At 63.8% G+C, this 223,547-nt stretch carries 220 protein-coding genes, 2 tRNA genes, 1 other RNA gene and 1 pseudogene (1 of these 224 cut by a window edge); 126 read left to right on the top strand and 98 right to left on the bottom strand.

Going from position 1 to position 223,547, the window contains the following annotated elements; translation table 11 throughout:
- The 7 genes in view from JJE66_RS13495 to JJE66_RS13465 are tightly spaced (at most 19 nt apart) and all read left to right on the top strand, a layout consistent with a single transcriptional unit that may run on beyond the window.
- A protein-coding gene (locus JJE66_RS13495) for a PfkB family carbohydrate kinase (RefSeq protein WP_200514736.1) crosses the window boundary here: on the top strand, window positions 1–656 show its 3' portion. Its footprint begins 904 nt before the window's first position; 656 of the gene's 1,560 nt are visible here — the last part of the coding sequence; its start codon lies off the left edge, out of view; the stop codon is at window positions 654–656.
- 7 nt (window positions 657–663) lie between these two features.
- On the top strand, window positions 664–1,593 hold the full coding sequence (locus JJE66_RS13490) for a Gfo/Idh/MocA family protein (protein WP_200514735.1): 930 nt from the start codon (window positions 664–666) through the stop codon (window positions 1,591–1,593).
- Entirely contained in the window at window positions 1,590–2,864 is a 1,275-nt protein-coding gene (locus tag JJE66_RS13485; RefSeq protein ID WP_200514734.1) for a nucleotide sugar dehydrogenase, read from the top strand. Before JJE66_RS13490 ends, JJE66_RS13485 begins: the two co-directional genes overlap by 4 nt.
- Before the next feature lie 19 nt (window positions 2,865–2,883).
- Complete coding sequence (locus JJE66_RS13480; RefSeq protein WP_200514733.1) at window positions 2,884–3,540, top strand: class I SAM-dependent methyltransferase; 657 nt, start codon at window positions 2,884–2,886, stop codon at window positions 3,538–3,540.
- A 15-nt stretch (window positions 3,541–3,555) separates the two neighbouring features.
- Window positions 3,556–4,371: a transketolase gene (locus JJE66_RS13475; protein WP_200514732.1), complete on the top strand. Its 816-nt coding sequence runs from the start codon at window positions 3,556–3,558 to the stop codon at window positions 4,369–4,371.
- On the top strand, window positions 4,368–5,279 hold the full coding sequence (locus JJE66_RS13470) for a transketolase family protein (protein WP_200514731.1): 912 nt from the start codon (window positions 4,368–4,370) through the stop codon (window positions 5,277–5,279). The genes JJE66_RS13475 and JJE66_RS13470 overlap by 4 nt, the downstream gene beginning before the upstream one ends.
- Window positions 5,280–5,288: 9 nt before the next feature.
- On the top strand, window positions 5,289–6,167 hold the full coding sequence (locus JJE66_RS13465; RefSeq protein ID WP_200514730.1) for an NAD(P)-dependent oxidoreductase: 879 nt from the start codon (window positions 5,289–5,291) through the stop codon (window positions 6,165–6,167).
- 96 nt (window positions 6,168–6,263) lie between these two features.
- Here JJE66_RS13465 and JJE66_RS13460 read toward each other — a convergent pair whose 3' ends face one another.
- A complete protein-coding gene (locus JJE66_RS13460; protein WP_200514729.1) occupies window positions 6,264–7,421 on the bottom strand; it encodes a radical SAM protein in 1,158 nt (385 codons plus the stop codon).
- Window positions 7,422–7,570: 149 nt separating this feature from the next.
- Complete coding sequence (locus JJE66_RS13455) at window positions 7,571–8,803, bottom strand: rhodanese-like domain-containing protein (protein ID WP_200514728.1); 1,233 nt, start codon at window positions 8,801–8,803, stop codon at window positions 7,571–7,573.
- Window positions 8,804–9,067: 264 nt separating this feature from the next.
- Between JJE66_RS13455 and JJE66_RS13450 the strand changes: the two genes are divergently transcribed.
- From JJE66_RS13450 to JJE66_RS13435, 4 genes are read left to right on the top strand one after another with little or no spacing between them, the layout of a single operon-like run.
- Complete coding sequence (locus tag JJE66_RS13450; RefSeq protein WP_200514727.1) at window positions 9,068–9,520, top strand: MarR family winged helix-turn-helix transcriptional regulator; 453 nt, start codon at window positions 9,068–9,070, stop codon at window positions 9,518–9,520.
- 55 nt (window positions 9,521–9,575) lie between these two features.
- Window positions 9,576–10,145, top strand: coding sequence for an isochorismatase family protein (locus tag JJE66_RS13445; protein WP_200514726.1), 570 nt, complete (start codon window positions 9,576–9,578; stop codon window positions 10,143–10,145).
- A complete protein-coding gene (locus JJE66_RS13440) occupies window positions 10,142–10,471 on the top strand; it encodes a hypothetical protein (protein ID WP_200514725.1) in 330 nt (109 codons plus the stop codon). The genes JJE66_RS13445 and JJE66_RS13440 overlap by 4 nt, the downstream gene beginning before the upstream one ends.
- Window positions 10,468–11,697 carry an MFS transporter gene (locus JJE66_RS13435; RefSeq protein ID WP_311979863.1) on the top strand — a complete coding sequence of 410 codons (1,230 nt, stop codon included), beginning with the start codon at window positions 10,468–10,470 and terminating at the stop codon, window positions 11,695–11,697. The genes JJE66_RS13440 and JJE66_RS13435 overlap by 4 nt, the downstream gene beginning before the upstream one ends.
- 9 nt (window positions 11,698–11,706) lie before the next feature.
- On the opposite strand, the gene JJE66_RS13430 is transcribed toward JJE66_RS13435, so the two are convergent.
- On the bottom strand, window positions 11,707–12,591 hold the full coding sequence (locus tag JJE66_RS13430; RefSeq protein ID WP_200514724.1) for a dihydrodipicolinate synthase family protein: 885 nt from the start codon (window positions 12,589–12,591) through the stop codon (window positions 11,707–11,709).
- Window positions 12,592–12,765: 174 nt separating this feature from the next.
- Between JJE66_RS13430 and JJE66_RS13425 the strand changes: the two genes are divergently transcribed.
- Both JJE66_RS13425 and JJE66_RS13420 read left to right on the top strand, forming a co-directional pair.
- Complete coding sequence (locus JJE66_RS13425) at window positions 12,766–14,178, top strand: FAD-binding oxidoreductase (RefSeq protein WP_200514723.1); 1,413 nt, start codon at window positions 12,766–12,768, stop codon at window positions 14,176–14,178.
- Between the two features lie 8 nt (window positions 14,179–14,186).
- The gene (locus JJE66_RS13420) at window positions 14,187–14,867 is read left to right on the top strand and encodes a GntR family transcriptional regulator (protein ID WP_200514722.1); all 681 of its coding nucleotides are present in this window, start codon (window positions 14,187–14,189) and stop codon (window positions 14,865–14,867) included.
- Between the two features lie 6 nt (window positions 14,868–14,873).
- Here JJE66_RS13420 and JJE66_RS13415 read toward each other — a convergent pair whose 3' ends face one another.
- The gene (locus tag JJE66_RS13415) at window positions 14,874–15,038 is read right to left on the bottom strand and encodes a hypothetical protein (RefSeq protein ID WP_200514721.1); all 165 of its coding nucleotides are present in this window, start codon (window positions 15,036–15,038) and stop codon (window positions 14,874–14,876) included.
- Window positions 15,039–15,265: 227 nt separating this feature from the next.
- On the opposite strand from JJE66_RS13415, the gene JJE66_RS13410 reads away from it, so the two are divergent.
- Both JJE66_RS13410 and JJE66_RS38625 read left to right on the top strand, forming a co-directional pair.
- A complete protein-coding gene (locus JJE66_RS13410) occupies window positions 15,266–17,287 on the top strand; it encodes a YgiQ family radical SAM protein (RefSeq protein WP_200514720.1) in 2,022 nt (673 codons plus the stop codon).
- Window positions 17,288–17,564: 277 nt separating this feature from the next.
- Window positions 17,565–17,828 (top strand): type II toxin-antitoxin system HigB family toxin, encoded by a 264-nt coding sequence (locus JJE66_RS38625; RefSeq protein ID WP_311979911.1) that lies wholly within the window; start codon window positions 17,565–17,567, stop codon window positions 17,826–17,828.
- Window positions 17,829–17,895: 67 nt separating this feature from the next.
- On the opposite strand, the gene JJE66_RS13400 is transcribed toward JJE66_RS38625, so the two are convergent.
- Together JJE66_RS13400 and JJE66_RS13395 are read right to left on the bottom strand one after the other, a co-directional pair.
- Window positions 17,896–18,051, bottom strand: a complete 156-nt coding sequence (locus tag JJE66_RS13400; protein ID WP_246756180.1) for a hypothetical protein — start codon at window positions 18,049–18,051, stop codon at window positions 17,896–17,898.
- Entirely contained in the window at window positions 18,048–18,791 is a 744-nt protein-coding gene (locus JJE66_RS13395) for an alpha/beta fold hydrolase (RefSeq protein WP_200514719.1), read from the bottom strand. Before JJE66_RS13395 ends, JJE66_RS13400 begins: the two co-directional genes overlap by 4 nt.
- A 242-nt stretch (window positions 18,792–19,033) precedes the next feature.
- On the opposite strand from JJE66_RS13395, the gene JJE66_RS13390 reads away from it, so the two are divergent.
- Together JJE66_RS13390 and JJE66_RS13385 are read left to right on the top strand one after the other, a co-directional pair.
- A complete protein-coding gene (locus tag JJE66_RS13390; RefSeq protein ID WP_200514718.1) occupies window positions 19,034–20,386 on the top strand; it encodes an NAD(P)/FAD-dependent oxidoreductase in 1,353 nt (450 codons plus the stop codon).
- 151 nt (window positions 20,387–20,537) lie between these two features.
- Complete coding sequence (locus tag JJE66_RS13385; protein ID WP_200514717.1) at window positions 20,538–21,560, top strand: LLM class flavin-dependent oxidoreductase; 1,023 nt, start codon at window positions 20,538–20,540, stop codon at window positions 21,558–21,560.
- 4 nt (window positions 21,561–21,564) lie between these two features.
- Here the strand turns inward: JJE66_RS13385 and JJE66_RS13380 are convergent, their stop codons facing one another.
- Window positions 21,565–22,125 (bottom strand): DUF2939 domain-containing protein, encoded by a 561-nt coding sequence (locus tag JJE66_RS13380; protein ID WP_200514716.1) that lies wholly within the window; start codon window positions 22,123–22,125, stop codon window positions 21,565–21,567.
- A 348-nt stretch (window positions 22,126–22,473) separates the two neighbouring features.
- On the opposite strand from JJE66_RS13380, the gene JJE66_RS13375 reads away from it, so the two are divergent.
- From JJE66_RS13375 to JJE66_RS13355, 5 genes are all read left to right on the top strand, one after another.
- On the top strand, window positions 22,474–22,821 hold the full coding sequence (locus JJE66_RS13375; RefSeq protein ID WP_200514715.1) for a DUF1236 domain-containing protein: 348 nt from the start codon (window positions 22,474–22,476) through the stop codon (window positions 22,819–22,821).
- Between the two features lie 59 nt (window positions 22,822–22,880).
- On the top strand, window positions 22,881–23,309 hold the full coding sequence (locus tag JJE66_RS13370) for a hypothetical protein (protein ID WP_200514714.1): 429 nt from the start codon (window positions 22,881–22,883) through the stop codon (window positions 23,307–23,309).
- A gap of 183 nt (window positions 23,310–23,492) precedes the next feature.
- A complete protein-coding gene (locus JJE66_RS13365) occupies window positions 23,493–24,029 on the top strand; it encodes a hypothetical protein (RefSeq protein WP_200514713.1) in 537 nt (178 codons plus the stop codon).
- 60 nt (window positions 24,030–24,089) lie between these two features.
- Window positions 24,090–24,443 (top strand): hypothetical protein, encoded by a 354-nt coding sequence (locus JJE66_RS13360; RefSeq protein WP_200514712.1) that lies wholly within the window; start codon window positions 24,090–24,092, stop codon window positions 24,441–24,443.
- A gap of 19 nt (window positions 24,444–24,462) precedes the next feature.
- Window positions 24,463–24,891 carry a hypothetical protein gene (locus tag JJE66_RS13355; protein ID WP_200514711.1) on the top strand — a complete coding sequence of 143 codons (429 nt, stop codon included), beginning with the start codon at window positions 24,463–24,465 and terminating at the stop codon, window positions 24,889–24,891.
- A gap of 80 nt (window positions 24,892–24,971) precedes the next feature.
- Here the strand turns inward: JJE66_RS13355 and JJE66_RS13350 are convergent, their stop codons facing one another.
- The 3 genes from JJE66_RS13350 to JJE66_RS13340 form a co-directional block, all read right to left on the bottom strand.
- Entirely contained in the window at window positions 24,972–25,433 is a 462-nt protein-coding gene (locus JJE66_RS13350) for a hypothetical protein (protein ID WP_200514710.1), read from the bottom strand.
- A 10-nt stretch (window positions 25,434–25,443) separates the two neighbouring features.
- Window positions 25,444–25,662: a hypothetical protein gene (locus JJE66_RS13345; RefSeq protein WP_200514709.1), complete on the bottom strand. Its 219-nt coding sequence runs from the start codon at window positions 25,660–25,662 to the stop codon at window positions 25,444–25,446.
- 95 nt (window positions 25,663–25,757) lie between these two features.
- Window positions 25,758–26,192: a hypothetical protein gene (locus tag JJE66_RS13340; protein WP_200514708.1), complete on the bottom strand. Its 435-nt coding sequence runs from the start codon at window positions 26,190–26,192 to the stop codon at window positions 25,758–25,760.
- 197 nt (window positions 26,193–26,389) lie between these two features.
- Here JJE66_RS13340 and JJE66_RS13335 point away from each other — a divergent pair, with 197 nt between their 5' ends.
- From JJE66_RS13335 to JJE66_RS13325, 3 genes are all read left to right on the top strand, one after another.
- Window positions 26,390–26,701: a type II toxin-antitoxin system HigB family toxin gene (locus tag JJE66_RS13335; protein ID WP_200514707.1), complete on the top strand. Its 312-nt coding sequence runs from the start codon at window positions 26,390–26,392 to the stop codon at window positions 26,699–26,701.
- Complete coding sequence (locus JJE66_RS13330) at window positions 26,686–27,084, top strand: type II toxin-antitoxin system HigA family antitoxin (protein WP_200514706.1); 399 nt, start codon at window positions 26,686–26,688, stop codon at window positions 27,082–27,084. The genes JJE66_RS13335 and JJE66_RS13330 overlap by 16 nt, the downstream gene beginning before the upstream one ends.
- Window positions 27,085–27,540: 456 nt before the next feature.
- Window positions 27,541–28,260: a DUF2971 domain-containing protein gene (locus tag JJE66_RS13325; protein ID WP_200514705.1), complete on the top strand. Its 720-nt coding sequence runs from the start codon at window positions 27,541–27,543 to the stop codon at window positions 28,258–28,260.
- 48 nt (window positions 28,261–28,308) lie between these two features.
- Here JJE66_RS13325 and JJE66_RS13320 read toward each other — a convergent pair whose 3' ends face one another.
- Window positions 28,309–28,902: a TetR/AcrR family transcriptional regulator gene (locus JJE66_RS13320; protein WP_200514704.1), complete on the bottom strand. Its 594-nt coding sequence runs from the start codon at window positions 28,900–28,902 to the stop codon at window positions 28,309–28,311.
- 89 nt (window positions 28,903–28,991) lie between these two features.
- Between JJE66_RS13320 and JJE66_RS13315 the strand changes: the two genes are divergently transcribed.
- The 6 genes from JJE66_RS13315 to JJE66_RS13290 all read left to right on the top strand — a co-directional run bounded on the left by JJE66_RS13315 (window position 28,992) and on the right by JJE66_RS13290 (window position 39,945).
- Window positions 28,992–30,287 carry an MFS transporter gene (locus tag JJE66_RS13315; protein WP_200514703.1) on the top strand — a complete coding sequence of 432 codons (1,296 nt, stop codon included), beginning with the start codon at window positions 28,992–28,994 and terminating at the stop codon, window positions 30,285–30,287.
- A 272-nt stretch (window positions 30,288–30,559) separates the two neighbouring features.
- On the top strand, window positions 30,560–30,868 hold the full coding sequence (locus JJE66_RS13310; RefSeq protein ID WP_246756178.1) for a DUF2846 domain-containing protein: 309 nt from the start codon (window positions 30,560–30,562) through the stop codon (window positions 30,866–30,868).
- Between the two features lie 247 nt (window positions 30,869–31,115).
- Window positions 31,116–32,213: a glycoside hydrolase family 3 protein gene (locus tag JJE66_RS13305; protein ID WP_200514701.1), complete on the top strand. Its 1,098-nt coding sequence runs from the start codon at window positions 31,116–31,118 to the stop codon at window positions 32,211–32,213.
- 213 nt (window positions 32,214–32,426) lie between these two features.
- Entirely contained in the window at window positions 32,427–33,659 is a 1,233-nt protein-coding gene (locus JJE66_RS13300; RefSeq protein ID WP_311979910.1) for an efflux RND transporter periplasmic adaptor subunit, read from the top strand.
- A gap of 8 nt (window positions 33,660–33,667) precedes the next feature.
- Window positions 33,668–36,853 carry an efflux RND transporter permease subunit gene (locus JJE66_RS13295; protein WP_200514699.1) on the top strand — a complete coding sequence of 1,062 codons (3,186 nt, stop codon included), beginning with the start codon at window positions 33,668–33,670 and terminating at the stop codon, window positions 36,851–36,853.
- On the top strand, window positions 36,850–39,945 hold the full coding sequence (locus JJE66_RS13290; protein WP_200514698.1) for an efflux RND transporter permease subunit: 3,096 nt from the start codon (window positions 36,850–36,852) through the stop codon (window positions 39,943–39,945). Before JJE66_RS13295 ends, JJE66_RS13290 begins: the two co-directional genes overlap by 4 nt.
- A 21-nt stretch (window positions 39,946–39,966) precedes the next feature.
- Here JJE66_RS13290 and JJE66_RS13285 read toward each other — a convergent pair whose 3' ends face one another.
- Window positions 39,967–40,827 carry a copper chaperone PCu(A)C gene (locus JJE66_RS13285; protein WP_200514697.1) on the bottom strand — a complete coding sequence of 287 codons (861 nt, stop codon included), beginning with the start codon at window positions 40,825–40,827 and terminating at the stop codon, window positions 39,967–39,969.
- A gap of 330 nt (window positions 40,828–41,157) precedes the next feature.
- On the opposite strand from JJE66_RS13285, the gene JJE66_RS13280 reads away from it, so the two are divergent.
- Window positions 41,158–41,397: a hypothetical protein gene (locus tag JJE66_RS13280; RefSeq protein WP_200514696.1), complete on the top strand. Its 240-nt coding sequence runs from the start codon at window positions 41,158–41,160 to the stop codon at window positions 41,395–41,397.
- Window positions 41,398–41,607: 210 nt separating this feature from the next.
- Here JJE66_RS13280 and JJE66_RS13275 read toward each other — a convergent pair whose 3' ends face one another.
- Window positions 41,608–42,159 carry a TetR/AcrR family transcriptional regulator gene (locus JJE66_RS13275; protein WP_200514695.1) on the bottom strand — a complete coding sequence of 184 codons (552 nt, stop codon included), beginning with the start codon at window positions 42,157–42,159 and terminating at the stop codon, window positions 41,608–41,610.
- Between the two features lie 93 nt (window positions 42,160–42,252).
- Between JJE66_RS13275 and JJE66_RS13270 the strand changes: the two genes are divergently transcribed.
- The 5 genes from JJE66_RS13270 (at window position 42,253) to JJE66_RS13250 (ending at window position 44,186) form a co-directional block, all read left to right on the top strand.
- Complete coding sequence (locus JJE66_RS13270) at window positions 42,253–42,624, top strand: nuclear transport factor 2 family protein (protein WP_200514694.1); 372 nt, start codon at window positions 42,253–42,255, stop codon at window positions 42,622–42,624.
- A 287-nt stretch (window positions 42,625–42,911) separates the two neighbouring features.
- The gene (locus JJE66_RS38865) at window positions 42,912–43,136 is read left to right on the top strand and encodes an ArsR/SmtB family transcription factor (protein WP_409362806.1); all 225 of its coding nucleotides are present in this window, start codon (window positions 42,912–42,914) and stop codon (window positions 43,134–43,136) included.
- Between the two features lie 11 nt (window positions 43,137–43,147).
- Window positions 43,148–43,411 carry a hypothetical protein gene (locus tag JJE66_RS13260; RefSeq protein WP_200514693.1) on the top strand — a complete coding sequence of 88 codons (264 nt, stop codon included), beginning with the start codon at window positions 43,148–43,150 and terminating at the stop codon, window positions 43,409–43,411.
- The gene (locus tag JJE66_RS13255) at window positions 43,411–43,743 is read left to right on the top strand and encodes a DUF3817 domain-containing protein (RefSeq protein ID WP_246756175.1); all 333 of its coding nucleotides are present in this window, start codon (window positions 43,411–43,413) and stop codon (window positions 43,741–43,743) included. Before JJE66_RS13260 ends, JJE66_RS13255 begins: the two co-directional genes overlap by 1 nt.
- Before the next feature lie 11 nt (window positions 43,744–43,754).
- Window positions 43,755–44,186: a CopD family protein gene (locus tag JJE66_RS13250; protein ID WP_200514692.1), complete on the top strand. Its 432-nt coding sequence runs from the start codon at window positions 43,755–43,757 to the stop codon at window positions 44,184–44,186.
- A 95-nt stretch (window positions 44,187–44,281) separates the two neighbouring features.
- Here JJE66_RS13250 and JJE66_RS13245 read toward each other — a convergent pair.
- Both JJE66_RS13245 and JJE66_RS13240 read right to left on the bottom strand, forming a co-directional pair.
- Window positions 44,282–44,358 (bottom strand) — tRNA-Arg (locus JJE66_RS13245).
- Window positions 44,359–44,522: 164 nt separating this feature from the next.
- Window positions 44,523–46,058 (bottom strand): HAMP domain-containing sensor histidine kinase, encoded by a 1,536-nt coding sequence (locus JJE66_RS13240; protein ID WP_200514691.1) that lies wholly within the window; start codon window positions 46,056–46,058, stop codon window positions 44,523–44,525.
- 351 nt (window positions 46,059–46,409) lie between these two features.
- On the opposite strand from JJE66_RS13240, the gene rpmH reads away from it, so the two are divergent.
- From rpmH to dapE, 10 genes are all read left to right on the top strand, one after another.
- Window positions 46,410–46,544 carry a 50S ribosomal protein L34 gene (gene rpmH, locus JJE66_RS13235; RefSeq protein WP_008542748.1) on the top strand — a complete coding sequence of 45 codons (135 nt, stop codon included), beginning with the start codon at window positions 46,410–46,412 and terminating at the stop codon, window positions 46,542–46,544.
- A 27-nt stretch (window positions 46,545–46,571) separates the two neighbouring features.
- A complete protein-coding gene (rnpA, locus tag JJE66_RS13230; RefSeq protein ID WP_200514690.1) occupies window positions 46,572–46,994 on the top strand; it encodes a ribonuclease P protein component in 423 nt (140 codons plus the stop codon).
- A 16-nt stretch (window positions 46,995–47,010) separates the two neighbouring features.
- The gene (gene yidC / locus JJE66_RS13225) at window positions 47,011–48,858 is read left to right on the top strand and encodes a membrane protein insertase YidC (RefSeq protein ID WP_200514689.1); all 1,848 of its coding nucleotides are present in this window, start codon (window positions 47,011–47,013) and stop codon (window positions 48,856–48,858) included.
- A 139-nt stretch (window positions 48,859–48,997) separates the two neighbouring features.
- Complete coding sequence (yihA, locus tag JJE66_RS13220) at window positions 48,998–49,651, top strand: ribosome biogenesis GTP-binding protein YihA/YsxC (protein WP_200514688.1); 654 nt, start codon at window positions 48,998–49,000, stop codon at window positions 49,649–49,651.
- Window positions 49,648–50,010 carry a DUF423 domain-containing protein gene (locus JJE66_RS13215; RefSeq protein ID WP_200514687.1) on the top strand — a complete coding sequence of 121 codons (363 nt, stop codon included), beginning with the start codon at window positions 49,648–49,650 and terminating at the stop codon, window positions 50,008–50,010. Before yihA ends, JJE66_RS13215 begins: the two co-directional genes overlap by 4 nt.
- A gap of 113 nt (window positions 50,011–50,123) precedes the next feature.
- Window positions 50,124–51,011 carry an acetylglutamate kinase gene (gene argB, locus JJE66_RS13210; RefSeq protein WP_200514686.1) on the top strand — a complete coding sequence of 296 codons (888 nt, stop codon included), beginning with the start codon at window positions 50,124–50,126 and terminating at the stop codon, window positions 51,009–51,011.
- Between the two features lie 158 nt (window positions 51,012–51,169).
- The gene (locus JJE66_RS13205) at window positions 51,170–52,156 is read left to right on the top strand and encodes a DUF1036 domain-containing protein (protein WP_200514685.1); all 987 of its coding nucleotides are present in this window, start codon (window positions 51,170–51,172) and stop codon (window positions 52,154–52,156) included.
- A gap of 181 nt (window positions 52,157–52,337) precedes the next feature.
- Window positions 52,338–53,063 (top strand): pyrimidine 5'-nucleotidase, encoded by a 726-nt coding sequence (locus JJE66_RS13200; RefSeq protein WP_200514684.1) that lies wholly within the window; start codon window positions 52,338–52,340, stop codon window positions 53,061–53,063.
- 180 nt (window positions 53,064–53,243) lie between these two features.
- Window positions 53,244–54,089, top strand: coding sequence for a 2,3,4,5-tetrahydropyridine-2,6-dicarboxylate N-succinyltransferase (dapD, locus tag JJE66_RS13195; RefSeq protein ID WP_200514683.1), 846 nt, complete (start codon window positions 53,244–53,246; stop codon window positions 54,087–54,089).
- Between the two features lie 10 nt (window positions 54,090–54,099).
- A complete protein-coding gene (gene dapE / locus JJE66_RS13190) occupies window positions 54,100–55,266 on the top strand; it encodes a succinyl-diaminopimelate desuccinylase (protein ID WP_200514682.1) in 1,167 nt (388 codons plus the stop codon).
- A gap of 131 nt (window positions 55,267–55,397) precedes the next feature.
- On the opposite strand, the gene truA is transcribed toward dapE, so the two are convergent.
- The 3 genes from truA to def are packed head-to-tail and all read right to left on the bottom strand — an operon-like array spanning window position 55,398 to window position 57,607.
- Window positions 55,398–56,135 carry a tRNA pseudouridine(38-40) synthase TruA gene (gene truA / locus JJE66_RS13185; RefSeq protein WP_200514681.1) on the bottom strand — a complete coding sequence of 246 codons (738 nt, stop codon included), beginning with the start codon at window positions 56,133–56,135 and terminating at the stop codon, window positions 55,398–55,400.
- A complete protein-coding gene (gene fmt, locus JJE66_RS13180) occupies window positions 56,135–57,070 on the bottom strand; it encodes a methionyl-tRNA formyltransferase (protein ID WP_200514680.1) in 936 nt (311 codons plus the stop codon). The genes truA and fmt overlap by 1 nt, the downstream gene beginning before the upstream one ends.
- Before the next feature lie 9 nt (window positions 57,071–57,079).
- A complete protein-coding gene (gene def / locus JJE66_RS13175; RefSeq protein ID WP_200514679.1) occupies window positions 57,080–57,607 on the bottom strand; it encodes a peptide deformylase in 528 nt (175 codons plus the stop codon).
- A gap of 171 nt (window positions 57,608–57,778) precedes the next feature.
- Here def and JJE66_RS13170 point away from each other — a divergent pair, with 171 nt between their 5' ends.
- Both JJE66_RS13170 and JJE66_RS13165 read left to right on the top strand, forming a co-directional pair.
- On the top strand, window positions 57,779–58,978 hold the full coding sequence (locus JJE66_RS13170) for a DNA recombination protein RmuC (RefSeq protein WP_200514678.1): 1,200 nt from the start codon (window positions 57,779–57,781) through the stop codon (window positions 58,976–58,978).
- Between the two features lie 140 nt (window positions 58,979–59,118).
- On the top strand, window positions 59,119–60,483 hold the full coding sequence (locus JJE66_RS13165; RefSeq protein WP_200514677.1) for an AmpG family muropeptide MFS transporter: 1,365 nt from the start codon (window positions 59,119–59,121) through the stop codon (window positions 60,481–60,483).
- A 7-nt stretch (window positions 60,484–60,490) separates the two neighbouring features.
- Here the strand turns inward: JJE66_RS13165 and JJE66_RS13160 are convergent, their stop codons facing one another.
- The 5 genes from JJE66_RS13160 to ffs form a co-directional block, all read right to left on the bottom strand.
- Complete coding sequence (locus tag JJE66_RS13160; protein WP_200514676.1) at window positions 60,491–60,925, bottom strand: hypothetical protein; 435 nt, start codon at window positions 60,923–60,925, stop codon at window positions 60,491–60,493.
- Window positions 60,926–60,952: 27 nt separating this feature from the next.
- Complete coding sequence (gene recR, locus JJE66_RS13155; protein ID WP_200514675.1) at window positions 60,953–61,555, bottom strand: recombination mediator RecR; 603 nt, start codon at window positions 61,553–61,555, stop codon at window positions 60,953–60,955.
- A gap of 1 nt (window position 61,556) precedes the next feature.
- Entirely contained in the window at window positions 61,557–61,877 is a 321-nt protein-coding gene (locus JJE66_RS13150) for a YbaB/EbfC family nucleoid-associated protein (RefSeq protein WP_200514674.1), read from the bottom strand.
- A 26-nt stretch (window positions 61,878–61,903) separates the two neighbouring features.
- Entirely contained in the window at window positions 61,904–63,745 is a 1,842-nt protein-coding gene (locus tag JJE66_RS13145) for a DNA polymerase III subunit gamma/tau (protein ID WP_200514673.1), read from the bottom strand.
- A gap of 95 nt (window positions 63,746–63,840) precedes the next feature.
- An RNA gene (gene ffs, locus JJE66_RS13140) (signal recognition particle sRNA small type) lies at window positions 63,841–63,937 on the bottom strand.
- A 202-nt stretch (window positions 63,938–64,139) separates the two neighbouring features.
- Between ffs and JJE66_RS13135 the strand changes: the two genes are divergently transcribed.
- The 4 genes from JJE66_RS13135 (at window position 64,140) to JJE66_RS13120 (ending at window position 67,048) form a co-directional block, all read left to right on the top strand.
- Window positions 64,140–64,559, top strand: coding sequence for an HIT domain-containing protein (locus JJE66_RS13135; RefSeq protein WP_200515349.1), 420 nt, complete (start codon window positions 64,140–64,142; stop codon window positions 64,557–64,559).
- A gap of 11 nt (window positions 64,560–64,570) precedes the next feature.
- On the top strand, window positions 64,571–65,509 hold the full coding sequence (gene nudC / locus JJE66_RS13130; RefSeq protein ID WP_200514672.1) for an NAD(+) diphosphatase: 939 nt from the start codon (window positions 64,571–64,573) through the stop codon (window positions 65,507–65,509).
- A gap of 8 nt (window positions 65,510–65,517) precedes the next feature.
- On the top strand, window positions 65,518–66,441 hold the full coding sequence (locus tag JJE66_RS13125; protein ID WP_200514671.1) for a sugar kinase: 924 nt from the start codon (window positions 65,518–65,520) through the stop codon (window positions 66,439–66,441).
- A gap of 97 nt (window positions 66,442–66,538) precedes the next feature.
- Window positions 66,539–67,048, top strand: coding sequence for an Lrp/AsnC family transcriptional regulator (locus JJE66_RS13120; protein WP_200514670.1), 510 nt, complete (start codon window positions 66,539–66,541; stop codon window positions 67,046–67,048).
- 152 nt (window positions 67,049–67,200) lie between these two features.
- On the opposite strand, the gene JJE66_RS13115 is transcribed toward JJE66_RS13120, so the two are convergent.
- From JJE66_RS13115 to JJE66_RS13100, 4 genes are all read right to left on the bottom strand, one after another.
- A complete protein-coding gene (locus JJE66_RS13115) occupies window positions 67,201–68,700 on the bottom strand; it encodes a phosphomannomutase/phosphoglucomutase (protein ID WP_200514669.1) in 1,500 nt (499 codons plus the stop codon).
- Between the two features lie 182 nt (window positions 68,701–68,882).
- Window positions 68,883–69,395, bottom strand: coding sequence for a TIGR02281 family clan AA aspartic protease (locus JJE66_RS13110; RefSeq protein WP_200514668.1), 513 nt, complete (start codon window positions 69,393–69,395; stop codon window positions 68,883–68,885).
- A gap of 125 nt (window positions 69,396–69,520) precedes the next feature.
- The gene (gene hrpB, locus JJE66_RS13105) at window positions 69,521–71,995 is read right to left on the bottom strand and encodes an ATP-dependent helicase HrpB (RefSeq protein WP_200514667.1); all 2,475 of its coding nucleotides are present in this window, start codon (window positions 71,993–71,995) and stop codon (window positions 69,521–69,523) included.
- A 150-nt stretch (window positions 71,996–72,145) separates the two neighbouring features.
- Entirely contained in the window at window positions 72,146–73,462 is a 1,317-nt protein-coding gene (locus tag JJE66_RS13100; RefSeq protein ID WP_200514666.1) for a UDP-glucose/GDP-mannose dehydrogenase family protein, read from the bottom strand.
- A 192-nt stretch (window positions 73,463–73,654) separates the two neighbouring features.
- On the opposite strand from JJE66_RS13100, the gene JJE66_RS13095 reads away from it, so the two are divergent.
- On the top strand, window positions 73,655–74,725 hold the full coding sequence (locus tag JJE66_RS13095; RefSeq protein ID WP_200514665.1) for an acyltransferase family protein: 1,071 nt from the start codon (window positions 73,655–73,657) through the stop codon (window positions 74,723–74,725).
- Between the two features lie 5 nt (window positions 74,726–74,730).
- On the opposite strand, the gene JJE66_RS13090 is transcribed toward JJE66_RS13095, so the two are convergent.
- Window positions 74,731–75,702, bottom strand: coding sequence for a quinone oxidoreductase (locus JJE66_RS13090; protein WP_200514664.1), 972 nt, complete (start codon window positions 75,700–75,702; stop codon window positions 74,731–74,733).
- Between the two features lie 95 nt (window positions 75,703–75,797).
- On the opposite strand from JJE66_RS13090, the gene JJE66_RS13085 reads away from it, so the two are divergent.
- The 3 genes from JJE66_RS13085 (at window position 75,798) to JJE66_RS13075 (ending at window position 80,571) form a co-directional block, all read left to right on the top strand.
- Window positions 75,798–76,640 carry a LysR family transcriptional regulator gene (locus tag JJE66_RS13085; protein ID WP_200514663.1) on the top strand — a complete coding sequence of 281 codons (843 nt, stop codon included), beginning with the start codon at window positions 75,798–75,800 and terminating at the stop codon, window positions 76,638–76,640.
- Between the two features lie 101 nt (window positions 76,641–76,741).
- On the top strand, window positions 76,742–79,783 hold the full coding sequence (gene polA / locus JJE66_RS13080) for a DNA polymerase I (RefSeq protein ID WP_200514662.1): 3,042 nt from the start codon (window positions 76,742–76,744) through the stop codon (window positions 79,781–79,783).
- 152 nt (window positions 79,784–79,935) lie between these two features.
- Window positions 79,936–80,571 (top strand): LysE family translocator, encoded by a 636-nt coding sequence (locus tag JJE66_RS13075; protein WP_200514661.1) that lies wholly within the window; start codon window positions 79,936–79,938, stop codon window positions 80,569–80,571.
- A gap of 52 nt (window positions 80,572–80,623) precedes the next feature.
- On the opposite strand, the gene JJE66_RS13070 is transcribed toward JJE66_RS13075, so the two are convergent.
- Entirely contained in the window at window positions 80,624–81,250 is a 627-nt protein-coding gene (locus tag JJE66_RS13070; RefSeq protein ID WP_200514660.1) for a glutathione S-transferase family protein, read from the bottom strand.
- Window positions 81,251–81,461: 211 nt separating this feature from the next.
- On the opposite strand from JJE66_RS13070, the gene pyrE reads away from it, so the two are divergent.
- The gene (gene pyrE, locus JJE66_RS13065; protein WP_200514659.1) at window positions 81,462–82,025 is read left to right on the top strand and encodes an orotate phosphoribosyltransferase; all 564 of its coding nucleotides are present in this window, start codon (window positions 81,462–81,464) and stop codon (window positions 82,023–82,025) included.
- Window positions 82,026–82,201: 176 nt separating this feature from the next.
- Window positions 82,202–82,975 (top strand): DUF2865 domain-containing protein, encoded by a 774-nt coding sequence (locus tag JJE66_RS13060; RefSeq protein ID WP_200515348.1) that lies wholly within the window; start codon window positions 82,202–82,204, stop codon window positions 82,973–82,975.
- 33 nt (window positions 82,976–83,008) lie between these two features.
- On the opposite strand, the gene JJE66_RS13055 is transcribed toward JJE66_RS13060, so the two are convergent.
- Window positions 83,009–83,440 (bottom strand): hypothetical protein, encoded by a 432-nt coding sequence (locus JJE66_RS13055; protein ID WP_200514658.1) that lies wholly within the window; start codon window positions 83,438–83,440, stop codon window positions 83,009–83,011.
- Between the two features lie 193 nt (window positions 83,441–83,633).
- Here JJE66_RS13055 and JJE66_RS13050 point away from each other — a divergent pair, with 193 nt between their 5' ends.
- Window positions 83,634–83,927, top strand: coding sequence for a GIY-YIG nuclease family protein (locus JJE66_RS13050; RefSeq protein WP_200514657.1), 294 nt, complete (start codon window positions 83,634–83,636; stop codon window positions 83,925–83,927).
- Between the two features lie 64 nt (window positions 83,928–83,991).
- Here the strand turns inward: JJE66_RS13050 and JJE66_RS13045 are convergent, their stop codons facing one another.
- Entirely contained in the window at window positions 83,992–84,222 is a 231-nt protein-coding gene (locus JJE66_RS13045; RefSeq protein ID WP_200514656.1) for a hypothetical protein, read from the bottom strand.
- Between the two features lie 206 nt (window positions 84,223–84,428).
- Between JJE66_RS13045 and JJE66_RS13040 the strand changes: the two genes are divergently transcribed.
- The 3 genes from JJE66_RS13040 to JJE66_RS13030 all read left to right on the top strand — a co-directional run bounded on the left by JJE66_RS13040 (window position 84,429) and on the right by JJE66_RS13030 (window position 88,213).
- Window positions 84,429–86,954, top strand: coding sequence for a glycogen/starch/alpha-glucan phosphorylase (locus tag JJE66_RS13040; protein ID WP_200514655.1), 2,526 nt, complete (start codon window positions 84,429–84,431; stop codon window positions 86,952–86,954).
- 97 nt (window positions 86,955–87,051) lie between these two features.
- Complete coding sequence (locus JJE66_RS13035) at window positions 87,052–87,393, top strand: hypothetical protein (protein WP_200514654.1); 342 nt, start codon at window positions 87,052–87,054, stop codon at window positions 87,391–87,393.
- A gap of 4 nt (window positions 87,394–87,397) precedes the next feature.
- Complete coding sequence (locus JJE66_RS13030) at window positions 87,398–88,213, top strand: acyl-CoA thioesterase II (RefSeq protein WP_200514653.1); 816 nt, start codon at window positions 87,398–87,400, stop codon at window positions 88,211–88,213.
- Window positions 88,214–88,469: 256 nt separating this feature from the next.
- Here the strand turns inward: JJE66_RS13030 and JJE66_RS13025 are convergent, their stop codons facing one another.
- Both JJE66_RS13025 and JJE66_RS13020 read right to left on the bottom strand, forming a co-directional pair.
- A complete protein-coding gene (locus tag JJE66_RS13025; protein ID WP_200514652.1) occupies window positions 88,470–90,086 on the bottom strand; it encodes a phosphoenolpyruvate carboxykinase in 1,617 nt (538 codons plus the stop codon).
- Window positions 90,087–90,380: 294 nt separating this feature from the next.
- On the bottom strand, window positions 90,381–92,972 hold the full coding sequence (locus tag JJE66_RS13020) for a CHAT domain-containing tetratricopeptide repeat protein (protein WP_200514651.1): 2,592 nt from the start codon (window positions 92,970–92,972) through the stop codon (window positions 90,381–90,383).
- A 149-nt stretch (window positions 92,973–93,121) separates the two neighbouring features.
- On the opposite strand from JJE66_RS13020, the gene JJE66_RS13015 reads away from it, so the two are divergent.
- Window positions 93,122–93,873 (top strand): IS5 family transposase gene (locus tag JJE66_RS13015; protein ID WP_200514650.1). Its coding sequence is split into 2 segments (ribosomal slippage): window positions 93,122–93,458 and window positions 93,458–93,873, totalling 753 coding nucleotides; the frame shifts between segments, so codons are not numbered across the junction.
- A 13-nt stretch (window positions 93,874–93,886) separates the two neighbouring features.
- Here the strand turns inward: JJE66_RS13015 and JJE66_RS13010 are convergent.
- Window positions 93,887–94,621 (bottom strand): HugZ family protein, encoded by a 735-nt coding sequence (locus tag JJE66_RS13010; RefSeq protein WP_200514649.1) that lies wholly within the window; start codon window positions 94,619–94,621, stop codon window positions 93,887–93,889.
- Between the two features lie 240 nt (window positions 94,622–94,861).
- Between JJE66_RS13010 and JJE66_RS13005 the strand changes: the two genes are divergently transcribed.
- The 5 genes from JJE66_RS13005 to JJE66_RS12985 all read left to right on the top strand — a co-directional run bounded on the left by JJE66_RS13005 (window position 94,862) and on the right by JJE66_RS12985 (window position 98,862).
- Window positions 94,862–95,563, top strand: a complete 702-nt coding sequence (locus JJE66_RS13005; protein WP_027535781.1) for a response regulator transcription factor — start codon at window positions 94,862–94,864, stop codon at window positions 95,561–95,563.
- Window positions 95,564–95,681: 118 nt separating this feature from the next.
- Entirely contained in the window at window positions 95,682–97,478 is a 1,797-nt protein-coding gene (locus JJE66_RS13000; RefSeq protein ID WP_200514648.1) for a sensor histidine kinase, read from the top strand.
- 11 nt (window positions 97,479–97,489) lie between these two features.
- On the top strand, window positions 97,490–97,939 hold the full coding sequence (locus tag JJE66_RS12995; protein WP_200514647.1) for an HPr kinase/phosphorylase: 450 nt from the start codon (window positions 97,490–97,492) through the stop codon (window positions 97,937–97,939).
- Window positions 97,940–98,146: 207 nt separating this feature from the next.
- Window positions 98,147–98,548 carry a PTS sugar transporter subunit IIA gene (locus tag JJE66_RS12990; protein WP_007597752.1) on the top strand — a complete coding sequence of 134 codons (402 nt, stop codon included), beginning with the start codon at window positions 98,147–98,149 and terminating at the stop codon, window positions 98,546–98,548.
- Complete coding sequence (locus tag JJE66_RS12985; RefSeq protein ID WP_200514646.1) at window positions 98,545–98,862, top strand: HPr family phosphocarrier protein; 318 nt, start codon at window positions 98,545–98,547, stop codon at window positions 98,860–98,862. Before JJE66_RS12990 ends, JJE66_RS12985 begins: the two co-directional genes overlap by 4 nt.
- 9 nt (window positions 98,863–98,871) lie before the next feature.
- On the opposite strand, the gene JJE66_RS12980 is transcribed toward JJE66_RS12985, so the two are convergent.
- Window positions 98,872–100,497 (bottom strand): glycosyltransferase family 39 protein, encoded by a 1,626-nt coding sequence (locus JJE66_RS12980; protein WP_200514645.1) that lies wholly within the window; start codon window positions 100,495–100,497, stop codon window positions 98,872–98,874.
- A 113-nt stretch (window positions 100,498–100,610) separates the two neighbouring features.
- Here JJE66_RS12980 and lepA point away from each other — a divergent pair, with 113 nt between their 5' ends.
- Window positions 100,611–102,422: a translation elongation factor 4 gene (gene lepA, locus JJE66_RS12975; RefSeq protein WP_200514644.1), complete on the top strand. Its 1,812-nt coding sequence runs from the start codon at window positions 100,611–100,613 to the stop codon at window positions 102,420–102,422.
- A gap of 279 nt (window positions 102,423–102,701) precedes the next feature.
- On the opposite strand, the gene JJE66_RS12970 is transcribed toward lepA, so the two are convergent.
- Window positions 102,702–103,148, bottom strand: coding sequence for an isoprenylcysteine carboxylmethyltransferase family protein (locus JJE66_RS12970; protein ID WP_200514643.1), 447 nt, complete (start codon window positions 103,146–103,148; stop codon window positions 102,702–102,704).
- A 168-nt stretch (window positions 103,149–103,316) separates the two neighbouring features.
- Window positions 103,317–104,006 (bottom strand): aspartate/glutamate racemase family protein, encoded by a 690-nt coding sequence (locus JJE66_RS12965; RefSeq protein ID WP_200514642.1) that lies wholly within the window; start codon window positions 104,004–104,006, stop codon window positions 103,317–103,319.
- Window positions 104,007–104,098: 92 nt separating this feature from the next.
- Here JJE66_RS12965 and JJE66_RS38445 point away from each other — a divergent pair, with 92 nt between their 5' ends.
- Both JJE66_RS38445 and JJE66_RS12960 read left to right on the top strand, forming a co-directional pair.
- Window positions 104,099–104,224 (top strand): hypothetical protein, encoded by a 126-nt coding sequence (locus tag JJE66_RS38445; protein ID WP_283818458.1) that lies wholly within the window; start codon window positions 104,099–104,101, stop codon window positions 104,222–104,224.
- A 471-nt stretch (window positions 104,225–104,695) separates the two neighbouring features.
- Window positions 104,696–104,926, top strand: coding sequence for a DUF6894 family protein (locus JJE66_RS12960; RefSeq protein ID WP_200514641.1), 231 nt, complete (start codon window positions 104,696–104,698; stop codon window positions 104,924–104,926).
- An 88-nt stretch (window positions 104,927–105,014) separates the two neighbouring features.
- On the opposite strand, the gene JJE66_RS12955 is transcribed toward JJE66_RS12960, so the two are convergent.
- The 4 genes from JJE66_RS12955 to JJE66_RS12940 form a co-directional block, all read right to left on the bottom strand.
- The gene (locus tag JJE66_RS12955; RefSeq protein WP_200514640.1) at window positions 105,015–105,749 is read right to left on the bottom strand and encodes a Crp/Fnr family transcriptional regulator; all 735 of its coding nucleotides are present in this window, start codon (window positions 105,747–105,749) and stop codon (window positions 105,015–105,017) included.
- 308 nt (window positions 105,750–106,057) lie between these two features.
- Complete coding sequence (locus JJE66_RS12950; RefSeq protein ID WP_246756170.1) at window positions 106,058–106,936, bottom strand: adenylate/guanylate cyclase domain-containing protein; 879 nt, start codon at window positions 106,934–106,936, stop codon at window positions 106,058–106,060.
- 103 nt (window positions 106,937–107,039) lie between these two features.
- On the bottom strand, window positions 107,040–107,456 hold the full coding sequence (locus JJE66_RS12945) for an SRPBCC family protein (protein WP_200514638.1): 417 nt from the start codon (window positions 107,454–107,456) through the stop codon (window positions 107,040–107,042).
- A gap of 214 nt (window positions 107,457–107,670) precedes the next feature.
- Window positions 107,671–108,699, bottom strand: coding sequence for a serine hydrolase (locus JJE66_RS12940; protein ID WP_200514637.1), 1,029 nt, complete (start codon window positions 108,697–108,699; stop codon window positions 107,671–107,673).
- A 206-nt stretch (window positions 108,700–108,905) separates the two neighbouring features.
- On the opposite strand from JJE66_RS12940, the gene plsY reads away from it, so the two are divergent.
- Window positions 108,906–109,592: a glycerol-3-phosphate 1-O-acyltransferase PlsY gene (plsY, locus tag JJE66_RS12935; RefSeq protein WP_200514636.1), complete on the top strand. Its 687-nt coding sequence runs from the start codon at window positions 108,906–108,908 to the stop codon at window positions 109,590–109,592.
- Window positions 109,593–109,595: 3 nt separating this feature from the next.
- Here the strand turns inward: plsY and JJE66_RS12930 are convergent, their stop codons facing one another.
- Window positions 109,596–111,224 (bottom strand): amidase family protein, encoded by a 1,629-nt coding sequence (locus JJE66_RS12930; RefSeq protein ID WP_200514635.1) that lies wholly within the window; start codon window positions 111,222–111,224, stop codon window positions 109,596–109,598.
- 102 nt (window positions 111,225–111,326) lie between these two features.
- On the opposite strand from JJE66_RS12930, the gene JJE66_RS12925 reads away from it, so the two are divergent.
- Together JJE66_RS12925 and JJE66_RS12920 are read left to right on the top strand one after the other, a co-directional pair.
- Window positions 111,327–111,854, top strand: a complete 528-nt coding sequence (locus JJE66_RS12925; RefSeq protein WP_200514634.1) for a GNAT family N-acetyltransferase — start codon at window positions 111,327–111,329, stop codon at window positions 111,852–111,854.
- A gap of 71 nt (window positions 111,855–111,925) precedes the next feature.
- Window positions 111,926–113,074 carry an acyl-CoA dehydrogenase family protein gene (locus JJE66_RS12920; protein WP_200514633.1) on the top strand — a complete coding sequence of 383 codons (1,149 nt, stop codon included), beginning with the start codon at window positions 111,926–111,928 and terminating at the stop codon, window positions 113,072–113,074.
- Window positions 113,075–113,091: 17 nt separating this feature from the next.
- On the opposite strand, the gene JJE66_RS12915 is transcribed toward JJE66_RS12920, so the two are convergent.
- Window positions 113,092–115,266: an EAL domain-containing protein gene (locus tag JJE66_RS12915; RefSeq protein ID WP_246756169.1), complete on the bottom strand. Its 2,175-nt coding sequence runs from the start codon at window positions 115,264–115,266 to the stop codon at window positions 113,092–113,094.
- Window positions 115,267–115,390: 124 nt separating this feature from the next.
- On the opposite strand from JJE66_RS12915, the gene JJE66_RS12910 reads away from it, so the two are divergent.
- From JJE66_RS12910 to modC, 5 genes are all read left to right on the top strand, one after another.
- A complete protein-coding gene (locus JJE66_RS12910) occupies window positions 115,391–115,702 on the top strand; it encodes a hypothetical protein (RefSeq protein ID WP_200514632.1) in 312 nt (103 codons plus the stop codon).
- 64 nt (window positions 115,703–115,766) lie between these two features.
- Window positions 115,767–116,711 carry a penicillin-insensitive murein endopeptidase gene (gene mepA, locus JJE66_RS12905; protein ID WP_200514631.1) on the top strand — a complete coding sequence of 315 codons (945 nt, stop codon included), beginning with the start codon at window positions 115,767–115,769 and terminating at the stop codon, window positions 116,709–116,711.
- Between the two features lie 217 nt (window positions 116,712–116,928).
- Window positions 116,929–117,714 (top strand): molybdate ABC transporter substrate-binding protein, encoded by a 786-nt coding sequence (modA, locus tag JJE66_RS12900; protein WP_200514630.1) that lies wholly within the window; start codon window positions 116,929–116,931, stop codon window positions 117,712–117,714.
- Window positions 117,715–117,741: 27 nt separating this feature from the next.
- Window positions 117,742–118,437 carry a molybdate ABC transporter permease subunit gene (modB, locus tag JJE66_RS12895; RefSeq protein ID WP_200514629.1) on the top strand — a complete coding sequence of 232 codons (696 nt, stop codon included), beginning with the start codon at window positions 117,742–117,744 and terminating at the stop codon, window positions 118,435–118,437.
- A 2-nt stretch (window positions 118,438–118,439) separates the two neighbouring features.
- A complete protein-coding gene (gene modC, locus JJE66_RS12890; RefSeq protein ID WP_200514628.1) occupies window positions 118,440–119,102 on the top strand; it encodes a molybdenum ABC transporter ATP-binding protein in 663 nt (220 codons plus the stop codon).
- A 43-nt stretch (window positions 119,103–119,145) separates the two neighbouring features.
- Here modC and JJE66_RS12885 read toward each other — a convergent pair whose 3' ends face one another.
- Complete coding sequence (locus JJE66_RS12885) at window positions 119,146–119,406, bottom strand: PepSY domain-containing protein (protein WP_200514627.1); 261 nt, start codon at window positions 119,404–119,406, stop codon at window positions 119,146–119,148.
- A 236-nt stretch (window positions 119,407–119,642) separates the two neighbouring features.
- A complete protein-coding gene (locus JJE66_RS12880) occupies window positions 119,643–121,436 on the bottom strand; it encodes a potassium/proton antiporter (RefSeq protein ID WP_200514626.1) in 1,794 nt (597 codons plus the stop codon).
- A gap of 452 nt (window positions 121,437–121,888) precedes the next feature.
- Here JJE66_RS12880 and JJE66_RS12875 point away from each other — a divergent pair, with 452 nt between their 5' ends.
- Together JJE66_RS12875 and map are read left to right on the top strand one after the other, a co-directional pair.
- Window positions 121,889–123,199: a mechanosensitive ion channel family protein gene (locus JJE66_RS12875; protein ID WP_200514625.1), complete on the top strand. Its 1,311-nt coding sequence runs from the start codon at window positions 121,889–121,891 to the stop codon at window positions 123,197–123,199.
- Between the two features lie 116 nt (window positions 123,200–123,315).
- Complete coding sequence (gene map, locus JJE66_RS12870; RefSeq protein ID WP_200514624.1) at window positions 123,316–124,134, top strand: type I methionyl aminopeptidase; 819 nt, start codon at window positions 123,316–123,318, stop codon at window positions 124,132–124,134.
- 38 nt (window positions 124,135–124,172) lie between these two features.
- Here the strand turns inward: map and JJE66_RS12865 are convergent, their stop codons facing one another.
- The gene (locus JJE66_RS12865) at window positions 124,173–125,849 is read right to left on the bottom strand and encodes a GON domain-containing protein (RefSeq protein ID WP_200514623.1); all 1,677 of its coding nucleotides are present in this window, start codon (window positions 125,847–125,849) and stop codon (window positions 124,173–124,175) included.
- Between the two features lie 54 nt (window positions 125,850–125,903).
- Window positions 125,904–126,830, bottom strand: a complete 927-nt coding sequence (locus JJE66_RS12860) for a hypothetical protein (protein ID WP_200514622.1) — start codon at window positions 126,828–126,830, stop codon at window positions 125,904–125,906.
- A gap of 220 nt (window positions 126,831–127,050) precedes the next feature.
- On the opposite strand from JJE66_RS12860, the pseudogene JJE66_RS12855 reads away from it, so the two are divergent.
- A pseudogene (locus JJE66_RS12855) lies at window positions 127,051–127,404 on the top strand (M24 family metallopeptidase); the annotation flags it as partial.
- Window positions 127,405–127,438: 34 nt separating this feature from the next.
- On the opposite strand, the gene JJE66_RS12850 reads toward JJE66_RS12855, so the two are convergent.
- Window positions 127,439–127,621 (bottom strand): helix-turn-helix domain-containing protein, encoded by a 183-nt coding sequence (locus JJE66_RS12850; protein ID WP_311979908.1) that lies wholly within the window; start codon window positions 127,619–127,621, stop codon window positions 127,439–127,441.
- Window positions 127,622–127,803: 182 nt separating this feature from the next.
- Between JJE66_RS12850 and JJE66_RS12845 the strand changes: the two genes are divergently transcribed.
- Genes JJE66_RS12845 through JJE66_RS12835 form a run of 3 tightly spaced genes read left to right on the top strand, consistent with a single transcriptional unit; the run spans window position 127,804 to window position 130,248 of the window.
- Window positions 127,804–128,640, top strand: a complete 837-nt coding sequence (locus JJE66_RS12845) for an intradiol ring-cleavage dioxygenase (protein WP_200514621.1) — start codon at window positions 127,804–127,806, stop codon at window positions 128,638–128,640.
- Window positions 128,641–128,698: 58 nt separating this feature from the next.
- Window positions 128,699–129,430: a RadC family protein gene (radC, locus tag JJE66_RS12840; protein WP_200515346.1), complete on the top strand. Its 732-nt coding sequence runs from the start codon at window positions 128,699–128,701 to the stop codon at window positions 129,428–129,430.
- 26 nt (window positions 129,431–129,456) lie between these two features.
- Window positions 129,457–130,248 (top strand): DUF4239 domain-containing protein, encoded by a 792-nt coding sequence (locus JJE66_RS12835; protein WP_200514620.1) that lies wholly within the window; start codon window positions 129,457–129,459, stop codon window positions 130,246–130,248.
- Window positions 130,249–130,273: 25 nt separating this feature from the next.
- Here JJE66_RS12835 and JJE66_RS12830 read toward each other — a convergent pair whose 3' ends face one another.
- Window positions 130,274–130,660 (bottom strand): VOC family protein, encoded by a 387-nt coding sequence (locus tag JJE66_RS12830; RefSeq protein WP_200514619.1) that lies wholly within the window; start codon window positions 130,658–130,660, stop codon window positions 130,274–130,276.
- A 23-nt stretch (window positions 130,661–130,683) separates the two neighbouring features.
- Window positions 130,684–131,265, bottom strand: coding sequence for a TetR/AcrR family transcriptional regulator (locus JJE66_RS12825; RefSeq protein WP_200514618.1), 582 nt, complete (start codon window positions 131,263–131,265; stop codon window positions 130,684–130,686).
- 160 nt (window positions 131,266–131,425) lie between these two features.
- On the opposite strand from JJE66_RS12825, the gene JJE66_RS12820 reads away from it, so the two are divergent.
- Entirely contained in the window at window positions 131,426–131,851 is a 426-nt protein-coding gene (locus JJE66_RS12820) for a Tautomerase enzyme (protein ID WP_200514617.1), read from the top strand.
- Window positions 131,852–131,912: 61 nt separating this feature from the next.
- Here the strand turns inward: JJE66_RS12820 and JJE66_RS12815 are convergent, their stop codons facing one another.
- The 3 genes from JJE66_RS12815 to JJE66_RS12805 all read right to left on the bottom strand — a co-directional run bounded on the left by JJE66_RS12815 (window position 131,913) and on the right by JJE66_RS12805 (window position 133,814).
- Window positions 131,913–132,218 (bottom strand): YMGG-like glycine zipper-containing protein, encoded by a 306-nt coding sequence (locus JJE66_RS12815; RefSeq protein ID WP_200514616.1) that lies wholly within the window; start codon window positions 132,216–132,218, stop codon window positions 131,913–131,915.
- Window positions 132,219–132,378: 160 nt separating this feature from the next.
- Window positions 132,379–132,753, bottom strand: coding sequence for a hypothetical protein (locus JJE66_RS12810; protein WP_200514615.1), 375 nt, complete (start codon window positions 132,751–132,753; stop codon window positions 132,379–132,381).
- Window positions 132,754–132,836: 83 nt separating this feature from the next.
- The gene (locus JJE66_RS12805; RefSeq protein WP_200514614.1) at window positions 132,837–133,814 is read right to left on the bottom strand and encodes an alpha/beta fold hydrolase; all 978 of its coding nucleotides are present in this window, start codon (window positions 133,812–133,814) and stop codon (window positions 132,837–132,839) included.
- A 473-nt stretch (window positions 133,815–134,287) separates the two neighbouring features.
- Between JJE66_RS12805 and JJE66_RS12800 the strand changes: the two genes are divergently transcribed.
- Window positions 134,288–135,865, top strand: coding sequence for a peptidoglycan-binding protein (locus JJE66_RS12800; protein ID WP_200514613.1), 1,578 nt, complete (start codon window positions 134,288–134,290; stop codon window positions 135,863–135,865).
- On the opposite strand, the gene JJE66_RS12795 is transcribed toward JJE66_RS12800, so the two are convergent.
- The 7 genes from JJE66_RS12795 to JJE66_RS12765 all read right to left on the bottom strand — a co-directional run bounded on the left by JJE66_RS12795 (window position 135,862) and on the right by JJE66_RS12765 (window position 142,217).
- Window positions 135,862–137,130 (bottom strand): RNA polymerase sigma factor, encoded by a 1,269-nt coding sequence (locus JJE66_RS12795; protein WP_200514612.1) that lies wholly within the window; start codon window positions 137,128–137,130, stop codon window positions 135,862–135,864. The two genes, JJE66_RS12800 and JJE66_RS12795, sit on opposite strands and share 4 nt — an antisense overlap.
- A 31-nt stretch (window positions 137,131–137,161) precedes the next feature.
- Window positions 137,162–137,569 (bottom strand): YciI family protein, encoded by a 408-nt coding sequence (locus tag JJE66_RS12790; RefSeq protein WP_200514611.1) that lies wholly within the window; start codon window positions 137,567–137,569, stop codon window positions 137,162–137,164.
- Between the two features lie 125 nt (window positions 137,570–137,694).
- A complete protein-coding gene (locus JJE66_RS12785; RefSeq protein ID WP_200514610.1) occupies window positions 137,695–138,387 on the bottom strand; it encodes an AprI/Inh family metalloprotease inhibitor in 693 nt (230 codons plus the stop codon).
- Entirely contained in the window at window positions 138,387–139,376 is a 990-nt protein-coding gene (locus JJE66_RS12780; protein ID WP_200515345.1) for a 2-hydroxyacid dehydrogenase, read from the bottom strand. The genes JJE66_RS12785 and JJE66_RS12780 overlap by 1 nt, the downstream gene beginning before the upstream one ends.
- Window positions 139,373–140,191 carry an ABC transporter permease gene (locus JJE66_RS12775; RefSeq protein ID WP_200514609.1) on the bottom strand — a complete coding sequence of 273 codons (819 nt, stop codon included), beginning with the start codon at window positions 140,189–140,191 and terminating at the stop codon, window positions 139,373–139,375. The genes JJE66_RS12780 and JJE66_RS12775 overlap by 4 nt, the downstream gene beginning before the upstream one ends.
- Window positions 140,188–141,003, bottom strand: a complete 816-nt coding sequence (locus JJE66_RS12770; RefSeq protein ID WP_200514608.1) for an ABC transporter ATP-binding protein — start codon at window positions 141,001–141,003, stop codon at window positions 140,188–140,190. Before JJE66_RS12770 ends, JJE66_RS12775 begins: the two co-directional genes overlap by 4 nt.
- A 191-nt stretch (window positions 141,004–141,194) precedes the next feature.
- Window positions 141,195–142,217: an ABC transporter substrate-binding protein gene (locus JJE66_RS12765; RefSeq protein WP_246756166.1), complete on the bottom strand. Its 1,023-nt coding sequence runs from the start codon at window positions 142,215–142,217 to the stop codon at window positions 141,195–141,197.
- A 139-nt stretch (window positions 142,218–142,356) separates the two neighbouring features.
- Here JJE66_RS12765 and JJE66_RS12760 point away from each other — a divergent pair, with 139 nt between their 5' ends.
- The 3 genes from JJE66_RS12760 (at window position 142,357) to JJE66_RS12750 (ending at window position 145,940) form a co-directional block, all read left to right on the top strand.
- On the top strand, window positions 142,357–143,163 hold the full coding sequence (locus JJE66_RS12760) for a creatininase family protein (RefSeq protein WP_200514607.1): 807 nt from the start codon (window positions 142,357–142,359) through the stop codon (window positions 143,161–143,163).
- Between the two features lie 139 nt (window positions 143,164–143,302).
- A complete protein-coding gene (locus JJE66_RS12755) occupies window positions 143,303–143,566 on the top strand; it encodes a hypothetical protein (protein WP_200514606.1) in 264 nt (87 codons plus the stop codon).
- Window positions 143,567–143,933: 367 nt separating this feature from the next.
- The gene (locus JJE66_RS12750) at window positions 143,934–145,940 is read left to right on the top strand and encodes a carbohydrate porin (protein ID WP_409362805.1); all 2,007 of its coding nucleotides are present in this window, start codon (window positions 143,934–143,936) and stop codon (window positions 145,938–145,940) included.
- A gap of 33 nt (window positions 145,941–145,973) precedes the next feature.
- Here JJE66_RS12750 and JJE66_RS12745 read toward each other — a convergent pair whose 3' ends face one another.
- Window positions 145,974–148,049, bottom strand: coding sequence for a methyl-accepting chemotaxis protein (locus JJE66_RS12745; RefSeq protein WP_200514604.1), 2,076 nt, complete (start codon window positions 148,047–148,049; stop codon window positions 145,974–145,976).
- A 208-nt stretch (window positions 148,050–148,257) separates the two neighbouring features.
- Here JJE66_RS12745 and JJE66_RS12740 point away from each other — a divergent pair, with 208 nt between their 5' ends.
- Window positions 148,258–149,556, top strand: a complete 1,299-nt coding sequence (locus tag JJE66_RS12740; protein WP_200514603.1) for a hemolysin family protein — start codon at window positions 148,258–148,260, stop codon at window positions 149,554–149,556.
- 203 nt (window positions 149,557–149,759) lie between these two features.
- Here the strand turns inward: JJE66_RS12740 and JJE66_RS12735 are convergent, their stop codons facing one another.
- The 3 genes from JJE66_RS12735 to JJE66_RS12725 form a co-directional block, all read right to left on the bottom strand.
- The gene (locus JJE66_RS12735) at window positions 149,760–149,999 is read right to left on the bottom strand and encodes a PilZ domain-containing protein (protein WP_200514602.1); all 240 of its coding nucleotides are present in this window, start codon (window positions 149,997–149,999) and stop codon (window positions 149,760–149,762) included.
- 91 nt (window positions 150,000–150,090) lie between these two features.
- Window positions 150,091–151,818 (bottom strand): FMN-binding glutamate synthase family protein, encoded by a 1,728-nt coding sequence (locus JJE66_RS12730; RefSeq protein ID WP_409362804.1) that lies wholly within the window; start codon window positions 151,816–151,818, stop codon window positions 150,091–150,093.
- A 227-nt stretch (window positions 151,819–152,045) separates the two neighbouring features.
- Complete coding sequence (locus JJE66_RS12725) at window positions 152,046–152,819, bottom strand: ferredoxin--NADP reductase (protein ID WP_200514601.1); 774 nt, start codon at window positions 152,817–152,819, stop codon at window positions 152,046–152,048.
- Window positions 152,820–153,188: 369 nt separating this feature from the next.
- Between JJE66_RS12725 and JJE66_RS12720 the strand changes: the two genes are divergently transcribed.
- Together JJE66_RS12720 and JJE66_RS12715 are read left to right on the top strand one after the other, a co-directional pair.
- A complete protein-coding gene (locus tag JJE66_RS12720; protein ID WP_200514600.1) occupies window positions 153,189–153,989 on the top strand; it encodes a RimK family alpha-L-glutamate ligase in 801 nt (266 codons plus the stop codon).
- Between the two features lie 414 nt (window positions 153,990–154,403).
- Window positions 154,404–155,624 carry an IS4 family transposase gene (locus JJE66_RS12715; protein WP_200514142.1) on the top strand — a complete coding sequence of 407 codons (1,221 nt, stop codon included), beginning with the start codon at window positions 154,404–154,406 and terminating at the stop codon, window positions 155,622–155,624.
- Window positions 155,625–155,650: 26 nt separating this feature from the next.
- Here the strand turns inward: JJE66_RS12715 and JJE66_RS12710 are convergent, their stop codons facing one another.
- Both JJE66_RS12710 and JJE66_RS12705 read right to left on the bottom strand, forming a co-directional pair.
- Window positions 155,651–156,574 (bottom strand): amino acid ABC transporter substrate-binding protein, encoded by a 924-nt coding sequence (locus JJE66_RS12710; protein ID WP_200514599.1) that lies wholly within the window; start codon window positions 156,572–156,574, stop codon window positions 155,651–155,653.
- Window positions 156,575–156,586: 12 nt separating this feature from the next.
- The gene (locus tag JJE66_RS12705) at window positions 156,587–157,882 is read right to left on the bottom strand and encodes a dicarboxylate/amino acid:cation symporter (RefSeq protein ID WP_200514598.1); all 1,296 of its coding nucleotides are present in this window, start codon (window positions 157,880–157,882) and stop codon (window positions 156,587–156,589) included.
- 210 nt (window positions 157,883–158,092) lie between these two features.
- Here JJE66_RS12705 and JJE66_RS12700 point away from each other — a divergent pair, with 210 nt between their 5' ends.
- From JJE66_RS12700 to JJE66_RS12680, 5 genes are all read left to right on the top strand, one after another.
- Window positions 158,093–159,094, top strand: a complete 1,002-nt coding sequence (locus JJE66_RS12700; protein ID WP_200514597.1) for an NADP-dependent oxidoreductase — start codon at window positions 158,093–158,095, stop codon at window positions 159,092–159,094.
- 152 nt (window positions 159,095–159,246) lie between these two features.
- Window positions 159,247–160,059, top strand: a complete 813-nt coding sequence (locus tag JJE66_RS12695) for a cysteine rich repeat-containing protein (protein ID WP_200514596.1) — start codon at window positions 159,247–159,249, stop codon at window positions 160,057–160,059.
- 120 nt (window positions 160,060–160,179) lie between these two features.
- Entirely contained in the window at window positions 160,180–160,395 is a 216-nt protein-coding gene (locus JJE66_RS12690; protein WP_200514595.1) for a hypothetical protein, read from the top strand.
- A gap of 193 nt (window positions 160,396–160,588) precedes the next feature.
- A complete protein-coding gene (locus JJE66_RS12685; RefSeq protein WP_200514594.1) occupies window positions 160,589–161,728 on the top strand; it encodes an FAD-dependent monooxygenase in 1,140 nt (379 codons plus the stop codon).
- Window positions 161,725–163,338, top strand: coding sequence for a benzoate-CoA ligase family protein (locus JJE66_RS12680; RefSeq protein ID WP_200514593.1), 1,614 nt, complete (start codon window positions 161,725–161,727; stop codon window positions 163,336–163,338). Before JJE66_RS12685 ends, JJE66_RS12680 begins: the two co-directional genes overlap by 4 nt.
- Window positions 163,339–163,381: 43 nt before the next feature.
- Here JJE66_RS12680 and JJE66_RS12675 read toward each other — a convergent pair whose 3' ends face one another.
- From JJE66_RS12675 to maiA, 3 genes are all read right to left on the bottom strand, one after another.
- A complete protein-coding gene (locus JJE66_RS12675) occupies window positions 163,382–164,671 on the bottom strand; it encodes an IS4 family transposase (protein ID WP_200514464.1) in 1,290 nt (429 codons plus the stop codon).
- 348 nt (window positions 164,672–165,019) lie between these two features.
- Entirely contained in the window at window positions 165,020–165,532 is a 513-nt protein-coding gene (locus JJE66_RS12670; protein ID WP_200514592.1) for a MarR family winged helix-turn-helix transcriptional regulator, read from the bottom strand.
- A complete protein-coding gene (maiA, locus tag JJE66_RS12665) occupies window positions 165,522–166,154 on the bottom strand; it encodes a maleylacetoacetate isomerase (protein WP_200514591.1) in 633 nt (210 codons plus the stop codon). The genes JJE66_RS12670 and maiA overlap by 11 nt, the downstream gene beginning before the upstream one ends.
- A 93-nt stretch (window positions 166,155–166,247) precedes the next feature.
- Between maiA and gtdA the strand changes: the two genes are divergently transcribed.
- Window positions 166,248–167,288 (top strand): gentisate 1,2-dioxygenase, encoded by a 1,041-nt coding sequence (gtdA, locus tag JJE66_RS12660; protein ID WP_200514590.1) that lies wholly within the window; start codon window positions 166,248–166,250, stop codon window positions 167,286–167,288.
- A gap of 146 nt (window positions 167,289–167,434) precedes the next feature.
- Here the strand turns inward: gtdA and JJE66_RS12655 are convergent, their stop codons facing one another.
- From JJE66_RS12655 to JJE66_RS12640, 4 genes are all read right to left on the bottom strand, one after another.
- Complete coding sequence (locus tag JJE66_RS12655) at window positions 167,435–168,253, bottom strand: ABC transporter permease (RefSeq protein ID WP_200514589.1); 819 nt, start codon at window positions 168,251–168,253, stop codon at window positions 167,435–167,437.
- On the bottom strand, window positions 168,246–169,019 hold the full coding sequence (locus JJE66_RS12650) for an ABC transporter ATP-binding protein (protein ID WP_200514588.1): 774 nt from the start codon (window positions 169,017–169,019) through the stop codon (window positions 168,246–168,248). Before JJE66_RS12650 ends, JJE66_RS12655 begins: the two co-directional genes overlap by 8 nt.
- Before the next feature lie 159 nt (window positions 169,020–169,178).
- Window positions 169,179–170,195: an ABC transporter substrate-binding protein gene (locus JJE66_RS12645; protein WP_200514587.1), complete on the bottom strand. Its 1,017-nt coding sequence runs from the start codon at window positions 170,193–170,195 to the stop codon at window positions 169,179–169,181.
- A gap of 65 nt (window positions 170,196–170,260) precedes the next feature.
- Entirely contained in the window at window positions 170,261–171,625 is a 1,365-nt protein-coding gene (locus JJE66_RS12640) for an FAD-dependent oxidoreductase (protein ID WP_200514586.1), read from the bottom strand.
- Between the two features lie 110 nt (window positions 171,626–171,735).
- Between JJE66_RS12640 and JJE66_RS12635 the strand changes: the two genes are divergently transcribed.
- Window positions 171,736–172,620 carry a LysR family transcriptional regulator gene (locus tag JJE66_RS12635; RefSeq protein WP_200514585.1) on the top strand — a complete coding sequence of 295 codons (885 nt, stop codon included), beginning with the start codon at window positions 171,736–171,738 and terminating at the stop codon, window positions 172,618–172,620.
- 108 nt (window positions 172,621–172,728) lie between these two features.
- On the opposite strand, the gene JJE66_RS12630 is transcribed toward JJE66_RS12635, so the two are convergent.
- Complete coding sequence (locus JJE66_RS12630) at window positions 172,729–173,532, bottom strand: enoyl-CoA hydratase-related protein (protein WP_200514584.1); 804 nt, start codon at window positions 173,530–173,532, stop codon at window positions 172,729–172,731.
- Window positions 173,533–173,692: 160 nt separating this feature from the next.
- Between JJE66_RS12630 and JJE66_RS12625 the strand changes: the two genes are divergently transcribed.
- The gene (locus JJE66_RS12625; RefSeq protein ID WP_200514583.1) at window positions 173,693–174,667 is read left to right on the top strand and encodes a ketopantoate reductase family protein; all 975 of its coding nucleotides are present in this window, start codon (window positions 173,693–173,695) and stop codon (window positions 174,665–174,667) included.
- A gap of 3 nt (window positions 174,668–174,670) precedes the next feature.
- Here JJE66_RS12625 and JJE66_RS12620 read toward each other — a convergent pair whose 3' ends face one another.
- Window positions 174,671–175,348, bottom strand: a complete 678-nt coding sequence (locus tag JJE66_RS12620; RefSeq protein ID WP_200514582.1) for an alpha/beta family hydrolase — start codon at window positions 175,346–175,348, stop codon at window positions 174,671–174,673.
- A 126-nt stretch (window positions 175,349–175,474) separates the two neighbouring features.
- Between JJE66_RS12620 and JJE66_RS12615 the strand changes: the two genes are divergently transcribed.
- Both JJE66_RS12615 and JJE66_RS12610 read left to right on the top strand, forming a co-directional pair.
- A complete protein-coding gene (locus JJE66_RS12615; protein ID WP_200514581.1) occupies window positions 175,475–176,620 on the top strand; it encodes an acyl-CoA dehydrogenase family protein in 1,146 nt (381 codons plus the stop codon).
- Window positions 176,621–176,754: 134 nt separating this feature from the next.
- Window positions 176,755–178,365 carry an ABC transporter substrate-binding protein gene (locus JJE66_RS12610; protein WP_200514580.1) on the top strand — a complete coding sequence of 537 codons (1,611 nt, stop codon included), beginning with the start codon at window positions 176,755–176,757 and terminating at the stop codon, window positions 178,363–178,365.
- 73 nt (window positions 178,366–178,438) lie between these two features.
- Here the strand turns inward: JJE66_RS12610 and JJE66_RS12605 are convergent, their stop codons facing one another.
- The 5 genes from JJE66_RS12605 to JJE66_RS12585 all read right to left on the bottom strand — a co-directional run bounded on the left by JJE66_RS12605 (window position 178,439) and on the right by JJE66_RS12585 (window position 182,157).
- The gene (locus JJE66_RS12605) at window positions 178,439–179,578 is read right to left on the bottom strand and encodes an amidohydrolase/deacetylase family metallohydrolase (protein WP_200514579.1); all 1,140 of its coding nucleotides are present in this window, start codon (window positions 179,576–179,578) and stop codon (window positions 178,439–178,441) included.
- 198 nt (window positions 179,579–179,776) lie between these two features.
- A tRNA-Arg gene (locus JJE66_RS12600) sits at window positions 179,777–179,853 on the bottom strand.
- A gap of 103 nt (window positions 179,854–179,956) precedes the next feature.
- A complete protein-coding gene (locus JJE66_RS12595) occupies window positions 179,957–180,328 on the bottom strand; it encodes a cupin domain-containing protein (protein WP_200514578.1) in 372 nt (123 codons plus the stop codon).
- A gap of 24 nt (window positions 180,329–180,352) precedes the next feature.
- On the bottom strand, window positions 180,353–180,991 hold the full coding sequence (locus JJE66_RS12590) for an RraA family protein (protein ID WP_200514577.1): 639 nt from the start codon (window positions 180,989–180,991) through the stop codon (window positions 180,353–180,355).
- A 146-nt stretch (window positions 180,992–181,137) separates the two neighbouring features.
- A complete protein-coding gene (locus JJE66_RS12585) occupies window positions 181,138–182,157 on the bottom strand; it encodes an alpha/beta hydrolase (RefSeq protein WP_200514576.1) in 1,020 nt (339 codons plus the stop codon).
- 209 nt (window positions 182,158–182,366) lie between these two features.
- On the opposite strand from JJE66_RS12585, the gene JJE66_RS12580 reads away from it, so the two are divergent.
- Window positions 182,367–183,002, top strand: a complete 636-nt coding sequence (locus tag JJE66_RS12580; RefSeq protein WP_200514575.1) for a hypothetical protein — start codon at window positions 182,367–182,369, stop codon at window positions 183,000–183,002.
- A gap of 403 nt (window positions 183,003–183,405) precedes the next feature.
- Here JJE66_RS12580 and JJE66_RS12575 read toward each other — a convergent pair whose 3' ends face one another.
- Window positions 183,406–184,407 carry a 2-dehydropantoate 2-reductase gene (locus JJE66_RS12575; RefSeq protein WP_200514574.1) on the bottom strand — a complete coding sequence of 334 codons (1,002 nt, stop codon included), beginning with the start codon at window positions 184,405–184,407 and terminating at the stop codon, window positions 183,406–183,408.
- 184 nt (window positions 184,408–184,591) lie between these two features.
- Between JJE66_RS12575 and JJE66_RS12570 the strand changes: the two genes are divergently transcribed.
- Complete coding sequence (locus tag JJE66_RS12570; protein ID WP_200514573.1) at window positions 184,592–185,167, top strand: YidB family protein; 576 nt, start codon at window positions 184,592–184,594, stop codon at window positions 185,165–185,167.
- A 40-nt stretch (window positions 185,168–185,207) separates the two neighbouring features.
- On the top strand, window positions 185,208–185,480 hold the full coding sequence (locus JJE66_RS12565) for a GlsB/YeaQ/YmgE family stress response membrane protein (RefSeq protein ID WP_200514572.1): 273 nt from the start codon (window positions 185,208–185,210) through the stop codon (window positions 185,478–185,480).
- Window positions 185,481–185,659: 179 nt separating this feature from the next.
- Here the strand turns inward: JJE66_RS12565 and JJE66_RS12560 are convergent, their stop codons facing one another.
- A complete protein-coding gene (locus JJE66_RS12560) occupies window positions 185,660–186,445 on the bottom strand; it encodes an SDR family NAD(P)-dependent oxidoreductase (RefSeq protein WP_200514571.1) in 786 nt (261 codons plus the stop codon).
- Between the two features lie 232 nt (window positions 186,446–186,677).
- On the opposite strand from JJE66_RS12560, the gene JJE66_RS12555 reads away from it, so the two are divergent.
- The 3 genes from JJE66_RS12555 to JJE66_RS12545 are packed head-to-tail and all read left to right on the top strand — an operon-like array spanning window position 186,678 to window position 189,759.
- Window positions 186,678–187,742 (top strand): acyl-CoA dehydrogenase family protein, encoded by a 1,065-nt coding sequence (locus tag JJE66_RS12555; RefSeq protein ID WP_200514570.1) that lies wholly within the window; start codon window positions 186,678–186,680, stop codon window positions 187,740–187,742.
- 15 nt (window positions 187,743–187,757) lie between these two features.
- Entirely contained in the window at window positions 187,758–188,918 is a 1,161-nt protein-coding gene (locus JJE66_RS12550) for an acyl-CoA dehydrogenase family protein (protein ID WP_200514569.1), read from the top strand.
- A 22-nt stretch (window positions 188,919–188,940) separates the two neighbouring features.
- Entirely contained in the window at window positions 188,941–189,759 is an 819-nt protein-coding gene (locus JJE66_RS12545) for an enoyl-CoA hydratase/isomerase family protein (RefSeq protein ID WP_200514568.1), read from the top strand.
- 116 nt (window positions 189,760–189,875) lie between these two features.
- On the opposite strand, the gene JJE66_RS12540 is transcribed toward JJE66_RS12545, so the two are convergent.
- The 3 genes from JJE66_RS12540 to JJE66_RS12530 form a co-directional block, all read right to left on the bottom strand.
- Window positions 189,876–190,625: a hypothetical protein gene (locus JJE66_RS12540; RefSeq protein WP_200514567.1), complete on the bottom strand. Its 750-nt coding sequence runs from the start codon at window positions 190,623–190,625 to the stop codon at window positions 189,876–189,878.
- A 2-nt stretch (window positions 190,626–190,627) separates the two neighbouring features.
- Window positions 190,628–191,419 (bottom strand): enoyl-CoA hydratase, encoded by a 792-nt coding sequence (locus tag JJE66_RS12535; protein WP_200514566.1) that lies wholly within the window; start codon window positions 191,417–191,419, stop codon window positions 190,628–190,630.
- Between the two features lie 136 nt (window positions 191,420–191,555).
- Window positions 191,556–192,761: an ABC transporter substrate-binding protein gene (locus JJE66_RS12530; protein WP_200514565.1), complete on the bottom strand. Its 1,206-nt coding sequence runs from the start codon at window positions 192,759–192,761 to the stop codon at window positions 191,556–191,558.
- A gap of 145 nt (window positions 192,762–192,906) precedes the next feature.
- Here JJE66_RS12530 and JJE66_RS12525 point away from each other — a divergent pair, with 145 nt between their 5' ends.
- The gene (locus JJE66_RS12525; protein ID WP_200515342.1) at window positions 192,907–193,719 is read left to right on the top strand and encodes a thermonuclease family protein; all 813 of its coding nucleotides are present in this window, start codon (window positions 192,907–192,909) and stop codon (window positions 193,717–193,719) included.
- A gap of 135 nt (window positions 193,720–193,854) precedes the next feature.
- Window positions 193,855–195,246 (top strand): M48 family metalloprotease, encoded by a 1,392-nt coding sequence (locus JJE66_RS12520; RefSeq protein WP_210349670.1) that lies wholly within the window; start codon window positions 193,855–193,857, stop codon window positions 195,244–195,246.
- Between the two features lie 109 nt (window positions 195,247–195,355).
- Here the strand turns inward: JJE66_RS12520 and JJE66_RS12515 are convergent, their stop codons facing one another.
- Entirely contained in the window at window positions 195,356–196,684 is a 1,329-nt protein-coding gene (locus JJE66_RS12515; protein WP_200514563.1) for an MFS transporter, read from the bottom strand.
- 181 nt (window positions 196,685–196,865) lie between these two features.
- Here JJE66_RS12515 and cyoA point away from each other — a divergent pair, with 181 nt between their 5' ends.
- The 7 genes from cyoA (at window position 196,866) to JJE66_RS12480 (ending at window position 203,798) form a co-directional block, all read left to right on the top strand.
- Complete coding sequence (gene cyoA, locus JJE66_RS12510) at window positions 196,866–198,029, top strand: ubiquinol oxidase subunit II (RefSeq protein ID WP_200514562.1); 1,164 nt, start codon at window positions 196,866–196,868, stop codon at window positions 198,027–198,029.
- A gap of 39 nt (window positions 198,030–198,068) precedes the next feature.
- On the top strand, window positions 198,069–200,066 hold the full coding sequence (gene cyoB / locus JJE66_RS12505; RefSeq protein ID WP_200514561.1) for a cytochrome o ubiquinol oxidase subunit I: 1,998 nt from the start codon (window positions 198,069–198,071) through the stop codon (window positions 200,064–200,066).
- The gene (cyoC, locus tag JJE66_RS12500) at window positions 200,067–200,696 is read left to right on the top strand and encodes a cytochrome o ubiquinol oxidase subunit III (RefSeq protein ID WP_200514560.1); all 630 of its coding nucleotides are present in this window, start codon (window positions 200,067–200,069) and stop codon (window positions 200,694–200,696) included.
- Complete coding sequence (cyoD, locus tag JJE66_RS12495) at window positions 200,693–201,073, top strand: cytochrome o ubiquinol oxidase subunit IV (protein ID WP_200514559.1); 381 nt, start codon at window positions 200,693–200,695, stop codon at window positions 201,071–201,073. The genes cyoC and cyoD overlap by 4 nt, the downstream gene beginning before the upstream one ends.
- 104 nt (window positions 201,074–201,177) lie before the next feature.
- Complete coding sequence (locus JJE66_RS12490; protein WP_409362832.1) at window positions 201,178–201,918, top strand: SURF1 family protein; 741 nt, start codon at window positions 201,178–201,180, stop codon at window positions 201,916–201,918.
- Window positions 201,890–203,275, top strand: coding sequence for an ATP-binding protein (locus JJE66_RS12485; RefSeq protein WP_200514557.1), 1,386 nt, complete (start codon window positions 201,890–201,892; stop codon window positions 203,273–203,275). The genes JJE66_RS12490 and JJE66_RS12485 overlap by 29 nt, the downstream gene beginning before the upstream one ends.
- A complete protein-coding gene (locus JJE66_RS12480; protein WP_200514556.1) occupies window positions 203,265–203,798 on the top strand; it encodes a response regulator transcription factor in 534 nt (177 codons plus the stop codon). Before JJE66_RS12485 ends, JJE66_RS12480 begins: the two co-directional genes overlap by 11 nt.
- A 2-nt stretch (window positions 203,799–203,800) precedes the next feature.
- Here JJE66_RS12480 and JJE66_RS12475 read toward each other — a convergent pair whose 3' ends face one another.
- Window positions 203,801–204,691: a LysR substrate-binding domain-containing protein gene (locus JJE66_RS12475; RefSeq protein WP_200514555.1), complete on the bottom strand. Its 891-nt coding sequence runs from the start codon at window positions 204,689–204,691 to the stop codon at window positions 203,801–203,803.
- A gap of 148 nt (window positions 204,692–204,839) precedes the next feature.
- On the opposite strand from JJE66_RS12475, the gene JJE66_RS12470 reads away from it, so the two are divergent.
- Complete coding sequence (locus tag JJE66_RS12470; protein ID WP_246756164.1) at window positions 204,840–205,511, top strand: hypothetical protein; 672 nt, start codon at window positions 204,840–204,842, stop codon at window positions 205,509–205,511.
- A gap of 16 nt (window positions 205,512–205,527) precedes the next feature.
- Window positions 205,528–205,920, top strand: a complete 393-nt coding sequence (locus JJE66_RS12465) for a nuclear transport factor 2 family protein (protein WP_200514554.1) — start codon at window positions 205,528–205,530, stop codon at window positions 205,918–205,920.
- 101 nt (window positions 205,921–206,021) lie between these two features.
- Here the strand turns inward: JJE66_RS12465 and JJE66_RS12460 are convergent, their stop codons facing one another.
- The 5 genes from JJE66_RS12460 to JJE66_RS12440 form a co-directional block, all read right to left on the bottom strand.
- A complete protein-coding gene (locus tag JJE66_RS12460; RefSeq protein WP_200514553.1) occupies window positions 206,022–206,834 on the bottom strand; it encodes a CarD family transcriptional regulator in 813 nt (270 codons plus the stop codon).
- Between the two features lie 349 nt (window positions 206,835–207,183).
- Window positions 207,184–207,522, bottom strand: a complete 339-nt coding sequence (gene fdxA, locus JJE66_RS12455; RefSeq protein ID WP_148751923.1) for a ferredoxin FdxA — start codon at window positions 207,520–207,522, stop codon at window positions 207,184–207,186.
- A gap of 136 nt (window positions 207,523–207,658) precedes the next feature.
- Window positions 207,659–207,913, bottom strand: coding sequence for an RNA-binding S4 domain-containing protein (locus JJE66_RS12450; RefSeq protein ID WP_200515340.1), 255 nt, complete (start codon window positions 207,911–207,913; stop codon window positions 207,659–207,661).
- A 21-nt stretch (window positions 207,914–207,934) separates the two neighbouring features.
- On the bottom strand, window positions 207,935–211,345 hold the full coding sequence (locus JJE66_RS12445) for a helicase-related protein (RefSeq protein ID WP_200514552.1): 3,411 nt from the start codon (window positions 211,343–211,345) through the stop codon (window positions 207,935–207,937).
- Between the two features lie 441 nt (window positions 211,346–211,786).
- On the bottom strand, window positions 211,787–212,596 hold the full coding sequence (locus tag JJE66_RS12440; protein ID WP_200515339.1) for a DUF3108 domain-containing protein: 810 nt from the start codon (window positions 212,594–212,596) through the stop codon (window positions 211,787–211,789).
- A 542-nt stretch (window positions 212,597–213,138) separates the two neighbouring features.
- Between JJE66_RS12440 and rpmB the strand changes: the two genes are divergently transcribed.
- Together rpmB and JJE66_RS12430 are read left to right on the top strand one after the other, a co-directional pair.
- Window positions 213,139–213,450 carry a 50S ribosomal protein L28 gene (rpmB, locus tag JJE66_RS12435; RefSeq protein WP_200514551.1) on the top strand — a complete coding sequence of 104 codons (312 nt, stop codon included), beginning with the start codon at window positions 213,139–213,141 and terminating at the stop codon, window positions 213,448–213,450.
- A gap of 190 nt (window positions 213,451–213,640) precedes the next feature.
- Window positions 213,641–217,660: an NACHT domain-containing NTPase gene (locus tag JJE66_RS12430; RefSeq protein WP_200514550.1), complete on the top strand. Its 4,020-nt coding sequence runs from the start codon at window positions 213,641–213,643 to the stop codon at window positions 217,658–217,660.
- A gap of 297 nt (window positions 217,661–217,957) precedes the next feature.
- On the opposite strand, the gene JJE66_RS12425 is transcribed toward JJE66_RS12430, so the two are convergent.
- The 5 genes from JJE66_RS12425 to JJE66_RS12405 form a co-directional block, all read right to left on the bottom strand.
- Window positions 217,958–218,236: a DUF1488 domain-containing protein gene (locus JJE66_RS12425; RefSeq protein WP_200514549.1), complete on the bottom strand. Its 279-nt coding sequence runs from the start codon at window positions 218,234–218,236 to the stop codon at window positions 217,958–217,960.
- Window positions 218,237–218,284: 48 nt separating this feature from the next.
- Window positions 218,285–218,689 (bottom strand): hypothetical protein, encoded by a 405-nt coding sequence (locus JJE66_RS12420; RefSeq protein WP_200514548.1) that lies wholly within the window; start codon window positions 218,687–218,689, stop codon window positions 218,285–218,287.
- Between the two features lie 157 nt (window positions 218,690–218,846).
- On the bottom strand, window positions 218,847–219,128 hold the full coding sequence (locus tag JJE66_RS12415) for a hypothetical protein (protein ID WP_200514547.1): 282 nt from the start codon (window positions 219,126–219,128) through the stop codon (window positions 218,847–218,849).
- A gap of 48 nt (window positions 219,129–219,176) precedes the next feature.
- On the bottom strand, window positions 219,177–219,587 hold the full coding sequence (locus tag JJE66_RS12410; protein WP_200514546.1) for a hypothetical protein: 411 nt from the start codon (window positions 219,585–219,587) through the stop codon (window positions 219,177–219,179).
- A 288-nt stretch (window positions 219,588–219,875) separates the two neighbouring features.
- On the bottom strand, window positions 219,876–220,172 hold the full coding sequence (locus JJE66_RS12405) for a hypothetical protein (protein ID WP_200514545.1): 297 nt from the start codon (window positions 220,170–220,172) through the stop codon (window positions 219,876–219,878).
- A gap of 367 nt (window positions 220,173–220,539) precedes the next feature.
- Between JJE66_RS12405 and JJE66_RS38440 the strand changes: the two genes are divergently transcribed.
- The 3 genes from JJE66_RS38440 to JJE66_RS12395 all read left to right on the top strand — a co-directional run bounded on the left by JJE66_RS38440 (window position 220,540) and on the right by JJE66_RS12395 (window position 222,915).
- On the top strand, window positions 220,540–220,671 hold the full coding sequence (locus JJE66_RS38440) for a hypothetical protein (protein WP_283818455.1): 132 nt from the start codon (window positions 220,540–220,542) through the stop codon (window positions 220,669–220,671).
- A 308-nt stretch (window positions 220,672–220,979) separates the two neighbouring features.
- Window positions 220,980–222,320, top strand: coding sequence for a DUF2235 domain-containing protein (locus JJE66_RS12400; RefSeq protein ID WP_200514544.1), 1,341 nt, complete (start codon window positions 220,980–220,982; stop codon window positions 222,318–222,320).
- 349 nt (window positions 222,321–222,669) lie between these two features.
- Complete coding sequence (locus JJE66_RS12395) at window positions 222,670–222,915, top strand: PilZ domain-containing protein (RefSeq protein ID WP_200514543.1); 246 nt, start codon at window positions 222,670–222,672, stop codon at window positions 222,913–222,915.
- Window positions 222,916–222,923: 8 nt separating this feature from the next.
- Here JJE66_RS12395 and JJE66_RS12390 read toward each other — a convergent pair whose 3' ends face one another.
- A complete protein-coding gene (locus JJE66_RS12390; RefSeq protein WP_200514542.1) occupies window positions 222,924–223,331 on the bottom strand; it encodes a hypothetical protein in 408 nt (135 codons plus the stop codon).
- Between the last annotated feature and the right edge of the window lie 216 nt (window positions 223,332–223,547).

Genomic DNA, 223,547 nt, shown 5'->3' with positions numbered 1-223,547 from the left:
ATTTGCTCAAGGTCGACCGCGTCGACAACCGCCCCATCTCCGAACGCATCGTCAGCACGCTGGTCGATCGCATCGCATCGGTGCCGGCCGATATTGTCGTGTTCACGGACTTCCGTCACGGCATCTTCAACCGCGAGACCATTCCGCATCTGATCAACGCAATTCCGAAGACCGCCTTCCGGGTCGCCGATTCGCAGGTCGCGAGCCGCTGGGGCAACATCCTCGAATTCCAGGGTTTTGACCTCATCACGCCGAACGAGCGTGAGGCCCGGTTCGCGCTCGGCGACCAGGACTCGGTGGTGCGCCCGCTCGGCACCGAGCTGTACCGCCAGGCGCACTGCAAGACGCTGCTGCTCAAGCTCGGCCCGCGCGGCCTGATGGCCTTCCGCGGCGAGCCGAAGAGCGACGAGGACGTCCGCTCCTTTTTCGCCGTCGACAGCTTTGCCGACAATGTCGTCGATGCCGTCGGCTCCGGCGACGCGCTGCTCGCCTATGCCGCACCGGCCATGTATCTCACCGGCAATGCTGTCGTCGCGGCCGTGCTCGGTTCGCTCTCCGCCGCGGTCGCCTGCGAGCACCAGGGCAACGTGCCGACCGAGCCGAACGACATTCTCGACAAGATCGACCGTCTCGAGCGACAAGCGCAGTACCGCTGAGGCCGCGATGAAAGTCATCGTCGTCGGGTACGGAGTCCAGGGCCACAAGCGTTTCAAGGTCGCGGGCGAGGATGCAATCGGGATCGTCGATCCCGTTACGCCGGAGGCCAACTGGCGCCGTCTTGAAGATGTTCCTGTCAACCGCTTCGATGCGGCCATCGTCTGCACGCCGGACGCCCCCAAGATCGCGTTGCTGCGGTATCTGCTCGAGCGCGGCAAGCATGTGCTGGTAGAGAAGCCGCTGTTTGCCGCGAACGGCGACGATCTTCGCGCGCTCGAAGCGCTCGCCCGCCGCAGGCGCGTGCTGTGCGTCACCGCCTACAACCACCGCTTCGAGCCGCATTTCGCGCGAATGCGTGACCTGCTGCAATCCGGGCGCCTCGGCGCGATCTATCGCTGCCGCATGTTCTACGGCAACGGTACCGCGCGGCTGGTGCGCAACTCGGCCTGGCGCGACACCGGCGACGGCGTTCTCGGCGATCTCGGCTCGCATCTGCTCGACACCGTGCGCTTCTGGTTCGGCGACGGCGCCGACAATTTCCGCATCGTCTCGGCGGAACGGTTCGAGAATCGCGCGCCGGATCATGTGGTGATCGCCGCGGAGGGACGCCCGCAGATCGAGCTCGAGATGACGCTGTTGTCCTGGCGCAACCATTTCACCTGCGACGTCTTCGCCGAGCACGGCTCGGCGCATATCGAATCGCTATGCAAATGGGGCCCGAGCAGCTTCATCCACCGCACCCGCGTGCTGCCGAGCGGCCGTCCACCGGAGCTCAGCGAAATCCTGGTGCAGGACGATCCGACCTGGACGCTCGAATATGCGCACTTCAAGCAGCTCTGCGAAACAGCCGCGGAGACCGATCTCGCCAATGACATCTGGCTGCATCGCGCACTGACGCGGCTCGGCCACGAAATTCAGGCGGGGAACACCGCATGAGCCAGCCCCGTATCGCTTATGCCGGAATGACCCATCTCGGCCTCTGCTCGGCCATCGCCGCAGCCGCCCAGGGTTTTACGACGCTCGGCTTCGATGCCGACGCGCACCTGATCGGCCGCATCACTGCAGGTGATCTGCCGGTGCGCGAGCCCGGGCTCGACGATCTCCTGCGCGCGCGTCGCGAATGCATCAACTTCTCTGCCGACGCGACGATGCTGCACGCGTGCGACCTCGTCTACGTCGCGCCCGACGTGCCAACCGATGGGACCGGCGTCAGCGACCTCAGCGGCATCGATGCCCTGCTCGACAGCGTGCTCGCCAACACGCGCGACGATGCGACCGTCGTCATCCTCAGCCAGGTACCGCCGGGCTTTACCCGCGCCCGGCAGCGTCCCGGCCGCACAATTCTCTACCAGGTCGAGACCTTGGTGTTCGGCCGTGCCGTCGAGCGCGCAACCAAACCTGAACGTTTCATCCTGGGCTGCCTCGATCCGGACGCGCCATTGCCGTCCGCCTGGCAGAGCTTCCTTAAGTCCTTCGGCTGCCCGCTGCTGCCGATGCGGCTGGAAAGCGCCGAGCTTGCAAAAATTTCTATCAACTGCGCGCTGGCCGCATCCGTCACCACCGCCAACACGCTCGCCGAGCTCTGCGAGCGCGTCGGCGCCGACTGGTCGGAGATCGCTCCCGCCCTGAAACTCGACGCGCGCATCGGCCCGTATGCCTATCTCGCACCGGGGCTGGGGCTCGCCGGCGGCAATATCGAGCGCGACCTTGCCACCGTGATGCGGCTGTCGCAGCAGCACGGAACCGATTCCAGCATGATCCGCGCCATCGTCGCCAACAGCGGGCATCGCAAGGACTGGGCGCTACGCGAATTGCACGAGGTGCTGCTGGCAACGACGCCGCAAGCGAAAATCGGCGTGCTCGGCCTTGCCTACAAGGAGAACACGCATTCGATAAAGAACTCAGCGGCGCTGGCACTGATCGCGCAGCTCGCGGCGTGGCCGGTGCGCGCGTTCGATCCGGCGGTGCCCGCCTCCGCCGCCCAGCATCCGAATCTGACGGCCGCCCAGAACGCGCTCGAGGCTGCGCGCGACGTCGATGCACTGGCGATCATGACACGCTGGCCGGAATTCCGCGAACTCGCGCCCGCCGATCTCGCGCGCACCATGCGCGGGCGGCTGGTCCTCGACCCCTACCGGTTGCTCGATGCCGCCGCCGCGCGCGCGGCGGGCCTGGACTATCGCACGCTCGGCGCGCGTACGCCGTGACACGTACTGGATGACATCTATGGCTGAAGTGAACCTCCTCTCCAAACTGCCGCGCGGCAAGCGCAATCTCTCCGCGCGCGCCACGGCCAAGACCGAGGAGCACATCCGCATCTCGCGCGAATATGGCGAGAGCTATTTCGACGGTCCGCGCGAATATGGCTATGGCGGCTATCGCTATGACGGACGCTGGGTGCCGGTGGCACAGGATTTCATTGAGCACTTCTCCCTCAAGCCCGGCGACCGCGTGCTCGATGTCGGCTGCGCCAAAGGCTTTCTGGTCAAGGACTTCATGATCGCCTGTCCCGGGCTCGAAGCGTTCGGGCTCGACATCTCCCGCTACGCGCTGATGCATTGCGAGGCGGAGACGGTCGGCCGGCTGCATCTCGGCAATGCATTGGAGCTGCCGTTCCCGGACAACAGCTTCAAGGCGGCGATTTCGCTCAACACCATTCACAATCTCGACCGTGCCGGCTGTCTCCAGGCGCTGAAGGAAATTCAGCGCGTGTCGGGCGGCCGTGCCTTCGTGCAGGTCGATTCCTATCGGACGCCGGAGCAGAAGGCGATTTTCGAGGAGTGGGTGCTGACCGCCCGCTTCCATGACACTCCGCAAGGCTGGATCGCGCTGTTCAACGAGGCCGGCTATACCGGCGATTATTTCTGGACGATCATCGAGTAGGACGAGAACGCTTTCATGACCCAAGCCAGCTTCGATGCAACAGCGGCGCGGACGCGCTGCCAGCGCTACCGCCGGCGCATCCTCGACATGTCGCAACGTGTCTCGGCGCTGCATATCGGCGGCGCCTTCTCCTGCACCGAGATCGTCGACTGCATCTACAATGCTCTGATGCGCAATCCCGGCCTGTCCTCGCCCGACACCTTCCTAATGTCAAAAGGCCATGGCTGCATGATCCAATACGTCGTGCTGGAAGCTCTCGGCGTGCTCACCAAGGCCGACCTCGACGCCTATTGCACGCCGCATGGCCGCCTCGGCGTGCATCCGGATTATGGCAATCCCGGCATCGAGGCCTCGACCGGCTCGCTCGGCCACGGCCTTCCGATGGTGGTGGGCATGGCGCTCGCCGAGCGCGGCAAGCGCCGCGATGGCATGATCTACACCGTGCTGAGCGACGGTGAGACCCAGGAGGGATCGACCTGGGAGGCCGTTCTGATGGCGTCCTCGCTAAAACTTTCCAACATCGTTGCCTTCATCGACAACAACGACTTTCAGAGTCTCGGGCGCACGTCGGAGACCCATCCTTCGCTTTATCCGCTGGCCGCGAAGTTCGATGCGTTCGGCTGGGAGACAGCTGAGATCGACGGCCACGATCCCGCGGCGATTTATCGCGCTGTATCGACGCGTAAAGGCGATCGGCCGCTGATGGTCGTCGCGCGCACCACCAAGGGCAAGGGCGTCAGCTACATGGAGAATGCGCCGATCTGGCACTACCGTTCGCCGAACAAGGACGAATATGCTCAGGCCATTCGCGAGCTGGAGACACAGGCGTGAGAAACACCTTTTCCGAGACGCTGTACGCGGAGGCGACCGCCAACCCGGACGTCTACATCGTCGTCGCCGACATCTCGCCCGCCGGCAGCATGGCAAAATTCTCCAGCGAATATCCCGAGCGCTTCATCAATGTCGGTGTCGCCGAGCAGAGCATGATCGGCATCGCCGCCGGGCTCGCGCTGAAGGGGTGCCAGCCCTTCGCCTACACGATCGCCACCTTCAGCCTCTACCGCCCCTTCGAGATGATCCGCGACGATCTCTGCTACCAGAACCTTCCCGTCACCGTTGTCGGCATGGGCGCGGGCGTGATCTATTCGACGCTGGGCGGCACGCACCATACCCAGGAGGACATCGCGATTGCCTCCGCACTGCCCAACATGCAGGTGCTGGCGCCCTGCGATCCCCTCGAATGCGTCGAGGCGACGCGCTGGTGTGCACGACAGAAGAACGGGCCGGTTTACCTGCGCATCGGCAAGGCCGGCGAGCCGGTGCTGACGGCGCAGGCCGAGCCCTGGCAATTCGGCAAACTGCGTTACCTGCGACGCGGCAGCGAGGTCTGCATCCTCACCTATGGCGTCATTACCGCGATGGCGACCGACGTCGCCGACAAGCTTGCTGCCCAGGGCCGCTCGGTCTCGCTGGTCTCGGCGCACACGTTGAAGCCGCTCGACCGCGACGGCATCACGGCCGCTCTACAGCAGCACCGCCATGTCGTCGTGATCGAAGAGCACGTGCCGCAGGGCGGGCTCGCCTCGCAGGTGAAGCAGATTGCGTGGGATGTCCGTGCCACCTGCCGGCTCGATACCTTCACGCTGCAAGACGCCTTCATCCACAATTACGGCTCGACCAACGATCTGCTCGCCGCGCACGGTCTGTCGCCCGAGCGGATCCTCGCCGCGATCAGCTGAGGGCAAACGATGCGCGTGCTCGTGACCGGTGCCTCCGGCTTTTCGGGCAGCACGGTGGCGCGCCGGCTCGCAAGCGGTGGCCACGATATCGTCGGCACCTTTCGCCGCGATACGGATTTTCTGGCACGCTTGCGTGACGTCGCGCGGCTTGAGTTGGTCCGGACCGATCTGGCCGATGCCGGCCAGCTTGCCGGTCCGTTCGACGCCATCGTGCACATTGCGGCGACATCACCCGGGCCGGGCGTCGATATCGCCACGCTGGTTCGCGGCAATATCGACGCGAGCTTTGCGTTGATCGAGGCGGCGCGACGCTGGGCTAGCCGCCGCTTCATCTTCTTCTCTTCGCTCTCTTACTATGGCCGGATCGAGCAGGACGTCGTCGACGAGGCCACGCCGGTGCAAGATCCCGACGCTTACGGCGCATCCAAGCTGATCGCCGAGCAGCGGCTCGCCGAGCTCGGCGGCACATTTTCCACGCTGGCACTGCGCCTGCCGGGGATCATCGGTCCGGGCGCGCATCGGCATTGGCTCGCAAGCGTGGCGTCGCGGCTGCGCGCGGGCGAGCCGGTTCGCGCCTTCCATCTCGACCGGCCCTTCAACAACGCGGCCCATATCGACGACATCGCCGCGCTCGTCCTGGCGGTGCTAGCGCGCGAGGCCTGGGGCGGCTTCGACGCCGCGGTGCTCGGGGCCGCGGGATCGCTGACCGTGCGCGAGACCATTGAACGCCTTGCGCGGGCACTGGGCGTGCCGGCCAAAATCGAAGAAATCGCCCCGACCAAAACGTCGTTCATGCTCTCGAGTGCGCATGCCATCGAACGCTACGGCTACCAGCCGATGGAGATCGGCGCGCTGATCGATCGCTACGGCCGCGAGATCGGCAGCTAAAGCGTTTTCCAGCGAAGTGGATACCGGTTCGCGTGAAGAAAACGCGTCAAAACAGAAATCTAGAGCTTCCGTTCCGATTCTATGGGAACGGAAGCTCTAGGCGCGATCGTCCTCGCGATAGCAGCCCTTGCACACTTCGGGAATGCGGCCCTCGCGGTGATCCCGGCGAAACGTCTCGTAGGCCTCACCATGCCAGATCGCAACGAGATCCTCGGCCCTGCCGAAATCGACAACCTCGGGATTGGCGATGGTGCAGCAGGGAACGGCTCGCATATCGGAGGAGACATAGAGTCGCTCGAACGGCCAGGGGCAGAGCTTGTCGGTCTTGCGCCAGCTATATTTGTCGGTAACGTTCCAGAACGCCACGCGCACGCCGAGCTCGCGGCCGCGCGTCATCAGCCGGTCGCAGAGCTCTTCGGTGAAAGCATCTTCCGCGACGATGTCGCGCAGCGCCGCGCCCCATTTGTCCTGACCCCAATTGGTGAGATCGAGCGAGAAGGCGAGGCTGGTGAAGCCGGCTTCCGCCGCAAGCTCGACGAAAGCCGGCAGCTGATGCCGGTTCGACTGCTGCACCACGACCCACATCTTGGTGCGGTCGACACCGATCTCGCGGGAATAGGCGTTGATCAGCTTGCAATTGGCGATGACGCGCGAAAACACCGAGCCGCGACGAATGCTCTCGAACGTCGCCTCGTCGGCGCCGTCGATCGAGATCTGCACCTCGTTCGGATCGGCATCGATCAGCCTGCGATAGTTATCGCGCAGATGCAGCAGCGAAGCATTGGTCGTGGTACGTACCCAGATCTCGCGCTCGCGCGCATGGCGCAGCATGGCGAGATAGGCATCGCCCTGCATCAGCGGCTCGCCCATGCCCTGGAGCTTGATCTCGATCAGGCCGTATTGCTGGTCGAGCAGCGCCTTGAAACTGTCGAGCGACATGTCGCCGGCGCGCTGCCCTTTGTGCCAGTCACTTACCTGGCACATGGTGCAGCGGAAATTGCAGCGGCTGACATTCTCGATGTCGAGCTTGATCGGCAGATAGTCGACGACGCTGCGGTCGATCCGCGCGCGCAGATATTTTTCATAATTGACGCGCCGGCGCGGATCGAAAGCGAGCGCGCGTTCGCGCTGGGCGGCATAGGCAGCAGACCCCATCGACGGTTCCGGCTGCGGCAGGCTGCGCAGGAACGCGGCGCTTGCGGCGGCGGCCTGTGCCGAGGCGGGTCGTTCGATCGTATCGGCGTCTTGAGCCATTTGCGTCCGTCGCGGCGGGATCCCGGGGACCCAGGAATTCTGGGCAGAACGCAAAACTGATTCGGGTTAAAATCGACCATCATTCGCGCGGCGTGGCAAGGCCTGGCCCGACCGCCCCGTACAACTCCGGTGGACCGACGCGATCGCTCTCAAATCACATAAAACCCGTGCGTACCGTCGCGGCGGAGCTGGTCGACGAGGCCGTATTCCCAGTCGAGATAGGCCTGCATCGCGCGGTCGGCGACGTCCGTTCCCTCATAGGGACGGCGGTAGCGATGCGCTGGATCGGGCTTCGGGAGCACGAGCGGCGGACCGACCTCGAGCGTGCCGTCATAGCCGCCTTGGAGCACATAGGCCTCCCAGCCCATCTGCGCGAGCCAGGACGCCGTCATGTCGGCGCGCACGCCCTTGTCGTCGGTCAGGAGGATGCGCGCACCGCGCACCGGCGCGGCCATGTCGGTCTCCTGGACGAGCTGGCCGCCGGGATAGTGGCGAAAGCCCGGGAGATGACCGGCTGTATATTCCTCAGCGTCGCGCACATCGAAGCGATAGAGCGTGCGATTGGTCTCGGCGACCAGCGCCGGCATCTCGTTCGCGCCGATGTGGCGGACACCGGCGCGATAGGCGACGTCGCGGGCATTGGCCGGGCCGCCTTCGAACGACCCCATCGTGCCGCGCCGGTCGGCACCATGAGCCAGCGTGTGCCGCGCCAGCGTCCAGCCGATCGTGCCGTTGCGCAGCGCCCGCACCTTGTTCGGCGCGCCGGCATTGATCAGTGACTGGGTTCCGATGATCGAGCGGGTGCGGCCGGCGCAATTGACGATGATGGTGGTGTCGGGATCGGGCGCGGCCTGCCCTGCCCGCAGCACCAGCTCGGCACCGGGCACGCTGACCGAGCCCGGAATGTTCATGGTCGCATATTCATCGAAGCGACGGACATCGAGGATGACGATGTTCGCCTCAGCTGCGATCAGTTTTGCCACTTCGTCAGCGCTAAACGACGGCGTATGACGGCGCGCCTCGACCAGCTCGCCAAAGGCCTTGGAATAGGAATTGACGTCCTCGAACAGCTCGTAGCCTACCGCGCGCCAGGCCTTCAGGTCACCGTCGAGCGTACTGACACCCGTGTAGCCGAGCGCCACAAGACGTTCGGCGCCAGCAGCGACCAGCCCCTCGCCGTCATCATAGAGCACGACCGGCACGTCCTTGCGCGGCAGCCTCACCTCGGCCTCGATCGCGATCCGGTCCACCGCCATGTTGGCGGCGAAGAGGGGATGGCCGGTGGCAAAGGCCGCCTCGTGCCTGAGATCGAGCAGCGCAATCTCCTCGCGCAACAGCAGCGCGCGGCGGATATCGGCGGGATTGGCGGTCGAAAGCTTCATGACGCGGACCTTGACGGGGACAGCCCATGGGCTTTTGAACGATTGCGGCCGGCTTAGCTAGTCACTCTCGGTTAGCCGCCCCGTCGCACGGCGGCCTCAACCAGCCACCTGCTTCTCGATCATACCAGCGACCCGCAGCACGACATGCAAGGGCGCGGCCAGCGCATGCGTCTCACCGGCGGTTCCTCACTCACGCAATTTTTATTCAGGCTACCTGCACAGATAATCTTTACAGATTACCTTCATATCTTTATTCGATCCGGCATGATCAATTCGTCGAACCAACGCCCGTCCGCGCGCGCTGGCGCGCTCGCCGAAGACCTCCGCTCGCTGGTCGGTAAGCTGAAGCGCCGGCTGCGCGAACAGACCGGCCCGGAGGACCTGACGCCGTCCCAGGTGTCTGTCTTGCTGCGTCTGGAAAAGGACGGCCCTGCTACGGTGTCGAGCCTGGCGCGATCGGAAAAGATGCGTCCGCAATCGATGAGCACCGCGGTCGCCGCTCTTCTGGACGCGGGCCTCGTCAGCGGCGCGCCCGATCCGGAGGACGGCCGTCAATCCATTCTGTCGCTGACCAAGGCGTGCCGCGAGCGTATCCGGGTCGGTCGCGCCGCCCGGCAGGATTGGCTCTCGCGCACCGTTTCGGCACGGCTTTCACTACGAGAGCAGGACGAGCTCGCCGCCGCCGTCTCCTTGCTCAAACGGCTCGTCGACGATTGACGCTGCCCTGCCGCATCCGTCGCGCGGAACATGCGGCTGCCGGAAGGACACGATCATGGCCCTCACAACGCTCGACCCGATCACCGCCCTCATTGTCGTCGACCTTCAGCGCGGCATCTTCGACTCGCCTTCCATCCCCGCCGCGGGCGACGTCGTGGCGCGCGCTAGCGCGCTTGCCGCCGCGTTTCGGCGGCATCGCCTGCCGGTCGTGCTGGTCAATGTCGATGGCGGAGCGCCGGGCCGCACGGAGCGGCCACGCGCTGGCGGTCCATTCCCCGACGGATGGGCCGATCTCATTCCCGAGCTCGATCGACAGCCCGGCGATATCACCGTGACCAAGCGGACATGGGGCGCGTTCGCCAGCACCGATCTCGAAAGCCAGCTGCGATCGCGCGAGGTCACGCAGGTCGTCATCGCCGGAATCGCCACCGGGACCGGCGTCGAGGCCACCGCGCGGCAGGCGTATGAGGCGGGCTTCAATGTCACGTTGGCCACCGACGCCATGACCGACCCGCGTCCGGAGGCGCACGACTACAGCACCGCGAACGTGTTTCCGCGGCTCGGCGAGAGCGGTTCGGCGCAGGCGATCATCGAACTACTGGCAACACGGAGTGCGCAGGCATGAACTGGCTTCACCTGGTTTCCTATTTCTTCGGCGGCGCATTTCTGGCGAACGCCGTTCCACATCTCGTTAGTGGCCTGCGCGGAGAGCCGTTCCAGAGCCCGTTCGCGACGCCGCGAGGAGAAGGCCTGTCCTCGTCGACGGTCAACGTGCTCTGGGGCTTTTTCAACTTGATCGTCGGGTATCTCCTCGTCTGTCGCGTCGGAGAGTTCGCCCTGCTGGAGATGCGCGATGTCGCCGCGCTCGGGCTCGGTGCCCTGCTCCTCAGACTGTTCTGCGCTCGGCACTTCGGCCGGTTCCACGGCGGCAACACACCGGCGGGTTCGTGAGCGCGCCGGTGGCGGGCACGTTTCGCTCACTGCGGAACTACAATTACCGCGTCTGGGCCGCAGGCGCGCTGGTGTCCAACACCGGGACATGGATGCAGCGCGCTGCCCAGGACTGGCTGGTTCTCACCGAGCTCACACGGCACAATGCGTCGGCCGTGGGCGCGGTGATGGCGCTCCAGTTCGGGCCACAGCTCCTGCTGATGCCGTGGACGGGCTATGCGGCCGACCATTTCAACCAACGCCAGCTTCTGGTCGCGACGCAGGCGACGATGGGCGTACTGGCGCTGGTCCTCGGCCTTCTCACGGTCACCGGCTTGGTACAGCTCTGGCACGTCTATGTGTTCGCCTTCCTGTTCGGCTGCGCTGCGGCCTTCGATGCCCCGGTGCGCCAGACTTTTGTGGCCGAGCTCGTCGGCGACGGCGAGCTCTCCAATGCGATCGCGCTGAACTCGACGTCCTTCAACGCTGCGCGGATGGTCGGGCCTGCGATAGCGGGGATCGTCATCGCCTCGATCGGCACCGGCTGGGCGTTCCTGCTCAACGCCGCATCCTTTATGGCCGTGCTCGGCTCACTCGCCTTGCTGCGCACCTCGGAGCTTCGCCCCAACGCGCGGGCGCACCGGGCCAAGGGCGGCATGACCGAGGGTTTTCGCTACGTGTGGTCGCGCCGCGACCTCAGGGCGATCATGATCATGCTGTTCCTGATCGGCACGTTTGGGCTGAACTTTCCGGTCTTCATCTCGACGATGGCGGTCACCGTCTTCCACACCGATGCGCGCGGTTTTGGCCTCTTGTCGTCGACGATGGCGGTCGGCACGATCTCGGGCGCACTGCTGGCCGCCGGGCGCGCACAGCCGCGGTTTGGCTCGCTGCTGCTGGGGGCCGCGGCTTTCGGAGCAGGATGCACGCTGGCCGCGCTTGCGCCCAGCTACTGGCTGTTCGCCGGCAGCCTTATCCTGATCGGGGTCGCTGCCCTGACGGTCACCAATACGTCGAACGCCATGATGCAGCTCTCCACCGAACCGCGGATGAGGGGGCGCGTGATGGCGCTGCGCCTCGGCGTCGCGCTGGGCGGCACGCCGATCGGCGCACCGATCGTCGGATGGGTCGCAGACAATCTGGGCCCGCGCTGGGCGCTCGGCGTGGGTGCAGCGGCCGGCTTTGCGGCCGCGCTGGTCGCGGCCCGCGCCATGTCGGCGCGCACCGCGGAGGTTCACCGCGAATGAAATGTGCGCTTAGGCGATGGCGGGGCTGGTCAATTCGTCCAGCTTCGCCTTGGGCGCGGTACCGTCCGACAACGCGCGCAGCGGCGGACGCACGCGCAGCCAACTTGCATCGCCAGTCTGGGCCGCAAGGATGGCCTTGAGCGTTGTGAGGAAAGAGGGTGACTTCACCACGATATCGACCGCGGCTTGCATGCGCGCTTCGACGTCCTTGCCATCGATCATCGCCTTGACCAGCTCCGGCGCGATGTTGGCCATGCCGCAAATGGTGCCGGCGCCACCGCCAGCGATCGCGCGGGCGATGTCCGTTTCATTGCCGACGGTAATCGCAAGCTCGGGCGCCGCGGCGCGGAACGCCTGGAACTGCTTGAAGTCGCCGCTGGAGTCTTTCAATCCAGCAACCACTTTGCCGTAACGCTTGCGTAGGTTCGCGGCAACAGCGGTTGGGATCGCAACGCCCGAAATCTGCGGGATGTGATAGAGGTAGGCGCGCAGGCGATCGTCGGCGACACCGTCGATGATCGCGGCGAACGCATTCTCGATGCCTTCAGGCGTGACGCTGCGATCGAAATAGGGCGGCAGATACAACACGTGGCGCAGGCCGAGGCCGAGCACGGTGCGCGTCAGCGCGATGCCGTCGCTGATCGCGGGAAAGCCGCCGCCGATGCCGATGCGCTCCCCTGGCACACCGGCCTTGAGCACGGCTTCGATGGTTGCGACGCGTTCGGCGACATTGAAGGATGTGCCCTCGCCGGTGGTGCCGAACAGCACGACGCCGTCGACGCCCTTGCCGAAGAGCTTTTCGGCGTGAGCGGCAAGCTTGGCGGAGTCCACGCTACCGTCCGTCGCCAGCGGCGTCGCCGACGCCACCCAGAACCCGCGAATTGCCTCCGTCATAGCACCACCCATTGTTGTCGCTCCGAATAAGCCCCTGATCCGTAACGATCTTCGGGGCTTATCGGAGCCTTGTTTTTGCTTTACTTTCTATCTTGTACCTTACATACAAGGTGGATGCAATTCCCCGCCGGATGGCCCGCCACAGGCGGCCGGCCAATCTGCAAGAGGTAACGCATGAACATCGCGCCCCCCGTCGGACATCCCGACCCGTTGCTCGCGGCGCTACGTGACAAGCTCGGTGCCACAGCCGTGCTGACCGGCAGCGATGTGCCTGCACGCAATTGCAACGACTGGAGTGCGAGCCTGCCGCAGACGCCGCGCGCGGTGATCCGCCCGCTCGACGCACAAGGCGTTGCGGACGCGATTCTGACCTGTCGGCAGGCGCGCCTGCCTTTCGTGCCGCAGGGTGGATTGACCGGGCTCTGCCGCGGCGCCGCACCCGAACCGGGCTGGGTCGCAATTTCGCTGGAGCGGATGACCGGCATCGAGGAGATCGATCGCGCCTCAATGACGATGACGGTGAAAGCCGGCACGCCTCTGGAGACGATCCAGAAAGCAGCGGATGAAGCCGGCCTCTTCTTTCCGCTCGATCTCGGCTCGCGCGGCTCCTGCGCGATCGGCGGCAATCTCTCGACCAATGCCGGCGGCAACCGCGTGATCCGCTACGGCATGACGCGCGAGCTGGTGCTCGGCTTGGAGGTAGTGCTGCCTGATGGCACCATCATCACCAACCTGAACAAGCTGATGAAGAACAATGCCGGCTACGATCTGAAGCATCTCTTCATCGGCTCGGAAGGCACGCTCGGCATCATCACCCGCGTGGTGCTGCGGCTGTTTCCGAAACCGCGCTCGACCATGGCCGCGCTCTGCGCGCTGAAGGACTATTCCGCGGTGATCGCGCTGCTCGACGCGGCGCGCAGCGGGCTTGGCCCGCTGCTGTCGGCGTTCGAGGTGATGTGGCCGGATTATTGGGACGTCATCACCACGCGCGCTGGCGTCAAGCCACCGGTCGCCGCGGGTGACAGCCTCTATGTGCTGGTGGAGGCGCAGGGCACCGATGAGAATCTCGATGCACCGCGCTTCCAGGCCTGGCTCGAAGAGCTGATGGAGCGTGGTCTGCTGGTCGATGCCGCCGTGGCACAATCGCTGGCGCAGACGCAGGCCTTCTGGCGCGTGCGCGACATCTGCGCCGAGTTCGGCCAGGTGCTGGGTCCGCATATCTCTTACGACATCGGCCTTGCGGTGGCGCGGATGGACGAGTTCGTCACGCGCTGCAAGGCCGCGCTGGCCTCCGGCATCAAGGGCTGCGAGAGCGTCTATTACGGCCATATCGGCGACGGCAATCTGCATCTGGTCTCCTGGGTCACGGGCCTTGCCGTCGAACGGCAGCCCAAGGAGGAGATGGACACCATCATTTATGGCCTCGTCCACGACATGGGCGGCAGCGTCTCGGCCGAGCACGGCATCGGCACGCTGAAGAAGAAGTGGCTGGGACACGCCCGCAGCGAGGCCGAGATCGCCCTGATGCGGACGTTGAAGGCCGCGCTCGATCCCGATCATCTGCTCAATCCCGGCAAGGTGATCTGAGAGCGCCGATGCGATCGCTCAAGCTCGATACGCCGAAATCGCTGTCGCAGCGGGTGATGCTGCGGCTGCGCCAGGCCATCATCGACGGCGAGTTCGCGCTGGGCGCGGCCATCTCCGAGGAGATGGTGGCAAATTCCTTCGGCGTCAGCCGCACGCCGGTCCGCGAGGCGATGAGCCAGTTGCAGGCGCAGGGGCTCGTGGTGATCCGGCCGCAGGTCGGCAGTTTCGTGTTCACGCCGAGCGCCGAGGATATCACTGCGCTCTGCACCTTCCGCATTGCGCTCGAACCCAAGGCTGCCGAGCTCGCCTTTCACCACGATCGCGACGGCGCGCTCACGACGATGAGCGAGGCGATCGCGGCGATGGAGCCCGCCGTCATGGCGAAGGACAACATCGCTTATGGCCGCGCCGACGCTGCCTTTCACGAGGGCCTGTTCGCACATTGCGGCAATCGCTATCTCGCCGAGTCCTACCAGCTCGTCTCGGGCCGCGTCGCCGCACTCCGCACCAATCTGACCTCGCCGATCGACGTGCGCACCCGCTCGTCGTTCGACGAACATCGCAAGCTGCTCGATTTGTTCGCGCGCGGCGAATTCCCGGCCTTCGAAGCGTTGATGACGACGCACATCACCAATTCGGGCCTGGTCTACGCCAAGGCGCTGAAGGTGGAGGCGCTCAAGCTGGACTGAGCGGTTCTACCGCCCGCCCTTCGATCCCGGCCTGTCCAGAAAATCCAGCGCGGTGTTGATCTGTTCGAGCTGGTGCTCGATCTTGTCGCGGTCCTCGACCGACTGCGCCTTCTCGAGCTGTTCCACAAGCTTCTGCTTCCGCGACAGCAAATTCTCTATGACTGTATTCACAGCTCCCCCATCGCCCGATGGCGAATATCGAGGCAATCCGGATCGGGGACAGGAGCACGCGTAAGCCGGGCTCCCCGCAAACCCTGCCATCAGAATGTTCGCGAAGGCGGATGGTTCCTGCGCGTGAATTGCTACACATGTCGATGGAACTATTTTGCGCAGGGGCGCGCCCGGACACGGTCGAGATCGGTTGTATTCGCCGGCCCGGGGTCCTATGCCTGTGCGCCATGGACACCCAAATCATCACCGCCGAAAAGCCCCTGATGGCCCAGGCGCGCCCGCGCAAGCCGGCGCCGTTCCTCCCCATGAGCCGCGCCGAGATGGATGCGCTCGGCTGGGATGCCTGCGACATCGTGCTGGTGACGGGCGATGCCTATGTCGACCACCCGAGCTTCGGCATGGCAATCATCGGCCGGCTGCTGGAGGCGCAAGGCTTTCGGGTCGGCATCATCTCGCAGCCGGACTGGCATTCGGCCGAACCGTTCAAGGCCCTCGGCAAGCCAAAGGTGTTCTTCGGCGTCACCGGCGGCAACATGGATTCGATGGTGAACCGCTACACCGCGGACCGCCGCCTGCGCCACGACGACGCCTATACGGCTGGCGGCGAAGGCGGCAAGCGGCCGGACCGCTGCACCGTCGTCTACGCCCAGCGCTGCCGCGAGGCGTTCAAGGACGTACCGATCGTGCTCGGTGGCATCGAGGCCTCGCTGCGCCGGATCGCGCATTACGATTACTGGTCCGACAAGGTGCGCCGCTCGGTGCTGGCGGACGCCAAGGCCGATCTCTTGCTCTACGGCAATGCCGAGCGCGCCGTCGTCGAGGTCGCACATCGCATCGCCGCCGGCGAAGCGCCGCGTGCGCTCGACGACATCAGGGGCGTTGCGCTGTTCCGGCGCGTGCCTGAGGATTACGCCGAGCTGCATGCCGACGATCTCGACTCCGCCGACGAGGGCGCCACGCGCCAGAAGGGCGCGACCGTGATCCGGCTGCCGGCGCTGGAGCAGGTCGAGCAGGACAAGGAAGCCTATGCGCGCGCCTCACGCGTGCTGCATCGTGAGAGCAATCCCGGCAATGCGCGGCCGCTGGTGCAGCGCCACGGCGATCGCGATCTCTGGCTCAACCCGCCGCCGATCCCGCTCACCAGCGACGAGATGGACGCGGTCTACGACCTGCCCTACGCGCGCGCCCCGCATCCGTCCTATGGCGAAGCAAAAATCCCGGCGTGGGACATGATCAAGTTCTCGGTCACGATCATGCGCGGCTGCTTCGGCGGCTGCACCTTCTGCTCGATCACCGAGCACGAAGGCCGCATCATCCAGAACCGCTCGGAAGGGTCGATCCTGCGCGAGATCGAGAAGATCCGCGACAAGACGCCGGGCTTCACCGGCGTGATCTCCGACATCGGCGGCCCCACGGCCAACATGTACCGGATGGCGTGCAAGGACCCGAAGGTCGAGGCCGCGTGCCGCAGGCCGTCCTGCGTCTTCCCGGAGATCTGCCCGAACCTCAACACCTCGCATGACGATCTGATCCGGCTCTATCGCAAGGTGCGCGAGACCAAGGGCATCAAGAAGGTGATGGTCGCCTCCGGCGTGCGCTACGACCTCGCGGTCGAGAGCCCCGAATACATCAAGGAGCTCGTCACCCATCACGTCGGCGGCTATCTGAAGATCGCGCCGGAACATACCGAGCGCGGTCCGCTCGACAAGATGATGAAGCCGGGCATCGGCGCCTATGACAAGTTCAAGCGGATGTTCGATGCCGCCGCCGAGCAGGCCGGCAAGAAATATTATCTGATCCCCTATTTCATCGCGGCGCATCCGGGCACGACCGACGCGGACATGATGAACCTCGCGCTGTGGCTGAAGAAGAACCGCTACCGCGCCGACCAGGTGCAGACCTTCCTGCCCTCGCCGATGGCGACCGCCACCGCGATGTACCACACCGGCGTCAATCCGTTGCGCGGTGTGCGCCATGGCGGCAGCGACAAGGTCGAGGCGATCAAGGGCCTGCGCCAGCGCCGCCTGCACAAGGCGTTTTTGCGCTATCACGACCCTGACAATTGGCCGGTGCTGCGCGAGGCGCTGATCGAGATGGGCCGCCGCGACCTGATCGGCTCGCAGCCCCACCAGCTCGTCCCCGCGCACCAGCCGCCCGGCACCGGCAAGGCCGCCGGCACACGGCGCCCGGTGCGTCCCGGCGACAAGACGCGGAAGTTCACCACCAAGGGTCTGCGGGTGATGAAGTAACAGGGGGATGCGATGCGGCTCGTCATGACGCGCGCCCCTGTAACAAGATGATCGAAAACAACCCCATGCACAGTAGCCGGGGTTAGCGAAATCAAGGGCTTAAAGTGCAATGAAATCGGGATGCATGGTGATCGCGCCTGAGAGCGTCGGTCGAGCCCGAAATTTCCGAGAAACAGAAAATCGCTTGACCCGTCGGGCAAAACAGGCGCATGATGACATCATCGGGATATGGGCGCCTCCCGCTACTCCGTATTGATATCTTCGAGCTTCACACCGCATCCCGCGCGAAGGTTATTCCGCGCCTGTTCGACGCATTGCAGCAAGCGAGGATCGTGCTCCAACCGGTACTGCGGATATCAGGCGCAGCTACGCGACCGCCAGCATCATCTCGGCGGACCGTGTCGTATTCAACGTCAAGGGAAACGACTACCGGCTGGTCGTCGCCGTCGATTTCGAGAAGAGCATCGTGTGGATCAATGGATCGGCACGCACCGTGACTACGAAGATCGACGTGAGAGAGGTTCGACATGGCGGCGACTGAGATCAGGCCGATTCGGACGAAGCGAGACTATGACGGGCCCAGTCGGAAAAAGGCGGCGTAAGACACGTTACACCGGCACCCCAGCCCCGCGATGATACCGGCTGGAGAGGAACACCAGCGGCGTGGCGTCGCGGTAGTCGCGGGCCGAGACTTCCACGCTAATCAGGGTGTGGTCGCTGACGTCGACATGGCGGGTGACCTCGCAAGCGAACCCGGTCCTCAATTCAAGCTCATCACGAACGCGTTGATGGCGTCTGCGGCCTGCTTGGGTTGCTGGCACATCCACCAGTGACCCGCGTTCAAGATGGTGACCTTGGCGCCGGCGCGTTCGGCGGAACGGCGCGCCAGCTTCTCCCCGCCGCAATAGCCATCCTCGGTCGCAATCACGGCCAAGCCCGGCTTCGCAGCGGCGTTGTGCAATCCGCGTCCAAGATCGCGCATGACGGGCTGGGCAGCCGATCGGTACAGGGTCAGGATAGCCCGGCCGAGTCCCTCGTTCGCGTCCGCGACGACTTGGGCCGCGATCGCCGGCGTCATGCCGAGGCCCACGAAGCGCTGGATACGCGCCTCGACAGGCGTGCTTGCCATCTCTGCCAGCGCCCGCTCGCCCGCCTGCTCCGTCTGCCAGACCTGCGCGAGGTCATGCCAGACGTAATCAGGATCGAAGCAGCCCATGATGTCGCTGGCCCACGACCGGATCAGATCCGGACGCTCCATCGCAATTCGCAGGACGTGGCCGCCGCCCCAATCGTGGCCGATCAGATCGATCGGTTGCGGAAGCCTGGTCAGTTCGCCTGCGAGCCAATCTCGATATGCATCGGTCGTGCATGCGAACCCGGGAGGGATCGGGCAGCCGAAGCCGGGAGGCGGCAGGCGGATGACCTCGCCACCTCGAAGATGTGGCACGAGATCGTCCCATATGGCCGCGGTCTCGGGATTTCCATGAACAAGAACAATCGTCATCGAACACATCCCTTCTTTGGAAATGACCGCTGCCGGCGCGTGAGGCCTGGAGAGGCAGCTTATCGGTTCGATGCGAATACTGATAGCGGGTCGACGCGTCAGAACGGATACGCCGAACGGCGGTGAGCGCGCCTCGCAAGCCTTGCTCCGATTGACATTGCTCGGAAGCTGCATCAACCTGAGAGCATATTGTCGACCATTGTCCGGTTCGCGCGGAAAACGCGGGCCATCGCTGATTTTTAATGGAGATTGCAATGTCCAGTTTATTGGGCGCACACGCCGTTGTCGTCGGAGCAGGCATCGGCGGCCTCGCCACGGCGAAACTGCTTTCGTCCTATTTCACTGAGGTCACCGTGCTGGAGCGCGATGCATTTTTCGATCGCGCCGAACCGCGCGTAGGTACGCCGCATTGCCGGCAGGCCCACGTTCTGCTCAATGCGGGGCTTCTGGAGCTGCTCAACTTCTATCCTGAGCTGGAGCGCGAGCTCGAGCTTGCGGGCGCCGTCCGGGCCCGCGTCGCCGTCGATATCCTGATCGAAACGCCGGGGCTCGACCCATGGCCACAGCGCGACTTCGGATTCGATACCTTGTGCATGACGAGGCCTCTGCTCGAATTCACAGTGCGGTCCCTGACCATGAAACACGCGAACATCCGTCTGCAACCACAGTGCCGGGTTACCAAGCTGCAAATCTCCGAGGATCAGCGCGTCACCGGGCTGACTTACGAGCAGGCCGGCGCTGCCGGAGAGATCACGGCGGATCTCGTTGTCGATGCGTCCTCCCTCGGCAACATGACGCTGGAGACGCTCGATGCCTGCGGTATTCCCCGCCCGGATGAGACGGACATCGGCATCGACCTCGGCTACGCAACAGGCCTGTTCCGGCTGTCGCCGAATGCGTCGCGCGCATGGCGCGGCGTCATTCATCGCCCTACCCCGGCCAGCGGTCGCGGAGGTTTCGTTTTCCCCTGCGAGAACGAGAGCTGGCAGGTGACCTTGAGCGGCATGCACAACGACCGTCCGCCTGAAGACGTGCCCGGGTTCATCGCCTTTGCCAGCACGTTGCGCAGCTCGACGATCTACGACACCCTCAAGGAGGCGACGCCGCTCGGAGCCATTCATCGCTTTGCCTTTCCCCACAGCCGGCGCCGGCGCTTCGAGGCCATGACCGCCTTCCCACAGGGGCTCCTCCCGATCGGCGACGTCGTCTGCCGATTCAATCCGGCGTTCGGGCAGGGCATGACGGTGGCCGCGCAGGAAATCGGTGTCCTGCGGCGACTGCTCGACGAACGGATCGGCACGCCAGCTCCCCTTGCAGGCCTGGCACCCGCATTTTTCAAGGCCATCCAGAACGTTCTGGCCGCACCATGGTCGTTGGCAGAGAGCGATTTCATGTACGAAAAAACCCGCGGCGCGCGCCCTGCGGACTTCGCCCAGCGCATGCAGTTCACCGGCGCGCTGATGCGCGTTGCCGCCGAGGATGCCGGCGTGCACCGCCTGCTGACCGAGGTCAATCATCTGATGGCGCCTCCGACCGTGCTGCGTGATCCACAGGTTGTCGAGAAAGTGAGCGCGCGAATGGCCGCCGCGACCTGAACACACCAGAACGCGCAACGCGTTCGAGCTTGCTGCTGGCGTCTGCGGGAGAGGCCGCCGCCCAAGAGCGGGCCTTGTCTACGCGTATGTTGCCTGACTGGCCTTCAGCCGACGTATGGCAAAGTGCTGCGATCATGCTTACCTTGCCCGCATGAAAAAACTCGGATTCCTGTCCTTCGGACATTGGACGCCCTCGCCGCAATCGCAGACCCGCTCGGCTGCGGATACGCTGCTGCAATCCATCGAGCTGGCCGTGGCGGCGGAACAGCTCGGCGCGGACGGCGCCTATTTCCGCGTGCATCATTTCGCGCGGCAGCTGGCGTCGCCCTTCCCGCTGCTTGCCGCCGTCGGCGTCAGGACCAGCACAATCGAGATCGGCACGGCCGTGATCGACATGCGCTACGAGAACCCGCTCTACATAGTGGAGGACGCGGGCGCCGCCGATCTCATCGCCGGTGGGCGGCTTCAGCTCGGCATCAGCCGCGGCTCGCCCGAGCAGGTGATCGACGGCTGGCGCTATTTTGGCTACCGGCCGGCGGACGGCGAGAGCGACGCCGACATGGGCCGCCGTCACGCCGAGGTCTTTCTGGACATTTTGCGCGGCGAAGGTTTTGCAGAACCCAATCCGCAGCCGATGTTTCCGAACCCGCCGGGCCTGTTGCGCCTCGAGCCGCATTCGGGAGGCCTGCGCGAGCGCATCTGGTGGGGCGCCGGCTCGAACGCCACAGCGGTGTGGGCCGCAAAGCACGGCATGAATTTGCAGAGCTCGACGCTGAAGAACGACGAGACCGGCGAAGCTTTTCACGTGCAGCAGGCCGCGCAGATCCGCGCTTATCGCGCCGCCTGGAAAGAGGCCGGCCACACACGCGAGCCCCGCGTCTCCGTCAGCCGCAGCATCTTTGCGCTGATCGACGACCGCGACCGCGCCTATTTCGGCGGCGAGCGCGGCGGCGAGGACCAGATCGGCTTCATCGATCCGCGGACCCGCGCGATCTTCGGCCGCTCCTATGCCGCCGAGCCTGATGTGCTGATCGAGCAATTGCGCCAGGACGAAGCCATCGCCGAGGCCGATACGCTGTTGCTGACGATCCCGAACCAGCTCGGTGTCGACTACTGCGCCCATGCGATCGAGGCGATCTTGAAGCACGTCGCGCCGGCGCTGGGGTGGCGCTAGCTTCCTAGCGCCTCGGCAACCGCTCTATTAGCTTCGCCAACATTGCCGCCGGAAGGTTCACTGCTGAAAGTCGCCAGCCATTGCCGGCAAAATGCATGCTGATGCTGCCGGCATCTGCACTCGCGCCCAGCCGCACGGAAAACTCCACCGGCTTGATCAGGACGACACGCCCCATCATCGTCGTGACGTGCGACAGATCGATATCCGCCAGCGCCGGAATGGTGCCGAGCTCCACGTTGCTTCGCACCGACCCCGTTTGCAGCAGGGCCGCAATGTTCTCCCGCGTCATCAGCCTGCCCGCGAGATCGTCCGCCAGGCTGGCGCCGAAAGTGTTGATGGCGAGACGCTCGAACGGCTTGATCGGCCTCTCGCGTCCGAGACTGCGAAGATAGGCATCGATGAGCTGGTCGACCAAAGCGTGACGGACGCGCGGAAGATCGGTCCGGGCCAGCACTTGGTCTGCATCACCGCTGCGCGCGGCCCCGATGAGACCGCCGTGCCTGCGTAGACCAGCAGACCCAGCGCCAAGACGGCCAGCGCGGCGGTAATCCACTTCATGTGCCATCAACAAGCAGGTGCAAGCGCGGTTCCGATATGCAGCAGCCCGCTGCTGGCTTGACCTCGCCACACCCGCTGCGCGGCGTATCTTGGTCCCGGTTTTCAGGCGTCCTTGCGTTGCCCGGAAACCGGGACCGCTGCATCTAGTGCATGTGGCCGATGAGATAGATGCCACCACCCACGACCAGGATTGCGGGCACGGCCCAAAGAATCAACACGGGCATTTTTTCTCTCCTCCAATGTACTGCTCCCGGAACGGCAATAGGAAAAACCGGCAAATGTTCCGTTCCTTCGGAACGAGCGGGCCGATCACGAGTTCATCGCAGCGCCGCATCCAGCGGCGAGGGAGAACACGATGAAAAAGTTCATGCTGATTTCAGCCGCCGCTCTGCTCGTGTCGACGAGCGCAATGGCGCAAACCACTGTTACCACGACAACCACCGGCGCAGCGCATGGTGCAACCGTGCAGATCGAACCGGAATATCGCACCAGGATCCATTCCTACGTCACCGAGCACAAGATCCGCCCGGTCGAGACGCACGAAAAGATCGTGGTCGGCTCGCCGGTCCCGCGTGACGTCGAGCTCGCGCCCGTACCGAGCGATTGGGGTCCGTCGCTCACCAAGTATCGCTACGTCTATTCGGGCAGCCACGTGATGCTGGTCGATCCCGAGTCGCGCATGGTGGTCCAGGAGGTTGACTAACTCCACCGCACGGCGGGTTGCCCAAGGGCCACCCAAGGGCGCCCGCCGTGCACGCACACTTGCTTTATGTCCTGTGGTCGTTGATGCCGATCGTTCGATATTTCCTGTTCGCCAGCGCGTTCGCCGTGGCGTTGCTCTTTGCACTCGATCGGAATCTGTCACCGCTGGGAGAACGTCCTGCGGGTCCGGATGTCGACCGGACGGTCATGCGCATCAACTCCGCTCGCACCCTGCCTGAGAAAATCATCTTCGACACCTCCGCTCAACTCGACGCCAGAGTTTCGCCGCCCGTGCTGGCCGCCGAGCCGCAAGAGCAGGCTGCGAGCAACATCGTGGCGACGGCAGAAGCGCCGAAGCCGCAAACGAAGCGGACCTCCCCACCTCAACACGGCGCAACGCCGACGACAGCTCTCCATTCCACTCGCACGGCTCGCTCGGCGTCCTCGCGCCGGGTCTATGATCGTCAGGTGATCGTTGGCGCATTCTGACGGCTGCCGGTACCGCGCTCGCGGACCAGATGAACGGCAGATGAATAGAAGCGACCGAGCGCGATCCTCTCGTCGCGCTATGCACGCGCATCATCGTGTCAGGCACAGGAACGTTTTCCGCCATGCCAATTTATCCCGAGCCTGCATTGGCGATTTATTTGAAAAAACCTGGAGGAGACGGAGATGAGGATATTGAAGCTTACCGCGGCTGCGGCCGCTCTGGTGGCCGGCACTGCTCTCGCAGTTGCGCAATCGAGTTCGACGGTCGGGACCGGCGGCTCTTCCGCCGGCGGCGGCACCAGCAACTCGACTATTGGCACCGGCGGCTCTTCGGCAGGCTCCGGCAGCGGCTCGGGCTCTGCGTCGACGCTCGGCACCGGCGGCTCGTCCGCAGGCGGCGGCACCAGCAGCTCGTCTCTGGGGACCGGCGGCTCTGCGGCCGGCAGCGGCTCGGGCAGCGGTTCGGCCTCAACGCTTGGCACCGGCGGCTCGTCCGCGGGTGGCGGCAAGAGTTCGTCCAGCGTCGGCACCGGTGGCTCCGCGGCCGGCTCGGGCTCCAACTCCGCATCGACGCTGGGCACCGGCGGCTCGTCAGCCGGCGGCGGCAAGAGCGGCTCGACCGTCGGCGCAGCCGGCTCGTCTGCGGGCCATGCCAGCGAGATGGGCATGGAAAAGGGCAAAGGCCACCACAGGGACGAGATGAAGAAGGACAAGGATTGATGCCTTGATCATGGAGCGGCAGCAATGCCGCTCCTTCGTCTCTGTTGGAGGAGGACTCGCATGAACGAAACAATCATTGCGATCGCAGCATTGGCTTTGGTGAGCAGCACTGCTCTGGCTGCAACCATGGAAAAAACCGGCAAGACGGCCTCAGGCGAAACCTGCAAGGTCACGGTCGAAAAACATGCCGACGGCAGCATCACCGCGCTTGGCTCGTCGGGCTCGGGCACGACCGGATCGACCTCATCGAGCGGTTCGCTGTCGAGCTCCAGCTCGGCGGGCGGATCGTCGGTGCATGTGCAAGCTGGCGGCGGCAACGTGTCGAGCTCGTCCTCGACGGCGGGCGGCCCCGGCTCCACGAGTGCCAGTACCATCACCGTTAACGGCTGCACGATCTCGACGTCGTCACCCTAGATTTGTTGAGGATTGAAACATGAGAACACGACTGACTATTTCGGCGGTCGCACTTCTGTTTGCCGCCGCATCGCCCGCCCTCGCACAGACCAGCATGACGGGCGGAACTGGCGGCTCGGCCGCAGTGGGCGGCACCTCCGCCTCGACCGTCGGCACCGGCGGCACGTCCACCTCGGCCACGGGCGGCACGGGCTCCTCGATCGCAGCCGGTGGAAGCGCTGCCGCCGTCAACGGCAAGTCCCAGACCGGGGTCAGCATGAACAGGGGCAACGGCCGCGTCATGAACTCCAACGCCCGGGCGCAAGCCCATGAGGGCGGCACGTTCAGCCGTTCGCACACGCGCACCAAGGTCAAGGCCGGTGAAGAGGTCGGCTCGACCACCAAGACGATGTCGCACCAGCCGGGTTCGAAGCCGAGCATGTCGACCACGTCAACGACGGTTCGCTGATACGCTTCGTCCAAAACGTTTTGCTTCTCACGACCTGCTGCCCGAGCTGATCGGGCAGCTCTTTTTGCTTGTAACCCGGTTCACCCGCCGCTCAGGCTGTGGCTGATACGCGTCACGAGCTCGTCCCATTGCCGCTTTTCGGCGGCGGGATAGTTGATCAGCACGCACTGCACGTAACGGTTCGTGAAATTGCAGCGGTCATACCAGATCTTGTCACGCTTGATGCTGGAAACGACGAAGAAGCCGGGCGCGATCCGCTTGTAGACGATTCCCGGCGGCGGTTGCTTCGCAGCAAGGAATGCGGCGGGCGAAACACCTTGGGGTCGGGGAAGGGCTTGTACGGTGAGATCGGCACCGCCGTCGGGCGTACGAAATTTCCGGCCGTATCCGTCGGGTATGCCGGCCTGTTCTGTGAAGACCGCGGTGGGAATTTCGACCGATGTTCCAGTCTCAGGAATGCGATAGGTGGTCCAGCTGTCGGCCCGGGCAACGGCCGGGGACATGGCAGCGAGGGCAATGACAATGGCGGCTATCGTCTTCATGTCGACCTCATCAGTGGCGCGGCGCCAGTTGCAGCTCCAGCAAGGCGATCCTCTGCAAACTGGCCACGTCGCGCTCTCCCGCATTGGCCGTGCGCAGAATGGACTCGGCGAGCACGGTGACGTGCGAGGAATGCACGGGCTCCGGCAGGGTCGCGACCGCAGCTTCCAGGGCGGTGGTCATGAGCGCGATCACCTCGGGGGAAAACTCTGCGTTGGAAAAGTTTTTCATCTCAGCCGGCCGCTCGTGCGAGCCACCGGTCTAACGTCAGGAAAAAGTGCAAGTTCCTGAGAAGCCTGCGGGCGCCCGCCGCGCCACTGCGCAAGTCAGGGCTTACTGACCCTGATCTTGTCCAGCCAGGCCGTCAAATGCGGATGCCGCGCATATCGGCCCTCAAAGCCTGCCGGCTCCTGCTGAAAGGCCGGCAACGACAGCAGCCTTTCGATATCGGGCTCCCTGATCGTCCAGATCGCCGACGGAAAGAAGCCGTGCACCTTGAGCTCATAAAGTTCGAAGATCGAGTGGATGATCTCGTGCACGGCCCGCTGCTCGTCCGCCGTCAGCTCGATGTCGCCGGCAGCCCCTCGCTCGAGGAATGCCGCGACCGGAAGGCGGCGCCGCAGGTCCGAGACCCGGTCGGAATATCGCAGGAAGATGTCCGCGCCCAGACGCCGGTTGTTGGTGTGGAGCGCCACGTAGATCGCCGTCATGCCGACGATGACCATCCCAAGCGTCATGGACCTGAGAATATGGTCGAGCATGCGTCTGTCTCTTTGCGCGGGGCATCGGAGCGACAGAGATAGACCAGACCTGGGCTGAAAAATGCCCGGCCGAGGCTTACGGTGCCCCCGATGACGGCGAGACACCGCGCTTCCTCGCCGACGTGATCGTTGTCGTTCGCCGCTCTGCATACACCAATTCGATTGTCACCAAAATGGTGACATGCTATAAGTTGACCATGCAGGTGATCGCCCTTCGCACGCTAAGGGAATTTTGGGCGCGTCACCCGCGTGCGGAGGGCCCGATCCGCGCCTGGGTTGCGATCGCAGCGAAGGCGCGTTGGGCCGGTCCGGCTGAGATAAAGCGGCAGTTCGGCAGCACGGTCGATTTCGTGGGAGACAATCGGGTCATCTTTGACCTGGGCGGCAACAAATATCGATTGGTCGTGCATGTGTCGTTTGCGTTTGGCCGCTTGCTCGTGAAGTTCATTGGCACTCACGCTGAATATGACCGCATCGATCCGGAGACCGTCTCATGGCCAAGAAAATGATCCGTCCGCTTCGCTCCGAAAGCGACTACGATGCCGCGCTTGAAGAAATCGAACGCTATTTCGACAACGAACCAAAGCCGGGGACGCCGGAGGGCGATCGTTTCGACCTTCTCGCACTTGTGATCGAGGACTATGAGCGCAAGCACTGGCCGATTGATCCGCCCGATGCGGTCGACGCGATTCGTTATCGCATGGAAACCGGAGAACATACCCAAGCGGATCTCGGCCGCCTGCTCGGATCGCGCCAACGCGCCTCCGACATCCTGACGCGCAAGCGTCCTCTCACGATGAAGATGGCCTGGCGGCTGCATCGCGAGTGGGGAATTCCTGCGGAAGCGCTGATCGCCCCGCCGCAGACCCGAGGACGAAGATCGGCGGCATGAGCCATTCACGATGAAATATCGGCCGCTTCAGGCGCTCAAAGCGTGCGGAGAAATAGCGCCACGGCGACGTGATAAACACTAAGAATTCACTTTAGCGGCGATTAGCTCAATGAGCTGATAAACGGAAAGATCGAGATGGCCCATAAACCCCTCGGACGGCATCCGACGCGTGACGCCATGCCAGACCTCGCGGGTTCGACAGAGACTGCGACAGAGAAGAAGAGTCGCTCACTCTTTCACTACACAACGGCTTCCGGATTAATCGGAATTCTAAGAAGTCAGAGCCTTTACGCTACACACGCGAACTTTCTGAACGATTCGGCTGAGTGCAGAATTCTGAGTGACCTATTGAAACCTCGCGTTTCGCGCGAGATGGAATCGATCGTACCCGAGCTTGTCAAAATGGGGCGTCTTCGGCCAGAAGTTTATGAGGAGTACGGTCGTAAGATACATGAGATGCAGGCGGAGAAGGTTCTGGGTAGCGTTCTGATCTCAATAGACAAGATCGCACCGTTTTACATCACATCCTTCTGCATCCATGATCGAACCGAGGCAGCATTTCAAAATGGGCTGCTCAGCCAATGGCGAGGATACGCAAGTGGTGGCTTTGCCATCGAGTTCGACGAACTGCAGATAGACGAGCTAGTCAAAGAGGAAAACGTAGAATTTAGATATCAGGGCATCTTGACTGAGGCGGTTAGCTACGACGGCCACATTGAGCGTGCGAAACTGGAGAGGTTTGATGGCCTCGCAAAGTCGATGCTTCGCGCGTTGTTTGAAAGCCAAGGAGGAGACTTGGACCGAGACTTCGGACCGTTAGTTCAGCATGAGACGTATATAAGGCCATTTCTGGAAACGCTCCCGTTCCTTAAGGACCCGGGATTTTCGGAAGAGCGCGAGTATAGGATCGCAGCCCTCTGCAATCGGCCAACTGTCATTGGAGAGGGGGAGAAGAGAAAGCCAAAGGAAATTGCTTTTAGGGAAACCGGCGGAGGCACATTGGTGCCCTTCATTCGTCTTTTTGAAAATTTGAAAAGCAAATTGCCGATCAAGGGAATTCTTATCGGTCCACATGCTCGTCAAGAGAACCAAATGAGCGCGCTCAAACTACTATTGGAGCAATGCGAAATGAATGTCGAAATTCGTCAATCCCAGCTGACGTTTCGCTCAAGTTAGACACCCGTTCCGGGCAACGCCAGCTGTGCGAGCACCATCCACGCTACCTCACCCCTTCACATTCGCATCGATCAGCAGCTTCGCCGCGGCGAGCGCCGATTGCGCCGGGCCGTCTTCGGACTGCTGGCCGGTGACGTAGATGCCTTCAATCAGCAACAGCAGCGCATCGCCGAGCACGTTCGGCTGGCGCGCGCCCATGGCGCCCGCCAGTTCGCGCAGGCGCTTGCGAAACACTTTCTTGTGCGCTTCGGCGACCTGGCGGGCGGGATTGTCCCGCGACGGATATTCCACGGCGGCGTTGCTGAGGCCGCAGCCGCGATAGCCCTTGGCCACGGCGCGCGACGCGAGCTGGCTGACATAGGCGAGCACATGATCGCGCGCATTGCTGTAAGTCTTGCCGCCGGGGCGCTCGAAGTTCTCCCAGAAGCTCACATCGTAGTCGCGCAAATAGGCGGCGGCGAGATCGTCCTTCGAGGCGAAGCTGCGATAGAGGCTGGGTTTTGTCACCCCGGCGCGGTCCACGACCTCGTCGACGCCGACGGCGCGGATGCCTTCGCGGTAGAACAGCTCGCTGGCGGATGCGCGAATCCGATCGGCGGCCCGGAGCGGCGGGTCAGCAGGTTTTTGGGCCTTTTTCGTCATCTGGCTTCGTCCGGGCTTCGGCATGGGCTTGACAATGTTACTTACCGGTACGTACTAATACCGTGTCGCAATACGTACCGGTAAGTAACATGCCCTCAGCTTCGGTTCAATCCTCCCCCGTCTCCCGGCGGCCGTTCGGCCAGGGCTACGCCTTCGTGGTCGTTGCCGTGATCTTCCTGGCGCTGCTGGCATCCGCCGGCCTGCGCGCGACGCCTGGCGTGCTGATGCTGCCGTTCCAGAAAACCTTCGGCTGGGATGTCGGCGTGATCTCGTCGTCCGCGGCCGTCGGCATCTTCCTTTACGGCCTCGCAGGCCCCTTCGCCGCCGCGGTGATGCAGCGCTTCGGCATCCGCCGCACCGTGCTGGGCGCGCTGGCGCTAATGTCGGCCTCGACGGCCATCAGCTATTTCATGACCGCGCCGTGGCAATTGTTCATGAGTTGGGGGCTGCTGTCCGGCATTGGCTCGGGCGCGGTCGCCAACGTGCTCGGCGCCACCATCGTCAACCGCTGGTTCACCACCAATCGCGGCCTCGTCATGGGGCTGCTGACGGCGAGCACGGCGACCGGCACGCTCATCTTCATGCCGGGCCTTGCGGCCTTGGTCGAATGGGGCGGCTGGAAGCCGGTGGTACTGACGGTGGCCGCGTGCTGCGCCACGCTGATTCCGCTGGTGTATTTTCTGGTGCCGGAGCGGCCGGCGTCGATCGGCCTGCGCTCCTACGGCAGCGCGCATGACGACCAGCCCACGGCGCCGGCGCAAGGCAATCCGTTCGTCGCGGCGATCGGCAACCTCGTCCGCGCGGCGAAGACACAGACCTTCTGGTTCCTGTTCGCGACCTTCTTCATCTGCGGCTTCACCACCAATGGCCTGGTCGGCACCCATCTGATCGCGTTCTGCGGCGACCACGGCATCTTCGAGGTGCAGGCCGCGAGCCTGCTGGCGCTGATGGGGTTCTTCGACCTGTTCGGCACCACCCTGTCGGGCTGGCTCACCGACCGTTTCGACCCGCGCAAGCTGTTGTTCTTCTATTACGGCCTGCGCGGGCTCTCGCTGATCTATTTGCCCTACTCTGATTTCTCCTTCGTGAGCCTGTCGGTCTTCGCGGTGTTCTACGGCCTCGACTGGATCGCTACCGTGCCGCCGACCGTGCGCATCGCCAACGATGCCTTCGGTGACAAGAATGCGCCGCTGATCTTCGGCTGGGTCGTCGCCGGCCATCAGCTTGGTGCGGCCTGCGCCGCCTTCTTCGCCGGCTTCATGCGCTCGACGCAGGGCGATTATCTGCAAGCCTTCATGATCGCGGGCGCAACCGGCCTCGTCGCAGCCGTGCTGTCGCTAATGATCGGCCGCAAGCCGGTGCAGCCACAGCTCGCTGCAGCGTGAGCGCTCGCATATTATCGCAAGGCATCGCCGCGACCATCATTCGACCGGAGGTCGCGATTGACTTCAGCCACTACCCTGACAATGATGCCACGGGGACATTGGAATGATCAGGGGTTGGAATGCGTTGTGGGGTTCTGGGGATTTTCGTCGTCGCTGCGTTACTTTCTGGGTGTGCATCGGGTCCGACGGCCAGCGTCGCTTTGACGGACAGCGTCAAGCCGAGCGGCTCACGCCTCATCATCTATCGCTCGTCGGCCCTGGGATTTGCGATCATGCCGAATTACGCAGTCGACGGACGCGTGATTGGCGGCAGTCAAGCAGCGGGATTCCTGTCGTGCGATCTGTCTCCGGGCCGCCACGAGGTTGCCGTCAACAATCTGCCGCTGAGCACCAATCTGTTCGGCCAGGGAAGCGAAAAAGTGAACCTCGACCTGCGCGCCGGCAGCACCACCTACCTTTCCGCCCAGCCGCAGATGGGAATCATTACGCCCGGCGCGATCACCCTGGTCCAGGTCACGGAAGGCCAGGGCCGCTCTGACGTCGCCGGCCTGCATCAGAGTGCAGGATCATGCGGCGCGTGATCCGATTCGCTCCGCAGCTAGGGCGCGGGTGAATCGCCGTCGTCCTGTAGACCATCCCGCGTCCTGGTCGCTGTGTGGTGCTTGCATAGCGACCGGGGCGCCGGTGATTTGGTCATTGATTCCGTTAAGGAAATTTGGAATATTGAAACGACGAAGCGGGCACCTCGCAAGCTCGCGCGGGAGCTGACTGTTCGCGTTGCGTCCAGCTCCATTTCAATCAACCAACCACCTGTGGCGGCGCTGGCGGATGAACGATTCCCTTCTTTCAACGGTCGGTGACCATTTCTTCCTGGGCCTGCGGCCGACCAGCGTCCTCGATGACCGCGACCGCGCCCTGCTGCGGGATCTGCGGCCCGCCGGTGTCATCCTCTACAAGAGCAACTTTCGCCACGACCTCCCCTATCGGGAGTGGCTAGCGGTCCACCGGGATCTGATCGCCGCCATTCGCGACGCCTCGCAGCGCGACAAGCAATTCATCGCCATCGACCATGAAGGCGGGCGCGTGTGCCGCACGCCGCCGCCGATCACGCGCTTTTCCTATGCGGCGCGATGGGCCGGAACCGCCGAGCAGGTCGGCGACGCCATGGGCGCCGAGCTCGCTTCGCTCGGCTGCAATCTGAACTTCGCGCCGGTGCTCGACATTCACTCTAATCCTGCCAATCCCGTGATCGGGGAACGCGCCTTCGGCCGGACGGCCGATGACGTCATCAAGTCGATGCTGCCGTTCACCAAGGCGATGGAGCGCCAGGGCGTGCGGGCCTGCGGCAAGCATTTCCCGGGGCATGGCGATACGCAAGTCGATTCGCACCACGAATTGCCGGTGCTCGATCTCGACCTCGACCAGATCAAATCGCGCGAGCTAAAGCCGTTTGCCGCCGCAATCGCCGGCGGCATCGGGATGATGATGACGTCCCATATCCTGTACCGGAAGCTCGATCCCAACGATCCCGTGACGCTGTCGCGGTCGATCACCACCGGGCTGTTGCGCGAGGCGATGAAGTTCAACGGCGTGATCGTGTCCGACGACGTCGGCATGCGCGCGATGGCCGGCCGGATGGATTCCGCGGACGCCGGAGCGCGATTCATGGCGGCCGGAAACGACATGCTGATGATCTGCTCGCACCTGACCGACACCGAGCGTGCCCGCGCCCTGGCGCAGTCGATCATCGACGGCGTGGACCAGGGCAAGCTCGATCCGGCGATGCTGGCGGCATCGAGCCAGCGCGTCCGCACGATGCTGGACAGCACGGCGCAAAACGCGGTGTCGGAGCTCCCCGCCGATGTGCTCGCACGCCACCACGGCGCCGGCACCCAATTCGACGCGGCAACCGTCGAAGTCGTGTAGGGCTGCCCGGAGCCGGCCCGGCAAATCCCTCGGCAAGGCAGATTTTCGTCAACGCCAGCGCCGTTGATCTCACTGCGCTACACGTGCTAATGTTACGAATTGTAGCATATAAACCCTGGTCGATATCAACGTCAGGTTGCTTCGTGCTAAGAGGATTCCGCCCCGGGGGCAATCAACTCGGCATCGGCGGCCGCTCAGGTGATGGGTTTGAACGTGAGACGATCGGTAAAACTCTTCGTCGGCGCGCTGGTCGTGTTGCCCGCGGGCGCTGCTGCCTATTATTTCAGGAATGACATCAGGGATATCAAGCTTCCGTTCGCGCTGCCCTTCATGCGGGGGGCGGCGGCGGAGCAAGTTGCCGCCGCCCCTCCGGCACGGCCGCCGGTCGCAGTGAAGGTCGCCGCCGCGAAGACGGAAGACGTGCCGATCTATCTGACCGGCATCGGCACCATCCAGGCCTACAACACCGTCAATTTGCAGAGCCGGGTCGACGGCGAGATCGTCCAGATCCTCTTCCAGGAGGGGCAGGACGTCAAACAAGGCGACATCCTCGCGGTCGTCGACCCGCGCCCGTTCCAGGCCCAGCTCGACCAGCAGGTGGCGGTCCGGCAGAAGGACCAGGCGCTGCTGGACGGTGCCCAGATCGACATGGAGCGCTATGACGCGCTGATCCAGAAAGCCGCCGCGATCTCGCGGCAGGTCGTGGACCAGCAGCATGCGCTGGTCGAGCAGTACAAGGCGCAGGTCAGGAATGACGACGCCCAGATCGAATATGCACGCACGCAGCTAGGTTTCACCAACATCCGTGCACCGATCAGCGGGCGGCTCGGCATCCGGCAGGTCGACCAGGGCAATTACGTGCGCGCCGTGTCGCCTACGACCATCGTCACCGTCACGCAATTGCAGCCGATCTCGGTGATCTTCACCCTTGCCGCGGTTGCCGTCGGCCAGACCCGGCTCAGCCTCGGCCAGGCCGAGGCGCCGGTGGTCGCACTCACCGCCGACAACACGACCGAGCTGGACAAGGGCACGATCACGCTGGTCGACAACCAGGTCGATCAGGCCAGCGGCACCATCAAGCTGAAGGCGACCTTTCCCAACAAGGCGATGAAACTCTGGCCGGGTAATTTTGCCAACGGGCGGATCACCGTCGACACGCGAAAGAATGCAGTGACTGCGCCCGCGATTGCCGTGCGGCACGGGCCGCGCGGCGATTTCGTCTGGGTCGCGAAGCCGGACGATACCGCGGCCTTCCGGCCGGTCGTGGTCGGGCAGATCTTCGACGGACGCGCGATGATCGAGCGCGGCCTCGGCAAGGGCGAGCGCGTCGTCACCGATGGCTATTACCGGCTGGAGAACGGCGCCCGCATCGCTGTCGACGGCGCAACGCCGACCGCCAAGGCGCAGCCCACCGCCCAGCAGCGTTCGCAGCCGCGCGTCGACTGAGGTCCACCATGTCCGCGCTGTTCATCCTCCGGCCGATCGCGACGACGCTGATGATCGTCGCGGTCGTGCTGCTGGGCATGCTCGGCTACCGTGAGCTGCCGATCGCGCCGTTGCCGAATGTCGACTTTCCCACCATCCAGGTGGTGACGCGCTATCCCGGCGCCTCGGCCACCGTCGTCGCAACTTCGATCACCGCGCCGCTGGAGCATTATTTCGGCACGATCTCGGGGCTGACGGACATGAGCTCGACCAGCTCCTACGGCTACAGCCAGATCACGCTGCAATTCGACCTGTCGCGCAAGATCGACGCAGCCGCGCAGGACGTGCAGGCGCGGATCAATGCGGCCGCCGGCTGGATTCCGGTAGGGCTGCTGCCGAACCCGCCGACCTATCGCATGGTCAATCCGGCCGACACGCCGGTGCTGATCCTCGCGCTGACCTCCAGGACGATGCCGCTGCACGAGGCCAATGATCACGCCGCGACCATTCTGGTGCCAAAACTGTCGCAGATCCCGGGCGTCGGTGCCGTCAGCATCGAAGGCGGACAAACGCGAGCCGTGCGCCTGCAAATGAACCCCACCCGGCTTGCCGGGCTCGGCATGTCGCTCGACGACGTCCGCCGCGGCATCGCCGCCACCACCGCAGACAATCCGAAGGGCTCGCTCGACGGTCCCAGGCAGGCGTTTCACGTCGACACCAACGACCAGCTGTTCACCGCGGAGGCCTATCAGGATGCGGTGATCGCCTATCGCAATGGCGCCCCGGTGCTGCTGCGCGATGTCGGCACCGCCATCGACGGCGTCGAGGATGCCGAGCAGGCGGCGTGGTTCCAGGGCGAGCGTGCCGTGCTGCTGGACATTCAGCGCCAGCCCGGCGCCAACACCATCGAGGTCGTGGATGCCATCAAGAGCATCCTGCCGAAACTCCAGGATTCGCTTCCCGCGGCGCTGAAGATCTCGGTCGTCAGCGACCGCACCACGACGATCCGGGCCGCGATCCACGACGTGCAGTTCACGCTGGTGCTGACGGTTGCGCTGGTCGTGCTGGTGATCTTCATCTTCCTGCGCAAGCTGTGGGCGACCGTGATCCCGAGCGTCACGCTGCCGGTCTCGCTGGTCGCCACCTTCGGCGCCATGGCGCTGTGCGGCTTCAGCCTCGACAACCTCTCGCTGATGGCGCTGACCATCGCCTCGGGCTTCGTCGTCGACGACGCCATCGTGATGATCGAGAACATCGCGCGCTATGTCGAGGACGGCGAGGATCCGCTTCACGCGGCCTTGAAGGGCGCGCGACAAATCGGCTTCACCATCGTCTCGCTGACGATCTCGCTGATTGCCGTGTTCATCCCGCTGCTGCTGATGGGCGGCGTGGTCGGCCGGCTGTTCCGGGAGTTCGCGATCACGCTGTCTTTTGCCGTGGTCATATCAGGCCTGGTCTCGCTGACGCTGACCCCGATGATGTGCGCGCAGCTGCTGCAACGCGAGGACCCCGACGCGCACCATGGCTTTCTGTTCCGCATCAGCGAGCGCGGCTTCGACGCATCCGCCAGCTTCTATCTCTGGGGGCTCGACTGGGTGCTGAGGCACCGCGGCCTCACCCTTGTCTTCACCATGCTCACCCTGATCGCCACCGGGATGCTGTACGTCGCCATCCCCAAGGGATTTCTGCCCTTGCAGGACACCGGCCTGCTGATCGGCACCACCGATGCGGCCCAGGACATCTCCTTTGCGGCGATGGCCGAGCGGCAGCAACAGCTCGCGGCCGTAATCGGGCGCGATCCTGATGTCGTCACCGTCGGCAGCTTCGTCGGCATCGGATCCGTCAACACGACGCTGAACAGCGGCCGGCTCTATATCGATATCGGCAGCCCCGACGCGCGGAAATCGTCCGCGGCCGCAATCATGGCGCGGCTGCAGCATGCGGTCGAAGGCGTTCACGGCATCGCGCAGCATTTGCAACCGGCGCAGGATCTCCAGATCGAATCGCGCGTCGCGCGCACGCAATACCAATATGCGCTCCAGGATCTCGACGAAGACGAGCTGCGCCTGTGGAGCCGCCGCCTGGTCGAAGCGCTGCGCAAGCGCTCCGAGCTCGCCGACGTCGCCGACGACCGCCAGGACGAAGGTCTGCAGATGTCGGTCACCATCGACCGCCAGCTCGCGGCAAGCTACGGCGTCAGCCTGAACACGATCGACCAGACGCTGTATGACGCGTTCGGACAGCGCCAGATCGCGACCGTGTTCGGTCCCCTCACCCAGTATCACGTCATCATCGAGGTCGATCCTGCCGTGCGCAACGATCCCGACATCCTCGGCAAGATCTACCTGACCGCGGCCGCGGCGCAGGCCAGCACCATCGATCAGCAGACCGGCGGCTTCAGCGGCGCCTTCAGCAAGGCGTCCGCGCCGGTGCCGCTGTCGGCCTTCGCGCGGATCGAACGGCAGCATGCGCCGCTGCTGATCTCGCACCAGGGCCTGTTTCCCGCCACGACGATCTCCTTCAACCTGGCCGACGGCGTGTCGCTGAGCCAGGCAACGGAGGCGCTACGCCAGACCCAGCGCGAGATCGGACTGCCGGATGCGGTCACGACCAGACTGATCGGCACCGCCGCCGAGTTCGCCAATTCGCTTGCGGACGAGAAGTGGCTGCTGCTCGCCGCGATCGTGACGGTCTATCTGATCCTCGGCATGCTCTATGAGAGCTACATCCACCCGATCACGATCCTGTCGACGTTGCCGTCGGCCGGCATCGGCGCATTGCTGGCGCTGATGCTGTACCGGCAGGATCTCAATCTGATCTCGCTGATCGGCATCATCCTCCTCATCGGCATCGTCAAGAAGAACGCCATCATGATGGTGGATTTCGCGCTCGCCGCCGAGCGCGAGGACGGTGCGTCGTCGTTCGACGCCATTCGGCAGGCCTGCATCCTCCGCTTCCGCCCGATCATGATGACGACGATGGCGGCGCTGTTCGGTGCGCTGCCGCTCGCGATCGGCTCGGGCACCGGCTCCGAGCTGCGCCAGCCGCTCGGCATCGCCATCGTCGGCGGGCTGGTCGTGTCCCAGGTGCTCACGCTCTATACCACCCCCGTCGTCTACCTGGCGTTTGCCTCGCTGCGCATCCGGTTCGGATGGCAATCGGCATCCGCCGATGATCCGGCGGCACTGCGCCGGGCGGAGCGGCGGTCGCCGTGAGCATCACCGCGCAATTCGTGCTGCGGCCAGTGGCGACGACGCTGCTGATGATCGGCGTGTTCCTGCTCGGTTGCGTCGCCTATTTCCGTCTGCCGATCGCCTCGCTGCCGGCGGTGGAGCGGCCCACCATCGGGATCTACGCGCCATTCCCCGGCGCGAGCCCGGCAACGGTCGCGAATGCGCTGGCGCAGCCGCTCGAGACCACGCTCGCGCTGATCCCGGGGGTGACGGAGATCACCTCGTTCAGCGCCATGGGTGGCACCAGCATCACGGTGCAGTTCGAACTCTCCGTCGATCTCGACGCCGCCGCCGGCGCGGTTCAGGCCGCGATCAACTCGGCAGGGCCGAACTTACCGAAGGGACCGTGGCCGCCGACCTATTGGAAGGCGAACCCGGCCGGCCCCGCGGTCGTGGCGCTCGCTTTGACCAGCGACGTGTTCACCCCCGGCGAGGTCTACAGCCTCGCCGACGGCGTGATCTCGCCAAAACTGTCGCAGCTACCGGGCGTCGCGCGGATCATCGTCAGCGGTGCCGAGCGAAGCGCGGTGCGCATCCAGGTGTCTCCGGCCCGGCTCGCCGCGATGAACCTGTCGCTGGAAGCGGCGCGCGTCGCCGTGGTCAACGCATCGCAGAACCTGCCGAAGGGCGCGGTTGCGGTCGACGGCCAGCGCCTCACCATCGAAGCCAACGACCAGCTGCTCCAGGCCTCCGAATATCGCGATATCGTGCTGGCCTGGCGCAACGGCGCCCCGGTGCGCCTCGGCGATGTCGCCTCCGTGACCGACAGCGTCATCAACAACCGTCTCGCCGGCTGGTACGGCACCGAGCGCGGCATCGTTCTGTTCGTCTACAAGCAATCGGACGCCAACATCGTCGAGACCGTCGACGCCATCAAGGCCGAGCTGCCGGAAATCCAGCTCTGGCTGCCGCCCGGCATCAAGCTGCATACGGTTTATGATCGCACCACGCTGATCCGCGCCGCCGTGAACGACGTCAAGTTGACGCTCGTGATCGCATCAGTGCTCGTCGTGCTCGTCATCGCGCTGTTCCTCAGGCGCTTCTGGGCGACCATTATCCCGAGCATCACCATCCCGGTCTCGCTGGCCGCAACCCTGTTCGTGATGAGCCTGTGCGGGTTCAGCCTGGATAATCTGTCGCTGATGGCACTGACCATCGCCGCCGGCTTCGTCGTAGACGACGCGATCGTCATGATCGAGAACATCATCCGGCGCATGTCCGAGGGCGAGCCGGCGCTGCAGGCCGCAATCAATGGCACTCGCCAGATGGCGTTCACGGTCGTCGCCATCACCGTCGCCCTGATCGCGGCGCTGATCCCGATCCTGTTCATGCCCGACGTTGTCGGGCGCTATTTCCGCGAGTTCGGCGTGACGCTGGTGGTCGCCATCGTGTCGTCGGCGGCGATCTCGTTGACGCTGACGCCGATGATGTGCGGACATCTGCTGGATCGCGGCCGGGAGCGGCTGCACAACCCCGAACAGGATTCCGGCCGCAGAACCCTTTATGGCCGCAGCCTCGACTGGACGCTGCGCCACCGTTTTCTCACCGTCCTGATGATCACCGCGCTGACGGGGGCCAGCGTCTGGCTCTATCTGCAACTGCCGAAAGGCTTCATGCCGACCCAGGACACCGGCGTGATGTTCGTGCGGACCATCGCCCCGTCGAACATCTCGTTTCTGTCCATGGAGGACCGGCAGCGGGCCGTCGGCGCGGCGATCCTGGAGGATCCCGCGATCTCCGGCCTGACGTCCTTTATCGGCGAGGGCAATGGCAATGCACTCAGCGTCGGGCAGATGCTGGTCGCGCTCAAACCGCCCGACGTGCGCAAGCTGTCGATCCAGCAGGTGATTGCGCGGCTGCGCGGGCGCATGAACAGAATCGATGGCGTCCGGGTCTTCTTCGTGCCGCTTCAGGATCTCAATCTCGGCGTTCAGTCCGGCGGTTCGCGCTATCAATATACGCTCTGGGGCATCGACGAGGAGCAGGTGCTGCGCGCCGCGGAAAACATGATCCGCCGCGTCCGCACCGTTCCGCAAATCATCGACGTCATCCCGAGCTGGGAAACCGGCGGCTTGCAGGCCGGGCTGACCATCGACCGCCTGCGTGCGGCGATGCTCGGCGTCACGCCCGTGGCGGTCGACAACACGCTCAACGACGCTTTTGGCCAGCGTCAGATCAATCTTCTCTACCTGCCAACCAATTATGCGCGCGTGATCTTCGAAGTCGAGCCGGAGGCCGCGAGCGGCCCCGATTCCATGAGCCAGATCTACGTGCCGAGCGCCAGCGGCAAGGCGGTGCCGCTGACGGCCCTGACCCGGCCGCAGCGCGCGCACGCGGCGATGTGGGTCCGTCACAGCGCCCAGTTTCCGGCCGCGACGATTTCGTTCGACATCAAGCCCGGCACGTCGATCGGCGACGCGATCGCCTCGATCCGCAACGAGGAGCTTGCTGCCAAGCTGCCCGACGACATCAAGGCGGAATTCCGCGGCGAGGCCAAGGAGGCGGACAAGTCGATCGTCAAGCAGGCGGCGCTGTTCGCGGCGGCCCTGATCGCGATCTACCTCGCGCTCGGCATGCTCTACGAGAGCTACGTCCATCCGCTGACCATTCTCTCGACCTTGCCGCCGACCGCCTTCGGCGCGCTGGTGGCGCTCTGGGCCACCGGCACCCAGTTCACGCTGGTGACCACCATCGCCTGCATCCTGCTCGTCGGTATGGTGATGAAGAATGCCATCATGATGGTCGACTATGCCCTCGATGCGGAGCGGCATCGCGGCCTCAACGCCCACGACGCCATCCTGCTCGCCGCACGGCTGCGGGCAAGGCCCATCACCATGACGATGCTGGCCGCCTTCCTCAGCGCCGTCCCGATCGCCTTCGGCACCGGCCCGGGTTTCGAGATCCGTCAGCCGCTCGGCATCACCATCATGGGTGGCCTGATCGTTGCCCAGCTCTTCACGCTCTACTCGACGCCGGCGATGTACTTGATCCTGAACGGGCTGCGGCGCAGGAAGAAAGTGCCCGCCGCAGACGCGCGTCAGACGCGCGCAACGGATGCTTCACCGGCTTCGTGAATTGGCTTCCAAAAGTTGGGATTACTCGATGACGATCGGCGCGGCAATGTCGATGCGATCGTCCTTCTTCATATCGATACCGAGCGCCAGCGACCATTTCCCGCTTGCCGCGGTCATCATGGTGACGCGCCATTTGTCGGCTGCGATCCGCACCGCGGATGCGGTCACCGGCGCGACGTTCTTGTCGGGATTGGCCAGCGTCACCGACAGCGCATCGACGCTCAGCGGCTTTTTGTCGCCGTCGTAAAGCTGAACCAGAACTTCGACCGGTCCGCCGCGGCCGGGCGTAACGGTCACATCGGCCATCACGCGGGTGCCGCAGAGATGCGTGAAGAACGGCTCGTCGGTCGACGGAAGAGCATTCGTCTTCGGCGGAGACGACGCCGGCGGCGTGGCTTCAGTCGAAGCGATCTGGAGCCTGGGGCCCTTGGCGCCGACACTGCCGACGTCAAAACTCGTCTCGATCGTTCCGGTGCGCAAAAACTTCAACGAGACCGGGATGCGTTGCCCCTCCTCGAAGGGCGCGGTCAGCCCGACGAACATGATGTGGTTGCCGCCCGGCGCGAGCACGACGATCACGTCCGGCGGAATCGCCAAACCCTGCTCGAGCGGACGCATCGTCATGATGCCGTCCTGCATCGTCATCTGATGGACTTCGACCGTGGCGGCGGCCGGACTGGAGGCCGACAGCAGGCGATCCGGCGCGGTTCCGCGATTCTCGATGGTGAGATAACCGCCCGCGACCTTCGCGCCCTTCGGCGTAGCCCGACTCCAAGCCTGGCTGACGACGATGTCGGCATGATCGGCGAGCGTCGGCGTAGACCCGATGAACGCCAGAGTGGCCGCGAGCAACACAGCGATACTTCCGAACTTCTCGAACATGACGATCTCCGTCTCAACAGCAGCGAAAGCCGCGACTGGATGGCAGGCGATGCGTCCGCATCGTCGCCATGCCGTTGAACGGGACACATCGTTGGCCAGAACGAGCGGCAGCTCTTTGTCTGGACACAAACTACGGGGCCAATCGCCCGTGTGCTTGATCTCCGACAAAGATTCGGCTGCTGGCGCTGACATTCTAGCGCAAGGAGCAGCCGGACAGGCTTACCCATTGGTTAACCAGCAGCGTCCCGCATTTTTCCGGCTCGGAACACGACCGGATTGGATCTCGGTGCCGATGAACGAATCTTGTGACGCAAAAACAGGGGAAGACCGATGATCAGGGCGATCGAGCTATTCCGGACGAAGGCCGACAAATGCGAACGCCTCGCGAAGCGTACCATCGACAAATTGTCGCAAGCCGAGCTGATGGATATGTGCGCCGAGCTTCACTGGCTGTCCGGAGAGGTCGCACGGCTCCAGAGCCGGATCACGCAGCTCGACGCTTCCGAGACATCCGTGATCGACCCTCGGATCACGCCCACTTCCGCGGCCCTGGAAGCGCCGGTCCACTGAGCGGCGAATCTCAAGATCGTCCGTGATCTCTCACGTAATTGGCGCGCCGCGGCCGATGAAGATGGACACTATTGCTTCGCCGTAGCGCGATGAGATCGTGCTCCCGCACACGACGATGCACCCGATCGCTCGATGGTCTTTGCGCGGGCATTCTGTGGCAGGTGTGACCGTAACTCTCGTGATTCTCGTGGACTCGAACCCCGATCAGGATCAGTGCTCGATCCCCCGCACGAAGATTTCGACAAGCGATGTGATGAGGCTCTGCATGTCGCGCCGGTCGGTTGCGGTCTCTCGCAGGCCTCGGATACCGAAGACGAGCGCCCGAACCGCTTGCTCGACCGAAATCTTCAGCCGCGTCGTCCGGACATGCTCAGATATCAGTTCGATAAGGAGGCTCTGGAAGTTCCGATAGACCTGTTGGACTGCCGGAAAGCGCAGGTCGAACAGGTCCGCGGCATCAGGGTGCGCGGCGGCAAGATCAAGCCCGTGACACCCCCAAGACAGGCACGCGTGCAGCAGCTTGGCGTGCAGACCTTTCAAGCGTTCCAGCTCCGCGCGGATGCTGATCAGCTTCTCTCGATCCATCTGCTCGACCACCGCGGTGAAGATCGCGTCCTTATCCGGAAACAACAGATAAAGAGCCGGTCGGGAAATTTCGCATCGTTCGGCAATGTCGCCCATGGTCGTTCGACCGAAGCCGTATCTGCAGAATATCTCCGTGGCTCGTTCGACCACGCGCTGATGCTTGCTGGTAGCGGGCATTCCTCTCCCATCTTCGTTTCCGAAGAGGTTGTCAAATCGCCACCATGACATTATAACGATTTTTGTCATATTGTCAGGAATGGGAAAAGTCGCGTGAATAACGAGGTTCACCTCAAGACATGGAACGCGTATCAGCGCGCGTGGGGACCGGTCGACGAAACGGAACGAGAAGAGCTGCTTCGGGCAAGCGTCAGCGAGGACATCCTTTACACGGACCCGTCTTCCCAGACCCGCGGTCTGCAAGAACTTTTCGCCCGCATCGGGCAATCGCAGCAGAAGTTCACAGGCGCGTATTTCAAGAATGACAGCTTCCTCGAACACCACGATCAGGCGCTCTTCCTGTGGACGATGTACGATGCGGAAGATCGGGTTTTCGTAAAGGGAAGCAGCTTCGGTCACTTCGGCGCCGATGGTCGGCTTGTTCAGGCGACAGGCTTTTTCGAAGTACCGACAAAAAGGCCCTGAGCGGTGAGGATCCGCGATCCACGCGGCGCTCGCACATGACAGGTGCCTCCACGATTGCTGGCGCGGTTCGTTCAGCCAACAACGGAGATGCCCGCTGGCTTCGATGTGTCAGGAAGGATTGACGGTGCTCGCCGCACCTGTTAGTAAATAGTTACATGTGATAGATATACCTATGCGAGGGTCAGCTGAAGAGCCGCGGAGACCGTCTGCTGGAGACGCTGGCTGCCCTGGCCAACCCACATCGTCTGCGGATCATCGAAGCTCTTCAGGGGAATGGCCGAACCTACGTGAGCCAGCTCGCGCGCGAGATCGGCATCAGCCGCCCGCTTCTCCATCTTCACCTGCGGAAGCTTGAAGAGGCAGGCCTCGTGACGAGCCAGCTTGAGCTTTCCGGTGACGGCAAGGCGCTCAACTTTTTCCAAGTCGCGCCCTTCGATGTCACGCTGAACCCTTCGGCCATAGCAGATGCAGCGCGGTCGTTGAGCCCTTCTACCAAGACCCCCGAGCCTTGAAAGGACGATCTATGGCCGACCGCGGCAGCATGTTTCTACTCGTCACGATCCTCATATTGATCGTGATCCTGTCAATCTTCGCCATGAAATACTTCGTCGGCGCGCGCAACGCCCGTCTGAGAATTGCGAGCGAAGACGCCTATCGCAACCTCGCCACGCGCGCGGTGAAATCCCAGGAAGAGGGGGCCGCAGCAATCGCCAGCTTGAAGGACAATGTTGCGGACATTCAGAGTCGTCTTGAACGTGTCGAGAAGGTCCTCAAGGAGGTTGAGTGATGGTCTCCGCCGACCGAGCCGAGGAATTGTCGCAACTTCGCAAGATGCGCGCCGTGTCGCTGCTGGAGGGGACCACGCTTCTCCTGCTCATCGGCGTTGCCGTTCCTCTCAAGCATCTTGCCGGTTATCCGATCGCAACCCGCGTCATGGGACCGGTCCATGGCGTCGCTTTTGTTTTCTACGTCTGGATGCTCATCCAAACCGTGTCGATCGGGGGATGGTCGCGTGCTGCGACGGCTCGGATGGTGCTCGCGGCCTTCATTCCCTTTGGCGCTTTCCTGAACGAGCGAGCGCTTGCGCGCCGCCAATCGGCGCTCATGGCGTCGATCTGAAGGCGCGGGCAATGGACTATCTCTGGCTCAAAGCCTTGCACATTGTCGCGGTTGTAACCTGGATCGGCGGCATCTTGGTCGTCGGCGTGACTCTTGCGGCCGTATCCGGCGCCCGCGACCAGCAAGAGATCGCAACTCGGTCCGCATTTCTCGTGCATGTTCGCCGATGGGATCAGCGTGTCACGTCGCCGGCAATGCTTCTCGTCTGGATTTTTGGGCTGGCACTCGCGCTGACCGGCAATTGGTTCCCGCAACCTTGGCTTCTGGCCAAACTCGCCCTGGTCCTGCTGTTGTCCGTGCAGCACGGCGTCCTCTCAGGACGGCTGCGCAGACTTGCGTGCAGTCAGGAGCCAAGTTCGCCGGCCTCCCTGCCCTATGCCGCCGCGGCCGTCGTGATCGCGACGTTCATCATCGTCGTCCTCGTTGTCACCAAGCCAATCTAGCGCCGATTTGGGGCATTTCGGCGCGAACGCGCGGGCAAAGGTCAGCCGCGAAGTGGTGAAGCTTCTTGTCGGCAACAGCTTGCTCTATCGTAAAATGGCGCGCCCGGAACGATTCGAACGTCCGACCCTCAGATTCGTAGTCTGATGCTCTATCCAGCTGAGCTACGGGCGCGTGTTTCGCAAACAGCGATGCGGGCTAGCCCGCAGGCAGCCTCCGGACAGCGCCGGAGGGGTGCGAAAGAGCGCTCTGACTAACCGCTCTTGCCCCAATTGGCAAGGTCCGGCTTGGGGAGATTTTGCAGTGAGGTGACGGTTTTTACGTCGGCCGCTGGCCGACTAGGCTCGTGCCCGCTCGTTGCGGATCGAGAGAAGTTCCACGGGGCGGTCGGGGATGACGATCCGGAAGGTGGCGCCGATGGTGCCCTCGACCAGATGGATGTCACCGCCATGGGCGCGGACCAGCTCGGCGGCGATGGCCAAACCAAGCCCGCTGCCGCCGGGACGGCCGGAGGTCTGGAACGCCTCGAACAGATGCTCCCGGGTCCTCTGAGGCACGCCGGGGCCGGTATCGGAGACCTCGAGGATGGCGACCGCGCCCTCGCGCTTTCCGGTGATCCGGATCTGCTGCGGGCCGCCGTCGCCGGAGGCGTGGCTCTCCAGTGCCTGGGCGGCGTTGCGCACGAGGTTGAGCAGCACGCGGAACAGCTGGTCGGGATCGGCATCGACTGCAAGCCCGCGCTCGATCGCAGCGACCCAGGCAATCGAGGCGTCACTGGCGAGACCTGCGGTCTCGCGCACCTCGAGCACGACCGGCTCGATGAGCAGCATACGCCGGTCAGGCGCGGCCTCCTGGGCGCGGCCGTAGGACAGCGTCGACTGGCAGAAGGCGATGGCGCGCTCGAGCGAGCGCACGAGCTTCGGCGCAAAACGCTGCACCCGCGGATCGGGCACGCTGGCAAGCTGGTCCGACAGCAATTGCGCCGAGGCCAGCAAATTGCGCAAATCGTGGTTGATCTTGGAGACGGCGAGGCCGAGCGCGGCGAGCCGGCTCTTCTGATGCAACATCGACATCAGGTCGCGTTGCATGTCGGACAGTTCGCGCTCGGCGACGCCAATTTCGTCGCTGCGCTGGCTCGGCACGATGATCCGCGCCGAACTTTCGGGGTTCTCGTGGAAGCCGACCAGGCTCGCGGTCAGCCGCCGCATCGGCCGTACGAAGAGATAATGGAGCGCGAGGTAGACGAGGCCCGCGGTCAGGACGCCGATGATCAGCGCCACCACCACCACGTTGCGGGAAAAGCGGTACATCGCCTGCCGCAGAGGTAATTCGTCGGTGACGATTTCGACGAATTGGGCGTTGCCAACGCCGGGGCCGACGATCCGGATCGGCTGGTTGCCGGTCTCCAGCATCATCTGGATCGAACCGGTGATCGCCTCCCACACCGTCATGTCGCGCAGATCGACGTCATGCTCGATCGCGGTCGGCAGATTGTCGCTGGCAAGCAGACGGCGCTGCTGGCCCATCTTGATGGCGACCGCGCGCGCGTTGATGCTTTTCAGGATCTGGCGCGACAACGAATCGGGCACCATGCCGAGCGGCGCCGCATCGAGCACCAGCGCCGCCGTGTTGGCCGCGGCCACACGGTCGTTGAGCCGGTTGACCCAGAAGTTGGCGATCGCCGGCACATAGAGCAGGATGGCTGCGATCATCACCAGGGGGAGCGTCAGCAGCAACAGCTTGCCGGACAGGCCAAGCCCCGCTGGCCCGCGCGACCGCGTCACCGGCTGGTCCGCCCGGTCCAAATCGCGATCCAGAGCTTGATTCAAGCCCTGATCCAAGTCCGGGGTCGGCTTGAGGTCTGTCGTTGCCACGAAACTCGCCCCTGCTGGCGTTGGCTGTTGGAGAATGCGACCCGCCCCGGGGGGTGGTCAAATTACGGATCGCTAATCTGCAAATGTGGGATGTAAGCGTTGATACGGCTAATCGCCACCTCAAGGGTTAAAAACCCCGCCGAAACAGTGATATTCACTCGAACTGTGCGGTCCTGCGGCGTTGACGAAAAGGGGACGCTCGCATATAAGCCGGCCGAATTGTCCGCGATGACCCGGTGCGACACCGGGAGCGGCTCTTGATGGGGCCGGAAACGGCCCATTTTGGGCCGCATCTTCCGGACTTTACCCTTAATTCTACAGGCAAATTGCCCGGTCAGCGGAGAAAAACCCGTGAAGCGGACTTATCAACCCAGCAAACTGGTGCGCAAGCGCCGTCACGGTTTCCGTGCTCGTCTCGCCACCGCCGGTGGCCGCAAGGTTCTCGCCGCCCGCCGCGCCCGCGGCCGCAAGCGTCTGAGCGCCTGAGCCGGACCCCCTTTTTGGGATTTCATCATGGATCGGCTGAGGCAGCGAGCGGATTTCCTCGCCGTTGCCAATGGCGCGCGGGTGAATAGCCCCGCGTTCGTCCTGCAAAGCCTTGACCGCCGAAGTCTTGACCGCCAAAGCCTTGGCCGCGACGACAGCGGCCCGATCCGGATCGGCTTCACCGTTACCAAAAAGAACGGCAACGCCCCCGAACGCAATCGCATCCGGCGCCGGCTTCGCGAATTGGTGAAGCGGCTCGATCCGGTGTCGATGCAACCCCATCATGATTACGTGCTGGTCGGACGAAGGGACGCGCTTTCGCGCGACTTCGCAACCATGCTCGACGATCTGCGCATAGCGTTCACGAAGCCCGCGCGGCATATGCCCAAAGCACCGTTCAAGGGACGCGGCCAAAGGTCCGCCCCAGCGGCCAGCCGCAAACCGGATTGATGACGAGACATCTGTGATGACTGACAATCGCAATACCATCCTTGCCGTCATTCTGTCCGGCGTGGTGCTGATCGCCTGGCAGTATTTCTACAACGTGCCGGCGATGGAGAAGCAGCGCGCCCAGCAGCAGGTGCAGGCGGAGCTCCAGAAGACCACGCCGCAGCCGACGGCGTCCGCAACGCCGGGCGCCACGCCGCAATCCGGCGGCGCGGCTCAGCCGTCAGCCGCTCCGGCCACGAACCAGCAGGCCCAGCCGGTGGTTGCCCGCGACACCGCGATTGCAGCCGGTCCGCGCGTCAAGATCGACACGCCGCGGCTTGCCGGCAGTATCTCGCTGAAGGGCGGCCGCATCGACGACCTCGCGTTGCTGCAATTCCGCGAAACGGTCGACCCGAAGTCGCCGCCGATCATCCTCTATTCGCCCTCGGGCACGGCAGAACCCTATTACGCCGAGTTCGGCTGGGTGCCGGCCGCGGGCGTGAAGGCCAAGCTGCCGGATGAGCAGACCGTCTGGCAGCAGGACGGCAGCGGCAGCCTGACGCCGACGACGCCGGCGGTGCTGAAATGGGATAACGGCGAGGGCCTCACCTTCCGCCGCACCATCTCGGTCGACGACCACTATCTCTTCACCGTCAAGGACGAAGTGAGCAATGTCGGCACCGCGCCGGTCACGCTCTATCCGTTCGCGCTGATCTCGCGCCATGGCACCCCGCACGTCTCAGGCTACTACATCCTGCATGAAGGCCTGATCGGTTATCTCGATGGCTTGCAGGAATACGCCTACAAGAAGATCGACGAAGCCAAGTCAGTCAACTTCAAGGCCACCGATGGCTGGCTCGGCATGACCGACAAGTACTGGGCCTCGGCGCTGCTGCCCGACACCAGCGCCACGCTTCAGGCGAAGTTCTCCTCGAACCTCGTCGGCAACGTCCATACCTACCAGACCGACTATCTGCTCGATCCCGTCACCGTCGCGATCGGCGGCAGCGCGACCGCAAACGCGCGGCTGTTCGCCGGTGCCAAGGAAGCGGGTGTGGTCGGCGTGTTCCCGTTCGCAGGCCTGGGCGGCTACAACAAGGAGCTCGGCCTCAACCATTTCGATCTGTTGATCGACTGGGGCTGGTTCTACTTCATCACCAAGCCGATGTTCCTCGGTCTCGACTTCTTCTACCGCTTCTTCGGCAATTTCGGCATCTCGATCCTGCTCGTGACGGTGATCGTGAAGCTCCTGTTCTTCCCGCTGGCGAACAAGTCCTACGCCTCGATGGCGAAGATGAAGTCGGTCCAGCCGCAGCTTGCCGCGCTGAAAGAGCGCTATCCCGACGACAAGGTGAAGCAGCAGCAGGAGATGATGGAGATCTACCGCAAGGAGAAGATCAACCCGGTCGCGGGTTGTCTTCCCGTGGTGATCCAGATCCCCGTGTTCTTCTCGCTCTACAAGGTGCTGTTCGTCACCATCGAGATGCGGCACGCGCCGTTCTTCGGCTGGATCAAGGACCTCTCCGCACCCGATCCGACCAATCTGTTCACCCTGTTCGGGCTGCTGCACTACGATCCGACGCAGCTTCCGATGTTCGGCCACTATCTCGCGCTCGGCATCTGGCCGATCATCATGGGCATCACGATGTGGTTCCAGATGAAGCTGAACCCGACGCCGCCGGATCCGACGCAGCAGCTCATCTTCAACTGGATGCCGCTGATCTTCACCTTCATGCTGGCCGGCTTCCCGGCGGGCCTCGTGATCTACTGGGCCTGGAACAACACGCTCTCAGTGCTCCAGCAGAGCTTCATCATGCGCCGCAACGGCGTGAAGGTGGAGCTGTTCGACAATCTCAAGGCGACGTTCGCGAGGAAGGCGACGTAGCGGTCGTCATTGCCAAGAAAACTGCCTCCAGATCGTCATGCCCGGGCTTGTCCCGGGCATCCACGTTCAGGAGAGAAGCCGCAGATAGACGTGGATGGCCGGGACAAGCCCGGCCATGACAAAAGGATAGAGCCTTCGCATGACCGACGACAAAGATGCGAAGCTGATCGAGGCCGGGCGAAAGCTGTTCACCCGCGACTGGCAGTTCATCTGGGCTTCGCCCTCGATCGAGACGCTGCCGCCGATGGCGGGGCTGGAGATCGCCTTTGCCGGCCGCTCCAATGTCGGCAAGTCGAGCCTGATCAACGCGCTCACCGGCCGCAATGCGCTGGCGCGCACCTCGCATACGCCGGGCCGCACCCAGGAACTGATCTTCTTCGAGGTGCCCGGGAAAAGTGACCTGCGCCTCGTCGACATGCCCGGCTATGGTTATGCCAAGGCACCCAAGACGCAGGTCGCGTCATGGACCGAGCTGATCCACAAATTCCTGCTCGGCCGCGCCACGCTCGCGCGCGTCTATTTGCTGATCGACGCGCGACACGGGCTCAAGGACGTCGACCTCGAGATCCTGGGGACGCTCGACCGCTCGGCCGTCAGCTACCAGATCGTGCTGACCAAGGCCGACCAGGTGAAGGCGTCCGAGCTCGCCAGCTGCATCACCGAGACCGAGGCTGCGCTCGCCAAACATCCGGCCGCGTTCCCCAACGTGATCGCAACCTCTTCGCGAAGCTCAACCGGCATGGAGAGCTTGCGCGCCGCGATGGCGAAGCTGCTGGAGGAGCGGACCAAATGATGGCTCGCCTTTTGATCGGGCTTGCCGGCTTGATGGGCGCCGTCGGCGTCGCGCTGGCCGCCGCCTCCGCCCACGGTGCCGATGCCAACCGGCTTGCCTCCGCCAGCGCCATGCTGCTGTTTCACGCAACTGCCATATTGGGCTGCGTCGCCCTGCTCGCGCGCGGACTTCTGCACGGCGGAATTGGCCTTGTCGCGGCATTCGGCTTCGTCATCGCGGCTGCACTTTTTGCAGGCGACCTCACCGTGCGCCAATACGCAGGCCATTCGCTGTTTCCCTACGCGGCGCCGACCGGCGGAACGCTGATGATTGTGAGCTGGCTGACGGTGACGCTGGCCGCGGTGGTGGCGAAGCGCTGATCCGTAGCCGTAGCCCGGATGGAGCGCAGCAGCATGCCAGTCACGCTTTGCGCCTCGCCCGCCAATCAGATAGAACGCAGGCCGCGTTTGTCCCGCAAGCCGAGATCCGCCTCATGACCGAAATCTCCCCGCTCGACCAGGCCCGCATCCTGTCCGAAGCGCTGCCGCACATGCAGCAATACGACGAAGAAACCATCGTCATCAAATATGGCGGCCATGCCATGGGCGACGAGGAGGCCGCGAAGAATTTTGCCCGCGACGTCGTGCTGCTGGAGCAGACCGCGATCAACCCGGTGGTGGTGCATGGCGGCGGGCCGCAGATCGCGACCATGCTCAAGCGCCTCGGCATCGTCTCGGAATTCGCAGCCGGCCTGCGCATCACCGATGCCGCGACCATCGAGATCGTCGAGATGGTGCTGGCCGGCTCCGTCAACAAGCAGATCGTCGGCTTCATCAACGAGGCCGGCGGCAAGGCCGTGGGGCTATCTGGCAAGGATGGCAACATGGTGAAGGCGTCGAAGACGACGCGCACCATCGTCGATCCGGACTCGCATATCGAGAAGGCGATCGATCTCGGCTTCGTCGGTGACCCCGAGAAGGTCGATCTCACTTTGCTCAACCAGCTGATCGGCTACGAGCTGATCCCGGTGCTGGCGCCGCTCGCGACCTCCAAGGAAGGCCAGACCCTGAACGTCAACGCCGACACTTTTGCGGGTGCGGTCGCCGGCGCACTGAAGGCAAAACGCCTGCTGCTGCTCACCGACGTCCCGGGCGTGCTCGACAAGTCGAAGAAGCTGATCCCGCAGCTCTCGGTGAAGGACGCGCGAAAGCTGATCGCCGACGGCACCATTTCCGGCGGCATGATCCCGAAGGTCGAGACCTGCATCTACGCGCTGGAGCAGGGCGTCGAGGGCGTCGTTATCATCGACGGCAAGATGCAGCACGCGGTGCTGCTCGAGCTCTTCACCAACCAAGGCACGGGAACGCTGATCCACAAGTGAGGGACGAGAAGACAGGAAAAGAGGGTGTCATGCCCGGGCCTGTCCCGGGAATCCACGTTCTTTCTTTGCCGAAACAAGGCGTGGATGGCCGGGTCAAGCCCGGCCATGACGAGCGGAGAGAGCATCGATCGCGTCGCTCCAATCTCACACGCGTCCTGATGTCTCTACCGGCCGCAGCCGCATCGTTGTTCTTCTCCTCCGCACCGGCCCTTGCCGATCTAAAAATCTGCAACCGGATGTCCTACGTCGTCGAGGCCGCGATCGGCATCGACGACAAGGCGGCGACCGCGACGCGGGGCTGGTTCAGGATCGATCCCGCCACTTGCCGCGTGGTGGTGCAGGGCACGCTCTCCGCCGACCGCATCCTGCTGAACGCCCGCGCGCTCGGCGTCTATGGCGCCTCCCCGATTCCGCAGAACGGCAGCGACATGCTGTGCGTGGCGCAGGACAATTTCGTCATCGCAGCCGCCCGGCAGTGCCGCAACGGCCAGACCCAAGCCGCCTTCACCCAGATCACGCCGACGCAGGGCGACGACGGCAATCTCGTCGCCTATCTCGCCGAGGATTCCGAATATGACGACGAGCAGGCGCGGCTTGCCGGCATCCAGCGGCTTTTGGTGGTCGCGGGCTACGACATCGGCGCGATCGACGGCGTCGACGGACCGAAGACGCAGGCTGCATTGGCTGCGTTCCTGAAGAGCCGCGGGCTGTCCTCCGAATTGGTCGCCTCGCCGAATTTCTTCAAGACCATGATCGATGCGGCGCAGACGCCGTCGACCTCCGGCCTGACCTGGTGCAACGACACGCCGCACAAGGTGATGGCGGCGGTTGCAACCGACGACGGCAAGTCTGTCACCAGCCGCGGCTGGTACCGCATCGATCCCAAGACCTGCCTGCATCCCGACGTCGCCGGCCAGCCCAGGCAGATCTTCAGCTTCGCGGAAGCCGTCGATGGCGACAACCGCGCCATCAAGTTGAAGGACAAGCCGCTGAACTGGGGCGGCGACAGGAAGCTCTGCACCCGCGAAACCAAGTTCGAGACCAACGAGCAGACCGATTGCGGCGCGCGCGGGTTTGCGGCGACGGGTTTTGGTGCGGTGGATATGTCGAGCGGCGGCAAGACGCTGCGCTTTGCGGTGCCGTGATGGTGACCGCACCACAAATACCAGTGTCGTCCCGGCGAAGGCCGGGACCCATAACCACAGGCCATCGTTTGGCGAATACTGACAGTGACCTCACCCGCGCGGTACTGGCACCGCACTTCATCGATAGATCACGTGGTATGGGTCCCGGCCTTCGCCGGGACGACGAGTTGAGAGAGTTGTGATGAAATCCCCCCGCGCCTTCAGCCATGTCGACACCTGGGTGTTCGACCTCGATAACACGCTCTATCCGCACCACGTCAATCTGTGGCAGCAGGTCGATGCGCGGATCGGGGAGTTCGTGTGCAACTGGCTGCACGTGACGGCAGCGGAAGCGCGCAAGATCCAGAAGGACTATTACCAGCGCTTCGGCACCACCATGCGCGGCATGATGACCCGGCATGGCGTGCGCGCCGACGACTATCTCGCTTACGTGCACAAGATCGACCATTCGCCGCTGGAGCCAAACCCGGCGCTCGGCGCGGCCATCGCGAAGCTGCCGGGACGAAAACTGATCCTGACCAACGGCTCGGTCGACCATGTCGATGCGGTGCTGGCGCGGCTCGGCCTGGCCACGCATTTTGACGGCGTGTTCGACATCATCGCCGCGGAATTCGAACCCAAACCCGCGGCGCAGACCTACCGGAAATTCCTTGGCCTGCATGAGGTCGATCCGACACGCGCCGCCATGTTCGAGGACCTCGCCCGCAATCTCACCGTCCCGCACGAGCTCGGCATGACCACCGTGCTGGTGGTGCCCGATGGCACCAGGGAAGTGGTGCGCGAGGACTGGGAGCTGGAAGGCCGCGATGCCGCCCATGTCGATCACGTCACCGATGATCTGGCGGGATTCTTGGCGGGGCTGTCTCACCCTTCTCCGCGTCGTCCCGGCGAAGGCCGGGACCCATAGCCACCAAATTGAGTTTGGCGAAGACTCGTGGTGACCAGTGTGCACCACAATCACTCCCTGGGGTTATGGGTCCCGGCCTCCGCCGGGACGACGAGTGAGTATGCCTTGACTCCACCCCCTCAAATCCCGAAAAAGCGCTCCAATTCATCAAAATTCCCAATCCCCGCTGAGGAAATCCCGATGTCCCTGTCCGCCCTGGAATCCACCATCAACAGCGCCTTCGACGCGCGTGACGGCATCTCGACCTCGACCAAGGGCGAGGTGCGCGAGGCCGTGGACCAGGCACTGGAGGCCTTGGACAAGGGCGAGGCGCGCGTCGCCGAGCGCGGCGCCGACGGCAAGTGGAAGGTCAATCAGTGGCTGAAGAAGGCGGTGCTGCTGTCGTTCCGCCTCAACGACATGGACGTGATTCCCGGCGGTCCGGGCCAGGCGAGCTGGTGGGACAAGGTGCCTTCGAAGTTCGAAGGCTGGGGACCGAACCGCTTTCGCGATGCCGGGTTTCGCGCGGTGCCGGGCGCAGTCGTCCGCCGCTCGGCCTTCATCGCCAAGAACGTCGTGCTGATGCCGTCCTTCGTCAATCTCGGCGCCTATGTCGATGAGAGCACCATGGTCGACACCTGGGCGACCGTCGGCTCCTGCGCACAGATCGGCAAGCGCGTGCACATCTCCGGCGGCGCCGGCATCGGCGGCGTGCTCGAGCCGCTCCAGGCTGAACCCGTGATCATCGAAGACGACTGCTTCATCGGTGCGCGCTCCGAGGTCGCCGAAGGCGTCATCGTGCGCAAGGGCGCGGTGCTGGCGATGGGCGTGTTCCTGGGCGCCTCGACCAAGATCGTGGATCGTGACACCGGCGAGATCTTCATCGGCGAAGTGCCGGAATATTCGGTGGTGGTGCCCGGCGCGCTGCCCGGCAAGCCGATGAAGAACGGCCAGATCGGCCCAAGCACGGCCTGCGCAGTGATCGTCAAGCGCGTCGACGAGCGCACGCGCTCGAAGACCAGCATCAACGAGCTGCTGCGGGATTGATCGGCGTCGCATGACCGATGCTCTCTCGATTGCCCGCGACCTCATCCGCTGCCCCTCGGTAACCCCGGCCGATGCCGGCGCGCTGGGCGTGCTTGAAAAGGCCCTCAACGCGGCGGGTTTCACCTGCCACCGCGTGACGTTCAGCGAGGCAGGCTTGGCCGATGTCGACAATCTCTATGCGCGGATCGGCACGGACGGTCCGCACATCACCTTTGCCGGCCACACCGACGTGGTGCCGCCCGGCGACGAGAGCGCCTGGAGCGTCGGAGCGTTCTCCGGCGAGGTGAAGGACGGCTTTCTGCACGGCCGCGGCGCGGTCGATATGAAGGGCGGCATTGCCTGCTCGGTCGCAGCCGTGCTGGAGCATCTCGCCGCGAATGATGGCAAGCCGCGTGCGGACGGGAACGGCTCGATCTCGTTCCTGATCACGGGCGACGAGGAAGACGTCTCCATCAACGGCACGATCAAGCTGTTGAAATGGGCCGCCGAGCGCGGCGAAAAGTTCGATCATTGCGTGCTGGGCGAGCCCTCGAATGTCGAAACGCTTGGCGATACCATCAAGGTCGGCCGCCGTGGCTCGCAATCCGGCACACTCTATGTGGACGGCGTGCAGGGCCATGTCGCCTACCCGCATCGCGCGTCGAATCCAGTGCCTGATATCTCGCGATTGATCGTGGCGATAAGCGATGAGCCGCTCGACCATGGCAGCGCGCAGTTCCAGGCCTCCAATCTCGAATTCACCTCGGTCGACGTCGGCAACAAGGCCAACAACGTCATCCCGGGCGAGGCCCGCGCCAAGTTCAACATCCGCTACAACGACAACCACACGCAGGCCAGCCTGCGCGAGCTGGTCGAGACGCGCCTGACAAAAGCCTGCGGCAACCGCATCAAGGCCCGCATCGTCTGGGAGCCGTCGAACTCCAATGTGTTCGTGACCAAGCCCGGCCCGTTCACCGACCTCGCGGTCTCCGCGATCGAAGAGGTGACGGGCCGCAAGCCGGAGCTGTCGACCTCGGGCGGCACCTCGGATGCGCGCTTTATCTCCAGCTATTGCCCGGTGATCGAGTTTGGCCTGGTCGGCCAGACTATGCACCAGGTCAACGAGCGCGTGCCGGTGACGGATCTGGAGAAGCTGACGCAGGTGTATCGCGGAATTTTGACGCGGTATTTTACTTAGTCGCGGCCTTCGCCAAGCCCTCCGCCGTCATGCCCGGGCTTGTCCCGGGCATCCACGTTCTTGCCAACCGAGACGAAGATCGTGGATCGCCGGGACAAGCCCGGCCATGACGCCAGTGGCGACATCAGGCTCTAATAATCCACCTTCACCAGATAGAGCCCGTCCGGCGGTGCGACGATGCCGCAGGCTGCGCGGTTGCGGGCTTGCAGTGCTGCGGAGAGATCGTCCGCGCTCCAGCGGCCTTCGCCGACCCAGACCAGCGATCCCACCATCGAGCGCACCTGGCTGTGCAGGAACGAGCGTGCCGAGGTGAGGATCGTGATCTCGCGGCCGTCTCTGAACACGTCGAGCTGGTCGAGCGTCTTCTCAGGCGACTTCGCCTGGCACTCGGTGTCGCGAAACGTGGTGAAATCGTGCTTGCCGAGCAGGCGCTGTGCGGCCGCATGCATCGCGTCAGCGTCGAGCCGGCGCGGTACGCGCCAGGCGTGGCCGATGTCGAGCGCGAGATTGGCGCGGGTGTTGACGACGCGGTAGCGATAGTGGCGTTTCACGGCCGAGAAGCGCGCCTCGAAGGTATCAGGCACGACCTCAGCCTCCAGCACCGCAATCGGATGCGGGCGCAGATGCGCGTTGAGCCCATCGCGAAAACGGCCCGGCGGAAACTGCTTCTCGATGTCGACATGCGCGACCTGGCCGCGCGCATGCACACCGGCATCGGTGCGGCCGGCGCCGTGCACGCGCAAATCCGCACCGGTCATCGCCTTGACCGCCGCTTCGAGCGCGCCCTGCACCGAGGGCAGCGTGTCCTGCACCTGCCAGCCGAAGAACGGTGCGCCGTCATATTCGATGGTGAGCTTGTAGCGGGGCATCAGTCGAGCCGCATCGGCGGCTCGACTTTCACGCCGCGCAGGAAATCGATGGCTTGCATCCGGGCCTTGCCCTCGCGCTGCAGCTCGAGAATGCGGATCGCGCCCTCACCGCAGGCTATGGTGAGCTGATCGTCGAGCACCTCACCGGGGGCGCCGGAGCCCTTCGCAAGCTCGCAGCGCAGGATTTTCACGCGCGCATTCTCGCTGACACCGGCAAGCTCCGCCCAGGCGCCGGGGAACGGCGACAGGCCATGGATGTGGCGCAGCACAGCGTGCGCCGGCCTGCTCCAGTCGATCCGCGCCTCCGCCTTGTCGATCTTGGCGGCATAGGTGGCCCCCTCTTCGCTCTGCTTCTTGAGCTGAAGTCCGCCGCGGTCGAGCGCCGCCATGGCACGCACCATCAGATCCGCACCGAGCCGGGACAGATGATCGTGCAGATCGACCGCGGTCATGTCGTCCGTGATCGTGAGACGCTCGGCCATGGCGACGTCGCCGGTGTCGAGGCCGACATCCATCTTCATCACCATCACGCCGCTCTCGGCATCGCCCGCCATGATTGCGCGGTTGATGGGCGCAGCACCGCGCCAGCGCGGCAACAACGAAGCGTGCAGATTGTAGCAGCCGAGCTTCGGCGCATCGAGGATGGCCTGCGGCAGGATCATGCCATAGGCGACGACGACGGCGGCATCGGCGTCGAAGGCGCGGAATTCTTCCAGCGCTTCCGGCGTTTTCAACGTTTTCGGCGTCAGCACCGGCACGCCGAGTTTTCGCGCAGCTTCTTCAACCGGAGTTGGCTGCAATTGCAGTCCGCGCCGCCCGCCCGGCTTCGGCGCGCGGGTGTAGACGGCCACGATCTCGTGGCCGTGCGCGACCAGCTCGAGCAGCGTCGGCACGGAGAAATCGGGCGTGCCCATGAAGATCAGGCGGAGAGGCATCTGCAGCGCTTACTCCTCCGCGCGCTTGGCGGCTTTCTCGAACTTCTTGATGACGCGGTCGCGCTTGAGCTTCGACAGATAGTCGACGAACAGCACGCCGTTGAGATGGTCGATCTCGTGCTGGATGCAGGTCGCGTACAGGCCTTCGGCGTCCTCTTCGTGCACCTTGCCGTCCAAATCGGTGAAGCGCACGCGCACCTTCGCCGGCCGCTCGACCTCCTCGTAATATTCGGGAATCGACAGGCAGCCTTCCTCGTAGACCGACAAATCCTCGGAGGCGGCGATGATCTCGGGGTTGATGAAGACGCGCGGCTCCGGCTTGGTCTCGCCGTCCTGGTCGGGCTTGGCGAGGTCCATGGTGATCAGCCGCAGCGGCTGCGCGATCTGGATCGCCGCAAGCCCGATACCGGGTGCGTCGTACATGGTTTCGAACATGTCGTCGGCAAGCTTGCGGATCTCCGGCGTGACCTTCTCGATCGGCTTGGAGACCAGACGCAGCTGCTTGTCGGGCAGGATGATGATTTCTCTGAGGGCCATGGCGGGCGATTTAAGCTGCATGGGGAAAGCGGTCAATGCGGCCAGGAACCTGTTAAGGGTTTGGTAACCATAAAACTTAGGGTTTCGTTAACCACAAAAATTAGGGGAGCATTGACCATAAATGTTCGCTATTCGTTCGTGCGGCCGGACGAATCGGCTACAAGGACGTGCATGAACGAGATCATTTTCATGCTCGGCGACTGGCCGGTGCGCACGATCGATGCGCTGACCGGCTTCGGCGCCCTCGTCCTCATCCTGCTGGTGGTGATCGCCGTGGTGATCGCGCGATCCGGGAGCCGCGGCGCGGAACTCGCGATGGCCAATGCGATCCGGGCCGACGAGCTCGAGGAGCGCCTGAGCCAGGTGCTGCGTGCCCAGAGCGAAGCCGTCGGCCGCGCCGACGCCATGACCCAGACGCTGGCCGGCCGCCAGGCCGAGATGGCGCGCGCGGTCAACGAGCGGCTGGATTCGGTGACCCATCGGGTCGGCCAGTCCATGGAGCACTCGACCCGCAACACCATGGAGAGCCTGCGCGCGCTGCACGAACGGCTCGGCATCATCGACAACGCGCACAAGAACCTCACCGATCTCACCACGCAGGTCACGACCTTGCGCGACGTGCTCGCCAACAAGCAGTCGCGCGGTGCCTTTGGCCAGGCGCGGATGGAGGCGATCGTCCAGGACGGCCTGCCGAAGGGTGCGTACGAATTCCAGTTCACGCTCTCGACCGGCAAGCGGCCGGACTGCGTCGTGTTCCTGCCCGACCAGCGCCCGCTCTGCATCGACGCGAAATTCCCGCTGGAGGCGATGACCGCGCTGCACGACGCCCGCACCGACGAGGAGAAGCGCCTCGCCACGCAGCGGCTGCGCGGCGACGTGATGAAGCATGTCAGCGACATCGCTGAAAAATACCTCGTCACCGGCGAGACCCAGGAAATGGCGCTGATGTTCGTGCCGTCGGAATCGGTCTACGCCGAGATCCATGACGGGTTCGACGACGTGATCCAGAAGGCCTATCGCGCCAAAGTCGTGCTGGTGTCACCCTCGCTGCTGATGCTGGCGATCCAGGTGATGCAGCAGATCATGAAGGACGCGCGCATGCGCGATGCCGCCGACCAGATCCAGACCGAAGTGATCAAGCTCGGCGACGATCTCGGCCGCCTGCGCGAGCGCGTGCTCAAATTGCAGAAGCACTTTGCCGACGCGAACGAGGACGTCCGCCAGATCCTGATCTCCGCCGACAAGATCGAGAAGCGCGCAGGGCGAATCGAGGAACTCGATTTCAGCAAGACAGACGCGCCGGAGGGTCCGCGGCTGGTGACTACGGGTGCGCCCGAGCTGTTTCCGAGGAAGCTCCAGGCGGGGGAGTGATTCCACGCCGTCATGGCCGGGCTTGTCCCGGCCATCCACGAATCTTCCTTGCCACGGCCAAGAACGTAGATGCCCGGGACAAGCCCGGGCATGACGAGTGTAGCAGAGGCATCACGGCCAGAATCTGCTAACACCTCCCCATGACATCACCCGACGCGACATCCCCCGCCGGCACCGATACCCCTGCGACCTCCTGGCGCGACAGCCTGGCTGTTTATCTGCAACCGCGGGTGCTGATCGTGCTGTTCCTCGGCTTCTCGTCTGGGCTGCCGCTGGCGCTCTCGGGCTCGACGCTGCTGGTGTGGATGCGCGAAGCTGGCGTCGATCTCAAGACCATCGGATTGTTTGCGCTGGTCGGCACGCCCTATACGCTGAAATTCCTGTGGGCGCCGTTGGTGGATGCGCTGCACGTCCCGTTGTTCACGCGCGCGTTCGGACGGCGGCGCGGCTGGCTGCTGTTCTCGCAATTGCTGCTGATCATTGCGATCGTGCTGCTGGCGCTCACCGACCCCGGGCGCTCGCCGTTCTACGTCGCACTCGGCGCGCTGCTGGTGGCGACGACGTCGTCGACGCAGGACATCGTGGTCGACGCCTTTCGCGTCGAGAGCCTGCCCGAGAGCGAGCAGGCCGCGGGCATGGCGGCTTATGTCGCGGCCTATCGCATCGGCATGCTGGTGTCGACGGCCGGCGCGCTGTTCATCGTGTCCGGCTTCGAGAGCACGGGCATTACCCGCCCGTCGGCCTGGATGTGGGGCTATGTGGTGATGGCGGCGATGGTGCTGATCGGGACGATCACGGCGCTGGCTGCGACCGAACCGGAGCAGTCGGTGCGGGCGGAAGCTGCGACGCACGAAGAGACCGCATTCACGCGCGTGCTGCGCGCGGCGATCGGCGCCTTCTCGGAATTCCTGTCGCGCAAGGACGCGATCGCGGCGCTCGCCTTCGTCGTGCTGTTCAAGTTCACCGATGCGTTCTCGGGCACGATGACGGCGCCGTTCGTGATCGATCTCGGCTTCACCCGCAACGACTATGCGGCGATCGTGAAGGGCGTTGGCTTAGCTGCGACGCTGATCGGCGGCTTTGCCGGCGGTTTTGTCGCGCGGCGCTATCCGCTGGCGGCGGCCCTGTGGATCGGGGGCATGGTGCAGGCGCTCGCCAATCTGTCCTTCTCCTGGCTCGCGATCGCAGGCGCCAGCCAGTGGGCGCTCGCCTTCGCCATCACTTGCGAGAATTTCACCAGCGCCATCGGCACCGTGATCTTCGTCGCCTATCTCTCTGCGCTGTGCCAGAATCCGCTACACACGGCGACGCAATATGCGCTGCTCACCGCGCTCGCGGCGGTGGGCCGGACCTATCTGTCGTCAGGGGCCGGCTTCGTGGCTGATACCACCGGTTGGCCGTTGTTCTTCGTGATCTGCGCGCTGGTGGCGATTCCGAGCCTGGTGCTTCTGACCTGGTTGCAGAAGCGCGGACACTTTGAGGCGCTGGGCCCGGTGCGGGTGTAGCCCTCTCCTACTTCCTCACCAGACTCCACTTCGTCACCACGGCCTCGCTCATCTGGCCGGGATCGCTGGCGCAGGCGACCTCGTCGACCTTCACGGAGATCTCCTTTCCGGCGAATGTCTTCAACTGCGCGGCCTGCGCGTCGCCGCTGGGAACGAGCTGGAAGGTCTCCGGCCCGGTCTCGAGATTGCACAGCCCACTCGGCGCCGGCAGGCGGCGCGGCTCGGAGGTGATCTGGTACATCGCGATCCGCTTGCCGGCGTTCTTGACGTCGCGAATCTTCATCGCGTTCAGCTCGCCCGAGAGCACCTCGCCGGCGCCGATCGGCTTGCCGGGCTTCGACGGCGGCGGCGCCTCGTCGTCCTGCTGCGCGGAGATGGCCGGCGTCACCGCTAGCATCATGGTCGCGGCCAAAACCAATCGTGTGGCGAAAAGTTTCGTCATGTCGTCCGTTCCGTGAAGTCTGGATGGTTAGAACAGGGTTCGCTGCCGCATCGCGGCCGATAGCGTGCCCTCATCGAGATAATCAAGCTCGCCACCGACCGGCACACCATGGGCGAGGCGCGTTACTTTTACGTTGGCGTCCTGAAGCAGGTCGGTGATGTAATGCGCCGTGGTCTGCCCATCGACCGTGGCATTCAGCGCCAGGATGATTTCATGCACCTCGGCAGCATGCGCACGCGCGACCAGGGCGTCGATGGTGAGGTCCTGCGGGCCGACACCGTCGAGCGGCGACAGGGTCGCGCCCAGCACGTGGTAGCGCCCTTGCGTCGCATTGGCCCGCTCCAGCGCCCAGAGATCGGCAACATCGGCAACGACGACGATGATGGCGCCATCGCGCTTCGGATCGATGCAGACCGTGCAGGGATTTTGGGTATCGATGTTGCCGCAGGTCTTGCAGACTTGCACCTTGTCGAGAGCGACCTGCAAGGCGGAGGACAGCGGCATCATCAGCGCTTCGCGCTTCTTGATCAGATGCAGCGCCGCACGCCGCGCGGAGCGCGGACCAAGGCCCGGCAGGCGCGCGAGAAGCTGGACCAGCCGCTCGATTTCGGGGCCTGCAACTGCGCCCATATTACTGGCCGAACAGCCCCGGCGGCAGGCCGAGCCCACCGGTGAGCGACTGCATCTTCTCCTGCATCGCCGTCTCCGCCTTGCGGCGGGCATCGCCGAGCGCAGTGACCAGCAAGTCTTCCAGCACCTCGCGCTCTTCGGCCTTCATCAGCGAGGGGTCGATCTTGACGCCCTTGACGTCCATCTTCGCGGTCATGCGCACGGCGACGAGACCACCGCCGGAGATGCCTTCGACCTCCACATTGGCGAGCTGGTCCTGCATCTCCTGCATCTTGGATTGCAGCTGCGCCGCCTGCTTCATCATGCCGAGAAAATCAGCCATGGGTGTTCGTCCTTGGAAAGGTTGGCTCAGAGATCGTCGTCGGCGTCGGAACCGTCGGGCGGATCGTCAGAGCCGTAGTCAGCGTTAATATTGGATTCCGGCGTCTCGGGGGCAAGCCTGCGGACCTCGACGACCTTCGCGCCGGGGAAGCGCGAGAGCACCTCCTGCACCCGCGGATCGGCCTCGGCGGACCGTGCGTGTTCCTGCTTGGCGGCCTGGTTCACCGAGCGCAGCGTCGCCTGGCCCTGCTCGTTGGAAACAACGATGGTCCAGCGGCGGCCGGTCCACAGCTCGAACTTGCGCGCCAGCTCGGAGATCATGGACTTGGACGCGTTGGGCTCGAGCGCAACTTCCAGCCGGCCCTCCTCGAAACGGACAAGCCGCATGTCGCCTTCGAGCGCGCCCTTGGTCATGAGGTCGCGCTTCTGGCCGGCAAGCGCGACGAGCTGGGTGAAGCTCGTGATGCGCAGCTGGGGTGCGACCGCTTGCGGATCCGGCGCGGGCGCGGCCATCTGCGGCCGGGCACCGCCGCCGAACGCGGTCGGCGACGATGTCGGCATGCGAACAGGCTGAGCTGAAGCAACTGGCGATGCAGAGGCCATCGGCGCGGCCGGCGCGCTGCTGCGCGCAGCACTGCCGCCACTCACGACCGGCGAACCGCCGCCGTTCTGCTCCAGCATCTTGATCGCTTCGTCCGGCGTCGGCAGGTCGGCGACATAGGCGATGCGCACCAGCACCATCTCGGCGGCCGCAGCGGGCCGCGTCGCGGCCTGCACCTCGGTGATGCCCTTGAGCAGCATCTGCCACATCCGCGACAGCACGCGCATCGAGATCTTCGAGGCGAAATCCCGCGCCCGCACCCGCTCGGTCTCGCCATAGGCGACATTGTCGGCGGTCGCCGGCACGATCTTCACGCGGGTGACGAAGTTGACGAATTCAGCGAGGTCCGAGAGCACGACGATGGGATCGGCGCCGACATCGTACTGGTCGCGGAATTCCTTGAAGGCGCTCGCGATGTCGCCGCGCGCCAGCGAATCGAAGAGGTCGATGACGCGAGTCCGGTCGGCGAGCCCCAGCATCTGCCTGACCGCGTCGGCCTTCACGGCGCCGGCCGCATGGGCGATCGCCTGGTCGAGCAGCGACAGCGAATCACGCACCGAGCCTTCCGCCGCGCGCGCGATGATGCCGAGCGCCTCGGGCTCGATCTCGACATTCTCCTTCGCCGCGATATTGGCGAGGTGCTTCATCAGCACGTCGGCCTCGACGCGGCGGAGATCAAACCGCTGGCAGCGCGACAACACCGTGACTGGAACCTTACGAATCTCCGTCGTGGCGAACACGAATTTGGCGTGCTCCGGCGGCTCCTCCAGCGTCTTCAGGAAGGCATTAAACGCCGCCGTCGACAGCATATGGACTTCGTCGATGATGTAGACCTTGTAGCGGGCACTCGCCGGCGCATAGCGCACGCTGTCATTGATCTGGCGGACATCGTCGACGCCGGTGTGGGACGCGGCGTCCATCTCCAGCACGTCCATGTGCCGGCTTTCCATGATCGCCTGGCAATGCACGCCCAGTGTCGGCATGTGGATGGTCGGCCCCTTCACCGAACCATCCGGCATCTCGTAGTTGAGCGCACGGGCGAGGATACGCGCGGTGGTGGTCTTGCCGACACCGCGGACGCCGGTGAGGATCCAGGCCTGCGGAATCCGCCCGGTCTCGAACGCATTGGAGACGGTGCGGACCACGGCCTCCTGGCCGATCAGATCGTCGAAGCTGGAGGGGCGGTATTTGCGCGCCAGAACCCGGTAAGGCGTGTTGGCGGCCCGGCCGGCGCTGTCGTGATTGGGAGGGGCGCCAGCGTCGGTCATCGGTCGATCCGCAATGAAATCTCTCTCGGCCGGCGGTTTGCGGAAAGGAGCACGCTGGCGGGAAGCCCGCCGGCGCAATTCGCTCGGAAAAACAAGTAGGAGACTGACGAGCGACCCGATCCGGACCTCGTTAGGGCTGCTTCCTTCCGGACCTGACCCGGTTGGCGAGTGGCTCGTCCACCGCCAATCTCCCGGTCCCTATTTGGGGCCAAAAGGGCGGGAAAGCAAGCGGGTAGACTATTTGCCGTGCCAGCCTGCGGATGGCAGCCATACTTGCCGTTACCCGGGCTTGTTCCGGCGATCGGCGCCCTTAATGTGGAGACAAAGAGGGGGTGTGGATGGCCGATCGAGCCCTGCCATGACGAAGCCCTCAAGTCTCAATCCGGAACCGCATATGTCCGATCCCGCCTGGTCGCTGCACTCCCGCCTGAAAGAGGACACCATCGACATCGGCGATTTGCCGCTGTCGAAGGTGCTGGTCATCAAAGACGCCCATTATCCCTGGCTGCTGCTGGTGCCGCGGCGTTCCGATGCGGTCGAGATCATCGATCTCGACGAGGTCGAGCAGGCGCAGTTGATGACCGAGATCTCCCGCGTCTCGCGCGCGCTGAAAGAGATCACCAAATGCGACAAGCTCAATGTCGCAGCGCTGGGCAACCTCGTGCCGCAGCTTCATGTCCACATCATCGCACGCCGCACCAGCGACGCCGCCTGGCCGCGGCCGGTGTGGGGCGTGATGAAGCCCTTGGCGCATGATGCCACGGAGGTTCAGAATTTCATCAGCGCACTTCGCCGAAAAATCTGGTTGGGTTGAAAGAACAAGAAATGTCAGCATTCGACTCGTTTCCGCTGGGGCAGCCGGCCTTCGTCACCAATGTCCTCGATCGCGCCGCGCATCTGCGCCGCGACGACGAAAAACTGTTTGCAATGGAACAGAAATCATCGTCGCGTGCCTATGTCATCTACCGCGACTCGCTCTTGGTGAAGCGCGAGGGCGACAAGACGCGCGCGCTGCTATCAATTGACGAGGCGCTGAAATGCGGCGCCAATCCCGGCACGATCTTCCTCGGCCTGCGTGACGGCGCCGCGATGTTCGGCATGGGCCTCGCGCAGGCGGCGGCCGAGAAACTGATCGGTCGCGACGACTACACCGTAACCGAGCTGCGCGGCATGGCCATGCAGGGCGCGATCCCGCCGCAGGAGCTCTCGGCGATCGCGATGGCGAAATCGATGGTCGGCTGGCACCAGCGCCACGGCTATTGCGCCAATTGCGGCACCCGCAGCGCGATGAAGGAAGGCGGCTGGAAGCGCGAATGCCCTGCTTGCAAGGCGGAGCATTTTCCGCGCACCGATCCGGTCGTGATCATGCACGTCTCCTCCGGCGAGAGATGCCTGCTCGGGCGCCAGAAACAGTTCCCGCCGGGCATGTATTCCTGCCTCGCCGGCTTCGTCGAGGCCGCCGAGACCATCGAGGACGCGGTGCGCCGCGAGATCCTCGAAGAGTCCGGCATAGGCTGCACCGACGTGCAATATTACATGACCCAGCCCTGGCCCTATCCGTCGTCGCTGATGATCGGCTGCAGCGCGCGGGCGTTGAACGAGGACATCGTCGTCGATCACTCCGAGCTGGAAGACGCGCGCTGGTTCACGCGCGAGGAGGCGGCCCTGATGCTGACGCGGACGCATCCCGACGGGCTCGCCGGCCCGCATCCCTTCGCCATTGCGCATCATCTGCTGGGCCGCTGGGTGCACGACAAGAGCTGAGACCGCCGATGGCTGCATCAGGGATCGCGCCGCGCATCCTCTGCATCGGCATTCCCGCGCGTGACCTCACCTTTCGCGTCGAGGCCGTGCCGGAGCGTGGCAGCAAGGCGAATGCCACGCATCTTGCGGAGATTTGCGGCGGCAACGCGCTCAATGCCGCGATTGCGATCACCCGGCTCGGCGGCCGCGCTGCGTTTGCGGGGCCGATGGGCGATGCGCAGGAGACGTCGAGCGGATTCATGCTCGAACGGATGGCCACTGAGGGCATCGACACCACGCACATCGTGCGCATGCCGGGGTTGATGACGCCGGTCTCGGCGATCATGATCGAGCCCTCCGGCGAGCGGACGCTCACGATCCATCGCGATCCTGCTCTGTGGAACGTGAAACTGCCTGACACTGACGACCTTGTGGCCGATTGCCACACGGTGCTGGTCGAGAGCCGCTGCGCCTCGTTCGCAATCGATCTCTGCACCGCGGCGCGCCGGCGCGGCATTCCTGTCATCGTCGGTGTCGATCGCGCGATGGCGCTCACGGACCGCCTGCTGACGGCCGCTTCGCATCTGCTGTTCGCCAGCGAGCAAGTGCAGGAAACGGCGGGCGTCGCCGACGACGGCCAGGCGTTGAAGCGGCTGGCCGGGCTGACCCGGGCCTTCCTCGCCGCCACCCGCGGCCCGCGCGGCACGATCTGGCTGAACGAGGCGGGCGCGCTGGAAGAGACGCCGGCCTTTCCGGTCCAGGCAGTCGATACGCTCGGCGCCGGCGATGTCTTCCACGGCGCCTTCACGCTTCGGCTCGCCGAGGGCGGAGGCGTGCGGCAGGCGCTGCGATTCGCCGCGGCCGCCGCAGCCTTGAAATGCACCCGCCATGGCGGTGGCCAAGCCGCCCCGCAACGCGTTGAAGTTGAAGGATTTTTTCGCAACCTCCTCTAGAGCCATGATGCCGGCACGCCGAGATTATGGACTTGCGGGAGAAGATTTTTCTATATATGAGGAAAAGCAGCCATCATATTGGAACAAAGTTCTTCAAATGACCGATGCCGTCGTCCACATCCCCGAGCCCAGCCGCCGCCTCGATGCCATCGATCGCAAGATCCTGATGGTGCTCCAGGAGGATGCCTCCCTGTCCGTCGCCGAGATCGGCGACCGCGTCGGGCTGTCCTCGACCCCCTGCTGGAAGCGCATCCAGCGCCTGGAGGCTGACGGCGTGATCCTGAAGCGGGTGGCGCTGGTCGATCAGAACAAGATCGGGCTCGGCATCTCCGTGTTCGTCTCGGTGGAGAGCTCCGATCATTCCGACGCCTGGCTCAAGAAGTTCGCCGAAGCCGTCAGCGCCATGCCCGAGGTGATGGAGTTCTATCGCATGGCCGGCGACGTCGACTACATGCTGCGCGTCGTGGTCGCCGACATGCAGGCCTATGACGTGTTTTACAAGAAGCTGATCAGCGCCGTGCCGCTGAAGAATGTCACGTCGCGTTTCGCGATGGAGAAAATCAAGTCGGTCACGGCGCTGCCGATCCCGGCGGTGGTGGTGGCTTAGGGCTGCTCAAGGGACCGCGACGCTTCTTCGGCAATCGTCATGGCCGGGCTTGTCCCGGCCATCCACGTCTTTGCATACGCTCATGAGGAGAGGCGTGGATGCCCGGGACAAGCCCAGGCATGACGGCGGAGAAAGTCTCTCGCCGTCCGCGCTCAGATCTTCTGATTGTACTCGCCGACTTCGGGATGGGTGCGCAGCACGCTGTTCACCATCTCGAACATGTCGTGCATGCGCTGCTCGGAGACCGGGCTCTCGACCACCACGACGAGCTCCGGCTTGTTCGAAGAGGCACGCACGAGGCCCCAGCTGCCGTCCTCGACCGTGACGCGCACGCCATTGACGGTGACGAGGTCGCGGATCGCCTGGCCGCCGATCTTGGCGCCCTTCGCCTGCAAGCCTTCAAAGTGCTTCACCACCTGATCGATGACGCCATATTTGACCTCGTCGGCGCAATGCGGCGACATCGTCGGCGACGACCAAGTCTTCGGCAACGCGTTCTTCAGATCGGCCATCGACTTGCCGGGCGCGCGGTCGAGCATGTCGCAGATCGCGAGCGCCGAGACCAGGCCGTCGTCATAGCCGCGGCCGTATGGCTTGTTAAAGAAGAAATGGCCGGACTTCTCGAAGCCCGCGAGCGCGCCCGTCTCGTTGGTGCGGCGCTTCATGTAGGAATGGCCGGTCTTCCAATAGTCGGTTTTGGCGCCCTGCTTCTGGAGCACGGGATCGGTGACGAACAGGCCGGTCGACTTCACGTCGACGATGAAGTGCGCGTCCTTGTGGATCGCCGACATGTCGCGCGCCAGCATCACGCCGACCTTGTCGGCAAAGATCTCCTCGCCGGTGTTGTCGACGACACCGCAGCGGTCGCCGTCACCGTCGAAGCCGAGGCCGACATCGGCCTTGTGATGCAGCACCGCGTCGCGAATCGCGTGCAGCATCTCCATGTCTTCCGGATTCGGGTTGTATTTCGGGAAGGTGTGGTCGAGCTCGGTGTCGAGCGGGATCACCTCGCAGCCGATCGCCTCCAGCACCTGCGGCGCGAACGCGCCGGCCGTGCCGTTGCCGCAGGCGGCGACGACCTTGAGCTTGCGCTCGAGCTTCGGACGATTGGTGAGATCGGCGATGTAGCGCGCCGGATAATTCTCGTGGAACTGGTAGGAGCCGCCGGCCTTGTTCTTGAAATCGGCGTTGAGCACGATCTCCTTCAGCCGCGTCATCTCGTCGGGGCCGAAGGTCAGCGGACGGTTGGCGCCCATCTTCACGCCGGTCCAGCCATTGTCGTTGTGCGAGGCGGTGACCATGGCGCAGCAGGGCACGTCGAGATCGAACTGCGCGAAATAGGCCATCGGCGTCACCGCAAGCCCGATGTCATGCACCTTGCAGCCCGCCGCCATCAGGCCGGAGATCAGCGCGTATTTGATCGAGGCCGAATAGCCGCGGAAATCGTGGCCAGTGACGATCTCCTGGCTGACTCCCAGCTCGGCGATCAGCGCCCCCAGCCCCATGCCGAGCGCCTGCACACCCATCAGGTTGATTTCCGTCTGGAACAACCACCGCGCGTCGTATTCGCGGAAACCCGTGGCCTTCACCATGGGCTCGGATTCGAAGGCGTAGGTGTTGGGCAACAATACGGATTTCGGCTTGGGGAACATTGAGACGGTCTCGTGAAATGGGCCGGATTTGATGCAGCCTTAGCGAATGCCGGGCCACAGCGGAAGGCGGGAATGGCAGCTTATGGCTTATAATTGCGGCAGTTTGGTAACGGATAAACCTTACCTGCCACCGGCCTGACCAGACCAATTTGGAAATCTATCCGGCCGCAATCGGTTCGGATCTACTGCTCCAGCACCATCTGGCCGTTGGCGTACTCAAAACGCCTCAGGCGGGACAGGAAGGAGAGGCCGAGCAGGTTCTCCGACAGCGCCTCGTCCGGCAGCACCATGGCATCGACGTCGCGCACGACGAGGCCGCCGACATCGAGCATGGCGATGCGGGCGTGCGCGGCCTTGATGGTGCCGTTGGCGGTGGAGACGGTGGCGTTATAATCGCTGCGCGAGGGGCGCAGGCCGAAGCGTGCGGCCGAGGACTCGTTCAGCGCGACCACGGAGGCGCCGGTGTCGACCATGAAGCCGAGGCGCTGGCCATCGACGCGGCCCTCGGTCTGGAAATGGCCGCGGCCATCGCGGGGAATACTGACCGTACGGCCGCTGGCCGGCGCCGTGGTCGCAACCGCGACCGTCGTGCGCGGCACTGATGTCGCGGAGGCCGAACTCATCCTGTCCGCCATCTGTGCCATGAAGGTACCGAGCCCGATCAGGATGGCCGCGAAGATCATTATGTTACGCATGACACCACTCGGAACCGAAGGCTCATTTCACCACGCGACACGCCTCTCGGCGAGCGAAGCCGCCGTCGGAACGGTGCTATTTTGACCAAAAGGATGAGCGAACGGTTAATGCGCGTTCGTGGCTCTTAGGTGCCCCGCGGCTTCACGCGCCGGGTCGGCAGCGCATTTGCCGGATCATCCGGCCAGGGATGGCGTGGGTAGCGGCCGCGCATTTCGGATCGCACCGCACTGTAGCTGCCGCGCCAGAAGCCGGGGAGATCGCGCGTCACCTGCACCGGGCGCTGCGCCGGGGACAGCAGTTCCAGCACCAACGGCACCTTGCCCGCGGCAATCGACGGATGGGTATTGAGGCCGAACAATTCCTGGAGCCGCACCGCGATGGTGGGCCCCTGCTCGGCCTCATAGTCGATCGCGAGCACGCTTCCGGTCGGCGCTTCGAAATGCGTCGGCGCCTCGCGCTCGAGCCGCGCGCGCATCTCCCAGGGCAGCAGCGCCATCAGCGCGTCGGAGAGATCGCCGGCGGAAATGTCCTTCAGCGCGATCTTGTCGTAGAGCGCCGGCACCAGCCAGTCGTCGCGCCGCGCGATCAGCCCGTTGTCCGACAGATCGGGCCAGCTATCGCCTTCGGCCTTTCGCAAAAACATCACACGATCGCGCCATTGCTTTGCAGCCTTCGACCAGGGCAGCCGGTCGAGCCCGGCAGCGATCAGTCCGTCGGCAAAAATGCGCGCGGTGTCCTCCGAGGGCGACACCGCAAGCGTCGCCTCGGACAGCGTGATCGCATGCAGCACGCGCTTGCGCCGCGCGCGCAGCGCCATCGCGCCGCGATCGAAGGATATCTCGTCGACGCTCTCGATGTGCTCGGCGAAATGCCGCTCGATGTCATCTTCGGCGATTTGCGCGGCGAGCAGGATGCGACCACTCGCGGCCGTGCCCGTCATCTCGCCGATCGCGATGTAGGGCGCGCGGGCGAGCGAAGAGGTCTGCTCGACAGCGGCGCCGCGGCCGTTGGCGAGCACGAAACTGCCATTGCCGCGGTTGCGCGCGACGCGATCCGGGAAGGCATAGGCCAGCATCAGCCCGGTCGAGAGATCCTCCTGCTGAACCGCCTTCTCGGATGCTGCGACCTGCGACGCCCAGCGCCGCGCCAGGTCGCGCGCGCTCGCCGCCCGCGGCGAACGGTCGCGGCGGAACTGGTCGCGCCTGTGCTCGAGATCGGCGCTGTCGCCGCCGAGCCCGCGCTCGGTGAGGATGGCCGCGATCTCGGCCGCTTGTTCGCCCGCGCCGACGCGATGCGAATCCACGATCATGCGCGCCAGCCGCGGCGGCAGCGCCAGCGCACGCAGGCTCTTACCCTCCGCGGTGATGCGGCCGTCACCATCGAGCGCGTTGAGTTCGGACAGCAGGCTTTTTGCCTCTTTCCAGGCGGGCTGTGGCGGCGGATCCAGGAGCGACAGGGCGGCCGGATCGGCGACGCCCCATTGCGCAAGATCGAGCACCAGCGAGGACAGATCGGCGCTGAGGATCTCCGGCTGGGTGTAGGGCGCAAGCGAGGCCGTCTGAGGCTCGTCCCATAGCCGGTAGCAGACGCCGGGCTCGGTACGGCCGGCGCGGCCGCGGCGCTGATCCGCCGCCGCGCGCGAGACTCGTACGGTCTCGAGCCGCGTCAGCCCGATATCCGGCTCGTAGCGCGGCACGCGCGCGAGACCGGAATCGACCACGATGCGCACGCCTTCGATGGTCAGCGAAGTCTCGGCGATCGAAGTCGCCAGCACCACTTTTCGCGACCCTTTCGGCGCCGGCGCGATGGCGCGATCCTGCACGGCGGCATCGAGCGCGCCGAACAACGGCACGATCTCGATGGAAGCATCCTGCACGCGCTCAGCCAGAAAATTCTGGGTGCGGCGGATTTCGGCGGCGCCCGGCAGGAACGCTAGCACCGAACCGCTATCGGCGCGCAGCGCGGATGCAATCGCATCCGCCATCTGCCGCTCGATCGGCGCGTCCGCCTTGCGTCCGAGATAGCGTGTCTCGACCGGATATGCGCGGCCCTCGCTCTCGACGACGGGCGCCTCGCCGAGCAGCTTTGCGACACGCGCGCCATCGAGCGTCGCCGACATCACCAGGATGCGCAGATCCTCGCGCAAGCCAAGTTGCGCATCGCGCGCCAGCGCGAGGCCCATGTCGGCATCGAGCGAACGCTCGTGGAATTCGTCGAACAGGATGGCGGCAACGCCGGAGAGTTCGGGATCGTCGAGGATCTGGCGGGTGAAAATGCCTTCGGTCACGACCTCAATGCGGGTCGCGCGCGATATCCTCGAACCGAAACGGACGCGATAGCCGACGGTCTCGCCAGCGCGCTCGCCGAGCGATTTGGCCATGCGGTCCGCGCTGGCCCGGGCGGCGATGCGGCGTGGCTCCAGCACGATGATCTTCTTAGCCTTGGCCCAGGGTGCATCGAGCAGCGCCAGCGGCACCCGCGTGGTCTTGCCGGCGCCCGGTGGCGCCACCAGGACGGCGGCGTTATGCGTCTCCAACGTGCGCGAGAGATCGTCGAGCACGGCGTCGATCGGGAGGGGCGTGTCGAAGTTGCGGGGCAAGGCCTATCCACTCGTCATGCCCGGGCAAAAGCGCGAAGCGCGTCTTCACATCAAGTCCCGGGCATCCACGTTCTTTGACCCGGGAGTGAACAAGACGTGGATGGCCGGGACAAGCCCGGCCATGACGGTTTCGGTCCATACCCGTCGCTCTCAGCCCTGCGCCGACGGGCGGCCGACGCTCTCGTAGGTGAAGCCGGCGGCGGCCATGTCCTCTGGGCTGAAGATATTGCGGAGGTCGACGACAACGGGCTGCGCCATGGTCGCCTTCAGCCGATCGAGATCGAGGCCGCGGAACTGCGTCCATTCAGTGACGACGACAACCGCATCGGCTCCCTCAGCGCAGGAATACGCATCCTCGCAATAGGTGATGCTGGGCAACTCGCTCTTGGCCTGCTCCATACCAACGGGATCGAAGGCTTTCACCTTCGCGCCCATGTCGATCAGGCCGGTCACGAGCGGGATCGACGGCGCATCGCGCATGTCGTCGGTGTCGGGCTTGAAGGTGAGGCCGAGCACGGCGATGGTCTTGCCACGCAGCGAGCCGCCGAGCGCCTGGCTCACTTTTCGCGCCATCGCGCGCTTGCGGTTCTCGTTGACCGCCAACACGGATTCGACGATGCGCAGGGACACATCGTAATCCTGCGCGATCTTGATCAGCGCCTTGGTGTCCTTCGGAAAACAGGAGCCGCCGAAGCCGGGACCGGCATGCAGGAATTTGGTGCCGATGCGGTTGTCCAGGCCGATGCCGCGCGCGACCTCCTGGACGTTGGCGCCGACCTTTTCGGAGAGATCTGCGATCTCGTTGATGAAGGTGATCTTGGTCGCCAGGAACGCATTCGCGGCGTATTTGATCATCTCGGCGGTACGGCGTGCCGTGAACATCAGCGGCGCCTGGTTCAGCGACAGCGGACGGTAGATGTCGCCCATCACCTTGCGGCCGCGCTCATCGGAGGTGCCAACCACGACGCGATCGGGGAATTTGAAGTCGCGGATCGCGGCACCCTCACGCAGAAATTCGGGGTTGGAGGCGACGACGACGTCGGCCTTGGGATTGACCTCGCGGATGATGCGCTCGACCTCGTCGCCGGTGCCGACCGGCACGGTCGACTTGGTCACCACGACGGTGAAGCCCGACAGCGACTGCGCGATCTCTTTCGCGGCGGCGTAGACATAGGAGAGATCGGCGTGCCCGTCGCCGCGGCGCGACGGCGTGCCGACCGCGATGAAGACCGCGTCCGCATCCGCGACCGGCTTGGACAGGTCCGTGGTGAAGTCGAGCCGCTTGGCCTTGACGTTGGTCGCGACCAGCTCGTCCAGCCCGGGCTCATAGATCGGGATCTCACCGCGATGCAGGCTAGCGATCTTCTTCTCGTCCTTGTCGACGCAGATGACGTCGTGACCGAAATCCGCAAAGCAGGCCCCGGACACCAGTCCCACGTAACCCGTGCCGATCATGGCGATTCGCATGAAAATCCCTGTCTCTCTTGGTTAACGAAAACCCAATCCGGGGGCGGTTTAGCATTTTCCCGCTGGGAAGGAAGGGGCCGCGTTCGGAAACCGGCACAGGATTTGTACCGGTAAAGAAGTCGGAAACCACAAGGCCCCACACTGCCCCACGCCCGCACGGGACCGGGCGGAACACGCCTCGAAAAGGGACACATGGCACCATCAGACACATCAGCTGCGAGTGGGAGGCTTCCCAAGGCCTCCACTGCCGCGCGTGTCGATTGGGTCGACTATGCCAAGGGCATCTGCATCGTCATGGTCGTAATGATGCATTCGGTGCTGGGGGTCGAGCTCGCCGCCGGCGAGACCGGTTTCATGCATGTCCTGGTGGCCTTCGCAAAGCCGTTCCGGATGCCGGACTTCTTCCTGATTTCGGGCCTGTTCCTGCCATTGGTGATCGATCGGGACTGGCGAACCTATCTCGACCGCAAGGTGGTGCATTTCGCTTATTTCTATGTCGTCTGGGTGACAATCCAGTTCGGCTTCAAGGCGCCTGCGTTTGCAGCCGAAACCAGCTGGCGCGACGCGGGCCTGCTATATCTGGAATCCTTCATCGAGCCGTTCGGCACGCTCTGGTTCATCTATCTGCTGCCGGTCTTCTTCGTCGTCACAAAACTGACACGGAAAATGCCGCCGCTGGCGATCTGGCTCATTGCCGCGGCGCTGGAGACAGCGCGCCTCACCACCGGCTGGACCGCGATCGACGAGTTCTGCGCGCGCTTCGTCTATTTCTATTCGGGCTATTTGTTCGCGCCTTACGTGTTCGCGCTGGCCGATCGCGCGCGCAACCATCCCGCCTGGGCGCTTGCAGCGCTCGCGATTTGGGCGCTGGTCAATGCCGGCCTCGTCGTGCTCGGCACGAGCGAGTGGAAGATCGTGTCGCTCGTGCTCGGCTTCACTGGTGCCTGTGCCATCATCACCATGGGCACGCTGCTTGCGCGCGCGCATTGGCTGAACTTCTTGCGCTTCTGCGGCGAGCATTCGATCGTGATCTATCTCGCCTTCTTTCTGCCGATGGCGGCGACACGCACGCTGCTGCTGCACACCGGCATCATCTCCGACATCGGCACAGTGTCGCTGATCGTCACCATCGTCGGCGTGCTCGGATCGCTCGCGATTTGGCGGGCGGCGCTAGGGCTGCGCGCCAATTTCCTGTTCGAGCGGCCAAAGGCATTTTGGATCGCGCCGAAGAAGGCGGGAGCGGTACTGCAGCCGGCGGAATAGGCCAGTCAGGGCTTCAGATACAGGGCTCCCGTCGTACGCCCGGTTTCGAGGTCGGCCTGCGCCAGCGCGACGTCCCGCAATTCGTAGGCTCTGCCGGTCAACCGAAGCACGCCCTCAGTCATCGCAGCAAGGACCCGCTCGGCGGAACGGCGGTACGCGCCTGCATCGTTCATGTAGCCCATCACGCTCGGCCGCGCCAACATCAGGCTGCGCCGCGGCCCGAGATCGTTGACATCGAGAAGCGGAATCGGCCCGGCTGACTGGCCGATGCTCGCCACGACGCCGAATGGCCGCACACAGCCCAGTGTCTTCTGCAAAACCGTCCCGCCGACACCGTCATAGGCGACATCGACACCACGTCCCGCGGTGAAATCGGCAACGGCTGCTGCGAAATCCGCGTCCCGTCCGACGATCACATGATGTGCGCCGGCAGCACGGGCGATCTCGACCTTCGCCGACGAGCCGACCGTCCCGATCACCGTCGCCCCGAGTGAACCGGCCCAGCGGGTCAGCAACTGCCCGAGCCCGCCTGCGGCGCTGTGAACGAGAACCGCCGTCCCGCGACCGACGGGGAAAACGCGAGTGAGCAACATGTCGGCCGTAATGCCCTTGACCAGAGCCGCCGCGACCGCCTCATCCGGGATGGCGTCGGGAAGCTTCACACAGCGCCAAGCCGGCAGGTTGCGTTCGGAGGCGTAGGCACCGACCGGCGCACCCGCATAGGCAACGCGGTCGCCGACGTCGAGGCCGGCCACCTCGGCGCCCAGCGCAGCGACGATGCCCACCGCCTCGACGCCGGGAATCCCTGCGGGGGGCAGGCTGTAGAGGCCCATGCGCTGATAGATGTCGATGAAATTGACGCCGATCGCGGTCTGCCGCAGCCGAACTTCGCCCCGGCCCGGCGGCGGCAGATCGGCGTCCGCCAGTTCGAGCTGCTCCACGCCGCCGGGCGCCTTCAACCTCACGATCACGGCCATGTCCTGTCCTCCTGACGAGTATTCAGGAACTATGGAATGCTCTGAGAATCTGCGAAACTGCTCATAACTGAAATCATCTTGTGAGGTTTTGCACAATGGACTGGACCGACCTGCAGCATTTCCTTGCGCTGGCACGCGAGGGCAGCCTTTCCGCTGCAGCAAGGAGCCTCAACGTCGACCACGTGACCGTGGCCCGCCGCGTCGCCGCCCTGGAAGCAGCCATGTCACTCAAGCTCGTCGACCGCAGACCGCGCAGCTATGAGCTCACCGAGGACGGCAGGCGCATTGCCAAGATCGGTGCTCCCATGGCGGAGACGGCGTTTGCGATGGAGCGCGCCGCACTGGCCTCGAAATCCGAGATCGGCGGCGAGATCGCGATCAGCGCTCCGCCTTCGCTGGCCAATCTCCTGATCGCGCCGAGGCTGATCCGGCTGCGGCAACAATATCCTGGCATCAGGATCAAGCTGATCGGCGAGAAGCGCACGGCCTCCCTCAACCGGCGTGAGGCTGATCTGGCGTTGCGCCTGTCGCGTCCGACCCAGCCGGGGCTGGTCGCGCGCAAGATCGGCCATTTCGAGTTCGCGCTGTACGGCTCACCGGCCTATTTGAAGACGACACCCGCGCATGCGTTCGCGTTCGTTGCCTACGACGCCACCATGGACGAGGCTCCCCAGCAGCAATGGCTGAAACGGTTCGCCGGCGCGCGCGAGATCGTGCTGCGCACCAACGATTTGGAAAACCAGGCCGCTGCCGCCAGGAGTGGCGTTGGACTGGCAATGTTGCCAAAATTCCTCGGCGAAGCCGATCCGCGACTGGAGCGCTATGAAGCTGGCGGACGACCCGTCAGACGCGAGATCTGGCTGGTTCTCCATCGCGACCTGCGCCGCACGCCCGCGGTGCGCGCGGTGGCGAGTTTCATCGAAGGCTGCCTGCCCTGATCTCGCGGCCCATGCCGCCGCCATGATTTTGCCTGTGCGAGTCGGCAAAATAGCAACCTGCCGAGGCTGTCTTTTGCCGCAAAAATTCATACATTGCGGCCATGCCCAAAACATCCCCGACGACCGCCGCCAAAGCCGACACCAAATCCGCTGCTGACAAGCCTGCTGCCAAGCCGGTCGCGGCGAAGGCGGCCGGCAAGGGCGACCACGTCTTCCTGGTCGACGGTTCCGGCTACATCTTCCGCGCCTACCACGCGCTGCCGCCGCTCAACCGAAAATCCGACGGCTTGCAGGTCAATGCCGTGCTTGGCTTCTGCAACATGCTGTGGAAGCTGCTCCGCGACATGCCCCCCGACAACCGGCCGACGCATCTGGCGATCGTGTTCGACAAGTCGGAAGTGACCTTCCGCAACAAGATCTATCCCGAGTACAAGGCGCATCGGCCGCCGGCGCCCGACGACCTGATCCCGCAATTCGCGCTGATCCGCGAGGCCGTACGCGCCTTCGACCTGCCCTGCCTGGAGCAGGTGGGCTTCGAGGCCGATGATCTGATCGCGAGCTATGTGCGGGTGGCCTGCGAGCGCGGCGCGACCGCGACCATCGTCTCCTCCGACAAGGACCTGATGCAGCTCGTGACCGATTGCGTCACCATGTACGATACCATGAAGGACCGCCGCATCGGCGTCCCCGAGGTGATCGAGAAGTTCGGCGTGCCGCCGGAGAAGGTGGTGGAAGTGCAGGCGCTCGCCGGCGACTCCACCGACAATGTGCCTGGAGTTCCCGGCATCGGCATCAAGACAGCGGCGCAGCTGATCGTCGAATATGGCGATCTTGAACAACTCTTGTTCCGCGCCACCGAGATCAAGCAGCCGAAGCGCCGCGAAGCGCTAATCGAGAATGCGGAGAAGGCGCGGATCTCGCGCCAACTCGTGCTACTCGACGATAAGGTTGACCTCGAGGTACCGCTCGATGACCTCGCCGTTCACGAGCCCGATGCGCGCAAGCTGATCGCCTTCCTGAAGGCGATGGAATTTTCGACGCTGACGCGCCGCGTCGCCGACTATTCGCAGATCGATCCCGCGAACGTGGATGCTGATCCCGGCTACCAAAGTGGCGCCAGCGTCTTCTCGCCATTGCCGCCGTCGGACGTCGTCCCCGCGCCAGGAACCGGCGCACCGGCGCAAGCTGCGCGCAACGGATCGGCGAGCAAGGAGGACAAGGCCGCAAGTCCGAAGGGCGCGCCGATTTCGCTCGCCGCTGCACGCGAAGAGGCGTTGCGCAAGCTCCCGGTAGATCGCGGCAACTACCAGGCGATCAAGACGCTCAAGGAACTCAACGCCTTCATCGCGCACGTCCATGATGCCGGCCAAGTCGCGATCGATATCCGGGGAAACTCGATCGATCCGATGCAGGCCGATCTCTGCGGCATCGCGCTGGCCCTGGCGCCGAACGAGGCCTGCTACGTGCCGTTGGCGCACAAGCAATCCGGCGGCGGCGCCGGCCTATTCGACGCCGGGCTGGCGCCGGACCAGATCAAGCACGCAGATGCGATCGAGGCTTTGCGGCCGGTGCTGGAATCCGCCGGCATCCTCAAGATCGGCTTCGACGTCAAGTTCACCGCCGTCATGCTGGCGCAGCACGGCATCACGCTGCGCAACACCGACGATGCGCAGCTGATCTCCTATGTGCTTGATGCCGGCCGCGGCTCGCATGCACTCGAGCAGCTTTCGGAGCGCTGGTTCGGCCACGCCATGCTGAAGGAGAACGAGCTGCTCGGCAGCGGCAAGGGTAAGATCACATTCGATCAGGTACCAATCGGAAAGGCCGCGCCTTTATCGGCGGAAGGTGCCGACATCGCCCTGCGCGTCTGGCGCGTGCTGAAACCAAGGCTCGTCGCCGAGCATATGACTACCGTCTATGAGACGCTCGAGCGCCCGCTGGTCTCCGTGCTCGCGCGCATGGAGCGGCGCGGCATCTCGATCGACCGTCAGGTGCTGTCGCGTCTCTCCGGCGATTTCGCCCAGACCGCGGCGCGCGTCGAGGCCGAAATCCAGGGGATTGCCGGCGAGCCAGTCAATGTCGGCAGTCCCAAGCAGATCGGCGATATCCTGTTCGGCAAGATGGGGTTGCCGGGGGGCACCAAGACCAAGACCGGCGCGTGGTCGACCACCGCGCAGGTGCTCGATGAGCTCGCCGAGCAGGGCCTCGACTTCCCGAAGAAGATTCTGGAGTGGCGCCAGGTCTCGAAGCTGAAATCGACCTACACCGACGCGCTGCCGACCTACGTCAATCCGCAGACCCATCGCGTGCACACCACCTACGCGCTGGCTGCGACCACGACGGGCCGGCTGTCGTCGAACGAGCCGAACTTGCAGAACATCCCGGTTCGCACCGAGGATGGCCGAAAGATTCGCCGCGCCTTCATCGCGACGCCCGGCCACAAGCTGGTGTCGGCCGACTACTCGCAGATCGAGCTCCGGCTGCTCGCCGAGATTGCCGACATCCCCGTGCTCAAACAGGCATTCAAGGACGAGTTGGATATTCACGCCATGACGGCGTCGGAAATGTTCGGCGTGCCGATTAAGGGCATGCCGAGCGAGATCCGGCGCCGTGCCAAGGCGATCAATTTCGGCATCATCTACGGCATCTCGGCGTTTGGACTAGCCAACCAGCTCGGCATCGCGCGCGAAGAGGCTGCTTCCTACATCAAGAAATACTTTGAGCGCTTCCCCGGCATCCGCGCCTACATGGACGAGACCCGCGATTTCTGCCGGAGCCACGGCTACGTCACCACGCTGTTCGGTCGCAAGTGCCACTATCCCGACATCAAGGCCTCGAACGCCTCGGTACGCGCCTTCAACGAGCGCGCCGCGATCAACGCCCGGCTCCAGGGCACCGCCGCCGACATCATCCGCCGTGCCATGACGCGGGTGGAGGACGCACTTGCCGAGAAGAAACTCTCGGCACAGATGCTGCTCCAGGTGCATGACGAATTGATCTTCGAAGTACCCGACGCGGAGGTCGCGGCAACCCTCCCCGTGGTCCAGCACGTGATGCAGGATGCACCGTTCCCGGCCGTGCTGCTGTCGGTGCCGCTGCATGTGGACGCGCGCGCGGCGAATAATTGGGACGAGGCGCATTAGCCTCTTGGGTCGTCCTGGCCTCATGCGCAATTGCGCACGGGGGCCGGGCGACATTGTTAAACGCCGTCTTGAATTGTCCTCCGAGCAATTGCGCGATAGCGACCCGATCCCGCGCATATTAGAATCGTGCTGTCCCCCGCACCGGTTCATCTATGCCCCACGCCTCCGCCCTGCTCGGCTTCGCCCTCGTCTGTCTCGGCCTCGTGCTCACGCCCGGACCGAACATGGTCTATCTGATCTCGCGCTCGATCACGCAGGGGCCGGCGGCGGGCATCGTTTCACTTGGCGGCGTGGCGCTGGGCTTCGTATTCTACATGCTGTGCGCGGCGTGCGGCATCACGGCACTGCTGCTCGCCATTCCCTTTGCCTATGACGCGTTGCGCTTTGCCGGCGCCGGTTATCTGTTGTGGCTCGCCTGGCAGGCGGTGAAGCCGGGCGGACGCTCACCGTTCCAGGTCAAACAGCTCGCGATCGACGGCCCGCGAAGGCTGTTCGCGATGGGGTTCGTCACCAATCTGCTCAATCCGAAGATCGCGATGCTCTATCTCGCGCTGCTGCCGCAGTTCATCGATCCCACGGCGGGTGGCGTGCTGACGCAATCGGTGGTGCTGGGTGCGATCCAGATCGCGATCAGCGTCAGCGTTAACGCGATGATCGCGCTCGCCGCCGGATCGATCGCGCTGTTCCTGGCGCGCCGGCCGAGCTGGATGCTGGTGCAGCGCTGGCTGATGGGCACGGTGCTGGCCGGACTGGCGGTCAGGATGGCGGTCGAGGCGCGGAAGGTGTGATGCACAACTCTCATGGGGTCGCCCGGGCAAGCCGGGCGACGACAGCGTCCGGCTAATCCAGCTTCGCGTCCATGCCCCGCTTGACCGCCGGGCGCGCCATCAGGGCCTCGTACCAGCGCTTGACGTTGGGAAAATCGGCCAGCTCAACCTTGTGGCGAGGGTGGCGCCAGGCCCAGCCCAGAATGGCGAAATCGGCGACGGAGAGATCGCCGGCAACGAAATCGCGGCCGTCGAGGCGGCGGTCCAGCACGCCGTAGAGCCGGCGCGTCTCGGCCATATAGCGCTTCAGGCCGTAAGCGCGGTCCTGCTCGTTCTCGAGCGCAATGAAATGGTGCACCTGGCCGGGCATCGGCCCGAAGCCCCCCATCTGCCACATCAGCCATTCATAGACGGGGATGCGTCCCGAAAGCGGCTTCGGCAGGAATTTTCCGGTCTTTTCGCCGAGATAGAGCAGGATCGCACCGGACTCGAAGACGCTGACCGGCTTGCCGTCCGGCCCCTCCGGGTCAACGATCGCGGGAATCTTGTTGTTCGGGGAGAGCTTGAGGAACCCGGGCGCCATCTGCTCGCCCTTGCTGATGTTGACCGGGATCACCTTGTAGGGCAGCCCCATTTCCTCCAGCGCGACCGAGATTTTACGGCCGTTCGGCGTGTTCCAGGTGTGCAGCTCGATGGTCATGCCTTGTTTCCTTCCCCAAAAGCCTCTCGTTCTCGACTTACGCTCTCGACTTGGGCTCTCACCTACTCCAGAAGGTTGCACCCGGACAACCGGCGGACCGGGATGGCCGACCGTCGGCCGATCCCTGTTGACTGGACCGGTCCCCTCTGGAATGTCGCGGCCGTCGCGGATAAATTCCGCCACCTCTCAAAAACGCTCCCGAGGGACCACCGTGTCGAAATCAGCCTCCCGTGCCCGCCTGTTCGAAATCATCCGCCGCCGCTCCTTTGGGCGCGGTGAGGTGACGCTCGCGTCGGGCCGCAAGAGCGATTTCTATTTCAACCTCAAGCCGACCATGCTCGACCCCGAGGGCGCAACGCTGCTCGCCGAGCTCACCTATGAGACGCTGAAGGACGACAATCTCGATTTCATCGGCGGGCTCGAGATGGGCGCGGTGCCGCTGGCCGGTGCGCTGGCGCAGATCTCCTGGATCAAGGGCCACCCGATCGCGGCGTTTTTCGTCCGCAAGAAGCCCAAGGAGCACGGCGCCAAGCTCGCGATCGAGGGCCTGCCCAGAGGCGAGACGCTGGACGGCAAGCGCGTCGTGATCGTCGAGGACGTCACCACCACCGGCGGCTCGGCGATGAGAGCGGTGGAATCCGTGCGTGAGACCGGCGCCGAGGTGGTGCTGGTGCTGACCATGGTCGATCGCGAGGAAGGCGCCGACGACACCTTCGGCGCGGCCGGCCTGCCGTTCCGCTCGCTCTACAAGGCGTCGGAATTCTTGAAGGCGTAAAAGCTCTTCTCGCTCACCCGCCTGCTCAACTCCTCATTTACCATCCCGCCTTATGGTGAATCATGTGCCAAGGCCTTCATGTGCCAAGACCTGGCAGGTCTCGGCCGGGTCAGTAGCGTCGGGTGGAGTAAGCGTTGCGTACAATCGTGTCCCATGCGCGCCGGCGGCGTCGCGCGATGCTTGTGGTCGCCACACTTGCAGCACCGCTGCTCGCGGCTCCGGCCCCGGTTTCGGCCGAAGGCCTGTTCGACTTCTTCTTCGGCGGCGCCCAGCAGCGGCCACAGCGCGACGTGCCGCAGGCGAACTCCTACGCCGATCCCTTCACCGGGCAGCAAAATCCGGCCGTCCCGCCGCAATATGTCCCGCCGACACGCGCGGCCGCGGCCGGCGGCTCCGGCCCGGCATTCTGCGTGCGCAGCTGCGACGGCAAATATTTTCCGCTGATGCGCGGCCTTGCCTCGCCGGCGCAGATGTGTCAGGCCTTCTGTCCCGCCAGCACGACAAAAGTCTTTTTCGGCTCCTCGATCGACGGCGCCTACGCCCAGACCGGCGAGCGCTACGCCGACAGTGAGAATGCCTTCGCCTACCGCAAGGCGCTGCGCGCGGACTGCACCTGCAACGGCCGCGAGCCGGCCGGGCTCGCCCCGGTCGATCTCACGCTGGACTCCTCGCTGAAAGCCGGCGACGTCATCGCCACCAGCGACGGCCTCGTCGCCTATACCGGCGTCCGTCTCGGCATGGAGCAGACCGCGGAGTTCACGCCGGTCGCCTCATATCCCGGCCTCACCGCGCAGGTCCGCGCCCGGCTCGGCGAGCTGAGAGTGGCCCCGGTGCGCGCCGAGACGGTTGCGGCAGATGCGCCGGCGACGGAGATCGTGCGCGAGACATTGCCTGATGTGACGAGCGTGCCGAAGACGCCGAAGTCAGCGAAGCGGGCTGGGCTGGATTAGAGCCCGGCTTTGAATCAAGCCGTCATTGCCGCACTACCTTCCGATGATGACCCCGATCACGTTCGGCGCCGCCAGATATTTCTCTTCGATCGCCGCACGCGCGGCGGCGCGGTTATCCGGCGTCAAGAGGCCGCGCTTCTCGGCCAGGATCATCCAGCAGAAACCCCACCAGTCGGTCAGCATGCCCGTCTCGTCGACGAGGTCATAGCCCTGCTCGGCGGCGAAGATGCGCGCATGCGCTTCGTCCAGCGTGTCGAGGAAGAGGTGGTCCTCGGTGGAGAACAGATCGTCGCTGATGTCGTCGATGGTGTAGCCCCAGATCGACTGGCACACCGCATTGAACTCGCGGTCGAACTGGTCGTCATCGACCGCATAACGCCGCGCCGCCTGATGCAGCCGCGACAGCGACCGCGCGAAATCGGCGATCCGGGTGAGGGCAAATTGATCGAAGGCAATGGTGGACATGTAGTCCTCGCAAAGTCTGACAGACCCTAGATGTTGTGCCGGCAATGCGCCGAATCACAATGATATATCAAAGACTTGCTAAAGTGTTCTTGATTTGTTCTGATAGGTAATTGATTTATGAGAACGTCGTCCCGGCGAAGGCCGGGACCCATAACCACCGCCATCAGACGTTTTCAAAAATGGGTGCCCAGCAATGAATGCACCAGCCGCGTACTACGTCTACATTCTCGCGAGCCGGCGCTACGGCACGCTCTACATCGGCGTTTGCAACGACATCAGCAACCGACTTACGTTGCATCGTTCGGGGCGCGGTTCGAAGTTCGTCAAGAAGTATGGCGTGACGCGGCTGGTCTACGTCGAGACGTATGCATCGCCGTCCGAGGCGATAGCACGCGAGAAAGCGCTGAAGGAATGGCAACGTGACTGGAAGATTCGCTTGATTGAGCGGGACAATCCGGACTGGCGCGATCTCTCGCGTCTTCTCTGACTGCGGTGGTTATGGGTCCCGGCCTTCGCCGGGAGGACACCACTTTCGTGTTAAGCCATTCGCGTCAATTCGCCGCCGACATCAACTTGTCTCCGCACGCATTCGCATTAAACTTGCCGCCACACTGGCGCCTGATGGTGGCGCAGCGCGCTGCTGGCGTCGCGTTTTGCGGGAGCGAGACGGCGCAGCTGAGGCCATCGGCGCTACGGCCCTTGCCGGCCGCAAAAGCGGCACTCGAGGCGGCGATGCAGACGACAAGAAGCGCGGCGGCAGCGATTTCGATCAGCAGCCTCATGGGGCGTCTCCTCCACACTGATGGCTGAATCCGCGTCCAGTCTAGCACCAAATCCGCGCGTCTCCGTGCTCGTCCGGGTTCCCAAATCGGCCCGTTCCTTGCATAATTTTGCGCCAGCGCAGTGCACGGCCGCGCCAGTGATGGTTCCGGTGCAGGGGCAAGTTGCGTAGGGTGAGTGGTGTTCTCGGGACCAGGAAGTGACGGCCTTGCAAGATCAATCGTTCCAGCCAAATTTCCCCGCCCCCGGCCAGCCCATCGACGAACTCGCGCTGGCTGAGATCAAGGGCGCGATCCTGGCGAAACTGCGCCTGACCGTCGGCAAGGACGCAGGCATGGCGACCAGGCACGACTGGTACCAGGCCGCGGCGCTGACGCTACGCGACCGCATCGTGCATCGCTGGCTCTCGGCCGAGAAGCGCAGCTACGACGCCGGCCGCAAGCGCGTCTATTATCTCTCGCTCGAATTCCTGATCGGCCGTCTCTTCACTGACGCGCTCAACAACATGGGGCTGTTGAAGATCTTCGAGGTCGCGCTCGGCGATCTCGGCGTCTCGCTGCCGGAGCTGCGCAAATGCGAGCCCGATGCAGCGCTCGGCAATGGCGGCTTGGGGCGTCTCGCCGCCTGCTTCATGGAGAGCATGGCGACGCTGTCGATCCCCGCGATCGGCTACGGCATCCGCTACGATTACGGCCTGTTCCGCCAGATCATCAATCAGGGCTGGCAGCAGGAATATCCGGACGAATGGCTCGGCTTCGGCAACCCCTGGGAATTGCAGCGGCCGGAGGTGATCTACGACATCAGTTTCGGCGGCGGCGTCGAGCATGTCGACGACAAGGGCCGCGACCGCGCGATCTGGCATCCGGGCGAGACCGTGCAGGCGATTGCCTATGACACGCCGATCGTCGGCTGGCGCGGCCACCACGTCAACGCGCTGCGTCTCTGGTCCGCGCGCTCGCCCGATCCGTTGAAGCTCGACGCCTTCAACAAGGGCGACTATGTCAGCGCCAGCGCCGAGCAGTCGCGCGCGGAAGCGATCTGCAAATTCCTCTATCCGAACGACGAGAGCCCGGCGGGCCGCGAGCTGCGCCTGCGCCAGGAATATTTCTTCGTGTCGGCCTCGCTCCAGGATCTCATCAAGCGGCATCTCGCCTCCGACGGCCAGCTGCGCAGCCTGTCGTCCAAGGTCGCAGTGCAGCTCAACGACACTCATCCGAGCCTCGCCGTCACCGAGCTGATGCGCATCCTCGTCGACCTCCACAATTTCCGCTGGGACGAAGCCTGGAAGATCACGGTCGCCACCCTCTCCTACACCAATCACACGCTGCTGCCGGAAGCGCTGGAGACCTGGCCGGTCGAGCTGTTCGAGCGGTTGTTGCCGCGCCATCTCGAGATCATCTACCGCATCAACGTGCAACATCTCGCGCTCGCCGAAGCGCGCGCCCCCGGCGACATCGATTTCCGCGCCTCGGTTTCGCTGATCGACGAGAAGAGCGGCCGCCGCGTGCGCATGGGCCAGCTCGCCTTCGTCGGCTCGCACCGCATCAACGGCGTCTCGGCGATGCATTCGGACCTGATGCGCGAGACCGTATTCCACGATCTCAACCATCTCTACCCCGGCCGCATCACCAACAAGACCAACGGCATCACCTTCCGCCGCTGGCTGATGCTGGCGAACCCGAAGCTCACCGACCTTCTGCGCGAGACTTGCGGTGAAGCCGTGCTCGACGATCCGACGCAGCTCTCACTGATCGAGGCGCGCGCCAGCGACGTCGAATTCCAGCGCAAATTCCGCGCGGTCAAGCTTCACAACAAGACGGCACTCGCGCGCCTGATTGGCGAGCGGATCGGCATCAAGGTCGATCCGACCGCACTGTTCGACGTCCAGATCAAGCGCATCCACGAATACAAGCGCCAGCTGCTCAACGTCATCGAGACGGTCGCGCTGTACCAGGCGATCAAGGATGATCCGAGCGGCAATTGGGTGCCGCGGGTCAAAATCTTCGCCGGCAAGGCCGCGGCGAGCTACAAATACGCCAAGCTGATCATCAAGCTGATCAACGACGTCGCCGAAATCGTCAACAGCGATCCCGCGATCGGCGGCAAGCTGAAGGTCGCCTTCCTGCCCGACTACAATGTCAGCCTCGCGGAAATCATCATCCCCGCGGCCGATCTCTCCGAGCAGATCTCGACGGCCGGCATGGAAGCCTCCGGCACCGGCAACATGAAGCTGGCGCTCAACGGTGCCATCACCATCGGCACGCTCGACGGCGCCAATATCGAGATCCGCGACCATGTCGGCGCGGAGAACATCGCGATCTTCGGCATGGAGGCCGGCGACGTGATGATCCGGCGCAAGCAAGGGCTGGATGCCTCCGACGTGGTCCGCAAGTCGCCAAAACTCCAGCGCGCCATCAATGCCATCGGTACCGGCGAGTTCTCGCCCGGCGATCCCGGCCGTTTCGAATCCATCGCGCACGCGCTGCGCTACCTCGATCACTACATGGTCAGCGCCGACTTCGATTCCTACTACGAGGCGCAGCGCAGCGTTGACGCACGCTGGCTGGTCTCGCCGGCATGGACGCGCGCCTCCATCCTCAACGTCGCGCGCATGGCGTGGTTCTCCTCCGATCGTACCATCCGCGAATATGCCGAGGAGATCTGGACCGTGCCGGTCAATCCGATCACGCCGCCCTTCCAGGAGGCAGAGGATCTGCGCGACGCGGCGAGCTGATTTTCCGCAGCGTGGAATCGGCGTTACCTGCGAGGTTATTGATTTGGCAGGATAGCCATCATATGACGGTTTGAGTTCACTCAAGCCGGAGTCGATCATGCCCGTCGGCGAATACATCAGCCCGGATGGTCAGCTTCGATTGCTCGTCATCTGTCCTGACGGCGACTGGACTCTGGGTTTTGATGGATTCCCCTGGCATACGCACGGCAGCATCCTTGCCAGTCTTTCGGGGAAGGACGAGGAGACTGCCATCGACGACTTCGTTGCCGATCTGACCGGCGGCAAGAGCATCATCGCAATGAGGCGCATAGGGGGCTCGATCACGGATGTCTGGGTCACAGATGACCCGGCCGACGATGTTTCGGGCTGGCGGCGATATGGCGCCAGTAACGAGACGATGGAGTTTCGCCGCTGGGATGGAAGCGCACTAGAGGTCTAATTCCATGCACGCCAAGCTCCCGCACCCCTTCGACGACGCCACCCGCATCACCGCGGGTGACTCGAGTTGGCAGGGGCACACCAGCGACGAGTACTGGGCCTTTGTCGGCCCGTTCGGCGGCATCACCGCTGCAACCATCCTGCGCGCACTGATCGAGCATCCGCAAGCGGCCGGCGATCCGCTGGCGATGACCGTCAATTATTGCGCACCGATTGCGAAGGGCCCGTTTGACCTGGACGTGCGGCTGGTGAAGGCCAACCGCTCCAGCCAGCATTGGAGCGTCGAACTGTCGCAGGGCGGCGGCGAGGTCGCGACGCTGGCGACCGCCGTGTTTGCTGAGCGCCGGCCGTCGTGGGAGCATAAGGTCGCGCAATATCCGGATACAAAGCCGTTCGAACAGACGCTGCCGTTTCCCAAGATTTCGGCGGCCTGGGCCAACCAGTATGATTTCCGCTTCGTCGAGGGCGAGATGCGGCTCGGGCCGCCGCAGCCAGAGCTCGCGAGCACTTACTCGAAGCTCTGGATCAGCGATCGCGAGCCGCGCAGGCTCGACATGCTGTCGCTGATGTCGATGTCGGATGCCTTCTTCGGCCGCATCTTCCACGCGCGACGCGAGCTGGTGCCGTTCGGCACGGTGTCGCTGACGACGTATTTCCACACCGACACGGAAGAGCTCGCGGCCGAGGACATCACCCGCGTGCTGGCGACGGCCGATTCGAAGATCATGCACAAGAGCTACGCGGATCAGAACGCCGAGCTGTGGTCCCCGAACGGGCGGCTGCTCGCGACGACAACGCAGATCGCGTATTTCAAGGCGTAGCTGCTTCCGTGGTGTCGTCCCGGCGAAGGACGGGACCCATAGCCACAGGAAGCAGTTTGGCGAAGATTCGTAGTGATCGTTTCTTCGCTGGTACTTGCACAGCACTCCGTCGATAGATCACGCGGTATGGGTCACGGCCCCCCGTGCGCAATTGCGCACCAGGCCGAGGCGACACTGAGTGTGTGTTCGCGTGGTGCCCACAGAACGAAAAGGGCGGCCTTGCAGCCGCGCTTTGCATTAAAGACAGAGCGAAAACTCACTCCGCCGCGAGCTTCACATCCGGTGCGGCGGCGCGCACTTCGGCGTCGACCTGGGCTTCGAACTTGGCAAAGTTCTTCTGGAACATGCCGACCAGCGCGCGGGCGGTCTTGTCGAACTCGTCCTTGTCCTTCCAGGTGTTGACCGGGTTCAGGATTTCGCTCGGCACCCCCGGCAGCGCGGTCGGGACCGCGAAGCCGAAATATTTGTCGGTGCGGAATTCGACGTTGCGAAGCGAACCGTCGAGCGCCGCGGTGAGCAGCGCGCGCGTCACCTTGATCGGCATCCGCGAACCCGTGCCGTACTTGCCGCCGGTCCAGCCGGTGTTGACCAGCCAGCAATCGACATTGTGCTGGGCAATCAGGTCGCGCAGCATGTTGCCGTAGACACTGGGATCGAGCGGCAGGAAGGGCGAGCCGAAGCAGGTCGAGAATTCCGGCTGCGGCTCGGAGCCCAAGCCGCGCTCGGTGCCAGCGACCTTCGCGGTGTAGCCGGAGAGGAAGTGATACATCGCCTGCGCCGGCGACAATTTTGCGATCGGCGGCAGCACGCCGAAGGCGTCGGCGGCGAGCATCACCACGTTCTTCGGCTGCGGCGCGCGACCGGTGCGCGAAGCGTTCGGGATGAACTCGAGCGGATAGGCCGAACGCGTATTCTCGGTCTTGGAGCCGTCGTCGAAATCCACCACGCGGGTGTCTTCGTCGAGCACGCAATTCTCGAGCACCGCGCCGAAGCGCGTCGACGCAGCATAGATCTCGGGCTCGGCTTCCTGCGAAAGCTTGATGCACTTGGCGTAGCAGCCGCCTTCGAAATTGAAGACGCCGTTCGGGCCCCAGCCGTGCTCGTCGTCACCGATCAGCGTGCGGTTCGGATCGGCCGACAGCGTGGTCTTGCCGGTGCCTGACAGCCCGAAGAAGATCGCGGTATCGCCGCCTGCGCCGACATTGGCGGAGCAATGCATCGGCATCACGCCGCGCTCCGGCAGGTAATAGTTCAGCGTGGTGAAGACCGATTTCTTCATCTCGCCGGCATAGTAGGAACCACCGATCAGCACGATCTTGCGGGCGAAGTCGATCGCGACGACGTTCTCCGACTTGCAGCCATGGCGCTTCGGATCCGCGCGGAAGCTCGGCATGTCGATGATGGTGAGCTCGGGCGTGAAGCTCGACAGTTCGACCGCCTCGGGACGGATCAGGAGCGTGCGGATGAACAGCGAGTGCCAGGCGAGCTCGGTGAAGACGCGGGTCTTGATCCGGTAGGCCGGATCGGCGCCGCCATAGAGATCCTGCGCGAACAGGCTCTTGCCTTCGGCATGCTTGAGGAAATCCTGGTAGAGCGTCTCGAACTGCTCGGCGGTGATGGACTGGTTGCCGGCCCACCACATCTTCTTGTCGGTGGTGGCGTCACGCACCGTGAACTTGTCCTTCGGGCTGCGGCCGGTGAACTCACCGGTGTCGGCACAGAGCGCGCCGTCGGCGGACAGCACCGCCTCGCCAGCTGCGAGCGAATATTGATAGAGCTGTGGTGCGCCGAGGTTCCAGTGAACCTGCTTGAGATTCTTTAAGCCGAATTTGTCGGCGCCGAAGGCACCGTTGCGCACACCCGTCTCTTGCACGAAAAATCCTCCTAGAAACCCGCGACATTCCACGCGACCAAGCTTTGGCGCCGTCGCGGCCACCGTGAATAACAGGCCGTCCAGCCTCGGTTGGACGACCTAATATCGGTGAACGCTGGCCTTGCCAAGCTGATCCCTTGGGATTTGGTTTATTCAAGGACTGCGCCAAAAGTCGCGCATGTCTGCTCTGAGCAAGTGCATCAAAAAAATACGCGATGGTCGCGCAACCAAACGCTCGTTTCAGCGTTCTCCGTTGTTATTGCGGTTATTGCGACGCACAAATCCCGCGCCGGTCTATCGTACCGCACCTTCGCCGATAAGTGCGAACGGGCCCCATATCGCCGGGTACGCATTGCGAGGCGACGAGCTATCATCAGCATACGTTAACATCGCGCGCCGCAGAGCTTCGGCTCTGCCGATCTTTGGTTCGTTTTTGAGCAGGTCGAAAGTCGAAATGGTCAACCGGGTGGCAGCTTCGGAATCTACGGCCCAGTGCGAGACCAGCAGCGCGCGGGCGCCGGCGTAGAAGAAGGCGCGCGCCAATCCCGACAGGGCCTCGGCGCCGGGCTTGTCGCCGGCGATCGTGTTGCAGGCCGACAGCACAACCCAATCCGCATTGAGCTTGAGCTGGGCGACTTCGCTCGCCGTGAGCAGACCATCATCGAGTTCGGAGGGCTGCTCGGGAATGGAGAGCGCAAGCGACGGCTCGCCCACACCCTTGATGTCACCGGCGACCAGGCCGTGGGTCGCAAAGTAGATGATGCTGTATTGAGCAAGCGGTGCACGCTTGAGCGTCGTCTCGCTGGCATCGCGGCCGAGATGGATGTCGCCCGCGGCTGCACCGACATCTTTCGCGACGGCGTTGAGCTCGTCCGCGGTATCGGGCAGTTGCGGCAGTGCCTGCGCAAGCCGCGCGCGGTCGACGCCGGCGCCGCGCCAGAAGTCGGTATAGGTTGACGTTACGATGCTGCGCGCGGCGACCCTGCCGCTGGCCGCGCGACGGTCGGACGGACCGCCCTCGGCGGGATTGAACACGGGATCGCCAAAGCCGGTCATCGGCTTGATGCCTTGATCCTTGCGCGCAAAAGCGCGCAGCGATTTCAGGCTGACCACCGACGGCAGCACCGAGACAGCCTGACGCCGCAGCAGCCAGGCGGCGCTGCGATAACCTTCGAGCGTGTCCGGGATCGCAGCTCGCGGTGTCTCCGTCACGAGCAGATGAAACGGCAGCGCAGTGAGCGCGCCCGACGGCACCGTGAGCAGGCTGTGCTTGTCCTTCGTCAACGCCTCGACCGGGCCGAGCAGCGTCACATAGAGTTCGTTGGCGAGCGCGAGATCAAACAGACCTGATTTGCCGGAGCCATCGCGCGCTTTGCCGACATCGAGACCTCTGCGGAACGCGGTGACTTTCTGCACCAACGCGTCCGCGCCAAGCGGAATCTCCTTCCAGTCGGCGCTCTCGCGCGTGATGGCGATGACATAGCTGCGCTTGTCGACGACGGAATAGATCGTCATCGCCTCATCGGCCGACAGCAGCGGCTGAACGTCCTGGACCGTCAGCGGTGGCGGATTGGAGAGCGAGGCGTAGTCGGGAAACTCGATGGCGAGCGTCTTGTGCAAGCCGGCACGCTCGCCGGCGATTGCCGATATCCGCGCGCGGCTGCGTTGCTCGGAAGCGACATCGCGTTGCGCCGATGGCTTCGACACGGCGGCGATGATCGCCTTGTCGAGCGCCTCGGATTCGACCGCGAGATCCTGGTCCTTGCGCACCAACTCGGCGAGCCGGTCGCTCCCGGCGGCGAGCCGCACCGCGAGCTTGTTCACCGCCGATGCTGCCGAGGATTGCGTGCCACGCTGGATCGCGGCGAGCGCTTCGTCCAGCGCCTCGTCGGCCGGCAGCAGGGATTGCTGGCGCGCCGCAAACAAGATCGGCAGCACCACGCGCAGCTGCGCGCGATTGCTCGCAAGCGTCTTTTCCGCGAGCGGCAACGCGTCCGCAACTCGCCCGGACGCATAGAGGAAATAGGCGAGATTGCTGGTCGAGGTCGCGACATCGGGATGATCCGGGCCCAGCGCACGTTCCCGGATGGCGAGCGCGCGGCGATACAGCGGCTCGGCGTCGGCATAGCGCTGCTGATGCTCGTAGAGGCCGGCGAGATTGTTGAGCGAACGCGCAACATCGGGATGATCCGGCCCCAGCACCTTCTCGCGGATCGCGAGCGAGCGCTTGATCGGCGCCTCGGCATCCGCATCGCGATTGAGGTCGCGGTCAACCTGCCCAATGTTGTTCAGGACCGTGGCGACCGCGGGATGCTCGGGCCCGGCGACCTTCTGATAGATCGCGAGCGCACGCTGGAAAAGCGGTTCGGCCTCGGCTTGCCGTTCCTGCTTGACGTAGAGCGTGGCGAGATTGTTGAGGGCTCGGCCGACATCGGGATGATGGCGCGACAGGCCCTTCTCACTCACGGCCAAGGCACGCTTGAACAGCGGCTCGGCCTCAGCGAAGCGGCCCTGCCGCTGATAGAGCGCGGCGAGATTGGTCAGTTCGGCCGAAATCAGTGGCGTTTCGATACCGAGCGCTTTTTCCATCAACGTGATCGCGCGCTTGTAGAGCGGCTCGGCCAGATCGTCCCGACCCTGACCGGCATAGACCTGACCGAGATTGTTAAGCGCGGCGGCGAGCTCGCGACCGTTGTCGCTTTTCTCCAGGCTCGCAACCATGCCTTGCGCGAGCGGAAGCGCTTCCGAATATTTGCCTGCGCTCATGAGCGCGTCGATCCGCGCGCCTTCTGCGGCGAGCCCTTTCTGGGCAAGGGCTGGCGCCACGAGCGATCCAGCGATCACGAGCGCCAGACCAGCGACCAGCATCAGATGTCGGCGTGTCATGAACCCTCTCGCTCCGAGCCACAAAACCATTACGGTCTTGGGTCGCAGCGATGGGCTGCGGCGTTCAAATGCTTGCGCGCTAGGGTCTGTTGAGATTCAGGATTCACAGAACGGAATGTCCGTGATTCAAGCTCCGAAAGGAGTTTGGCATGCCCCGATGCGTTCTGACAGATGCTCAATGGGCGAAGATGGAGCCGGTTTGTTTGGGCAAGCCGAGGGACCCCGGCCGCAGTGGAAGCGATAACCGTCTGTTTCTGGAAGCTGTACTGTGGATCGCCCGCACGGGCAGCCCATGGCGGGATCTGCCGCCGACGTTCGGCAACTGGAATACCGTGTTCAAACGCTATCGCGACTGGGTGAAAGCCGGTGTTTTCAAGCGGATCTTCGATGCCGTATCGGATGATCCGGACATGGAGTTCGCCATGGTCGACGCGACCATCGTCAAGGTTCACCGCCACGGGCAGGGAGCAAAAGGGGGACCAAAAATCAGGCCATCGGCAAGTCAAAAGGCGGCTGGACCACCAAAATCCTCGCGCTGACTGACGCGCTCGGGAATCTGGTGCGGTTCATCCTGCTCCCCGGCCATCGCTTTGACACCGTCGGCGTCGTGCCCCTGATCAAGGATATCGAGTTCGGTGGCTTGATCGCCGACAAGGCTTTTGATTCCAACTGGATCATCGAAGACTTGAACGAACGCAAGGCCAAGATCGTCATCTCGCAACATCAAAGGCGCGCTCAGCCTCTCGACATCGACAAAGACATTTACAAATGGCGTCACTTGATCGAAAATTTCTTCGGCAAGCTCAAGGAATTCAAACGCATAGCAATGCGTTGCGACAAGACAGACAGCAGCTTCGAGGCCATGATTTACCTCGCCACCGCTGTAATCCATTCCAGATGAATCTCAACAGACCCTAGTCCGCCTTCGCGCGCGCCTCGCCCACGAGGCGGACCAGCATTTTGCGCAGCGCCGTGCCGTTGGTCACCCGCTCCGGGAAGTCAAGCCGCAGCGCGGTCTGCCCATCGTGCATGTCGAGGCCTTCGGGATCGCAGCCGGTGCAGCGCCATTCGCCTTCGGGCGCGCCGAGCAGCTTGGTTGCGTAGACCCCCATGGCATCGCGATGGTCGGCGTTCATGTGCTCGACCGCGCCCTCCTCTGCCGCCAGCAGATCCTCCGCGCCGGCGAGGTCGGTGAGGAACTGCTCGGGCTTGAGGTCGACGATTCGGCCAAAGCCTGCGACCAGATGGGTTCCCGTGGAGCAGATCCGGAAGAAGGAAAAATCCTTAAACGAGACAAAGGCTTCCGCCGACGGATGGGCACTCAGGTACCGCCGCTGGAGGAGATCCCTCTCGGCGTCGGCCTGTTCCGCCCGGCCGGACAGCATGATCCGGGCGCCTTCCAGCGGATCGCCCGCGGCGCGCTCGTCCAGCATCAGGGAGACCCGGCTATCTGCCAGGACGTTTTTGGTGTGCACGGCCAATCGCGAGATCAGCAGGATCGGCGAGCCGTCGGGATGGCTCGCCAGATTGACCAGGGAACAATAGGGATCGCCGGAGCCCACCATGAGCGTTGCCAGCGCCCCCTGCCGCGACCGTCTGAGCAGCGATTTGGCGAGCTTTCCGGGGTCGAAATCGGGGGTCGGTTGCATCAGCTTTCTCGGGTCAGGTGGTTGCAAGACGGGGCTTTTTTCGGGTAAACGGGGGTCTGGTTATGGGTCGAGATGCGGCGAATCTGCCGTGTTTCGTGGAACTTGGTCACACTTCAGCCCAGCTTGCATTGCTCGGTGACAAAGTTCGAACGCCAAGTTCGGGACCCATGTATGCGGCGCATCACTGGATTGCTCGCCGTTTAAGCCACGACCCAAACGGAAAGCAGAAAGCAGAGGCTCATGCCCACAATCGCTTTGGTCGACGACGACCGCAACATCCTCACATCCGTCTCGATCGCGCTGGAAGCCGAAGGCTACCGCATCATGACCTACACCGACGGCGCTTCCGCGCTGGACGGTTTCCGCACCACCCAACCCGATCTCGCCATCCTCGACATCAAGATGCCGCGCATGGACGGCATGGAGACGCTGCGCCGTCTCAGGCAAAAGTCCGACCTGCCGGTGATCTTCCTGACCTCCAAGGACGAAGAGATCGACGAGCTGTTCGGCCTCAAGATGGGCGCGGACGATTTCATCCGCAAACCGTTCTCGCAGCGCCTGCTGGTCGAACGCGTCAAGGCGGTGCTGCGCCGCTCGGCGCCGAAGGACCCGACCGTCGCGCCGAAGGAGAACGACGCCAAGGCGCTCGACCGCGGCCTACTGCGGATGGACCCGGAACGGCATACCTGCACCTGGAAGAACGAGCCGGTGACGCTGACCGTCACCGAATTCCTGATCCTCCAGGCGCTGGCGACCCGTCCCGGCGTAGTCAAGAGCCGCAACGCGCTGATGGACGCCGCCTATGACGACCAGGTCTATGTCGACGACCGCACCATCGACAGCCACATCAAGCGGCTGCGCAAGAAGTTCAAGGTGGTCGACAACGATTTCGAGATGATCGAGACGCTCTACGGCGTCGGCTACCGCTTCAAGGAAGCTTGAGGCGCGAGGCGCCTTCACGAAAGACTGAGAGCATCGCCGGTTCTGATTCCATCACGACCGGGATGGCTCTAGGATGCGGGGGCCTTTCGTACGAGATGTCCTAACGCGGGCGTAAGCATTGCTTGACCGAACGCAGCCTGACGAGAACCAGAACGCCGGGGATATCGCATCCAACGGCGTCCCGGAGCACGTCGCAGAGGACAGGCCTGCTTCGCGGGGGTGGCCGCCACTGAACTGGCTCAAGCGCGCCGGGCAGTTCTTCTTCGCGCTGTCCTTCTCCAGCCTGACCCGCCGCATCGTCTCGCTCAACCTCGCAGGCCTCGTCGCCCTGGTCGCGAGCATCCTGTATCTGTCGCAATTCCGCGCCGGCCTGATCGACGCGCGCGCGCAAAGCCTGCTGGTGCAGGCCGAAATCATCGCCGGCGCCATCGGCGCCTCGGCGACGGTGCAGACCAATGCAATCACCGTCGACCCCGAACGGCTGCTCGACCTGAAACTGGGTGAGAGCTACGGCGGGACGGACGATTCGCTGGATTTTCCGATCAATCCCGAACGCGTGGCGCCGGTGTTGCGCACGCTGATCTCGCCAACCAAGACCCGGGCGCGGATTTTCGATCCCAGCGGTTCGGTGCTGCTCGACAGTCGTGACCTCGACGTCGTGCGAACCCTGCCATTGCCGCCGCCGTCGGGAAAACTCAACCTGGTCGAACGTGGGACGATCGCGGTACGCCTCTGGATCAACCGTGGCGACTTGCCGCTGTATCGCGAACTCGGCCGCGAGAACGGCAATGGCTATGTGGAAGTCGCCGACGCGCTCCGGGGCGAGAAGCGCTCGATGGTGCGGGTCAATGCGCGCGGCGAAGTGATCGTCTCCGTGGCCGTCCCCGTGCTGCGCTCGCGCGCCATCCGCGGCGCACTGATGCTGTCGACCCAGGGCGACGAAATCGATCAAATGGTCACAGCCGAACGCCTCGCGATCCTGAAAGTCGGTGGCGTTGCTGCCGCGGTCATGATCATGCTGTCGCTGCTGCTCGCAAGCACGATCGCAGGTCCCGTCCGCCGGCTCGCCGACAGCGCCGAGCGCGTTCGCCGCCGCATCAAGACCCGCGTCGAGATTCCCGACTTCACGCGCCGCCGCGACGAGATCGGCCACCTCTCCGGCGCACTGCGCGACATGACCAACGCGCTCTATAGCCGCATCGAGGCGATCGAAATGTTCGCCGCCGACGTCTCTCATGAGCTCAAGAATCCACTGACTTCGCTGCGCTCCGCGGTCGAGACGTTGCCGCTGGCGCGCAACGAGAACAGCCGCGCCCGCCTGCTCGAAGTGATCGAGCACGACGTCAAGCGGCTCGACCGACTGATCTCGGACATCTCGGATGCGAGCCGGCTCGATGCCGAATTGCAGCGGCAAGATGCGATCCCGGTCGATCTCAAGCGGCTCCTGGGCACGCTGGTCGCGGTCGCCAATGAAACCAAGCTCGGCCACGATGTCGCGGTCGAAGCACGCTTCGAGGGCCGCGGTGGCAGCGACACGTTCGCAGTCACCGGCCACGATTCACGACTCGGGCAGGTGGTCTCGAACCTGCTCTCCAACGCGCAGTCCTTCTCGGAAGCCGGCAGCAAGGTGCGCCTGAGCTGCCGACGCGTCCGCGGCGAGATCGAGATCGTGGTCGACGACGACGGCCCCGGCATCCGCGACGACGCGCTGGAGCGCGTCTTCGAGCGCTTCTACACCGACCGGCCGCATCAGGGCTTCGGCCAGAATTCCGGCCTCGGCCTGTCGATCTCCAAGCAGATCGTCGACGCCCATGGCGGGCGCATCTGGGCGGAGAATCGCGCCGGCCCCGCCGACGAGGACGGGGCGCCGACGGTTGCCGGCGCGCGCTTCGTGGTGAGGCTGCCGGCGCTATGAGCCAAGGCAGCTTGAACGAAGCCGGGCCGAGTGTTCACGCCTCCGCGGTCAAGGTCGGGTCCCTTGCGGTGCTGATCCGTGGGCCCTCGGGTGCCGGCAAGTCGCGCCTTGCCTTCGATTTGATCATGGCGGGGCGCTCAGGCGTAGTCGAACGCGCCGTCCTGGTCGGCGACGACCGTGTCCATCTGGCGACACTTGGCGATGAAATTGTGGTTCGTCCCGCCCCCGTTCTAGCTGGGCTGATCGAAATCCGGGGACTGGGAATCCGCCGCTGCGACTTCGTGGAGCATGCGACGGTCGGTCTCGTGGTCGATCTGGACGCCGACGACGCCAAACGCCTGCCACTGCCGGAATCGCTGAAAACCACCATTTTAGGTGTCGAAATACCGCGAATCCCGGTCAGTCGCGGAGATTCGCCCCTCCCCTTGGTTGTCGCGGCCTTGACCACTACCAAGAGTTAACCTCCGCCTAACCTTCGAAGCGATTGTTTGAAGGGAAATGGTAACCATATGAACCCCACACTCGCGACCGAGTAGACCGGCGCAGCTCCCCTTATCCATCCGTCTAGATTCAGGGAGATACGCAACATCCCCCCTTGCGCGGGGGCTCTGGATGGTCAAAGTGGCGCGTTCGTGCGGTGCACCAAAAGCGCCCGCGGGAGTTTTCCGATGATTGGTCTAGTACTTGTGACCCACGGGCGCCTTGCCGACGAATTCAAGGCAGCGCTTGAACATGTCATGGGCCCACAAAAGCAAATCGAAGCGATCACGATCGGCGCCGAAGATGATTCCGATCTCTGCCGAAGCGACATCATCGAGGCGGTTAACCGCGTCGATTCCGGCGATGGGGTCGCGATCCTCACCGACATGTTCGGCGGCACGCCATCCAACCTGGCGATATCCTGCATGAGCCGGCCGAAGGTCGAAGTGCTCGCAGGCATCAACCTTCCCATGCTGGTCAAGCTCGCCAAGGTCCGGGAGGAGCGTCCGCTGCCCGACGCGATCGCGATGGCCCAGGAAGCCGGCCGCAAATACGTCACCATCGCCAGTCGCGTGCTCGCCGGCAAATGAGCGACGACGCGCCACAAGCGGGGACAGGTGTGCCCGCGGGCGCGATCTCCAAAGAGCTCCTGATCATCAACAAGCGCGGCCTGCACGCCCGGGCGTCGGCGAAATTCGTCCAGGCGGTCGAGCGCTTCGACGCGCAGGTGTGGGTGACGCGCGGCGGCGAGACCGTCGGCGGCACTTCGATCATGGGCCTGATGATGCTCGCGGCAGGACCGGGCACGACAATCACGGTGGCGGCTGCCGGCAGTGATGCAGAAGCCGCGCTTGCCGCGATCACCGACCTCGTTGAAAGCAAGTTCAACGAGGAAGGGGTCTAGCCTCCACGGTCACTTCGCCGGCGGGGCGATATAGACGTTCCAGGTCATCGACGGGCCGGCCTTGCCGTGGGTGAAGCGGCGCGTCGTCATCACCATACGCTCGGCGTTCGGCGCAATCTCGGAGACCCATTTTTCGAACGCGGGCAGCCGACCATCGGTCGGATCGAACACGCCGATGAAGCCGTCCTTCCTGACCTCATCGAGTGACGTCAGTCCGGAACTCCAGGCCTCGTTCGGGATGAACGCAACCGGATGGTCGGGGCTGTAGAACACCATCGGCTGAATCGATTCCATGGTGCCGGCGACGATCGCCCAGCGCGAGGCGAAACGCGAATGCCAGGCCTGGGTCAGTTCGCGCGCGAGCTCCGAGCGCGCGCCATAGGTCGCCGTGTTGTCCGAATTCATCGCCATCTCGCGCGCGGCGATCCAGGGTGAAGCGGCGAGCGTCGCGACGCTGAGCACGAGCCAGATCGCGGTGATGTTGAACAGCGCGGCACCCTGCACCCGCAGCGCCGGGATCGCGACCAGCGCGAGCGGCACCAGGAAGAACAGCGAGATGCCCCAATCGGTCTTGATGTAGATGCTGAAGGCGAGCGCGCCGAGCGGCGGCCCGGCTGCGACGATGATCTGGATGATCCAGATGTTCAGTGCCTGGGAAACGTTGACGCCGGCGTTGGCACCGCGCGCCCAGGCCCGCGTGACGATGCGCAGCGGCGCGCGGACAAGCAGTGTGCCCCACGGCGGCACCAGCGCCATCGCGAGGCCAGCGAGCGCCACCGGCAGCGCCAGCAGCGCAGCATTGTGCAGGACATAGCCGAACACGAGCTGATGCACGAGGCCGGCATCCTCGATGCTGTAGGTGTCGCCGGCATAGGTCAGCGGCACGAAATGCGCGTCCGCGAGCCAGATGATGTGCGGGATCATCGCCACCACCATCGTCGCGATCGCAACCCACGGCGCCGGCGACAGCAGGAATCTCATCCGTTCGGGATGGATCAGCGCGGCAAGGCCGATGGCGCCGATCATGGTCAGCACCCAGTATTTGGTCATCAGCGCCAGCGCGCCGGCGAGCCCGAGCCAGATTCCGGACTGCCAGCTCCGTTTCTCGAACGCGTTGAGATAAGCGAGCACGACGAGCGGCAGCGTGACGAGCTGAAGCAAATCGGGGTTGTACTTGAAGCCCTTGAAATTGAAGATCGGGTAGAGCGCGACCATCACCACGACCAGGAACGCGCGCCGGGGATCCACCACGCGCAGCGCGAGCAACCAGCAGATCACCATGCCGACGCTGACGGTCGCCATGGCCAGCGCATAGGTCGCCCAGTCCGTCGCCGGGAACGCCTTGAACCAGACGCCGGCGATCCAGCCCGACAGCGGCGGATGCTTACCGTAGCCCCACAGGAATTTCTGGCCCCAGCCCCAGGCTTCTGCGACGTCCATGTGAACGTCCTGCGCTGCCTTGAGATTGATCAGGATGAAGGTCCAGATCACCGCATGCAGGATGGCGAACTGGATCACCAGCCAAAGCCGAGCCTCAGGCCGGGTCGCATAGGCAACCAGCCAGGCCCGAAAGCGGTTGAAGCTCACCCGGATCTTTACGCGCACCGGGGCGGAGGGGATCGAGGTCGTTGACATAGCCGTTGCGTAGCGCGTTTTGAGCCATCGTGGAATCAGCTTGGCGTGAAGAAAGGCCCTGAAAATACAGCAATATGGTTGCCGCACGGGGATGTGAGTGGTATCCCGCGCCCATGACGACCGTCCCCATTTCCAACATCCGCAATTTCTCCATCGTCGCCCATATCGACCATGGCAAATCGACGCTGGCCGACCGCCTGATCCAGATGACCGGCGGCCTCTCCGACCGCGAAATGGCGGGCAAGGAGCAGGTGCTCGATTCCATGGACATCGAGCGCGAGCGCGGCATCACCATCAAGGCGCAGACGGTCCGCCTCGCCTACCGCGCCAAGGACGGCGAGGATTACATCTTCAACCTGATGGACACGCCCGGCCATGTCGACTTCGCCTACGAAGTCTCGCGGTCGCTGGCGGCGTGCGAAGGTTCCCTGCTGGTGGTCGACGCCAGCCAGGGTGTCGAAGCGCAGACGCTCGCCAACGTCTACCACGCGCTCGACGCGGGCCATGAGATCGTTCCGGTCCTGAACAAGGTCGACCTTCCGGCCGCAGAGCCGGAGAAGATCAGGCAGCAGATCGAGGACGTCATCGGTATCGACGCCTCCGACGCGGTGATGATCTCGGCCAAGACCGGCCTCGGCGTGCCCGATGTGCTGGAAGCCATCGTCACCCGACTGCCGCCGCCGAAGGGCGATCGCGATGCGACGCTGAAGGCGCTGCTGGTCGACAGCTGGTACGACGTCTATCTCGGCGTGGTCGTGCTGATCCGTGTCGTCGACGGCGTCATGAAGAAGGGCAGCCGGGTCCGCATGATGGGCACCGGTGCGGCCTATGACATCGAGCGCGTCGGCTTCTTCACGCCGAAGATGACGCAGGTCGACGAGCTCGGCCCCGGCGAGATCGGCTTCATCACCGCCGCGATCAAGGAGGTCGCCGACACCCGCGTCGGCGATACCATCACCGACGACAAGAAGCCGGTGACCGAAATGCTGCCGGGCTTCAAGCCGGCGATTCCGGTGGTGTTCTGCGGCCTATTCCCCGCCGACGCCGACGACTTCGAGACCTTGCGTGCGGCGATGGGCAAGCTGCGCCTCAACGATGCCAGCTTCTCCTACGAGATGGAAACGTCGGCCGCACTCGGCTTCGGCTTCCGCTGCGGCTTCCTCGGGCTGTTGCATCTGGAGATCATCCAGGAGCGTCTGTCGCGCGAGTTCGATCTCAATTTGATCGCGACCGCGCCGAGCGTGATCTACAAGATGGCTCTGACCGACGGCCAGGAAATCTCCATTCACAACCCCGTCGACATGCCCGACGTGGTCAAGATCGCCGAGATCCAGGAGCCCTGGATCGAGGCGACGATCCTCACCCCCGACGAATATCTCGGCAGCGTGCTGAAGCTGTGCCAGGACCGCCGCGGTTCGCAGAAGGAGCTGACCTATGTCGGCTCGCGCGCGATGGTGAAATACGATCTGCCGCTCAACGAGGTCGTGTTCGATTTCTACGATCGGCTGAAGTCGGTTTCAAAAGGCTACGCCTCGTTCGACTACCATCTCACCGACTACAAGCCGGCCGATCTCGTCAAGATGCAGATCCTCGTCAACAACGAGCCGGTCGACGCGCTGTCGATGCTGGTGCATCGCACCCGCGCGGAAGGGCGCGGCCGCGCCATGGTCGAGAAGATGAAAGAGCTGATCCCGCCGCACATGTTCCAGATCCCGATCCAGGCGGCGATCGGCGGCAAGGTGATCGCGCGCGAGACGGTGCGCGCGCTGCGCAAGGACGTCACCGCGAAGTGCTACGGCGGCGACATCACGCGCAAGCGCAAACTTCTGGAGAAGCAGAAGGAAGGCAAGAAGAAGATGCGGCAGTTCGGCAAGGTCGACATCCCGCAGGAAGCCTTCATTGCCGCGCTGAAGGTGGATAGCTGAGGCGATTGCCGAGCCTGTCCGCGGCCGGCAAGCGAAAACCGCGAAACAACCCCATGCACAGTAGCCGGCGCCTTGTCGGCACCACGCTGTTTCGATTTTTACGAATATCGTTTGACTCGTCGGGCAAAACAGGGGCATGATGTCATCATGGCAGCGTGTGTGGCCGGCAGGCAGGACGACGTAAAGTTAGTTCATTTCAGAGCACGGAGACGAAGCCGGCCAAGACCGTATAAGCCCCTGGCTTGCTGCATCTGAACGACGGATCCCGGGCACTTGCTCTCACACCCAGCGCCGCACGCGCGCGACGTAGTCGTCATATTCCGCTTGGAATTGGCGCTGCATCTTGGCTTCCTCGAACGGGATATGAACCCAATTGGCCGTCGCGAACACTGCGACAGGCGCGATAAACATGGGCCAGGCGCCGACCCATATCGCGATGCCGAGAGCGAGAATCACGAGGCCCAGATACATCGGGTTGCGCGTGAACTGGTAGGGGCCGCTGGTAACCAGCTTGCGATTGGTCGGCGACGTTGGTTGGATCTCGGTATCCTCACGCCGGAACAGAACGAAAGCCCAGACTGGCGGACCGAACGCCAAGGCGACCAAAACTATTCCCAGCAGCGGAAGCGGGAAGCCCAGAAGCGCCGGCCAGCCGAGCAACCAACTGAGCACCGCGCACAAGACCAAGTAGATCGACGTCCAAATCGGCGGAGGGAGTCGGAGCATGGTCGAACCACCTGGAATCGACGCTCGGTTACGATGCCGGAGCGCTGGTAACGCAAGAGTTTGTCCACTTTGGGCCGAATTCGTCCAGGATGTCGGCGCCTTCCCTGACGAGATCGGGTTCGGGGTATTGGCGAATTGAACCAAGCGCCAGACCCAGCCACACCACTTTCACCCAATCGCAAAGTCCGCCGCGGCCTCCGCGTGAATGGCCGTGGTGTCGAACGTCTCGACCGATGTATCGGCAGCACCGACCAGCATCGTGATCTCGGTGCAGCCGAGAATGATGCACTCCGCGCCGCGCCCGACCAGCGCGGCCATCACACCCTGATAGCGGCGACGCGAGGCCTCGGTGACGATCCCGAGGCACAGCTCGTCGTAGATGATGCGGTTCACGTCAGCGCGCTCGTCGGCGGTGGGAATGCGGACATCGAGATCATGCGCGCGCAGCCGGTCGATGTAGAAATCTTCCTCCATCGTGAAGATGGTGCCGAGGAGCCCGACCCGCCGATATCCTCTGGCCCGAATGCGCTCTGCCGTTGCGTCGCCGATGTGAATGAAAGGAATGGTCAGCTTCGACACGATATCGGGCGCCAGCTTATGCATCGTGTTGGTGCACAGCACGATGGCGCACGCGCCGGCGCTTTCGAGGCGCTGCGCGATCTCGGCGAGGCTCGCCGCCGCCTCCGTCCAGCGGCCGGCGTATTGCATCTCCTTGATCTCCTGAAAATCGTAGGAATAGATCAACAGCGGCGCCGAATGCAGCTTTCCCATGCGGTCGCGGATTCGCTCGTTGATGAGCTTGTAGTAGAGCGCGGTGCTCTCCCAGCTCATGCCGCCAATCAGGCCAATGGTTTGCATCCTGGTGCCTTTCAAGAATTGGCTCGACCGGATCGTAGACGAAGACGCTGAAGGCCGCTATCGCCGTGCTGTTCTGCCTGTCGATGCGCGACATGACGCTGTGGTCCAATGATCCCGTCGCCCTGATGCGGACGGTCGGAGGGGTCTCCGGCGCCGTCGGCGCTATCAGCCTCGTGATGATCGCCTTCGGCCTGATCGGCCGCAACGCGCCAGTCTGATAGAGCTTCGAAAGACTTCGCAACGGTGGCATCACGCCTGCGCTACGAGGGGAATAACAGGTCTTCGCTGCAAATCTGAATGTCGGAACTGCGCCTCTCGCGCGACCTCATCAGCAAGGACGATTATCGCGAGGCCAATGTCTGCCATCCTTGAGGGCACCTTCTGGAAGCGAACTGAACCTGGTCGCCTCTCGTTCTCGCGCCCTCCAAGAGAGTGTCGCGGAACCCGTTTGCCGCAGATTCTGCCATCGCGGATGATCGGCGGCCACACCGCTCACGCAAGAAGCCCAGGGAACTCGCGGACCTGCCGCGCACCCTTGGGCAAACGCGTGCCTTGGTTGAAGTAAGCCGGGAACTCGTCGAGCGCAGTCAGCGGGTCCTGCAGGAAAGCCGCAACACGCTCGATCGCGAGCTGGAAACAAGCGGCTTTCCGATTAGGAACGCTTGCGCTGCACTCAGCATTTTTAGCTGATGCCGCAGTATGTCTTCAGCGTTCGCAACCTCGAACCAAACGACCCGCCCATAGCCGGAGAGTTTACGGACGACGAAGCCGCATGGAAGGAAGCGACCCATTTCGCCGCTGATCTTTTCCGGGACGTCGACGGAAAGCTCCGGCCTGGCGAAGAATGGTTTTTGGAGGTCGTTGATGCAGAGGGAAGACTAATCTTCAAGATCCGGGTCAGTGCGAAGCTAGAGGAGTAAGCCCGCCTCGCCACTAGCGATGAAGCCTAGAAGCACTCAAACAATCGTCCGTTTGCGCGAGGAAATTCGTTTCGCGCCGCCGACATGCCTAGGTAGAAATCGACGAGCGAACGCTTTCCAAGGTGTGAAGATAAGCACGATCGAACTCGGCCACGTCCTCCAGCGCAGTCCGGTCAAGCAGCCGAACCGTGTGATGCTGCCACTCAACAAGGTGCTCGCTTCTGAGTTGTTGAAGGGTCCTGTTCACGTGGACTGCCGATAATCCGCATGCATCGGCAATGTTTTGTTGGGTAAAGGGAAGATGGAAGCTCCCATTGTCGAGGAGCCCGATCAGCTCCAGCCGGGTGGCAAGCTCGCAAAGGAGATGCGCGATCCTGCCTATGGCTTGGCGCCCTCCGAGATTTTCAACCCATTCGCGATAGATCGCGCCATGGATCAGCGTCTCGCGCCAGAAGGCATGCATAATCCTCGGAGATGCATCCATCACTTCTCTGAGGTAGTCGTGAGATACAGACGCTATCGTCGAGCTGCCGACACTGCAAAGTTCATGATCCATAACCGGCAGGTGCAAGGTGTGCAAATCCGGCATATCGCCAGCCAGATAGAACGATGAGATTTGGTTTCGGTCGGAGATCACCTTCTGGCGACACAGAAACCCAGACATTACGACGGTCGAACTCCTTGGGCGTTCGCCTTGACGCGCCACAAAAGCACCGTTGTCCAGATTCTTGAGCTTGTACGGCATGCGCGCGAGCTTAGCTTGATCTTGCTCAGAGAGACCAACCACCGCCTGCAAACGCGCGATCAGCTTGCGATGTGGCATGATGCGCTCCCTTCCATGAGGCGGGAGCGCATTAAAGCTCTCTCAGCCACCGACGCCTACGGACCTTAGCCGGTGATGCCATATTAACGCATGAGGATAGGCAGAGTTCAACCGCCAGTTTGCTCGTGCGCATGAAGTGTCATCAGGTTCCCTTTCCCGACTGCCATTGCGCTCGTGGTATTCCGTCCGGTGCCTCCTGGCGAGGGACCGCTTCTGGCCCCAAAGCGGACGTAGCCCAGGCTTGCTGCCAATGTCAGCTCATGGCCCCGGCAGATGCTGCGGTCTCGGCCTCGGCCTCGTCTGCCGTCTCACTCCCGATCCGCTCGGCGCTCGCGCCTCCCGGACGCAGGCCTGTGCCCGAGCGCTGTCCGCAGGATGACGCCGAAGAGGATCACTGCCACCGGCCAGTGGAACCAGATCTTGTGCATGCCGGTGAAGAGATTGATCAGAATCAGAAAGCCCGAGACCGTGAGGGCCGCAACAACCGGCCGCGGCAGGCTCGCCAGCCGGTCCGAGACGAAGTCCATCCAGGTGGACGGCTCGTGTCTGTCCTGAATCCGTCGAGCGTCAGTTTCCGAGGCTGCAACTGCGTCCCCCTGCGGCGCGAGGCTGCCGTCAACCGCGGAGCTGTGTCCCTGAGCGGCTCGGCCGTCCATGGTCACGCGATAGCTGGTCACGGGAGCGACGTTCTTCATGGGGCGCTGGCCGAGGCAGTCGAAGCCAACGGATAATTTGTTGCGCACCTGATCGTAGACTGACGCGGAGATCACGACGCCGCCGGGTTCGGCAAGCTCCTGCAACCGGGCCGCGATATTGACCCCGTCGCCGAAGATGTCGGTCCCGTCCACCATCACATCCCCGAGATTGATGCCGATGCGAAATCGCATCGAGGGCGTGTCGGGCGGGTTCGATGCCTGGCTGGAAATTTCCTGCTGAATCTCCACCGCACATTGCACCGCCTCGACCACGCTGGCGAACTCGGCGATCACGGCATCGCCCCAGGTATTCACGATCCGGCCGTCATGGCGCTCCACCAATCCGGCAATGGCCGTGCGGTAGCGACGCAGCGTCTCCAACGTTCCCGCCTCGTCGGCTTCCATGAGACGAGAATAGCCGAACGCATCGGCGCACAGGACGGTGGTCAGCCGTCGTTTCACCTTGTTCTCGGTCGTTCTGTCGTCGGTCATGGTGCCTATGGTAGCGTCCCTGACCGGCAAATGCATCAGGCATCGCGCCTGGCGCCACCGCGGTTGCGGCGCGGGCCCGCCGATCGGGGCCCGCGCGACGCCCTCACGACGTCTTCTGCTTCGCCTCGACGTAGCGTGCAAAATTGTCGAGGATCGCCTGCCAGCCGCCTTGCTGCTGCTCGACAGAGTGCGTTGTTTCGCCATCGAAGGCGACGCGGACGACGATGCCGTTCGCCCCGGGCACGAATTCGACCTCGGCCTTGCGATCGCCGAATGCGTATTCGATCCGCTCGCGTTCGACGATCTTGGTGTAGGTACCGGCGAAGTCAAAGCCCATGCTGCCGTCCTTGGCCTCCATGCGGGACGAGAAGACGCCGCCCTCCCGCAGGTCGACCGCAGCCTTGGTCGTGTGCCAGTCGTCCGACGCGGCGTTCCACTTCACGATGTCGGCAGGCGTCGTATACGCATGCCAGACCTGATCGATCGGGGCGGCTACGCTGGTTTCGACGGTGATCCTCATGGGTATTGCTCCTGGTCGATTTCGACGGCTCGAGGTGGCGACATCACGTCACATGTGCAGGGTCCATCTACAGCACGTGCGGGACAGGTCCACCCAAGGACGGTCGAGACCAGTCGATGCCGACAAGCCCGAGCCGTCAATGCGTCAAAAAATGCAGACAAGTGCGATCAGGATATCGCGTGACCAGCGGTCGATGAACCGGCCGTCAAGGATATCAGTCCCTTGACGTCGCGGGCACGATGTAGCGATCCAGCAGGTCCAGTTCGGGCGCGACCATGTTCTTGGATTCCCGCCCGGCGTTGAAGACGACGACCATGTCGAGCGCGGGGATGATGATGGTCTTCTGCGAGTTGAAGCCCTTGGCGGCGATCCAGTCGACGACGCTGCTGCCGTCCTGCGATCGACCAAGCCACCATTGATAGCCGTAGGATTGCGGCTCCCTGGTCTTGATGTGCTCCGCCGTCGATTGATCCGCCCAGGACGCCGAAACGATCTGCCTGCCGTCCCAGGCGCCACGGTTGAGAACAAGCTGGCCGATTTTCGCCCAGTCGCGCGGACGCAGGCTCAGCCCGGATGCCGACGTTGGAAGGCCGCTCACCGGGTCCTTGTACCACGCGACATCTTCGATCCCGAGCGGTGCGAAGATATTCTCCTGCGCCAGCACATCGACCGGCTTCCCGGTAACCCTTGTCAGGATCGCGCCGATCAGCTCCGTCTCCCTGTTGTTGTATGCGAACGAGACACCGGGCGTCCTGTCGAAGCCCAATCCCGCCGACATCGTCAGGAGATGGCGCAGCGTGATGCGATCCTTGTCGGACTCTCGGAGCCCGGCGTCATCGGGAAGATACGACACGATCGGAGCGTCCAGATCCCGGATCATGCCGCGATCCATGGCGATGCCGACCAGCAGCGAGACGACGCTCTTGGTCATGGAATAGCCGTTGTGCCGTGTCGTCGCGTCGTAATTGAGTTGATGAGGATAATCATAGTAACGCTCGTAGACGAGCACGCCGTGCCTGACGACGACGATGTCGTCGACATTGGCGAGCTTGCCGAGGCTGATGCCCTCTTCCATCGTGCAAAGCAGTGCCGCGTTCAGCCCCTGCTTGTCCGGCGAGGTCATCGCCCATCCGTCATGGATGTCCTGCGGAATGCCGCAACCGGATGCGGGTTCGGCTCCGAATGCAACGGGACTCAAGGCAACGGCACACGCCGCTGCAACGACGCCGATCCATGTCCGCATGCCAGGCTCCCCCCACCGTTGCCCACGACCCGTGCAAGGATGCCGTTCTGTGTACGGCCATTTTGCGGCGTTGCGGGCGCTGGAAGAGCCTTCATTGTGGGCAGACGCTGAATGCCATACGAGCGGCGGAGAGACACCGCTGGCCCATGGCGGTCGAACGAACTCGGCGATAAAACACCGTTCACGGAACGCTGGACACAAGAAACATGGCTTTTTGGATCGCAGGTGCCGTCGGATTGATGATCGCCTATCTGCTTGGCTCGATACCCTCGGGCTATCTGGCAGGAAAACTGCTTCGGGGAATCGACATCCGCGAGCATGGCTCCAGGTCCACCGGCGCCACGAATGTCTTGCGGACGCTGGGCAAATGGCCTGCCTTGGTGGTGCTGATCGCCGATGTGCTGAAGGGCGCGGCGGCGATTCTCGTGGCCCGCTGGGTCTGCCCCTGGCTCGCTGGCGAATTATCGCCGGCGCCGCCGACAGCGGCTGATCTGCAAGCATGGGTGCCATGGGCGGTGTGCCTTGCCGGCATTGCCGCGCTGCTCGGACATGGCCGCTCGATCTGGCTGAATTTTACCGGCGGCAAATCGGCTGCGACCGGGCTCGGCGTGTTGCTGGCGATGTCGTGGCCGGTGGGACTGGGTGCGGCGGCGGTGTTTGGCATCGTGCTGGCTATCGCCCGCATCGTTTCCCTGAGCTCGATGCTCGCGGCATTGACGGCCATCGTCCTCGTCTGCGGTTTTGATCACCCGCTGCCCTATCGGCTGCTGGTGATCGCAGGCGCCATCTACGTGATCGTTCGCCACCGTGCCAACCTTCAACGGCTGGTGGCGGGGACGGAGCCGCGCCTGGGGCGAAGCGGCCCGGAGCCGAAGTCGGAAACGCAGGTCTAGCGACTACAGCGCCGCCAGGCCGGGTGGGGCTTTGCGCATGTTCGAGGCCTGCTCATAGGCATAGGCGAGACGCAACAGCTTGTGCTCGGTCCAGGCGGGACCTGCGAAGCTGACGCCGAGCGGATAATCGGGCGTGTCCTTGCCATCGGCCCCGGAGACGAAGCCGGCGGGCACCATGACGCTGGGATAGCCGGCCTTGGCTGCAATTGCTGCGCCCATGGCGCCGGGGAACAGGACGGCATCGAGCTTGTGCTGGTTCATGTAGGCATCCATGCCGCGCGTCTTGGCCGCGAGCAGATCCATGGCACGTGCCGACTTGTACTCGCGCTCGCTCAGATCGCCTTTGGTGAGGTCGGCGGCGAGGAACAGGTCCTGGCCGAAACGCAGCGCTTTCTCCGCGTGCGCCGCGTTGAAGGCGATGATGTCGGCCATGGTCTTGATGTCTGTATTGGTCGCCCAATCCTGGAGGTAGAGATTGAGACCGTGCTTCAGCTCGTAGAGGAAGACGATCGGCGATCCGGTCGGATTGCCCTTGTTGCTGCTCAGCGGATTGCGGTTGAGCACGGCCATGTTGGTGCCCGGCCCGGCGATCCAGCCCCGTGTCGGCATATTTGCGCGCATGATGACGGCGCCGAGATCCTCCAGCACTTCGACCACGGCGGTCATCACCTTGGCCCCGTCGGGTGGCAATTTGCCGTAGTAGCAATCGTTCAGTGGGTCGTCGGGGTCGCTCGGCACGCCGATGCGCGCGCCCTTCATCGCATCAGGTGCGAGGCCCGCGGTGTAGTCGGCCGGCCGCCGCTGGCGTTCCGTCGCGGGGTCGCGCAAGTCCTTGGCTGCGAGCACATTCAACAGCATCGCGGCGTCGCGCACGGTGCGCGTCATCGGTCCTGCGGTGTCCTGGCTGTGCGCGATCGGCACGATGCCGGCGCGGCTGATCAGGCCGACGGTCGGCTTGACCGTGACCAGGCCGTTCCGGCTGGCGGGGTGCAGCAGCGAGCCCGAGGTCTCGGTACCGATCGAGGCTGCGCACAGACCCGCCGCCACGGCGACCGCCGAACCCGAACTCGAGCCGCCCGGCTGCACGAGCGGAATGTCGTGCTTGCCCATCAGCGCCGGCGCGTAAGGGTTCTTCACCTGTCCGCCGAGCGAGGAATAGCCCGAGGGCATGTCGACCGCGAGGATGTTGGCGAACTCGGTCAGGTTCGCCTTGCCCAGGATCACCGCGCCGGCCTTTCGCAGCAACTTGACGATTGTGGCATCAGCTCTGGCGCGCGTGCCCTCCAGCGCCAGCGAGCCCGCCGTCGTCGGCTGCTTGTCGGAGGTTGCGATGTTGTCCTTGATCAGGATCGGCACGCCGGCCAGCGGGCGCCTCGCCGACGGTTTGGTGTCGTCGAGCTTGGCTGCGATCGTCAGCGCATCGGGATTGAGCGCGCGGACCGAATTCAGCATCGGCCCGCCGCGGTCGTAGGCCGCAATGCGCGCGAGATAGGCCTTGGTCAGTGCTGAGGCGGTGGCCCGACCGCCGGCAAGGGCATCGATGATGTCGCTCATCGGCGCGTCGGCGAGCCTGAGCTCGGCCGGCGCCGCGGCGCCGACGGCTACCGCAGCGCGACGGGTTGGCTTCTTCATGACGTGCCTCGTGGGCGGCCGGGCCGGCTTTACAGACATATGCTACAGATTGTGGCATATGTCCCGATTGCGCGACAAGCGGGCGAGCGAGTGGAGCGACCCATGGACTGCACGATCGGGGACTGCACGATCCGGGACTGCACGATCCGGGACTGCACGATCCGGCCCGCGCTTGACGATGATGCCGCCGACATCAGTACGGTCATCCTGCGTGCACTGCGCGAAACCAATGCCAAGGACTATACGGACGAGATCATCGCCAGGGTCGAGCAGAGCTTCAGCCCGGACGCCGTGCGGGCTCTGATCGCAAAGCGCACCGTCTTCGTCGCCATCATCGGTGATCGCGTCGTCGGAACGGCAAGCCTCGACGGAAGCATCGTCCGCACCGTGTTCGTGGCGCCCGACGTTCAGGCCCGCGGCATCGGCAAGCTGCTGATGGCCGCGATCGAGCACATCGCGCGCGCCCGAAACATTCCCATGCTAAAGGTTCCGTCGTCAGTCACCGCCGAGACATTCTACGCGCGGCTCGGCTTCAAGGCCGTGCGCGACAGCTATCATGGTGACGAGCGCACGATCATCATGGAGCGGCTGCTCCATGCCCCCTTGCAAGGGCCGATAGCCGCAGCTTGATCGCTTTCGCGAAATAGATCACCATCGCTCCACTGACCGCTCACACCAAGAATGGGCGAGGAAACGCTGACATGAACGCAACCTCCGGGTTTGGCCTGGTCGAGCGGGCGCGCGCCATCGCACCGCTGATTGCGGGCGAGGCGAACGAGATCGAGCGGATGCGGCGGCTGACACCTGATGTCGTCAATGCGCTGATCGAGAACGGGCTCTATCGCGCGCTGCTGCCGCAAAACCTCGGCGGATCGGAAGCGCCGCCCGAGATCTTCATGCAGATGCTGGAGGAGATCGCGAAGGCCGATGCCTCCACGGCCTGGTGCCTCGGCCAGTGCAGCGTCTGCGCCATGATCGCAGCCGCGCTCGACCACGAGACCGCGCACGAGATATTCAACACCGCGCCCGGCGTCCTCGCCTGGGGCGCGGTTGCGCATGAGGCGCGCGCAGTCGAGGGCGGCTACCGGGTCACGGCGCGCTGGGATTTCGCGTCGGGCTCGCGGCAGGCGAGCTGGCTTGGCGCGCATGTCCGTATCGTCGGCAGCGACGGCACGCCGCGCAAGAATGCCGATGGCTCACCGGAGATGCGCACCATCCTGTTTCCGCTCGCGAGCGCCGTGATGCACGACGTCTGGCAGGCGATCGGGCTCGCCGGCACCGGCACCGATTCCTACGAGGTGCACGACCTCTTCGTTCCCGATCGCTTTGCCGTGTTCCGCGACGTGCCGGGCGCTTTGCGCGAGCCGGGCCCGCTCTACCGGCTTCCCACCGGATCGACCTTCAGCCTCGGCTTTGCCGCGGTCTCGCTCGGCCTCGCACGCGCGACGCTGGATGCGGCGGTTGGGTTGGCGCGCGCCAAGCACCAGTCGCTGGCAGCACACGCCATGCGCGACAACCAGGCGGTCCAGGGCCTGATCGGCCGCACCGAGGCGGATTTGCGCGCCGCCCGCGCCTATCTTTATGCCACGGCGAATGCGATGTGGCGCGACCTCTCGGCAACCGGTCAATTCAGTCCGGCGCATCGCAGCGCGGTCCGTCTCGCCGCGACCTGGACCATCCAGCAATCGGCCAACGTGGTCGACACCGCCTATCACATGGCCGGCGCCACCGCGGTATTCCGCAGCAATCCGTTCGAGCGGCGGTTTCGTGACATGCACGCGATCACGCAGCAGATCCAGGCGCGGGACACGCATTACGAGGACGTCGGCAAGATGATTCTCAGCCAATAGGCGGCGGCCGCCGACCGTCACGCCACCAGCGCGGCGTCCTCGTCAATGCCGCGCTGCGCGGCCAGCAGGCTGATGATCTCGGCATTGGGCCGGGCCTTGCTGAACAGAAAGCCCTGGCCCTCGTCGCAGCCCTCGGTGCGCAGGCAGCTCAGTTCGGCCTCGGTCTCGACCCCTTCGGCGGTGATGATGACGCCGAGGCCTTTGCCGAGGCTGATGATGGAGCGGATGATCGCCTGCGACTCGCGATTGGCGCCCAAGTCGCGCACGAACGACTGGTCGATCTTGATCTTGTCGAAGGGAAAGCTGCGCAAATAGCTGAGGCTGGAATAGCCGGTGCCGAAATCATCCATCGAGATGCGCACGCCGAGCGCGCGCAGCGCGTGCAGTGTCGCCAGCACCTGCGCGCTCTTCTCGAGCAGCAGCGTCTCCGTGATCTCGAGCTCGAGCCGCCGCGGCGGCAGGCCGGACTGTTTCAGCGCATCCGTCACCACCGAGAGCAGATTGCCGCTGCGGAACTGGAGCGGCGACAAATTGACGGCGACGCGGACGTCATCCGGCCAGGTCGCGGCATCGAGGCAGGCGCGGCGCAGCATCAGGCCGCCGAGAGGGTTGATGAGACCGGTTTCTTCCGCGACCGGAATGAACTCGGCCGGCGAGACCATGCCGCGCTCGGCATGCGGCCAGCGCACCAACGCCTCGAAGCCGGTGATGCGGCCGCTCGAGAGGTCGATCAGCGGCTGATAATAGGGACGCAGCACGTCGTTCTGGATCGCGTCGCGCAGCTCGACTTCGATCTTGCGGCGGCTCTGGGCCTTCGCATCGAGCGCGGCCTCGAAGAAAGCGAAAGTGCCGCGGGCATCTAGCTTGGCGCGCGACAGCGCCATGTCGGCGCTCTTGAGCAGCTTTTCGGACTCGTCGCCGTCGCCGGGCGCCATCGCGATGCCGATGGAGGCGCCGATCACCACGGAATGACCGTCGAGTAGATAGGGATCGGCGATGGCTTCGAGCAGACGCTTGGCCAGCAGAACCGCATCCTCGGGGCGGGTCAGGCCGCTCTGCACGATCGCGAATTCGTCGGAGTTCAGCCGCGCCAGCCCATCCTCCTCGCGGAGCGTCGAGCGCAGGCGCTTGGCGACACCGCGCAGCAGCTTGTCGCCGACCGCATGTCCGAGCGTGTCGTTGACGGCCTTGAAATTGTCTAGGCCCAGCATCAGCAGCGCGACTTTGTCGGTGCTGCGACGCCTATGCAGGAGCATGTCATCCACCTGCTGGCGCAGCAGGTTGCGGTTCGGCAGACCGGTCAGGCCGTCATGCTGAGCCATAAAGGCGAGCCGCGCCTCGGCGCGCTTGCGCTCGGTGATGTCCATCAGCGCGAGCAGTACCGCCGGCCGCTCGGCATAGGTCAGTTCGCGGGAATAGATCGCCAGATCGATCAGCGCACCGTCGGCCTTGACGTGCTTCCAGGTGCGCGCGGCCTGCTCCTCGCTGGACCGATCGGCGGTCCAGGGCGGCTCGCTGTCGAAGGCCTGCAAGGAGCGGATCTTCAGCTTCTCGAACTCGGCGCGGCTATAACCGTAATGCGCGATCGCAGCGTCGTTGACGCCGAGGATGCGCTCGTCGTCCAGCGCGCAGACGATCATGGGCACGGGATTGCCGTCGAACAGCAGGCGGAACGAGGCCTCGCGCTGCTTCAATTCGGTGATGTCGACGCGCAGGCCGACCACGCCGCCGTCGTCGGTGCGGCGCTCCTCGATCAGGATAACGCGGCCGTCGGAGAGCGTCTGCTCGTGGCGTTTGCCGGGCTCGTAGAGCTTCTTCAGCCGTGCGGCGATCCATTCGTCCTCGTGGCCGGCGGCTTCCGGATAGTCGCCGCGGGCAACGCCGACGCGCAGCGTATCTTCCAGCCGCGCGCCTTCCTGGAAGAGATCGGCGGTCTTGCTGTAGATCTCGGAATATTGCTTGTTCCAGAGGACGTAACGGCCTTCGGGATCGAGAATCACGATACCCTGCGGCAGCAGGTCGACGGCCTGACGCAGCCGCTCGTGCGATTTGCGCGCCGCTGCGATGACAGCATCGGCTCCATCTCGTTCGATGGCCCGCGCGCGCGTAAAGCGCGGCTTGCGCGGCCACCGGCCGGCCCGGGCGAGCGCCGTGTGCTTTCGCTTTTTTGGTTTTCGAGGCCCCAAACTCAAGTTCTTACGTCCCAGTCGCGCCCAGCGCTCGCAACTCTTGCGGCAAGTATCTGAAAAAACAGTAATCTTGGAGTGGGCTCGCCGCCGGGCGCACCGTCGGGCGGATCGCGTGAGGCGGAGTTTCTTGCCTGTTCGCGAGGCGGCGCAGCGCCGGCGGGCGCGCCAGACCTGCTTCCGCGTCGCAATCGGAGAGCACGCTGGCGCAAAACTGCGCGCTCGCTTGAATCATTGCCGCGATTGCGGGCGATTGTATGCGGACGGGGGTGATTGCTCACTCCGCGCACCAATTTTGGTCAACGCAGGACACGGTTATCACAGCCTTAAAAAAGCGGCCGCCCGGCGCAAAAGCTACGACTTCTGGACGACCTGGCTGAAAACACAGATCGTCGTGCTGCGCGCCGTCGCGCTGTTGACTGCTGCTGTAAAGACGCCGTGAGCTGCCCCCGGCTGAAAGCCTAATTCTTAACCCTGACGCGGCGTTGCACTATAAGGTGGTCAGCATGAGTCCCCGCCGCATCGCTCCTCTCCTGCTTGTCATGGCGCTCCTGGCCGCCGGCGGCGCGCTCGCCCAGGACAAGGGCAGCGTGAATCCAACGCCATTGCCGCCGCTCGCCAATCCCAACGATCCCAAGATCGGCGCCAAGGAGCTGTTTGCGCGAAAACTGCTGCCCTCGCGCGGCCCCGCACATATCATCGGATCCTATGTCAAGGGCTGCATCGGCGGCGCCGTCGAGATGCCGATCAACGGCGACAATTGGCAGGTGATGCGGCTGTCGCGCAATCGCAACTGGGGTCATCCCGACACGATCGCGCTGATCAAGCGCCTTGCCGCCAAGGCGCACAAGGACGCGGGCTGGCCCGGCATCCTGGTCGGCGACATCGGCCAGCCGCGTGGCGGTCCTGCATTGTCCGGGCATGCCAGCCATCAGATCGGGATCGACGCCGACATCTGGCTGACGCCGATGCCGGACCATCGTCTCTCGCGCGAGGAGCGCGAGGAGATGTCGGCAGTGATGATGGTGCGCCCGGATCGGCTCGACATCGATCCAAAGGTGTTCACGCCGGGGCATGTGCTGGTGCTGCGCGATGCCGCGCAGGAGCCGGCGGTGCAGCGCATCTTCGTCAACCCGGCGATCAAGAAGGCGCTGTGCCGCGAGGCCAAGGGCGACCGCTCCTGGCTGTCGAAGATCCGGCCGTGGTGGGGCCACGACTATCATTTCCACATCCGCATGCGCTGCCCGGCGGGCGCGACCGAATGCCAGGGTCAGCCGTCGCAGTCCGAGGACGAGGGCTGCAAGCCCTCCGATTTCGCCTATTGGTTCAGCGAAGGCGTGCTGCATCCGAAGCCGCCGCCCGAGCCGCCGAAACCGAAGCCTCCGATGACGCTGGCGCAGATGCCGGCGGCCTGCAAAGCCGTGCTGCACGCGCCGGACGCGAAGCCGTAATCTGGCGGCGGAGCCGTTGGGATGGCCTGCCCGGTTAGACAAACGGTCGCCTTTGACCTGAAGCCTCGGCCTGCTATCTTCGTGGGCAGCGATATCCCTGCCGGCCGTAAGCCGTCGCAAGGCCCCGTGGAACAGCGCTTCCGCCCATCGCAAGCCAGACCCACAGAACGCCAGTTGCGCGTGCGATTTTGCGCGCGGGCTCGCACGGAGCGCATCCATGATTCGTATTGCTGGACTTTTCACCGCTTTCGTGATCCTCGCAGGCGCGAGCCTTTCGCCCGCCGCCGCTGAGGACAAGACCATCACCGTGTTCGCCGCCGCCTCGATGAAGAACGCGCTCGACGCGGTCGATGCCGCCTACACCGCCAAGACCGGCGTCAAGGTGACGGCGAGCTACGCCGCGAGCTCGGTGCTCGCCAGGCAGATCGAGCAGGGCGCGCCGGCCGACGTGTTCGTCTCCGCCGACACCGACTGGATGGACTACGTAACCTCCAAGAAGACCATCAACGAGCCGACCCGCGTCAATCTGCTCGGCAACAGCATCGTGCTGATCGCGCCGAAGGATTCGAAAATCGACAACGTCACCATCGCGCAGGGCTTCGATCTTGCGAAACTCGCCGGCGACGGCAGGATCGCGACCGGCGACGTCAAGTCGGTGCCGGTCGGCAAATACGCCAAGGCGGCGTTGGAGAAGCTCGGCGCCTGGACCGCCGCGGAGCCAAAATTCGCCATGGCCGAGAGCGTGCGCGCCGCGCTGACGCTGGTCGCCCGCGGCGAGGCCAATCTCGGCATCGTCTATTCCACCGACGCCAAGGTCGAGCCCGGCGTCAAGATCGTCGGCACCTTCCCGGAAAATTCGCATCCCGCGATCATCTATCCGGTTGCAGCGACCACGACCGCGAAGCCCGAGACGAACGACTATCTCGCCTTCCTGCGCACCTCGGCCGCCAAGACCATTCTGGAAAAATACGGTTTTAAGTTCCTGATCAGCCCGACCACGTAATCTTCGCGACCTGATATTTGCGACTCGATGCTCGACATCTCTCCCACGGAATGGACGGCGATCCTGCTCTCGCTCAGGGTCGCCGTCATCGCTACGCTGGTGGCAACGCCGTTCGGCATTGCGCTGGCATGGCTGCTCGCGCGGCGTGACTTCTGGGGTAAATCGTTTCTCGACGCGATCGTGCATCTGCCGTTGGTGCTACCGCCGGTCGTCACCGGTTATCTCCTTCTTCTCACCTTTGGCCGTCGCGGCCTCGTCGGCGCCTTTCTCGCCGATCATCTCGGCATCGTTTTCGCGTTCCGCTGGACTGGCGCGGCGCTCGCCAGCGGTGTGATGTCTTTTCCCTTGCTGGTGCGCCCGATACGGCTGTCGATCGAGGCGATCGACCGCCGGCTCGAGCAGGCCGCGGAGACGCTTGGCGCCGCGCCCTTCAAGGTGTTCTTCACGGTGACGCTGCCTTTGGCGTTGCCCGGCGTGCTGGCCGGCATGGTGCTCGGCTTTGCCAAAGCGATCGGCGAGTTCGGCGCCACCATCACCTTCGTCTCCAACATTCCCGGCGAGACCCAGACGATTTCGTCGGCGATCTATTCGCTGATCCAGACCCCGGATGGCGACGCCGCCGCGGCGCGGCTCGTGATGGTTTCGGTCGGGCTCGCGATCGGCGCCTTGATCGCCGCCGAATGGTTCGCCCGCCGCGCCACCGCGCGCCTGCACGGGAACTGACCATGCTGCAGGTCAATGTCGAAAAGAAGCTCGGCGAGTTTTCGCTCCAGGCATCCTTCGAGAGTGAAGGCCGCGTCACCGGCCTGTTCGGCGCGTCCGGCGCCGGCAAGAGCTCGCTGATCAACATGATCGCCGGGCTGTTACGGCCCGACCGCGGCACCATCGTCATCGACGGCGAAGTTGTCGACGACACCGCCGCCGGCGTTCATGTGCCGACATGGCGCCGCCGCATCGGCTACGTGTTTCAGGACGCGCGGCTGTTTCCGCATCTCAATGTCGGACAGAATCTCGACTATGGAAGGCGGATGAACCGCCTCGCCCCCGATCCGGCTCAGCGCACGCGCGTCGTCGATCTCCTCGACATCGGCGCCCTTCTCGATCGCCGTCCCGGAAAACTCTCCGGCGGCGAGCGCCAGCGCGTCGCGCTCGGCCGCGCACTGCTGTCAAAGCCGCGCCTGCTGCTGCTCGACGAACCGCTCGGCGCGCTCGACGAGGCCCGCAAGCTCGAGATCCTGCCCTATCTGGTGCGACTGCGCGACGAGGCCAATATCCCGATGGTCTATGTCAGCCACGACGTGGCCGAATTGCGCCAGCTCGCAACGCAGATCGTGATGCTCAGGCAGGGCCGGGTGACATCGTTTGGCGGGGTCAAGGTGCTGACGTAGCCGCAAGGCGGATCGCTTTTCGGCGACCCGCCTCGCTCGTCACTTACCAGCCGCGATCGACGTTGCGCACGTCTCCGGTTCGGGCGTCGACGTCGACCTCCATCCAGCGGCCGCGGTGATCGCGGCCCTCGATCTGCCATTCGTCGCCGGCGAACTCGGTATGCGAAATCGTCATGACGCCGATGTCGGTCGCGACGTCCAGCGCGGCCTGCATCGAGATCTGATCGCCCGTGTCATAAGCCATCGCCGGTGCCGACGCTCCCAAACCGATCGCGACGATGGCGGACAAGATGAGGTTTCGCATGGGTTGCTCCTGTCAGACGCGTTTTACCGTTACGCGGCTAAGAACGGATAACGAAGCAGAGCGTTCCGGAACCGGGAGTCACGAAGCCGCGCAAATCTTCGGTGGTTGCGGCGATTTGGTGGCGGTTCCTCGTCATTCCAGGCCGCCGAAGGACGAGCCCTGAATCCATTGCACCACGCGTTCAATGGAGAGATGGATTCCGTGCTCACGCTGCGCGCGCCCCGGAATGACGGAGACTAAACCCCCGCCACCGACGTCCAGATCTCCGCGAGCTTGCGCCGTAGCGCCTGCGTGCGCGTCAGCGGCGCGGGTGTCTCGTCCTCTTCCGGCAGGCGGAGGCCAACGAGATTGACGCGGCCACCGGAGATGCTGCGCGCGACGAGCACGATCTCACCCAACGCGAGCTCGGCGCCTTCCTTCGGCGCGCGGTCGAGATGGACGTCGAAATAGTCGGCGAGGGTCAGCTTGCTCTCGTCGTCGGCGGCCTTCACGCCGTAGATCTCGGCGAGTTCGGCGAGCGTGTGCTCGCCGGAGACCATGAAGTCGCCGAGCAGATGCGGATCTGGCGCCGAGCTCGGCTGCATGTCGACGAAGAAACGGTCGAGCGCCTCGGCTTTTTCCGGCGGCGCCAGCAGATAGATGTAATCGCCAGGCGCAACCGGCTCGGCTTCCACCGGCGTCAGGATGCTCTCCTTGCGGATCACCAGCGTCGGCTTGGACCAGGACGGGATCAGCCCGCGGCGGAAATACAGGCTCTTTGGCCGCACCGGATAGCCGACCAGCTGCTGCTCGAGCTGGCCCGGCAGATCCAGCTCGATGCGGCGCGGGCCACGCTCGGCGCGCGGCAGCGCCACGTGCAGCTTGCGCGCGGCCGGCGCCAGCGTCCAGCCTTGCAGCAGCAGCGAAATGATCACGACGACGAAGGCGACGTCGAAATAGAGATAGGCCTTCGACAGGCCCACCAGCATCGGGATCGACGCCAGGAAGATCGCGACGGCACCGCGCAGGCCCGTCCAGGCAATGAAGATCTTTTCGCGCCAGTTGAAACGGAACGGCGCCAGGCACACGAACACCGCGATCGGCCGCGCCACCAGCATCAGGACGAAGGCGACACCGATCGCCGGCAGCACGCTGGAGCCGAGCCGGCTCGGCGACACCAGAAGGCCGAGCAGCACGAACATCACGATCTGCGCCAGCCAGGTCGCGGCGTCGAGAAACGCCACCACCGAATTATGCGCGCGCGTCGGCCGGTTGCCGATGATGATGCCGGCGAGATACACGGCCAGGAATCCGGAGGCATGCATGATCTGCGAGCCGCCGAAGATCACGAGCGCCGCAGTTGTCACGAAAGGCGCGTGCAGCCCCTGCGGCAACGCCACTTGATTGAGCCCGACGACGACGAGACGTCCGCCGACCACGCCGACGACGGCGCCCAGCACCGCCTCCTGGACGAACTCCATCGCCACATGGCCGGGCGAGCTCGCCCCCAGCGAGATGTATTCGACCAGCATCAGGGTGAGGAAGATCGCGAAGGGATCGTTGGTGCCGGATTCCGCTTCCAGCGTCGCACCGACCCGCGGGCGCAGGCGCAGGCCCTGGGTGTGCACCAGCAGAAACACGGCGGCCGCGTCGGTCGACGCGACCACGGCGCCGACCAGCAGCGCCTCCGTCCAGTTGAGGTCGAGTGCGTATTTCGCGACCGGCGCCGTGATCAGCGCGGTCAGGAGCACGCCGACGGTGGCGAGCACCACGGAGGGCGCGAGCACGGTGCGAATGCTGGCAAAGCGAGTCTTCAGGCCGCCGTCGAACAGGATCAGGGCCAGTGCTACCGAGCCAACCAGATAGGTCGTGCCGACGTCGTTGAACTGGAGCTGGCCCGGACCCGAATCACCCGCCAGCATGCCGATCGCGAGGAAGACCAGCAGCAGCGGCGCACCAAAGCGCAGCGCAAGCAGGCTCGACAGGATACCGGCCATGACCAGGACGGCGCCGAGCAATATGGCGAGACTGAAGGAGTCGAGGGAAGCCATGCGGTGCTGCGGTTACTCCAAGAGATCGACGAGTTCAGTCAGGGGGCCACCGGCCGGGCACTCCCTCGCCCCGCTTGCGGGGAGAGGGTGGGGTGAGGGGGAGCCTCCGCGGGGGCGGTGACAGTGGGACTCGCGGAGGGTCCCCCTCACCCGAAATTCAAGCTGCGCTCGAATTTCGACCTCTCCCCGCAAGCGGGGCGAGGTGAAGTGTGCCGCGATCGACGGATTTGCCCATCTCAAAACATGTATTCCAGCATCCTTATCGTCGCAGCACCGGCGCGCCAACCCATTTTCGCCCGCTCGCGGCAATCTGCCGGTATTTTGCGGCCTTAACGCGCTTCACTTCGCAGTGTATCGATGGTCCGGCCGCGGCCTTTGTGGGATTCTGCGGCGCTCTCGAATCAAACCCTCCTGCCCGCTCCCGACGAGATTTGCCCAACGAGACTTGCCCGATGGACATCAAAGACTTCATGGAGTTCGTGCAGACCACCGCGCGCAGCGTCGGGGCGGAAATCTCCTCGCCCTGGTTCTACCTGCAGTTCGGCCTCATTCTGGCGGCGGCCGGGATTGCCTATGCGGCGGAAGCCGCCATCCGCAACCGCGTCGACATGAGCTCGCTGGCCATGCGCTGGCCGCTGCCGCTCCGGCACTTCGCCCGCGTGATGGTCTCCAGCGCCTCGGCCGCGGTGTTCACCCTGCTCGTGATCATCTCCCGCGTGGCGATGTATCACGCAACTTGGCCGAGCCGCAGCTATCTCCTGATGGTCGCCGCCAAGCTGGGCCTGGCTTGGCTCGCGATCAGGCTCGTGACCTCGGTGCTGCGCAACGCCTTCATCGTCAAGCTAGTATCGATCACGGCGTGGTTTGTCGCCGCGCTGTCGATCCTCGGCCAGCTCGATACCAGCGTCGACCTGCTCGACTCCTACGCGATTGTGCTCGGCGGGTTGCGGCTGACGCCGCTGCTGGTGCTCAAGGCCGGCGCGCTCTTGATCATTGCGCTGTGGCTCACCAACATCGCCAGCAATTTCGCCGAGAGCAAGATCAACTCGGCGACCGACCTGACGCCATCGATCCAGGTGCTGCTGGTCAAGATCATCCGCATCGGGCTGCTTGCGGTCGCGATCGTGATCGCGCTCGGCACGGTCGGCATCGACCTCTCGGCGCTCGCGGTGTTCTCCGGCGCGGTCGGCGTCGGTATCGGTATCGGCCTGCAGAAGATCGTCGCCAACTTCATCTCCGGCATCATCCTGCTCGCCGACAAATCGGTGAAGCCGGGCGATCTCGTCACCATCGGCGACAATACCGGCCGCATCAGCGCGATGAAGACGCGATATATTTCCGTCGCCGCCGGTGACGGCCGCGAATTCCTGGTGCCGAACGAAGACCTGGTGACGCAGAAGGTCGTCAACTGGACTTACACCGACAAGAACACGCTGGTGAAGATCGCCTTCGGCACCAATTACGACGCTGATCCAAGGCTGGTCTGCAAGCTCGCCATCGAGACCGCGTCCGGCCATCCCCGCGCGCAGAAGGGCAAGCCGCCGAACAGCATTTTGACCGAGTTCGCCGAGGCCGGCATGAAGTTCTCGCTGACCTTCTGGATCGCGGACCCCGACGGCATGGACAACGTCAAGAGCGACGTGATGCTGGCGCTGTGGGACGCCTTCAAGCGCGAGGGCATCCGGGTTCCCTACCCCGTTCGCGAAATCCGCGTCCGCGGCGGTGCGCTGCCGGTCGAAACCACCGTAGAAGTCCCGAATTAGGCCGCTTTCGCGGTGCAAGGTAGGTACCCTTAACTTGCAAGAAAGTCCGCGATCATTAGATTAGGGCCTGAAATCAAGCCCTTCCACCGACATCGAGCCGCAAAGACGCCACCCGCATGAGCTACGTCGAAGCTACCGATACCTCCCTGCGCAAGACCGGACAGATCAAGCTGCATGGCCCGAGCGCCTTTGTCGGAATGCGCAAGGCGGGCGCGCTGGTGGCGAAGTGCCTCGACGAGCTCACCGACATCGTCGGCCCTGGCGTGCCGACCGAGCGCATCGACGAGTTCGTCCGCGAGTTCGCCTTCAGCCATAATGCCTATCCGGCGACGCTGATGTATCGCGGCTACCGCTACTCGACCTGCACCTCGCTCAACCACGTGGTCTGCCACGGCATGCCCGGCGATCGTCCGCTCAAGGAAGGCGACATCGTCAATATCGACGTCACCTTCATCGTCGACGGCTGGTACGGCGATTCCAGCCGGATGTATGCGGTCGGCCCGATCGCGCGCAAGGCGGAGCGGCTGATCGAAGTGACGTATGAAGCGATGATGCGCGGCATCGCCGCCGTGAAGCCCGGCGCCACCACCGGCGACATCGGCCACGCCATCCAGAGTTTCGTCGAGCCGCAGGGCATGAGCGTGGTGCGCGATTTCTGCGGCCATGGCTTGGGCCGCATGTTCCACGACGAGCCGAACATCATCCATATCGGCCGTCCCGGAGAAGGCGTGCAGCTCAAGCCCGGCATGTTCTTCACCATCGAGCCGATGATCAATCTCGGCAAGCCGCACGTGAAGATCCTCTCCGACGGCTGGACCGCGGTCACCCGCGACCGCTCACTGTCGGCGCAGTTCGAGCATTCCGTCGGCGTCACGGCGACGGGCGTCGAGATCTTCACGCTGTCGGAGCGGCACGGCGAGAAGCAGATCGGGTGATCTGTATCCCGGGTCAATGTACGGTTTTCGGTCGAGAACTACGTGGCTCGGCTTGGACCGTCGTACTTGAGGATCAACCGATTCACCCCGCCAACGGCAGGCCCCCAGCCGCTGCATCTACCTCTCGCAGCATAAGCCGCGGTCTGGCCGGTGGCGGGAGCCATCATATGCCCTGTGTCATTGTAGGAGTTAAGGACGCCGAAACTCATCGAGGGGTGAAAGACGAAGGGCGTGCCGGTAATATCGACATTGGCGTAGGCGAAATCGGCCGCATCACCCCCGCATTGGCTCGCCGAACCGAAAGCAATCTCGGTGTAGTGCGCCGTGGGCCCGCCAGTACTAGTCGACCCGAAAAAGTCCTTGATATCGACTTCGAGTGTATGTGGATCAATCCGAATACGCTCCCACCGCGTGACCACGTCCGTGCCTGTATAGCCGGGATAGTCGCCGCCGACATTGTCCCCCCTCAGCATGGAGGTGTTGGGCTGCTGGAGGGTTAAATACTCCCGCGGCGTGTCGGCCATCCGGCAGTAGAGCTTGACTCGCTTCGTGCGGTCGCCACCGAGCCAGAGATCGTATTCGCCATCCGGCGCCGAAGCGTTGGCCGCCAGGATGTCCTTGGCGCAGGAGGGAAGCCCTTCGCGCCAATGCGGCAAGCGGGCTCGGAAGTCGTCTGGGTCACGCGCCACGTTTGCCGGCTTCAGGTTCAGGCTGTTGATCGGGTCGCTGACGAGATCCATAAAGCCCTGGTCCAGCTTGGCGGCCTCCTGCTCAATCTCCGAGCGCAGATCCGCGAGGTCGACGCTATCGGCTCGCTCGAAAGCGACGAGGTTCGCTCGCACGTAGTCGACATCGTTCAACAGCGCATCGTACTTCTCACGCCAACCCTGGAAGGCCGTAAGGGTCGATCCTGCTGCGGATAACGACGGATAATTGTCGACGGCTGCCGGCCAGTTTTGGATCCCGTCATAGCTCTGTACTTCCAAGGCGCGTGTCACCGGGGATTTCGCGATCTGAGCCGGGAAATCGAGCAAGGCCTTGAAGAGGGTGTCCGCATCGATCTGATCGAACTTCCAGTCGCCCCCCGCTTGGTAGATATGGGCCGTGACGCGGCGGGATTTTTGCAAGGTGTTCAAGGTCGCCTTGAAACTGGCCTGGGCAGACCATGTGGCGCCGCTGGCCGAGGCCTCGGCCGTCAGCTTGGCCTTGTCGTCGAGGCTGTGCGTTTCGATCTCGACGATGAAGTTGAGGGTGCCCCCCTTGACACTACCTGTGACGAACTGATCGCCGTAGGCCTGTCGGAAGCGCTTTAGATCCGAGGGCAGCTTGAACCAAGTGAGTATCTCGGGAGCGAGACGTAGCCGGGCGAGCTCGCCTGCCAGATAGCCCGTTCGCGTGAGTTCGACATCGACCATGCCGACCATGAAAAGGCTGTAGGAGTTGGCGCTGATCGTTCGCGAATAGTCCGCCGAGACGCGGCCTGAAAACGCCCCGACGCCGAAGCTCGCCTGAGCCGAGACTTCCAGCGTTTTCGCGATATCGCTGGAGTCCTCGACAAGTTTCGAGAAGAAGCGCGTCGTAGACCCAGGCACGGCCTGAACAGCCACATTCGGTATCGTAGCGGGGTCGAAGGGCGTACCGGCCAAGTCAGCGTTGAAAAAATCAATTCCTCGGCCGATATCGGTATCCGCCATGCCCGGCAAGACGATCATCATGTATTGTTTTCCTTTGTAAACTGATGCCTGAAAGATTCGCCGCGGCCGGTTGGGTCATCGCAGCAGTGACTCGTCGAACTGGTATTCGATCACGGCGTGGTCGGATCGATTGAACGTCCACTCTGCCTGCTTTTCGATGTGGGCAGGACGTGCTTGGTCACCCAAGTAGCCCGCACGTTTGCTCGCCGTCCAGCCGTGCCCGATATTGTGCGGATCGCACCAAAATCCCCAATCCAATTGCTTGCCGCTCTGATGGGTTGCCACACCTACGCCTAGATCGCAAAGCCCCCATTTGTCTGTTCCGAGCTTGGGGAGCAGGGTCTTAACCTCTTGTCGGGCACCGGAATCGAGCAGGTCGATGTTCATGTCGCCGGCTGCCAGGACGGTCCTGTTGTTGTCTGCACGGACACTCTCGCCAACCCATTTGATGAGATCTGAAAAATCCTCGAGCGCAACCTTGCTATTCGCTGTCTGGTGAACCGAAACGACTTGTATTGTTCTCAGGCCGTTCTTGCCCGTTAAGTTGAAGTCATGAACGCAAAAGTTGCGCTTTGTGTCTTCGCGGCCCTCGCCAAAAGCGATGCTGCTGCTGCTGCAATTCAGATTGGTGATCAGTGCCGCGGAGCAGCGGCTATTGGTGTTGCTCCTGACGTTAGCGACCCAGGGCCACCATGCGGCCTTGCTGAAAGTGGCGTTGTCGGGCTTTCTATCCAGAAAGGTTCTCAGCCTACCGTTGAGCACGCTCTCGCTTTGCGGGTTTCGGCCGAAATCCTGGTTGCTTTGTCCAGGGTCATAGAGATAGCCAGAGTTCATAGTCACATCGCCATTGGGGATCCAAGGCGCCCAGCCCGCCTCCGTCAACATCAGCGCGAACCTCTCGTCGACACCGTTGCGGTGCCGTGGATAATTTGCGTTGTCCGACAGGAAGTGCGGGAAAGTCTCGTACTTGGCCCCTTCCGAATTCCAGGCGTAGATGATCATTGGAAGCCCTCCCCGACCGCACGATCCTTCAAGTCTGATCGACTGGCAACTACAACGGGAATTATGCGCAATCTTTTCCGTGAAAGTTTTCCAGCGGCCTCAAATGGCGGCGTTTGACGTCCGCGACGTTAGCTGGCGCTACATTCTCTGGCTGTATAAATATTTTTGCGACCGAGAAAGGCCGCGCGCATGGCGAAGCTCATGCCGATGCTCATCGTGCGCCACCACCGGCGACATCGGCCACGCCATCCAGAGTTTCGTCGAGCCGCAGGGCATGAGCGTGGTGCGCGATTTCTGCGGCCATGGCTTGGGCCGCATGTTCCACGACGAGCCGAACATCATCCATATCGGCCGTCCCGGCGAAGGCGTGCAGCTCAAGCCCGGCATGTTCTTCACCATCGAGCCGATGATCAATCTCGGCAAGCCGCATGTGAAGATCCTTTCCGACGGCTGGACCGCGGTCACCCGCGACCGCTCGCTGTCGGCACAGTTCGAGCATTCCGTCGGCGTCACGGCGACGGGCGTCGAGATTTTTACGCTATCGGAGCGGCACGGCGAGAAGCAGATCGGGTGATTGCGAACTGAATTTCCTTTCCTGCCATCGCCACCTATCGCTTGCGGCGGAATGACGACGGCGGCCGCTTGTAGGTCGCGGCGACAGCGTCATTGAAGCGGCGAACACTGCCAAACCCGGCGGCGAAGGCGATCTCCGCCAAGGTCATATCGGTCCCGTCGATCAGGCGCTTGGCCTCCTGCACACGCCGGGTTGCCGCGAGCTGCTCGGCGAGGATTTTACCTGGTCAACACTCGTGGGAATGACGCTCATCGTCGTCGGGGGCATTGCCGTCGCCGTGCCGCTGCCGCCGCGACACGGCGAGAAACAGGTCGGCTGATTGTCGTCACCTTCGCGGCCTGATCTTGCCATCCTGCTTGCCGATGACGATCTCACGTCAAACGAGACAGGAGAGACGAAGTGAGCGCATCGACGCGCCGTGGCTTTCTCGGATTCATGTCGGCCAGCGCCGCGGGCCTGCTACCGGGCCGCGCGGCGGCCGCGTCCGTTGCGGCGGACGCCGAGCCCGCCTGCATCCTGACGCCGCAGGCGGAGGAAGGGCCGTTCTATTCCGATCCGAAGCTGGTGCGATCTGACATCGCCGAGGGCAAGCCCGGCGTGCCGCTGACATTGCGATTGCGCGTGATCGAGGCCGGATCGTGCACGGCGATCCCTGACGCGCGGGTCGACATCTGGCATTGCGATGCCAAGGGGCTCTATTCGGCCTTTCCCGGCCAGAGCGACGACCACAACGTCGATGCGACCGGCAAGACGTTCCTGCGTGGCACGCAAACGACCGACGGCGCCGGCTGGGTCGGCTTCGACACCATCTATCCCGGCTGGTATGACGGCCGCACCACGCATGTCCATTTCAAGGTGTTTCTCGGCGACCGCACGGTGCTGACCGGGCAGACCTTCCTGCCGGATGCGCTGAACGAGTTCATCTACACCAACGTCCCCGACTACGGCGACCGCGCGCGGCAGCGCATGGTGATCAACGCCAACGACCACGTCATCGAACGTAGCGATCCCGAACATCGCGCCTTCTGCGCGGTGAAGGAGGAGCGCGACCGCTACGTCGCGACGCTGACACTTGGTGTCGACCGCCGCGCCGATGCCACCGTCGGACGCGCGGGGCCACCGCCACCGGGCATGCGCGGTGGTCCGCCGCCCGGAGGTATGGCCGGGCCGATGTTCGGCCATCCGATCAAGGATCGGCTCGCCGCGCTGGTGCCGGGGTTGAAATCGACCCGTTGATCCGCCGCCTCAATTGACGGTTGCAAAGCCGGCGCTCGGCGGCGATGCTGTGCGCGCGATGCCAGCCAAGATCAGAACCAAGACCGACGACCCGTCCAGCAAGCCTGAGCCGTCAGAGCCGCCGCATTATCTCGGCCATCGCGAGCGGCTGCGCGAGCGCTTCTACAGCGCGGGCGCGGACGCACTCAGCGACTACGAGCTGTTGGAGATGGCGCTGTTTCCGGCGCTGCCGCGGCGCGACACGAAACCGCTTGCCAAAGCGCTGATCAAGATTTTCGGCTCGTTCGCCGAGGTCGTCCACGCTCCGGTGGCGCGGCTTCGCGAGGTCGACGGCGTCGGCGAGCCCGCGATCAACCAGCTCAAGCTGATCGCGGCGGCGGCGCGCCGCGTCGCCAAGGGCGAGGTCAACAGCCGCAACGCGCTGTCGTCCTGGAACGAGGTCATCGACTATTGCCGCACCAGCATGGCCTTTGCCGACAAGGAGCAGTTTCGCCTGCTGTTTCTGGACAAGCGCAACCAACTCATCGCCGACGAGGTGCAGCAGACCGGCACCGTCGACCACACGCCGGTCTATCCGCGCGAGGTGATCAAGCGCGCGCTGGAGCTGTCGGCGACCGCCCTCATCCTCGTGCACAACCATCCCTCGGGCGATCCCTCGCCCTCGCAAGCCGACATCCAGATGACCAAGGCGATGATCGACATCGCCAAGCCGCTCGGCATCTCGGTGCACGATCACATCATCGTCGGCAGAAACGGTCATGCCAGCCTGCGCGGGATGCGGCTGCTTTAGGCTCACGAATCACATAACAGGAACAGATGAGCGATTGGCTGCACAATTTGCCGGTGCCCTTGATGGCGCTGGTGATCTTCGGTTTCACCTATCTGCTGGCAGCAGTGGTGTTCATCTCTGTTGCGCTGGTCGCGACGGAGGAGCGCGCGAAATCGCTGAAGGCGATCTCGCCGGGCATGCTGCCGGTGCTCGGCATCATCTTCGGCCTGTTCGTCGCCTTCACCGCGGCGCAGGTCTGGGGCGACAGCGATCGCGGCGGCGCCGCGGTAAGCCGCGAGGCCAGCGCGCTTCGAAGCGCCGTGCTGCTCGCCGCCGGCCTGCCGGCGGATCAGGAAGCCAGGTTGCGCGGGCTGGTGCGTGACTATGTCGGGCAGGCCGTCGCGGTGGAATGGCCGGAGATGGCGCATCAGGAAGCATCGCTGAAGGCGACGCCGTCGGCGCTCGCCGAAGCCTTGCAGCTCGTCGTCACCATGACGCCGCAGGGTCGGGCGCAGGAGACCACGCAGCGCGAGATCCTCACCGCTCTACAGCAGGCACTGGATGCGCGGCGGCAGCGGATCATCATCAGCCTCGCCTCGGTGAATTCAGTGAAATGGTGGTGCCTGTATCTTCAGGCCTTGTGCGAGCTCTTGGTGATCGGCTTCGTCCATTGCGACAACCGCCTGGGATCGGCGATCGCGATGGGTCTGTTCGCGACTGGGGTCGCCACCTCGGTGCTGCTGATCGCGGCGCACGACCGTCCGTTCACCGGCCAGATATCGATCTCCCCGGAGCCGCTGCGCCAGATCATGCCGGAGGCGCCGGCGGGACGAAATTGATGGCGCCGGCGAGCAGTTTTCGACGCTACGAGTCCGGCAGCAAGCAGTTCAGCATCCATTGCACGCCGAAGCGGTCGGTGAGCTTGCCGTAATAGGCGCGCCAGGGCTGGATGCCGAGCGGCGTGGTGATCGTGCCGCCTTCGGCGAGACGTGCGAACAAATCCGTCGTCGCCTGCGTGTCGTCCATCATCAGAATGTGCGATGACCCGCGCATCGGCTCGGCATCGTCATTGTCGGACGCGTAGAACTGGATACCCGGTCCTTCGAACTTTGCATGAAGGACCTTGCCCTGCATCGGTCCGGCGGCGCTATGGCGGTTGATCTCGGTCACTTTGCCGAGACCACAGGCGGTGTAGAAGGCGAGCGCCGCCTCACATTGGGTCGTGAAGAAGAGATAATTCGACATCTGCATCCGCGGCGCTCCCTGCCAGCCAATCAGGTCTCGGCACAGACTTTCAGCGCAGCCGCGCGGCACGCGGAGGCGATCGCCGCGCTGACATCCTTGTCGGCGACGGCCCGGGCCATCGTGACGCCGCCGGACAGGATCGAGAGCAGCGCCCAGGCGCGCGCGCGCCGCTCCTTGGCGATGCGGCCCGGCAAACCGTCCGCGACTGCGTTCACCACCCCTTCGATCTTGGCCTCGAACACGGTCCTGATCCCGACATCGGCGCGCTGCACCTCCGAGGTCAGGCTCTGCAGTGCGCAGCTCGAACCGAGCTCGCAGACCCGCTTTTGCCCGAGATAGAAATCGACGAAGGCCACGGCCCATTTGACGCCGTGCTCGGCCCGCAGGCCTTCGACGCCTTGGCGCAGCTCTTCCAGGCCCGTCACCAGCGCAGCCTCGAAAGCCTCGCCCTTGGACGAGAAGTGGCCGTAGAACGCGCCGGAGGTGACCTCGGCTTCCTTGGCAAGACCATCGACGCCGATGCCGCCAAATCCCTGGCGGCGAAAGCCGCGGCCGGCAGCCGCGACCATGCGCGCACGGGCTTCTTCCTTGTGTCCGGACTTGTAGCGCACGACGGCACCCCTTTTATATCACGATCGATATTTTATCATTGACGGCATCGCACCTTCGTGCGAATGCAATCACGATCGTTATATAACGATCGCAACATTATCGCAAGCCGCGATCGCAGCCGGCGTTCGCGTTTGCTCACATCACGAAGGGAGCTCCACCATGCCGATCACCGTTCTCGCCACGGATGGCATCTTCAATGCTGCCGCCGAGCAAACCATGTTCGCAGAGCTGACCACCTCGTTCCTCAGGCATCATGATCTGGCGGGCAATGCGTTCCTCACGCCGAACGTGATCGGCGAGATCAGCACCGTCCCGAAAGGCCGGTCCTTTGCCGGCGGGACGTCAAACGATATCGTCGTTGTCGAATTGAAAGTCCCGTCCTTCGCGCTGGCGAGCGCCGAGCAAAAGGCGGGCTTTATCAAAGAGGCCACCGACATCGTGTTCAAGGCAGCCGAAGGCCATCATCCGCGGGAGCGAATTTTCGTCAACATGGTCTATGCAGTGGATGGCCTGTGGGGCATCGGCGGCAGGGCCTACACCAATGCCGAACTCGGCGACGCAGCGAGCCGGGCCAGCGCTGCCTAGGCGCGGACCATCGGACACAAGCGCGCCGGCGCGCTTACGACAGCGCCGGCGCGGTGTTGGTTCAGTAGCAGTAGCGAGGATCGACCGGGACGTAGCGGCCGTCCGGGCGCTGCATGTAGCAGCCGCGCTGATAGGCGTAATAGCCGGAGCGGCGACGCTCGCCCTCGGAGGCGATCGCAGCCCCCGTGCCGGCGCCGACGACCGCACCGATGGCCGCGCCGCGGCCACCACCGAGCGCGCCACCCAAGATCGCCCCACCGACACCGCCGATGATAGCGCCTCCGACAGCATCTTGCGCCACCGCGTCATGGACCGGGACGGCAACCGCGACCGCGAAACACGCTGCAATTCCAATATTTCGAAGCATCCTGCACCCTCCCAGCCACCAGACAAGTCATAGCGCTAAAAGCGGATTCAGACCAGAATAATCACCGCTGTGCGGACTGACGCGGCCTGCGATGGCGCCGGAGTCTTGGCGAGAGGGCAGATCAGACCACACCAAGCAACGTGCGCGCCGTCCGGCGTCCTCAGGGAGCGACCCAACGCTGCACGGCTTCGGCGGTATCGGCGGGCGTCGTGTTGAAACAGATGGCAGCCTGCGGCGCCAGCCGGTGAACGAGGTTGAGCACCTTCTCGAACAGCAGCAGCCGCTCCTTCGGCTCGCGCAGGCCCGCGCCGATGACGATGCAATCGAAGCGCTCGTCGCGCAGCGCCGCCGTGACGGCGGCCTCCGCAGTGACATCGAAGTCGATCAGGCAGCTCGTCACCTCATAGCCGAGACCGCGCAGCCGCAGAAGCTGAGCTTCGATATGCCCGCGCACGAGGTCCGGCGCGAGCTGCGGGGACCCGCTGTCATCCGCATTGCCTGGTTCGATGCCGATCGCAAGCACGCGCCTGGCCATCGGGATTTCCTTGCGAGACCATCTCCGTCGCTAACGGACGGCCGCCCCGCTGGTTCCGGATCGACGGCTTTGCGCGTTCACCATCAATTCCCCGTCAGGAAGTTCACCACGAGCGGATTGAGCGCCGAGGCGCATTCCTCCGGCAGCCAGTGGCCGCATGCAGGCAAAACCTCAGAATGCACGTCTGTCGCATATTCACGCAGCTGATCGCCCTCGAGCGGACCCATACCGCCGTGCCCGCCGCCGCCGATCGCCAGCACCGGCATGGTCAGCTTGGTTGTTGCGAGAGGCTTGTTGCGCCGTGCCGTTTCGTTGAGCGCACGATAATATTCGAAGCTGCCATGGAGCGTCCGCGGCTTGGCATAGGAGCGACCATAGAGATCGAGCAGTTCGGGCGTGAAGACGTCCTTGTTGGTGGCGTGGACCTTGATGAAGTGCTCGATGAAGAACCTTTCGTTTCCCGTCACCAGCCGCTCGGGGAGAAGGTCGCCGGCCGAGAAGAAGCTGAAATGCCACACCAGCGACTCGCCTTCAGGCGTGAAGGCAGGAAACTGGTAGAGCCGATCATCCGGAATCGGCGCCTCCATGTAGACGAGTTGTCGAATATCGGACTGGTGCTCGACCGCCATCGGATAGGTGTTCCAGATACCGATGTCATGCGCGACGAGGTCGAATGGCGCGTCCGGACTGAAGCTCTTCGCGAACGCATGGAGCAGCGGCGCGACGTCCTGACCGGCATAGGATTTGGGCGCATCGGAAAGGCCCAGCGCCGGCAGGTCCACCGCGACGACCGTGTGGGTTCGAGCCAGCAGCGGCATGAGCTGATGCCATTCGTACCAGCTTTGCCCAAATCCGTGGACGAGCAGCACCAGCGGCCCCTTGCCGCCCCTCACATAGTGCAGATTGACGCCTTCGATCTTGCGGAAGCCCGGCGTGAAGTCCGAAGGCACTGGAAATTCTTCCCTGGCGTTCTGTGCTCGAGCTGCCGGCGCGATGAGTGCGGCAGGAACCGCCGTGAGGGCGAGCGCGAGTGCCGCCCGCTTTACGAAGGAATTGAACATGCCTCTGGTCCTTTGGTTCGCAGTGAGGAGGTGGGCGCAAGCGCATGCGCGGCCCCGACCGAAAGCCGCGCCGGTGCGCAAGAGCTACGCTTCGATATGGCCGCGCACGAGATCCGGCGTGAGCTGCGGAAACGCGCTGTCATCCGCACTGCCGGGTTCGATGCCGATCGCAAGCACGCGCTTGGCCATGCAGGATGTCCTTGCGAGACAATTTCCGTCGCTAACGGACGGCCGCCCCGACTGGTTCCGGATCGGCGGCCTTATATGCGCGCACGAAATCGGCCGATGCTGCCTTTAGCCGCAATCTGCCGCAGATTTCGCGTTGCACGTGTAAACCACCTCACACGCGCTGAAGCTGCGGCCTGCCACATTTGCGGGACCACGCCGCGAGCCCGTGCCCTCCGATCCTGACGCGCGGCTCGCGCCTGATTTGCACCACAAGCCATAATTCATCAATTTGCGGGGAGTGGGAAATGGTGTCATTCGAAAGTCTTAAAAGCCAATACGAGAGAAACTGGGCCGATCTCCAGATCCGGCCCGCACGCCTGGGCGATGCGAATGCGATCGCGCGCAAGGCGATCAACGGCAAGGCGACCTATCAGCAGGTCGAGCGGCTGACCGGTGTGCCCTGGTATTTCGTCGCGCTGTGCCACTACCGCGAATCCAATTTCGATTTCGACACCTATCTCGGCAACGGCGAAACGCTGAAGCGCGTGACATGCCTCGTTCCAAAAGGACGCGGCCCGTTCGCCTCGTTCGTCGACGGGGCCGTGGACGCGCTGAGGATTCAGAACTTCGTCGGCACGCAGGACTGGTGCATCGCGCGCACGCTGTACCGACTCGAATGCTTCAACGGCCTCGGCTACCACGCCAAGGGCGTCAACTCGCCCTATCTCTACGGCGGCTCGACCCTTTACGGACCGACCGAAGCCAAGGCCGGCAAATTCGTCGCGGATCACGTGTTCGACCCGAACCACGTCGATTCCCAGCTCGGTACCGCGGTCATCCTGCATGCGATGATGTCGCAGGATTCATCGATCACGCTCGACGACAGCCCGTCCATTGCCCCCCGTTCCGAGCCCGACGAGGACGTGGCGTCATCGGTGCTGCTCATGCAGCAGACCCTCAACAAGCTCGGCGCCAATCCCCCGCTCGACGAGGACGGCATCAGCGGACCGAAGACCAAGACGGCGGTCTCGCAATTTCAGCAACAGAACGGCCTCCAGGACACCGGCCTGCTCGACGGGACGACGATCGCCGCCATCACGCGTGCAGGGGCGCAACCGGCCCGGACGCCCAATGTCGATCTGTCCCAGATCCTGAAGCGGCTGGAGGACCTGACGCAGGTGATGCAACCCGCAGCGGCAGCCCCGGGAGGCGGGGCGTCAGCAGGACAGCCTGTCGAGCTATCTCAAATCCTGAGTCGATTGGAAAATCTGGCGCAGCTCATACAGTCGGGGGGAACGACGCCAACAACGCCGATAGCGACCCCGCCGGCGGGAACGACACCCGGAGTTCAGCCTGCCCAGCTATCCCAGATCCTGAACCAATTGCAGAGCCTCGCGCAGGCTTTGCAGCCGGGAGCCACAGCGCCAGTCGTCACAACGCCAGCGCCCAACAATCCGGTCAGCCTGCTTGGACAGCTCCTCTCTCTCGTCACCAAGACAGCACCCGGAACGACCACGGCAGCGAATCCTGCTCCTACCGATCAGCTCAAGCAAATGGTCGACCTGGTGAGCGCCCTGCTCACCAACAAGCCCGTGCTCGGGCAGGTCAACGGCGCGCTCGGCGAAACCATCGGCAAGATGCTCGACGGCAAGAAGACCGCGCTCGGCATCGGCGGCTCGCTCATCACCGCGCTGCTCTCCGCCGTGACAGCGAGCCCGAATGCCGGCGGCCTTGCCGGGCTGCTCGGGACGATCGCGACATCGGTGCCGGGGCTGAGCCAATTCGCGCTGCCGATCTCGCTGGCGCTGACGGCTTGGGGCGTGCTCGGCAAGATGGAGAAATGGGCGCAAGGCACCGCGCCGCCGCCCATGCCGACGACCTAGAAATCTTGAGCGTGGAGCGCCGCAGCGCGGCGCTCCATCAGCGCGCGTTCACGTCCGTTGGTCGCGAGCTTCGCGGCGGCTTCAAATGCCAGCCGTGCCTCTGCGAAGCGTTCGAGTTTTTGCAGGAAGTCACCACGAACCGCCGGCAGATGATGATAGGCCGCAAGCGTCGGCTCGCCGGCGATCTGGTCCAGCACATCAAGCCCGGCTTGCGGCCCCTCTGCCATGCCGACCGCAACCGCCCGGTTGAGCTCGATGACCGGGGAGCGCACCAGCCGCGCCAGATCGGCGTAGAGCTGCACGATGCGCCGCCAGTCGGTGTTTGCAGCAGTCTCCGCTCTGGCGTGACACGCCGCGATGGCGGCCTGAAGTGGGTAAAATCCCCCGGCACCGCCGAGCTCACCGGCACGATCGAGCGAGCGCAGGCCGCGACGAATCTGCAACCAATCCCAGCGCGTGCGATCCTGGTCCATCAACAGAATGGGATCACCATTCGCGTCGGTGCGCGCGCGAGCCCGCGAGGCATTCAAATCCATCAGGGCGACCAGACCATGAACCTCCGGCTCGTCCGGCGCGAGACCCGCGAGCACCCGGCCCATGCGCAACGCCTCGTCGCAGAGCTGCGGCCGCAGCCATTCCTTGCCCCGCGCCGCAAGATAGCCCTCGTTGAAGATGAGGTAGACGACCTCCAGCACCGAGGCGAGACGCTCCGACAGCCCCTCGCCGCCCGGCGTCTCGTAGGCGAGGCCGGATCCGGACAGGGTTCGCTTGGCGCGGACGATGCGCTGGGAGATGGTTGCTTCCGGCACCAGGTAGGCGCGCGCGATCTCGGACGTGGTCAAGCCGCAGATCATGCGCAGCGCCAGCGCCGCACGGGCCTCGCGCGACAGGATCGGATGACAAGCGGTGAAGACCAGCCGCAACAATTCATCGCCGATGTCGTCGTCGAGCCCGGTATCGAAATCCGGCACGATCTCCTGCTCCTGCAACATGTCCCGCGCCAGCATGTCGTGCTTGTCCGCGAGCATCTTGCCGCGGCGCAAATGATCGAGCGCACGCCGCCGCGCGGTCGTCATGAGCCAGGCACCGGGATTGTCGGGCACGCCGATGGCAGGCCACGCTTCCAGCGCCGCAACCAGCGCGTCCTGGGTCAGCTCTTCCGCAAGCGGCACGTCGCGCAGCATCCGCGACAGCGTCGCGATCAGCCGTGGCTGCACGACGCGCCAAGTTGCACGGACGACTTGATCGATGTCGGCGGCCGTCATCGCCGCCGACCGTGACTTGCGGAGATACGCATTAAGCGTGGGCGGCTACCGCCGACCGCGAATCGACCTCGCAGGCCCCGTCCACGCCCGGCGTGGCGAAGGCCCGCAGCTCGCAGGTGCCGTCCCAGCCCGGCATGTGATCGAGGTGCAGCTGCATGAACTCCTTGGCCATGGCGAGGGCCTCCGCCTTGTCGCGCAGCTCGAAAATGGCGTAGCCGCCGATCACTTCCTTGGCCTCGATGAAGGGACCGTCGATGACGCTGAGCTCGCCGTCGACGATCCGCACACGCGCGCCGGTCGCAAGCGGCATCAGGCCGCCATTGTCGATCATCCGGCCGGCCTTGATCTCCCGCTCGGATATTTTCTGCATGGCTTCCATCAGTGCCGGGGTCGGGCAGGTCATCGGCTGGCTGGAGGCGACGATGTACATGAAGCGCATGCAAAACTCCTGTTGAGGCGAGACGCGGCCGGTTCGGCCGCGCGATCAGCTCGCTATTGGAATGACGATCCGGCCGGCACCGGATCGACATGGCCGACAGAAAAATTGCAGGAATGGAAGCGCGCCTATTGGCGCAGCAGGATCAGGGGATCGGCCGTATCGGGAACCCGCCGCCATTGCGCATTGTCATCGGCCTCGAACTGCCAGACTTCGCCCGATTTCGACATCAGGATGATCTGGCCGCGCTCGAGCCGCCATTGCGTCGGGTTGAACTGGGCGATGGCGGCATCGCATTTGGGCTTGAGGAAGACCTGGAAATTATCCTGCTCGGCTTCCGTGTTGGTCAGCGTCAACCCGCAAATCGGCTGGCCGTTGCCGCGCACCATCGCCCAATCGCCAATCATCTGGTCCATCGACTTGGCCATCGAGCGGGCGGCGGCGAGGTCCTGGAGGATGTAGACGCCTTCGCCCTGGCGCAGGCCTTCGAAGATGCCGGCCTCGACCTCGGTGAAGTCGATCACGGATTCGCCGGTCGCATCCTGCAAGCGGACGATGTCGAGACCTTTCACGCTCCAAGCGACGATATCCTTGGTGAAGGGCAGCGCGGTCTTGCAGGCCGGCTCGAGCTCGAGCTTGAACCCCTGCGGCGCGGCATCGCCCTTGATCGTGACGACGCAGGTCTTGCTGCGTTCGGTGGTCGAGAGCTCCCACTGCCCGACCATTTCCTTCTTCAGGGTCGTCGCATCCTGCGCATGCGCGATGCCGATCGCGGCCATGTAGGCCGCGACGGCGAATGCAACGACCCGAAGAACGGTCATCAGCGCCCCTTGAACGGCGTTTCCACAACCGGCGTCAGCGGCGCCTTCCCGGCGAACCAGGATTTGAGGTTGTCGACCACGAGCTGGTCCATCGCATTGCGCGTTACCACGGAGGCCGAGCCGATATGCGGCAGCAGCACGACGTTCTGCATGGCCTTGAGCTCGTCCGGCACGGTGGGCTCGGCCGCAAACACGTCGAGGCCGGCGGCGAGGATGGTGCCTGATTTCAGCGCCTGGACCAAAGCCTGCTCGTCGACGACAGAGCCACGCGCGACGTTGACCAGCACGCCGCGCGGACCGAGCGCCTTGAACACCTCGGCATTGATCATCTTGTTGGTCGAGGCACCGCCCGGCACGATCACCATCAGCGTGTCCACCGCCTTCGCCATCTCGATCAGATCGGGATAGTGCTGATAGGAGACGTCCTTGGACGGATTGCGGGTGTGATAGACCACCGGCACCAGCGAGGCATCGAGCCGGCGCGCGATCGCCTGGCCGATCCGGCCCATGCCCACGATGCCGACCTTGCGGTCACGCAACGAGCCGACGCTGAGCGGATAGTTCTGCGTCTGCCAGAGACCGGAGCGGACGTAACGGTCGGCCTTGATGAATTCCCGCACGGTGGAGATCAAAAGGCCCATCGCAACGTCGGCGACCTCCTCGGTCAGCACATCCGGCGTGTTGGTGACGATGATATTGTGCTCGGCCGCGTATTTGGCGTCAATGTGGTCGTAGCCGACGCCGAAGCTCGCCACCATCTCGATCTTGGGCAGCTGCGACAGCGAATTCCTGTCGGCGCGGACGGTATGATAGGTCACCGCCACACCACGGATTCTTTCGCGAACGGCCGGCGTCAGCCGCTCGAGATCGCCATGCGTCTCGGCCTTATGCACGACGAAATGATCGGAAAAACCATTTTCGAGGATCGGCCGCACCGGCCCATAGATCAGAAGGTCGATCTTGTCGGACGAAATCGAACCGGTCATCAGGTGTCCTTTCCAAGCGCGCTCTCATGCCAGCGCCGTAAAACGAGGTGGGAAACTAGCGCCAGCACCCCATAGATGACAATCCCGGCCAGCGACAACAAAAGCAGCGCTGCGAACATGCGGGGTATGTTCAATCGATAGCCGGATTCGGCGATTCTGTAGGCGAGCCCGGAGCCGGCGCCGGCCGTTCCCGCCGCGATCTCGGCCACGACCGCGCCGATCAGCGACAAGCCACCGGCGATGCGCAAGCCGCCGAGAATGTAAGGCAGCGCCGCCGGCAGTTTCAGGAAGCGCAGGGTCTGCGGCGCCGAGGCGCCATAAAGCTCGAACAGACCGGCGAGATTGCGGTCGACCGAATTGAGCCCGAGCGTGGTGTTCGACAGCACCGGGAAGAAGGCAACGATGAAGGCGCAGACGACGACGGCGGTCTGCTGCTCCAGATAGATCAGGAGCAGCGGCGCGATCGCGATCACCGGCGTCACCTGGAGGACCACGGCATAGGGGAACAGCGAGTATTCGACCCATTTCGACTGGTTGAACAACAGCGCCAGCGCGATGCCACCGATGCTCGCCGCCACAAAACCTTCCAGCGTCGTCAGCAGCGTGGTGACGAGCGATTGTGACAGCACCGCCCAGTCCTTGATCAGCGTCAGGAAAATGATCGACGGCGCCGGCAGCACGTAAGGCGGGATCTCCTTGATGCGGACCACGAGTTCCCAGGCGAGGAGCCCTACTGCGAGTACGACGACAGGCAGCACGAACCGCACCGCGCGTTGCGCGCCGGACGGCTTTGCGGTGACGGAGGCTTGCGCGTTCATAGCATCGACTGGTCCGAATAGGATGGCGCCAGCGCGGCTGACACTTTCCGGCAATAATCGGAATAGGCGGCCGAGGTGCGAAACTCCTCGCTGCGTGGCTCGACCGTCTCGATGCGGATGTCGGCTTGGATGCGGCCGGGCCGCGCCGTCATGACCACGACGCGTTGCGACAGATAGACGGATTCGAACACCGAATGGGTGACGAAGATGACGGTCTTGCGAAGGCTGCGCCACAGCGCAAGCAGATCGTTGTTGAGGCGGAAGCGCGTGATCTCGTCGAGCGCCGCGAAGGGCTCGTCCATCAGCAGGATATCGGGATCGGTGACGAGCGCACGCGCCAGCGAGACCCGCATCTTCATGCCGCCGGACAATTCGCGCGGAAAGGCGTCGGCGAAATCAGCGAGCCCGACGCTAGCCAGCGCCGCGTCGGCCCGCGCCCGCCCTTCGGCCTTCGGGATGCCGCCGAGCTTCAACGGCAGCCGCACGTTCTCACGCACGCTGGTCCACGGCATCAGGGTCGGTTCCTGGAACACGAAGCCGATGCCGTGACCTGGCTGCGCCTCGCCTTCGTGACGCGCCACCCTCACCGTGCCGGACGACGGCGCGCTGAGGCCCGCAATCAGGCGCAACGCCGTCGACTTGCCGCAGCCGGATGGCCCCAGCAGCGAAATGAACTCGCCCTTGCGCACGGCGAGGTCGAGCGGATCCAGCGCCACGACGCCATTGTCATAAGCCTTGGTCACGCCACGCAGGCTGACGGCGAGAGCCGTCAAGCTGGCCTCGACCGCCGACGGAGTTTTGCTTTCTACCATTGATCGCTGGCTGTTGTGGGACTCGCCTCTCCCCAACGGGGAGAGGTCGGCGCGTAGCGCCGGGTGAGGGGGCGCGGGTCCCAACAGAGAGCGTAACCCCTCACCCGCATCGCATCTTGCGATGCGACGCGACCTCTCCCTTCGGGAGAGGTGCAGGACGCCGAGCTACCTTCGCCTAATCTCAACATGCGTTACGGCTTGGCGGGGCGCAGCTCGATGCCGACGCCCTTGTTGACGAAGCGCAGCGTGTAGGACTTGCGGAAGTCGAGATCGCCCTTCACGACACCGGCCTTCACCATCTTGTTGAAGAAGGAGGTGTAGCGCTCGTCGCTCATCGCGCCGATGCCATTCTTCAACGAATCGCCGGAATCGACGATGCCGTATTGCTTCATCTTGGCCACGGAATAGGCCAGCAGCTCGTCGGTCATCTCTGGATTGAGCTTCTTGATCATGGCATTGCCGGCCGAATTGTCGCCGTAGATGTAATTGTACCAGCCGACGATCGAGGCATCGACGAAGCGCTGTACCAGGTCGGCTTTCTTTTCGACCAGGTCACGGCGCGTCTCGATCAGGGTCGAATAGGTGTTGAAGCCGTTATCGGCGAGCAGGAGCACGTTCGGCTTGAAGCCGGCGGCCTTCTCGACCGCGAAGGGCTCGGAGGTGACGTAGCCCTGCATCGCGCTCTTGGGATTGGCGATGAAGGGCTGCGGATTGAAATTATAGGGCCGGACATTCTTCTCGCTGAAGCCATATTCGGACTTGAGCCACTGGAAGTAGCTGGTCATGCCTTCCTTGGAGACGAACAGCGTCAGCGGCTTCAGGTCCTGGATCTTGGTGACCTTCGCATCCGGCTGCGTCAGCATCACCTGCGGGTCTTTCTGGAAGATCGCGGCAATCGTCACGACAGGGACGTTGTTGGCGACCGCGTCGAACGACATCAGCGTATTCGCGGCCATGAAGAAATCGATCTTGCCGGCGATCAGCAGCATCCGGTTGTTCTCGTTCGGCCCGCCCGGAACGATGGAGACGTCGAGCCCGTACTTCTTGTAGGTGCCGTCAGCGACCGCCTGGAAGAAGCCGCCATGCTCGGCCTCGGCAACCCAGTTGGTGCCGAAGGTGACCTTGTCCAGGGTTTCCGCGTGCGCGGAAGCGCCCGCAACGAGTACGGGACAAAAGGCGACTGTTAACGCTCGCCAGAGATGAATGAGGCGCATAATTGGACTCCGTCGATCGTGTCTGGCCGATACCTAACCAACGCGATAAAACCGCAAGACGTTCGGGGACGCGAGCCGGCAGGCCCGCGTCCCCTCCATAACACCAAACTACGTGACAAATTCGGGCAAAGAAACCTTGATGACGCCTTCCCGCGACTGGTCCGATATCCGCTGGTCCGACCCTCCGGCCGCGGATTCGTCGCGCTGGATCGCGATACTGCCACTGGCGGCAACCGAGCAGCACGGCCCGCATCTGCCGCTCGAGACCGACGTGCTGATCGCGGACGCCTATCTCGCGCGCATCCGCGAACTTTTGCCCGCGACCATTCCGGCGACGTTCCTTCCCGTTGAACCGATCGGCATCTCCACCGAGCATATCGACTATCCCGGGACGCAGACGCTGCCGACCGAAGTGGCGCTGAAACGGTGGTCGGGAATCGGCGAGGACATCGCGCGACGCGGCGTGAAAAAGCTCGTCATCATCACCAGCCATGGCGGCAACAGCGCGGCAATGATGCTGGTGGCCCAGGATCTGCGGGCGCATCAGAAATTGTTCGTGGTGACGACGTCGTGGTCGCGCCTGTCGGGCGCGGACAGGCTGTTCCCGGCCGATGAAGTGCGTCACGGCATTCACGGCGGCGCCGTCGAGACTTCGATCATGCTGGCGCGCTATCCCGATCAGGTGCGCGTTGATGCGATCGCGGATTTTCCCGCGAGCAGTATCGCAATGGAGAAACAATATCGCTGGCTATCGACGCAGCGGCCAGCCCCCTTCGCCTGGCAGGCGCAGGACCTGCACCCGAGCGGCGCCGTCGGCAACGCGACGCTGGCCGTCGCCGAGAAGGGCGAGCAGCTGCTCGATCAGGGCGCGCGCGCCTTCTGCGAGCTGCTGACAGAGGTCGATAACTTCGACGTGAACAGGCTCGGCAAAGGCCCCCTCGGATAGCTCGCATCTCCCTGAGATCATTCGGGAAAGAGCTGGAGTCCGAGGCCGCCTGAGGCGCTTTCGAACCGGTTTCGGCAAGCCTCCGTCCAATTGGGCATGCGGACCACAACGGACCGCCTCAACCCGGATGGTGTTTCACATGTCGATCAAGACCAAGCTTGCCGCTGTCGCTCTCGCCACCCTTGCCGTCGCCGGCAGCATCGCGTCCACCACCTCGCAGGCCGAAGCCAAGCCGCTCGGCTGGGGCTGGGGTGTGGGCGCCGGTATCGCCACCGCCGCCATCGTCGGCACCGCGGTCGCCGCCAGCAGCCAGCCCCATTACTATGGCTATCGCCGCTGCGGCTGGGTCGCCCAGTACAACGCTTACGGCCAGTTCGTCGGCAACGTTCGGACTTGCTACTGATTTGAGGGCCTGAGGCCGCTCTTACGTGGATCCTGCGTCCGACACGGGCGCCTCATCCACCCCGTGTCGTGCCCCCGACCCCGCCCGGCTGTCCCCCCGGGCGGGGTCATCCTTTTTGCCCCCGGGAATTTGTTGCAGTCCCGTCACATAACGATGCCAACCATCGACTGCGACATTCCGCATTAGTTGCTATTGCGAATTACTTGCAATAAGGTTCGCAACAAGCTCAGGGGCTTGGGGCCAAATTGCGTCGAATCGAGACGATCTCGTCCGATCGCGTGAACACCAGGATCCTGATGACATGATCACCGCGAATCGGCAGGGATGTCGGAGCGGCGGGGCATATTCGCGTCTGGGGGCGTGCGTTTTGACGTTGAGAGGTCATCGACAGCAATTGTTGCGGGCGGCGGCGGCGATTGCCGTCAGCGTGCTCGTCTTGCCGGGTGTGAGCTTTGCGGCTGACCTGCCGTTCAAGGCCCGCGCCGCGAGAACCGTCTACGACTGGACCGGCTTCTATGTCGGTGGCCATTTCGGCTATGGCGATGCGGCTTTTGGACCCGGCACGAATCCTCTGCCGGAGCAGGGCGTGGTCCTTCCGCACAGCGCGACCGGCCTCACCGGCGGCTATCAGCTCGGCTACAATCGTCAGTTCGCGAACCGCGTGGTGCTCGGCATCGAAGCGGACGCGACGTTCACGAGTCCCACCGACGGTCCCGAGCTCGCACTTGTGCCAGCTCCCTTCCACACGACCATCGATTATGTCGGCACCGTGCGCGGCCGTATCGGCTACGCCTTCGACCGGTTCATGCCCTATCTCACCGGCGGGTTCGCATGGGGCCATACGCGCATCAACATTAACGACGGCGATGGCGTCACATCCCTATTCCCGGTTGGCCATTACCAGGCCGGATGGACTGCGGGCCTCGGTCTTGAATACGCCGTCAGCGGCAACTGGACTGCGAAAGCCGAATACGACTATATCGACCTGACGCGGAAAACCTACGATCTAAGCGGCTTTGGCCTCGGCAGCGTCAATGTCGATCCGCGCATCCATCTCTTCAAGCTCGGACTGAACTACCAGTTCGGCGACACGCCGTGGATGCCGGCGGTCAATGGAAAACCCAGACTCCCTGATTCCGACGACTGGAACGTCCACGCCCAGACGACCGTGCTGCCGCAGGGCTATGGGCCGATCCACTCGCCCTATGCCAGCCCGTTCAGCCTGCCCGGCGGCGGCCAGTTTCAGGCCACTTGGACGACGACGGCCTTCCTGGGCGCGCGGCTCTGGGACGGCGGCGAGCTCTACTTCGATCCTGAGCTGGCGCAGGGCTTTGGCATCAACGGCACGCTCGGAATCGCCGGCTTCCCCAACGGCGAAGCGCAGAAGGCCGGCGCGGCATTCCCCAAGATTCGGGCGCAGCGCTACTATCTCAAGCAGACCTTTGGCCTCGGCGGCGAGCAGGAAGCGGTCGACGACGCGCCGAACCAGCTTGCGGGCAAACGCGACATTGACCGCGTCACGCTGATCGTCGGCCGCTTCGCGGTCGGCGATTTCTTCGACGGCAATTCATACGCAAAAGACCCGCGTGCCGATTTCATGAATTGGGCGATGTGGGCGTCGGCCGCCTACGACTTCCCCGCCGACCTGCCCGGTTATACCCGCGGCGCCGTGGTCGAGCTCAATCGCAAGGATTGGGCGATCCGCGCCGGATTCTTGCAGGTGCCGGCCGCACCAAACAGCGACGTGCTGACGTTCAAGACCGGCGGCACGGTGGTCGAGTTCGAAGAGCGCCATGCGATCTTCGAGCAACCCGGCAAACTGCGCGTCGGCGTCTTCGCCAACAGCGGCAACACCGCGAACTACCGCGAGGTGCTGGAGCTGGCCGCTGCGAACCCGGCGCTCGACATCAACGCGATCGCCACCGCAGATCAGCGCGACCGGCTCAAATACGGCTTCTACGTCAATCTCGAGCAGCAGATCGTGGGCGACGTCGGGCTGTTTGCGCGGGCGAGCTGGAACGATGGCCAGACCCAGATCCTGAATTTCACCGATGTCGATCGCGGTCTGTCCGGTGGCCTGTCGATCAAGGGCAGAAGCTGGGGACGGCCGGAGGACACGGTCGGCGTCGGTGGCGCCATCAACGGCCTGTCGGCCGCGCATCGCGATTTCCTCGCAGCCGGTGGCACCGGTCTTCTGATCGGCGACGGCCGGCTCAACTATCGCACCGAGCGCATCCTCGAAGCCTACTACGCCTATTCGGTGATCAAGGGCGTGACACTGACCGCCGACTATCAGCTCGTGGTCAACCCCGCCTACAACGCGGATCGCGGTCCGGTCTCGATCTTCTCGGGCCGCCTGCACGCCGAATTCTAGCACCGGGCGGACTGCCGGATTTCGACAACTCCCTTATGCCGCCCGGATCGCGTCGAGGAATCTTCCGACCTCGACCTTGAGACGGCTGCTCTCGCCGGACAGCGATTTGGCTGCCGCAAGCACATTGGACGAGGCCGATCCGGTCTGGCTCGCGCCATGCTGGACGTCGACGATGCTGGCGGAGACCCGCTGGGTGCCGTGCGAAGCCTGCTGCACGTTGCGCGAAATCTCCCGGGTCGCCGCGCCCTGCTCCTCGACCGCTGCGGCGATCGCCGATGCGATTTCGGACATGCGCGTGATGGTATCGCCGATCGCCTTGATCGCGCCGACCGAATCCTGCGTCGCCGCCTGGATTCCCGCGACCTGCTGACTGATTTCGCCGGTGGCCTTGGCGGTCTGCTCGGCGAGCGCCTTGACCTCGGAAGCGACGACGGCGAAGCCGCGTCCGGCCTCGCCGGCACGCGCCGCCTCGATGGTGGCGTTGAGCGCCAGCAGATTGGTCTGCCCTGCAATCTGGCTGATGAGCTCGACGACATCCCCGATGCGGCCGGCCGCCTTGGCGAGCTCACCGACATGGTCGTTGGTCCGCCCCGCCTGCTGCACCGCCTCGCTGGCGATGCGCGCGGAATCCTGAACCTGCCGGCTGATCTCGTCGACTGACGACGCCATTTCCTCCGCAGCCGCCGCGACAGTCTGCACGTTGGTGGAGGCCTGTTCGGAGGCGGCTGCTACGGTCGCGGTGATTTTTTCGGATTGCTCAGCCGTGCTCGTCAGCGTTCCCGCGGACGATTCCAGCTCCGCGGATGCCGAGGACACGGTGTTGATCACCTCGCCGATCATCGCTTCGAACTCGCGCGCGATCTGGTCCATGCGCTGGCTGCGCTTGAGCTTCGCCCCGGCCTCAACGGCAGCAGCTTCGTCGGCAGCGCACTTGGCAATCAGCGAGTCCTTGAACAGCAGCAGCGAGCCGGCGACTTGGCCGATCTCGTCATTGCGCCCGGTCGCGGGAATCTCGACCTCATGCCTGCCGGCGGCAAGCGTGCTGATCGCGCCGGCGAGCTTCGCAAGCGGCGTCACCACGCGGCTTCGCAGCATTGCTGTTACACCTGCGAGCGTGCCGAGCAGCGCCAGCACCGCAATGCCGGCCAGCGCAAGCACCATTAGTGCGCCGCTGCGCGCCGCCGTGGCCCGTTCGGTCGCCTCTGCCAGCGCCGCGTCGCGCACGCCGAAGAACATCTGCACGGCCGGCACGACGGCAGTCGCCAAATCATCGTTGGTGAGGCCGTATTTGCCGTCGCTGTGCGCCGCGGGCATCTCCTTCTCGACCACCGGCGCGGCATGTCCGAAATAGGCTTCGGTCGCATCCTTGAACGCCTTGGCAATCCGGGGCGGATTGCCGAGCTGATCAATGCCGGCCTCGACGCGCTCGCGATCGGCCTCCAGGCGGCCCTGCAAGCGATCCATCAGAGAGAATTCGGCGGTCGTCAGCGGACGGCGGGCGGTCAGTGCGGGCGACAGCGTGGCGGCGCGGCCGCCGGCCGAGACGCGCAGGTCCTGCGCCGTCCGCGCCACGCTCAGCAAAGCCGAGAGCGAAGAATCGGACGTGGCGATGCCGGCTTCGAGGCGATTCATGATCGGTTCGAGAATACGGATGATTTCGGCGACGCCAGGCAGGAAGCTCTTGATGGCGGCACTGTCGCGTGCACTCAGGGGGACGCTCATGGCGCGATCCGCCGCCGTTCGAATCTCATTCAGCCGGCGCGCAGCGCGCTCGAGATCCGCCGCCATCGGTCCGCCGGCGTCCAGCGCAAGGATGGCCCGCCTTGCATTCTCGAACGCGGTGTCGGATGCCTTCGACGCCTTCGCGCAGGCCTCGAGCTGAGCCGGCGTCGCCGGGTTTTCCTGGAAGATCGGCGAGATGTAGGGCGCGCGATAACCGGCAACGTACTGACTGACCAGCAGAACTGCGCCGAAAGCATCGACCGCCTTAATTGCCTCGGAGCGGTTCGTGTAGATGCGCGCCTGGGGCACCAGCACCTGGGTGCCGAGAATGACGGCAAAGACGGTCACCGTCAGCATCGACAGCGCGAAAAGCTTCCCGATTCGCATCCTGGTCCCCAATACAATCTGCAAATGCAGGGAACCCTAGCTGGCGGCGGCTAAGACGCCGTTAAGTAGCGGCAGGACCGTAGTTCCGCGGGGAGTGTCGCGTGGTCGCGGCTCCTTGAGGCTCCGAATTCGCCAGCACTTGGTGGCCAAATGCCTATATCAAAGCTCGATCTGCCATCCGGACATACTCGCTTACCGCGGACCATCAATGCTCTCCGTCGAACTCATCATCGTCGTCGTCCTGATCGTCATCAACGGCCTGCTGTCCATGTCCGAGCTGGCGGTGGTGTCATCACGCCCGGCGCGGCTGTCGGTGCTTGCCGCCAAGGGCGTACGCGGCGCCGAGCGCGCGCTGACGTTGGCCGCCGATCCCGGAAAATTCCTCTCGACGGTGCAGATCGGCATCACGCTGGTCGGCGTGCTCTCGGGCGCGTTCTCCGGCGCGACGCTCGGTCAGCGGCTGACGCAATGGCTGGTCGAGCTCGGTCTCTCCGTCGGCATTGCCGACATCGTCGGCGTCGGCATCGTCGTCACCCTCATCACCTATGCGACCCTGATCGTCGGCGAGCTGGTGCCGAAGCAGGTGGCGCTGCGCGATCCCGAAAGTATCGCGGTCAGGGTCGCGCCGGCGATGCATGTGCTTGCGAAGGTATCGCTGCCGCTTGTCTTTCTGCTCGACCTCTCGGGCAAGCTGATCCTCACGCTGCTCGGCCATGGCGGCAAGTCCGAGGAGAAGGTGTCGGAGGACGAGATCCATCATCTCGTCCGAGAGGCCGAGAGCGCCGGCGTGCTCGAGCCCGGCGAGAAGGAGATGATCGCCGGCGTGATGCGGCTCGGCGATCGCCCGGTCGGCGCGGTGATGACGCCGCGCACCGAGGTCGACGAGATCGACCTGAGCGATGATCAAGAGGTGATCCAGGCGCTGATCGCAAAGAGCCCGCATTCGCGCTTTCCCGTGTCCGACGGCGATCGCGACAAGCCGATTGGCGTGCTTCAGGCCAAGGACCTGCTGGTCGCCTACATGAACGAACGCACACCGGATCTGCGAGCGCTGATCCGCCAAGCACCCAGCATTCCCGCCTCGGCGGATGCCCGCGACGTGGTCGCGATCTTGAAGGCTGCGCCGGTTCACGTCGGTTTCGTCTATGACGAGTACGGCGCGTTCGAAGGCGTGGTGACGGCGGCCGATATTCTGGAATCGATCGTCGGCGCCTTCCATTCCGAGGAGGGCCCGCCGGAGCCCGCCTATGTCAGGCGGGCGGACGGCTCACTGCTGGTTTCTGGCTGGATGCCGGTCGACGAGTTCGGCGAACTCCTCGGCATCGAGCTGCCGCCGCATCACCGTTACAACACGGTGGCGGGCCTCGTGCTGCAGCAATTCAACGTGCTGCCCAATGTCGGCGACGCCTTCGACCTCGGCGGCTGGCACATCGAGGTGGTCGATCTCGACGGTCGGCGGATCGACAAGATTTTGGCGGCCCGGTTGGGTGAAGCCGAGACCGGCTGAGCGAGCGGTTATGTGCTAGAGTACAGGATGGCGCACCAACCTCTACTCGTCGTCCCGGCGAAGGCCGGGACCCATAACCACAAAACTGAATTTTGCGAAGACTAGTAGTTGCGCGGTACTGCTTCCTGCGCATGGTCGATAAATCACGCGGTATGGGTCCCGGCCTTCGCCGGGACGACACCGGAATTTGTTGCGCGCGTCGCTCAGCCGAACCTCACGCCGATCCGCTTTTCCTTGCGCCAGACCACGGTGCAGGACAGATGCGTTCCGTCGGCCTTGATGGCCAGGGTGAACTGCTCGGGGATACCGACCGGGCTTGTCACGTCCAGCGCCGCGCCGGTGTCCGAGAAATTACGGACAGTGCAGTCGATCGCGCCGCCGCCGAACTCGATGGTTCCGGCTTTCAGGACCCGGTGCCTGCTTTTGTCACGCCGTTCATCCATGGGGCCAATTTACACCCGAAGCTGAAACAGATGTTAAAGCGCAACCCCCCCCATAAATTCGCGCCGCCACAGGACACGTTGGACTGGCACCTTACAGCGCCGGCTGGAACGTATCCGCCCGCGCCATGCGCCAAGCCTCGCGGAACCGCGGGTCTTCCGTGCCTTCGAGCAGCTCGCCCGGACGCAGCGACGGATAGAGTTGGGCGAAGGATTGCACGTGGGTCGTCGAGGTCCGCTGACTGAAATGGACCGGGCGCAGCTGCTGCGGATGTTCGAGACCGGCTGCCGCGATCAGCTCCGTCAGCGAGTGCAGCGTCGCATGGTGGTAATTGTGCACGCGGTCGATCTTGAGCGGCACGTAGAGCGCGCGGGCCCGGGTCGGGTCCTGGGTCGCGACACCGGTCGGACAGCGATCGGTGTGGCAGCTCAGCGACTGGATGCAGCCGAGCGAGAACATGAAGCCGCGCGCCGAATTGCACCAGTCGGCGCCGATCGCCATGGCGCGCGCCATGTCGAAGGCGGTCGCGATCTTGCCGGAGGCGCCGAGCCTGATGCGATCACGCGCGTTGATGCCGACCAGCGCATTGTGGACGAAATTGACGCCCTCGCGCATCGGCATGCCCAGATGGTCCATGAACTCGAGCGGCGCGGCACCGGTGCCGCCCTCGTTGCCATCGACGACGATGAAGTCCGGATAGATTCCGGTCTCCAGCATCGCCTTGCAGATCGCCAGAAACTCCCAGGGGTGGCCGATGCAAAGCTTAAAGCCGGCCGGCTTGCCGCCGGAGAGCTTCCGCATCTCGGCGATGAATTGCATCATGCCGGTGGGCGTGGAGAAGGCGCGATGCGAGGCCGGCGAGATGCAGTCCTCGCCCATCGAGACGCCGCGAATCTTGGAAATCTCCTCCGACACCTTGGCAGCCGGCAGCACGCCGCCATGGCCGGGCTTGGCGCCCTGGCTGACCTTGAGCTCGACCATCTTGATCTGGTCCTGGCTCGCAACACGCGCGAACGCGTCGGGATCGAAAGTGCCGTCGAGATGACGGCAGCCGAAATAACCGGAGCCGATCTCCCAGATGATGTCGCCGCCCATCTCGCGATGATAGGGGCTGACACCGCCCTCGCCGGTGTCATGCGCGAACCCGCCCTTCTTCGCGCCGGCGTTCAGCGCGCGCACGGCGTTGGGGCTGAGCGCGCCAAAGCTCATCGCCGAGATATTGAACACCGAGGCCGAATAGGGTTTTGCGCAGTCAGGCCCGCCGATGGTGACACGAAACTTTTCCTCGGCATGCGCCTTCGGCGCTACCGAGTGATGCATCCACTCGTAACCCTCGCGGTAGACGTCCTCCTGGGTGCCGAACGGACGCTTGTCGAGCTGCATCTTGGCGCGCTGATAGACCACCGCGCGGATATCGCGCGAGAACGGCATGCCGTCCTTCTCGCTCTCGAAGAAATACTGCCGCATCTCCGGGCGTATCTCTTCGAGCAGGAAGCGGATATGCGCCGAGATCGGGTAGTTGCGAAGGACCGCGTGACCCTTTTGCATGAGATCGCGGACGCCGAGAACCGTCAGCGCGCCGAAGATCACGATCGGGATCAGCAGGATGCCGAAGATCTTGCGGTCGGCGATGCCGATGCCGATCAGCAGCGCCGTAACGACCGCGCAGATCGTCAGGATGATGAAGCGCGGAGAGAATGGAAGCAGCAGGGTTTCCATCATCCCCTCTTCCGCGAGCGCCAGGCGTTTCGGCGATGAGGGGTTAGGAGATGAGGGTTTGGGCGATTCTTGCGTCTTGTTGTCTTCGGCCACGATTCCCATCCTCTCGCCAGCATGAGGCGGTACGATACGCCTTCGCCTGTCATACGGATATGACGCGGCCCTTGTTTCAGGCTAGCGAATTCAGCTGAGGGAAATCAATCCGTCCGATGGGCCGTTATTGCAGTGCAATAATTACATAACAGCGCCCCTGCCGTAATCGCCGCTCGGCCGGGCTTGCCGGTCGGGGAATGGCGGGGGGTTGGCCGGGACGACAGCGCGAGCGGCGCTTACCGCTCGACGAACGCCTTCTCGATCACGAAATGGCCGGGCTTGTTGCCGGAGCCTTCGACGAAGTCGCGGCCTTCGAACATCACCTTCAGCTCTTCCAGCATCGCCGGGCTGCCGCACATCATGACGCGGTCGGTGTCGATGTTGAGCGGGCCCTGCCCGATGTCGTTGAAGATCTGCCCGGAGTTGATAAGGTCGGTGATGCGGCCGCGATTGCGGAACGGCTCGCGGGTCACGGTCGGATAGTATACCAACTTGTCCCCGAGCAGCTCTCCGAACAGTTCGTCCTCGCGCAAATTCGCGACGAGCTTCTCGCCATAGGCGAGCTCGGAGACCTGGCGGCAGCCGTGTACCAGCACGATGCTCTCGAACTGATCATAGACCTCGGGATCCTTGATCAGGCTCGCGAACGGCGCAAGCCCGGTGCCGGTCGAGAGCAGCATCAGCCGCTTGCCGGGGATGAGGTTGTCGGTGATCAGCGTGCCGGTCGCCTTGCGGCCGACCAGGATGGTGTCGCCTTCCTTGATCTTCTGCAGGCGCGAGGTCAGCGGACCGTCCTGCACCTTGATCGAGAAGAACTCGAGCTCCTCCTCGTGATTGGCACTCGCCATGCTGTAGGCGCGCAGCAGCGGACGGCCGTCGACCTCGAGGCCGATCATCGCGAACTGGCCGTTCTGGAAGCGGAAGCCGGTGTCGCGCGTGGCGCGGAAGCTGAACAGCGTGTCGGTCCAGTGCTGGACGGAAAGAACTTTCTCTCGGTAAAACGCGCTCATGATTTTCGATATTCCGAATAACTGCGGTTTTAGGCAAAAGCGTTACCCGCCCTGAAAACGGGGCGGACACCATTGCCATGGCGGAGGATTTCGCGTGTGTGATCTACGCCATTGAGATCAATAATCAACCTCGTTCCGGATGCAATTGATGCCGGTCAAATCGGCATTTGCGGCGGAAAGGGTCACAGCATTGACGGATCTGCTGTCCGGCGCGCGTTGAAGGCAATTTCTTTTCCCTTTCGGGCCTGATTGCAGCACTTAATTTCCATCGCGCTCGCGAGAATTTCATTAAGAATAGCTCTGATTTTCCCCCGCTTGGCGCCAGGCCCCGCATTTTTGCGGCTTTTGGCGACTGGACGATTGAGACGCATGACAAGTAGTGAACGGATCTTCGTACAGGCCATCAGGCACTATGCCGCGCGCCATGGCATCGATGTTGATGTCCGCGCCGGCGGATGGCTGATCACCATGCGCCGCCGTGAGATCCGCCGCTTCGCCTTCGGCTACGACATCGGCCTCAACAGCGCAATTGCGCACCGCCTCGCCAACGACAAATCGGCAACCGCCGAGGCGCTATCGCTGGCAGGCGTACCCTGCATTCCCCATCGCCTCTTCCTCAACCCGAAGCTGGGCCAGAATATCGTTGGCGACGATTGGCGAGCGGCAATGCTCAGGCTACTTCACGCCGATCCGCAGGGCGTGGTGGTGAAGCCCAATGAGGGGACGTCGGGGCGCTCGGTGTTCAAGGTGACGACGAAGGCGGAGCTCGACCACGCAGTGGACGAGGTTTTTTCGATGAGCACCGGGCTCGTGATCTCGCCCTACGTCGCGATCACGGACGAGGTCCGCGTGATCCTGCTCGATGATGCGCCCCTCATCGTCTACAGCAAACAGCGCGGCTCGGATTGGCGGCACAATCTCGATGCCGGCGCAAAGCCCGTGCTGCTGGAGGACGGCGAGATTCGCGCCGCCTGCGTGAAGCTCGCGATCGATGCTGCGAGCGCCATCGGCATCGCTTTTGCGTCGATCGACGTGGTGCGCGTCGACGGCGAGTGGCGCGTGCTCGAGATCAATTCCGGCGTGATGATGGAAGCGCTGGGGAAGCTGCATCCGGAGCTGGTGCAGGCGGCGTATGACGCGGCGATGGATCTGGTGTTTGAGGGAAACTAGCAGCGGCAGCTCACTGCACCCTCTCCCCTTGTGGGCCCCTTGTGGGCCCCTTGTGGGAGAGGGTGGCTCACCGCGGAGCGGTGAGCCGGGTGAGGGGTATCTCTCTGCGCGTGAACCTCTCACGATTGAACTCGCGGAGACAAACCCCTCATCCGGCGCTTCGCGCCACCTTCTCCCGCAAGGGGCTAGCTTGGGCACAGATCTCTTGCACAGAATGAATCGCCTGTGATTCTGTGTAGGCCGTCGTGATTCTGGCAGCGGAGCGATGGCGGAGATGGATATCGGCTATTTCGGCGACGAGCGTCTTAAAAAAATGGCGCTCTGTTGCTTGCGCGTGTCTGCGAGCGACAGACGGTTTGTCTGCGCAAACTTGGCGAGGATCGCGCCGAGAAGGTCAAATTTCGGCGCTTTTTGATGAATGAGCGGGTCACGGTCGACAAGATGGTGATCCGCGCGCGAGCGCGTCTGCGTGAGATTGCGGCCGGCCGGCACGTCCTGGCGATCCAGGATACCAGCGAGATCAACTATGAGGCCAAGCGAGGGCGCAAGCGCGATCTCGGCCGGGTGGGCAATGGCCGTGACGTCGGCCTGTTCGTGCATCCCGTTCTGACGGTTGATGCAGAAACAGGTCACTGTCTGGGCCTGGCCGACGTGCAGGTCTGGCGCCGCTTTAAAACCAAGGCCGCCGACTATCGCAAGCAGCCGATTGAGGAAAAGGAATCCTATCGATGGGTGAAGGGCCCGCGGCGGGCCAAATGGGGCCTGACCAAGGCGAGCATGATCACAGTGATCGACGATCGCGAAGGAGACATTTATGAGAAGTGGGCTCGCCTGCCGGATCGTCGCACGCATCTGTTGAGCCGCGCGTGCCGGGATCGTGCAACAACAGGCGACCGCGCTCTGTTTGCGACCATGGCGGCACTGCCCGAGCAACATCGCTTGGCGATCGATCTGCCGGCGCGGGCAGGCAAGCGCCAGGCTCGTCAAGCGCAGTTGGCGGTGCGGTTCGGAACGGTCGTCGTCTGTCGGCCAGCATCCTGCTCCGATCCCCACGCGCCGCGCCAAATTGAACTCTCCGCGGTCGAAGTCCGCGAGATTGATCCGCCGAGCGGCGAGGAACCTGTCCTGTGGCGTTTGCTGACCACCCATGATGTCGAAACTGTCGAACAGGCTGTCACGGTGATCGGCTGGTACCGCCAGCGCTGGCATGTCGAACAATTGTTCAGGACCGTGAAGCGCCAAGGCCTTGATCTCGAGGCGAGCGTTCTTGCCGAAGGCGCGGCGCTGGAAAAGCTCGCCGTTATCGCTCTCATCGCCGCGTGCCAAACCATGCAACTCGTGCTCGCGCGCGCCTCGCTCGACGATAGCCAACCTGCCTCGCACGTCTTTGACGATCGCGAAATGCAGGTTCTATCGGCCTTGCAGGAACGTTTGCGGGGCCGCACCGCCAAACAGCAAAATCCCCATATACCAAGCAGCCTTGCTTGGGCCGGCTGGACCATCGCCCGCCTCGGTGGCTGGACCGGTTACGAGAGCGACAAATCCAACGGCCCAATCACAATGCGCGACGGGCTCGAACGCTTCCGAGCCATCGCCCAAGGCTTCTTCCTCGCCAAAAATGTGTGCCCAAGCTAGCCCACAAGGGGAGAAGGAAGTAAGAGCTAGTTATTCGCGCTGGCCGAATCGTCCATCGCTTTGAACGCTTCTTCCAGCTGGAGCGAGATCGGTACGTTCAGTCGCTCGCCTGTGGGGAGACGCGCGGTGAACCATTTGTTGTAGAGCGGAACCAAATCGTGATTGGAGCCGAGCTTCCGGAAGGTGCGCTCGACCACAGCCGTTAGTTGCGGCTCGCCTTTCCTGAACATGATGCCGTAGGGGTCGTAGGACAGGAAGTCACCAGTGACCCGGAACTTGTCCTGTGCCTTGTGGCGGACGATCAGGCCGGAGAGGAGAATATCGTCGGTCGCGAACGCATCCGCCTTACCCTCGACCAGCATCTGGTACGACTGCTCGTGATCGGCGCCGACGACGATGTGGAGTCCCAGCGAGGACTTCTTGTCGGCCGCCTGGATCGCCTGCTCGTTGGTGGTGCCCTTCGTCACCACGATGGTCTTGCCCTTCAGATCGGTCAGCGACTGGACATTCGAGGCCTTCGGTACCATCAGCTTGGTACCGGCAACGAACATCAATGGCGAGAAGGCGACGCGCTTGCCGCGCTCGGAGTTGGCGGTGGTGGAGCCGCACTCCAGATCGATCTTGTTCTGGAGCACCGCGTCGATGCGGTCGTCCGAGGTGACCTTGACGTAATCGATCTTCAGATTGGGATCGTCGACCTCGACGCCGATCTCCTCGACGATGGCCTCGCAGAGCTCGAGACTATACCCGATCGGCCGGTTGGCCTGGTCGAGGAAGGAGAATGGCGGCGAGCTCTCGCGATAGCCGAGCCGCACGGTGTGCGCATTCTTGATGGCTGTTAGCGTCGGGCTAAGCCCTTCGCTGCCGCCGGTCTGGGCGGAGGCACCGGTTGCCGCCAGCAGACACGCTGCCAGCAACAGGCCGCCCGAAATCGCCTTCAAAGGGCGCATGTCGCACTCCCTTCAATGGCCGGCCATCGCGGGGACTTCTCCGGGGACCATGTCGTCCGGCACGGCATCGCTCGGCCCCATCGCATGTTCGGGCCCAAGTTCGCCTTCCCATTTCGCCACGACGGAGGTCGCCAGCGAGTTGCCGATCACGTTGGTGGCGCTGCGGCCCATGTCGAGGAAGGTGTCGATGCCCATGATCATCAACAAGCCGGCCTCGGGAATGCCGAATTGCGACAGCGTCGAGGCGATCACGACCAGGGAGGCGCGCGGCACGCCGGCGACGCCCTTCGAGGTGATCATCAGCGTCGCCAGCATGGCAAGCTGGGTCGAGAGCGACATCTCGATGTGATAGGTCTGCGCGATGAAGATGCTGGCGAAAGTGCAGTACATCATCGTGCCGTCGAGATTGAAGGAGTAGCCGAGCGGCAGCACGAAGCTCGAGATCCGCGACGAGGCACCGAAACGATTCAGCCCCTCCAGCGTCTTCGGATAGGCCGCTTCCGAGCTCGCGGTCGAGAACGCGATCATCAGCGGCTCGCGGATCAGCCTCAGCAGATGGCTGTAGCGCGGCCCGATCACGGCGAAGCCGACCATGACCAGGATACCCCAGAGGATGAAGAGCGAGAGATAGAAGCCGCCCATGAAGACGATGAGCTTCCAGAGCACCAGGAGGCCGTTCTTGGCGACGGTCGCTGTAATGGCGGCCCAGACCGCAACCGGCGCGAATAGCATCACATAGCTCGTCACTTTCAGCATGATGTGGCCGAGATCGTCGATCAGCGCCAGGATCTGCTTGGAGCGCTCGGGCAAGGCGCCCATCGCCACCGAGAAGAAGACCGCGAAGATCACGATCTGCAGGATTTCATTCTGCGCCATCGCATCCGCGATCGAGGTCGGGATCAGATGGGTGAGGAATTTCTCGATCGAGAAGGCGGAAACCGGCAGCCCCGTCGACTGCGCCTTGTCCGGCAGCGTGCCGGGGAAGTTGGCGCCAGGTTGCAGCAGATTGACCATCACGAGGCCGAGCAGCAGCGAAACGAAGGAGGCGCTGACGAACCAGCCCATGGTCTTGGCAAAGATCCGCCCGAGCCTTGCGCCACTGCCCATATGGGCGATGCCGCCGACCAGCGTTGCGAACACCAGCGGCGCAATGATCATCTTGATCAGGCGGAGGAAGATCACGGCGACCAGGTTGATGGAGGAGGCCCAATCCCCGCGCGTATCTGGCAGGAAGTTGAAAATCGCCGAGCCCATGATGATGCCCAGCACCATCGCCACCAGAATGTATTGCGTAAACCTGTTCGACATTGACTACCCCCGCTCCACCGGCCGCTTCATGATGTCGCAGATATGACAAGGACGCAACACGCTTGACGTGCGGTCGCGACGGCTGGATGTTCCCGTTGCGAAACTGGACGCAGCGCTCTAGCCTTCATGCAGCGCACAACGAATGCGGCCTGCACGTTTTCTTTGCGGCGGCTGCATCAATAATCGTCAAATAAGCGAAGGGGAAACGCCATGAGTGCCAGCGTCAATCGTCAGATTCTTCTGGTGGAAAAGCCGAGCGGCAAGCTCGGTCCCGAGCATTTCAAGATGGTCGAGGCTGGGATACCAGAACCGAAAGATGGCGAGGCCTTGCTGCGCGTGCGCTACATCTCGCTTGACGCCGCCAACCGCGCCTGGATGCACGGCGCCACCTATCGTTCCGCCGTCGAGGCCAACAGCGTGATGGCGGGCGGCGGCATCGCCGAGGTCATCAGCTCGAAGGCGCCGGGGCTTGCGGTCGGCGACATCGTGTTCGGCGACACCGGCTGGCAGGACTACGCCGCGGTGCCGGCGAAGCATCTCACGAAAATGCCGAAGCTCGAGCCGATGACGCACCTGCTCAGCGTGTTCGGGATCGCCGGCCTCACCGCCTATTTCGGCCTGCTGGAGATCGGCAAGCCCAAGGAAGGCGAGACAGTCGTGGTTTCGGCGGCCGCGGGCTCGGTCGGCTCCATCGTCGGACAGATCGCCAAAATCAAGGGATGCCGCGTGATCGGCATCGCCGGCGGCGCGGACAAGTGCAACTGGCTGACCTCGGAGCTCGGCTTCGATGCGGCTGTCGACTACAAGGACGGCGCGACGTTCAAGGCGCTCCGCGCGGCCGCGCCCAAGGGCATCGACGTCTATTTCGACAATGTCGGCGGCGATATTCTCGAAGCCTGCATTCCGCAGATGAACAATTACGGCCGCATCGCCTGCTGCGGTGCGATCTCGCAATATGACGGCGCGCCGTCGGCGCACGGCCCGCGCGGCGTGCCCGGCCTGATCGTGGTGAAGCGGCTCGTGATGCAAGGCTTCATCGTGATGGACTACATGAAGGACAGTCAGCGCGCGCTCGCCGATCTCCAGGCCTGGGTCAATTCGGGCAAACTGAAAGTGCAGGAAGACATCATCGACGGATTGCAGAACACGCCGAAAGCGCTGATCGGATTGCTTGCAGGCGAGAACCGGGGCAAACGGATGGTCAAGCTCTGACGACGTAGTTACGTCGCAATTGCAAAGGTAATATCTACTTGCGGTTGAGGCCGCGGCGGCCAATGATGCCGCATGCGGCATCAGCCGCGACGATTGCTAGCATCACTTTTAATAATGCGTCGGCGTTACCGACAGGGCAGGAATTCGGTCAGATGTTCAACACGTTGAAACATGCATCAACGCGTCACGCGTTGCTTGCAGCAGCACTCTTCGCAACTGCAGCAAACGCATTCGCGCAAGCACCGACCGAGGCTCAGAAGGGCGCCATCCGCTCCGCATGCCGCTCGGATTTCATGGTGCATTGCTCGAGCGTGACGCCCGGCGGCGTGGAAGCGTATCAATGTCTCCAGAAGAACATGTCGAGCCTGTCGTCAGGATGCCAGACCGCGGTTCGCGCAGTCGAGCCGGCCGCAGCCCCGAAGAGCGAAGCGGCGCCCGCCAAATCTGAACCGGCCAAATCTGAACCTGCAAAGACCGAGGCAGCGCCGGCCGCCGAACCCGCGGCGAAGCCGGCAGCCGCAGCTGCCCCGAAAGCGGCGGCGGCAAAGCAGCCGAGCAGCGCACAGGTCTCAGCCATCAAGAGTGCCTGCCGCTCCGACTATCCAAAAGTTTGTGCCAGCGTCCCGCCGGGCGGCGCGCCCGCGCTCGAATGTCTGGAGAAGAACAAGGCCAGGGTGTCGGCTGCCTGCGCGAAAGCCGTGAACGCCGCGTCGGGCGGCGGTGCCGCAGCCGCCGCGCCTGCCGCGGCAGCGGCACCGGCGGCCGCGCCCTCCGTGATCGTTCTGCGCCCGCTGCGGCCGCGCGAAGAGCTGTTCATCATCCGATCGGCCTGCGGCGCCGATATCCGCACCCTGTGCGCCGGCGTCGAGCCCGGCGGCGGCCGCATCGTGCAGTGCATCGCCAGCAACGCGGCGTCGCTGTCGCCCGGCTGCAGGGACGTGCTTGCGCCATTCGCGGCGCGGTAGGGCGCACGCGGCTCACGCGTCATCGACACGTGAAGGCGCGCGAATGAATTTTCGCGCACCTGCCGAGACTAATCTTTTGCCGATATCCGATTTCAATCACGACAAGACCGGGAGAAAGACATGCGTTCATTCCTGCTCATCGCTTCCGCGCTCCTCGCCTTCGCGGCGACCATGACCTTCGAGGCCTCTGATGCCAATGCGGTGGTGTGCGCCCGCGGCGTCTATCGCGCCGGCTGCGCCGGGCGGAATGCCGCCGTGGTGGTCCGCACGCCGGTTCCGGTGGTCCGCTGTACCAGAGTGCTGGTGAACGGGGTCTACGTGAAGCGCTGCGTCTGACGGCGCGGATGGCCAAGCCGACACGGTTTGGCTATGCTTCGCACATGACTGCTTCGGGGGCACGCGCCGAACGCGTGTCCGGGAGCGAGCTTTGGTGTGTCTCGCCATGCCGATATTTCCGCTGGCGCGGCAGGCCGGAGCCCATTAGTCTACCCTGAGATAGTAAGTATACTGTCAATTAGGGAGGCAGAATTTGCGGATCGCCGTGATTGGCGGGGGCCCCGGTGGGCTCTACTTCGCCCATCTCTGGAAGAAGCGTCACCCCGAGGATCAGGTCGACCTGTTCGAACAGAACCCGGCCGACGCGACCTGGGGTTTTGGCGTCGTGTTCTCCGACCAGGCTCTGGAGTTCCTGCGCGCCGACGACCCCGAGACGGTCGACGCGATTGCGCCGCATCTGGAGAGCTGGGAGAACATCACGCTGAACCTGCATGGCGACAGCGTCGCCCTCGACGGCGTCGGCTTCTCCTCGATCGGCCGGCTTGAGCTGTTGCAGTTCCTCCAGCAGCGCGCACTCGATGTTGGCGTCACGCCGCGCTTCGACACGCAGATCCACGCCATCGACCAGCTCAACGGCCACGATCTCATCGTCGCCGCCGACGGACTGAATTCACTGGTGCGCCGCGCCTACGAAGGCGATTTCGGCACCTCGCTGTCCTATTCCTCCAACAAATTCGTCTGGTACGGCACCTCGAAGCGCTTCGACACGCTGTCGCAAACCTTTGTGAAGACCGACCGCGGCGCCTTCAACGCGCACCATTATCGCTATTCGCCGACCATGAGCACCTTCCTGATCGAATGCGACCACGCCACCTGGCAGGCCTATGGCTTCGCCTACAAGGACGTCGAGCAGTCCAAAGGAGTCTGCGAGGAGGTGTTCGCCGACACGCTCGGCGGGCACTGCCTGGTCTCCAACAAATCGGTCTGGCGCAATTTTCCATGGGTCTGGAACGAGCACTGGTCCTTCAAGAACATGGTGTTGATGGGCGATGCCCTGCACTCGGCGCATTTCTCGATCGGCTCGGGCACGCGGCTTGCGATCGAGGACGCGATCGCGCTGGTCAAGGCGCTGGAATCGGATGCGCATCTGACGACCGCGCTGCATCGCTACCAGGCCGCGCGAAAGCCGGTGGTGCAGAAGCTCGTCAATGCCGCGCGCACCAGCGCCTTCTGGTACGAGCACTTTGCCCAACACATGCAGCTCGGCCTGATGGACTTTGCCTATAGCTACATCACCCGCTCCGGCCGCATCGACGATTCCCGCCTACGGGCGATGTCGCCGGCCTTCATGGCGCGCTACGAGGCCGAGAAGAACGGCGGGGCTGAGGCATGAGCAACGAGATTCGCGACCAGGTGCCCTCCGACTGCGCGGGCGCCCACGAGATCGGCTTTGCCGTTCCGGAAAGCTACAACGCAAGTCGCGTGCTGTTCGACAACCTCGCCAAAAGTCGCGGCAATAAGCTCGCCCTCATTGGCCCGGCGGGCACGCGCACCTACGCCGAACTCTGCGCCGACGCCTGCCGCTGGGGCAACGGTTTTGCATCGCTCGGAATGAAACGCGGCGACCGCGTGCTGCTGTTCCTCGACGACACCCCGGCCTACCCGGCCGCCTTCTTCGGTGCGGTGCGGGCGGGTTTGGTGCCGCTCCTGATCAACACGCTGACGCCGCCGGACCTGCTGCAATTCTATCTCGCCGATTCCGGCGCGGCCGTTGCGGTCGCGGACGCCGAGTTCTGCGCGCGATTCAATGCGGAGGCCTGCAAGGACACGAGCCTGCATACGCTGATCGTCGTCAATGGCGCGGTGGCCGATCAGGCCGCACCGAAGGCGATGGCCGCCGCGGACTGGCTCCCGCAATTCCCGGCCGACTTGGCTGAAGCCCCGACCCATCGCAATGAGATGGCGTTCTGGATGTACTCCTCCGGCTCGACCGGCCGCCCGAAGGGCATCGTGCATCTCCAGCACGACATGGCTTACAGCGAAGTCGCCTTTGCGCAGAACGTGCTGAAGCTGACGCCGGACGACATCTGCTTCTCGGTACCGAAAATCTTCTTCGCCTATGGCTTTGGCAACTCCGTTACCTTCCCGTTCTCGGCGGGTGCGGCGACACTGCTTCTGGCCGGCCAGCCGAAGCCCGCTGGAATCTTCGCTGCGATCGAACAGTACAAGCCGACGGTCTTCTTTGGCCTGCCGACGCTGTACACATCGCTGACCAAGGCCGAGGGCGCGAAACTGACGAACTTCTCGTCGCTGCGCATGGCGCTCTCCGCCGCCGAAGTGCTCTCGGCTGACGTGTTCCACGGCTGGAAGACACTCACCGGCCTGGAGATCGTCGAAGGCCTCGGCTCGACCGAGGTGCTGCACATCTATTTGTCCAACCGTCCCGAGCATAAGAAGCTCGGTGCCGCAGGCTTGCGCGTTCCCGGCTACGAGGTTGTACTGCGCGACAAGGACGGAAACGACGTCGGCGACAACGAGGAAGGCATCTTGTGGGTGCGCGGCGATTCCAACACGCCGCTGTACTGGAACCGCCCGGATAAATCCGCCGAGACCATCCGGGAAGGCGGCTGGATCTACACCGGCGACCGCTTTGTCCGCGACAGCGACGGTTTTCACTTCTTCCGCGGCCGTGCCGACGATCTCATCAAGATCTCGGGCCAGTGGGTCTACCCGCTTGAGGTCGAGCTGTGCCTCGCCGATCACCCCGACATCCGCGAATGCGCGGTGTTCGCCGCCGAGCTGCCGGATCGCCGCATGACGCTAAAGGCGGTCGTGGTGATGAACAGCCGTGCCGCTGACCAGAGCGAGGTGACGCGGCGGCTGCAGGACTACGTCAAGGGCAAGCTGCTTCCCTACAAATACCCGCGCGAGGTGATCTTCATCGACGAGCTGCCGAAGACGGGCACGGGGAAGATCGATCGGCAGGCGTTGTTGCGGATGTGAGGCCGATTTTTGCCGCACATTCCGTGTCGTCCCGGCGAAGGCCCTAGGGCATGCACATATCTCTGAGGCTCCATCCGGCTGCGAGGGCATGGAAGTATTGGAGACCGTTTCTGAAGGTGATGGGACCCGGGGGCCTGGAAGATGGATAGCCATCCCAACCGCCGAGGCGGCCAATGATCCAGGCGGCCCAAGGCAAGCTGTCAGGCAGATACGGGTTCTTGAGCCGCTTACTTTTGGCTTCGTACTGCCGGTTCAGGGCGGCCAGCATTGCGATCTCGCTGGCGTTGAAGGCGATGTGGGCGGACTGCTTGCTGCCGTCACGCGCTTGTAGGAGCTGGATCGTGATCACAGCCGCTTTGGCAGCGATGGCCACCAGCTTCAGGAGCCGGTCGGCGGAACCGATTTGGCTGTCCTCAAGCTTGAGGCCTTGTGTCTTGAGAACGCGGAAGAACTGCTCGATGATCCAGCGCTGCTTGTACCATTCGACGATGCGCCAGGCGCCCTCTGCAGCTGCGACCTCATGAGAAGTGAGAAGACACCAATGTAGTGGCTCGACGTCGGAGCCGGCATTGATCTCGCGGACATCGACGATGGCCAGATGCAGGCTCTTCGGCAAATCGCGCAGGAACTTGCTTTGCGGCCGGGCCAGTTCGATTGCACCAAAGCGAAGTTCGAGGTCAGCCTGACGTGCCGGCCGTTGCGCACGCGCAGGCAATTGGATCGTACGCCGCTCTATCGGCACCATGGCGTCGATGGCCGCATACAAACCCGCCGAGTCGGCCAGCTTGCGGTCATGCATGCTGCGGGCGATGACGTGATAGCCATGCTCGGCCGCGCTGGCATAAAGAGCAAAGATGTCGCTCTCACGGTCGCCAAGCAGGGTCACCCCTGTGGCGCTCGCAAGCAGCGGCTTGGCTGCAAGAGCCGTGGCACTCCAGCGCTGCGATTCCTTGTCTGACAGCTCGCGGCTGTCATGCGAGAGGGTCCGACGGCCCTCACGCGTCCACACCTCGCCGGTCAAAAGCCCCAGGCAGGTGCCATTGTCTGCATCCACCGCCAGCAATGGGTGCAGCAGCACGCCGTGACTATTGCCATGGCCGATCTCCCCCAGCCCGCGACGGCGTTGCGGCGTGGTGTTGAAGTGGATCTCACTGGTGTCCTGGATCGCCAGAACGTGACGCCCCTCGACGGCTGCAACCGTGCTTTCACTCCAGCTTTCGATGATCCGCTCTGTTGTCACCTTGTCGTGGCCGAGAAAGCGGTTGAACCGTACCTCCAGGCTACGGTCCCCTCTGGAGAGCTGCCGCAGGCAGACATTCTTGCCAGCAACCATGCGTCCGACAAGCGCCGCCCCCCTTTATCGAGACGACGATCCCCGAACCGGCCCAACGTCCAGTCAATTCGTGACAACATGGCGGCACCTCCATTCGATCAGAAGTGCCGCAATAGAAATCACACGAATTCCCGATTCTGAAATCCCCCCGCCTCGACCTGAGTCAATCCGCCGCACCAGATATGTGCATGCCCTAGGGCGAAGGCCGGGACCCATAGCCACAGGGAGTAGTTTGGCGAAGACCCGCCGTTCGGTACGCCTACCGACCGCAAATCGATGGATCACGCGGTATGGGTCCCGGCCTTCGCCGGGACGACACCGAGAATGAGGCGCCTGTGCAGCTCCCCCTCACCCTGCTTTCCCCAGGTGCTCCAGTGCGTCCTCCGCACGCAGCGGCACGCGCGAGGCCTCATTGTTGAGGTCGACGAGCTGTACCAACAGCCCCACCAGCGCCTTGCGCTCGGTGGGCTTCAGCGGCTCCAGCATGCGCGCCTGGGCGCGTTCGACCACCGGCATGATCTCGCGCAGGATCGCGGCGCCCGGCTTGGTCAAATAGAGTAGCTTGATCCGCTTGTCCTCGGGCGCCGGCTTGCGCTCGATATAGTCCTTGGCCTGCAGCCGCTCGATCACACTGCCGAGCGTGGAGCGGTCGAAAGCGATCACGGCCGACAGCCGCGTCGCGTCGATGCCGGGATGGGTGTGGATCGCGATCAGCGCGGCATATTGCACCGGCGTGAGATCGAACGCCTTGCACTCCTCCATGAAGATCGAGACTGCGATCTGCTGCATGCGCCGGAACAGATAGCCCGGCGCGGCATAGACCGCGTCGATCGTGATCGGAGCGGCCGACTTACTCGGCATCGGGCTGCTTCTCGGGTGCAGCGTTGGCAAACGCAGGATGCGCCTTGGCGGCGGCTTCCGCCTTCAGCAGACGCGGATAGGCCGCGACATCCACACCGAAGCGGCGCGCATTGGCGAGCTGCGGCACCAGGCAGAGATCGGCCAAGGTCGGCGCATCGCCGAAGCAGAACGGCCCGGGGTCGTCCCTGATCAGCATCTCGCAGGCCGACAGCCCCTCACGATTGACCCAGGCCGCCCAGTCCTGGACCTTCTCTTCGGCAAGCCCGAGCTCGCGGAGCCTCGCCAGCACCTTCAAATTCTGCACCGGGTGGGTGTCGCAGGCGATCGCGAGCGCGAACGCGCGCACCTTGGCACGCTGCAGCGCATCCCTCGGCAGCAGCGGCGGGTTGGGATGGGTCTCATCGAGCCATTCGATGATCGCGACCGACTGGGTCAGCACTGCCCCCGCATCATTCTCCAGCGCCGGCACCAGGCCTTGCGGATTGATGGCGAGATAGGCCGGCGCGCATTGCTCGCCCTTGCGCAAATGATGCGGCAGGTGCTCGGCGCCGAGGCCCTTGAGGTTCAGCGCGATCCGCACGCGATAGGCGGCGCTGGAGCGGAAATAGCCGTGCAGCTTCATCGGAACCCTCCCTCGTCCTCTTGTTGTTCGTGACGTTGACGCTACCTAGACTGTAAGTATACTGTCAATCAACAAACGAAAGGGAGCCTCGCCATGGAAGCCGTGACCAAGACGCCGGAACGCGAGGCGTTCTACCAGAAGATCGACGGCGAAAATCTCACCGCGCTATGGACGGTCATGAGCGACCTGATCACGCCGGAGCCGAAGAGCGCCTGCCGGCCGCATCTCTGGAAGTTCGATGTCATCCGCGACTACATGACGGAGGCCGGCAAGCTGATCACGGCGAAGGAAGCCGAGCGTCGCGTGCTGGTGCTGGAGAACCCGGGCCTGCGCGGGCAGTCGAAGATCACGACCTCGCTCTATGCCGGCGTGCAGATGGTGGTGCCGGGCGACGTCGCCCCCGCACATCGCCATAGCCAGTCGGCGCTGCGCTTCGTGCTCGAAGGCAGGGGCGCGCACACTGCGGTGGACGGCGAACGCACTGCAATGGAGCCCGGTGACTTCATCATCACGCCGTCGATGACGTGGCACGATCATTCCAACGAAACCAGCGAGCCGATGTTCTGGCTCGACGGCCTCGACATTCCACTGGTGCAGTTCTTCGATTGCTCATTTGCAGAGGGATCGAAGGAAGACCAGCAGAAGATCACAAGACCCGCCGGCGACAGCTTTGCCCGCTACGGCCACAATCTGCTTCCGGTCGATTCGAAGCGGTCATCGAAGACGTCGCCGATCTTCAGCTATCCCTATGCCTACACCCGCGAGGCGCTGGAGAAGGCTAGGACGAGCCAGGAGTGGGACGCCTGTCACGGGCTGAAGCTGAAGTTCAGCAACCCCGAGACCGGCGATTTCGCGATGCCGACCATCGGTAATTTCATCCAGCTGCTGCCGAAGGGCTTCAAGACCGCACGATATCGCGCGACGGACGCGACGGTGTTCTGTCCGATCGAAGGCCGCGGCCGCAGCCGCATTGGCGATGCCGTTTTCGAATGGGGCCCACGCGATCTGTTCGTGGTGCCGAGCTGGCAGTGGGTGACGCACGAGGGGGATGAGGATGCCGTGCTGTTCAGCTTCTCGGACCGCCCGGTGCAGCAGAAGCTGGATCTGTTTCGGGAAGATCGCGGGAATGCGTGAGGCGCCGGTTTCGTAGGGTGGATTAGCCGAAGGCGTAATCCACCATCGACTCCTCCGCGTCGAAATAAGGTGGTGGGTTACGCCGAGCGGTTTGCGCTACGCGCAATCCGCGGGGCTAACCCACCCTACGGCTGCGCAGATTTGCACTACCGCCAGTGCAACAGCCGCGTCTCCAGCCAGTTGATCACCCGCCCCACCACCAATCCGAACACCGACAGGATCACCACACCCGCCAGTAGCTGATCCGTCTGCATCAGATTCCCGGCCTGAAGTACGAACGCCCCGATGCCGTACTGCGCGCCGATCATCTCGGCGCTGACGACGAGCAGCAGCGCCACCGAAGCCGTGATCCGGAAGCCGGCAAGGATCGCGGGCAGCGCACCCGGCCAGATCACCTTGCGCACGATGGTGGCGAAGGGCACGTTGAAGCTTTGCGCCATGCGGATGAGGTTGCGCGGCACCGCATCGACGCCGCTATAGACCGAAATCGCGGTCGAGAAGAACACCCCGAGCGCAATGGTCGCGATCTTCGGTTCTTCGCCGATGCCGAGCCAGAGGATCAGGAGCGGCAACAGCGCGATCTTCGGGATCGGGAATAGCGCGGAGATGAAGGTGATGCCGACGCTGCGCGCGAGCCGTGACAGGCCGATGGCGAAGCCGACGACGACGCCGGCCACTGTTCCCAAGAGCCAGCCGACGCCGATGCGCAACAGCGAGGCGGACAGATGCTGCCAGAGCGCGCCGGAAACGGCGAGCTCATAGGTTGCCCGAACGATCGCCGAGGGTGCCGGCAGGAACAGCGGATTGACGAGCCTGGCGCTGCCAGCAGCCTGCCAGATCGCGATCACGATCGCCAGCGCAATCCAGCCGCCGAAGCGGCTCGACGCGGGCACGAAGCCCGCGCCGCGGAAGCGGACGCGCCGCGTCGTTTGGTCCTTTGCAGCCGTCCCCGCGCGATCAAGCATGTTGAACCTCGCGCTGGGCATCGATCGCCTCGTTGCGGATCAGCGACCAGATCTGGTTCTGCAGCGCCAGCAGTCTTTCGCGCGCCGCCGCTTCGCCGCGTTCGGCACGCGTCATCGGCACGGTGACGACCTCTCGAATGTGGCCGGGCCGACGCGACAACACGACGATGCGATCGGCGAGCCGGGCCGCCTCTTCGAGATTGTGCGTGACATAGACCGCGCCCATGCCGCCATCGGCAAGCAGGCGGACGAAGTCCTCCATCAAGAGCTCGCGGGTCTGCGAATCCAGCGCCGAGAGCGGTTCGTCCATCAGGAGAATGGCGGGCCTGACCGCAAGCGCGCGCGAAATGCCGACGCGCTGGCGCATGCCGCCGGAGAGCTGTTTTGGATACGTCTGGCGAAAATCGGTCAGCCCGGTGCGGCGCAGGGCATCATCGACCTGCGCGCGGCGCTGGGTTGCTGAAAGCTGGGTGTGCAGCAGTGGGAATTCGACGTTCTCCTCGACCGTCGCCCAGGGCAGCAATGCAAAATCCTGGAATACGAAGGTCAGCGGATTGAGGCTATCCGCAGGCGGTGCGCCGCGCAACTCGGGCGCGCCAGATGCCGGCTGCAGCAGCCCGCCGAGGATCGACAGCAGCGTGCTCTTGCCACAACCCGAAGGACCGACGATGGCCACGACTTCGCCGGCGCTGACCGTGAAGGAGATGTCGTCGAGCACGGCGAGATCGCCGAAATGGTGGGAGATGTGGTTGGCGATCAGGTCCATTTCACCGCCGTCGTCCCGGCGCAGGCCGGGACCCATAACCACCGAGTTGAATTTGGCGAAGACAGGCAATGACCATTTTGCGTCACAACTCCCATTCGGCGTATGGGTCCCGGCCGCCCGTGCGCAATTGCGCACTAGGCCGGGACGACATCGAACACATCAATCCGCCTTCACAAAATCCTTGGCGATAATCGTATTCGCGTCAAAGCCCTTGTCGGCAAAGCCCTGCTCTTGCAGCCATCTGATCTGGTTGTCGACGTTCTTCACGTCGAGCTTGCCCTCTGGGTCGACATAGGCGCAGTTGCCGACAACCTGCTCGACCGGCAAATTGGTGTATTTCGCGATGATCTCAAGCAATGGCTTTGTCTGCTCGTTGATCGGGGCTTTGCCGTCTTTCATCGCGGCGAGAATGACGTCGTGATATTCGCGGTCGGCCCTGGCGAGCGCGCCGAGCAGTTTTGTCACCAGCACCTTGTTGGTCAGCGTCTTCGGCGAGGCGAATACCGCGCCCAATTGCCAGGGCGTCTCGTCCCCGACCCAGCCCAGGAATTTTGCGCCGCCGTCGTCCATCAGCTTTCGCGCGGTCGAGATCGGCAGCAGCGCCGCATCGACGGTTTCGCCCTTGAGCGCGGCGGCTGCATTCGACAGCGATTGCAGCGGGATGATCTTCACGTCCGCCAGCTTGAAGCCATATTTGTCGGCGAGCAGGCCGAGCGAATAATGGAAGCTCGAGCCGACCTGGGTCACCGCGATGCGCTTGCCCGCGAGATCCTTGGGCGTCTTCAGCCCGGCGGCGTAGGCGTTGTTGCTGGCGAAATAGCCGATCAGGGGATAGCCAGCCTTCTCGCGGCTCATGCCGCCGATCACCTTCAGCACGCCCTTGCCGGCGAGATTGTAGAGGCCGGCAGTAAAGGCCGTGATACCGAAATCGACGTCGCCCGAGGTGGTGGCGACCGCGATCGGCTGTGCGGCGTCAAAGAATTTCAGCTCGACGTCGAGGCCCGCCTCGCGAAAATAGCCCTTGTCCTGCGCGATGAAGACCGGCGCCGACGACGACAGGCGGAGCACGCCGACCCTCGCCTTGAACGTGTCCTCGGCCCGGGCCGTGCCCATCGCCATGATCGCCAAGACACCCGCAAGCACACCCGCAAGCGCGAGCCGCGCAATCCCGATCATCCCGTTTCCTCTCGTATTTCTCTGGTCGTTCTCTAAGTCGTTCTCTAAGTCGTTCTTGCCGTCTGTTACAGGCCCTCGGGCACCGACTGCTCCCGCCCGATGAAGGCGCCCTGTTGTTTCAACGTTTCCTGCAATTTATCAACCGGGATTTCGCGAGGGATCCGGTTTCCGGACAGCGCCAGCGCGGCGGCGGAACCGGCGGCCTCCCCCATCACGAAACAGGCACCGGAGACCCGCGCTGCCGACTGGCCCTCATGGGTCATCGATGCACAGCGGCCGGCGACCAGGAGATTGTCGACGCCCTCGGGCACCAGCATCCGGTAGGACAGCTCGTTGTAGCCGCGCGATTCCGGGATTGGCGGAAACGTGAAGACGACATCGCCGGGAACATGGGCCTCGATCGGCCAGCCGTTGACCCCGATGGAATCCTCGAACGAGGCGCAAGTCAGCACGTCCTCGCCGCTGAGCTGATAGCCGCCCTTGATGCGCCGAGTCTCGCGAATGCCGAGCTGCGGCGGCAGGTCGACGATGTAGGATTTTTCAAAGCCCGGCACGGTGCGCAGGAATTCGAACGCCGCGAGCGCCTGCTTGCGGCCCTCGATCTCGCCGCGGGTGAGATCGTCGGGCTCGACGCCGTTGATGGCGTGGCCATCCTCACGCGCCACTTGCGTAAAGTTCACCCGCCATTCGATGCCGGATTTTTGCGGCCGCACGATCGCGCTCTTGCGGGGGAATTTGTGGGTGCCGGCCGCGAGCGCTTTTTCCATCAATTGCGGGATGGTCCGCCAGGCATCACCTGCCCGCTCGGGATCAATGCCGTTGAGACGCAGCATCATCGACGGATACATCGGATGGCCGTGTTCATCCCCAATTTCGAACGGCGCGCCGGCCCAGACCGCGAGGTCGCCGTCGCCGGAGCAGTCGATGAAGATCTCGGCGCGCACCGCCTGCCGTCCAGCCTTGGTCTCGACCATCAGCGCATCGATACGGCGATCGCCGCCCATCACCACACCGGCGCCGAGCGCATGGAAGAGGATGTGAACCTTGTGGCTTGCGAGGAGTTCGTCGGCCGCGATCTTGTAGGCCGCGGTGTCGTAGGCCTGGGCGAAGACCTTGCCGAGGATCAGATGCGGCGCGTTGAGGCCGTTCAGATGGTCGATCCGCGCCAGCAACTCGGACGCCATGCCCTGCACCAGCCGATGGGCCTGGCCATAGACGTTGCCATGCAGGCCGCAGAAATTGGTGACGCCGGCGGCGGTGCCCATGCCGCCGAGAAAACCGTAGCGCTCGATCAGCAGCGTCTTGCGCCCCGCGCGCGCGGCTGACGCCGCTGCCACGATCCCGGCCGGGCCGCCGCCGAGCACGACGACCTCATATTCGCCGTAGAGCGGCACCTGGCGCGCTGGTTCTTCGATCATTGTGGCCCGCATGCGCGTCCCTTCCCAACATCTCTTGCTTGGGCCGGACTATGAATTAACGCACCTCGCGGTACAATCCACCAAAATATGCGATCAGCTTTCTCGAATCGCGAAAGGTCGAGATGGACATTCTGGTGAACCTTCAGGCGTTCCTCGCCACGGCGGATGCGGCCGGATTCTCCGCTGCCGCGCGAAAGCTCAATGTGTCCACCTCGGTCGTCGCCAAGCGCGTCACGCAGCTGGAGGCGCGGATCGGCGCGCCGTTGTTTCACCGCTCGACCCGGCAATTGCGGCTGACCGACGCCGGCCAGCGCTACGTACATCGCGCCCGCGGCGTCGTGACTGACGCCACCGATCTGCTTTCGCGCATGGGCGAGAAGGGCCACGATCTCGTCGATCACCTCCGCATCAAGGCGCCGACCTCGCTGACGGTGGCGCGCCTCGCCGACGCCTTCAGCGCGTTCCAGACCCAGAACCCGCGACTAAAACTCGAGATCGTGCTGATCGATCGCCCGGTCGATCCCGTCACCGAAGGCTTTGACATCGCCATCGGCGCCTTCCCGCATTCCTTCGGCGGCGTGGTCGACGAGCCGCTGTGCGTGCTGAAGCGGCTGCTCTGCGCCTCGCCAGCCTATTTGAAGAAACACGGCACGCCAAAGCATCCGCGCGATCTCGTCGAACACCGCTGCCTCAGCTTTCTGCCGACAGGGCCCGAGTGGATCTTTGACGGACCACGCGGCCGCATCAGCATCCAGGTCAGTCCGCTGTTGTCCTCCAATGAAGGACACGTGCTGGCGCGCAGCGCGATCGCCGGCAACGGCATTGCGCTGATGTCGCATTATCTCGTGGCAGATGCCTTGCGCGACGGCACGCTCAAGCCTGTTCTGCGCGACTTTCCGATACCGGAATTGTGGGTGAAGGCCGCGATTCCCGAACGCCGACGCAATGCCGCCGCGGTGCAGGCGCTGCTGACTCTGCTGAAAACGTCGCTCGCGCCGTCGCTGTGAAGGGCACCCTAGCCCGCATGGAGCGCAGCGCAATGCGGGGACGCCAGCCCCGGATTTCGCTGCGCTCCGTCCGGGCTACAGTTACAGCATCTGCTGAGCAGGCAACGCTTAGCCTTTCCCGCCGCCCCAATTCGCCGCCCGCTTCTCGGCAAACGACGCCAGCCCTTCCGCCGCCTCGGCGCTCTGGCGCTTGAGCGAATGCAAGTGCACGAGCCGCGTGTAGGCGGCGTCGTCCACCGCCATTCCCCCGAACGAGCTCTCCAGCGCCAGCCGCTTGGTCTCGGCCATCGCCTCCGGGCCATTGGCGAGCAGCTGCTCGACCACCTTCGCGCCGGCGGCTTCGAGTTCGGCAAGCGGCACGACCTCATGCACGAGCCCGATGCGGCGGGCATCCTCGGCACCGAAGCGTTCGCCGGTCAGCGCGTAACGGCGGACTTGCCGTACACTTATGGCGTCGCAGAGCTGCGGGATGATGATGGCCGCCGTCAGGCCCCAGCGCACCTCGGTGATCGAGAACAGGGAATTGTCCGCCGCGATCACGACGTCGCACGCCGCGATCACGCCGGTGCCGCCGCCGAAGCAGCCGCCCTGCACCAGTGCCACGGTCGGGATCGGCAACGTGTTGAGCCGCTGTACGGCCTCGAAGGTCGCCCGGGACGCGGCTTCGTTGGCCTCCGTCGACTGCGGCCGCACGCTGTTGATCCATTTGAGGTCGGCGCCGGCCTGAAAATGCTTGCCGTTGCCCCTGAGCACGACGACGCGGAGATTGGGCTTTTGGCCGAGCTCGTCCATGGCCGCGAGCACGCCGTCGATGAGTGCACCGTCATAGGCGTTATTGACCTCCGGCCGGTTCAACGTGACGGTCGCAACCCCACGCTCATTGAGGGTCCACAAGACGGGACTGGCAGTCATCGGCGATCCTCCGGTCGTATTGGTTGACGCGCACTATGGACGAGGCGACATACCCCGATCCATATCTTTCCGGCGTGGGGCGGTCGCGCCCATCGCATGGCGGCTTGTGTCATGGTGGTGGCGCCGGGCGACGACCAGAGATCAGAGACGGGACATATCTATGCGCATCTGCATTTTCGGCTCGGGCGCCGTCGGAAGCCATCTTGCGGTCAGGCTCGCGCGCGCCGGCCACGAGGTCTCATGCGTGATGCGTGGCGCCCATCTCGAAGCCGTGCGCGCGGGCGGGCTCAAGCTGCGCGTGGGCGATTCCGAGGTCTCGGCCAAGGTGAACGCCTCCGGTGACCCGGCCCAGCTCGGCCCGCAGGATGTGGTGATCTCAACGCTGAAGGCAACCGGGCTTCAGGGGATGGTCTCCAGCATCAAGCCGCTGCTCCAGGACGACACCGCGATCGTGTTCGCGCAAAACGGCATTCCCTGGTGGTACGGTATCGGCCTGCCGCCGCGGCATCCCACGCCGCCGGACATTTCGTTCCTCGACCCGGGCGGCCGGTTGCGCGCGTGTATCCCGAAGGAGCGGATCATCGGCGGGGTGGTCTTCTCGTCCAACGAGGTGATCGCGCCCGGCGTGGTGCAGAACCTGACGCCCGATCGCAACCGCGTCCTGATCGGCGAGTGCGACGACCGCAATTGCGAGCGCATCGCGAAGCTGCGCGGTGTTCTCAACGAGGCGCGGCTGGAATCGCCGCCGGTCGCCGAGATCCGCGAGGCGATCTGGTCAAAGCTGCTGACCAACATGTCGCTGTCGGTGCTGTGCCTGCTCACGGGCCAGACCGCGCGCGGCGTGCGCGACGACCCGGCCTTCGCCGAGGTCATCCCGCGCATGCTGAACGAGGCCAACGATATCGCCCAGCACTTCATCCCCGAGGTCAAGCGCGTCACCCGCAGCGGCCCCGCCCCCAACCACAAGCCGTCGCTGCTGCAAGACTACGAGCTCGGCCGCGCCATGGAAATCGACGTGCTCGTCAAGGCGCCCGCCGCCTTTGCACGCACCGCTGGCCTGTCGACGCCGACTCTCGACCTGATCGCCGCGCTCGCGATCCAGAAGGCGCGCGACAAGGGGCTCTACTCCGCCTGAGCTTCAGGCGATCTGGTCGATCCAGGCTGCGAGCGTGTCGAGCACCTCAGTCAGCACCTCCTCGTTGCTGCGGCCGGACTTCTTCAGCACCGCGAAGGAATGATCGCCGCCGGCGATCTCGTGCAGCGTCGCCTTCGCCTCAAGCTCCGCGATCACGGGCTTGAGGTAGTGCAGGTCGGCGAGCCCGTCGCGCGTGCCTTGCAGGAACAGCATGGGGATCTCGACATGGGCGAGATGTTCTGCGCGCTCCGTCGACGGCTTTTTGTCGGCATGCAGGGGAAAGCCGAGGAAGGCGAGCCCTTTGACGCCGGGCAGCGCAGCCTTGGACTGTGCCTGCGATGTCATGCGCCCGCCGAACGATTTTCCGCCCGCCACGAGCTTGAGCCCGGGACAACGCCGCGCCGCTTCCTCGACCGCCGCGCGGATCGTGGCATGCGCGACCGCCGGCTGGTCGGGACGCCCCTGCCTGTTGTCCATGTAGGGAAAATTGAAGCGGAGCGTCGCGATGCTGCGATCGGCGAGGCCCTCCGCGATCCTGTCCATCGACGCGTGCCGCATCCCCGCACCGGCGCCGTGCGCCAGAACGTAGCAGGCGCGCGCATGACCCGGCTGCATCAGGATCGCGGAGACTGCGCCTATGCGTGCGACGTCGAGCTTGAGCTCCTGAGTTTTGACAGCCACAATCAACCATCCCGACAGACGCTGCTACGGCCGCCTAGGTAGCGCCACCGGCGCAGCCTGAAAACACAATAATTGCCGCGGCGCCCCGGCTTACCAAGCCAGCAAGCCGCATCAACCGAGGTAATCATGTCCTACCGCTCCTCCTGGATGACCGAAGAGCTCGATGTCTTCCGCGACCAGTTCCGCAAATATCTCGCCAAGGACCTGGCGCCGCATGCCGAGAAATGGCGCGAGCAGAAGATGGTCGACCGCTTCGCCTGGCGCGGGCTCGGCGAGATGGGCGCGCTGCTGGCGAGCGTGCCGGAAGAATATGGCGGACTCGGTGCAACCTTCGCCTATGACGCCGCCGTGCTCGATGATCTCGAAAGCACGGTGCCAGAGCTGACGACCGGCGTCTCCGTACACAGCGCCATCGTCGCGCACTACATCCTCAACTACGGCTCGGAGGAACAGAAGAAGCGCTGGCTGCCAAAGATGGCCTCGGGCGAGATGGTCGGCGCCATCGCCATGACCGAGCCCGGAACCGGCTCGGACCTGCAAGCGGTCAAGACCACCGCGAAGAAGCAGGGCAATTCCTACGTCATCAACGGCCAGAAGACTTTTATCACCAACGGCCAGGCTGCCGATCTCGTTATCGTCGTCGCGCGCACCGGCGACGTCGGCGCCAAGGGCATTTCCCTGATCGTGGTCGAGACATCGGGCGCGGATGGTTACAAGCGCGGGCGCAATCTCGACAAGATCGGCCTGCACGCCTCCGACACCTCCGAGCTGTTCTTCGACAACGTGACGGTGCCGCCGGAAAACCTGATCGGCGGCGAGGAAGGCCAGGGTTTTGTCCAGCTGATGCAGCAATTGCCGCAGGAGCGCCTCGCGCTGGCGGTCGGTGCCGTCGCCTCGATGGAGCGCGCGGTCAAGCTCACCACCGAGTACACCAAGGAGCGCAAAGCCTTCGGCAAGCCGCTGATGGATTTCCAGAACACCGCCTTCACGCTCGCCGAGCGCAAGACCGAAGCCATGATCGCGCGCGTCTTCGTCGACTGGTGCATCGAGCGTCTGGTCGCAAAAGACCTCGACACCGTCACGGCCTCGATGGCGAAATACTGGTGCTCGGACAAGCAGGTCCAGACCGCCGACGAATGTCTGCAACTGTTCGGCGGCTACGGCTACATGCAGGAATACCCGATCTCCCGCATCTTCATCGATTCACGGATCCAGAAGATCTATGGCGGCACCAACGAGATCATGAAGCTGTTGATCGCCAGATCCTTATAATCAGGTCGCCGTAGGGTGGCGCAACCGCGCCCTCCGATCACAACCTGCTTGTCACGCGTGGCTCCCCGCCATACGCTGCCCGTCGTCGGCAGCCGCCATCTGGTCTTGTTTGCCTCAGCTCGGGAGAATTGCGAATGGTTCACGTCTCGCGACGGAAACTGCTTCAGTTTGCGGCTGTTGCACCATCGGCACTTCCTGCGGCCTGGACGTCGGTGGCATCTGCGGCGAGCGCAAAGAAGATCCTGATTGCGGTGATGCAATCGGACCTTCGCATCACCGATCCGGGCTTCACGACGGCCATCATCACCCGCGACCATGGCTACATGGTCTACGATACGCTGCTCGGCATCGATTCCAGCTTCAAGGTGCGGCCGCAAATGGCCGACTGGACCGTATCCGCAGACAAGCTGACCTACACCTTCACCCTGCGCGACGGCTTGAAGTGGCATGACGGCGCGCCGGTGACGGCGGAGGATTGCGTCGCCTCGCTGAAGCGCTGGGGCACGAGCGTCGACGGCATGGCGCGCAAGCTGGTGGACTTCACGGCCGGCATCGAAGCCGCAGACACCAAAACGATCGTCCTCAAGCTGAAGGAGCCTTATGGCCTCGTACTGGAGACGATCGCCAAGCCATCGTCGATCTGCGCTTTCATGATGCCCAAACGGCTCGCGGAGACCCCGATCACCAAGCAGATTCCGGAGCAGATCGGCTCCGGCCCGTTCAGATTCGTGGCCGCCGAATTCCAGCCCGGCGTGAAAGCGGTCTACGACAAGAACACCGACTACGTTCCGCGCAAGGAGCCGGCCGAATGGACATCGGGTGGCAAGGTGGTCAAGGTCGACCGTGTCGAATGGCTGACGATGCCGGACGCGCAGACCGCGCTCAACGCGCTGCAATCCGGTGATGTCGATTTCGTCGAAACGCCGCCATTCGACCTGCTGCCCGTGCTCGAGTCCAATCCGGACATCAACGTGACGATCCTGAATAAATTCGGCTTCCAATCGTTCGGCCGGATGAACTTCCTGCATCCGCCGTTCGACAATGTGAAGATCCGCCGCGCCGCGTTGCTCGCGCTCAATCAGAAAGACATTCTCGACGCCCAGATCGGCAATCCCAAATACTACAAGCTCTGCGGCGCATTCTTCATCTGCGATACGCCGCTGGCCAGCGATGCCGGCGGCGAGACCCTGATCAAGGGCAACGGCATGGCGGACGCCAAGAAGGCGTTGGCCGAGGCCGGCTATGATGGCACGCCCGTGGTGATCCTGGCGCCGACCGACCAGATCCTGCTGAAAGCGCAGCCCGTCATGGCCGCGCAGCTGTTGCGCGAGGCCGGCTTCAAGGTCGATCTTCAGGCGATGGACTGGCAGACCGTGGTCACCCGCCGCGCCAACCAGAAATCCCCGAAGGAAGGCGGCTGGAACATGTTCTTTACCTACCAGGGCGCCGCCGACTCGATGAACCCCCTCGTCAATGGCGCGATGGTCGGCAAGGGCAAGGAGGGCGGCTGGTTCGGCTGGTCCGAGGACCCCAAGCTCGAGCAGCTGCGGGACGCTTTTGCCCGCGCCACCTCGCCGGAACAGCAGAAGAAGATTGCCCTCGATATCCAGAAGGAGGCCTACGATCAGGTGATCTACGTCCCGCTCGGCCAGTTCCAGGCGCCGAGCGCATGGCGCAAATCGCTCACCGGCGTGATCGACGGCCCGGCGACGCCGATGTTCTGGAACGTGGACAAGAACGATTGAGCCGCGGTTCGAGCGCAGCAGCAAGGCGCCGCATGGAAGGCCCCTCTCCCATTCTTACGCGGAGAGGCGAAGCCTAGTTCGGATGCCACCAGCGGCCGCCGATGACGACACCTTCGGAGACGATCTTGCGGTCGCCGATCAGGTGCTCGCCGACGACGTCCTCATAGTCGAACTGGCCTTGCTTCACCGAGATCAGCGTGGCGTCGCCGACGCTGCCCGGCTTGAGGCTGCCAAGCTCGGGCCGCCGCAGCGCCATTGCGGCATTCTCCGTCGACGCCGCGATGACATCCGACAGCTCCATGCCCATGCACAGGAATTTCGACATGGTCGTCACTTGGTCGAAGGCCGGCCCGTCGATGCAGAGCTGGTGGATGTCCGATGAGATGGTGTCCGGATAGAAGCCGTTGGCGAGCATCGCACGCGCGGTCTTGAACGCGAACGAGCCCTTGCCGTGGCCGATATCAAACAGCACGCCGCGCTCGCGCGCGTCCAGTACCGCCTTCTTCACCGTGCCCTGCGCGGTCGCCGGCGTGTTCGGGAACGGGCGGAAGGCGTGGGTCAGTACGTCGCCGGGACGCAGGCGGGCCAGCACCTCCTCGTAGCTCGGCGGCGGATGGTCGATATGCGCCATCAGGGGCATGCCGACCTCGTTCGCGACTTCGAGCGCGATGTCGAGCGGCACCGTCCCCGACGTGCCCGAGGAATGCAGTCCGACGCGGACCTTGATGCCGACGATGAGGTCGCGGTTGGCATCGGCCACCTTGGCCGCTTCGATCGGATTCATCAGCCGCAGCTCCTCGCTCTCGCCGACCATGATCCGGTGCGAGAAGCCGAAGATGCCGGCATGCGAGACATGCAGATAGGCGAGGATGCGGACCTGGCTCGGCTCGATCACATGCTTGCGGAAGCCCGCGAAATTGCCGGGGCCGGCGCTGCCGGTGTCGACCGAGGTGGTGACGCCGGAGGTGCGGCAGAATTCCTCGGCATCGATGCCGAGCGATGTGCCGCCCCAATAGACGTGGGTGTGGAGATCGATCAGCCCCGGCGTCACGATGAACTGCGAGACGTCCCGGACCTCGGTGGTCGGATCGGCCTTCAGCCCGCTGCCGACAGCGGCGACCTTGCCACCCGAAAATGCGACATCCGTCACGGCGTCGAGCTTCTGCGAGGGGTCAACGATCCGTCCGCCGCGCAGGATCAAATCGAAAGGCATCATCGTCTCCGGATATTGCAGGGGCATGGCGCGGCACGTGGCGACCGGCAAGCCTCTTGCCTGTAGCAAGTTTTGCGCCGGACGAGCAAACTGCGATAGGGCGGATTGGTGTGAGCGTCATACGCTCCGCTAACCGACCGCGAAGCCTCTGCGGCCAGCCGGCGTCGAGCCTTCTCAGAAATGTTTTGAAGGCATTAATGGCGATCCCGGCATGACTCGAACATGCGACCTACGGTTTAGGAAACCGCCGCTCTATCCGGCTGAGCTACGGGACCGCGGAACCCGCCCGTGAGGCGGGTTGCCTGGACGCGTTCATAGCAAAGCGGTGGCGGGATCGGAAGCCCTTCGCTTGGCCGAATACGAGGTCTGCCCGCCTCGTCAGGTCGTCCCGAAACCCGATCCCGCTTTTTTGTATTCAGGCCGCGGTGGACTGAAAATGTCCAGCACGCGGGCGCCGTCGGGCCCGGCGCGCATGGTGTGCGGCACGTTGCCGGGCGTGCGCCAGAAGTCTCCCTTCTTCACGGCAATCTCCTCGCCGCCCTGGACGCGGATCGCGGAGCCGTCCAGCAGCACGCCCCATTGCTCCTCGGGATGATGGTGCAGTGTACCTTGCGCGTGCGGCGCCAGCGTCACCACCGACAGCATCGCCTGCTCGCCGGAAAAGATGCGCGTGGTCACCCCGGCCGCCAGTTCGCGAAACAGCCCGTCGGCGGCATTGTCGAGATTGTGGAATTCGTCCTTCTGGCTCACGCGATCCTCCCTGCCCTGCTTTGATTATGACTTGCCGTAAGAGCCCTGATAGCGGCCCTCGCGGATGGCTTTCAGTGTCTCCTCCTCGCGCGTGATCTGGGCACGCACGGCCTCCAGCAGTGCTGCGGCGCCCGTGGCGGGAAACGACACCACGCCGTCCTCGTCACCCACCACGATATCGCCGGGCGAGATCACGCTGCCGCCGATCGACACGGGCACGTTGATCTCACCCGGGCCGTTCTTGTAGGGGCCGCGATGGATCACTGCGCGTGCGAAGCAGGGAAAGTCGTCGCCGGCGAAGGCCGCGACATCGCGGATCGCGCCGTCGATCACATAACCTTCCGCTTTGCGCCACTGCGCGATGTTTTTCATGATCTCGCCGACCAGCGCCCGGGTCTCGTCGCCGCCGCCATCGACCACGATGACATCGCCGGGACCGACCAGCTCGAGCGCGCGGTGGATGGCGAGGTTGTCGCCCGGCCGGGTGCGCACCGTGAAGGCCGTCCCCACCAGCTTGCCACTGTGGTGATAGGCCTTTAGCCCGACGGCGCCTGGAAGCCGGCCGAGATTGTCGGAAATGATCGAGGTCGGCGCGACCCTGAAGCCCTCGATGATCTCTGCCGGTGGTTTCGGCACACTATTCGCTGCGATCGTGATGGTCATGCAGTTCGGTCCTTCCGTCATTCTTCTCAGTCGGCGTGCGCCCGCGCCTTCGACGGCATGATGCGGAACGCGCGCCCCTCAGGCCTTCAAGACACAGGGCCTTCAAGACGCAAGCCTTGCAAGACGCAAGCTTGAAAGCGCCCTCATCACCGCTCCGCGCCGCAGCCCGGAATATCGAACAGCGCGGCAAGCCCGCACTTGGAGGCCAGCATCTTGTCGCCGTCATGGCCGACGCCGGCGACGTCCCACACCCGATGATTGGGCGTACCGTGATCTCGCTTCGCCATCGCGTCGGCATAGGCGTGACCGCGGGCGTAGCGATGCGGGCCTTGCGCTTCGCCCATGCAGCTCTTGTCTGCCGCGGGCTTGGTGTCGAGCGTGCCGAGCAGATAGATCACGTCGCGCTCGACATAGCGCTGCTCGAGTGCGGCTGGTGTTGCGTCGGCAAGATAAGGCGGTCGCTCATCCATGCCGTATTTCCAGTTGTTAAAGCCCGCGCAGGAGGCGGCGACGGCCGGCACGGGACGCTCCGCGCTGAAATAGGCATAGGACGATGGGTTGGCGACGACGTAGCGGACGTCGATGTGCTGACGCGACAGCGCCGCCTCGCCCTTGCCGGCGATAGCGTAGCGCTGCACGACCTGGCCGCCGCCGGAATGGCCGGCAACCACGACCTGTTTCAAGTTCGGGAAGATGCGCCGGTCCGAGAGTTTTGCAAGGATCGCATCGAGCGCCTCGAAGGAGGGGACCGGATTCGGTGCAAGCGCTGCATCGCCGCCCTCCCACTCCTCCGGCGACCAGCGCAGCGTGTCGGCGGGCAGCTTGTGGGCTTCGATATCGACCTCTGCCAGAAACTGCGGCACGATCATGAGCGCGCTCTTGCCGTCCTCGCCGGCCGCGACCTGCGCTGTGTGGGCTGAGATGTAATATTCGTCGGCATTGCGCAGGCGTCCATGCAGCACGATGACGGCACGCGAGATCGCCGGCAGCGGCATCGACCAGTCGCTCGAGAGATACAGCGGCAATAGTCCGTGGCCGCCGACCGACAGCCGAGCATCTGCGACGACCTTCACCGGCTTGTGGTTGGGTGCCTCGTCCTCTGCGGCGAGCGCGCGGCCGCAAACCAGCACCAACGCGATTGCGGCCAAACAGCTCAGCGCTCTCATGTTCGATCATCCGCTTCGAATTCAGTTCGATAAAACTCTAAACGCATCACATGCAGCGCGGCTGTGACTCCCGGGCCACGTCAAGCAAAAAATGTCAGCAACCCAGCCATGAAATTCCCGGGTTCCACGGGTGACAACCCGGCGATAATGGAGCAAAAATCAGGCTCGACCCAGTTAGGGTTGAGTTTTTCAGGGAATGCTCTCGTAGAATGTCGGACGTAGTTGCATCGCGTCGTGCGGCGCCGTTTTTCGTTGCCGCAGCAGGGTTTTTTCTGCTGACGTCGCCGCATGCCCACGCGCAATGGTGGAAGCACGCACCGGTCGATTTCGAGGAATGCGCCGACGCCGCCGAAAAATCCGCGACCAAGGCCGAGAAGACCGCAGCCCTTGCGGACTGCAACGCCAAATTCGCCGGCCGGCGCAAGGCGGGCGGCGGCTACACCTACTACGATTTCCTCCAGGACCGCAGCTTCGACATCGCGGGGCCGAACCCGACGTCGGAGGAGCAGAAGAAGATCGACGAATCCTACACCGCCTATCTCGCCGATCAGCGACGCAGCAATGAAGCGGCCCAGGCCGTAGCGCGCCAGCAACGCGAGCAGCAGGAACAACAGGCGCAGCGGCTCCAGCAGGTCGCGTTGCGATCCGACGTCGCACGCGTGCCCGTCCCGGTGGAGCGGCCGAAGGTGTTACAGACCGTCGGCGCCGATGGGCGACCGCGACCGAAGGGCGCAAACTGCGCCAGGGGCTCGTTCTCCTGCGAATGGCCGCGGCTGTCAGAAGGATTGAACGACTTGAAGAAGCTGTTCAGCCCGACGCCGAGCAAGTCGGCGAAGAAGAGCTGAGGCTCGCTGTTACGATGCTCTCAGATGTCGTCCCGGCGAAGGCCGGGACCCATTATCCCAGGGAGTAGTTGTAGCACGAGATTAGCGACCGCGAGTCTTCGCCCAAATTCAATTCGGTGGTTATGGGTCCCGGCCTTCGCCGGGACGACAGCGGAGACCTATGCGTCAGTTCGTCTGCTTCTTCTTGGTGCGCTTGGGTGTCACCACGGGCGTAGTCACCGGCGCCGTTGTCGTCGGTGAACTACCCAATTGCAACCTGCTTTCCTGCAATCGCCTGTCATAGCCGGGAGAGTTCATGACCGTCGGCGGCCTCGCCTCCGCAACCGTCGATCCGCTGCAGAATGCGATCAGCGCAAGCCCAATCAACCGACGTTTCATCGCGCTCCTCCTTGAACAGTAGATCTCAACCGCGAATCTGCTGCGGCGTCAGCCCGGGCGGGCCCTTGCCCGCTGCTTCTGCCTCCTTCACCAGCGCAACAATGCGGCGCATCAGCGGCACATCGACATTGTTCTGCTCGGCGAGCGCGATGACCGCGCCCTGGAGGTAGTCGATCTCGGTCTTGCGGCCCAGCTTCAGGTCCTGCCACATCGAGGAGCGCGCCTCGGGATCGATTTTCATCGTCCGCCCCAGGATCGCGTTGAAGATCATGTCGGGCAATCTGAGCAGGGTGGGCATCCAGTTCGGCGGGATCGGTGTCGCCGAGGCCGGTGTAACGCCCGCGGCCTTCAGGACGGCGAGGCCTTCCGCCATCTGGTCGGCGAACAGTTTTCGCCAGTCGCGATTTGCCAATTGTGCAGCCAGCGGCATGCCGGACAGCGCGCTGAGCGCGTTGTTCAGATTGATGATCAGCTTGCCCCATTGCACGCCGGTGATGTCGCGGCTGGCGCGCACGGCCAGCCCCGGCACCGAGAGCGCCGAGGCGGTGTTCTCCGCATCTTCGCCGACATGGATGTCGCCAGAGCTCGAGCGGTGGAAGCGCCCTTCGCCCATCGCGACCACATTGAACGGCACCATGCCCGCGAGCACGCGTCGGCCGCCCAGCCGCTCATGCAGAGTGGCGACATTGCCGACGCCGTTCTGCAAGGACACGATGATGGCATCCTGCGGCGCGTGCTGTGCGATCTGGTCGGCGACGTCGGCGGTGTCGGCGCTCTTCACCGTGACCAGCACGATGCCGGCGCTGTGGAAGATCGCGGGGTCCTCCGACAACGCAATCTGGCCCCCAGCCAACTTCTTCTCGGAGCCATCGAAATCCGTCAGCCGCAGGCCGAACCGCTCGATCTCGGTCTTCACCCGCGGCCTCACCAGGAGTGCGACGCGGCGGCCGGAAGCGGCCAGCTGGCCCCCGACGAAACAACCGATGGCGCCCGCGCCGGCTACCACGATCGATCGATCCGCCACCATCTGACCTCGCTCCCTGAACGGCCCGCTTTCGATAGCAGAGGCAAAGAGCTGAGGCGAGACCGGCTGGCCGATCGCGGCCAAAGCGCATCCGCCTTGTAACCGTCATGAGAGCCCCATATGGTTTTGCCCCGCGGGCCTGTCAGCGGCGAGAGCTCGCTGCACGAGAGCGCCAAAGGAGAGCATTATGGGTCTACTCGACGTCCTCAACGGCATGCAGAACGGCCCGCGCGGCCCGAGCACGCCGAGCTCACAATCATCCTCCGGCGGCATGTCGCCGATGACCATGGCGATCCTCGGCCTGCTCGCCTGGAAGGCGTTCAAGCATATGACCGCAACACAGTCCGGCACAGCTCCGCAACCGTCACCGGCGCCAGCTCCTCCGCCCACGAGCACCGCGGATAGCGGCGGTGTTGGCGGCCTTGGTGGCCTGCTCAAGGGCGGCCTCGGCGGCCTGCTCGCGGGCGGCGCGGCCGGCAGCGTGCTGAGTGGCGGGCTCGGCGATCTCCTCAACCAGTTGCAGCAGGGCGGCCACGGCGAGACCGCGAACACCTGGGTCGGCAAGGGCGAGAACAAGGCGATCGCGCCTGGCGATCTCGCCAATGCGCTCGGCGCCGACCAGATCGAGAGCCTGTCCGCGCAGAGCGGCCTGTCGCGTGACGAACTGCTGTCCGGCCTCAGTCAGTATCTGCCGCAGGTGGTCGATCATTTGACGCCGGACGGCCGGCTGCCGACCGAGAACGAGCTCTCGGGCAAAATTTAATCCAAATTGGATCTACGCATTCGGCAAGGGGAGCACGGACATGAGCATGGGCGGCATCTTGTGGATCATCGTCGTCGGCTTCGTCGCCGGCCTCATCGCACGTTTTCTGGCGCCGGGGCCGAACAACCCGTCGGGCTTCATCCTCACCACCATTCTCGGCATCGTCGGTGCGTTTCTCGCCACCTTCATCGGCCAGGCCATCGGCCATTACGGTCCGGACCAGGGCGCCGGCTTCATCATGGCCACGATCGGCGCCGTGGTGGTGCTGTTCATCTGGCACCGGCTGGTGGCGAGCGGCGTGATCAAGGGGTAGCCCGCCGTCTCGTCCTATAAATTCTTGTGTCGTCCCGGCGAAGGCCGGGACCCATACCCACAGGATTTGGTTTGGCGAAGATTCGGAGCTACCAGCCTCGCGTCAAACTACTCCCTGGGGTTGTGGATCCCGGCCTTCGCCGGAACGACACTTGTGTTTGCCGCGCTCGACGAATGCAATCACGCAATCAAATGCATCCCCGCGTCCATGCGCACGACCTCGCCGGTCATGTTGCTGGAGGCCGGCATCGCCAGGAAGCAGACGAGCTGCGCGATGTCCTCGGCGGTTGAAGCGACCCTGAGCGGCACCTTGGCCACGACGCTGTCGCGCACCTGCTTGGCACCGGCCTCGCCGCGGCCCTTCGTAAACCAGGGTGTGTCGATATAGCCGGGGCATACCGTGTTGACGCGGATCAGCGGCGCCAGCGCGCGCGACAGCGACAGTGTCATCGTGTTCAGCGCGCCCTTGCTGGCGGCATACGCAATCGACGAGCCGACGCCGCTGATGCCGGCGACCGAGGATACGTTGACCACCGCAGACGGCCGCTCCGACGCCTTCGCTCCGGCCTCAAGCAGGCTGCGCGCCGCACGCACCATCTGGAACGGGCCGATGGTGTTGACACCGTAGAGCCGCCGGAAATCTTCCGCCGACAATCCGTCGAGGTCGGCATGGGCGACATGTTTGGTAATGCCGGCATTGTTGACGAGGATGTCGAGCCGCCCCCAGCCGGTTGCCGCCGCAACGATTCTGCGGCAATCGTCATCCTTCGAGACGTCGCCCTGCGCGACCAGCACTTCCGCTGCACCCGCCTTGCGGCAGAGCTCTGCCGTCGCCTCGGCTTCCTTCTGGCTCGACGAATAGTTGATGACGAGCCGCGCCCCGGTCCGTGCGAGAATTTCAGCGGTCGCAGCACCGAGGCCGGATGCGGACCCCGTCACGATTGCGCACAAATTGTCCTCGGTCATCCGGATTTCCTTCCCTTTGTAAGTTGCTGGCGCTTTGTTTAGCGAGTTTGCCGCGCCCTGCAAATCGAGCAAACTCCGCTAAGCGGAATTAATGTGCCCATGCCGCCGCCGCAGATGGGCCTGCGATCAACGCTTGTCAGGGCCATGGCTTTTTCGGATCATCGGGCGCAAGAAGAAACTGCGCGCCGGCCCACCAGGCAAGGCACGCCAATGGTAAAACACGAGGAACGCTGTGGCGGAGAGTGACAATATCGTCGTCGAGACCGCGGAGAAAATCTTCGCCGATCTCGCCGATCCGCAAGAGATCAACAACGACAAGAAGGGTTCCTGGCAAGCGCCGCTGTGGCGGGCGCTGAGCGAAGCCGGCTTGCCCCTGGCCTGGGTGCCCGACGATCTCGGCGGCTCCGGCGCGAGCCTCGCCGACGGTTTTGCGCTGCTGAACGCCGCTGGCCGCTTTGCCGTCGCGGTTCCCCTGGCGGAGACCATGCTGGCGGGCTGGCTGCTGGCGCAGGCGAAGATCGCCTCGCCGGAAGGCGAGATGACGGTGCTGCCGGCCTCCCCGAAAGACCGCATCACGATCGATGCCGACGGCTCCCTCTCCGGCCGCGCACGCGGCGTGCCCTTTGCAAAGGCGGCGAAGCATTTTGCCGTGCTCGCGCACGGCAAGGACGAGGTCTCAATCGCGCTGGTCGATGCCGCCAAGGCGCGGACCGAATCCGGGCTCAATGTCGGCTACGACCACAGCGACACCGTCACGCTCGAAAAGATTCAGCCCGTCACCATCAAGCCGGCGCCGAAGGGTTTTGACCAGACCACCATGATGCTGATGGGCGGCGTCGCGCGCAGCCTGCAGATTGCCGGCGCGCTCGAAGCGATGCTCGGCATCTCCGTGCGCTACTCCAACGAACGCGTCGCCTTCGAGAAGAAGATCTCGAAATTCCAGGCGGTGCAGCACAATCTCGCCCGCCTTGCCGGCGAATCTGCAGCAGCTCTTGCGGCGGCGACATCCGCGGCCGACGCTATCTCGAATGCGGCCTCCTTTGACGACGCCGTCTACCTCGAGGCAGCAGCGGCAAAAATCCGCTGCGCTGAGGCTGCGGAAAAGGGCGGCGGCATCGCGCATCAGGTCCATGGCGCAATCGGCTTCACCATCGAGCACATTCTGCATCGCTATTCGTTGCGGGCGCTGGCCTGGCGCGACGATTTCGGTTCGGAAAGCCACTGGGCCGTCGAGCTCGGCAAGCTGGTTGCCAAGCGCGGGGCCGATGAATTGTGGCCGCTCGTGGCGTCACGCTGATCAGGGAACGAAGACATGACCGCTGCCCTCCGTTTCGATCCGATCCGCCTGCCGCCCGAGTGCGAGCAACTGCGCAAGGAAGTGCGCGCCTTCCTCGCCGAAGAAATCGCCGCCGGCACCTTCAGTCCATTCAAGCCCAACCGCGAAGACACCGACGTGCCGGAATTTTCTCGCAAGGTGGGCGCCAAGGGCTGGCTCGGCATGACCTGGCCGAAGAAATATGGCGGCCAGGAACGTTCCTTCCTCGAGCGCTACGTCGTGACGGAAGAGATGCGCGTCGCCAACGCACCGACACGGCGCTTCTTCGTCGCCGACCGCCAGAGCGGGCCGGTGCTCATCAAATACGCGCCTGAGCACATCAAGATGGACATCCTGCCGCGCATCTGCCGCGGCGAGATCTGTTTTGCGATCGGCATGAGCGAGCCGAACTCCGGCTCCGACCTGTTCGCGGCCAAGACGCGCGCGACCAAGACCGACGGCGGCTATCTCATCAACGGCACCAAGATCTGGACCTCGTCGGCGCACATCGCCGACTACATGATCGCGATTTTCCGCACGTCACCGCCGACCAAGGAAAACCGCCGTCACGGCCTGACGCAATTTCTGGTCAAGATGAAGCAGCCGGGCATCCAGGTGAACCCGATCGGGCAGATCACCGGCCAGTACGAGTTCAACGAGGTGGTCTTCACCGACTTCTTCGTACCCGAAGATCATGTGCTGGGCGAGGTCGACGGCGCCTGGAAGCAAGCAACGAGCGAGCTCGCTTATGAGCGTTCCGGCCCCGAGCGCTTCCTTGAGACCTATTACGTGCTGACCGAGTTGGTCCGCGCGGTCGGTCCCAATCCGGACACGCGCAGCGCCGAAGGCATCGGCCGGCTGGTCGCACAGCTCCACACCATGCGGCGCATGTCGGTCTCGGTTGCCGGCATGCTGCAGGCCGGCAAGGAGCCGGTGGTCGAAGCTTCCATCGTCAAGGATATCGGTACGGTCTGGGAGCAGCAGCTTCCGCACCGGGTGCGAGATCTCGCCGCCTTCGTCGAGGAAACCGCGACCAACCGCGAGACGCTGGAGCGGCAGCTCGACTTCGCGATCAAGACCGCGCCGAAACTCACCATCCAGGGCGGCACCACCGAGGTTCTGCGCGGCATCATCGCCCGCGGCCTTGGGTTGCGCTGAGCAAAATCATTCGAGGATCATCATGAGCACCTACAAAGATATCGGCGTCGAGAAGGTCGGACATGTCGGCACCATCGAGATCCGCAGGCCTCCGCTCAACTTCTTCGACATCTCGCTGATCAACCAGATCGCGGATGCGCTCGACGAGTTCGATCGCGATATCGAGATCCGTAGCTCCGTGCTCTCGGCGCAGGGCAAGGCGTTCTGCGCCGGCGCCAACTTTGGCGATCCGGCGCGGCAGGCGCAGGAAGCGCGTGAGGCCGAGAAGACGGCCAAGGGCGATCCCGCTGACAATCTCGGCCCGATCAACCATCTTTACATCCAGGCGGTGCGCATCTTCCGCGCCAAGAAGCCGATCGTTGCTGCCGTGCAGGGCGCCGCCATCGGCGGCGGACTCGGGCTCGCCGTATCGGCTGACTTCCGCGTCACCTGCCCGGAAGCGCGTTTCTCCGCTAACTTTACAAAACTCGGCTTCCATCCCGGCTTCGGCCTGACAGTGACGCTGCCGGAGCTGATCGGCAAGAATAACGCGGAGCTGATGTTCTACACCAGCCGCCGCGTCACCGGCGAGGAAGCCGTCAAATGGGGCCTCGCCAACGAGCTGGTGCCGCAGGATCAGGTGAAGGCGGCTGCGATGAAGCTTGCCGGCGAGATCGCCGAATGCTCCCCGCTCGGCCTTGTCTCCACCCGCGCCACGATGCGCGCCGGATTGGCCGATCGCGTCATGGCCGCGACCAATCACGAGCTGGTCGAGCAGACCCGCCTGCGCGCGACGGAAGATTTCAAGGAAGGCGTGAAGGCAACGGAAGAGCGGCGGACGGCGAATTTTAGGGGGCGGTAGTTCGGTCTTCTCGTCGTATCGCTCGGGCGGCTCCACAACTTCCCCTGTCGTCCCGGCCCGGCCTAGTGCGCAATTGCGCACTAGGCCGGGACGACAGGGGTGTTTGCGGCAACAGCTTAGGCAGAAAGCCGAAACGTCACTCCACCCAACAGAAACTCGTTGCCCGCAACCGCCAACCCCTTGGCCTTGGCGGCATGTAGCACCCGCGCCGTATCCGTGACCCGAAACTCCAGCGCGCTCATGATTTCGCTCGCGCCCTTCACGAAGCGGAAGGTTGCGTTGGGCAGGTTCAATTCGGCATCGCTCGGCGCAACGCCGATGATCCTGCCCCAGTGCGCCGCCAGCCCCAGCGGGTCCGGGCTCTGCATCTCCACGCCCGTCAGCGCCTGCGTCACGTCCTTGCGGATGAACTTTTGCCAGTCCGGGCCGGCCGGCGGATACGGGCCCAGAATGTCGTCGCTGCCTTCGGTGTGGTTGAACTCGATGAAGGCGGCGCGGCAATCGCGGGGGTGGAGCTGCACGCCGTGATAGGGCGCGTGGTCGATGACGTTGGCGGTGCGCACGCCCAGCGCATTGGCGTTGCGGCCGCGCTCGTCCGGATCGTTGCAGCAGAAGATCGCCATGTAGCCGCCGCGGCCGCCGGTCTTCTCGATGAAGCGGCCGGCCGTGGTGCCGTCCTTGAACGGCGCCACCACCTCCAGCAAAATCGTGTCGACCGGGAGCAGCGCGTTCTCCAGGCCGTATTTCGCGACATTGCCGTCCCGGTAGCAGACCGCGAGGCCCATGATCTCGACGATATCGGAGATCACAGGCGCGAGCTGCGGCGCGACCAAACAGATCTGGCGCAGCCGCATATAGGGCGCCATCGTCATGCGCCCTTGAAGGCTGGCTTGCGTTTCTCGACGAAAGCCTTTGCGGCTTCCTTGTGGTCCTCCGTGTCGCTGCAGCGGGTGTGATGGATCGCTTCGCCGTCGAAGCAGTCTTCCAGCGGCAGATGCTCGGCATTATTGATGTTGCGCTTGATGAAACCGAGCGCGATCGACGGCCCTTGCGCCAGCGACAGCGCGAGCTCGTATGCGGCCGCGTCGATCTCGGCGTCGGGGACGACCTTGGTCACCATGCCGATGGCATGTGCTTCCTTGGCCGTGAGCACCGGCGACGTCAGATAGAGCTCGCGCGCCCGCGCGCTGCCGAGCAGCTGGGTCAGGAAATAGGTGCCGCCGTAATCGCCGGAGAAGCCGACTTTTGCGAAGGCAGTGGTGATCTTGCAGGATTCAGAGGCGACACGGAGATCGCAGGATAGCGCCATCGAAAGCCCGGCGCCGGCGGCAGCACCATCGAGCTGCGCCACCACGGGCTTCGGCATCTGATGCAGGATGCGCGAGACCTCCATGCCGCGGCGCAGGTTCGCCATTTTCACCTCGAACGGCAGTGGCGCACGGCTGGCCGCCATCGACTTGACGTCACCGCCGACGCAGAACGAGCCGCCGGCGCCCTTGAACAGCACCGCGCGAACATCCGGATCGTCAGCCGCGCGACGCGCCGCCTCGACCAATCCGGCCACCATCTCGGGGTTGAGCGCGTTCTTCCGCTCGGGCCGGTTCATGGTGATGGTGAGCAGCCCGCCTTCGAGCTTTTGCAGAACCATGTCGTTGCTCATGGGTGTCTCCCTTGTTGTTGTTTTCGTCATTCCGGGCGCGCGAAGCGCGAGCCCGGAATCCATGTCTCAACCGTCACTGCGGCCCGATGAATCCCGGGCTCGCTTCGCGCCCGGGATCGTGACTTACTTCACGACGTCACTTCTTCACCAGCGGGCAGCGCGACTGCTCAAGCGACTGGAACGCCTCGTTGCCGGGCACCGTGGCGAGGAGCTTGTAGTCGTCCCAACGGCCCTTGGATTCCGACGGCTTCTTCACCTCGAACAGGTACATGTCGTGGATCATGCGGCCGTCCTCGCGGATCTTGCCGTTCTTGGCGAAGAAGTCGTTGATCGGCGTCTCCTTCATCACCTTCATGACCGCGGCTGAATCGGTCGTGCCGGCCGCCTTCACGGCCTTCAGATAGTGAGTGACGGAAGAGTAGACGCCGGCCTGCGCCGAGGTCGGCGGCCGCTTCATGCGTTCCTGGAAGCGCTTCGAGAACGCACGCGTCTCGTCGTTGAGGTCCCAGTAGAAGGCTTCCGCGAGCAGCAAACCCTGCGCAGTCTCGAGCCCGATCGAGTCGATGTCGGTGACAAAGGCGAGCAGTGGCGAGATCTTCTGGCCGCCCTTCATGATACCGAATTCGGCCGACTGCTTGATGGCGTTGACGGTGTCGCCGCCCGCGTTCGCAAGGCCGATGACCTTGGCTTTCGATGCCTGAGCCTGGAGCAGGAACGACGAAAAATCCGACGTATTAAGCGGATGGCGCACGCTGCCGAGCACCTTGCCGCCGGTCTTGATGACGACGGCGCTGGTGTCCTTCTCCAGATCCTGGCCGAAGGCATAATCGGCAGTCAGGAAGAACCAGGTGTCGAGGCCGGATTTCACCGCGGCAAGGCCCGTGACGTTGGCCTGGCCGAACGTGTCGAACACGTAGTGCACGGTGTAGGGACCGCAGGCCTCATTGGTGAGACGGATCGAGCCCGGGCCGTTGAACATGATGATCTTGTTGCGCGCTTTCGCGATCTCGCCGGCGGCAAGGGCGGTCGCGGAGGCCGCGACGTCATAGATCATCTCGACGCCCTGATTGTCGATCATGTCGCGGGCAATGTTGGCAGCAAGGTCGGCCTTGTTCTGATGGTCGGCCGCCAGCACCTGGATCTTGCGTCCCAGCACCTCGCCACCAAAGTCCTCAACGGCCATCTTGGCCGCAGTCTCGCTGCCGGGGCCGGTGATGTCGGCGTAGAGGCTCGACATGTCGAGGATGCCGCCGATCTTGAGGGGGGGCTTGTCCTGGGCCTGCGCGGCGCTTGCGCTGAGAGCCAACGCGGCGGCAAAAATGCCCGACAAAATATGCCTCATCGAAAAGACCTCCCTTGATCGCCTGACTCTGAATGGCGGCTTGATTATTGCTATTCCCGCAATCATGCCGCATGCGCAAGAGCGCAGCAAGCGCGGTAGCCGATGCGGCTTTCGCGAACAGCACACGCGTTTTCCGCAAAGCGGAATGGTGTTAAAGTTGGCGCGTAACGCAATCTCTCCGGGTCATGTGACGCAACGGCTTCACCTCATCGTCGCATTTCTTGTTGCCGCGGGTCACGCGGCGTGCGCCACGCCGTGCCAATTCGAAACGCAAGGCGAAGGCCGCGTCGCGGCCATCGTCGATGCGCGCAGCGTGCGTCTCGACGACGGCCGCGAAGTCCGCCTCACTGGAATCGAGGCGACGGCGACGACGAGGCAGGCGCTGACATCGCTGCTCGCCGGCCGCGACGTGATCCTGCGCAGCGCCGACGACATGCCCGACCGCTACGGCCGCCAGGGCGCGCTTGTGTTCATCGGCGAAAGCGACATCTCGGTGCAGGCCACGCTGCTCGCCCAAGGCGATGCCCTCGTCTCCGCCGAAATCACGGACAAGAACTGCGCGGCCGCCCTGATGTCGTCCGAGGCCGAGGCGCGGCGCCAAAAAAAGGGCAGTTGGGCTGACCCGTCGGCCATAAAAAACGCGGAAAGTCCGGACGATATTTTGTCGGGGATCGGGCGCTTTATGGTGGTCGAGGGCAAAGTCCTGTCGGTCCGACAAGCTGGGGCAGTGACCTACCTCAACTTCGGGCGGAACTGGACACACGGCTTTGCGGCGACTATTTCAAAGCGCAATCTGCCGGCGTTCGAAAACGCTGGAATGACCCTTAAGTCCCTGGAAAATCGGCGCATTCGAGTTCGGGGCTGGGTTGAGGGGACGACGGGGCCGCGTATCGACGTGCTCCGGGTGGGACAGGTCGAGTTGCTGGGCGCAAACGAACCGGCAGGGGTACGGCCCTAACATAGGGCCAGGCACGGGTTAAGCGACGTGAATGGGGTGCTAGAACAGCACAAAAAGGGCGAACGACGCCGCCTTCGGGCTGCGCCGGCTGCGCTTTGCCTCGTGCTGGGCACGGCCCTCGCCGGATGCGGCGACATGGGCCGGTTCCAGACCGCGACGGCCCCGCCGACCGTCGCACTGCCCAAGCCGAAGCCGGCCGTCGCCCAGACCCCTGCCACCGAGAAGGAGCACGAGCGCATTCTCGCGAGCTATGGCGGCGCCTATGACGACCCCCGGCTCGAATCACTCGTCAGCAAGACCGTCGACCGGCTCGTTGCGGCCTCCGAGCGTCCCGACCAGGGCTACAAGGTCACCATCCTCAATTCCGGCGCGGTCAACGCATTCGCGCTGCCAAACGGCCAGCTCTATGTCACCCGGGGTCTTCTTGCGCTTGCGAGTGATACGTCGGAATTGTCCTCCGTGCTCAGCCACGAGATGGCGCATGTGCTGTCCAAGCACGCTGCGATGCGCGAGGACCAGGCGCGGCAGGCCGCAATCGTCACACGCGTCGTCACCGATATGAGTACCGATCCGGATCTCACCGCGCTGGCGCTCGCCAAGACCAAGCTCACCATGGCGAGCTTTTCGCGCAATCAGGAGTTCGAGGCTGACGCCATGGGCGTTGGCATTTCCGCCAAGGCTCATTTCGACCCTTATGGTGCCGCGCGCTTCCTTTCGGCAATGGAGCGCAATGCCGAGCTGAAGGCCGGCAAGAGCTCGCTCGATCCGCGCGCGCAGGATTTCACCTCGTCGCATCCGGCGACGCCCGAGCGGGTGCAGAACGCGCAGACCATCGCACGGCAATACGTCGCCCCGGAAGGCGGCGAGCGCGATCGCGAGAGCTACCTCGCCGCAATCGACAACCTCGTCTATGGCGAAGACCCCAGCGAGGGTTTTGTCCGCGGCCGGCGTTTCCTGCATCCGAAGCTCGGCTTCACCTTCCAGGCGCCGGACAATTTCACGCTCGACAACACCGCACAGGCGGTAATCGGCGTGCGCGAGGGCGGCTCGCAGGCGATGCGCTTCGACGTCGTGCGCGTGCCGGCCGAGCAGTCGCTCGGCGACTACCTGAATTCGGGCTGGATGGAGGGCGTCGAGAAGGCGTCCACCGAAGACATCACCATCAACGGTTTTCCGGCCGCGTCTGCCACCGCCAAGGGCGACCAGTGGCAGTTCAAGGTCTATGCGCTGCGCTTCGGCAGCGACGTCTACCGTTTCATCTTCGCCACGCGGCAGAAGTCGACCGAGAGCGAGCGCAATGCGCGCGAGACCGTCAATTCATTCCGCCGCCTGACCCTCGAGGAGATCCAGGCCGCGCGTCCGCTGCGCATCAAGGTCATCACCGTCCAGCCCGGCGACACCGTGGAATCGCTTTCCCACCGCATGGCCGGCGTCGACCATCCCGCCGAGCGCTTTCGCGTGCTGAACGGCCTCGATCATACCGCGCAAGTAAAGGTGCGTGACCGCGTGAAGATCGTAACGGATTGAGGCGTAGCCCGGATGGAGCGCAGCGCAATCCGGGGTTCTCGCCGCGCGAATGGACCTTCCTGGATTACGCTGCGCTCCATCCGGGCTACGGACTGCCTGTTGGTTTGCCTTAGCCCCCCGCGTCCATGTCACCGGCCTCGCGCTGACCGCTGAGCCAGAGGGCGAGCAGGGTCCAGAACGCGCCCGAGAGCAGATAGGCACCCGAGGCGATGACGCCGAGATTGGTGGCGAGCAGCAGCGCGACCAGCGGGGCGAAGCCGGCGCCGAACAGCCAGGCCATGTCCGAGGTCAGCGCGGAGGCCGTGTAGCGGTACATCTGCTTGAAGTTCGAGGCGATGGCACCCGATGACTGTCCGAAGGACAGGCCGAGCAGGATGAAGCCGATCACCATGTAGATGGTTTCGCCGAACGCGCCGGCATCGAGTAGTTGCGGAGCAAAGCCGCTGTAGATGGCGATTGCGATCGCCGATCCCATCAAAAGCGACTTGCGGCCGACGCGGTCGGCAATGACGCCGGAGGCCACGATCGCGGCGACGCCGAACACGGCGGCGACCATCTCGATGATCAAAAACCGTACCGGGCTTTCGCGGGTGAACAGGAACACCCAGGACAGCGGAAACACCGTGACCATGTGGAACAGCGCGAAACTTGCGAGCGGCGCGAAGGCGCCGAGCATGATGTTCTGGCCTTCGCGGGCGACCGTGTCGGAGATGCGCGAGGGCTGCAATTCGCGGGTCTCGAACAGCGCGGCATATTCTTCCGTCGTCACCATGCGCAGGCGGGCGAACAGCGCCACGACGTTGATGGCGAAGGCGACGAAGAACGGATAGCGCCAGCCCCAGTCGAAGAAATCGTCAGCCGAGAGATTGCCGGCGAAATAGGCGAACAGTGCGCTCGCCACGATCAGACCGAGCGGAGCCCCCAGCTGCGGCACCATAGCGTACCAGCCGCGCTTCGAGGCCGGCGCATTCAGCGCCAGCAGCGAAGCCATGCCGTCCCAGGCGCCGCCCCAGGCCAGACCCTGCGCGATGCGCGCCAGCGCCAACAGCCAGATCGCCGCAACGCCGATGTCGTGATAGCCGGGCAGGAACGCGAGCGCGACGGTGGCGGTGCCGAGCAGAAACAGCGCCGAGACCAGCTTGGCCGTCTTGCCGTACTCCCGATCCACCGTCATGAAAATGACGGTTCCGATCGGCCGGGCGATGAAGGCCAGGGCGAAGATCATGAAGGAGTAGAGCGTGCCGGTCAGCTCGCTCGTGAACGGGAATACCAGGCGCGGGAACACGATCACCGAGGCGATCGCGTAAACGAAGAAGTCGAAGAATTCCGAGGTGCGGCCGATGATGACGCCGATGGCGATCTCGCCGGGACTGGCCTGGTCGTGGCCGTGCTCGCCCGAGTGGAGGTCTGCCATTGCGGGGGTCTGTGCCGTCGCCATGCGTGCGCCCTTAACGTCCTGAAAACCAAAGCCGACCACCCGGCGGGCGCCGGGCAATCTCCCTCTGTCTGACCCAACCTTTCGCACTGCAACATTGGACAAATTGTCCAATGTCGGAATTGTTGCGCCGCAGCTACCCCTTGGCCCCGCAAAAGAAACTCATTTCTCAAAGGCCCGGCCCGTGTCCCGTTTCAAGATCCTGGCGCTGCTACCCCTGGCAGTTGCGCTCAGCGGCTGCAACTACGTCGTGCTGGCGCCAGCCGGCGACATCGCCGCGCAACAGCGCGACCTCGTCATCATCTCCACCGTCCTGATGCTCCTGATCGTCGTCCCCGTGATGGCCCTGACGGTGCTGTTCGCCTGGCGCTACCGCCAATCCAATACCTCGGCCCGCTACGAGCCGGAATGGGACCACTCGACCAGCCTCGAGCTGGTGATCTGGTCCGCACCGCTGCTGATCATCGTGTGCCTCGGCGCGCTGACCTGGATGGGCACGCATCTGCTCGACCCCTATCGCAACATCGGACGGATCCACGCCGACCGCGCCGTGGACCAGTCCAAGGCGCCGCTCGACGTCGACGTCGTCGCGCTCGACTGGAAGTGGCTCTTCATCTACCCCGACTACGGCATTGCCACCGTCAACGATCTGGCAGCTCCTGTCGATCGCCCGATCAACTTCCACATCACCGCGTCTTCGGTGATGAACTCGTTCTACATCCCCGCGCTCGCCGGACAGATCTATGCGATGCCGGGCATGGAAACGTCGCTCCACGCCGTGATCAATCACGCCGGCACCTATAAGGGCTTTTCGGCGAATTACAGCGGCGCCGGTTTCTCCGGCATGCACTTCGCCTTCCACGGTCTCGACGACAAGGCCTTTGATGAGTGGATCGCGCAGGCCAAGTCCACGGGCGACTCACTCGGCCGCGCCGAATATCTCCAACTCGAGAAGCCGAGCCAGAACGAGCCCGTGCGGCGCTGGGGTACGGTCGATGCCGATCTCTACCGCCTGATCCTCAACATGTGCGTCGAGACCGGCAAGATGTGCCAGAGCGAGATGATGGCGATCGACGCCAAGGGCGGTCTCGGCCATGAGGGCCTGAATAACACCCTGCCGCTGGCCTACGACAAGTACGCCCGCCGCGGCACCGCATTCGGGCCCGCGCCGACCTTCGTCGCCGGCACCTGCACGCCGGATGCGCCACAAGGCGCGGCGACCACGGCCGCGATCAAGGCGCCCCTCGACACCGCGCCGCTCCTAGGTGCCGGGCTGAAGCGTCCGACCTTCGCGCCGCTGAAGTCCTCGTCCATCTTCCTCGGACAACCTCCCAAGTCAGACTCCTGAGGTCAGACTCCTGAAGTCAGACTCCTAAAGAGAGCTCGCATGTCTCCTGATCTTCTCAAGCTCATCTTCGGCCGTCTCGGCATCGATTCGCTGCCGCTGCACGAACCGATCCTCGTCGGCACCTTCGTGATGGTCGCGCTCGGCGGCATCACCCTGTTCGCCGGCGTCACCTATTTCCGCCTCTGGGGCTATCTGTGGCGCGAGTGGTTCACCACCGTGGACCACAAGCGCATCGGCATCATGTACATGATCCTCGGCATCGTGATGCTGCTGCGCGGCTTCGCCGACGCGCTGATGATGCGCGCACAGCAGGCGCTCGCATTCAACGGTTCCGAAGGCTTCCTGCCCGCCCATCATTATGACCAGGTCTTCACCGCCCACGGCGTGATCATGATCTTCTTCGTGGCGATGCCGCTGGTCACTGGTCTGATGAACTACGTCGTGCCGCTGCAGATCGGCGCACGCGACGTGTCTTTCCCGTTCCTGAACAATTTCAGCTTCTGGATGACGGTCGGCGGCGCGGTGCTGGTGATGGCTTCGCTGTTCATTGGCGAATTCGCCCGCACCGGCTGGCTGGCTTATCCGCCTCTCTCGAACATTGGTTACAGTCCCGACGTCGGCGTTGACTATTACATCTGGGCACTGCAGGTCGCCGGCGTCGGCACGACGTTGTCAGGCATCAACCTGATCTGTACCATCGTCAAGCTGCGATGCCCCGGCATGACCATGATGCGGATGCCGGTGTTCACCTGGACCTCGCTCTGCACCAACATCCTGATCGTCGCCTCCTTCCCCGTCCTGACCGTGGTGCTCGCGCTGCTCGCGCTCGACCGCTACGTCGGCACTAATTTCTTCACGAACGATTTCGGCGGCAGCCCGATGATGTACGTGAACCTGATCTGGATCTGGGGCCATCCCGAGGTCTACATCTTGGTTCTTCCTGCCTTTGGCATCTTCTCGGAAGTGACCTCGACCTTCTCCGGCAAGCGGCTGTTCGGCTACACCTCGATGGTCTACGCCACGGTGGTCATTACCATCCTGTCGTACCTCGTCTGGCTGCACCACTTCTTCACGATGGGTTCGGGCGCCAGCGTCAACTCGTTCTTCGGCATCACCACGATGATCATCTCGATCCCGACGGGTGCGAAGATGTTCAACTGGCTGTTCACGATGTATCGCGGCCGTATCCGTTTCGAGCTGCCCATGATGTGGACGATCGCCTTCATGCTGACCTTCGTGCTCGGCGGCATGACCGGCGTGCTGCTCGCGGTGCCGCCGGCCGATTTCGTCCTGCACAACAGCCTGTTCCTGATCGCGCACTTTCATAACGTAATCATCGGCGGCGTGGTGTTCGGTGCTTTCGCCGGCATCAACTACTGGTTCCCGAAAGCGTTCGGCTTCAGGCTCGATCCGTTCTGGGGCAAGATGTCGTTCTGGTTCTGGGTCTCGGGCTTCTACCTCGCCTTCATGCCGCTCTATGTGCTCGGCCTGATGGGCGTGACCCGCCGCCTGCGCGTGTTCGACGATCCCAGCCTCCAGATCTGGTTCATCATCGCCGCGATCGGCGCCGTCTTCGTCCTCATCGGCATCATGTGCATGCTGATGCAGTTCGCGGTCTCTTTCCTCAGGCGCGAGCAGCTCAAGGACGTCACCGGCGATCCCTGGGATGCGCGCACGCTGGAATGGGCGACCTCCTCGCCGCCGCCGGACTACAACTTCGCCTTCACCCCCGTCGTTCACGACAATGACGCGTGGTGGGACATGAAGAAGCGCGGCTACCAGCGTCCGCTCACCGGGTTCAAGCCGATCCACATGCCCAGCAGCACCGGCACCGGCATCATCCTCGCCGGCTTCGCCACTGCGATGGGCTTCGGCCTGATCTGGTACATCTGGTGGCTTGCCGCCGCGAGCTTCGCCGCGATGCTCGTCGTCGGCATCGGTCATACCTTCAACTATCACCGCGACTTCGACATTCCGGCTGACGACGTCATCCGGACCGAGGACGCGCGCACCAAACTGCTCGCGAGGGCCAAGTAAATGACTGTCGCTGTCAATCCCTCGCAAACCGGCGAGCCGATCTTCTATCTCGCCGACGAACACCCGCATCCGGAAGGCTACAGCACCTCGCTCGGCTTCTGGATCTACCTGATGAGCGACTGTCTCATCTTTGCGATGCTGTTCGCCGCCTTCGGCGTGCTCGGCGCCAACTACGCCGCCGGGCCCGCGCCGAAGGACCTGTTCGACCTCAGCCTGGTCGCGGTGAACACCTCGATGCTGCTGCTGTCGTCGATCACCTATGGTTTTGCGATGCTGACGATGCAGCAGAACAAGATCGCCCAGACGCAGATGTGGCTCCTGATCACCGGCCTGTTCGGCGCGGCCTTCATCGGCATCGAGCTCACCGAATTCGCCCACATGATCCATGAGGGCGCCACGCCGCAGCGCAGCGCCTTCCTGTCCTCCTTCTTCACCCTGGTCGGCACCCATGGCTTGCACGTCACCTGCGGCTTGATCTGGCTGGTGACGCTGATGACGCAGGTCTGGCGTTTCGGCCTGATCGAGGCCAACCGCCGTCGCTTGATGTGCCTGTCGATGTTCTGGCATTTCCTCGACGTGGTCTGGATCGGCGTCTTCACCTTCGTCTATCTCCTGGGAGTTCTGCGATGAACACCGACACCCACGCCGCCCACGCGGACGACCATCACCACGGCGACGGCCACGCCCACGGCACGTTCTCGACCTACATGCTCGGCTTCGTGCTCTCGGTGGTACTCACCGCAATCCCGTTCTGGCTGGTGATGAGCGGTGCACTGCCGAGCAAGCAGATCACCGCACTGGTGATCATGGCCTTCGCGGTCGTGCAGATCGTCGTGCACATGATCTACTTTCTGCACATGAGCCCCAAGTCCGAGAACGGCTGGAGCATGATGGCGCTGATCTTCACCGTCGTCATGGTCGCAATCGCGCTGTCCGGTTCGCTATGGGTGATGAACCACCTCAACAGCAACATGATGCCGATCCACGAGATGACGGGAATGAAGTGAACGATCTCGTGAGCCCGGACGGAAGCGAAACGCGCGGCCCTGCGAGGGCTGTGCGTTCTTCCTTGTGGCTCACGGCTCTCTCGCTCACGATCTTCGCTGTTCTGATGGCCCTCGGCGTCTGGCAGGTCGAACGCCGTGCCTGGAAGCTCGCTTTGATCGAGCGTGTCGAGCAGCGCATTCATGCCCCGGCGCAACCCGTCCCCTCGCTGAAATCGTGGCCTGCCATTACCGCCGCAAATGACGAGTACAAGCACGTCAGCGTCTCCGGCCGCTTCCTGCATGACCGCGAGACGCTGGTTCAAGCCGTCACCGAGGAAGGCCCCGGCTATTGGGTGCTGACGCCGCTCGAGCGCAGCGACGGCACGGCTATCCTGATCAACCGCGGCTTCGTGCCGTCCGAGCGACGCGACGCATCGACGCGGCGGGACGGTAATCCGCAAGGCGCAGTCGAGATCACCGGCTTGTTGCGGATGACCGAGCCGAAAGGCGGCTTCCTCAGGAACAACGTTCCCGAGCACAACCGCTGGTATTCGCGGGATGTCGTGGCGATCGCGGCCGCGCGCGACCTCCACGGCGTCGCGCCCTTCTTCATCGACGCCGACGCCGGATCACAATCCGGCAGCGGTCCAATCGGCGGATTGACCGTGGTCCGCTTTCCCAATAACCACCTGATGTACGCGCTGACGTGGTTTGCCCTGGCTTTCAAGCTGGCCGGTCGACTTCTCGTCACATTCCGCGGCGGACTGTTCCGCCGCACGCGCTTCGTCCACGAACCGGCCGGCGGCCCAGATACCTCCGCCCGCAGGACGGAATCAGATGCTGGAACGATCGTCGAACCGACCTGACCATGGGAGCAATTTTGGTGAGCTCGCCGTCACCCTGCAATCGCTGGCGGACGCGCGCAGCGAGCTGATTGGCGCTGCACCGACCGACAACGAGACCAACCGCAAGAACATGGCGCTGCTGATCCAGCTGCGCTGGACCGCGGTGGTCGGCCAGATCGTGACCATCGGCGGCGTGCATTTCTGGCTCGGCATCCCCTTGCCGCTGGAGCGGATGGGCGCGGTGATCGGCGCGCTGGTGCTGCTCAATTTGTCGAGCCTGGTCTGGGTGCGCCATCGCGCCGCCGTCTCCAGCAACGAGCTGCTGGTCGCGCTGATGCTCGACGTCGCGGCGCTGACCGCACAGCTTTACCTGAGCGGCGGCGCCACCAATCCCTTCACCTCGCTGTTTCTGCTCCAGGTGACGCTGGCCGCGGTGCTGCTCGATGCACGCTCGACCTGGTCGCTGGTAGCCCTGACCTGTGCGTGCTTTGTCTGGCTGACGCTGGCCTACCGGCCGCTCATCCTGCCGCCGAATCCGCTCAGTGAGACCTACACGCTCACCGTCGCCGGCATGCTGCTGGGCTTCGCGCTCAACGCCGTGCTGCTGGTCGTGTTCGTGACGCGCATCAATCGGAACCTGCGCGAGCGCGATGCGCATCTGGCCGCACTGCGCCAGCATGCCGCCGAGCAGGACCACATCGTCCGCATGGGCCTGCTCGCCTCCGGCGCGGCGCATGAGCTCGGCACGCCGCTCGCCTCGCTCTCGGTCATCCTCAGCGACTGGCGCCGTATGCCCGATCTCGCCGCCGATCAGGAGCTTGCCGAGGACCTCACCGAGATGGAAACCTCGCTGCAACGCTGCAAGACCATCGTGACGGGCATTCTGGTGTCGGCCGGCGAGGCGCGCGGCGAAGGATCGTCGCCGACGACGGTGACAGCCTTCGTCACCGCACTGGTCGAGGAATGGCGCAACGCACGATCGGCGCAGACGCTCTATTTCATCAACACTTTTGGCGAGGACGTCGCGATCGTCTCCGACATCGCGCTGAAGCAGGTGATCTTCAACGTCCTCGACAACGCCTATGAGGTCTCGCGCGAGTGGGTGGAACTGCTCGCCGAGCGCGAAGGCGACAGTCTCGTGCTCTCGATCAGCGATCGCGGCCCGGGCTTTGCGCCGGAAATGCTGGCACAGCTCGGAAAGCCCTATCAGTCGAGCAAGGGCCGCGCCGGGGGCGGGCTCGGCCTGTTCCTGGTGGTGAACGTGGTGCGCAAGCTGGGCGGCAGCGTGACTGCCGAGAACCACAGGAAACGCGGCGCCACCGTCCGCCTGACACTGCCGCTCGCCACCCTCGCGATCGGAGGCAGCTTTGACGCCTGACCGTTCGCTCATCGTCGTCGAGGACGACGAAGGCTTTGCACGCACGCTGAAACGCTCGTTCGAGCGCCGCGGCTACGAGGTCGTGCTCGCCGCCTCCATCGACGACGTGCGCAAGGTGTTGGAGCAACGATCCTTCGGCTACGCCGTGGTCGACCTCAAGCTCGGCGGCGCCTCGGGTCTCGCTTGCGTGGAGCTGCTGCACACCCACGACGAGGACATGCTGATCGTGGTGCTGACGGGCTTCGCCAGCATCTCGACCGCCGTCGAGGCAATCAAGCTGGGCGCCTGCCATTATCTCGCAAAGCCGTCCAACACCGACGACATTGAGGCCGCGTTCAACAAGGCCGAAGGCAACGCCGGGGTCGCGCTGGACGTGCGGCCGACCTCGATCAAGACGCTGGAATGGGAGCGCATCCACCAGACGCTCATCGAGACGGATTTCAACATCTCGGAAGCAGCAAGGCGGCTGGGGATGCATCGGCGCACGCTGGCAAGGAAGCTCGAGAAGCGGCCGGTGAAGTAACTCTAGGACGGCACTCCAGCGAGTTTGCCGGCCTCCGAGAGAAGCAGCTTCAGGATCGGAGACTTGTTCGCCTTATGGTAGGCGACGACCAGGTCGAGCATGGGGGCTTCTCCCTGCACCGGTCGGGTGGTGATCGTCTCGGGCAAATATCGCTTCGTGTAGGCCGGCAGCATCATGACGCCGCGCGTCGACGCGATCATCGAGATCGCGTGGACGACGTTGTGCACTTCGCGATCGGGTTTCAGGTCGATGCCGGCACGGCTGAAATAATCAAGAACGATGCGGCGCACCGCAGGTGCGGATTTCGACGGGAGATAGAAGGTCTCGCCCCCGATCTCCTGCGGCGCCACGGCGGCTTGCAACGCGAGGCGATGATCGTTCGGAAAGACGAAGACCAGCGGATCCGTGCGCACGCGCCGGCAGGCCAGATCCTCCATGTGCTCTTCCGGCCGTATGAAGGCGGCATCGAGTTTTCGCCGCATCAGGGCCTTGGCGAGCGAGGGCGAGTAGTCGCTCGACAGGCGGATGTCGATGCCGGGAAATGCGGCGCACAGAACGCGATCCACCTCGGGTAGCAGGTCGATTTCGGCTCCCGACAGAAATCCCAGCGAGAAAGCCGGATTTGGTGGCTGCGCGGCGCGGACCGCGGCTTCCTTCGCGGCCTCCGCCTGAAGCAATGCCATTCTTGCGTGTTCGAGAAAGGCCGTCCCGGCCGCCGTCAGCACGATGCCCTGGGCGCCGCGGGTCATCAAGGGAACGCCGATCTCCTGCTCAAGGTCACGGATTTGCCGGCTGAGCGATGGCTGCGACGTGTGCAGCTTCTGCTCGGCCGCAACAGTCAGACTGCCTGCATCGGCGACGGCGATGAAGTAGCGGAGATGCCGAAGCTCCATCACAATTCCCCATATCCCGTAGGCATGGGACCAGCTTACAAAGTCTTTTTCAGCATGACCAGCCGCCTCTATAGCAAGCCATCGTCGTGAACGAGACCTGCCTGACAGGCAGGTCATGCCGCAGGCGTTGAACGGAAGCGAGCTCCGCATGTCCAGGATCATTCGCGTGTCGCTGCTGATTCTCGCGCTGGCGGGATTTGGCGAAGCCGATGCGCAATCCCCCAACAATCGATTAAAGGCAAACGGCATGGAACTGGATGTGACAGGGCTGAAGCAGGCGATGCTTGGAAGTTGGGAAAGCATCGCGCCGGAGGTGCGGCCGGGCGCGGCAAAGAATGCTGATGGCACGCTCAAGCCGTTTTATCTCAAGCGTGCCTTCAAATATCTGGCGGCCGACCATTTTGAACTCGAGATCATCAACTCGGCCGATCCCTACGGCGCCGTGCCGCTCGCGCTAATCAGGATCGGCGGCCACATGCTGTGGCAGGGCGGCCATCCGATCGCCCCGGGCGCGCAGAAAGTCAACTTCGTCGCCGACGAGGCGTACGAGGTCACGCCGCTGGCGCAGGGATTTGCCGATTTGCTCAACAAGGTCGCCGCGGCCGGATACGCGCCATGGGCCGTCAACACGCCCCAAAGCATCTTCGGCAAGGATTTCGTGCCCTTCGGTCTCAAGGAGGGAACGAACTTCATGGAATACGATCTCGTCTATCTCAGGGGCGACCTGCTGTTTTGGGGCGCCCGCAACATCGATGGCCGCGGCTTCGATACGGAGCAGAACCGTCCGACCAATCTGCAGATTCCCCTGGTGCGGAAGTAACGGATGACACGTCAAGATGGAACAAGACCATCGCGTCAAATTCGTCCTCGACGCGTTCGACACGCTCTTCAACCAGCGCGACTACGTCGCGGCCGAGCACCTCTGGTCCGCGCAACATATCCAGCACAGCGCACATATCCCGCCGGGACGTGACGGGCTATTTGACCTCGTCAAGGGCCTGCCCGCTACATTGCGCTACGAGAACCACGTCGCGGCGGCGAGCGGCGATCTCATCACTCTCCATGGACGGTTCAGCGGTATTGGCGCGCCGGCCGCATGGGTCGTTGCCGATATCGTGCGGCTGAAGAATGGCATGCTCGCGGAGCATTGGGATGTCATCCAGGCCGAGGCGACGCAGGCGCAATTGCACAGCGGCCTGCCGATGTTCGGCGACCGTTTCTCGGCCTGACCGCGCGCCCGCACGAAAGCCGATCACCACCGCACGCTCAAACAAAAAGCCCGGCCAACCGGCCGGGCTTTTGATGCTTACGATCGATGCTCGCGAGACGCTTACGCAGCCTCGTCGGCGACCGTGGTACCGTCGCCATCGGCCTCGTCGGTATCGCCCTCGGCATCCGCCTCGCCGTCGGCGGCTTCCGCCTTCGCACCGGTGCGGCGCGGGCTCTTGGCGAGCTGGGCCTCGATCTCCTTGACCGCTTCGGTCTCGGTCGAGTGCTGCACCACCGCGATCTCGCGGGACAGACGATCGAGCGCTGCTTCGTAAAGCTGGCGTTCGCTGTAGGACTGCTCGGGCTGCGACTCGGAGCGATAGAGGTCGCGCACGACCTCCGCGATCGCGACGATGTCGCCCGAATTGATCTTCGCTTCATATTCCTGGGCGCGGCGCGACCACATGGTGCGCTTGACGCGAGCGCGGCCCTTGAGCGTTTCCAGTGCCTTCTTCACCAGCGCGGGCTCGGACAGCTTGCGCATGCCGACGTTCATGACCTTGGCGGTCGGAACGCGCAGCGTCATCTTGTCCTTGATGAAGTTGATAACGAACAGCTCGAGCTTGGCACCGGCGATCTCCTGCTCCTCGATGGCCAGGATCTGGCCGACGCCGTGAGCGGGATAGACGACGAATTCGTTGGCCTTGAAGCCTTGGCGCTGGGTCACGACCTTCTTTTCCTCGACCTTCGGCGCGGGTGCAGCGGCCTTCACGGCCGGCTTGGCAGCAGCAACGGGTGCCTTGGCAGGGGCGGCAGCAACGGGAGCCTTCGGAGCAACAGGCTTGGCAGCCGAAGCCTTGGCAGCGGGAGCTTTGGCAACAGCAGGCTTGGCAGCGGTCGCTTTCGCGGCCGGTTTGGCAGTCTTGTGAGGCATTGCGCTTCTTTTGTTCTTCGAGGACTTTGCAGCCGGCGGCGCCTTGGTAGCGGCCCGACCCTTGGATGCGCTACGGCTGGCCGCGGCGACTTTTTTGGCCTCCTTATGGGAAGCCCTCGCTGAAGTACTCTTTTTACGCGTTTTCTGTGACACAGCCTGCGCGCGGAAACTGCCACGCCCCTGTTCGACATTTGGTTTCACGGGAACCCGGCGGGGCCAACTGGGCTGACGCGGGTTCAGCTTAATGTGCCCAATATAGCACATTTCCCGCAAAAATCAATGATTTAGGGGTCTTCAGGGCTGGTTTTCGACGCTGACGAAGGTATTAGGGTTAAGTTTGCGCCGGAATTTAGTCTCCGGAGCCGGGGTTCGGAGAAAAATATTTCTCGAACTTGCCTTCCATCCCGTCGAATTCCTTGGCGTCGTCGGGTGATTCTTTCTTTTGCGTGATGTTCGGCCAGCTCTTGGCGTAGTCGGCGTTGACCTGGAGCCACTTTTCCAGGCCCGGTTCCGTGTCCGGCTTGATGGCGTCGGCGGGGCATTCCGGCTCGCACACGCCGCAGTCGATGCACTCGTCAGGATGGATGACGAGCATGTTCTCGCCCTCGTAGAAACAGTCGACCGGGCAGACCTCGACGCAGTCGGTGTACTTGCACTTGATGCAGGCTTCAGTGACGACGTAAGTCATCCAACGCTCCGAAAAGCTCTTTTAAAAGTCGCGGCTTGCGTAGCGCGGATGGCCCGGCGCTGCAAGGTCGGGAAGCCCCGATCATGACGGCTTTATGTGTTCGATCGAGCAAGAAATGAACTCAAAGCGCAGTTAATTACGCTTTGCGTTCACTGAGCTCCTCATAGAGCACGCGCGCCGAGGCTGCATCGCCGCGGCGCTCATTGAAATCAATCACTTTCAACACGCGCACGGTGCGATCAAGCGCCACCGTGAGCACATCGCCGATCTTGATCGCATGTCCGGGCGACTTTTCACGAACGCCGTTGATGCGGACATGACCGGACTCGACGAGCTCGGCCGCGGAGGTGCGCGCCTTCACCACCCGCGCGTGCCACAGCCATTTGTCGATGCGCTGCCGCTCGGTCGTGGATCACTCCTTACGGCCGGCGAGTTGCTCCTTCAGCGCGGCTAGCTTGGCGAAGGGCGAGTTCGGATCAATGGGCCGATCGCGCTCGCGCGGGTTCGCGCTCGAGGCATAGGGACGCAGCGACGGACCGCCCTGGCGGTCGCGGCCCTTGTCGCGGTCGCGGCCACGATTGTCGCGGCCCTTATCGCGATCGCCGCCGAATTTGCCCTTGTTGTGATCGCGCCCTTTGTTGTCGCGATCCTTATCACGATCCTTGCCTTCGAAGCGGCGGTTCTTGTCGTCGCGCCCCTCGGGACGCGGCGCGCCCTCGGCACCACCTTCGCGCGGTTTACGGAAATCCTTAGCCCCGTCCCTGCCAGAATCCCTGCGATGCCCGCCATGACGATGGCGCTCCCCGCGCTTCTCGCCGTCGGCGGCCTGGGCCGCTTCGCCCTCCGCGGGTGCAGCACCCGCCTCTGCACCGGCCTGCGGGCGCGCCTGATTGTTGTGACGCTGATGGCGATGACGCTCGTGGCGCGGCTTGCGATCCTCGTGACGGCCGCCGGGACGCCAGACTTCGATGAGCTCGGGCTCGGCGGACGCGGCCGCTTCAACAGGTGCAGCGGCATCAGCCGATGCGGCGGCTTCCGTTGCGGCGGTCTCGGCGGGAGCGGCTTCAGCGGCGGCCTCGACAGGTGCCGCAACCTCTTCGGCCGGCGGCGCAATGCCTGGGGCATCTTCGGGCGTAACAGGCGCTTCAGGCGAGGCTTCGAGCGCCGGCTCCTCGTGAGCGGGCTCGTCGTGCTGCTCCATGCCGGGGGCGTCTTCGACGGTGACGGGCTCAGCGGCGGCTTCGATCGCGGTGTCCGCTTGTGCTGCGGCCTCATCGACCGGGGTTTCAGTCGCAGTCGTCTCGGCCGAAGCCTCAGCCGCCGGCGTCTCCGCGGCGGCCACCACCGGCTTGGGCGGCAGCGGCGCACGCTTCTCCATGCGATAGCCGAGGGCGCGCAACACGGAGGCAAAGTCTTCGCCGGCGGAACCCGTGAGCGACGTCATCGACTGCGTCACCACAAAACCGCGGCCATCAAACGCGCCGGCGGGCTTTTCGCCGGGCGCGTTTTCGCGCCAGGCCAGCGCCGGCCGGATCAGATCGGCCAGACGCTCCAGAATGTCGACGCGCACGGCGCGCTCGCCGGCCTGCTTGTAGCCGAGCACGCGATAGGCATCGCGCGGCAGGATCTTGTCGACCGGAAACGAGGTGCGGCCCGAAGAGGCCAGATGCTGCGCGCCCGACAGTGCCGAGAGATCGACATTGTCCTGCTTCAGCGCCCACAGCAGTGCTGCCAGCGCACGCGCGGCGGGCTTCAGAATACCGGGGAAATAGATGTGATAGGCGCCGAAGCGGACGCCGTATTTGCGCAATACGGCGCGCGAGGGCTGGTCGAGATCCTTCAGCTCGTTGGCGATCTTCGGCCGTTCCAGCACGCCGAGCGCCTCGACGAGCTGATAGGCGATGCCGCGGGCAATGCCGGTGACGTCCTCGGCCTTGGACAGCTCGAACATCGGCCCGAGCAGCTTTTCGATATGCGTCTTGAGCCAGAGGTCGAGCCGCGCCTGCACTTTCTCGCGCGGCGCGCCGGTCAGCCGCTCGTCCGAGATGATGCGGATGCGCGGATGCAGCGCCTCCTCTGCGGCAGTCAGTCGCGCCACCGCATCGCCGGTCCAGCGGATCGTGCCGTCGGACGTCAGTACGAACTGCTCGTCCGGCGCGTTGCCGAGTCTTTCGGCGCGCGTGTTGATCTCGCCGGCGAGCACCGCTTGCGCGGCAGCCTGCAAGGCTTTCGCATCCGAGCCGGCTTCCGCCGCATCCGGTGCAAAGGTGAAGCCATCGAGGCGGCCGATGACATGGCCTTCGACGATGACTTCGCCGGTCTTGCCGATTTCCGTATTCAAGCTCGTGTTCTCCCGCAGGCGGCGCATCAATACACTGGTCCGGCGATCAACGAAACGCTCAGTCAAGCGTTCATGGAGCGCATCCGATAATTTATTTTCGACTTCGCGGGCGATCCCCTGCCAGCGTTCGGGGTCTTTCAGCCAGTCCGGGCGGTTGGCGACGAAGGTCCAGGTGCGGATCTGCGCGATTCGCGCCGACAGCGTGTCGATGTCGCCGTCGACGCGGTCGGCCTGGTCGATCTGGGCGGCAAACCAGGAATCGGGGATGCATCCCTTCTGCATCAGGAAGCCGTACAGCGTGGTGACGAGCTCGGCATGGGCGGCCGGCGACAGCTTTCGGTAGTCCGGGACCTGGCAGGCCTCCCAGAGCCGTTCCACCGCCGCCTTGCCATGTGCGACATCGCGCACCTCGACGTCGCGGGCGGCGTGGTCGAGCACGCGCATGTCTTCGGCAATGGGCGCCCGGGTCAGGGTCTCATGGCCGGGGGACAGGTTCAGCGACACCTGCAGCGCGCCGAGGGAAGAGAAATCCAGCTTCGAATTGCGCCATTGCAGCATCTTCACGGGATCGAAAATGTGATTCTGGAGCGCATTCACCAGCTCCGGCTCGAACGGCCCGCAGCGGCCCGTGGTGCCGAACGTGCCGTTGCGCGTGGCGCGGCCGGCGCGGCCGGCGATTTGCCCGAATTCGGACGGCGTCAGGCGGCGGAACTGGTAGCCATCGAATTTGCGGTCGGAGGCGAAGGCGACGTGGTCGACGTCGAGATTGAGGCCCATGCCGACCGCGTCGGTGGCGACGAGGTAATCGACATCGCCGTTCTGGAACATCTCGACCTGTGCGTTCCGTGTGCGCGGCGACAGCGAGCCCAGCACCACGGCGGCGCCGCCATGCTGGCGGCGGATCAGCTCGGCGATGGCGTACACTTCATCCGCCGAAAAGGCGACGATGGCGGTGCGGCGCGGCTGGCGCGTGATCTTGCGGTCGCCGGCGAATTCGAGCTGCGACAGCCTGGGACGGGTGATCATGGAGACGCCGGGCAGCAGCCGCTCGATGATCGGGCGCATGGTGGCGGCACCCAAGAGCAGCGTCTCGTCGCGGCCGCGGCGGTTGAGGATGCGGTCGGTGAAGACGTGGCCGCGTTCCAGATCAGAGGCGATCTGGACCTCGTCGACGGCGAGGAAGGAGACGTCGAGATCGCGCGGCATCGCCTCGACCGTCGACACCCAAAAACGCGGGTTCTTCGGCTTGATCTTCTCCTCGCCGGTGATCAGCGCGACGCTGTCTGCGCCCACGCGGGCGACGATCTTGTTATAGACCTCGCGCGCGAGCAGCCGCAGCGGCAGGCCGATCATGCCGGAGGGATGCGCGAGCATCCGCTCGATGGCGAGATGGGTCTTGCCGGTGTTGGTCGGCCCGAGCACCGCAGTGACGCCCGCGCCGGCGGCGCGCTCGGAAGCGAAGGGGGAGGAGGAAAAGGCCATGTCCAATTGATTAGGTAGTGGCTGATGGGGCGAATGTCAGTGCTGTTTGGGGCGGGTGGTGTGGAGGGAGACGGCAGAGCTTCCCCAAACCTGGCGCAACTGTCTCACTTTGCGACGCTTTTCCCTGTGCCCTTAAGCTTCGGAACGACTCCAGAACGAATCGCGGCCGAATCGCTGACTCTCCCCTGAGTCCCGTTCCGTTCACGCAAGGTGTCGTGGGACTGTTATTTCCATCGCACTAGATGGAGTTTTGGGCTGTCGCACAAGCGACGATATGGTGACGGATTTGGTTAAGTTGGGGACGGCGCGGAGTCGAATCAGAATCGGGGAGGAGTCAAATGGATTCCCGGGTGGGAGGCCCTTTCAGCCCATGTCGCGAAAACAACCCCATGCACAGTAGGTAAGTCGTTGATATCACTAGGGCGGCCGCAGCAACGCCGCCTACTGCGTCTTGGCGACCCTTGGCGGCTGGGCGGTGGTGATGAAGCTGGTCGCTTCCAGCATCGCCGGCCCGAGCGGCGTCGGCACTTTCAGCCAGAACGGGACCAAAACCCGCGTGCCGGCAACGGGCGCGAGCGCGATCTCGATGTTGCGCTGGGCGGCGAGGTATTTGATCACGGGGCGATCGGGGATGTAGCCGGCGACGGGGACGAAATAGAGCGAACAGACCACGACGGGGCCGTGATAGCCCTTCTCCGCCTTCACGGTCTCCATGCGCTTGAAATCGAGCTTGAGCTCGTAGCGCATGCGGCCGTCGAACACCGGCGCGCTGCCATGGCAGGCTTCCGGCGACACGGGATCGCCGGTGCCTGATACCCGCACCAGCGAGGCCGTCATCGGATCGAACACGCCGCGGCGATGCGCGTCCGTCACCACGATGCGGTCGGCATCGACCGGCGGCTCCGGAATGATGCCGAACTCCTTCACATTGCCCTTGTCCAGCGTGATGTGGATCTCTTCTGTCTTTTTCGAGGTGGTGGTGGAGGCCTGGTAGGCGGTCGCGACCAGCGCGCCGTTGACGATGCGGCCCTGCGAAGCGCCGGTGCCGGAGCCGTTCGCGATCGATTTCAGGATGCCGGAGGTGCCGCCGGAGGCCGCGGCCGAAAACACATCGTCCTGGATGTCGATGTGCCAGGCGCCCTTGCCCACGGGAATGCCCGCCAGCGACGCCTCATACTGCGCCTCGAGCTTGCCCTGCGCCGCCGCGGGCTCCGCCGCCCACGCCAGAACCAGCCCGCCGAAAGCAGCCAAAGCCAGCCTGCCGGCCGACCGCAGCCGGGGCGGAGAGAGGGTGGACGTGTGCACGAGACGATCCAATCGGAAAGCGAGTGGTTGTTACTTAAGCCTGTTACGGCCGCAAGCAATGCATCCCGGCCGCATGAGGCCGGGAACTCACCGGACTCTTTCGGCGGCGAATACGCCCTTTATGTGATGGTAAGGCGTTTTAAACATTGCCGTTTTGGTGATTGGCCCGTGCCCCGGGCCCCGGGCTCCGACACCTCTCCCGCTTGCGGGAGAGGTCGCGCAAAGCGCGGGTGAGGGCTTTCTCCTCTGGGGGACACCAACCGTGACAAGAACTGCCCCTCCGCGGAGAGAGCCCTCTCCCCACCCTCCCCGCGCGCGGGGGAGGGGGCGCACCTCTCGTGAGGCATGAATCCCCGCCCCAAAACCTTGACGTCCCGCCCCTTCCCCCTATACGTCCGCCGCTCCCTGCAAGGACAGAGAATTTGCCCCCGTGGCGCCCCGAATGGCGGCCGCAACTCGTTGGGGGCTCAGCCTAAAGGATTTGTGACATGTCTCGCCGCTGCGAACTGACGGCCAAGGGCCCCCTCGTCGGCCACAAGGTCAGCCACTCCAACATCAAGACCAAGCGCCGCTTCCTGCCGAACCTCGTCAACGTGACGTTCATCAGCGAAGCCCTGGAGCGCAACGTGCGCCTGCGCGTCTCGACCAATGCGGTCAAGAGCGTCGACCACAATGGCGGTCTCGACGCTTTCCTGATCAAGGCCAAGGCCGACAATCTGTCGCCGCGCGCCCTCGAGCTGAAGCGCGCCATCCAGAAGAAGGTCGGCCCGACGCCTGCGCCGGAGAAGAAGGCCAGCTAAGCGAATTTTGCAATCGGGCGGGGGCTAGGTTGCGTCGCATGGCGTAGGCTTAGCCAAGTCGAGTTTTGCGTTGCGGCCGGATCGGAAGATCCGGCCGTTTTTGTTTTTGGGACGCGACATGGCCGATTAGTTGCTTCAATCGAGAACGCCGCTACTTTTGCGAGTATCGGACGAATCGGCTTGAGCAGAGATGGTAGACCTCTACATACCCAGAACGCTGATCCGAGATCGCGGACAAGACAATGAAGCGGTGGTCACCGAAGCCGACATCCCCTCGATTAATGCGCCCATTGTCATCCTGGGTGATCCAGGTCTGGGAAAAACCAGACTAACAAAAGCACTCGAAACCAGATTTGGCTTTAGACGCATTGCGGCCGGCACATTTTATCGGATGCAGAGTTCCCCTGCACTCCCGGTTGCACCGGAGAGCAAACTCGTCATAGACGGCCTAGATGAAATCACATCATCATTCGGCTTCTCAGCAATCGACGAGGTTTTGCGAAAGCTTTCGGAGCTCCACAATCCGAACTTCATTCTTTCGTGCCGTTCCGCAGACTGGCTGGGATCGACCGATCGCTATAAAATAAGCCAAGACTACGGCGTCGACCCTGTCACTCTTCATCTACAGCCCTTCACCATTGAGGATGCAGCGGGCTTCCTCAGCTCCTACAGCGAAACAATCTCCCCGCATGAAGTGCTCGATCATTTGGAGAGACAAGATCTTGGAGAGTTTTACGTCAATCCGCTGACGTTGACCTTAGTTGCAGAGATTGTCGCTGCCGGACAGGGACTCCCAGAGGGACGAGCTGACCTCTTTGAAAGCGCATCGAAACTACTCACTTCAGAGCGCAACCCCGCCCACTATAGATCGAAAGCTGCTCGATCAAACCCAGAGGCGCTACTAGACTCAGCTGGGGCAATCTTCACACACATCCTTCTATCGGGCTCACTAGGGGTTTCGGATCGGCACTGGAATGAACTTCCGGAAGGATACGCCCAAGTAGCAGAACTTGACGATATTCCGAGCGCTCCTGCGGTGCGCGACGCGATTAAGACGCGACTGTTTCAGAGCCCAGATGAAAATCTTTATACGCCGTATCATCGAGTCATCGCCGAATTTGTCGGAGCCCGATGGCTATCTAAGCGTCTTTCAGATGGCCTATCTGAAAGACGCGTATTCCAGGCTCTCACTTTTAACGGGGGCGTTCCCACCCCTTTCAGAGGCTTGCACGCGTGGGTCGCCCACTTTTCTCCTCGCTTTGCTTCGCGTTGCATCAAAGTAGACCCTTACGGAGTACTTAGGTACGGCGACACCGACCGTCTCTCGGTCGGTCAAGCGCGCCTTTTGCTACAGTCGTTGGCGTCATTGGCTGACGAGGATCCGTACTTTCGCAGCGAGGATTGGGGACGCCGTGCAATTTCCGGCCTAGCTCGACTTGAGCTCAAAGATGAGGTCGTCGCAATCATCACGGATCCAGAACGGCACGTTCATTTATCAATGCTCGTATTAGAGGCTCTTCGGAACTCAGAACTCACCAACGCGATCGCAATTGAACTACAATCAATCGTCGAAAATCCGCAAGCAGTGTACGCCGAAAGAAGCAGCGCAGTCGCCGCGCTTGCTGAGAGTGGCTCCAAGGTCGACTGGGTCTCCCTAGCTGAGAAACTCCACGATCGCGGAGAGACAGGCGACGGCCGATTGACGCTCGAAGTCATTGCTTCATCCAGCGCGGCTGGATTCTCTGCGGAGCAAATAACTGAAGCCATACTCGACTATGAGCGACGCGACGAAGAGCACGATGACACAGCCGACGATCCCTACGTTTCAGGGATGACTTATGGAATCACTCGAGCAATTTCCTCCGCCTTGTCAGGATCGATCCTCGATGAAATGTCAGATCGCTTCAAATCCAAGAACTGGCGCGCAAGATTTGAACTGACCAGCGCTATCAATCAGCTCCTCGAGAAAGCAATTCAATGCGACCAACTTCCAACTCCAGAGCGTGCGTGGTCGTGGCTCAAACTAATGGAAACCGAGAGCGGATACATATCTGATCGCAAACGCCCAGTCCAAGAATGGTTGACCCAAAACCCCGTCCTGCGCCGGCAAATACAAAAGCACGTAATCTATTCTGCCGATGGCAAGGAGGGGCCTTTGATGAAAATCGTGCATGACCTCCCCTTGGCAAACCGCGCCCTGGCAATTTCCGTTAGTGATGCCGCCGAAATGCTCACAGAACTAAACTTGAAGGACGATCTATCGGACAACGACATTACACTTTGGAGTGACCTACTGCGAAGCCAACAATACTCTGACGGATTTCCTCCGGACGTCAGCGCCGCGGCGAATCTCGGCATTGAACGCCATTCTAGATTGGCTCAACTCTGGAAAGAGATCACTGCGCCTCCAAAGCATAACTGGAGGAAGGAAGAAGAGGCACGAAGGTTTCGCCAAGAAGAGGAACGTGCGAATCGGTTTGCTGATCACCGTATTGAATATCTTCCACACATTGCAGCGATCAGGGCAGGCGAGGATATCGGCTCGCTCGTTCAAATTGCGAGAGCCTACCTCGGAATGTATCATGACCTTGATAGAGGCAACACGCCTCAAGAACGAGTACGTATCTGGCTCGGAAGCGAACTGACGGAAGCCGCAACTCTTGGCTTTGTCAAAGCCCTCGCACGAAAGGACATGCCAAGCGCTCAGCAAATCTCCGAAACTCATGTCGAGGGAAAATATAAAAATGTTGAGTTAGTGCTTGCTTGCGGGATTTGTGAAGTTGCTCGCGCTGACCACCCCTTGGCGACGATTTCTTCCTCAATCGCAAGCGCCGCGCTGGCGTCACTGTGGGATTCCGCCGCGTTCGATCCGAAGCAAATCGGCCAAGATATTCAAGACTCGCTCGAATTGAAGGTCTTTACCTCGGAATCTTCTAAAGAGGAATTCTTGCGCTCCGTAGTTGAGCCTCATATCCGAGCAGGGCATCAGCATGTGCCAGGCCTTTATCGAATCGCCCAGGAAGGCCGCTTCAATTTGCTTGCTGGTAGCCTAAGCTTAAGTTGGCTCAGTGATTATCGATCCGCCAGCACTAATGTTCAGACCTCTCTGGTTCGAATGGCTCTCGCACGTGGAAAGCAACTTGATCTTCGCACTCTTGCGCGCCAACACATTTCTGAGAGAGACAGTCATGATGTAAGCTGTCGGAAGCTTTGGATCTGCGTATCGTTCTTAGTGGATTTTGACGGCACCAAGGAGATTTGGACGGACCAATTTCGAACGGACAAGTCTTATCTATGGCTCGTGCAAGACTTACAGGAACGCAGTCGACACGAGGAAGATACTCAGAGTTATCTGACGGTCGACCAGCGCGAAGCAATCATTCAATACTTTGGGACCGCGTGGCCGTTCGTTGCCCGTCCATCCAGCACAAATGGAAGCAACAACCCATGGGATGCATCAAGCTTTATTCGCGCCAACGTTCGCGCGATAGGCTCCGACCCTACTGAGAACGCCTCAGATATTCTTAATCGCCTCTCATTGTCTGGTATCGCCTCTTCGTATGGTGACGACATCAAGCACGCGCGCGCACAACAGCTGCGTTTGAGACGTGACAGCGACCTTCACGTGCCGAGCTTCAGCGAGATAAAGAACACCCTAGCGGGCAGACTTCCCGCCAACATTGATGATCTGAAGGCCGTTCTCTTGGATCGGCTCGAAACGGTCCAAAATTACATTCGAACTGGCGATACTCAGGCTTGGGAAGCTTACTGGAGCGGCGAGACACCAAAAGACGAGAATACCTGCCGAAACCGATTGCTGGATCAATTGCGCGATAAAGTAACAGTTGAGATTAACTTCCTCCCAGAAGTGACTATGCCTGATGCGACTCGTGCGGACATCGTAGCTACATACTTGGATTATGGCGTACCCGTCGAAATAAAGGGACAGTGGCACCGCAACGTCTGGAACGCAGCGAGTGTTCAGCTAATAGAGAAATACTCGCGCGATTGGCGTGCAGACGATCGTGGCATCTACCTTGTCCTTTGGTTTGGACGCGTTGGAAAAAAGAACTTGCGCAAACATCCGGCGGGTTTGGCGGCGCCCAAATCAAGCAGCGAGCTTCGACAGATGCTAGTTGCTGGGCTATCTCCCACTGAACGCGCAAGGATCGACATATTCATTCTGGATGTGTCAAAGCCCAAGTCGTGAGATATTCACTTTCGTACCGTCAACTTCAGCCGTCCCGGTAGCATCACCGGGGGCCCACCGTGGAGCACTGGCAACGAGATCTCGGAGAACATCTCCTGCGTCCTGAAGCTCTATCGCTGCCTGCGTAAGACGCAGAGGACAGAGCCGCGGCAGATGGTGTTTTGCGCTTCTGGAGCGGGGGTAATGGAGCCGTCGACGGAGATTCGGCGGTAGGCCGACATTAGGCTGGCCGGCCCTGGAACTCGCCCCCGGCTGCGGCCTCGATAATAAAATGTTCTCGCCTCGTAAGTCCGCCCCCTACCCCCGAAAATCGATGCTCCGCAGCACGATCCCCGGCGGGGTGCCCTCGAACTCCGTTGCCTGATATTTGCGTCCCGCGCAGGCTTCGATGCGCTCGCGCAGGCGCATGAACTGTTCTTCGCGCTCGCTCGGCCGCGCGCGCGGGCCGCGTTCGAGATCGTCCATGGCGGAGGTCGAGATCGCGCAGGCAACCTCCCGCGCGCCGTCCTGCATCGAGAACTGGACGATGCCGCGGTCCTGTTCGTGGCCGACGAAGCGGCCGCTGGTGAGGGTCATGTGTGTACTCCTGACTTGCGATCGGTGCTCTCCCTCTCCCCTTGTGGGCTAGCTTGGGCACACATTTTTGGCGAGGAAGAAGCCTTGGGCGATGGCTCGGAAGCGTTCGAGCCCGTCGCGCATTGTGATTGGGCCGTTGGATTTGTCGCTCTCGTAACCGGTCCAGCCACCGAGGCGGGCGATGGTCCAGCCGGCCCAAGCAAGGCTGCTTGGTATATGGGGATTTTGCTGTTTGGCGGTGCGGCCCCGCAAACGTTCCTGCAAGGCCGATAGAACCTGCATTTCGCGATCGTCAAAGACGTGCGAGGCAGGTTGGCTATCGTCGAGCGAGGCGCGCGCGAGCACGAGTTGCATGGTTTGGCACGCGGCGATGAGAGCGATAACGGCGAGCTTTTCCAGCGCCGCGCCTTCGGCAAGAACGCTCGCCTCGAGATCAAGGCCTTGGCGCTTCACGGTCCTGAACAATTGTTCGACATGCCAGCGCTGCGGTACCAGCCGATCACCGTGACAGCCTGTTCGACAGTTTCGACATCATGGGTGGTCAGCAAACGCCACAGGACAGGTTCCTCGCCGCTCGGCGGATCAATCTCGGACTTCGACCGCGGAGAGTTCAATTTGGCGGCGCGTGGGGATCGGAGCAGGATGCTGGCCGACAGACGACGACCGTTCCGAACCGCACCGCCAACTGCGCTTGACGAGCCTGGCGCTTGCCTGCCCGCGCCGGCAGATCGATCGCCAAGCGATGTTGCTCGGGCAGTGCCGCCATGGTCGCAAACAGAGCGCGGTCGCCTGTTGTTGCACGATCCCGGCACGCGCGGCTCAACAGATGCGTGCGACGATCCGGCAGGCGAGCCCACTTCTCATAAATGTCTCCTTCGCGATCGTCGATCACTGTGATCATGCTCGCCTTGGTCAGGCCCCATTTGGCCGCCGCGGCCCTTCACCCATCGATAGGATTCCTTTTCCTCAATCGGCTGCTGCGATAGTCGGCGGCCTTGGTTTTAAAGCGGCGCCAGACCTGCACGTCGGCCAGGCCCAGACAGTGACCTGTTTCTGCATCAACCGTCAGAACGGGATGCACGAACAGGCCGACGTCACGGCCATTGCCCACCCGGCCGAGATCGCGCTTGCGCCCTCGCTTGGCCTCATAGTTGATCTCGCTGGTATCCTGGATCGCCAGGACGTGCCGGCCGGCCGCAATCTCACGCAGACGCGCTCGCGCGCGGATCACCATCTTGTCGACCGTGACCCGCTCATTCATCAAAAAGCGCCGAAATTTGACCTTCTCGGCGCGATCCTCGCCAAGTTTGCGCAGACAAACCGTCTGTCGCTCGCAGACACGCGCAAGCAACAGAGCGCCATTTTTTTAAGACGCTCGTCGCCGAAATAGCCGATATCCATCTCCGCCATCGCTCCGCTGCCAGAATCACGACGGCCTACACAGAATCACAGGCGATTCATTCTGTGCAAGAGATCTGTGCCCAAGCTAGCCCGCTCGCGGGGGAGGGTCGGGGTGGGGGTGTCTCCACAATCGACGCTCCCCCAGAGGAGAGAGCCCTCACCCGGCGCGCGGGACGATGCTTTGCATCGCCCGGGCGCGCCGACCTCTCCCGCAAGCGGGAGAGGTGAACCGACCGCCTCAATTGTCCCCGGTGAGCCTGGCGAAATCGTCGAACAGGGCGGCGACCAGCGCGCGGTGCCTGGAGTCTTCGGAGGGCAGGCTCGCAGCGTAGATGTTGAGCAGATAGCGCGCCTTCGCGGCTGCCTCCGGCCACGATGCCGCGGGCACGGTGAGCAGCTGGTTCTCGAGCGCGGTCTCGCGCTCGCGCAGCTCCTTGAGATTGGTCTCGACCTCGGCCAGCGCGCGGCGAAGATCGGTCGCCTTCTGGGCGGCCATGCCGCGGTGCTTGTCGAGATCGACGGTATGGTCAGTCATGGCATGGACAGTCTTGGGCGACACTCGCATCGATGTGTTGCGCCTCGCCAGGGCGTGGATGCGGATTGGTTTCGCGCCGCGAACGGATGGTCATGAACGCCTGCCTTGCCTTGCGAGAGCGGCCCCAACCGACGCCAGCGGTCGCGACCATGCGCCTCTGGCGCTGCAATAGCCAGCGCTATTGCCAGCACGGCGCGTGCGGCGAAGCGCGCACCGCTTTAGTGCTCGCTATTGCCGTGGTGCAGGCGTATTTTTGGTGTGCTTCTGCGCGACGGCAACATGCACGTGCGCGTCTGCCGGCCCGCGCGGACGGATGCTGCAACCGGACGACCTCAGCGAATTCGAACCACCATCGAAGGAGAGCGACATGGCCAAGGGACAGCAACGCAGCAATCGCGAAACCAAGAAGCCGAAGAAGGACAAGGTCAAGGTGACCGCCGCGGCGCCGAGCCGCAAGGAGGGGGCGTGGCAGCCGGAGATCGGTCAGAAGAAGAAGTAGGGGGCGGACGAGCCGCGTAGAAGGTGCGCTCCCTCTCCCGCTTGCGGGGGAGGGCTGGGGTGGGGGTGCTTCCGCAATGGGCACTCCCTATGAGGAGCGAGCCCCCACCCGGCGCTACGCGCCGACCTCCCCCGCAAGCGGGAGAGGTTGAGGAGCCCGCGGCCAAATCGATCCAATCAAGTGCCATCGCGCTCGCGGCCAGACACTGCGAGCATGATAGCCGAAATAGCCCACCTCCTCCGCCGTCTCTTCTCCGTCGCGGTTTTCCGCTATACTCGCTCCGGTAGCATCACCGGGAGGGGCGGACCGTGGAGCATGATGGCCAGCACGAGCACAAATCCGAACCGAAAAACCTCGTCGTCTGCTGTGACGGCACCGGCAACGAGATATCGGAAAATATCTCCAACGTCCTGAAGCTCTATCGCTGCCTGCGCAAGACGGACAAGACGCATCCGCGGCAGATGGTGTTCTACGATCCCGGCGTCGGCACGGTGACGGAGCCGTCGACGTGGAATCGCTGGAAGTCTGACATCAAGCTGGTGCTGGGGCTCGCCACCGGCTACGGGCTCGATGACAACGTGCTCGCGGCCTATTGCTTCCTGGTCGCGCATTACGCGCCGGGCGACCGCATCTATTTGTTCGGCTTTTCGCGCGGTGCTTACACGGTGCGCGTGCTGGCGGGGCTAATCCACAAAATCGGGCTGATCTCGCCGGAGCAGGCCAACCTCGCAGGAAGCGGCCTCGTCGCCTACAAGCAATATTCCGGGCTCGGGCGCGGCAACGACATCGAGGACCTCAAGGACGTCGTCGTCGACGACCAGGGGCCGCTGCCGAAGGACGCATTCGATCTCGCCGCGCAATTTGCGCGCATCACCTCGACGCGCTGGCCGACCATCCATTTCATCGGCGTGTGGGACACGGTGGCGAGCGTGATCGTGCCGCGGCGCGACGTCTTCTTCCTCGTCTTCAGCCTGGAGGAACTCGCCTTCACGCTGCGCAATCCGAGCGTGAACATTTTTCGCCAGGCGATCGCGATCGACGAGCGGCGCTGCATGTTCCGCCTGAAAGCGTACGAGGAGCCGCAGGACTACTGGCGCAACCGCTACGTGCCCGACGAGAAGAAGGAGCCGCAGGACATCCTTCAGGTGTGGTTCGCCGGCGTGCATTGCGACGTCGGCGGCGGCTATCCGGAGACCGAGAGTGCGGACTCGAAATATCCGCTGCTGTGGATGATCGACGAGGCGACCAAGGCCGGGCTGAAGTTCAACCCAAGCACCGTGAACCAGCTCGCCTGGGGCGTTCAGCGCAAGGGGAGCCCATTCAGCTACGTCCCGCCGGCTTTTACCGGCAAGGCGGGCGTGCTGCACAATTCGATGAGCGCGGCCTGGCGCGTGCTGGAATTTTTGCCGAAGCGCGCGAGCTACAAGGAATGGCCGGAGCGGACGGTGTTTTTCGGCTTCTACATCCCCGATGGCGAACCGCGCCTGATTCCCGAAGGCGCGCATGTGCATGAGAGCGTGGTCAAGCGCATGGCGGTGGAGCCGGATTATCGGCCGGTGAACCTGCCGAAGGCGTATGTGACGGTGGCAATGCCGGTGGCGCCGGGGGTGGGGGCTGAGACGGAGGTGGGGGAGATTGTGGCAGGGTGATGCTGGGCGATGGCGGCGCCACACCAAAAGTGTCGTCCCGGCGAAGGCCGGGACCCATACCCCCAGGGAGAAGTTTGGCGAAGACTCGTGGTTTGGTACTTCTGCTTCCCACAGCCGAAAGACCACGCGGTATGGATCCCGGCCCCCCGTGCGCAATTGCGCACTAGGCCGGGACGACGGCGGAGTTTGAGGCGGCGGTTGGTGCACCATCCCACCCCGCTACCTCCGCTTTCCGCATTCCACGCTACTTTTCATTAAAATTCTCCCGCCCGCCTTAGGCGGATCGCATCACCTGCCCCCCATGATGGGACAGACCCGCCGCGCCTTGCGGAATTGGAGGAGAGTGCCAATGCATCCGCGCCGACATGCCCGTGTCAAACCTGCAGGCCTGGTCTCCCGCCAGGCCAAGATCATCACCGACGCGCGCGCGCCGGTGATCCCCTGCACGCTGGTCGACTATTCGCCGGGCGGCGCCTGCATCGATCTCGGCGGTCAGGTGAAGATTCCCGATCGGTTCGAGCTGCTGCACGTCAACACCAAGAAGCGCTGCCGCATCGCCTGGAAGCGCGGCACGAAAGTCGGCGTGGTGTTTTAGGATCTTGCCTACCCCCGCATCCGCGCCTTGGCGCCCGCGACGATCTGCATGGCGACGCCGGCGATCCAGCCGAGGAACACCAGCCAGGTCAGCGCGCCATCCGGCTCGAGGCGGAGCACGATGACGGCGACCGAGGCCAGCGCCGCGAGCGTGGCGCAGAGCGTGCCGGCGGAACTCAGCAGTTCCGCGGCGTCGATCTCGCTGTGCGCCTCGTCGAACGGCAGCTGCGGCGTGTCGATGCCGAGATAGAAGCCGACCGCGCCGAGCAGCATCATCAAGAGCAGAAACCCCTGCGTGGTGAGCGACGGGATCGCGGAGCCGACATGGGCGCCGACGAACAACCCGCAGGCCGCGCCCGCCATCGCGAGGCCAATCCGTTCCAGCACATGGGCAGTCTTGCGGACAGCAAATCGCATGGCGGGCCTCGCGCAGCGTTGAGTGCTGCGGAGGTTAGGCCTGTTTTGCGACGGGTGGAAGGTAAGGGGAGTTACGGATGCGTGAGGTCGGGGGTCAGGGACGCGGCGGCGTCTCCACACTCTCGGTGTCGTCCGCCCTTTGAATCGATAGATCACGCGGTATGGATCCCGGCCTGCGCCGGGACGACACCATTGTTGTCGCGCCATACGCGCGCC

This window comes from Bradyrhizobium diazoefficiens (assembly GCF_016612535.1).
Taxonomy (GTDB): Bacteria; Pseudomonadota; Alphaproteobacteria; order Rhizobiales; family Xanthobacteraceae; genus Bradyrhizobium; species Bradyrhizobium diazoefficiens_C.
The sequence above is the reverse complement of the archived record's forward strand: the minus strand, read 5'-3'. Positions and strand labels throughout refer to the sequence as shown.

Excerpts from the sequence above, each read along its gene's own strand:
- JJE66_RS13085 (WP_200514663.1), top strand. The coding sequence starts at position 75,798 with ATGGACTGGACCGACCTGCAGCATTTCCTTGCGCTGGCACGCGAGGGC.
- JJE66_RS12950 (WP_246756170.1), bottom strand. The coding sequence starts at position 106,936 with ATGACCGACGACAGAACGACCGAGAACAAGGTGAAACGACGGCTGACC.
- modB (WP_200514629.1), top strand. The coding sequence starts at position 117,742 with ATGCTCGACATCTCTCCCACGGAATGGACGGCGATCCTGCTCTCGCTC.
- JJE66_RS12775 (WP_200514609.1), bottom strand. The coding sequence starts at position 140,191 with ATGAACGCGCAAGCCTCCGTCACCGCAAAGCCGTCCGGCGCGCAACGC.
- JJE66_RS12700 (WP_200514597.1), top strand. The coding sequence starts at position 158,093 with ATGAGTGCCAGCGTCAATCGTCAGATTCTTCTGGTGGAAAAGCCGAGC.
- JJE66_RS12610 (WP_200514580.1), top strand. The coding sequence starts at position 176,755 with ATGGTTCACGTCTCGCGACGGAAACTGCTTCAGTTTGCGGCTGTTGCA.
- JJE66_RS13005 (WP_027535781.1), top strand. The coding sequence starts at position 94,862 with ATGCCCACAATCGCTTTGGTCGACGACGACCGCAACATCCTCACATCC.
- JJE66_RS13200 (WP_200514684.1), top strand. The coding sequence starts at position 52,338 with ATGAAATCCCCCCGCGCCTTCAGCCATGTCGACACCTGGGTGTTCGAC.
- rnpA (WP_200514690.1), top strand. The coding sequence starts at position 46,572 with ATGGATCGGCTGAGGCAGCGAGCGGATTTCCTCGCCGTTGCCAATGGC.
- JJE66_RS13410 (WP_200514720.1), top strand. The coding sequence starts at position 15,266 with ATGGACACCCAAATCATCACCGCCGAAAAGCCCCTGATGGCCCAGGCG.
- JJE66_RS12835 (WP_200514620.1), top strand. The coding sequence starts at position 129,457 with ATGAGCGATTGGCTGCACAATTTGCCGGTGCCCTTGATGGCGCTGGTG.
- JJE66_RS13125 (WP_200514671.1), top strand. The coding sequence starts at position 65,518 with ATGGCTGCATCAGGGATCGCGCCGCGCATCCTCTGCATCGGCATTCCC.
- yidC (WP_200514689.1), top strand. The coding sequence starts at position 47,011 with ATGACTGACAATCGCAATACCATCCTTGCCGTCATTCTGTCCGGCGTG.
- JJE66_RS12805 (WP_200514614.1), bottom strand. The coding sequence starts at position 133,814 with ATGTTCAATTCCTTCGTAAAGCGGGCGGCACTCGCGCTCGCCCTCACG.
- JJE66_RS13120 (WP_200514670.1), top strand. The coding sequence starts at position 66,539 with ATGACCGATGCCGTCGTCCACATCCCCGAGCCCAGCCGCCGCCTCGAT.
- JJE66_RS12980 (WP_200514645.1), bottom strand. The coding sequence starts at position 100,497 with ATGTCAACGACCTCGATCCCCTCCGCCCCGGTGCGCGTAAAGATCCGG.
- JJE66_RS12815 (WP_200514616.1), bottom strand. The coding sequence starts at position 132,218 with ATGCTTCGAAATATTGGAATTGCAGCGTGTTTCGCGGTCGCGGTTGCC.
- JJE66_RS13060 (WP_200515348.1), top strand. The coding sequence starts at position 82,202 with ATGCTTGTGGTCGCCACACTTGCAGCACCGCTGCTCGCGGCTCCGGCC.
- def (WP_200514679.1), bottom strand. The coding sequence starts at position 57,607 with ATGGCCCTCAGAGAAATCATCATCCTGCCCGACAAGCAGCTGCGTCTG.
- JJE66_RS12625 (WP_200514583.1), top strand. The coding sequence starts at position 173,693 with ATGCGCATCTGCATTTTCGGCTCGGGCGCCGTCGGAAGCCATCTTGCG.
- JJE66_RS12810 (WP_200514615.1), bottom strand. The coding sequence starts at position 132,753 with ATGGCCAGGCGCGTGCTTGCGATCGGCATCGAACCAGGCAATGCGGAT.
- truA (WP_200514681.1), bottom strand. The coding sequence starts at position 56,135 with ATGCCCCGCTACAAGCTCACCATCGAATATGACGGCGCACCGTTCTTC.
- JJE66_RS12955 (WP_200514640.1), bottom strand. The coding sequence starts at position 105,749 with ATGCCACATCGCAAGCTGATCGCGCGTTTGCAGGCGGTGGTTGGTCTC.
- JJE66_RS12790 (WP_200514611.1), bottom strand. The coding sequence starts at position 137,569 with ATGCGCTTCATGTACATCGTCGCCTCCAGCCAGCCGATGACCTGCCCG.
- JJE66_RS38440 (WP_283818455.1), top strand. The coding sequence starts at position 220,540 with ATGGCCAAGGGACAGCAACGCAGCAATCGCGAAACCAAGAAGCCGAAG.
- JJE66_RS13350 (WP_200514710.1), bottom strand. The coding sequence starts at position 25,433 with ATGAAGACGATAGCCGCCATTGTCATTGCCCTCGCTGCCATGTCCCCG.
- argB (WP_200514686.1), top strand. The coding sequence starts at position 50,124 with ATGACCGAAATCTCCCCGCTCGACCAGGCCCGCATCCTGTCCGAAGCG.
- JJE66_RS12645 (WP_200514587.1), bottom strand. The coding sequence starts at position 170,195 with ATGATCGGGATTGCGCGGCTCGCGCTTGCGGGTGTGCTTGCGGGTGTC.
- JJE66_RS13250 (WP_200514692.1), top strand. The coding sequence starts at position 43,755 with ATGGACTATCTCTGGCTCAAAGCCTTGCACATTGTCGCGGTTGTAACC.
- JJE66_RS12570 (WP_200514573.1), top strand. The coding sequence starts at position 184,592 with ATGGGTCTACTCGACGTCCTCAACGGCATGCAGAACGGCCCGCGCGGC.
- JJE66_RS12655 (WP_200514589.1), bottom strand. The coding sequence starts at position 168,253 with ATGCTTGATCGCGCGGGGACGGCTGCAAAGGACCAAACGACGCGGCGC.
- JJE66_RS12605 (WP_200514579.1), bottom strand. The coding sequence starts at position 179,578 with ATGCCTTTCGATTTGATCCTGCGCGGCGGACGGATCGTTGACCCCTCG.
- JJE66_RS12525 (WP_200515342.1), top strand. The coding sequence starts at position 192,907 with ATGGTGTTAAAGTTGGCGCGTAACGCAATCTCTCCGGGTCATGTGACG.
- JJE66_RS13390 (WP_200514718.1), top strand. The coding sequence starts at position 19,034 with ATGGAGATTGCAATGTCCAGTTTATTGGGCGCACACGCCGTTGTCGTC.
- JJE66_RS12530 (WP_200514565.1), bottom strand. The coding sequence starts at position 192,761 with ATGAGGCATATTTTGTCGGGCATTTTTGCCGCCGCGTTGGCTCTCAGC.
- JJE66_RS13480 (WP_200514733.1), top strand. The coding sequence starts at position 2,884 with ATGGCTGAAGTGAACCTCCTCTCCAAACTGCCGCGCGGCAAGCGCAAT.
- JJE66_RS12560 (WP_200514571.1), bottom strand. The coding sequence starts at position 186,445 with ATGACCGAGGACAATTTGTGCGCAATCGTGACGGGGTCCGCATCCGGC.
- mepA (WP_200514631.1), top strand. The coding sequence starts at position 115,767 with ATGAGTCCCCGCCGCATCGCTCCTCTCCTGCTTGTCATGGCGCTCCTG.
- JJE66_RS13305 (WP_200514701.1), top strand. The coding sequence starts at position 31,116 with ATGAACGATTCCCTTCTTTCAACGGTCGGTGACCATTTCTTCCTGGGC.
- JJE66_RS12970 (WP_200514643.1), bottom strand. The coding sequence starts at position 103,148 with ATGCTCCGACTCCCTCCGCCGATTTGGACGTCGATCTACTTGGTCTTG.
- JJE66_RS13170 (WP_200514678.1), top strand. The coding sequence starts at position 57,779 with ATGAACGAGATCATTTTCATGCTCGGCGACTGGCCGGTGCGCACGATC.
- JJE66_RS12710 (WP_200514599.1), bottom strand. The coding sequence starts at position 156,574 with ATGCGCCCTTTGAAGGCGATTTCGGGCGGCCTGTTGCTGGCAGCGTGT.
- fdxA (WP_148751923.1), bottom strand. The coding sequence starts at position 207,522 with ATGACTTACGTCGTCACTGAAGCCTGCATCAAGTGCAAGTACACCGAC.
- JJE66_RS13485 (WP_200514734.1), top strand. The coding sequence starts at position 1,590 with ATGAGCCAGCCCCGTATCGCTTATGCCGGAATGACCCATCTCGGCCTC.
- nudC (WP_200514672.1), top strand. The coding sequence starts at position 64,571 with ATGTCAGCATTCGACTCGTTTCCGCTGGGGCAGCCGGCCTTCGTCACC.
- JJE66_RS13420 (WP_200514722.1), top strand. The coding sequence starts at position 14,187 with ATGCGATCGCTCAAGCTCGATACGCCGAAATCGCTGTCGCAGCGGGTG.
- radC (WP_200515346.1), top strand. The coding sequence starts at position 128,699 with ATGCCAGCCAAGATCAGAACCAAGACCGACGACCCGTCCAGCAAGCCT.
- JJE66_RS13075 (WP_200514661.1), top strand. The coding sequence starts at position 79,936 with ATGCCCCACGCCTCCGCCCTGCTCGGCTTCGCCCTCGTCTGTCTCGGC.
- JJE66_RS13310 (WP_246756178.1), top strand. The coding sequence starts at position 30,560 with ATGCCGAATTACGCAGTCGACGGACGCGTGATTGGCGGCAGTCAAGCA.
- JJE66_RS12695 (WP_200514596.1), top strand. The coding sequence starts at position 159,247 with ATGTTCAACACGTTGAAACATGCATCAACGCGTCACGCGTTGCTTGCA.
- polA (WP_200514662.1), top strand. The coding sequence starts at position 76,742 with ATGCCCAAAACATCCCCGACGACCGCCGCCAAAGCCGACACCAAATCC.
- JJE66_RS13430 (WP_200514724.1), bottom strand. The coding sequence starts at position 12,591 with ATGACGGAGGCAATTCGCGGGTTCTGGGTGGCGTCGGCGACGCCGCTG.
- JJE66_RS12745 (WP_200514604.1), bottom strand. The coding sequence starts at position 148,049 with ATGCGAATCGGGAAGCTTTTCGCGCTGTCGATGCTGACGGTGACCGTC.
- JJE66_RS12545 (WP_200514568.1), top strand. The coding sequence starts at position 188,941 with ATGAGCACCTACAAAGATATCGGCGTCGAGAAGGTCGGACATGTCGGC.
- JJE66_RS12880 (WP_200514626.1), bottom strand. The coding sequence starts at position 121,436 with ATGGCTTCCCTCGACTCCTTCAGTCTCGCCATATTGCTCGGCGCCGTC.
- JJE66_RS12990 (WP_007597752.1), top strand. The coding sequence starts at position 98,147 with ATGATTGGTCTAGTACTTGTGACCCACGGGCGCCTTGCCGACGAATTC.
- JJE66_RS13360 (WP_200514712.1), top strand. The coding sequence starts at position 24,090 with ATGAACGAAACAATCATTGCGATCGCAGCATTGGCTTTGGTGAGCAGC.
- modC (WP_200514628.1), top strand. The coding sequence starts at position 118,440 with ATGCTGCAGGTCAATGTCGAAAAGAAGCTCGGCGAGTTTTCGCTCCAG.
- JJE66_RS13375 (WP_200514715.1), top strand. The coding sequence starts at position 22,474 with ATGAAAAAGTTCATGCTGATTTCAGCCGCCGCTCTGCTCGTGTCGACG.
- JJE66_RS12730 (WP_409362804.1), bottom strand. The coding sequence starts at position 151,818 with ATGGGAATCGTGGCCGAAGACAACAAGACGCAAGAATCGCCCAAACCC.
- JJE66_RS12395 (WP_200514543.1), top strand. The coding sequence starts at position 222,670 with ATGCATCCGCGCCGACATGCCCGTGTCAAACCTGCAGGCCTGGTCTCC.
- JJE66_RS12720 (WP_200514600.1), top strand. The coding sequence starts at position 153,189 with ATGACAAGTAGTGAACGGATCTTCGTACAGGCCATCAGGCACTATGCC.
- JJE66_RS12445 (WP_200514552.1), bottom strand. The coding sequence starts at position 211,345 with ATGGCCTTTTCCTCCTCCCCCTTCGCTTCCGAGCGCGCCGCCGGCGCG.
- JJE66_RS13070 (WP_200514660.1), bottom strand. The coding sequence starts at position 81,250 with ATGACCATCGAGCTGCACACCTGGAACACGCCGAACGGCCGTAAAATC.
- JJE66_RS12540 (WP_200514567.1), bottom strand. The coding sequence starts at position 190,625 with ATGGCGCCCTATATGCGGCTGCGCCAGATCTGTTTGGTCGCGCCGCAG.
- JJE66_RS12640 (WP_200514586.1), bottom strand. The coding sequence starts at position 171,625 with ATGCGGGCCACAATGATCGAAGAACCAGCGCGCCAGGTGCCGCTCTAC.
- rpmB (WP_200514551.1), top strand. The coding sequence starts at position 213,139 with ATGTCTCGCCGCTGCGAACTGACGGCCAAGGGCCCCCTCGTCGGCCAC.
- JJE66_RS12740 (WP_200514603.1), top strand. The coding sequence starts at position 148,258 with ATGCTCTCCGTCGAACTCATCATCGTCGTCGTCCTGATCGTCATCAAC.
- JJE66_RS12765 (WP_246756166.1), bottom strand. The coding sequence starts at position 142,217 with ATGCGCCTCATTCATCTCTGGCGAGCGTTAACAGTCGCCTTTTGTCCC.
- JJE66_RS13135 (WP_200515349.1), top strand. The coding sequence starts at position 64,140 with ATGTCCGATCCCGCCTGGTCGCTGCACTCCCGCCTGAAAGAGGACACC.
- JJE66_RS13035 (WP_200514654.1), top strand. The coding sequence starts at position 87,052 with ATGCCCGTCGGCGAATACATCAGCCCGGATGGTCAGCTTCGATTGCTC.
- JJE66_RS13275 (WP_200514695.1), bottom strand. The coding sequence starts at position 42,159 with ATGCCCGCTACCAGCAAGCATCAGCGCGTGGTCGAACGAGCCACGGAG.
- JJE66_RS13365 (WP_200514713.1), top strand. The coding sequence starts at position 23,493 with ATGAGGATATTGAAGCTTACCGCGGCTGCGGCCGCTCTGGTGGCCGGC.
- JJE66_RS12930 (WP_200514635.1), bottom strand. The coding sequence starts at position 111,224 with ATGAAGAAGCCAACCCGTCGCGCTGCGGTAGCCGTCGGCGCCGCGGCG.
- JJE66_RS12920 (WP_200514633.1), top strand. The coding sequence starts at position 111,926 with ATGAACGCAACCTCCGGGTTTGGCCTGGTCGAGCGGGCGCGCGCCATC.
- map (WP_200514624.1), top strand. The coding sequence starts at position 123,316 with ATGAGCTACGTCGAAGCTACCGATACCTCCCTGCGCAAGACCGGACAG.
- cyoD (WP_200514559.1), top strand. The coding sequence starts at position 200,693 with ATGAACACCGACACCCACGCCGCCCACGCGGACGACCATCACCACGGC.
- JJE66_RS13280 (WP_200514696.1), top strand. The coding sequence starts at position 41,158 with ATGATCAGGGCGATCGAGCTATTCCGGACGAAGGCCGACAAATGCGAA.
- JJE66_RS12885 (WP_200514627.1), bottom strand. The coding sequence starts at position 119,406 with ATGCGAAACCTCATCTTGTCCGCCATCGTCGCGATCGGTTTGGGAGCG.
- JJE66_RS13150 (WP_200514674.1), bottom strand. The coding sequence starts at position 61,877 with ATGGCTGATTTTCTCGGCATGATGAAGCAGGCGGCGCAGCTGCAATCC.
- JJE66_RS13215 (WP_200514687.1), top strand. The coding sequence starts at position 49,648 with ATGATGGCTCGCCTTTTGATCGGGCTTGCCGGCTTGATGGGCGCCGTC.
- cyoB (WP_200514561.1), top strand. The coding sequence starts at position 198,069 with ATGTCTCCTGATCTTCTCAAGCTCATCTTCGGCCGTCTCGGCATCGAT.
- JJE66_RS13325 (WP_200514705.1), top strand. The coding sequence starts at position 27,541 with ATGCAGGCGGAGAAGGTTCTGGGTAGCGTTCTGATCTCAATAGACAAG.
- JJE66_RS12820 (WP_200514617.1), top strand. The coding sequence starts at position 131,426 with ATGCCGATCACCGTTCTCGCCACGGATGGCATCTTCAATGCTGCCGCC.
- JJE66_RS12590 (WP_200514577.1), bottom strand. The coding sequence starts at position 180,991 with ATGACCATCACGATCGCAGCGAATAGTGTGCCGAAACCACCGGCAGAG.
- JJE66_RS12965 (WP_200514642.1), bottom strand. The coding sequence starts at position 104,006 with ATGCAAACCATTGGCCTGATTGGCGGCATGAGCTGGGAGAGCACCGCG.
- JJE66_RS13355 (WP_200514711.1), top strand. The coding sequence starts at position 24,463 with ATGAGAACACGACTGACTATTTCGGCGGTCGCACTTCTGTTTGCCGCC.
- JJE66_RS13095 (WP_200514665.1), top strand. The coding sequence starts at position 73,655 with ATGGCACCATCAGACACATCAGCTGCGAGTGGGAGGCTTCCCAAGGCC.
- JJE66_RS12755 (WP_200514606.1), top strand. The coding sequence starts at position 143,303 with ATGTCGATCAAGACCAAGCTTGCCGCTGTCGCTCTCGCCACCCTTGCC.
- JJE66_RS13425 (WP_200514723.1), top strand. The coding sequence starts at position 12,766 with ATGAACATCGCGCCCCCCGTCGGACATCCCGACCCGTTGCTCGCGGCG.
- JJE66_RS12770 (WP_200514608.1), bottom strand. The coding sequence starts at position 141,003 with ATGGTAGAAAGCAAAACTCCGTCGGCGGTCGAGGCCAGCTTGACGGCT.
- JJE66_RS13045 (WP_200514656.1), bottom strand. The coding sequence starts at position 84,222 with ATGAGGCTGCTGATCGAAATCGCTGCCGCCGCGCTTCTTGTCGTCTGC.
- JJE66_RS12795 (WP_200514612.1), bottom strand. The coding sequence starts at position 137,130 with ATGACGGCCGCCGACATCGATCAAGTCGTCCGTGCAACTTGGCGCGTC.
- JJE66_RS13145 (WP_200514673.1), bottom strand. The coding sequence starts at position 63,745 with ATGACCGACGCTGGCGCCCCTCCCAATCACGACAGCGCCGGCCGGGCC.
- JJE66_RS12485 (WP_200514557.1), top strand. The coding sequence starts at position 201,890 with ATGCTGGAACGATCGTCGAACCGACCTGACCATGGGAGCAATTTTGGT.
- JJE66_RS13455 (WP_200514728.1), bottom strand. The coding sequence starts at position 8,803 with ATGAAGCTTTCGACCGCCAATCCCGCCGATATCCGCCGCGCGCTGCTG.
- JJE66_RS12960 (WP_200514641.1), top strand. The coding sequence starts at position 104,696 with ATGCCGCAGTATGTCTTCAGCGTTCGCAACCTCGAACCAAACGACCCG.
- JJE66_RS12945 (WP_200514638.1), bottom strand. The coding sequence starts at position 107,456 with ATGAGGATCACCGTCGAAACCAGCGTAGCCGCCCCGATCGATCAGGTC.
- JJE66_RS13345 (WP_200514709.1), bottom strand. The coding sequence starts at position 25,662 with ATGAAAAACTTTTCCAACGCAGAGTTTTCCCCCGAGGTGATCGCGCTC.
- JJE66_RS12615 (WP_200514581.1), top strand. The coding sequence starts at position 175,475 with ATGTCCTACCGCTCCTCCTGGATGACCGAAGAGCTCGATGTCTTCCGC.
- JJE66_RS13315 (WP_200514703.1), top strand. The coding sequence starts at position 28,992 with ATGCCCTCAGCTTCGGTTCAATCCTCCCCCGTCTCCCGGCGGCCGTTC.
- JJE66_RS12690 (WP_200514595.1), top strand. The coding sequence starts at position 160,180 with ATGCGTTCATTCCTGCTCATCGCTTCCGCGCTCCTCGCCTTCGCGGCG.
- JJE66_RS13340 (WP_200514708.1), bottom strand. The coding sequence starts at position 26,192 with ATGCTCGACCATATTCTCAGGTCCATGACGCTTGGGATGGTCATCGTC.
- JJE66_RS13110 (WP_200514668.1), bottom strand. The coding sequence starts at position 69,395 with ATGCGTAACATAATGATCTTCGCGGCCATCCTGATCGGGCTCGGTACC.
- JJE66_RS12705 (WP_200514598.1), bottom strand. The coding sequence starts at position 157,882 with ATGTCGAACAGGTTTACGCAATACATTCTGGTGGCGATGGTGCTGGGC.
- JJE66_RS13205 (WP_200514685.1), top strand. The coding sequence starts at position 51,170 with ATGTCTCTACCGGCCGCAGCCGCATCGTTGTTCTTCTCCTCCGCACCG.
- JJE66_RS12650 (WP_200514588.1), bottom strand. The coding sequence starts at position 169,019 with ATGGACCTGATCGCCAACCACATCTCCCACCATTTCGGCGATCTCGCC.
- JJE66_RS12865 (WP_200514623.1), bottom strand. The coding sequence starts at position 125,849 with ATGATGATCGTCTTGCCGGGCATGGCGGATACCGATATCGGCCGAGGA.
- JJE66_RS13030 (WP_200514653.1), top strand. The coding sequence starts at position 87,398 with ATGCACGCCAAGCTCCCGCACCCCTTCGACGACGCCACCCGCATCACC.
- maiA (WP_200514591.1), bottom strand. The coding sequence starts at position 166,154 with ATGAAGCTGCACGGCTATTTCCGCTCCAGCGCCGCCTATCGCGTGCGG.
- JJE66_RS13450 (WP_200514727.1), top strand. The coding sequence starts at position 9,068 with ATGATCAATTCGTCGAACCAACGCCCGTCCGCGCGCGCTGGCGCGCTC.
- JJE66_RS12675 (WP_200514464.1), bottom strand. The coding sequence starts at position 164,671 with ATGGTTGCTGGCAAGAATGTCTGCCTGCGGCAGCTCTCCAGAGGGGAC.
- JJE66_RS12565 (WP_200514572.1), top strand. The coding sequence starts at position 185,208 with ATGAGCATGGGCGGCATCTTGTGGATCATCGTCGTCGGCTTCGTCGCC.
- JJE66_RS13460 (WP_200514729.1), bottom strand. The coding sequence starts at position 7,421 with ATGGCTCAAGACGCCGATACGATCGAACGACCCGCCTCGGCACAGGCC.
- cyoC (WP_200514560.1), top strand. The coding sequence starts at position 200,067 with ATGACTGTCGCTGTCAATCCCTCGCAAACCGGCGAGCCGATCTTCTAT.
- JJE66_RS13440 (WP_200514725.1), top strand. The coding sequence starts at position 10,142 with ATGAACTGGCTTCACCTGGTTTCCTATTTCTTCGGCGGCGCATTTCTG.
- lepA (WP_200514644.1), top strand. The coding sequence starts at position 100,611 with ATGACGACCGTCCCCATTTCCAACATCCGCAATTTCTCCATCGTCGCC.
- JJE66_RS12800 (WP_200514613.1), top strand. The coding sequence starts at position 134,288 with ATGGTGTCATTCGAAAGTCTTAAAAGCCAATACGAGAGAAACTGGGCC.
- JJE66_RS12760 (WP_200514607.1), top strand. The coding sequence starts at position 142,357 with ATGACGCCTTCCCGCGACTGGTCCGATATCCGCTGGTCCGACCCTCCG.
- JJE66_RS13380 (WP_200514716.1), bottom strand. The coding sequence starts at position 22,125 with ATGGCACATGAAGTGGATTACCGCCGCGCTGGCCGTCTTGGCGCTGGG.
- JJE66_RS13055 (WP_200514658.1), bottom strand. The coding sequence starts at position 83,440 with ATGTCCACCATTGCCTTCGATCAATTTGCCCTCACCCGGATCGCCGAT.
- JJE66_RS12390 (WP_200514542.1), bottom strand. The coding sequence starts at position 223,331 with ATGCGATTTGCTGTCCGCAAGACTGCCCATGTGCTGGAACGGATTGGC.
- JJE66_RS13255 (WP_246756175.1), top strand. The coding sequence starts at position 43,411 with ATGGTCTCCGCCGACCGAGCCGAGGAATTGTCGCAACTTCGCAAGATG.
- JJE66_RS12630 (WP_200514584.1), bottom strand. The coding sequence starts at position 173,532 with ATGACTGCCAGTCCCGTCTTGTGGACCCTCAATGAGCGTGGGGTTGCG.
- JJE66_RS12585 (WP_200514576.1), bottom strand. The coding sequence starts at position 182,157 with ATGAGAGCGCTGAGCTGTTTGGCCGCAATCGCGTTGGTGCTGGTTTGC.
- JJE66_RS12725 (WP_200514601.1), bottom strand. The coding sequence starts at position 152,819 with ATGAGCGCGTTTTACCGAGAGAAAGTTCTTTCCGTCCAGCACTGGACC.
- JJE66_RS13165 (WP_200514677.1), top strand. The coding sequence starts at position 59,119 with ATGACATCACCCGACGCGACATCCCCCGCCGGCACCGATACCCCTGCG.
- fmt (WP_200514680.1), bottom strand. The coding sequence starts at position 57,070 with ATGCCTCTCCGCCTGATCTTCATGGGCACGCCCGATTTCTCCGTGCCG.
- JJE66_RS12860 (WP_200514622.1), bottom strand. The coding sequence starts at position 126,830 with ATGATCATCTACGCCTGGAATTCGGAAGGGGCCAAGTACGAGACTTTC.
- JJE66_RS12580 (WP_200514575.1), top strand. The coding sequence starts at position 182,367 with ATGTCGGACGTAGTTGCATCGCGTCGTGCGGCGCCGTTTTTCGTTGCC.
- JJE66_RS12985 (WP_200514646.1), top strand. The coding sequence starts at position 98,545 with ATGAGCGACGACGCGCCACAAGCGGGGACAGGTGTGCCCGCGGGCGCG.
- modA (WP_200514630.1), top strand. The coding sequence starts at position 116,929 with ATGATTCGTATTGCTGGACTTTTCACCGCTTTCGTGATCCTCGCAGGC.
- JJE66_RS13330 (WP_200514706.1), top strand. The coding sequence starts at position 26,686 with ATGGCCAAGAAAATGATCCGTCCGCTTCGCTCCGAAAGCGACTACGAT.
- JJE66_RS12925 (WP_200514634.1), top strand. The coding sequence starts at position 111,327 with ATGGACTGCACGATCGGGGACTGCACGATCCGGGACTGCACGATCCGG.
- JJE66_RS13295 (WP_200514699.1), top strand. The coding sequence starts at position 33,668 with ATGTCCGCGCTGTTCATCCTCCGGCCGATCGCGACGACGCTGATGATC.
- JJE66_RS12460 (WP_200514553.1), bottom strand. The coding sequence starts at position 206,834 with ATGCCTCACAAGACTGCCAAACCGGCCGCGAAAGCGACCGCTGCCAAG.
- JJE66_RS13385 (WP_200514717.1), top strand. The coding sequence starts at position 20,538 with ATGAAAAAACTCGGATTCCTGTCCTTCGGACATTGGACGCCCTCGCCG.
- dapD (WP_200514683.1), top strand. The coding sequence starts at position 53,244 with ATGTCCCTGTCCGCCCTGGAATCCACCATCAACAGCGCCTTCGACGCG.
- JJE66_RS12520 (WP_210349670.1), top strand. The coding sequence starts at position 193,855 with ATGGGCCGGTTCCAGACCGCGACGGCCCCGCCGACCGTCGCACTGCCC.
- JJE66_RS12635 (WP_200514585.1), top strand. The coding sequence starts at position 171,736 with ATGGACATTCTGGTGAACCTTCAGGCGTTCCTCGCCACGGCGGATGCG.
- JJE66_RS12550 (WP_200514569.1), top strand. The coding sequence starts at position 187,758 with ATGACCGCTGCCCTCCGTTTCGATCCGATCCGCCTGCCGCCCGAGTGC.
- JJE66_RS12465 (WP_200514554.1), top strand. The coding sequence starts at position 205,528 with ATGGAACAAGACCATCGCGTCAAATTCGTCCTCGACGCGTTCGACACG.
- JJE66_RS12670 (WP_200514592.1), bottom strand. The coding sequence starts at position 165,532 with ATGCCGAGTAAGTCGGCCGCTCCGATCACGATCGACGCGGTCTATGCC.
- JJE66_RS38445 (WP_283818458.1), top strand. The coding sequence starts at position 104,099 with ATGACGCTGTGGTCCAATGATCCCGTCGCCCTGATGCGGACGGTCGGA.
- JJE66_RS13465 (WP_200514730.1), top strand. The coding sequence starts at position 5,289 with ATGCGCGTGCTCGTGACCGGTGCCTCCGGCTTTTCGGGCAGCACGGTG.
- JJE66_RS13475 (WP_200514732.1), top strand. The coding sequence starts at position 3,556 with ATGACCCAAGCCAGCTTCGATGCAACAGCGGCGCGGACGCGCTGCCAG.
- JJE66_RS12515 (WP_200514563.1), bottom strand. The coding sequence starts at position 196,684 with ATGGCGACGGCACAGACCCCCGCAATGGCAGACCTCCACTCGGGCGAG.
- JJE66_RS13335 (WP_200514707.1), top strand. The coding sequence starts at position 26,390 with ATGCAGGTGATCGCCCTTCGCACGCTAAGGGAATTTTGGGCGCGTCAC.
- JJE66_RS13320 (WP_200514704.1), bottom strand. The coding sequence starts at position 28,902 with ATGACGAAAAAGGCCCAAAAACCTGCTGACCCGCCGCTCCGGGCCGCC.
- JJE66_RS12735 (WP_200514602.1), bottom strand. The coding sequence starts at position 149,999 with ATGGATGAACGGCGTGACAAAAGCAGGCACCGGGTCCTGAAAGCCGGA.
- JJE66_RS13115 (WP_200514669.1), bottom strand. The coding sequence starts at position 68,700 with ATGTTCCCCAAGCCGAAATCCGTATTGTTGCCCAACACCTACGCCTTC.
- JJE66_RS13050 (WP_200514657.1), top strand. The coding sequence starts at position 83,634 with ATGAATGCACCAGCCGCGTACTACGTCTACATTCTCGCGAGCCGGCGC.
- JJE66_RS13010 (WP_200514649.1), bottom strand. The coding sequence starts at position 94,621 with ATGCAACCGACCCCCGATTTCGACCCCGGAAAGCTCGCCAAATCGCTG.
- JJE66_RS12940 (WP_200514637.1), bottom strand. The coding sequence starts at position 108,699 with ATGCGGACATGGATCGGCGTCGTTGCAGCGGCGTGTGCCGTTGCCTTG.
- JJE66_RS13285 (WP_200514697.1), bottom strand. The coding sequence starts at position 40,827 with ATGTTCGAGAAGTTCGGAAGTATCGCTGTGTTGCTCGCGGCCACTCTG.
- JJE66_RS12535 (WP_200514566.1), bottom strand. The coding sequence starts at position 191,419 with ATGAGCAACGACATGGTTCTGCAAAAGCTCGAAGGCGGGCTGCTCACC.
- JJE66_RS13160 (WP_200514676.1), bottom strand. The coding sequence starts at position 60,925 with ATGACGAAACTTTTCGCCACACGATTGGTTTTGGCCGCGACCATGATG.
- JJE66_RS12575 (WP_200514574.1), bottom strand. The coding sequence starts at position 184,407 with ATGGTGGCGGATCGATCGATCGTGGTAGCCGGCGCGGGCGCCATCGGT.
- yihA (WP_200514688.1), top strand. The coding sequence starts at position 48,998 with ATGACCGACGACAAAGATGCGAAGCTGATCGAGGCCGGGCGAAAGCTG.
- JJE66_RS12715 (WP_200514142.1), top strand. The coding sequence starts at position 154,404 with ATGAATGAGCGGGTCACGGTCGACAAGATGGTGATCCGCGCGCGAGCG.
- JJE66_RS12470 (WP_246756164.1), top strand. The coding sequence starts at position 204,840 with ATGTCCAGGATCATTCGCGTGTCGCTGCTGATTCTCGCGCTGGCGGGA.
- JJE66_RS12405 (WP_200514545.1), bottom strand. The coding sequence starts at position 220,172 with ATGACTGACCATACCGTCGATCTCGACAAGCACCGCGGCATGGCCGCC.
- JJE66_RS13490 (WP_200514735.1), top strand. The coding sequence starts at position 664 with ATGAAAGTCATCGTCGTCGGGTACGGAGTCCAGGGCCACAAGCGTTTC.
- recR (WP_200514675.1), bottom strand. The coding sequence starts at position 61,555 with ATGGGCGCAGTTGCAGGCCCCGAAATCGAGCGGCTGGTCCAGCTTCTC.
- JJE66_RS12490 (WP_409362832.1), top strand. The coding sequence starts at position 201,178 with ATGGCCCTCGGCGTCTGGCAGGTCGAACGCCGTGCCTGGAAGCTCGCT.
- JJE66_RS12785 (WP_200514610.1), bottom strand. The coding sequence starts at position 138,387 with ATGACCGTTCTTCGGGTCGTTGCATTCGCCGTCGCGGCCTACATGGCC.
- plsY (WP_200514636.1), top strand. The coding sequence starts at position 108,906 with ATGGCTTTTTGGATCGCAGGTGCCGTCGGATTGATGATCGCCTATCTG.
- JJE66_RS12430 (WP_200514550.1), top strand. The coding sequence starts at position 213,641 with ATGGTAGACCTCTACATACCCAGAACGCTGATCCGAGATCGCGGACAA.
- JJE66_RS12830 (WP_200514619.1), bottom strand. The coding sequence starts at position 130,660 with ATGCAGATGTCGAATTATCTCTTCTTCACGACCCAATGTGAGGCGGCG.
- JJE66_RS13445 (WP_200514726.1), top strand. The coding sequence starts at position 9,576 with ATGGCCCTCACAACGCTCGACCCGATCACCGCCCTCATTGTCGTCGAC.
- JJE66_RS13260 (WP_200514693.1), top strand. The coding sequence starts at position 43,148 with ATGGCCGACCGCGGCAGCATGTTTCTACTCGTCACGATCCTCATATTG.
- JJE66_RS12475 (WP_200514555.1), bottom strand. The coding sequence starts at position 204,691 with ATGGAGCTTCGGCATCTCCGCTACTTCATCGCCGTCGCCGATGCAGGC.
- JJE66_RS13395 (WP_200514719.1), bottom strand. The coding sequence starts at position 18,791 with ATGACGATTGTTCTTGTTCATGGAAATCCCGAGACCGCGGCCATATGG.
- JJE66_RS12875 (WP_200514625.1), top strand. The coding sequence starts at position 121,889 with ATGGACATCAAAGACTTCATGGAGTTCGTGCAGACCACCGCGCGCAGC.
- JJE66_RS13020 (WP_200514651.1), bottom strand. The coding sequence starts at position 92,972 with ATGACACGCCGACATCTGATGCTGGTCGCTGGTCTGGCGCTCGTGATC.
- dapE (WP_200514682.1), top strand. The coding sequence starts at position 54,100 with ATGACCGATGCTCTCTCGATTGCCCGCGACCTCATCCGCTGCCCCTCG.
- gtdA (WP_200514590.1), top strand. The coding sequence starts at position 166,248 with ATGGAAGCCGTGACCAAGACGCCGGAACGCGAGGCGTTCTACCAGAAG.
- JJE66_RS13090 (WP_200514664.1), bottom strand. The coding sequence starts at position 75,702 with ATGGCCGTGATCGTGAGGTTGAAGGCGCCCGGCGGCGTGGAGCAGCTC.
- JJE66_RS12425 (WP_200514549.1), bottom strand. The coding sequence starts at position 218,236 with ATGACCCTCACCAGCGGCCGCTTCGTCGGCCACGAACAGGACCGCGGC.
- JJE66_RS13100 (WP_200514666.1), bottom strand. The coding sequence starts at position 73,462 with ATGCGAATCGCCATGATCGGCACGGGTTACGTGGGACTGGTGTCCGGG.
- JJE66_RS12680 (WP_200514593.1), top strand. The coding sequence starts at position 161,725 with ATGAGCAACGAGATTCGCGACCAGGTGCCCTCCGACTGCGCGGGCGCC.